Annotated in this window: 214 protein-coding genes, 6 tRNA genes, 1 other RNA gene and 1 riboswitch (1 of these 222 running past the window's edge); of the genes, 134 read left to right on the forward strand and 87 right to left on the reverse strand. The window is 66.6% G+C overall.

What is annotated here, in order from left to right:
• Positions 1–113 precede the first annotated feature (113 nt).
• Positions 114–383 carry a hypothetical protein gene (locus tag AC5P68_RS06870; RefSeq protein ID WP_005408911.1) on the forward strand — a complete coding sequence of 90 codons (270 nt, stop codon included), beginning with the start codon at positions 114–116 and terminating at the stop codon, positions 381–383.
• 259 nt (positions 384–642) lie between these two features.
• On the opposite strand, the gene AC5P68_RS06875 is transcribed toward AC5P68_RS06870, so the two are convergent.
• On the reverse strand, positions 643–1,719 hold the full coding sequence (locus AC5P68_RS06875; RefSeq protein ID WP_212560339.1) for an alpha/beta hydrolase family protein: 1,077 nt from the start codon (positions 1,717–1,719) through the stop codon (positions 643–645).
• 261 nt (positions 1,720–1,980) lie between these two features.
• Between AC5P68_RS06875 and AC5P68_RS06880 the strand changes: the two genes are divergently transcribed.
• Positions 1,981–2,499 (forward strand): P-loop nucleotide/nucleoside kinase family protein, encoded by a 519-nt coding sequence (locus AC5P68_RS06880; RefSeq protein ID WP_111108375.1) that lies wholly within the window; start codon positions 1,981–1,983, stop codon positions 2,497–2,499.
• A 10-nt stretch (positions 2,500–2,509) separates the two neighbouring features.
• Here the strand turns inward: AC5P68_RS06880 and AC5P68_RS06885 are convergent, their stop codons facing one another.
• A complete protein-coding gene (locus AC5P68_RS06885; protein WP_043034345.1) occupies positions 2,510–3,427 on the reverse strand; it encodes a LysR family transcriptional regulator in 918 nt (305 codons plus the stop codon).
• A 103-nt stretch (positions 3,428–3,530) separates the two neighbouring features.
• On the opposite strand from AC5P68_RS06885, the gene AC5P68_RS06890 reads away from it, so the two are divergent.
• Together AC5P68_RS06890 and AC5P68_RS06895 are read left to right on the forward strand one after the other, a co-directional pair.
• A complete protein-coding gene (locus AC5P68_RS06890) occupies positions 3,531–4,550 on the forward strand; it encodes an aldo/keto reductase (protein ID WP_414497678.1) in 1,020 nt (339 codons plus the stop codon).
• A 20-nt stretch (positions 4,551–4,570) separates the two neighbouring features.
• Positions 4,571–4,981: an SRPBCC family protein gene (locus AC5P68_RS06895; RefSeq protein ID WP_414497679.1), complete on the forward strand. Its 411-nt coding sequence runs from the start codon at positions 4,571–4,573 to the stop codon at positions 4,979–4,981.
• A 58-nt stretch (positions 4,982–5,039) separates the two neighbouring features.
• Here the strand turns inward: AC5P68_RS06895 and AC5P68_RS06900 are convergent, their stop codons facing one another.
• On the reverse strand, positions 5,040–5,534 hold the full coding sequence (locus AC5P68_RS06900) for a DUF6265 family protein (RefSeq protein ID WP_414497680.1): 495 nt from the start codon (positions 5,532–5,534) through the stop codon (positions 5,040–5,042).
• 134 nt (positions 5,535–5,668) lie between these two features.
• On the opposite strand from AC5P68_RS06900, the gene AC5P68_RS06905 reads away from it, so the two are divergent.
• The gene (locus tag AC5P68_RS06905; RefSeq protein WP_005408919.1) at positions 5,669–6,502 is read left to right on the forward strand and encodes an AraC family transcriptional regulator; all 834 of its coding nucleotides are present in this window, start codon (positions 5,669–5,671) and stop codon (positions 6,500–6,502) included.
• A 3-nt stretch (positions 6,503–6,505) separates the two neighbouring features.
• Here the strand turns inward: AC5P68_RS06905 and crcB are convergent, their stop codons facing one another.
• Both crcB and AC5P68_RS06915 read right to left on the reverse strand, forming a co-directional pair.
• Positions 6,506–6,898: a fluoride efflux transporter CrcB gene (crcB, locus tag AC5P68_RS06910; protein WP_005412844.1), complete on the reverse strand. Its 393-nt coding sequence runs from the start codon at positions 6,896–6,898 to the stop codon at positions 6,506–6,508.
• 82 nt (positions 6,899–6,980) lie between these two features.
• A riboswitch (Fluoride riboswitch) is annotated at positions 6,981–7,044 on the reverse strand.
• A gap of 22 nt (positions 7,045–7,066) precedes the next feature.
• Complete coding sequence (locus tag AC5P68_RS06915; protein ID WP_005408921.1) at positions 7,067–7,468, reverse strand: transcriptional regulator; 402 nt, start codon at positions 7,466–7,468, stop codon at positions 7,067–7,069.
• A 111-nt stretch (positions 7,469–7,579) separates the two neighbouring features.
• Between AC5P68_RS06915 and AC5P68_RS06920 the strand changes: the two genes are divergently transcribed.
• Together AC5P68_RS06920 and AC5P68_RS06925 are read left to right on the forward strand one after the other, a co-directional pair.
• Complete coding sequence (locus AC5P68_RS06920; protein ID WP_005408922.1) at positions 7,580–7,789, forward strand: helix-turn-helix domain-containing protein; 210 nt, start codon at positions 7,580–7,582, stop codon at positions 7,787–7,789.
• A 352-nt stretch (positions 7,790–8,141) separates the two neighbouring features.
• Positions 8,142–8,378, forward strand: coding sequence for a hypothetical protein (locus AC5P68_RS06925; protein ID WP_005408923.1), 237 nt, complete (start codon positions 8,142–8,144; stop codon positions 8,376–8,378).
• Position 8,379: 1 nt separating this feature from the next.
• On the opposite strand, the gene AC5P68_RS06930 is transcribed toward AC5P68_RS06925, so the two are convergent.
• Positions 8,380–9,423, reverse strand: a complete 1,044-nt coding sequence (locus AC5P68_RS06930) for a 4Fe-4S dicluster domain-containing protein (RefSeq protein WP_099527164.1) — start codon at positions 9,421–9,423, stop codon at positions 8,380–8,382.
• Positions 9,420–9,707, reverse strand: coding sequence for a hypothetical protein (locus AC5P68_RS06935; RefSeq protein ID WP_005408925.1), 288 nt, complete (start codon positions 9,705–9,707; stop codon positions 9,420–9,422). The genes AC5P68_RS06930 and AC5P68_RS06935 overlap by 4 nt, the downstream gene beginning before the upstream one ends.
• Positions 9,708–9,885: 178 nt before the next feature.
• Between AC5P68_RS06935 and AC5P68_RS06940 the strand changes: the two genes are divergently transcribed.
• Complete coding sequence (locus AC5P68_RS06940) at positions 9,886–10,323, forward strand: group III truncated hemoglobin (RefSeq protein ID WP_043034341.1); 438 nt, start codon at positions 9,886–9,888, stop codon at positions 10,321–10,323.
• A gap of 44 nt (positions 10,324–10,367) precedes the next feature.
• Positions 10,368–11,777, forward strand: coding sequence for an oxygen-independent coproporphyrinogen III oxidase (hemN, locus tag AC5P68_RS06945; protein WP_043034401.1), 1,410 nt, complete (start codon positions 10,368–10,370; stop codon positions 11,775–11,777).
• A gap of 23 nt (positions 11,778–11,800) precedes the next feature.
• Here the strand turns inward: hemN and AC5P68_RS06950 are convergent.
• Positions 11,801–11,887, reverse strand: a tRNA-Leu gene (locus tag AC5P68_RS06950).
• A gap of 128 nt (positions 11,888–12,015) precedes the next feature.
• On the opposite strand from AC5P68_RS06950, the gene AC5P68_RS06955 reads away from it, so the two are divergent.
• The 4 genes from AC5P68_RS06955 to AC5P68_RS06970 all read left to right on the forward strand — a co-directional run bounded on the left by AC5P68_RS06955 (position 12,016) and on the right by AC5P68_RS06970 (position 16,118).
• Positions 12,016–12,450: a BLUF domain-containing protein gene (locus AC5P68_RS06955; protein WP_005408981.1), complete on the forward strand. Its 435-nt coding sequence runs from the start codon at positions 12,016–12,018 to the stop codon at positions 12,448–12,450.
• A gap of 142 nt (positions 12,451–12,592) precedes the next feature.
• Positions 12,593–13,879 (forward strand): nucleotide sugar dehydrogenase, encoded by a 1,287-nt coding sequence (locus AC5P68_RS06960; RefSeq protein ID WP_005408982.1) that lies wholly within the window; start codon positions 12,593–12,595, stop codon positions 13,877–13,879.
• 55 nt (positions 13,880–13,934) lie between these two features.
• Entirely contained in the window at positions 13,935–15,557 is a 1,623-nt protein-coding gene (locus AC5P68_RS06965; protein ID WP_005408983.1) for an FMN-binding glutamate synthase family protein, read from the forward strand.
• Between the two features lie 99 nt (positions 15,558–15,656).
• Positions 15,657–16,118 (forward strand): GNAT family N-acetyltransferase, encoded by a 462-nt coding sequence (locus AC5P68_RS06970; RefSeq protein WP_024956617.1) that lies wholly within the window; start codon positions 15,657–15,659, stop codon positions 16,116–16,118.
• Positions 16,119–16,171: 53 nt separating this feature from the next.
• Here the strand turns inward: AC5P68_RS06970 and AC5P68_RS06975 are convergent, their stop codons facing one another.
• Both AC5P68_RS06975 and AC5P68_RS06980 read right to left on the reverse strand, forming a co-directional pair.
• Positions 16,172–17,419, reverse strand: a complete 1,248-nt coding sequence (locus AC5P68_RS06975) for a TIGR03862 family flavoprotein (RefSeq protein ID WP_111108377.1) — start codon at positions 17,417–17,419, stop codon at positions 16,172–16,174.
• On the reverse strand, positions 17,406–17,840 hold the full coding sequence (locus AC5P68_RS06980; protein WP_005408986.1) for an FKBP-type peptidyl-prolyl cis-trans isomerase: 435 nt from the start codon (positions 17,838–17,840) through the stop codon (positions 17,406–17,408). The genes AC5P68_RS06975 and AC5P68_RS06980 overlap by 14 nt, the downstream gene beginning before the upstream one ends.
• Before the next feature lie 70 nt (positions 17,841–17,910).
• Here AC5P68_RS06980 and AC5P68_RS06985 point away from each other — a divergent pair, with 70 nt between their 5' ends.
• From AC5P68_RS06985 to AC5P68_RS07000, 4 genes are all read left to right on the forward strand, one after another.
• Positions 17,911–18,276 (forward strand): DUF6164 family protein, encoded by a 366-nt coding sequence (locus AC5P68_RS06985; protein WP_005412913.1) that lies wholly within the window; start codon positions 17,911–17,913, stop codon positions 18,274–18,276.
• 295 nt (positions 18,277–18,571) lie between these two features.
• Positions 18,572–19,339 (forward strand): sulfurtransferase, encoded by a 768-nt coding sequence (locus AC5P68_RS06990; protein WP_033834118.1) that lies wholly within the window; start codon positions 18,572–18,574, stop codon positions 19,337–19,339.
• 223 nt (positions 19,340–19,562) lie between these two features.
• Entirely contained in the window at positions 19,563–20,558 is a 996-nt protein-coding gene (locus AC5P68_RS06995) for an LLM class flavin-dependent oxidoreductase (protein ID WP_414497731.1), read from the forward strand.
• A gap of 68 nt (positions 20,559–20,626) precedes the next feature.
• Positions 20,627–21,124 carry a pyridoxamine 5'-phosphate oxidase family protein gene (locus AC5P68_RS07000; RefSeq protein WP_033834120.1) on the forward strand — a complete coding sequence of 166 codons (498 nt, stop codon included), beginning with the start codon at positions 20,627–20,629 and terminating at the stop codon, positions 21,122–21,124.
• 92 nt (positions 21,125–21,216) lie between these two features.
• Here the strand turns inward: AC5P68_RS07000 and AC5P68_RS07005 are convergent, their stop codons facing one another.
• Together AC5P68_RS07005 and AC5P68_RS07010 are read right to left on the reverse strand one after the other, a co-directional pair.
• A complete protein-coding gene (locus tag AC5P68_RS07005; RefSeq protein ID WP_414497732.1) occupies positions 21,217–21,876 on the reverse strand; it encodes an exopolysaccharide biosynthesis protein in 660 nt (219 codons plus the stop codon).
• Complete coding sequence (locus tag AC5P68_RS07010) at positions 21,860–23,164, reverse strand: hemolysin family protein (RefSeq protein ID WP_033834122.1); 1,305 nt, start codon at positions 23,162–23,164, stop codon at positions 21,860–21,862. Before AC5P68_RS07010 ends, AC5P68_RS07005 begins: the two co-directional genes overlap by 17 nt.
• 292 nt (positions 23,165–23,456) lie before the next feature.
• Between AC5P68_RS07010 and AC5P68_RS07015 the strand changes: the two genes are divergently transcribed.
• Together AC5P68_RS07015 and AC5P68_RS07020 are read left to right on the forward strand one after the other, a co-directional pair.
• A complete protein-coding gene (locus AC5P68_RS07015; protein ID WP_004152833.1) occupies positions 23,457–24,083 on the forward strand; it encodes a DUF47 domain-containing protein in 627 nt (208 codons plus the stop codon).
• A gap of 13 nt (positions 24,084–24,096) precedes the next feature.
• Positions 24,097–25,218, forward strand: a complete 1,122-nt coding sequence (locus AC5P68_RS07020; RefSeq protein ID WP_005408993.1) for an inorganic phosphate transporter — start codon at positions 24,097–24,099, stop codon at positions 25,216–25,218.
• A gap of 371 nt (positions 25,219–25,589) precedes the next feature.
• On the opposite strand, the gene AC5P68_RS07025 is transcribed toward AC5P68_RS07020, so the two are convergent.
• From AC5P68_RS07025 to parE, 3 genes are all read right to left on the reverse strand, one after another.
• Positions 25,590–27,086 (reverse strand): S10 family peptidase, encoded by a 1,497-nt coding sequence (locus tag AC5P68_RS07025; protein ID WP_414497733.1) that lies wholly within the window; start codon positions 27,084–27,086, stop codon positions 25,590–25,592.
• Between the two features lie 110 nt (positions 27,087–27,196).
• The gene (locus AC5P68_RS07030; protein WP_033834182.1) at positions 27,197–27,775 is read right to left on the reverse strand and encodes a GNAT family N-acetyltransferase; all 579 of its coding nucleotides are present in this window, start codon (positions 27,773–27,775) and stop codon (positions 27,197–27,199) included.
• 166 nt (positions 27,776–27,941) lie between these two features.
• Positions 27,942–29,831, reverse strand: a complete 1,890-nt coding sequence (parE, locus tag AC5P68_RS07035; protein WP_005408996.1) for a DNA topoisomerase IV subunit B — start codon at positions 29,829–29,831, stop codon at positions 27,942–27,944.
• 172 nt (positions 29,832–30,003) lie between these two features.
• Between parE and AC5P68_RS07040 the strand changes: the two genes are divergently transcribed.
• From AC5P68_RS07040 to truD, 10 genes are all read left to right on the forward strand, one after another.
• Entirely contained in the window at positions 30,004–30,237 is a 234-nt protein-coding gene (locus AC5P68_RS07040) for a hypothetical protein (RefSeq protein ID WP_005408997.1), read from the forward strand.
• Positions 30,238–30,637: 400 nt separating this feature from the next.
• On the forward strand, positions 30,638–32,302 hold the full coding sequence (gene pyrG / locus AC5P68_RS07045) for a CTP synthase (protein WP_495222506.1): 1,665 nt from the start codon (positions 30,638–30,640) through the stop codon (positions 32,300–32,302).
• 89 nt (positions 32,303–32,391) lie between these two features.
• On the forward strand, positions 32,392–33,222 hold the full coding sequence (gene kdsA / locus AC5P68_RS07050) for a 3-deoxy-8-phosphooctulonate synthase (RefSeq protein ID WP_049404300.1): 831 nt from the start codon (positions 32,392–32,394) through the stop codon (positions 33,220–33,222).
• The gene (locus AC5P68_RS07055) at positions 33,219–33,566 is read left to right on the forward strand and encodes a hypothetical protein (RefSeq protein WP_033834125.1); all 348 of its coding nucleotides are present in this window, start codon (positions 33,219–33,221) and stop codon (positions 33,564–33,566) included. Before kdsA ends, AC5P68_RS07055 begins: the two co-directional genes overlap by 4 nt.
• Positions 33,566–33,895 (forward strand): hypothetical protein, encoded by a 330-nt coding sequence (locus AC5P68_RS07060; RefSeq protein WP_049404302.1) that lies wholly within the window; start codon positions 33,566–33,568, stop codon positions 33,893–33,895. The genes AC5P68_RS07055 and AC5P68_RS07060 overlap by 1 nt, the downstream gene beginning before the upstream one ends.
• Before the next feature lie 96 nt (positions 33,896–33,991).
• Positions 33,992–35,284, forward strand: coding sequence for a phosphopyruvate hydratase (gene eno, locus AC5P68_RS07065; protein WP_049430304.1), 1,293 nt, complete (start codon positions 33,992–33,994; stop codon positions 35,282–35,284).
• Positions 35,285–35,288: 4 nt separating this feature from the next.
• A complete protein-coding gene (gene ftsB, locus AC5P68_RS07070; protein WP_005412924.1) occupies positions 35,289–35,642 on the forward strand; it encodes a cell division protein FtsB in 354 nt (117 codons plus the stop codon).
• Positions 35,639–36,337 (forward strand): 2-C-methyl-D-erythritol 4-phosphate cytidylyltransferase, encoded by a 699-nt coding sequence (ispD, locus tag AC5P68_RS07075; RefSeq protein ID WP_005409004.1) that lies wholly within the window; start codon positions 35,639–35,641, stop codon positions 36,335–36,337. The genes ftsB and ispD overlap by 4 nt, the downstream gene beginning before the upstream one ends.
• A 34-nt stretch (positions 36,338–36,371) precedes the next feature.
• Positions 36,372–36,869 carry a 2-C-methyl-D-erythritol 2,4-cyclodiphosphate synthase gene (ispF, locus tag AC5P68_RS07080; RefSeq protein ID WP_024956349.1) on the forward strand — a complete coding sequence of 166 codons (498 nt, stop codon included), beginning with the start codon at positions 36,372–36,374 and terminating at the stop codon, positions 36,867–36,869.
• Complete coding sequence (gene truD / locus AC5P68_RS07085) at positions 36,866–37,897, forward strand: tRNA pseudouridine(13) synthase TruD (RefSeq protein WP_184013800.1); 1,032 nt, start codon at positions 36,866–36,868, stop codon at positions 37,895–37,897. The genes ispF and truD overlap by 4 nt, the downstream gene beginning before the upstream one ends.
• 123 nt (positions 37,898–38,020) lie before the next feature.
• Here the strand turns inward: truD and AC5P68_RS07090 are convergent, their stop codons facing one another.
• A complete protein-coding gene (locus AC5P68_RS07090; protein WP_005409007.1) occupies positions 38,021–38,560 on the reverse strand; it encodes a Smr/MutS family protein in 540 nt (179 codons plus the stop codon).
• 209 nt (positions 38,561–38,769) lie between these two features.
• Here AC5P68_RS07090 and surE point away from each other — a divergent pair, with 209 nt between their 5' ends.
• The 5 genes from surE (at position 38,770) to AC5P68_RS07115 (ending at position 42,338) form a co-directional block, all read left to right on the forward strand.
• Positions 38,770–39,549: a 5'/3'-nucleotidase SurE gene (gene surE, locus AC5P68_RS07095; protein WP_005409008.1), complete on the forward strand. Its 780-nt coding sequence runs from the start codon at positions 38,770–38,772 to the stop codon at positions 39,547–39,549.
• Entirely contained in the window at positions 39,546–40,223 is a 678-nt protein-coding gene (locus tag AC5P68_RS07100) for a protein-L-isoaspartate(D-aspartate) O-methyltransferase (RefSeq protein ID WP_049404305.1), read from the forward strand. Before surE ends, AC5P68_RS07100 begins: the two co-directional genes overlap by 4 nt.
• A gap of 18 nt (positions 40,224–40,241) precedes the next feature.
• Positions 40,242–40,856, forward strand: a complete 615-nt coding sequence (locus tag AC5P68_RS07105) for a YqaA family protein (RefSeq protein ID WP_049404306.1) — start codon at positions 40,242–40,244, stop codon at positions 40,854–40,856.
• Positions 40,853–41,644, forward strand: coding sequence for a peptidoglycan DD-metalloendopeptidase family protein (locus AC5P68_RS07110; protein WP_005412928.1), 792 nt, complete (start codon positions 40,853–40,855; stop codon positions 41,642–41,644). Before AC5P68_RS07105 ends, AC5P68_RS07110 begins: the two co-directional genes overlap by 4 nt.
• A gap of 184 nt (positions 41,645–41,828) precedes the next feature.
• Positions 41,829–42,338, forward strand: a complete 510-nt coding sequence (locus AC5P68_RS07115) for a hypothetical protein (RefSeq protein WP_049404307.1) — start codon at positions 41,829–41,831, stop codon at positions 42,336–42,338.
• Between the two features lie 7 nt (positions 42,339–42,345).
• Here the strand turns inward: AC5P68_RS07115 and AC5P68_RS07120 are convergent, their stop codons facing one another.
• Together AC5P68_RS07120 and yhbY are read right to left on the reverse strand one after the other, a co-directional pair.
• Positions 42,346–42,720, reverse strand: coding sequence for an Mth938-like domain-containing protein (locus AC5P68_RS07120; RefSeq protein ID WP_049404309.1), 375 nt, complete (start codon positions 42,718–42,720; stop codon positions 42,346–42,348).
• Between the two features lie 13 nt (positions 42,721–42,733).
• Positions 42,734–43,039: a ribosome assembly RNA-binding protein YhbY gene (gene yhbY, locus AC5P68_RS07125; RefSeq protein WP_004152868.1), complete on the reverse strand. Its 306-nt coding sequence runs from the start codon at positions 43,037–43,039 to the stop codon at positions 42,734–42,736.
• A gap of 65 nt (positions 43,040–43,104) precedes the next feature.
• On the opposite strand from yhbY, the gene rlmE reads away from it, so the two are divergent.
• The 15 genes from rlmE (at position 43,105) to AC5P68_RS07200 (ending at position 58,438) form a co-directional block, all read left to right on the forward strand.
• Positions 43,105–43,737: a 23S rRNA (uridine(2552)-2'-O)-methyltransferase RlmE gene (rlmE, locus tag AC5P68_RS07130; RefSeq protein ID WP_005409014.1), complete on the forward strand. Its 633-nt coding sequence runs from the start codon at positions 43,105–43,107 to the stop codon at positions 43,735–43,737.
• Positions 43,738–43,806: 69 nt separating this feature from the next.
• Positions 43,807–45,741 carry an ATP-dependent zinc metalloprotease FtsH gene (gene ftsH / locus AC5P68_RS07135; RefSeq protein ID WP_005409015.1) on the forward strand — a complete coding sequence of 645 codons (1,935 nt, stop codon included), beginning with the start codon at positions 43,807–43,809 and terminating at the stop codon, positions 45,739–45,741.
• A 102-nt stretch (positions 45,742–45,843) separates the two neighbouring features.
• Entirely contained in the window at positions 45,844–46,029 is a 186-nt protein-coding gene (locus AC5P68_RS07140) for a hypothetical protein (protein WP_005416039.1), read from the forward strand.
• A 584-nt stretch (positions 46,030–46,613) separates the two neighbouring features.
• Entirely contained in the window at positions 46,614–47,510 is an 897-nt protein-coding gene (gene folP, locus AC5P68_RS07145; protein ID WP_049403889.1) for a dihydropteroate synthase, read from the forward strand.
• Positions 47,510–48,463, forward strand: a complete 954-nt coding sequence (gene miaA, locus AC5P68_RS07150; RefSeq protein ID WP_005412933.1) for a tRNA (adenosine(37)-N6)-dimethylallyltransferase MiaA — start codon at positions 47,510–47,512, stop codon at positions 48,461–48,463. Before folP ends, miaA begins: the two co-directional genes overlap by 1 nt.
• Positions 48,464–48,559: 96 nt before the next feature.
• The gene (hfq, locus tag AC5P68_RS07155) at positions 48,560–48,835 is read left to right on the forward strand and encodes an RNA chaperone Hfq (protein WP_004152891.1); all 276 of its coding nucleotides are present in this window, start codon (positions 48,560–48,562) and stop codon (positions 48,833–48,835) included.
• A gap of 14 nt (positions 48,836–48,849) precedes the next feature.
• Complete coding sequence (hflX, locus tag AC5P68_RS07160; RefSeq protein WP_033834134.1) at positions 48,850–50,160, forward strand: ribosome rescue GTPase HflX; 1,311 nt, start codon at positions 48,850–48,852, stop codon at positions 50,158–50,160.
• A 120-nt stretch (positions 50,161–50,280) separates the two neighbouring features.
• Positions 50,281–50,775, forward strand: a complete 495-nt coding sequence (locus AC5P68_RS07165; RefSeq protein ID WP_005409020.1) for a CinA family protein — start codon at positions 50,281–50,283, stop codon at positions 50,773–50,775.
• A gap of 34 nt (positions 50,776–50,809) precedes the next feature.
• Positions 50,810–52,492 (forward strand): 2-polyprenylphenol 6-hydroxylase, encoded by a 1,683-nt coding sequence (ubiB, locus tag AC5P68_RS07170; protein WP_033834183.1) that lies wholly within the window; start codon positions 50,810–50,812, stop codon positions 52,490–52,492.
• A gap of 186 nt (positions 52,493–52,678) precedes the next feature.
• Positions 52,679–53,314 (forward strand): transcriptional repressor LexA, encoded by a 636-nt coding sequence (gene lexA / locus AC5P68_RS07175; RefSeq protein ID WP_005412936.1) that lies wholly within the window; start codon positions 52,679–52,681, stop codon positions 53,312–53,314.
• 204 nt (positions 53,315–53,518) lie between these two features.
• Positions 53,519–54,556 (forward strand): recombinase RecA, encoded by a 1,038-nt coding sequence (recA, locus tag AC5P68_RS07180; protein WP_005412937.1) that lies wholly within the window; start codon positions 53,519–53,521, stop codon positions 54,554–54,556.
• Between the two features lie 110 nt (positions 54,557–54,666).
• Positions 54,667–55,158 (forward strand): recombination regulator RecX, encoded by a 492-nt coding sequence (gene recX, locus AC5P68_RS07185; RefSeq protein WP_005409024.1) that lies wholly within the window; start codon positions 54,667–54,669, stop codon positions 55,156–55,158.
• A gap of 109 nt (positions 55,159–55,267) precedes the next feature.
• Complete coding sequence (gene alaS / locus AC5P68_RS07190) at positions 55,268–57,916, forward strand: alanine--tRNA ligase (protein WP_033834136.1); 2,649 nt, start codon at positions 55,268–55,270, stop codon at positions 57,914–57,916.
• 147 nt (positions 57,917–58,063) lie between these two features.
• Entirely contained in the window at positions 58,064–58,267 is a 204-nt protein-coding gene (csrA, locus tag AC5P68_RS07195; RefSeq protein WP_004152909.1) for a carbon storage regulator CsrA, read from the forward strand.
• A 78-nt stretch (positions 58,268–58,345) separates the two neighbouring features.
• Positions 58,346–58,438: transfer RNA gene (locus AC5P68_RS07200), tRNA-Ser, on the forward strand.
• Positions 58,439–58,512: 74 nt separating this feature from the next.
• On the opposite strand, the gene AC5P68_RS07205 is transcribed toward AC5P68_RS07200, so the two are convergent.
• Together AC5P68_RS07205 and AC5P68_RS07210 are read right to left on the reverse strand one after the other, a co-directional pair.
• Positions 58,513–58,974 carry a DUF4189 domain-containing protein gene (locus AC5P68_RS07205; RefSeq protein WP_080356468.1) on the reverse strand — a complete coding sequence of 154 codons (462 nt, stop codon included), beginning with the start codon at positions 58,972–58,974 and terminating at the stop codon, positions 58,513–58,515.
• 121 nt (positions 58,975–59,095) lie between these two features.
• Positions 59,096–61,426, reverse strand: coding sequence for a TonB-dependent receptor domain-containing protein (locus tag AC5P68_RS07210; protein ID WP_288416166.1), 2,331 nt, complete (start codon positions 61,424–61,426; stop codon positions 59,096–59,098).
• A 225-nt stretch (positions 61,427–61,651) separates the two neighbouring features.
• Here AC5P68_RS07210 and AC5P68_RS07215 point away from each other — a divergent pair, with 225 nt between their 5' ends.
• Positions 61,652–62,134 (forward strand): hypothetical protein, encoded by a 483-nt coding sequence (locus AC5P68_RS07215; protein WP_033834139.1) that lies wholly within the window; start codon positions 61,652–61,654, stop codon positions 62,132–62,134.
• A gap of 58 nt (positions 62,135–62,192) precedes the next feature.
• On the opposite strand, the gene aceE is transcribed toward AC5P68_RS07215, so the two are convergent.
• A complete protein-coding gene (gene aceE, locus AC5P68_RS07220) occupies positions 62,193–64,865 on the reverse strand; it encodes a pyruvate dehydrogenase (acetyl-transferring), homodimeric type (RefSeq protein ID WP_049433272.1) in 2,673 nt (890 codons plus the stop codon).
• A gap of 245 nt (positions 64,866–65,110) precedes the next feature.
• A complete protein-coding gene (locus AC5P68_RS07225; RefSeq protein ID WP_033834141.1) occupies positions 65,111–65,509 on the reverse strand; it encodes a hypothetical protein in 399 nt (132 codons plus the stop codon).
• 38 nt (positions 65,510–65,547) lie between these two features.
• Between AC5P68_RS07225 and AC5P68_RS07230 the strand changes: the two genes are divergently transcribed.
• The 4 genes from AC5P68_RS07230 (at position 65,548) to AC5P68_RS07245 (ending at position 71,763) form a co-directional block, all read left to right on the forward strand.
• Complete coding sequence (locus tag AC5P68_RS07230; protein WP_231522140.1) at positions 65,548–66,063, forward strand: RNA polymerase sigma factor; 516 nt, start codon at positions 65,548–65,550, stop codon at positions 66,061–66,063.
• Positions 66,060–67,082 (forward strand): FecR family protein, encoded by a 1,023-nt coding sequence (locus tag AC5P68_RS07235; RefSeq protein ID WP_231522139.1) that lies wholly within the window; start codon positions 66,060–66,062, stop codon positions 67,080–67,082. Before AC5P68_RS07230 ends, AC5P68_RS07235 begins: the two co-directional genes overlap by 4 nt.
• Positions 67,083–67,223: 141 nt before the next feature.
• Positions 67,224–70,157, forward strand: a complete 2,934-nt coding sequence (locus AC5P68_RS07240) for a TonB-dependent receptor (protein ID WP_049433270.1) — start codon at positions 67,224–67,226, stop codon at positions 70,155–70,157.
• A gap of 10 nt (positions 70,158–70,167) precedes the next feature.
• Positions 70,168–71,763, forward strand: coding sequence for an alkaline phosphatase D family protein (locus AC5P68_RS07245; protein WP_231522138.1), 1,596 nt, complete (start codon positions 70,168–70,170; stop codon positions 71,761–71,763).
• A gap of 23 nt (positions 71,764–71,786) precedes the next feature.
• On the opposite strand, the gene AC5P68_RS07250 is transcribed toward AC5P68_RS07245, so the two are convergent.
• From AC5P68_RS07250 to AC5P68_RS07265, 4 genes are all read right to left on the reverse strand, one after another.
• Complete coding sequence (locus tag AC5P68_RS07250) at positions 71,787–73,895, reverse strand: phosphocholine-specific phospholipase C (protein WP_231522137.1); 2,109 nt, start codon at positions 73,893–73,895, stop codon at positions 71,787–71,789.
• A gap of 8 nt (positions 73,896–73,903) precedes the next feature.
• The gene (locus AC5P68_RS07255; RefSeq protein ID WP_231522136.1) at positions 73,904–76,282 is read right to left on the reverse strand and encodes a TonB-dependent receptor domain-containing protein; all 2,379 of its coding nucleotides are present in this window, start codon (positions 76,280–76,282) and stop codon (positions 73,904–73,906) included.
• A 120-nt stretch (positions 76,283–76,402) separates the two neighbouring features.
• Positions 76,403–77,329, reverse strand: coding sequence for a c-type cytochrome (locus tag AC5P68_RS07260; RefSeq protein WP_033834150.1), 927 nt, complete (start codon positions 77,327–77,329; stop codon positions 76,403–76,405).
• Positions 77,326–78,672: a c-type cytochrome gene (locus AC5P68_RS07265; protein ID WP_231522135.1), complete on the reverse strand. Its 1,347-nt coding sequence runs from the start codon at positions 78,670–78,672 to the stop codon at positions 77,326–77,328. Before AC5P68_RS07265 ends, AC5P68_RS07260 begins: the two co-directional genes overlap by 4 nt.
• Before the next feature lie 183 nt (positions 78,673–78,855).
• Between AC5P68_RS07265 and AC5P68_RS07270 the strand changes: the two genes are divergently transcribed.
• Complete coding sequence (locus tag AC5P68_RS07270; protein WP_005409039.1) at positions 78,856–79,974, forward strand: alpha/beta fold hydrolase; 1,119 nt, start codon at positions 78,856–78,858, stop codon at positions 79,972–79,974.
• Positions 79,975–80,056: 82 nt separating this feature from the next.
• On the opposite strand, the gene AC5P68_RS07275 is transcribed toward AC5P68_RS07270, so the two are convergent.
• Entirely contained in the window at positions 80,057–81,196 is a 1,140-nt protein-coding gene (locus AC5P68_RS07275; RefSeq protein ID WP_012479749.1) for an MFS transporter, read from the reverse strand.
• Between the two features lie 184 nt (positions 81,197–81,380).
• Here AC5P68_RS07275 and AC5P68_RS07280 point away from each other — a divergent pair, with 184 nt between their 5' ends.
• Together AC5P68_RS07280 and AC5P68_RS07285 are read left to right on the forward strand one after the other, a co-directional pair.
• On the forward strand, positions 81,381–82,076 hold the full coding sequence (locus tag AC5P68_RS07280; protein WP_024957582.1) for an alpha/beta hydrolase: 696 nt from the start codon (positions 81,381–81,383) through the stop codon (positions 82,074–82,076).
• Between the two features lie 131 nt (positions 82,077–82,207).
• A complete protein-coding gene (locus AC5P68_RS07285) occupies positions 82,208–84,412 on the forward strand; it encodes a TonB-dependent siderophore receptor (protein ID WP_231522134.1) in 2,205 nt (734 codons plus the stop codon).
• Between the two features lie 44 nt (positions 84,413–84,456).
• Here the strand turns inward: AC5P68_RS07285 and AC5P68_RS07290 are convergent, their stop codons facing one another.
• Complete coding sequence (locus tag AC5P68_RS07290; RefSeq protein WP_414498097.1) at positions 84,457–85,158, reverse strand: pirin family protein; 702 nt, start codon at positions 85,156–85,158, stop codon at positions 84,457–84,459.
• A 140-nt stretch (positions 85,159–85,298) separates the two neighbouring features.
• Between AC5P68_RS07290 and AC5P68_RS07295 the strand changes: the two genes are divergently transcribed.
• Complete coding sequence (locus tag AC5P68_RS07295; RefSeq protein ID WP_005409044.1) at positions 85,299–86,219, forward strand: LysR family transcriptional regulator; 921 nt, start codon at positions 85,299–85,301, stop codon at positions 86,217–86,219.
• 622 nt (positions 86,220–86,841) lie between these two features.
• Here the strand turns inward: AC5P68_RS07295 and AC5P68_RS07300 are convergent.
• The 10 genes from AC5P68_RS07300 to AC5P68_RS07345 all read right to left on the reverse strand — a co-directional run bounded on the left by AC5P68_RS07300 (position 86,842) and on the right by AC5P68_RS07345 (position 92,751).
• A tRNA-Arg gene (locus tag AC5P68_RS07300) sits at positions 86,842–86,918 on the reverse strand.
• 32 nt (positions 86,919–86,950) lie between these two features.
• A tRNA-Arg gene (locus tag AC5P68_RS07305) sits at positions 86,951–87,027 on the reverse strand.
• A gap of 58 nt (positions 87,028–87,085) precedes the next feature.
• A tRNA-Arg gene (locus AC5P68_RS07310) sits at positions 87,086–87,162 on the reverse strand.
• Positions 87,153–88,079, reverse strand: a complete 927-nt coding sequence (locus AC5P68_RS07315; RefSeq protein ID WP_049431220.1) for an alpha/beta hydrolase family protein — start codon at positions 88,077–88,079, stop codon at positions 87,153–87,155. The genes AC5P68_RS07310 and AC5P68_RS07315 overlap by 10 nt, the downstream gene beginning before the upstream one ends.
• Positions 88,076–88,885: a bifunctional hydroxymethylpyrimidine kinase/phosphomethylpyrimidine kinase gene (thiD, locus tag AC5P68_RS07320; RefSeq protein ID WP_005409046.1), complete on the reverse strand. Its 810-nt coding sequence runs from the start codon at positions 88,883–88,885 to the stop codon at positions 88,076–88,078. The genes AC5P68_RS07315 and thiD overlap by 4 nt, the downstream gene beginning before the upstream one ends.
• A gap of 64 nt (positions 88,886–88,949) precedes the next feature.
• Entirely contained in the window at positions 88,950–89,618 is a 669-nt protein-coding gene (locus AC5P68_RS07325) for a YoaK family protein (protein WP_010484284.1), read from the reverse strand.
• 12 nt (positions 89,619–89,630) lie between these two features.
• Complete coding sequence (locus tag AC5P68_RS07330) at positions 89,631–90,137, reverse strand: hypothetical protein (protein ID WP_005409048.1); 507 nt, start codon at positions 90,135–90,137, stop codon at positions 89,631–89,633.
• Complete coding sequence (locus AC5P68_RS07335) at positions 90,134–91,534, reverse strand: PhoH family protein (protein ID WP_005409049.1); 1,401 nt, start codon at positions 91,532–91,534, stop codon at positions 90,134–90,136. Before AC5P68_RS07335 ends, AC5P68_RS07330 begins: the two co-directional genes overlap by 4 nt.
• Before the next feature lie 84 nt (positions 91,535–91,618).
• A complete protein-coding gene (locus AC5P68_RS07340; protein ID WP_033833058.1) occupies positions 91,619–92,098 on the reverse strand; it encodes a peroxiredoxin in 480 nt (159 codons plus the stop codon).
• 92 nt (positions 92,099–92,190) lie between these two features.
• On the reverse strand, positions 92,191–92,751 hold the full coding sequence (locus tag AC5P68_RS07345) for a glycine cleavage system transcriptional repressor (protein WP_005409051.1): 561 nt from the start codon (positions 92,749–92,751) through the stop codon (positions 92,191–92,193).
• A gap of 164 nt (positions 92,752–92,915) precedes the next feature.
• Between AC5P68_RS07345 and dapA the strand changes: the two genes are divergently transcribed.
• Positions 92,916–93,809, forward strand: coding sequence for a 4-hydroxy-tetrahydrodipicolinate synthase (dapA, locus tag AC5P68_RS07350; protein WP_005409052.1), 894 nt, complete (start codon positions 92,916–92,918; stop codon positions 93,807–93,809).
• 32 nt (positions 93,810–93,841) lie between these two features.
• Complete coding sequence (locus AC5P68_RS07355) at positions 93,842–94,357, forward strand: hypothetical protein (protein WP_005409053.1); 516 nt, start codon at positions 93,842–93,844, stop codon at positions 94,355–94,357.
• A 207-nt stretch (positions 94,358–94,564) separates the two neighbouring features.
• Here the strand turns inward: AC5P68_RS07355 and fdxA are convergent, their stop codons facing one another.
• Positions 94,565–94,888 carry a ferredoxin FdxA gene (fdxA, locus tag AC5P68_RS07360; protein ID WP_005409054.1) on the reverse strand — a complete coding sequence of 108 codons (324 nt, stop codon included), beginning with the start codon at positions 94,886–94,888 and terminating at the stop codon, positions 94,565–94,567.
• 192 nt (positions 94,889–95,080) lie between these two features.
• On the opposite strand from fdxA, the gene AC5P68_RS07365 reads away from it, so the two are divergent.
• Positions 95,081–96,505: a sugar porter family MFS transporter gene (locus tag AC5P68_RS07365; protein WP_231522818.1), complete on the forward strand. Its 1,425-nt coding sequence runs from the start codon at positions 95,081–95,083 to the stop codon at positions 96,503–96,505.
• 594 nt (positions 96,506–97,099) lie between these two features.
• Here the strand turns inward: AC5P68_RS07365 and AC5P68_RS07370 are convergent.
• Positions 97,100–97,174 (reverse strand) — tRNA-Glu (locus tag AC5P68_RS07370).
• Between the two features lie 52 nt (positions 97,175–97,226).
• Between AC5P68_RS07370 and pcnB the strand changes: the two genes are divergently transcribed.
• From pcnB to pgi, 7 genes are all read left to right on the forward strand, one after another.
• Positions 97,227–98,606: a polynucleotide adenylyltransferase PcnB gene (pcnB, locus tag AC5P68_RS07375; RefSeq protein ID WP_032965757.1), complete on the forward strand. Its 1,380-nt coding sequence runs from the start codon at positions 97,227–97,229 to the stop codon at positions 98,604–98,606.
• A 3-nt stretch (positions 98,607–98,609) separates the two neighbouring features.
• On the forward strand, positions 98,610–99,095 hold the full coding sequence (folK, locus tag AC5P68_RS07380; RefSeq protein ID WP_012479761.1) for a 2-amino-4-hydroxy-6-hydroxymethyldihydropteridine diphosphokinase: 486 nt from the start codon (positions 98,610–98,612) through the stop codon (positions 99,093–99,095).
• 34 nt (positions 99,096–99,129) lie between these two features.
• Positions 99,130–99,945: a 3-methyl-2-oxobutanoate hydroxymethyltransferase gene (panB, locus tag AC5P68_RS07385; protein ID WP_005409058.1), complete on the forward strand. Its 816-nt coding sequence runs from the start codon at positions 99,130–99,132 to the stop codon at positions 99,943–99,945.
• Positions 99,942–100,781 (forward strand): pantoate--beta-alanine ligase, encoded by an 840-nt coding sequence (panC, locus tag AC5P68_RS07390; protein ID WP_231522817.1) that lies wholly within the window; start codon positions 99,942–99,944, stop codon positions 100,779–100,781. Before panB ends, panC begins: the two co-directional genes overlap by 4 nt.
• A gap of 67 nt (positions 100,782–100,848) precedes the next feature.
• Positions 100,849–101,346 (forward strand): hypothetical protein, encoded by a 498-nt coding sequence (locus tag AC5P68_RS07395; RefSeq protein WP_231522816.1) that lies wholly within the window; start codon positions 100,849–100,851, stop codon positions 101,344–101,346.
• Positions 101,347–101,433: 87 nt separating this feature from the next.
• Positions 101,434–101,814 (forward strand): aspartate 1-decarboxylase, encoded by a 381-nt coding sequence (gene panD / locus AC5P68_RS07400; protein ID WP_005409061.1) that lies wholly within the window; start codon positions 101,434–101,436, stop codon positions 101,812–101,814.
• The gene (gene pgi, locus AC5P68_RS07405) at positions 101,811–103,325 is read left to right on the forward strand and encodes a glucose-6-phosphate isomerase (protein WP_024958626.1); all 1,515 of its coding nucleotides are present in this window, start codon (positions 101,811–101,813) and stop codon (positions 103,323–103,325) included. The genes panD and pgi overlap by 4 nt, the downstream gene beginning before the upstream one ends.
• Before the next feature lie 101 nt (positions 103,326–103,426).
• On the opposite strand, the gene AC5P68_RS07410 is transcribed toward pgi, so the two are convergent.
• Both AC5P68_RS07410 and AC5P68_RS07415 read right to left on the reverse strand, forming a co-directional pair.
• Positions 103,427–103,990, reverse strand: a complete 564-nt coding sequence (locus AC5P68_RS07410) for a response regulator transcription factor (protein ID WP_005409063.1) — start codon at positions 103,988–103,990, stop codon at positions 103,427–103,429.
• Positions 103,987–105,213 carry an ATP-binding protein gene (locus tag AC5P68_RS07415; protein WP_005412965.1) on the reverse strand — a complete coding sequence of 409 codons (1,227 nt, stop codon included), beginning with the start codon at positions 105,211–105,213 and terminating at the stop codon, positions 103,987–103,989. Before AC5P68_RS07415 ends, AC5P68_RS07410 begins: the two co-directional genes overlap by 4 nt.
• A 114-nt stretch (positions 105,214–105,327) precedes the next feature.
• Here AC5P68_RS07415 and ispG point away from each other — a divergent pair, with 114 nt between their 5' ends.
• The 3 genes from ispG to AC5P68_RS07430 all read left to right on the forward strand — a co-directional run bounded on the left by ispG (position 105,328) and on the right by AC5P68_RS07430 (position 108,171).
• Positions 105,328–106,593, forward strand: coding sequence for a flavodoxin-dependent (E)-4-hydroxy-3-methylbut-2-enyl-diphosphate synthase (gene ispG, locus AC5P68_RS07420; protein ID WP_005409065.1), 1,266 nt, complete (start codon positions 105,328–105,330; stop codon positions 106,591–106,593).
• Positions 106,574–107,323 (forward strand): phosphatase PAP2 family protein, encoded by a 750-nt coding sequence (locus AC5P68_RS07425; protein ID WP_005409066.1) that lies wholly within the window; start codon positions 106,574–106,576, stop codon positions 107,321–107,323. Before ispG ends, AC5P68_RS07425 begins: the two co-directional genes overlap by 20 nt.
• A 200-nt stretch (positions 107,324–107,523) precedes the next feature.
• A complete protein-coding gene (locus AC5P68_RS07430; RefSeq protein WP_005409067.1) occupies positions 107,524–108,171 on the forward strand; it encodes a response regulator in 648 nt (215 codons plus the stop codon).
• A gap of 331 nt (positions 108,172–108,502) precedes the next feature.
• Here the strand turns inward: AC5P68_RS07430 and eda are convergent, their stop codons facing one another.
• From eda to zwf, 5 genes are all read right to left on the reverse strand, one after another.
• Positions 108,503–109,162: a bifunctional 4-hydroxy-2-oxoglutarate aldolase/2-dehydro-3-deoxy-phosphogluconate aldolase gene (gene eda, locus AC5P68_RS07435; protein WP_049447612.1), complete on the reverse strand. Its 660-nt coding sequence runs from the start codon at positions 109,160–109,162 to the stop codon at positions 108,503–108,505.
• A 206-nt stretch (positions 109,163–109,368) separates the two neighbouring features.
• Positions 109,369–111,285: a phosphogluconate dehydratase gene (gene edd / locus AC5P68_RS07440; protein WP_049402622.1), complete on the reverse strand. Its 1,917-nt coding sequence runs from the start codon at positions 111,283–111,285 to the stop codon at positions 109,369–109,371.
• A gap of 58 nt (positions 111,286–111,343) precedes the next feature.
• A complete protein-coding gene (pgl, locus tag AC5P68_RS07445; protein ID WP_005412970.1) occupies positions 111,344–112,066 on the reverse strand; it encodes a 6-phosphogluconolactonase in 723 nt (240 codons plus the stop codon).
• On the reverse strand, positions 112,063–113,070 hold the full coding sequence (gene glk, locus AC5P68_RS07450; RefSeq protein WP_005412971.1) for a glucokinase: 1,008 nt from the start codon (positions 113,068–113,070) through the stop codon (positions 112,063–112,065). The genes pgl and glk overlap by 4 nt, the downstream gene beginning before the upstream one ends.
• The gene (gene zwf, locus AC5P68_RS07455; protein ID WP_005409072.1) at positions 113,067–114,503 is read right to left on the reverse strand and encodes a glucose-6-phosphate dehydrogenase; all 1,437 of its coding nucleotides are present in this window, start codon (positions 114,501–114,503) and stop codon (positions 113,067–113,069) included. Before zwf ends, glk begins: the two co-directional genes overlap by 4 nt.
• A 352-nt stretch (positions 114,504–114,855) precedes the next feature.
• Here zwf and AC5P68_RS07460 point away from each other — a divergent pair, with 352 nt between their 5' ends.
• Complete coding sequence (locus AC5P68_RS07460) at positions 114,856–115,938, forward strand: ABC transporter ATP-binding protein (RefSeq protein ID WP_005409073.1); 1,083 nt, start codon at positions 114,856–114,858, stop codon at positions 115,936–115,938.
• 135 nt (positions 115,939–116,073) lie between these two features.
• Here the strand turns inward: AC5P68_RS07460 and ygfZ are convergent, their stop codons facing one another.
• Positions 116,074–116,949, reverse strand: a complete 876-nt coding sequence (ygfZ, locus tag AC5P68_RS07465; protein ID WP_414497871.1) for a CAF17-like 4Fe-4S cluster assembly/insertion protein YgfZ — start codon at positions 116,947–116,949, stop codon at positions 116,074–116,076.
• Positions 116,950–116,988: 39 nt separating this feature from the next.
• Between ygfZ and AC5P68_RS07470 the strand changes: the two genes are divergently transcribed.
• From AC5P68_RS07470 to AC5P68_RS07515, 10 genes are all read left to right on the forward strand, one after another.
• Positions 116,989–117,159 carry a DUF1674 domain-containing protein gene (locus tag AC5P68_RS07470; RefSeq protein WP_005409075.1) on the forward strand — a complete coding sequence of 57 codons (171 nt, stop codon included), beginning with the start codon at positions 116,989–116,991 and terminating at the stop codon, positions 117,157–117,159.
• Positions 117,160–117,215: 56 nt separating this feature from the next.
• The gene (gene sdhC, locus AC5P68_RS07475) at positions 117,216–117,608 is read left to right on the forward strand and encodes a succinate dehydrogenase, cytochrome b556 subunit (protein WP_005409076.1); all 393 of its coding nucleotides are present in this window, start codon (positions 117,216–117,218) and stop codon (positions 117,606–117,608) included.
• A complete protein-coding gene (gene sdhD / locus AC5P68_RS07480) occupies positions 117,605–117,991 on the forward strand; it encodes a succinate dehydrogenase, hydrophobic membrane anchor protein (protein ID WP_005409077.1) in 387 nt (128 codons plus the stop codon). Before sdhC ends, sdhD begins: the two co-directional genes overlap by 4 nt.
• A 31-nt stretch (positions 117,992–118,022) precedes the next feature.
• A complete protein-coding gene (sdhA, locus tag AC5P68_RS07485) occupies positions 118,023–119,813 on the forward strand; it encodes a succinate dehydrogenase flavoprotein subunit (protein WP_005409078.1) in 1,791 nt (596 codons plus the stop codon).
• Between the two features lie 66 nt (positions 119,814–119,879).
• Positions 119,880–120,665, forward strand: a complete 786-nt coding sequence (locus tag AC5P68_RS07490; RefSeq protein WP_005409079.1) for a succinate dehydrogenase iron-sulfur subunit — start codon at positions 119,880–119,882, stop codon at positions 120,663–120,665.
• A 98-nt stretch (positions 120,666–120,763) separates the two neighbouring features.
• Positions 120,764–121,012 carry an FAD assembly factor SdhE gene (locus AC5P68_RS07495; protein WP_005409080.1) on the forward strand — a complete coding sequence of 83 codons (249 nt, stop codon included), beginning with the start codon at positions 120,764–120,766 and terminating at the stop codon, positions 121,010–121,012.
• Positions 120,963–121,412 carry a hypothetical protein gene (locus tag AC5P68_RS07500; protein ID WP_033833073.1) on the forward strand — a complete coding sequence of 150 codons (450 nt, stop codon included), beginning with the start codon at positions 120,963–120,965 and terminating at the stop codon, positions 121,410–121,412. The genes AC5P68_RS07495 and AC5P68_RS07500 overlap by 50 nt, the downstream gene beginning before the upstream one ends.
• Before the next feature lie 23 nt (positions 121,413–121,435).
• Positions 121,436–122,677 (forward strand): lipoprotein-releasing ABC transporter permease subunit, encoded by a 1,242-nt coding sequence (locus AC5P68_RS07505; RefSeq protein ID WP_033833074.1) that lies wholly within the window; start codon positions 121,436–121,438, stop codon positions 122,675–122,677.
• Positions 122,670–123,383: a lipoprotein-releasing ABC transporter ATP-binding protein LolD gene (gene lolD, locus AC5P68_RS07510; RefSeq protein WP_005409083.1), complete on the forward strand. Its 714-nt coding sequence runs from the start codon at positions 122,670–122,672 to the stop codon at positions 123,381–123,383. The genes AC5P68_RS07505 and lolD overlap by 8 nt, the downstream gene beginning before the upstream one ends.
• 221 nt (positions 123,384–123,604) lie before the next feature.
• The gene (locus tag AC5P68_RS07515; RefSeq protein WP_033833075.1) at positions 123,605–124,054 is read left to right on the forward strand and encodes a DUF6491 family protein; all 450 of its coding nucleotides are present in this window, start codon (positions 123,605–123,607) and stop codon (positions 124,052–124,054) included.
• A gap of 74 nt (positions 124,055–124,128) precedes the next feature.
• Here the strand turns inward: AC5P68_RS07515 and AC5P68_RS07520 are convergent, their stop codons facing one another.
• The 3 genes from AC5P68_RS07520 to ftsY all read right to left on the reverse strand — a co-directional run bounded on the left by AC5P68_RS07520 (position 124,129) and on the right by ftsY (position 126,929).
• Positions 124,129–124,398, reverse strand: coding sequence for an oxidative damage protection protein (locus AC5P68_RS07520; RefSeq protein ID WP_005409085.1), 270 nt, complete (start codon positions 124,396–124,398; stop codon positions 124,129–124,131).
• 5 nt (positions 124,399–124,403) lie between these two features.
• Entirely contained in the window at positions 124,404–125,528 is a 1,125-nt protein-coding gene (mutY, locus tag AC5P68_RS07525) for an A/G-specific adenine glycosylase (protein ID WP_111151148.1), read from the reverse strand.
• Positions 125,529–125,612: 84 nt separating this feature from the next.
• Positions 125,613–126,929: a signal recognition particle-docking protein FtsY gene (gene ftsY / locus AC5P68_RS07530; protein WP_414497872.1), complete on the reverse strand. Its 1,317-nt coding sequence runs from the start codon at positions 126,927–126,929 to the stop codon at positions 125,613–125,615.
• Positions 126,930–127,058: 129 nt separating this feature from the next.
• Between ftsY and AC5P68_RS07535 the strand changes: the two genes are divergently transcribed.
• A complete protein-coding gene (locus tag AC5P68_RS07535; RefSeq protein WP_049452525.1) occupies positions 127,059–127,358 on the forward strand; it encodes a hypothetical protein in 300 nt (99 codons plus the stop codon).
• 196 nt (positions 127,359–127,554) lie between these two features.
• On the opposite strand, the gene htpG is transcribed toward AC5P68_RS07535, so the two are convergent.
• Positions 127,555–129,447, reverse strand: coding sequence for a molecular chaperone HtpG (htpG, locus tag AC5P68_RS07540; protein ID WP_049452524.1), 1,893 nt, complete (start codon positions 129,445–129,447; stop codon positions 127,555–127,557).
• 604 nt (positions 129,448–130,051) lie between these two features.
• Here htpG and rsmD point away from each other — a divergent pair.
• The 6 genes from rsmD (at position 130,052) to AC5P68_RS07570 (ending at position 134,867) form a co-directional block, all read left to right on the forward strand.
• Entirely contained in the window at positions 130,052–130,630 is a 579-nt protein-coding gene (gene rsmD / locus AC5P68_RS07545) for a 16S rRNA (guanine(966)-N(2))-methyltransferase RsmD (RefSeq protein ID WP_414497873.1), read from the forward strand.
• Between the two features lie 26 nt (positions 130,631–130,656).
• The gene (gene coaD, locus AC5P68_RS07550; protein WP_005409091.1) at positions 130,657–131,166 is read left to right on the forward strand and encodes a pantetheine-phosphate adenylyltransferase; all 510 of its coding nucleotides are present in this window, start codon (positions 130,657–130,659) and stop codon (positions 131,164–131,166) included.
• 60 nt (positions 131,167–131,226) lie between these two features.
• Positions 131,227–131,718 (forward strand): hypothetical protein, encoded by a 492-nt coding sequence (locus AC5P68_RS07555; protein ID WP_005409092.1) that lies wholly within the window; start codon positions 131,227–131,229, stop codon positions 131,716–131,718.
• A 132-nt stretch (positions 131,719–131,850) separates the two neighbouring features.
• Positions 131,851–132,132: a YfhL family 4Fe-4S dicluster ferredoxin gene (locus AC5P68_RS07560; protein ID WP_049404607.1), complete on the forward strand. Its 282-nt coding sequence runs from the start codon at positions 131,851–131,853 to the stop codon at positions 132,130–132,132.
• Positions 132,129–133,859, forward strand: coding sequence for a gamma-glutamyltransferase (ggt, locus tag AC5P68_RS07565; protein ID WP_049404606.1), 1,731 nt, complete (start codon positions 132,129–132,131; stop codon positions 133,857–133,859). The genes AC5P68_RS07560 and ggt overlap by 4 nt, the downstream gene beginning before the upstream one ends.
• A gap of 120 nt (positions 133,860–133,979) precedes the next feature.
• Positions 133,980–134,867 (forward strand): MBL fold metallo-hydrolase, encoded by an 888-nt coding sequence (locus tag AC5P68_RS07570; protein ID WP_005412984.1) that lies wholly within the window; start codon positions 133,980–133,982, stop codon positions 134,865–134,867.
• Between the two features lie 269 nt (positions 134,868–135,136).
• Here the strand turns inward: AC5P68_RS07570 and AC5P68_RS07575 are convergent, their stop codons facing one another.
• Positions 135,137–135,430 (reverse strand): PsiF family protein, encoded by a 294-nt coding sequence (locus AC5P68_RS07575; protein ID WP_033833083.1) that lies wholly within the window; start codon positions 135,428–135,430, stop codon positions 135,137–135,139.
• A gap of 60 nt (positions 135,431–135,490) precedes the next feature.
• Between AC5P68_RS07575 and AC5P68_RS07580 the strand changes: the two genes are divergently transcribed.
• Both AC5P68_RS07580 and AC5P68_RS07585 read left to right on the forward strand, forming a co-directional pair.
• A complete protein-coding gene (locus AC5P68_RS07580) occupies positions 135,491–135,916 on the forward strand; it encodes an ArsR/SmtB family transcription factor (RefSeq protein ID WP_288469483.1) in 426 nt (141 codons plus the stop codon).
• A complete protein-coding gene (locus tag AC5P68_RS07585) occupies positions 135,897–136,376 on the forward strand; it encodes an SRPBCC family protein (protein WP_024956419.1) in 480 nt (159 codons plus the stop codon). The genes AC5P68_RS07580 and AC5P68_RS07585 overlap by 20 nt, the downstream gene beginning before the upstream one ends.
• Before the next feature lie 63 nt (positions 136,377–136,439).
• On the opposite strand, the gene upp is transcribed toward AC5P68_RS07585, so the two are convergent.
• Positions 136,440–137,072 (reverse strand): uracil phosphoribosyltransferase, encoded by a 633-nt coding sequence (gene upp / locus AC5P68_RS07590; RefSeq protein WP_005409099.1) that lies wholly within the window; start codon positions 137,070–137,072, stop codon positions 136,440–136,442.
• A 216-nt stretch (positions 137,073–137,288) separates the two neighbouring features.
• Between upp and AC5P68_RS07595 the strand changes: the two genes are divergently transcribed.
• Genes AC5P68_RS07595 through AC5P68_RS07610 form a run of 4 tightly spaced genes read left to right on the forward strand, consistent with a single transcriptional unit; the run spans position 137,289 to position 142,918 of the window.
• Positions 137,289–139,823, forward strand: coding sequence for a TonB-dependent receptor (locus AC5P68_RS07595; RefSeq protein ID WP_414497881.1), 2,535 nt, complete (start codon positions 137,289–137,291; stop codon positions 139,821–139,823).
• The gene (locus AC5P68_RS07600; RefSeq protein ID WP_184014168.1) at positions 139,820–140,926 is read left to right on the forward strand and encodes a phytase; all 1,107 of its coding nucleotides are present in this window, start codon (positions 139,820–139,822) and stop codon (positions 140,924–140,926) included. Before AC5P68_RS07595 ends, AC5P68_RS07600 begins: the two co-directional genes overlap by 4 nt.
• 14 nt (positions 140,927–140,940) lie before the next feature.
• The gene (locus tag AC5P68_RS07605) at positions 140,941–142,290 is read left to right on the forward strand and encodes a purple acid phosphatase family protein (protein WP_221233471.1); all 1,350 of its coding nucleotides are present in this window, start codon (positions 140,941–140,943) and stop codon (positions 142,288–142,290) included.
• A gap of 13 nt (positions 142,291–142,303) precedes the next feature.
• A complete protein-coding gene (locus AC5P68_RS07610; RefSeq protein WP_049404594.1) occupies positions 142,304–142,918 on the forward strand; it encodes an inorganic diphosphatase in 615 nt (204 codons plus the stop codon).
• A 19-nt stretch (positions 142,919–142,937) separates the two neighbouring features.
• Here the strand turns inward: AC5P68_RS07610 and AC5P68_RS07615 are convergent, their stop codons facing one another.
• Positions 142,938–143,522, reverse strand: coding sequence for an SMI1/KNR4 family protein (locus tag AC5P68_RS07615; protein ID WP_049404593.1), 585 nt, complete (start codon positions 143,520–143,522; stop codon positions 142,938–142,940).
• A 109-nt stretch (positions 143,523–143,631) separates the two neighbouring features.
• On the opposite strand from AC5P68_RS07615, the gene AC5P68_RS07620 reads away from it, so the two are divergent.
• Both AC5P68_RS07620 and AC5P68_RS07625 read left to right on the forward strand, forming a co-directional pair.
• A complete protein-coding gene (locus AC5P68_RS07620) occupies positions 143,632–145,047 on the forward strand; it encodes a cryptochrome/photolyase family protein (RefSeq protein WP_049404591.1) in 1,416 nt (471 codons plus the stop codon).
• 139 nt (positions 145,048–145,186) lie between these two features.
• Positions 145,187–145,882, forward strand: a complete 696-nt coding sequence (locus AC5P68_RS07625) for a YiaD family glycine zipper/OmpA-like lipoprotein (RefSeq protein ID WP_005409106.1) — start codon at positions 145,187–145,189, stop codon at positions 145,880–145,882.
• 182 nt (positions 145,883–146,064) lie between these two features.
• Here AC5P68_RS07625 and AC5P68_RS07630 read toward each other — a convergent pair whose 3' ends face one another.
• Positions 146,065–147,096, reverse strand: coding sequence for a LysR family transcriptional regulator (locus AC5P68_RS07630; RefSeq protein ID WP_005409107.1), 1,032 nt, complete (start codon positions 147,094–147,096; stop codon positions 146,065–146,067).
• A 147-nt stretch (positions 147,097–147,243) separates the two neighbouring features.
• Here AC5P68_RS07630 and AC5P68_RS07635 point away from each other — a divergent pair, with 147 nt between their 5' ends.
• The 6 genes from AC5P68_RS07635 (at position 147,244) to AC5P68_RS07660 (ending at position 155,053) form a co-directional block, all read left to right on the forward strand.
• Complete coding sequence (locus AC5P68_RS07635; RefSeq protein ID WP_005409108.1) at positions 147,244–147,471, forward strand: hypothetical protein; 228 nt, start codon at positions 147,244–147,246, stop codon at positions 147,469–147,471.
• Entirely contained in the window at positions 147,468–148,238 is a 771-nt protein-coding gene (locus AC5P68_RS07640; protein ID WP_033833089.1) for an SDR family NAD(P)-dependent oxidoreductase, read from the forward strand. The genes AC5P68_RS07635 and AC5P68_RS07640 overlap by 4 nt, the downstream gene beginning before the upstream one ends.
• A gap of 91 nt (positions 148,239–148,329) precedes the next feature.
• Positions 148,330–149,553, forward strand: coding sequence for an efflux RND transporter periplasmic adaptor subunit (locus AC5P68_RS07645; protein WP_005409110.1), 1,224 nt, complete (start codon positions 148,330–148,332; stop codon positions 149,551–149,553).
• Between the two features lie 112 nt (positions 149,554–149,665).
• Positions 149,666–152,836 (forward strand): efflux RND transporter permease subunit, encoded by a 3,171-nt coding sequence (locus AC5P68_RS07650; RefSeq protein ID WP_005409111.1) that lies wholly within the window; start codon positions 149,666–149,668, stop codon positions 152,834–152,836.
• A gap of 64 nt (positions 152,837–152,900) precedes the next feature.
• Positions 152,901–153,638, forward strand: coding sequence for an SDR family oxidoreductase (locus AC5P68_RS07655; RefSeq protein ID WP_049404584.1), 738 nt, complete (start codon positions 152,901–152,903; stop codon positions 153,636–153,638).
• Entirely contained in the window at positions 153,632–155,053 is a 1,422-nt protein-coding gene (locus AC5P68_RS07660; protein ID WP_414497874.1) for an efflux transporter outer membrane subunit, read from the forward strand. Before AC5P68_RS07655 ends, AC5P68_RS07660 begins: the two co-directional genes overlap by 7 nt.
• Before the next feature lie 41 nt (positions 155,054–155,094).
• Here AC5P68_RS07660 and AC5P68_RS07665 read toward each other — a convergent pair whose 3' ends face one another.
• Complete coding sequence (locus AC5P68_RS07665; protein ID WP_033833094.1) at positions 155,095–155,472, reverse strand: VOC family protein; 378 nt, start codon at positions 155,470–155,472, stop codon at positions 155,095–155,097.
• A gap of 139 nt (positions 155,473–155,611) precedes the next feature.
• Between AC5P68_RS07665 and AC5P68_RS07670 the strand changes: the two genes are divergently transcribed.
• Complete coding sequence (locus AC5P68_RS07670; protein ID WP_033833095.1) at positions 155,612–155,875, forward strand: hypothetical protein; 264 nt, start codon at positions 155,612–155,614, stop codon at positions 155,873–155,875.
• Between the two features lie 50 nt (positions 155,876–155,925).
• On the opposite strand, the gene AC5P68_RS07675 is transcribed toward AC5P68_RS07670, so the two are convergent.
• The 7 genes from AC5P68_RS07675 to AC5P68_RS07705 form a co-directional block, all read right to left on the reverse strand.
• Positions 155,926–156,882 carry a toll/interleukin-1 receptor domain-containing protein gene (locus AC5P68_RS07675; RefSeq protein WP_414497875.1) on the reverse strand — a complete coding sequence of 319 codons (957 nt, stop codon included), beginning with the start codon at positions 156,880–156,882 and terminating at the stop codon, positions 155,926–155,928.
• Between the two features lie 35 nt (positions 156,883–156,917).
• A complete protein-coding gene (locus tag AC5P68_RS07680) occupies positions 156,918–157,769 on the reverse strand; it encodes an endonuclease/exonuclease/phosphatase family protein (RefSeq protein WP_495216636.1) in 852 nt (283 codons plus the stop codon).
• A gap of 138 nt (positions 157,770–157,907) precedes the next feature.
• Positions 157,908–158,135 carry a hypothetical protein gene (locus tag AC5P68_RS07685; protein ID WP_227200225.1) on the reverse strand — a complete coding sequence of 76 codons (228 nt, stop codon included), beginning with the start codon at positions 158,133–158,135 and terminating at the stop codon, positions 157,908–157,910.
• Between the two features lie 56 nt (positions 158,136–158,191).
• On the reverse strand, positions 158,192–158,428 hold the full coding sequence (locus tag AC5P68_RS07690) for a hypothetical protein (protein WP_033833098.1): 237 nt from the start codon (positions 158,426–158,428) through the stop codon (positions 158,192–158,194).
• 87 nt (positions 158,429–158,515) lie between these two features.
• Complete coding sequence (locus AC5P68_RS07695) at positions 158,516–159,220, reverse strand: PA1136 family autoinducer-binding transcriptional regulator (protein ID WP_033833099.1); 705 nt, start codon at positions 159,218–159,220, stop codon at positions 158,516–158,518.
• Positions 159,221–159,225: 5 nt separating this feature from the next.
• Positions 159,226–160,098, reverse strand: coding sequence for a glyoxalase III HchA (gene hchA, locus AC5P68_RS07700; protein WP_033833105.1), 873 nt, complete (start codon positions 160,096–160,098; stop codon positions 159,226–159,228).
• A gap of 84 nt (positions 160,099–160,182) precedes the next feature.
• The gene (locus tag AC5P68_RS07705; protein ID WP_049453722.1) at positions 160,183–162,204 is read right to left on the reverse strand and encodes an esterase/lipase family protein; all 2,022 of its coding nucleotides are present in this window, start codon (positions 162,202–162,204) and stop codon (positions 160,183–160,185) included.
• Positions 162,205–162,357: 153 nt separating this feature from the next.
• On the opposite strand from AC5P68_RS07705, the gene AC5P68_RS07710 reads away from it, so the two are divergent.
• Positions 162,358–162,819 carry a methyltransferase family protein gene (locus tag AC5P68_RS07710; protein WP_414497877.1) on the forward strand — a complete coding sequence of 154 codons (462 nt, stop codon included), beginning with the start codon at positions 162,358–162,360 and terminating at the stop codon, positions 162,817–162,819.
• Between the two features lie 13 nt (positions 162,820–162,832).
• Here AC5P68_RS07710 and AC5P68_RS07715 read toward each other — a convergent pair whose 3' ends face one another.
• From AC5P68_RS07715 to ssrA, 3 genes are all read right to left on the reverse strand, one after another.
• Complete coding sequence (locus tag AC5P68_RS07715) at positions 162,833–163,315, reverse strand: hypothetical protein (RefSeq protein ID WP_049404576.1); 483 nt, start codon at positions 163,313–163,315, stop codon at positions 162,833–162,835.
• An 81-nt stretch (positions 163,316–163,396) separates the two neighbouring features.
• A complete protein-coding gene (locus AC5P68_RS07720) occupies positions 163,397–164,887 on the reverse strand; it encodes a hypothetical protein (RefSeq protein ID WP_180855062.1) in 1,491 nt (496 codons plus the stop codon).
• A gap of 61 nt (positions 164,888–164,948) precedes the next feature.
• Positions 164,949–165,302, reverse strand: a transfer-messenger RNA (tmRNA) gene (gene ssrA / locus AC5P68_RS07725).
• A 219-nt stretch (positions 165,303–165,521) separates the two neighbouring features.
• Here ssrA and AC5P68_RS07730 point away from each other — a divergent pair.
• Positions 165,522–166,094, forward strand: a complete 573-nt coding sequence (locus tag AC5P68_RS07730; RefSeq protein WP_033834399.1) for a hypothetical protein — start codon at positions 165,522–165,524, stop codon at positions 166,092–166,094.
• Between the two features lie 125 nt (positions 166,095–166,219).
• On the opposite strand, the gene smpB is transcribed toward AC5P68_RS07730, so the two are convergent.
• Entirely contained in the window at positions 166,220–166,723 is a 504-nt protein-coding gene (smpB, locus tag AC5P68_RS07735) for an SsrA-binding protein SmpB (protein ID WP_005409231.1), read from the reverse strand.
• A gap of 57 nt (positions 166,724–166,780) precedes the next feature.
• Between smpB and AC5P68_RS07740 the strand changes: the two genes are divergently transcribed.
• On the forward strand, positions 166,781–167,206 hold the full coding sequence (locus AC5P68_RS07740; protein WP_005409232.1) for a type II toxin-antitoxin system RatA family toxin: 426 nt from the start codon (positions 166,781–166,783) through the stop codon (positions 167,204–167,206).
• Positions 167,207–167,209: 3 nt separating this feature from the next.
• Positions 167,210–167,467 carry an RnfH family protein gene (locus tag AC5P68_RS07745; RefSeq protein ID WP_005409233.1) on the forward strand — a complete coding sequence of 86 codons (258 nt, stop codon included), beginning with the start codon at positions 167,210–167,212 and terminating at the stop codon, positions 167,465–167,467.
• 34 nt (positions 167,468–167,501) lie between these two features.
• On the opposite strand, the gene AC5P68_RS07750 is transcribed toward AC5P68_RS07745, so the two are convergent.
• Positions 167,502–167,894, reverse strand: a complete 393-nt coding sequence (locus tag AC5P68_RS07750; protein ID WP_005409234.1) for an outer membrane protein assembly factor BamE — start codon at positions 167,892–167,894, stop codon at positions 167,502–167,504.
• Between the two features lie 103 nt (positions 167,895–167,997).
• On the opposite strand from AC5P68_RS07750, the gene fur reads away from it, so the two are divergent.
• A complete protein-coding gene (gene fur / locus AC5P68_RS07755) occupies positions 167,998–168,405 on the forward strand; it encodes a ferric iron uptake transcriptional regulator (RefSeq protein WP_005409235.1) in 408 nt (135 codons plus the stop codon).
• Between the two features lie 63 nt (positions 168,406–168,468).
• Here fur and AC5P68_RS07760 read toward each other — a convergent pair whose 3' ends face one another.
• Positions 168,469–169,785: an SGNH/GDSL hydrolase family protein gene (locus tag AC5P68_RS07760; RefSeq protein ID WP_049404575.1), complete on the reverse strand. Its 1,317-nt coding sequence runs from the start codon at positions 169,783–169,785 to the stop codon at positions 168,469–168,471.
• A gap of 97 nt (positions 169,786–169,882) precedes the next feature.
• On the opposite strand from AC5P68_RS07760, the gene AC5P68_RS07765 reads away from it, so the two are divergent.
• Complete coding sequence (locus AC5P68_RS07765; protein WP_033834401.1) at positions 169,883–170,800, forward strand: LysR family transcriptional regulator; 918 nt, start codon at positions 169,883–169,885, stop codon at positions 170,798–170,800.
• A gap of 110 nt (positions 170,801–170,910) precedes the next feature.
• Here the strand turns inward: AC5P68_RS07765 and recN are convergent, their stop codons facing one another.
• The gene (gene recN, locus AC5P68_RS07770; RefSeq protein WP_495216637.1) at positions 170,911–172,572 is read right to left on the reverse strand and encodes a DNA repair protein RecN; all 1,662 of its coding nucleotides are present in this window, start codon (positions 172,570–172,572) and stop codon (positions 170,911–170,913) included.
• 115 nt (positions 172,573–172,687) lie between these two features.
• Between recN and hrcA the strand changes: the two genes are divergently transcribed.
• The 4 genes from hrcA to dnaJ all read left to right on the forward strand — a co-directional run bounded on the left by hrcA (position 172,688) and on the right by dnaJ (position 177,715).
• The gene (gene hrcA / locus AC5P68_RS07775; protein WP_005409239.1) at positions 172,688–173,752 is read left to right on the forward strand and encodes a heat-inducible transcriptional repressor HrcA; all 1,065 of its coding nucleotides are present in this window, start codon (positions 172,688–172,690) and stop codon (positions 173,750–173,752) included.
• A 63-nt stretch (positions 173,753–173,815) separates the two neighbouring features.
• Positions 173,816–174,331, forward strand: coding sequence for a nucleotide exchange factor GrpE (gene grpE, locus AC5P68_RS07780; protein WP_005409240.1), 516 nt, complete (start codon positions 173,816–173,818; stop codon positions 174,329–174,331).
• Between the two features lie 182 nt (positions 174,332–174,513).
• Positions 174,514–176,436 carry a molecular chaperone DnaK gene (dnaK, locus tag AC5P68_RS07785; RefSeq protein ID WP_005409241.1) on the forward strand — a complete coding sequence of 641 codons (1,923 nt, stop codon included), beginning with the start codon at positions 174,514–174,516 and terminating at the stop codon, positions 176,434–176,436.
• A gap of 154 nt (positions 176,437–176,590) precedes the next feature.
• Positions 176,591–177,715, forward strand: coding sequence for a molecular chaperone DnaJ (dnaJ, locus tag AC5P68_RS07790; protein ID WP_005409242.1), 1,125 nt, complete (start codon positions 176,591–176,593; stop codon positions 177,713–177,715).
• Between the two features lie 60 nt (positions 177,716–177,775).
• Here dnaJ and AC5P68_RS07795 read toward each other — a convergent pair whose 3' ends face one another.
• On the reverse strand, positions 177,776–178,573 hold the full coding sequence (locus AC5P68_RS07795; protein ID WP_049453731.1) for an AraC family transcriptional regulator: 798 nt from the start codon (positions 178,571–178,573) through the stop codon (positions 177,776–177,778).
• A 72-nt stretch (positions 178,574–178,645) separates the two neighbouring features.
• Here AC5P68_RS07795 and AC5P68_RS07800 point away from each other — a divergent pair, with 72 nt between their 5' ends.
• The 3 genes from AC5P68_RS07800 (at position 178,646) to AC5P68_RS07810 (ending at position 182,462) form a co-directional block, all read left to right on the forward strand.
• Positions 178,646–179,845, forward strand: coding sequence for an MFS transporter (locus tag AC5P68_RS07800; RefSeq protein WP_111188707.1), 1,200 nt, complete (start codon positions 178,646–178,648; stop codon positions 179,843–179,845).
• 587 nt (positions 179,846–180,432) lie between these two features.
• Entirely contained in the window at positions 180,433–181,341 is a 909-nt protein-coding gene (pdxY, locus tag AC5P68_RS07805; RefSeq protein WP_495216638.1) for a pyridoxal kinase, read from the forward strand.
• Complete coding sequence (locus AC5P68_RS07810; RefSeq protein WP_495216639.1) at positions 181,338–182,462, forward strand: prephenate dehydrogenase; 1,125 nt, start codon at positions 181,338–181,340, stop codon at positions 182,460–182,462. The genes pdxY and AC5P68_RS07810 overlap by 4 nt, the downstream gene beginning before the upstream one ends.
• 230 nt (positions 182,463–182,692) lie before the next feature.
• Here the strand turns inward: AC5P68_RS07810 and AC5P68_RS07815 are convergent, their stop codons facing one another.
• The 5 genes from AC5P68_RS07815 to AC5P68_RS07835 all read right to left on the reverse strand — a co-directional run bounded on the left by AC5P68_RS07815 (position 182,693) and on the right by AC5P68_RS07835 (position 186,894).
• The gene (locus AC5P68_RS07815) at positions 182,693–182,887 is read right to left on the reverse strand and encodes a hypothetical protein (RefSeq protein ID WP_005409247.1); all 195 of its coding nucleotides are present in this window, start codon (positions 182,885–182,887) and stop codon (positions 182,693–182,695) included.
• A 70-nt stretch (positions 182,888–182,957) separates the two neighbouring features.
• Positions 182,958–184,730, reverse strand: coding sequence for an ABC transporter transmembrane domain-containing protein (locus AC5P68_RS07820; protein ID WP_033834408.1), 1,773 nt, complete (start codon positions 184,728–184,730; stop codon positions 182,958–182,960).
• A complete protein-coding gene (locus tag AC5P68_RS07825; RefSeq protein WP_005409249.1) occupies positions 184,723–185,319 on the reverse strand; it encodes an IMPACT family protein in 597 nt (198 codons plus the stop codon). The genes AC5P68_RS07820 and AC5P68_RS07825 overlap by 8 nt, the downstream gene beginning before the upstream one ends.
• A 40-nt stretch (positions 185,320–185,359) precedes the next feature.
• Positions 185,360–186,379 (reverse strand): hypothetical protein, encoded by a 1,020-nt coding sequence (locus AC5P68_RS07830; RefSeq protein WP_033834409.1) that lies wholly within the window; start codon positions 186,377–186,379, stop codon positions 185,360–185,362.
• A complete protein-coding gene (locus tag AC5P68_RS07835) occupies positions 186,376–186,894 on the reverse strand; it encodes an RNA polymerase sigma factor (protein ID WP_229295586.1) in 519 nt (172 codons plus the stop codon). Before AC5P68_RS07835 ends, AC5P68_RS07830 begins: the two co-directional genes overlap by 4 nt.
• Before the next feature lie 292 nt (positions 186,895–187,186).
• On the opposite strand from AC5P68_RS07835, the gene AC5P68_RS07840 reads away from it, so the two are divergent.
• The gene (locus tag AC5P68_RS07840) at positions 187,187–189,985 is read left to right on the forward strand and encodes a bifunctional diguanylate cyclase/phosphodiesterase (protein WP_495216692.1); all 2,799 of its coding nucleotides are present in this window, start codon (positions 187,187–187,189) and stop codon (positions 189,983–189,985) included.
• Positions 189,986–190,004: 19 nt separating this feature from the next.
• Here the strand turns inward: AC5P68_RS07840 and AC5P68_RS07845 are convergent, their stop codons facing one another.
• The gene (locus AC5P68_RS07845) at positions 190,005–190,598 is read right to left on the reverse strand and encodes an LOG family protein (RefSeq protein ID WP_033834411.1); all 594 of its coding nucleotides are present in this window, start codon (positions 190,596–190,598) and stop codon (positions 190,005–190,007) included.
• 183 nt (positions 190,599–190,781) lie between these two features.
• The gene (locus tag AC5P68_RS07850) at positions 190,782–192,278 is read right to left on the reverse strand and encodes an aminotransferase class III-fold pyridoxal phosphate-dependent enzyme (protein WP_005409254.1); all 1,497 of its coding nucleotides are present in this window, start codon (positions 192,276–192,278) and stop codon (positions 190,782–190,784) included.
• A 210-nt stretch (positions 192,279–192,488) separates the two neighbouring features.
• Here AC5P68_RS07850 and queA point away from each other — a divergent pair, with 210 nt between their 5' ends.
• The 7 genes from queA (at position 192,489) to fabV (ending at position 201,648) form a co-directional block, all read left to right on the forward strand.
• Complete coding sequence (gene queA / locus AC5P68_RS07855) at positions 192,489–193,556, forward strand: tRNA preQ1(34) S-adenosylmethionine ribosyltransferase-isomerase QueA (protein WP_012479927.1); 1,068 nt, start codon at positions 192,489–192,491, stop codon at positions 193,554–193,556.
• Positions 193,557–193,914: 358 nt separating this feature from the next.
• Complete coding sequence (locus tag AC5P68_RS07860; protein ID WP_111108636.1) at positions 193,915–195,012, forward strand: alpha/beta hydrolase; 1,098 nt, start codon at positions 193,915–193,917, stop codon at positions 195,010–195,012.
• Positions 195,013–195,092: 80 nt separating this feature from the next.
• Entirely contained in the window at positions 195,093–196,223 is a 1,131-nt protein-coding gene (tgt, locus tag AC5P68_RS07865) for a tRNA guanosine(34) transglycosylase Tgt (RefSeq protein ID WP_495216640.1), read from the forward strand.
• A gap of 133 nt (positions 196,224–196,356) precedes the next feature.
• Positions 196,357–196,701, forward strand: coding sequence for a preprotein translocase subunit YajC (gene yajC, locus AC5P68_RS07870; protein ID WP_005409257.1), 345 nt, complete (start codon positions 196,357–196,359; stop codon positions 196,699–196,701).
• Positions 196,702–196,762: 61 nt separating this feature from the next.
• Positions 196,763–198,619: a protein translocase subunit SecD gene (gene secD, locus AC5P68_RS07875; protein ID WP_005409258.1), complete on the forward strand. Its 1,857-nt coding sequence runs from the start codon at positions 196,763–196,765 to the stop codon at positions 198,617–198,619.
• A gap of 16 nt (positions 198,620–198,635) precedes the next feature.
• On the forward strand, positions 198,636–199,616 hold the full coding sequence (secF, locus tag AC5P68_RS07880) for a protein translocase subunit SecF (RefSeq protein WP_005409259.1): 981 nt from the start codon (positions 198,636–198,638) through the stop codon (positions 199,614–199,616).
• Between the two features lie 772 nt (positions 199,617–200,388).
• Positions 200,389–201,648: an enoyl-ACP reductase FabV gene (gene fabV / locus AC5P68_RS07885; protein WP_049402540.1), complete on the forward strand. Its 1,260-nt coding sequence runs from the start codon at positions 200,389–200,391 to the stop codon at positions 201,646–201,648.
• Between the two features lie 54 nt (positions 201,649–201,702).
• Here fabV and AC5P68_RS07890 read toward each other — a convergent pair whose 3' ends face one another.
• The 3 genes from AC5P68_RS07890 to AC5P68_RS07900 all read right to left on the reverse strand — a co-directional run bounded on the left by AC5P68_RS07890 (position 201,703) and on the right by AC5P68_RS07900 (position 205,593).
• A complete protein-coding gene (locus AC5P68_RS07890) occupies positions 201,703–203,772 on the reverse strand; it encodes an EAL domain-containing response regulator (RefSeq protein ID WP_005413024.1) in 2,070 nt (689 codons plus the stop codon).
• 91 nt (positions 203,773–203,863) lie between these two features.
• Positions 203,864–205,048 carry a BaiN/RdsA family NAD(P)/FAD-dependent oxidoreductase gene (locus tag AC5P68_RS07895; RefSeq protein WP_495216642.1) on the reverse strand — a complete coding sequence of 395 codons (1,185 nt, stop codon included), beginning with the start codon at positions 205,046–205,048 and terminating at the stop codon, positions 203,864–203,866.
• Positions 205,045–205,593 (reverse strand): YaeQ family protein, encoded by a 549-nt coding sequence (locus AC5P68_RS07900; RefSeq protein ID WP_005409263.1) that lies wholly within the window; start codon positions 205,591–205,593, stop codon positions 205,045–205,047. The genes AC5P68_RS07895 and AC5P68_RS07900 overlap by 4 nt, the downstream gene beginning before the upstream one ends.
• Positions 205,594–205,718: 125 nt before the next feature.
• Here AC5P68_RS07900 and AC5P68_RS07905 point away from each other — a divergent pair, with 125 nt between their 5' ends.
• Positions 205,719–206,597 (forward strand): pseudouridine synthase, encoded by an 879-nt coding sequence (locus tag AC5P68_RS07905; RefSeq protein WP_495216644.1) that lies wholly within the window; start codon positions 205,719–205,721, stop codon positions 206,595–206,597.
• Positions 206,598–206,603: 6 nt separating this feature from the next.
• On the opposite strand, the gene AC5P68_RS07910 is transcribed toward AC5P68_RS07905, so the two are convergent.
• Positions 206,604–207,092: a YaiI/YqxD family protein gene (locus AC5P68_RS07910; protein ID WP_495216645.1), complete on the reverse strand. Its 489-nt coding sequence runs from the start codon at positions 207,090–207,092 to the stop codon at positions 206,604–206,606.
• A 301-nt stretch (positions 207,093–207,393) separates the two neighbouring features.
• Between AC5P68_RS07910 and AC5P68_RS07915 the strand changes: the two genes are divergently transcribed.
• The 4 genes from AC5P68_RS07915 (at position 207,394) to AC5P68_RS07930 (ending at position 211,240) form a co-directional block, all read left to right on the forward strand.
• The gene (locus AC5P68_RS07915) at positions 207,394–207,603 is read left to right on the forward strand and encodes a cold-shock protein (RefSeq protein ID WP_004153307.1); all 210 of its coding nucleotides are present in this window, start codon (positions 207,394–207,396) and stop codon (positions 207,601–207,603) included.
• A gap of 183 nt (positions 207,604–207,786) precedes the next feature.
• The gene (locus AC5P68_RS07920) at positions 207,787–208,476 is read left to right on the forward strand and encodes a glutathione S-transferase family protein (protein ID WP_033834915.1); all 690 of its coding nucleotides are present in this window, start codon (positions 207,787–207,789) and stop codon (positions 208,474–208,476) included.
• Between the two features lie 32 nt (positions 208,477–208,508).
• Positions 208,509–210,074, forward strand: a complete 1,566-nt coding sequence (locus AC5P68_RS07925; RefSeq protein WP_495216646.1) for a protein adenylyltransferase SelO — start codon at positions 208,509–208,511, stop codon at positions 210,072–210,074.
• Positions 210,075–210,703: 629 nt separating this feature from the next.
• Positions 210,704–211,240 carry an adenine phosphoribosyltransferase gene (locus tag AC5P68_RS07930; protein ID WP_005413028.1) on the forward strand — a complete coding sequence of 179 codons (537 nt, stop codon included), beginning with the start codon at positions 210,704–210,706 and terminating at the stop codon, positions 211,238–211,240.
• 174 nt (positions 211,241–211,414) lie between these two features.
• Here AC5P68_RS07930 and dbpA read toward each other — a convergent pair whose 3' ends face one another.
• Together dbpA and AC5P68_RS07940 are read right to left on the reverse strand one after the other, a co-directional pair.
• The gene (gene dbpA / locus AC5P68_RS07935; RefSeq protein ID WP_049403944.1) at positions 211,415–212,791 is read right to left on the reverse strand and encodes an ATP-dependent RNA helicase DbpA; all 1,377 of its coding nucleotides are present in this window, start codon (positions 212,789–212,791) and stop codon (positions 211,415–211,417) included.
• 137 nt (positions 212,792–212,928) lie between these two features.
• Entirely contained in the window at positions 212,929–214,008 is a 1,080-nt protein-coding gene (locus AC5P68_RS07940) for a YeiH family protein (RefSeq protein WP_033834911.1), read from the reverse strand.
• A 102-nt stretch (positions 214,009–214,110) separates the two neighbouring features.
• Here AC5P68_RS07940 and AC5P68_RS07945 point away from each other — a divergent pair, with 102 nt between their 5' ends.
• On the forward strand, positions 214,111–214,986 hold the full coding sequence (locus tag AC5P68_RS07945; protein ID WP_033834910.1) for a LysR family transcriptional regulator: 876 nt from the start codon (positions 214,111–214,113) through the stop codon (positions 214,984–214,986).
• A gap of 278 nt (positions 214,987–215,264) precedes the next feature.
• A complete protein-coding gene (locus AC5P68_RS07950) occupies positions 215,265–217,148 on the forward strand; it encodes an ATP-binding cassette domain-containing protein (RefSeq protein ID WP_329772233.1) in 1,884 nt (627 codons plus the stop codon).
• A gap of 182 nt (positions 217,149–217,330) precedes the next feature.
• Here AC5P68_RS07950 and AC5P68_RS07955 read toward each other — a convergent pair whose 3' ends face one another.
• Both AC5P68_RS07955 and AC5P68_RS07960 read right to left on the reverse strand, forming a co-directional pair.
• Positions 217,331–217,792 carry a c-type cytochrome gene (locus tag AC5P68_RS07955; RefSeq protein ID WP_164227533.1) on the reverse strand — a complete coding sequence of 154 codons (462 nt, stop codon included), beginning with the start codon at positions 217,790–217,792 and terminating at the stop codon, positions 217,331–217,333.
• A gap of 9 nt (positions 217,793–217,801) precedes the next feature.
• On the reverse strand, positions 217,802–218,191 hold the full coding sequence (locus tag AC5P68_RS07960; RefSeq protein ID WP_005413034.1) for a c-type cytochrome: 390 nt from the start codon (positions 218,189–218,191) through the stop codon (positions 217,802–217,804).
• A 205-nt stretch (positions 218,192–218,396) separates the two neighbouring features.
• On the opposite strand from AC5P68_RS07960, the gene AC5P68_RS07965 reads away from it, so the two are divergent.
• Together AC5P68_RS07965 and AC5P68_RS07970 are read left to right on the forward strand one after the other, a co-directional pair.
• A complete protein-coding gene (locus tag AC5P68_RS07965) occupies positions 218,397–219,548 on the forward strand; it encodes an efflux RND transporter periplasmic adaptor subunit (protein ID WP_021204157.1) in 1,152 nt (383 codons plus the stop codon).
• Positions 219,545–222,164 carry the 5' portion of an efflux RND transporter permease subunit gene (locus AC5P68_RS07970; RefSeq protein ID WP_495216648.1) on the forward strand. It continues 902 nt past the right edge of the window, so the window shows 2,620 of its 3,522 coding nt (coding positions 1–2,620); it begins with the start codon at positions 219,545–219,547; its stop codon lies off the right edge, out of view. The genes AC5P68_RS07965 and AC5P68_RS07970 overlap by 4 nt, the downstream gene beginning before the upstream one ends.

A 222,164-nucleotide genomic window follows, 5' to 3' on the forward strand; every position in this document is an offset into this window, starting at 1 on the left:
AGTCTCAGCCACCCGCGACATGGCAAGGCGTTATGGTCGAGTTCCACGTCTCAGGGAGCTGCAATGGCGAGCAAGGACATCACGGGTCGCTTCGGGCACGGAGCGAATCGGAAATGAGCAAAATCATGGCAGATGTGCGTTGGCTGACCTTTCGGTTGAAGAACGGGCAATCCATCGGGCCGGAGCGGCTGAAGGACGGATGGGTGATAGCCTCGGAAACCGCCCGCTGCGAGGTCCGCCGCGAGCATATCGAGGGATCGGGCCTGGTGTACGCCCTGTATGCGCCGGCCAACCTGGCCTCACCGCGGCGCGCGGAAATGCGCATGCGCGAATTCCTGATGAGCTCGGGCTACACCTTCACGATGGGCACGCTGGGCGGCTGATCCCCGCCTGCTGCGGCTACGGGCGCACGGCCAAGACCTGGCCGAGCGCGCCGATCTGACCGCGCGCATCGAACGGCACTGTGCTGGTCGGCCGACACCGGGGTGGCCAAACGGCACCGACATGTCGAAGCCCAGCCACTCGCCTTCGGGCATGCCGAACAGGTGCGCGGTCGGATCGAGGGGAGGCGACACATGCTGCGCGGGTCCCTGCACCGTAAGCGTTGCCAGCCTGGCGGACACGTTTCGCTACGCGATGGACTCAGCGTTGCACTGTCTTCAAGGCATCGACAACCTGTGCTTCAGAGAAGCCACAATGTCCTTCGCCCACCGATGGCAGTACCCGTGGCGCTGGCCGCGCACCGGCGTGTGCGGCCAACTGCGGATACACCGTCTGCATGTGCGGCACGATGGTCGGGTCGTTGTGGTTGAACTGGATCACCAGCGGGCGCTGCAGTGCGCCGGTCAGCGCCAGCGTCGCGCGCACCCTGGCCTGCGCGGCAGGTACAGCATCGATGCGCCGCACCCCGGCGTTGAATGCGGCGTCATCGCCGAAGCCGCTGTAGACCGTGCCCCTGTTGCCGACCGGCATGCCACCGCTGCGTGTGGCCAGCTCGTGCAGGACCAGGGCGTGCAGGCTGATCGTGCCGGCCACTTCATCGGGGGAAACCTGCAGCCGCTGCGCCAGCAACGCGGCATGCGCCGGGTCGCGTTGCAGCGCGGTGGCGATGCCCTGGTAAAGCTCGCTCTGGGCCAGCATGGCTGCTTCGCGCGACGCCAACCCGGTGACCGGCAGCCCCTCAGCCTTGGGGAAGAAATAATCGAACGCGACCAGTGTGGTCAGCAGGTCGGCCGCGATCTGTTCGCCACTGAGATTGGCGCCGCACAGCGACACACCACCGGCATAGTGCTGCGGGAAACGCTCGAGGCTGCCAATGGTTACGGCACCACCCATCGAGAAGCCCAGCATCCAGGTGTGTCGCACGCGCTTGAGTTCACCCAGGGCATGCTGTCGCAGGTGTTCCATGTCGGTGATCGCCTCGGCCACCGCCCAGCCTTGGCTGGAATACGCGCTCTGCGCGACGGCGTAGCCCGCGCCCAGCAGTGCTGCGGTGCTGTCACCGGCGGCCATTGGCGTGGTGCGTGGCACGCCCACGGGCTCATAGCCATGGGCAAGCATCACCAGGTCGCCGTTCCAGTCTGCCGGTATATCCAGCCGCCAGGGGGCGCCCTGCAGCTCGCCGCTGAGCGTGCGTGGTGCCGTGGTTGGTGCTGCCAGCGATGCCGTCGAAGCATGCAGCAGGCCAAGGGCGAGGGCACATCGAAGCAAGGGGCGCATCGTGGTCATTCCATGCGGGAATGGCGCCGAGCATAGATGCCAGCGGAATGTTGCGCGCGCTGCACTGCCGCAGGGGATTGCGGGCCGTACAGGCGGCGCTCTACGCTGGTGGCATGGCTCCGCACGTCACCGCGTCGATTATCCGCATTCCCCAAGGGAAGGCGGGGTAGCGCGCGGTCGTCACGGCCCTGCAACCCGCCCGGGAAGGCGGATTGCATGCAGCGCTCTCCCGGGAACTGGAATCCACCGAGGAGATCGCAGATGCAACACCCTTCATCCGCCGATGGCGGCGCAACCCTGCACCTGCTGTGCGGCAAGATCGGCGCAGGAAAATCGACGTTGTCGCAACAGCTGGCGGCCAAGCCTCGCCACGTATTGATCAGCGAAGATGCCTGGTTGGCTACGCTGCACCCGGGCGAAATCCACTCCGTCGCCGATTATCTGCAGCGCGCAACCACGCTGCGCAGCGTGCTGACCGATCATCTGCGTGCGCTGCTGCAGGCCGGCGTCTCGGTGGTGCTCGATTTCCCCTTCAACACGCCCGCAACCCGCGGGTGGGCACGTGAGGTGTTCTCGCCAGTGGGCGCCGCGCATCAACTGCACTTCCTCGATATCGCCGACGAGGTCTGCAAGGCGCGGCTGCGTGCACGCAATGCATGTGGCGAGCATCCCTTCCAGGCCAGCGATGAGGAATTCGAGCAGATCACCCGCCACTTCGTTGCACCGGCCGCAGAAGAGGGTTTCATGGTGATGCGCTACACCGAGGCAGGCCCGGCATAGCGCGGTCGGCTCAGTCGCCGAATGCCGGCTTGCCTTCGGTGGCGGTGCGCACGAGCGTCCTGCGGAAGGTCTCGACCAGGGGGCGCAGGTTGATGCGGTGCCAGGCCGCCCACAGCGGTGTGCGGTAGCTGAACCACGGCAGCTCGCGCAGCACCACGCCGTCCGGCGCCTGGTGATCCAGGCTCTGCTGGACGGTGGCCAGGCCCAGGCCGGCGGCAACCAGGCCAAGCGCGGCCAGTGGCTCGGTCGCTTCCATGGCGATGGTTGGGGTGAACCCGGCTTTCGCACACGCGGCGATGAAGGTGTCGTGGCGCAGTGCGTTTTCCCTGTGCATCACGCCGATCCACTGCTGGCTGGCCAGATCCGCGGGCGTGATGAGTTCTGCGCTGGCCAGTGCGTGCGCTGCCGGCACGGCCAGCAGCATCGGGTCGTTCAGCACCTGCGTGGCCTCCAGGTCCGGATCGTCGAACGCCGGTGGTTCGCAGACCAGGGCGATGTCCAGGCTGCGTTGCCGCAGGCCTTCCAGCTGCACGTCCGACTGCTGGTTGTAGAGCGCGATATGCACCGCCGGGCGATCGCCGCGCAGTTCGCGCAGGGCGGTGGGCAATACGCCGGAGTGCATCGCGTACTCCAGATAGCCGATGCACAGGCCGCCTTCGTCGCCGCGGCCGAGCCGGCGCGCCAGCGATTCCAGCCGGTTGGCATGGGTCAGCAGGGCCCGCGCCTCGGCCAGGAAGGTACGGCCATCGGCGGTCAGCCGGATGCGCTGCTGCGAGCGTTCGAACAGCTGCAGTTCCAGCCGTTCCTCCAGCTGGGCGATCTGCCGGCTGAGCGGGGATTGGGAGATGTGAAGGCGCTCGGCAGCGCGGCCGACGTGTTCATCTTCGGCGACGGCCACGAAGTAGCGCAGTTGGCGGAGATCGAGCATAAGACCTTGCGGGACTCAAGATAATTAAATTATGTCTTGGACAGTCTTATCGGGCAAGCCTAGCCTGTGCCTCAACTTCAACAACCTCCCCAAGGGGGAACCCATGAGCATCAACACGCTGCTGGCTGGCAAGACCCTCGGCTTCGGTACCGCGCCGCTGGGCAACATGTTCCGTGACATCCCGGAAGCCGAGGCCCAGGCCACGGTGGACGCGGCCTGGGAACAGGGCACCCGCTACTTCGATACCGCCCCGTTCTATGGCGCAGGCCTGGCCGAGATCCGCCTTGGCGACGCGCTGGCCAAGCGCAACCGCGATGACTTCGTGTTCAGCACCAAGGTCGGCCGCCTGATCCTGGACGAAGTGGAAGACACCAGCGCCCGCGACCTTGGCGAGAAGGGCGGCCTGTTCGTCGCCGGCCGCCCCAACAAGCTGGTCAACGATTACTCGGCCGATGCCACCCTGCGTTCGATCGACGACAGCCTCAAGCGCCTGAAGACCGATCGCCTGGATATCGTCTGGGTGCACGACATCGCACAGGACTTCTACGGCGATGAGTGGCTGTCGTACTTCGAGACCGCACGCCGCGGCGCCTTCAAGGTGCTGACCCGCCTGCGCGAGGAGGGCGTGATCAAGGCCTGGGGCCTGGGCGTCAACCGTGTCGAGCCGATCGAGCTGACCCTGGACCTGGACGAAGCCCGTCCGGATGGCTTCCTGCTGGCAGGCCGCTACTCGCTGCTCGACCACGAGCGTGCGCTGCAGCGGGTGATGCCCAAGGCGGCCGAGCGCAACACCGGCGTCGTGGTCGGCGGTCCGTACAGCTCCGGCGTGCTGGCCGGTGGCAGCCACTTCGAGTACCAGAAGGCGTCGCCGGAGATCCTGGCCAAGGTCGAGCGCATCAAGGCCATCGCGGACGAGTACGGCATCAGCATCAAGGCGGCCGCGTTGCAGTTCTCGCTGGCCAACCCGGCAGTGGCTGCGGTGATCCCGGGCGCCAGCCGTCCCGAGCGCATCGCCGAAGACTACGCCGCACTGAAGGAAATCATCCCGGCCGGGTTCTGGCAGGCGCTGCGCGCCCAGGGCCTGGTCGCGGCCAACGCCCCGCTGCCGATCGACAACATCTGAGTCCCGAAGGAGACATTCCCATGGTAACTGCTTCTGTATCCATCACCGTGCCGACCCCGGCCGACCAGGTCTGGAACCTCATCGGCGGCTTCGATTCATTGCCCGACTGGTTTCCGTACATTCCCCAGAGCACGCTCAGTGAAGGCGGTCGCGTGCGCCATCTGGCCAATCCCGATGGCGATGCCATCGTCGAGCGCCTGGAAGCCTTCGACCAGGCCGATCGCAGCTACACCTACTCGATCCTGCAGGCCCCGTTCCCGATCAGCGGCTATCGATCCACCCTGCGTGTGGTCGAGCAGGGCGACGGTTCGCGGATCGACTGGTCCGGTGAGTTCACTCCGGTGGGCGTCAGCAACGAAGAAGCGTCCGCGCTGTTCGAGGGCATCTATCGCGATGGCCTGAAGGCCCTGGAAACCACGCTGGCCGGGTGAATGCCCGTGTGGCGTTGACCGCATGCAGGCGCCCCGGCCGGTCCGGGGCGTCTGCGTGTCAGGGTGCGGGCGTCGGTGCACCGCAGGCGACGCGATGCATGGGAAAGTCCATTGCCTGCTTCGGATTGTCCTGCGCGATCTCGATGCGCGCATGTGCGCGCTGGTCGTCGAGGCGCCGGTAGCGGATACGTTGTGGGAAGTCGTTGGCAGGATTCTCGAAGACCGCCTCGTTGGCATCGACCCGGGTGGCAACGAAGTCCGTGGCGTTCTGGCCAGAGGGCAGGGTAGTCAGCACCAGGCGCCCATCATCGTGCTGACGCAGTTGCATGAACTCAAAGCCGACGGTTCGCCCGTCACGCAGGCTGCGGCTGCTGCCGAACAGGGTGTTTCCAGCCAGGCTGGTCCATTGCTCGCCGGCACCGGGTGGCTGCCCATCAAGCTGCCAGCAACCGGCCAGCCAGGCCAGGTGTTCGATCTTCGAGGGTGAGGCGGATAGCGCGTGCGGGGTCGCGAGCAGCAGCGGCAACAGGGCCAGGGCGATGCGGAGTGACATCGGTGCCTCCATGCGCGGGAATGTGCGGCCTGTATAGCGCCCGCCAGATCACGCGGCCAGTGCCGTCCTTTCAAGTGCTGATTCCGATACGATCTGTCACATTGAGCTTATCTCGCTTGACCCGGAGTCCCGTCATGGTCGACCGTCTCGCCATTCTGCTTGAACGCTTCGCGGTCACTGCCTCGGTGTTCCATGCCGGTGCGCTGTGCGGCATCAACACGCTGGAGGGTGAGGATGAAGCCGGGCAGCTGCACCTGGTGCGACGTGGCCCGCTGCAGGTCAGTCATGCCCAGCAGACCGTACAGGTGGATGTGCCCAGCCTGCTGCTGTATCCGCGGCCGATGCCGCACCGCTTCAGTACCGACCCACAGCAGGGCGCCGACATGGCCTGCGCGAACCTGCATTTCGAAGGCGGCCGGCTCAATCCGATCAGCGCCGCGTTGCCGGATTTCATCTGCCTGCCGCTGGCTGGGCTGTATGGCGGCAACGCAGCGCTGGAGTTGCTGTTCGAAGAAGCGTTCGAGCAGCGTTGCGGGCGCGCGGCGATGGTCAACCGCCTGTTCGAGGTGGTGATGATCCAGGTGCTGCGCCAGCTGATGGAAGGTGGCGAAATGCGCGGCGGTCTGTTCGCTGGGCTTGGCCACCCGCGATTGCGGTTGGCGCTGGTGGCGATGCACGAAGCCCCGGCGCAGGGGTGGACGCTGGAAGATCTGGCCGAGGTGGCTGGCATGTCACGCAGCGTGTTCGCCGCCAGCTTCCGCGAGGCGATGGGGACCACCCCGGGCCAGTACCTGCAAGGCTGGCGGGTCGGGCTGGCACAGCAGGCGCTGCGCCAGGGCCGGCCGCTGAAGCGGATTGCCGACGAGGTGGGCTACGGCAGCGAGGCGGCACTCTCGCGCGCGTTCAAGGCGCACACGGGGCAGTCACCACGCGAATGGCGCGGACAGGCGCGTGCTGGCGCGGCCTGAGCCTCAGCCCAGCACCAGCCGGGCCAGCTTCATGCCACCGAACAGGCCGGCCAGGCCCAGCGCCACCGAGCCACCGGCATACAGCGCGGCCAGTCCGTGCTGCCCGCGCTGCAGCAGCAGGCCGATCTCCAGCGCATAGGTAGAGAACGTGGTGTAGCCGCCAAGGATGCCGGTGGCGAGCAACAGGCGAAGCTGCGGCGAGGCACCATTGCGCATCGCGAAGACCTCGACCACCACGCCCATCAGCAGGGCGCCGCTGATGTTGATCAGGAAGGTCGACCACGGCCAGGGGCTGCCGACGGCCACTCGGGCGCCGATCAGGTTGCAGGCGTGGCGCAGGCAGGCACCGATGCCGCCGCCGACGAAGACCAGGAAATAGTTGTTCAATGCTTGCATGGCGTGCCTCGAATGCGGGTTCGCAGGGTCAATGGCGAACGCCGAGGGCAGGCACGACCTGCCGTCGACGAACACCGGGTTCGTCCTGGCAGGAGCCATCAGCCTTCTCAGGCGGTTATCGGGGGAGCCCCATCCCCATCGCGGTCCATGCTACCAGCGGCGGTGCATTCACGTCATCGAGGTGGTCAGCACGCGGGCCACCTTGCTGCGGCTGAAGCCATCCATCAGCAGTTCGAACGCGAGCAGGTCCAGCGCCGCGTGGCGGCGGTGGTCGATCTCCAGGCCATTCTCGGCCACCAGGTGACTGACCAGCTCATAGGCGTCCTGCCAGACGTCAAGGTGGGCCTGACTGGGAATGTAGGCGTTACCCGGCTCCCCGACGCCGCGCCCGTTCACTCCATACAGCAGCTCGCGTGCGTCCAGCTTGGCCGCATCGGCGATGCGGAACAGCTGCTCGGCTTTCACATGGGACGCACTGACATGGTCGTTGAGCCAGTTGCTGATGGTTGCCGTGGTGGATTTGGCGGCGCGGGCCAGATCGGCCGGGCGGGGGTGCCCGGCTTTCTTCATGGCGGCGGCGAGTCGTTGGCCGAGAGTATTCATCTATGCAAGCCAGCTTAACGCGTGGAATGCGAAGAATCCTTGCCGCAAGAATAAGTCTGGTTAACAAAAGGGCAGACCATGACCGAATTCTGGAACAAGCGGCAGGTGCGCACGCGGCTGGGGTTCCAGACCGATGCGGAGCTGGCGCGCTTCTTCGGCATCAGCCGTTCCGCGGTATCGCAATGGCCGAAAGACTTCCCGATTCCCGCTCTGCGGCAGTACATCCTGCATCAGCGCTACCCGAACCTGTTCCCCGCAACGGGCGCCGCCGAAGTCGAATCCGCCTGAATTACGCCGCCTTTTGTCGCATTTAGCGTGCTAAGCGCATTCTGTTAAGTACACTTAGCAAAATAGGAAAAACTGATCGTTCTGGCAGTACCTATTGTCGAGGCCTACCAGCTGCCGGACAGGTGGCTGGGTCGCGTTGTCGGCTTCACCCCATCCGGGAGGGGCGGGGTCCCGTATGTGGTTTCGTGAACGATTAATAATTTCAATCGCGAAAGTCGCTGCATGTAATTGACCTGTCGTGAAATCTGTGACTAATTTGGATCAACCGGGCGTGAAGCCTGGGAGTCTTTCAGTAGCACGCAAGTGAGTCGGTAGACCGTCAACGATGCAGAACAAGTCCAACGGAGGTCGTATGGAATACGGCATGCATGGCTTGGCTGAACGGGTACGCCGCGAACTGGAAGCCAGCTATCACAAACACGGGTGCGGTCCGGCGTTCTGGGATACCTACCAGCAGGTGCTGGACCGGCTCGTCCCGCAGGGGACCGAGCGTACCGAGTTCACCAACGAAATGGCGCTGATCATCGAGCAGCTGGGCATTGTCCGACGCGCGCAGCTGGTACCACCGCACGCCGACGGGCCGCGTTGATTCAGAGCAGGCGCCAGGCGCCGCAGGCAAGCAGCGCAAGCAGCAAAGACAGCAGGGCCAGGGTCCGGGGTCGCCACCAGCGCTTCGGTTGTCCGGCCATCGCCTGCGGACTGCAGTAGCGCACCAGCCCCGGACCGAACCCGGCCCGGTGCTGTTGCCGTGCGCAGGCTTCCAGACAGGCGCCGCAGGCCAGGCAGTCGGCCTGCGGCCCCTGGCGGATGTCCAGCTGCATCGGGCAGGCGCTGATGCAGGCCGCGCAATCGGTGCAATCGCCAAGACGGTCGGCGCTGAAGGTCGGCATCGGTCCGGCCAGCAGCGGATGCGCGGCGCGGAACACGTAGTCCTGTGCAGTGGTCGGGTCGAGCAGGCCGCGGCCACGGCCCAGCACGCCGCCCAGGCCGGATGGGCGAGGCCCGCGTGGTTCGCCGCGGCGGGCGTCGTACAGCATGCGCGGCGTATGTGGATCGGTCAGCAGCGGCTGCATGCGTGCGAACGGGCACAGCGAACGGCAGACCTGCTCGCGCAGGAAGCCGGCGTTTGCCCAGGTGGCGGCGGCATAGAACAGCACCCAGAACGTTTCCCAGCCGCTCCAGCCGGCGCGCGGCGCTGCGATCACCAGCTCGGCGATCGGGCTGAACAGGCCCACGAAGGTGATGCCGGTCCACAGCGAGAGCAGCCCCCAGGCCAGCTGTGTGGCTGCGCGCGCAACGCGTGCCGGAAGCGTGCGGGCCATGCCGTCGGCGATCCAGTCGAAGGCACGGCGCCACAGTGTCTGCGGGCAGGCGTGGCCGCACCAGATGCGCCCGGTGAGGTGGGTGAGCAGTGCCAGCCCCACCGCGAGCACCGCCAGCAGGCCGACCAGCACCCCGACGTCTCCCGGCCACAGCGTCCAGCCGAACAGATCGAAGCGGCGGGCGTTGATGTCCAGCAGCAAGGCCTGGCGGCCATCCCAGCGCAGCCATGGCAATGCGTAGAACAGCACCAGCAAGGCGGCGCTGAGCGTGCCGCGCCAGTGCCGTGGTCTCGGTGTGCAGGTCGTACTCATCCCAGCGGCAACTCGTCGTCGTCGCCGCTGGGCATCGGTCGCTGCAGGTACCAGGTGATCGCGCTGGACAGCGCCGTCACCGTCCAGAACATGAAGAAGCCGGCCGTGTAGCCCATTTCACGGCTGATCTGCGTGCCCGGGAAACTGATGGCCTGCAACCGCAGCGGGTCGACGAAGGCGAAGAACACCACGCTGGCCAGGCCGGCAGCGATGAAGCTGGGCCAGAGGATCGCGCCCCATTGCTGGATCAACTGCTGGCGACGGTTGGGAGAGGGTCTGTTCATGCTGTCCCGGATCGAAAAGTGGGCGGCGCGTATACTCGCCTGGGTTGGCGCGGCATCCGCAGGGCATGCTTCCTGCAAGCGTGCCAGCCTAGGTGCAGCGGACTGCGCCGACATTGATCTGGATCAACGGTGGTGCCGGCCGGCTGCGGCACACTGCCGGCACGCTTTGGGTACCCCGATGAACGCAACGCCGCCTGTCCTTCCTGTCGCCTCGCCCGAGCTGTGCACCGAGCAGGAAGTGACCCGCCTGGTCCACGACTTCTACGCCCGCGTGCGCGGGGAGGAGCGATTGGGGCCGGTGTTCGAGGCCCACGTCCACGACTGGCCGGAGCATCTGGCCCAGCTGGTCGACTTCTGGTCGGCGATGCTGCGCGGCACCCGGCGCTTCAAGGGTTCGCCGATGTCCAAGCACATGGCCATCCAGCTGGACAAGGATCTGTTCGACCGCTGGCTGGTGCTGTTCCGGATCACCACCGCCGAATGCGACAACCCGCCGATGGAGGAGCTGGCCAACGACGTGGCTGCGCGCATCGGTGACACCTTCTGGAAGCGCTACCAGATGCTGCGATGGCCGCAGGTCGGCCTGCCGGTGCTGGCGATGCCCGCCAAGGATTGATCTGGGTCAAGGCGGCGCAGGCCGCCCGGCGCGATGCTGGCGCCATGGACACGTTCTCTCCCGCCGCTGGTGGCCTGGCCTGGACCTTCGACCCCGACCTTCTGCGCCGGCACGACCGGCCGGGCCCGCGCTACACCTCGTACCCGACCGCGCCGCATTTCCATGATGGGTTCGACGCGCCGGCGCTGCGCCAGGCGATCGCCGACAGCAACCAGCTGGCCCGCGCGCTGTCGCTGTACGTGCATGTGCCGTTCTGTTCCAGCCCGTGCTTCTACTGCGGCTGCAACCGGGTGATCACCCGCGATCGCGGCCGTGGCCACAGCTATGTGTCGCGCGTGCTGGCCGAGGCCGATCTGCTGGCACCACAGTTCGAGGACGGTCGCGAGGTCATCCAGCTGCATCTGGGCGGTGGTACGCCGAACTTCCTCGATGCCGAGGCGATGACCACACTGGTGGAAGGGTTGCGCAGGCGCTTCGATTTCAGCGATTCACCGCAGCGCGATTTCTCGATCGAACTCGATCCACGCTTCATCGACACCCGTGACGTCGCCATGCTGGCGCGCCTGGGCTTCAACCGGGCCAGCCTGGGCGTGCAGGATTTCGACCCGCAGGTGCAGGAATCGATCAACCGCATACAGGGCGTGCAGCAGACACTGGACATCCTGCGCGCCTGCCGCGACAGCGGCATGCGTTCGGTCAACGTCGACCTGATCTACGGCCTGCCCGGGCAGAGCCTGGAAGGATTCGGCCGCACCCTCGAACGGGTGCTGGCGCTGCGCCCGGACCGCCTGGCGGTGTATGGCTATGCGCACCTGCCGCATCTTTTCCGGGCGCAGAAGCAGATCGACGAAAGCCGGTTGCCGTCGCCGGAAGACAAGCTGGCGCTGCTGGGCCTGGCGGTGGAGAAGCTCTCTGCGGCTGGCTACCAGTACATCGGCATGGATCATTTCGCATTGCCGGAAGAGGATCTGTCACGCGCGCAGCGTGCTGGCCAGCTGCATCGCAACTTCATGGGTTACACCACCCACGCCGATACCGATCTGCTCGGCCTGGGCGTAAGTGCGATCAGCCATATCGGCGCCACCTACAGCCAGAATCCACGTGACCTGGCGTCCTGGGAGGACGCGGTGGACCAGGGGCAGTTGCCGGTCTGGCGCGGTGTCGCGCTGAGTGCCGACGACCAGCTGCGCGCGGAGCTGATCCAGCAGCTGATGTGCCAGGGCGAGGTGGATGGTGCGGTGCTGGGGCAGCGCCACGGCGTGGATTTCCAGCAGTACTTCGCCGAGGACCTGCGTTCGGTACAGCGGCTGCAGGAAGATGGCCTGGCCGAATACCGCGATGGCGTGGTGCGTGCGAGCGAACCCGGGCGACCGTTGCTGCGGTTGCTGGCAATGTGCTTCGACCCGTATCTGCGTGCCGCACATGAGCAGCCACGTTACTCGCGGGCGATCTGAAAGCGGGATGTGCTGCATGCGTGTGGTGCCCGGAGCCGGAATCGAACCGGCATGGGGTTGCCCCCGGCGGATTTTAAGTCCGATGCGTCTACCAGTTTCGCCATCCGGGCCTGCAGCGCGGCGCCGATTGTAGCCTACCCGTGTCGCTGCAGCCGGATTGCGCGTGAGCGACGTGCTTAACTGTTATCCCTGTTCATGTCATAGTCCCAGCCACCGTTCCCAGGGGGGGAGCCACCCGATGTCGCTGCACGCGATTGCCTATGCCAGTGAGGCCCGCGCCGATCTGCGGACAACCGATCTTGATCGCCTGCTGGCCGACGCCACGGCATTCAATCGTGTAGCCGGTGTCACCGGTGTCCTGATGTTCGACGGCAGCCGCTTCCTGCAGTATCTGGAAGGCCCCGAAGATGGCATCGATTCGGTGTTCCAGCGCATCTTCAATGCACGCAGCCACGCGCAGATGAGGCTGTTGTGCCGCGCGCCGGTGGTGCAGCGTGCGTTCCCGCGCTGGTCGATGGGGACGCGGCGGATCGATGCGGACCTGCTGACCCAGATCGTTGACGCGGCGTGGCCGGGTTTCCTGCTTGGCAGCGGTGGTTTCGAGCGCCTGCTGCAGGCCTGGACCGGTGCCGACGGCGAGCTGGAACCCGCCGCGGTCGCGCTGGGTTCCTGAGCCCGCCTTGGCGGCGGGGTACCGGGGCCGGTAGGCTGTAGCCTTTCTGGTGCGGGTTTTCCGGAGTGGTACAGCGAATGAGTGGGTTGGCCCAAGCCATGGCGGCACGCATCCGGTTTCGCCCGGTGCACGGGACATGCCGATGAGCGTGCCCGTTGCGGCGGCGGTGACGCCGCGTTTCGCCGTGATCGGCCTGGGTTACGTCGGCCTGCCATTGGCGGTGGCGTTTGGCCGGCACTGGCCGACACTGGGCTTTGACATCGATGCCGGCCGCATCGCAGAGCTGCGCGGTGGCCGCGATCACACGCTGGAGATGGAGGCCGACGAGCTGGCCGAAGCCACGCATCTGCAGTACGGCAGCGATCCTTCGCTGCTCGATGCCTGCAACGTCTATATCGTCACCGTGCCGACCCCGATCGATGCATACGAGCAGCCCGACCTGGAGCCCCTGCGTTCGGCGACACGGCTGATTGCCAGTCATCTTCGCGCCGGCGATCTGGTGATCTACGAGTCCACGGTGTACCCCGGCACCACCGAGGAAGTGTGCGTGCCGCTGCTGGAACAGGGTTCGGGCCTGGGCTTCAACGAAGACTTCTATTGCGGCTACAGCCCGGAGCGGGTCAGTCCCGGTGACCGCCAGCGGCGCCTGGCCGACATCCGCAAGATCACGTCTGGTTCGACCCCGGAAGTCGCTGCGGTGATTGATGGTCTCTACCAGCGCATCATCGATGCCGGTACGTTCCCGGCGCCGTCGATGCGCGTGGCCGAAGCAGCCAAGGTGGTCGAGAACATCCAGCGCGACGTCAACATCGCGCTGGTCAACGAGCTGGCGCTGATCTTCGACCGGCTCGGCATCGATACCCAGGACGTACTGGACGCCGCTGGCAGCAAGTGGAATTTCCTGCCGTTCCGACCAGGCCTGGTTGGCGGTCACTGCATCGGCGTCGATCCGTACTATCTGCTGCACAAGTCCGAAAGCGTGGGCTACCACCCGGACCTGATCCACACCGCGCGGCAGGTCAACAACCGCGTCGGCGAGCACGTGGCGGCGCGCGTGCTGGCGATGCTGGCCGAGCGTGGCCGTGCACCGGCGGAGGCACGCATCCTGGTGCTGGGCGTGACCTTCAAGGAGGATTGCCCGGACCTGCGCAACAGCCGCGCGCTGGAACTGGCCCAGCGCCTGCGCGATGCGGGGGCGCAGGTGGAGGTGAGCGACCCGTGGGTCGGCCCGGCGGCATTGACCGGCGAGGGCCTGGATTGGCTGGCCGAACCCGGGGCGGGGCGCTATGACGCGGTGGTACTGGCGGTGGCCCACGCCCGTTTCAAGGCAATGGATGAAGACGCAATCCGGGCGCTGCTGGCGCCAGGCGGCCTGGTCTACGACGTCAAATCGGCCTGGCCGCGTAACGTGGTTGACGATCGTTTGTAAGCCTTGGCAGCGAGCGGCGCGGTAGACTCGGGAACAGTTGCAACCGAGGAAAGCCATGCACCGGTACATCGTCTACCTGCTCGCCATCCTGATGTTCCCGATATGCCTGTGGCTGGCCACGATCTGGCCGGCCTGGTACTGGGGCGTCGGCCTGACTGCCGCGATGGTGGCATTGGGGACCTGGGACCTGCTGCAGAAGCGCAGCACGCTGCGCCGCAACTATCCGGTGATGGCGCACTTCCGCTACGGGCTGGAATCGATCGGCCCGGAGATCCGCCAGTACTTCGTGCAGAGTGACCTGGAGGACGTGCCGTTCTCGCGCCAGCAACGTGCACTGATCTACCAGCGCGCCAAGAACGAGATGGACACGGTACCGTTCGGCACCCTGCGCAGCACCTATGCGGTGGACTACGAATGGATCAACCATTCACTGGCGCCGACTGCCATCGCCAAGCATGACTTCCGCGTGCTGGTCGGTCCGAACTGTGCCAAGCCCTATTCGGCCAGCGTGTTCAACATCTCGGCGATGAGCTTCGGTTCACTGTCGGCCAATGCCATCCGCGCACTGAACGAAGGCGCACGGCGTGGTGGTTTCTACCACGACACCGGCGAAGGTTCGATCTCGCCCTATCACCGTGAGATGGGCGGCGATCTGGTCTGGGAAATCGGCTCGGGCTACTTCGGTTGCCGCGACGAGAAGGGTGGTTTCAGCGAGGAACGCTTCGTTGCCAATGCCACCCATGACCAGGTCAGGATGATCGAGATCAAGCTGTCGCAGGGTGCCAAGCCGGGTCATGGCGGCGTGCTGCCAGCGCCGAAGGTGACTGCCGAGATCTCGGTGACCCGTGGCGTGCCGATGGGCGTGGACTGCGTGTCGCCGTCGCGTCACTCGGCGTTCTCGACACCGGTCGAGCTGCTGCAGTTCGTCGCCCGCCTGCGCGAGCTGTCCGGTGGCAAGCCGGTCGGTTTCAAGCTGGCGATCGGCCACCCGTGGGAGTGGTTCGGCATTGCCAAGGCGATGCAGGAAACCGGGTTGCTGCCGGATTTCATCGTGGTGGACGGTGCCGAAGGGGGCACCGGCGCGGCGCCGGCCGAGTTCGTCGATCATGTCGGCGTGCCGATGCACGAAGCGCTGCTGCTGGTGCACAACACCCTGGTCGGCCTCGATCTGCGCGAGCGCATCCGCATCGGTGCAGCCGGCAAGATCACCAGTGCGTTCGACATCGCGCGCACCATCGCGCTGGGTGCCGACTGGTGCAATGCCGGCCGCGGCTTCATGTTCGCGCTGGGCTGCATCCAGTCGTTGAGCTGCCATACCGACAAGTGCCCCACCGGCATCGCGACCCAGGACCCGGCGCGCTGGAAGCATCTGGATGCACCGGACAAGGCCACCCGTGTGTACAGCTACCACGAGCACACGCTGCATGCCTTGAAGGAACTGCTGTGTGCCGCGGGCCTGAACGACCCGGCGGAACTGGGTCCGGAGCATATCCTGCGTCGGGTTTCGCCTGTTGAGATCCGTTCGCTGGCCTCGCTGTACCGCTACCTGGAACCGGGCGAGCTGCTGCACAAGGTGCCGGACCACGCCGTGTTCCATGCGTTCTGGGCCGATGCGCGCAGCGATTCCTTCCAGCCGCCGCCGAAGATCCAGGCGCTGCGGGCCAGCAAGTCGCGATAACGTGTTGCTGTAGAACCGAGCCCATGCTCGGCTGCTTCTCTCATCGCGATGTTGGAACGAAGAACCGTCGAGCATGGCTCGACGCTGCAAGGAGATGCCATGCGGTTCCGGATCGGCACCACGGATGACGTGGCCACGCTGTGGGCGTTGCGCACGCGTTGCGTGCGCGAGACCTGCAGCAGCCATTATCCGCCCGAAGTGATTGCGCCCTGGTCGGCCTCGCCGCCGCCGTCGCAGTACGCGCGGTTGCTGGGGCAGGGCGGCTGCGTGGTGGCCGAGGATGGGCAGGGCGGCCTTCTTGGCTTCGGTGTGTTCGATGCCGATGCCAATGAAGTCGACGCGTTGTTCGTTGATCCTGATCGTGGCGGCCAGGGAATCGGCCAGGCGCTGATGCAGCGCCTGCTGGCAATGGCCGATCGTGAGCGTGAGGTGGTGCTGTCGGCCTCGCTCAACGCGGTGCCGTTCTACCAACGGCAGGGATTCATCAGCGTGCGCGAAGAGGTCTATCCGCATCCCAGCGGCGTGGCGCTGGCTTCGGTGAGCATGCGCAGGCCATGGTGAGCGCCCGGGGACTGTAAGGCAGTCGAGGATGGCTCGACTCTACAATGCAGGCGTCACCGCCCGGCCAGCCACCTGATTACGCCCTCGGCGGCACGCAGGCCACTGGCGTAGCACGCGGTCAACAGGTAGCCACCTGTCGGCGCCTCCCAGTCCAGCATCTCGCCGGCGCAGAACACGCCGGGCACGGCCCGCAGCATCAGGCCATCATCCAGCGCATCCAGGCGCACGCCGCCGGCGGTGCTGATCACCTCGGCCATCGGCCGGGGACGCAGCAGGCGCAGCGGCAGGCGCTTGAGCGTAGCCGCCACGGCAGGCAGGTCGTTGCCGGCTTCCTTACCCAGAATCTCGAACACCAGTGCGGCCTTCACCGCATCAAGGCCCGCCTGGCGACGCAGGTGCTCGCCGAAGCTGCGGCCCTTGCGCGGGCGTGACAGATCGGCCAGCAGGCGCGCCTCGTCGCGGCCCGGCACCAGATCCAGCCACAGCATCGCGTGGCCATCGCGGTTGATGGTCTCGCGCAGGTCCGCCGCCAACGCATAGATCAGGCTGCCTTCGATGCCGTACTCGCTGGCCACGCATTCGCCCTGCAGCGACTGTGGCTGTCCGGCCAGGTCGATCCAGTGCGCGACCACCGGCTTCAGCGGTGCACCGGCATTGCGCTGGGCGAAGAACGGGGTCCAGTCCACGTCGAAGCCGCAGTTGGCTGACTGCAGTGGCGCGATGTCCACGCCACGGGCCTGCAGTGGTGCAACCCAGGCGCCGTCGCTGCCCAGCTGCGGCCAGCTGCCGCCGCCCATCGCCAACACGGTGGCATCGGCGTGGACATCGATCTCGCCGGCTTCGGTGGCGAAGCGCAGCGCGCCGTCGTTGCTCCAGCCGATCCAACGGTGGTTGGCATGCAGGCGCACGCCCTGTTCCTTCAGCCGGCGCACCCAGCCACGCAGCAGCGGCGCGGCCTTGCGGTCGACCGGGAACACGCGGCCGGAGCTGCCCACATAGGTCTCCACGCCAAAACCGCCGGCCCAGTCGCGCAATGCCTGCGCATCGAAGCCATCCAGCCAGCGGCCCACGGTCGTGGACTGCTCGCGGTAGCGGCTGTCGAACAGCGGACGCGGATCGGAATGGGTAAGGTTGAGCCCGCCCTTGCCGGCGATCAGGAACTTGCGGCCGGGCGAACCTTTGGCCTCGTACAGGTCCACCTCCAGACCGGCGGCGCGCAGGCGCTCGGCGGCGAACAGGCCGGCCGGGCCGCCGCCGATGACGGCGACCCGCGGAAGCGGTGCGGCATTACGGTTTGACATCGAGCAGCTCGACATCGAACACCAGCGACGAGCCGGCCGGAATCGGGCCAACCCGGCGGTCGCCGTAGCCGTAATCCGGCGGGATCATCAGGGTGCGCTTGCCGCCGACCTTCATGCCGGCCACGCCCTCATCCCAGCCGCGGATGACCTGGCCGGCGCCGAGTGCGAAGGTGAACGGTTCGCCGTGCTTGAAGGAGCTGTCGAAGGTCTTGCCGTGCTTGGTTTCGGTGCGGTTGTCGTAGATCCAGCCGGTGTAGTGCACGGTGACCTTGCTGCCGGCAACGGCTTCGGTGCCGGTGCCGGGCACGGTATCGATGCGCTCGAAGGTGGTCAGGGTGCCGCCGGGCGGTGGGCCGGACGGTTCGGTTGTGCAGCCAGCGGCGGCGAGGGACAGCAGCAGGGGAAGCAGCAGGCGGCGCATCGGGCGTCTCCGGAAGGGCGCAGGGCGAGGGCGGCAAGGGTAGCGCATCGGCGCCGGGTATCATGGGGGCATGGCAAAACTCCTGCTCAATCTGCGCAATGTCGGCGACGACGAATATGCCGATGTCTGCACGCTGCTCGACCAGCACGACATCGCCTGGTATCGCACCGAACCCAGCCCCTGGGGCATCTCCAATGGTGGCCTGTGGCTGCGCGAGGACGCTGATCATCCACGAGCGAAGGCGCTGATGGCGGAATACCAGGCCGAACGCGGGCCGCGCATCCGTGCCGAGCGTGAGCAGGCATTGCGTGATGGCACGGCGGAGACCTTCGGCAGCCTGTTCCGGCGGCGGCCGGTCTACGTGGTGCTGGTGCTGCTGGGGATGGCCGGTGCGGCGGCGCTGGTGCTGCTGCCGTTCGTGCTGTTGCGGGGGTAATGGGGCTTCTGGCCGGGTTGCACCCGGCACCCGCAGACGCAACGGCAACAGCAACGTCAAAAGCCGGGCTTCAGTGGGAGGGCGGGGCGGTGTGGACAGGCGGGGGACGGCAAAAGCTGCTCCTGCGTGCCTCGTAGAGCGCCATCCATGGCGCTCTGCGCCCCCGCCTGCCCACACCGCCCCACCCATGACAGATTCCGGTTGTTTGCCGGGCTTGGGGTCGGGTCCCTCTGCTGCGCAGAGGGCTCTGACCCCTGAATCTGCCCGGAGGGGCGGGAGGCGCTAAAATGCCAGGATGATCGCCAATACCGCTGCCTATCATTTCGCCGTCATCGACGCTCCCCAGGCCCTGTGCGACCAGTTGCTGGCGCGTGCCGAGGCGGCGCAGTTGCGGGGCACGATCCTGGTGGCGGGCGAGGGGCTGAACCTGTTCCTGGCGGGTGCGCCGGAGGCGGTCGAGGGTTTCTACGCGGCGCTGCGTTCTGACGCGCGGTTTGCCGATATGCGGGTCAAGACCAGCTTCAGTGAACATCAGCCGTTCGCGCGGCTGAAGGCCAAGGTGAAGGACGAGATCATCAGCTTCCGCCGTGACGACGGTCAGCCGCTGGACTATCCGCGCGCGCCGGCGGTCGATCCGGCCACGCTGCAGCGCTGGTTGCGGCAGGGGCATGACGACGCCGGCAAGCCGGTGGTGATGCTCGATACCCGCAACCTGCAGGAAGTGGAGTACGGCACCTTCAAGGATGCGCTGGTGCTGCCGATTCACAAGTTCACCGACCTGCCCGAGGCGCTGGCGCCGCACCGCGAGGCGCTGAAAGACAGCACCGTGGTCAGTTTCTGCACCGGCGGCATCCGCTGCGAGAAGGCGGCGCTGTGGATGGTCAACGACGGCATGGACAACGTGCTGCAGCTGGACGGTGGCATCCTCGGCTACTTCGAGGAGGTGGGCGGCGAAGGCTACGAAGGCCGCTGCTTCGTGTTCGATGAGCGCGTGGCGCTGGATGCCGAGCTGAAGCCGATGGTCGACCAGCCGCTGCCGGAGCCGCGCCCCAGCGCGTTCTGACGCTTCCGCGGTAGAGCCGGCCGCTGGCCGGCTGCGAAGCCATCTACCTGTATGCCGGCCAGCGGCCGGCACTACCAATCGCGCTTGGCGCGCATCAGGGCACCCCGGATCGGCCCGGTCAGCCCTGAACCCGCCACACGGGAATCAGCATCCCGCCACCGTCACTGGCCGCGGCGCCTGGCCGACCCCATGCATGGGGGATCCTGTGACGGAAAAACGCCTGATGATCCCGTTGTCGATCCTTGACCTGGCCCCGGTCTGCGAGGGCAGTGACACCACCGCCGCTTTCGCCAACATGCTGGAACTGGCCCAGCACGCCGATGCGCTGGGCTACCGCCGCTACTGGTTGGCCGAACACCACAACATGCCGGGCATCGCCAGTGCGGCCACCGCCGTGCTGATCGGCCACGTCGCCGGTGGCACAAAGCGCATCCGCGTCGGTGCCGGCGGCATCATGCTGCCCAACCATGCCCCGCTGCAGGTGGCCGAGCAGTTCGGCACGCTGGCTTCGCTGTATCCGGACCGCATCGACCTCGGCCTGGGCCGTGCACCCGGTACCGACCAGCCGACCGCGCGTGCGCTGCGCCGCTACTTCGACAGCGCCGACCAGTTCCCGCAGGACGTGCGCGAGCTGCTGCATTACTTCGAGCCGGTACAACCCGGGCAGGCGGTGCAGGCGGTTCCGGGTGGCGGCCTGCGGGTGCCGACCTGGATCCTCGGTTCGAGCCTGTTCGGTGCGCGCATGGCCGCCTCGATGGGCCTGCCGTATGCGTTCGCCTCGCACTTCGCACCCGACGCGATGGATGAAGCCGTTGCTGTGTACCGCCGCGAGTTCCGCCCCTCGGCCACGCTGAAGCAGCCGCACGCGATGCTGGCCCTGAACGTCGTTGCCAGCGACAGCGAAACCGAATCGCGGCGCCTGTTCACCAGCCAGCAGCAGAGTTTCGTGAACCTGCGTCGCGGCCGACCGGGCAAGATTCCGGCACCGATCGACGACATCGAGTCCTTCTGGGAGCCGCACGAAAAACTGGGCGTGGAGCGGGCGCTGGCCTGCACCGTGCTGGGCGATCCGCAGCAGGTGGCGGAGGGCATTGCCGCGTTCGTCGAACGGCACAAGCCCGACGAGCTGATGCTCACCGCCAACCTGTACGACCCCCGCGCGCGCCTGCGCTCGTTCGAACTCACCATGCAGGCCTGGCACGCCCGCCACGCGGGCTGAACAATTGCGTCACGGCCCATTGCGGCCGAACCGCGTCTGATGGGGGCTCATATCGAAGGAGCCCCCACATGGCCGACACCCGTGCCGAACACATCGCCCAGCTGGCCGAACTGATCAAGGACGTGGAGGTGGCGATGTTCACCACCACCGGCGTCGACGGCCGCCTCTACAGCCGGCCGTTGGCCACCCAGCAGGTCGCCTTCGACGGTGACCTGTGGTTCGTGATCACCGGCGACAGCCCCAAGGTGGCCGAGATCGCGCTCGACCCGCGGGTCAACGTGGCGTATGCCTCGCCCTCGAAGAACACCTATGTGTCGGTGGCGGGGCGGGCACGCGTGGTCGACGATCGCGCGAAGATCGAGGCGCTGTGGTCACCGGCGATGAAGCTGTTCTTCCCCGGTGGCAAGGATGACCCCAACCTTCGCCTGATCCATGTGCGCGCCGACAGTGCCGAGTACTGGGACGGTCCGGGCACGCTGCTGGGCAAGGCGTTGACCTTCGTGCTGTCGGCGGTGCAGGACGAACCGGCGGCGCTGGCCGACAACGGTTTCATTGATCTTCGGTGATGACCGACGTCCGGTATTGGTAGTGCCGGCCGCTGGCCGGCAAACCTGGAAACGTGGCAGCCGGCCAGCGGCCGGCTCTACCGGATTCCGGCTCAGAACCAGCGCTGGAACAGCTCCACCGTATAACCCACCAGCTGCCCCGAACTGAAACCGAAGAACGCGATCGCTGCCACGGCGGCGATCCAGTTGAACAGCATCAGGGCGCCATCGCGTTCCAGCAGCGCCAGCGAGAACAGCAGCAGCTGGAAGCCGAACAGGAAATTGGTGAAGGGAATAGGCAACGACAGCAGCAGGCCCAGCAACACCAGCAGCAGGCCACTGAAGGCGTGGGCAGGCAGCGGTGTCAGCAGTTGCGGCAGGCGGGGTTTCAGCATCTTGTCCAGGCGCCGCAGCGGTCGATCGATGCGGTCCAGGAAACGATGCATGGTGCCGCGCTTTGGCCCGCGGCGGGCGATGAAGCCGGGCAGCCAGGGCCGGCGCAGGCAGCACAGCATCTGCAGGCCGATCAGGACCACCAGTGGGCCGCTGACCGCGCCGCCCATGCCCGGGATCGGGATGAACGACGGCAGGATCGCCACGAACAGGAACACGCCGAACGCGCTCTGCTGCAGGTTGCCGAGGATCTGGCCCAGCGGCATGTGCTCGGCGGGATCGCCAGAGGCAAACATCTCCAGCAGGGTACGGATGCCCTCGTTGCGGTAGGTCGGGCGCTCGGCGCCCGGACCCTGGCCGGCCTCAGGCGGTGAGCTCATCGGCCTGCTCGTCGGACAACGTGCGCAGCAGCAGCTTGTCCACGCGCGCACCGTCGAGGTCGACCACTTCGAAGCGCCAGCCCGCCCAGTCGAAGTACTCGCCCGCGTGCGGAATGCGGCCGAAGTAATGGATGCACATGCCGGCCAGCGTGTAGTAGTCGCCGTCCTCGGCGTCGGGCAGGTCGTTGCTGCCGATCAGTTCGCGCACGTCTTCGATCGGCAGCGATCCGTCCACCAGCAGCGAGCCGTCTTCGCGGGTCACCACCAGCGCGTCCTCGTCGGCGTTCTCCACCGCCTGCAGGCGGCCAACCACTGCGCCCATCAGGTCGCTGATGGTCACCAGGCCCTGGATCTCGCCGTACTCGTCCACCACCAGTGCCATCGACTGCTGTTCCTCGCGGAAGATTTCCAGCAGCTTCATCGCGTGGGTCGATTCGGAGACGTACAGGGGTTCGCGCAGGGTCTGGAACAGCGCGTTGTCGCCGCGCGCCATGCGCGTGGCCAGCGATTTCAGTTCGAGCACGCCGACCACGTCCATGTCGTTGTCGCGGTACACCGGGTACCGGGAGAACTCGTGTTCGGCCATGATTTCCAGGTTGCGCTCCAGCCCGGCCTGGGTATCCAGCCACGCGATGCGGTTGCGTGGGGTCATCAGGCTGTCGGCGGTGCGGTCGCCCAGGCGCATGACGCGGTTCATCATGTCGCGCTCGTGGGTATCGATCACGCCGGCCTCGTGGCTTTCGGCGACCAGCATGCGGATCTCTTCTTCGGTCACCGAGGCGACTTCATCCTTGCCCAGGCCGAACAGGCGCAGCACCAGCTGGGTGGTCCTGGACAGCAGCCAGACGAAGGGCAGGGCGAGCTTGGCCAGCCAGCTCATCGGCATCGCGACCAGGCCGGCAATGGCCTCCGAACGGGTCAGCGCCAGGCGCTTGGGCACCAGTTCGCCGAAGATCAGCGTAATGAAGGTGATCAGACTGACCGCCAGCGCGGTACCGATGTTGCCGGCATAGGCGAAGCCCGGCATCAGGCCCTGGATCCAGCCGGCGAAGGCTTCGCCCAGCGCTTCACCGCCGAGGTAGCCGGTCAGCACGCCGATCACGGTGATGCCGATCTGCACGGTGGACAGGAAGCTCTCCGGCTTCTCGGACAGCTCCAGCGCCTTGGCCGCGCGCTTGGAGGTGGCGGCCATCTGCTTCAGGCGGCTCTTGCGCGAGGTCATGACCGACATCTCGGACATGGCGAAGAAGCCGTTCAGCAGAACAAGCGCGAAGACAATCAGGATCATTTCAAACACGGGCGTCGTCCCCGGTTGGTGGCAGGGAGGGCGGGTGCTTGCGATGGCGGCAGGCGCTCAGGAACGGGGTCCGGCGCGGCGCTGGGGGATAAGGGTCGTCGTCCATAGGATGCGCCCGAAGGCGCGCTGGCATCTTAGCAAAGGGGCATGGCAGGGTGGCAACCGCCTGTTCAGGTTCAGGGTTCCGAGCCCCGGAAAGGGGGCGGGGATACCCGTGATGGTCATCTAGCCGTCATAATTCCGTCTGGTGCCGTCCTTCCCGCGACGGCTGACAGGTTTCTCAATGTTCTCTCTGCAGACCATTTTCGGTTCCGGCAAACAGTTCTACACCCTGCTCGATGAGGCCGCCGTCGCGGCCTCCGACGCCGCCAAGGCGCTGCATTCCATGCTGCGCGAGGCCGACCGCCAGCCCGCGCTGGACGCCTTCAAGCTGGCCCGCCTGCGCGAGCGCGCGGCCTCCGACAAGATCAGCCAGGCGCTGGTGGACAGCTTCATGACCCCGATCGAGCGCGAAGACATCGAAGCGTTGGGCTCGGCCCTGTACAAGATCCCCAAGCAGATCGAGAAGTTCGCCGATCGCTATTCGCTGGCCACGACCCACCTGGAGCACATCGACTTCGCGCCGCGCGCGGCGATGCTGGAACAGGCCGCCGGCGTGGTGGTGGAGATGGTGGCCGACCTGCGCCACATGAACCTGGACCGGATGACCGCGCTGAACGAGAAGCTGCGCTCGCTGGAAAACGAGGCCGACCGCCTGATGCTCGAGCTGTACCGCGACATCTATTCCGGCCGCCTGGACAACCTGCAGATGTTCCTGCTGAAGGAATTCTTCGAGATCCTGGAAAAGGCCATCGACCGTTGCCGCGAGGCCGGCGTGGTGGCGTACCAGATCGTGTTGAAGAACAGCTGACGGACGCCGCCGCATGTTGACCCTTGTCCTGGTGGTGATCCTGGCCGCACTCGTCTTCGAGTTCATCAACGGCTTCCACGACACCGCCAATTCCATTGCCACCGTGGTCGCGACCAAGGTGCTCTCGCCTGGCTGGGCGGTGATGCTGGCCGCCTTCATGAATCTCATCGGTGCGCTGACCGGCACCGCGGTGGCGCTGACCATCGCTTCGGGCCTGCTCAACACCAACGTGGTCGAGGTCACCCCGCAGGTGATCCTGTGCGCGCTGCTGGGCGGCATCATCTGGAACCTGATCACCTGGTGGAAGGGCCTGCCGTCCTCGTCCTCGCATGCGCTGATCGGTGGCCTCTGCGGCGCCGGCCTGGCGGCCGCCCACAACAACTGGGACGCGCTGATCTGGTCCGAGCGCCTGGGCAGCTGGGCGCAGAACAAGGGCCTGCTGTGGAAGGTGTTCGTGCCGATGATCACCTCGCCGATCGCCGGCTTCCTGCTCGGCATCGTGGTGATGGTGCTGCTGTGGGGCCTGATTGCCGGCCTGGCCAGGATCGGTGGCGCCATCGGCCGCTTGGCCCGCCCGCGCATCGTCAACGCGTTCTTCGGCAAGGCGCAGATCGCCTCGGCGGCCTACATGGGCTTTGCCCACGGCCACAACGATGCGCAGAAGACCATGGGCATCATCGCCATGACACTGATCGGTGCAGAAGCCACCGGCGCACTGGATGACCTGCCGTCCTGGCTGGCCTTCATGCACCCGGATGCGCATGCCGGTGACGGCATCGCGATGTGGATCGTGCTGACCTGTGCGGTGGTGATGGCTGCCGGTACCGCCTCGGGTGGCTGGAAGATCATCAAGACCCTGGGCCACAAGATGGTCAAGCTGCACCCGATCCACGGCTTCGCCGCGGAGACCAGCTCGGCCACCATCCTGACCCTGGCCGCCCACTTCGGCATGCCGGTCTCGACCACGCACAGCATCTCCACCGCGATCATGGGCGTCGGCTTCGCCAAGAACCCGCGCTCGCTGAAGTTCGGCGTGATCGAACGCATCGTCTGGGCCTGGATCCTGACCATCCCGGCAGCCGGCGGCTGTGCGTACCTGATCCTGAAGCTGTTCGAGCTGTTCGGCTGGACCTGATCGCCACGCCAAAGTTGCAAACGAAAAAGCCCGCCGGTATCCGGCGGGCTTTTTCATGGGCAGAGAATTCTTCCGCACACATCGTGTCGACCAAGGTCGACACCTACCAGAGCAGAAACAGGGATCCGGTCCCGTGCCGACCAACGGTCGGCACCCACCAACAGCGCACGGAAACTGTCGAAGGCGGGGTGGGATGGGCAGGCGGGGGCGCAGAGCGCCATGGATGGCGCTCTACGAGGCACGCAGGAGCAGTTTTTGCCGTCCCCCGCCTGCCTATCCCACCCCGCCAACCCACGGAAACCCTGCTTTTGCCGTTGCAGTTGCCGTTGATCCGGCGGGTGCCGGGCCGCAGGCCCGGCCACCACCATCAATCAGTTGCGCTGGAACAGCGCCTTCACGTCATTCCGGAACGCCGCCTGGCTGTCCGCCCGGCTGTAGAACATGTGCCCGCCCGGATAGCTCCGCACCTGCACCCGGTCCGGGTTGCTGCCCATCGCCGGCATCTGGTCCACCGTCAGGATCGAGCCCATGAACGGGCACGACAGGTCGTTCCAGCCATGCGCGATCAGCACCTGCAGATGCGGATCGATCGCCACCGCCTGGCGCAGCTGGGTCACCGCACCCTGGCGCAGCTCGCCGTTGCGGTCCCACAACCGATTCACGTCGTAGTTCAGCGCCTGGTAGCGTGCATCCACCTTCCAGCCGACCACGCGCGTCACGAAGTCGACCATCGCCGTGGTGGTCGGCGCAATGATGCTGTCCAGCAGCGGATCATTGGCGCGCTGCTCCGGGTCATTCGGGAATGGATCGAACGCGGTCACATTGGAGTCGTAGCGGCTGCCCAGCGTGCCCTTGTCGCGGAACACTTCGCGCAGGTAGGCCTGGGTTTCCAGGCGGCCACCGGCACGGCGCACGAACTGCGGGTCAAGCCCGGTCAGCTCGGTCACCCGGCGCAGCATCGCCTCGGTCGCCTGCGGATCGCTGCGGCCCTTCATCAACGCGGTGGCGTAATCGCCACGGGTGTACTCCACCACCTCGCGCATTGCTGCGTCGGTGAGCCTGCCCTGGCGCTCCAGGTGCGCCGCGGCGATCGACGGCAGCGTCTGCATCCATGCCATCGGCGAGACGTCGGCGTTGTCTTCTAGCGTCGGGCTCAGGTACGGCGAGACCAGCACCAGGCCGTTCATCGCCACGCCCAGCCGGGTCTGCAGGAAATGGGTGATGCGCGGGCCGCGATAGCCGCCGTAGCTCTCGCCGGTCAGGTACTTGCGTGACGCCATGCGCTGGTTGCGCAGCAGCCAGTCGTAGATCGAGCGCGACAGGTACTCGATGTCGGCGCCGGGGTTGTACAGCTGCTTCTTCGCCTCGTCATCGCCGATGCGCGCGCGGCTGAAACCGGTGCCGACCGGGTCGATGAATACCAGGTCGGTGAAATCCAGCCAGGTGCCCGGGTTGTCATGCAGGGTGGCGGGCGCCGAGGCGCTGTCGCCTTCCGAACCGAAGGTGACCACCTTGGGCCCGATCGCGCCCATGTTGAGGTACACCGACGAGGCACCGGGCCCGCCATTGAGCGCGAACGTCACCGGCCGGTCCTTGCCCGGCATCGTGTACGCAGTGAACACCACATCGGCGATGACCTTGCCCTTCTCATCGCGCACCGGCAGGGTGCCGACGGTGGCGGTGTAGTCCAGGGTGCGGCCGGCCAGGCGCATGCTCTGGCGCGCCGACGCATCGGCAGGCAGCGCAGGCGCGTCGGTCCTGTCGTCTTTCGAATCGGGCTTGGTGTCAGCGGCGGGCGCGGCCAGCACGCTGGTGGGGGCGATGAGCAGGCCGACGCAGAGCGCGGCAGTGTGCAGCAGGGACTTCATGGCACCGGATCGGCAGCGGAAGGGGGTTCCGATGCTAGGCCGGTGGAGTGCCATGCCGTATGTGTCCAAAGGCATGGCCACGTTCTGCAGCGGCTTGCGGCCAGATTGGATCAAACGGGCAGGGCGGCTGCCGCTTCGTCGTTGGCCAGCAGGCCATAGACGGCCGAGTCCGAAAGCTCGCCCTGGATGCGCCAGCGCTGGCGCAGCACCCCCTCGCGGTGGAAGCCGAGGCGGTCAAGCACATGTGCCGAGGGTACGTTGCGTGGATCGATCTCGGCTTCGATGCGGTGCAGGTGCAGGGTGTGGAACAGATAGCCCAGCATCTGCTGCAGAGCCTCATGCATGTAGCCCTGGCCCTGGCGGTCGGGCGCCAGCAGATAGCCGATCTCGGCCCGCATGGCCGCACGATCAATGGCGAATGCGACGCAGACGCCCAGCAGTGGGCCGTTGGGTGATTCGCGCAGGGCCAGCTTCAACTGGGTGCCGATCGCGTGCGCGGCAAGGTCGTCGTCGATCTGTTCGCGGGCTTCGGCCGGTCGCGTCCAGGCCGGGTGGTTCCACCAGCGCATCACGTCCGGATTGGATTGCAGCGCGAACAGCGCGGGCGCGTCGTCACGGCGGATCGGGCTCAGCACCAACCGCGCGCTGTGCAGCGGCAGGGCGGGGAACAGCAACGAGTGGCTGGCCAATACGATGGTCCACAAGGGTGGACGCGCATTATGGCTCCGCCGGGTTTGCCGATGGCGGCGTAATGCCAAGGGCGCATGAGCCGGTAGTGCCGGCCGCTGGCCGGCACTACCGGGCAGCCGGGTCAGAGCCCTTTGCCAGGCAAAGGGATCCGACCCCGTGCCGGGATCAGACCTCCAGCGAGGCCAGATCGCCCTTGGACTCCAGCCAGCCCTTGCGGTCGGAGGCGCGCTTCTTGGCCAGCAGCATGTCCATCAGCGAGCTCGTCTGCTCGCGATCGTCCACGGTCAGCTGCACCAGGCGGCGCGTATCCGGGTGGATGGTCGATTCGCGCAGCTGCGGCGGATTCATCTCGCCCAGGCCCTTGAAGCGGGTGACGTTGATCGCGCCCTTGATCTTCTCGCGTTCGATCTTGTCCAGCATCGAGCGCTTTTCTTCCTCGTCCAGGGCGTAGAACACCTGCTTGCCCACGTCGATGCGGAACAGCGGCGGCATCGCCACGAACACGTGGCCGGCATCGACCAGCGCCGGGAAGTGCTTCAGGAACAGCGCGGTCAGCAGGGTTGCGATGTGCAGGCCGTCGGAGTCCGCATCGGCCAGGATGATGACCTTGCCGTAACGCAGGCCGCTGATGTCGTCCTTGCCGGGGTCGCAGCCGATGGCGATGGCCAGGTTGTGTACTTCCTCCGAGGCCAGCACGCTGTTGGACGAGACTTCCCAGGTGTTCAGGATCTTGCCGCGCAACGGCATGATGGCCTGGAAGTCCTTGTCGCGGGCCTGCTTGGCACTGCCCCCTGCCGAGTCGCCTTCCACCAGGAACAGCTCGGTACGCGACAGGTCCTGGCTGATGCAGTCGGCCAGCTTGCCGGGCAGGGCCGGGCCCTGGGTGACCTTCTTGCGGACGACCAGCTTCTCGGTCTTCAGGCGTGCGCTGGCGCGCTCGATGGCGATCTGCGCGATTTTCTCGCCCAGCTCGACGTTCTGGTTCAACAGCAGGCTGAAGGCATCGTGGGCGGCGCCTTCAACGAAGCCGGCGGCCTGGCGCGAGGACAGGCGTTCCTTGGTCTGGCCACTGAACTGCGGGTCGGTCATCTTCAGCGACAGCACGAACGACACGCGGTCCCACACGTCTTCCGGGGCCAGCTTGACGCCGCGCGGCAGCAGGTTGCGGAAGTCGCAGAACTCGCGCAGCGCCTCGGTCAGGCCGGTACGCAGGCCGTTGACGTGGGTGCCGTGCTGGGCGGTGGGAATCAGGTTGACGTAGCTTTCCTGCACCAGCTCGCCTTCCGGCAGCCAGGCCACGGCCCAGTCCACCACCTCGGTGTCCTTCTTCAGGTTGCCGACGAACAGGTCGGCCGGCAGCGATTCGCGTTCGCCCAGTTCCAGCTTCAGGTAATCGCGCAGGCCGTCTTCGTAGTACCAGGTGTCGACTTCACCGGTGGCCTCATCGGTCAGCTTGACCGTCAGGCCCGGGCACAGCACGGCCTTGGCGCGCAGCAGGTGCTTCAGCGCGCGCACCGCGAACTTGGGCGTGTCGAAGTATTTCGGGTCAGGCCAGAAGCGCACGCGGGTGCCGGTGTTCTTCTTGCCGACGCTGCCGACCACTTCCAGCGGCGTGGCGCGGTCGCCGTTGCGGAAGGTGATGCGGTGCTCGGCACCTTCGCGCTTGATGTGCACTTCCACCAGGGTCGACAGCGCATTGACCACGCTGACGCCGACGCCGTGCAGACCGCCAGAGAAGGTGTAGTTGTTGTTGCTGAACTTGCCGCCCGCATGCAGGCGGGTGAGGATCAGCTCGACACCCGGGATCTTCTCTTCCGGGTGGATGTCCACCGGCATGCCGCGGCCGTCATCGCTGACCTCCACGCTGCCGTCCTTGTACAGGGTGATCTCGATCGAGCGGGCGTGGCCGGCGAGGGCCTCGTCCACCGAGTTGTCGATCACTTCCTGCGCCAGGTGGTTCGGGCGCGCGGTGTCGGTATACATGCCGGGACGGCGCTTGACCGGGTCAAGGCCGGACAGGACTTCAATATCGGCGGCGTTATAGCGGGCGTTCATCTGTCTTCGAAAGCTTGGAGCGACGGGCAAGTGTGGGGTCTGGCACGGGATTTTGCACGCCTGCGGTTCAGTCTCGGCGACGCAGAGGGGGTAAAATGGCAGCCGCTGGAATCTGAATGCCGGCGACCCCCGTTGGGTCGAAACATCCAAGCCATACCGCGAGGAGGACCTCATGAAGAAGTTGCTGACCATTGCGATCCTGGCCGCTGCCGCCGTTGCAGTGCCGCTGGTGGTGGCGCAGAACGCCGGCCAGCCGGCCCCGCAGCAGGGTGGCCAGGCCGACAAGGCGCAGGCCGAAGCCGATGCCAAGGCCAAGCGCCGCGCCCAGGCCAATGCCGAAATGAAGGCGCAGGGCCAGCCGGCCCCGCAGCAGGAAGAGGAAGAAGAGGCGCGGAAGAAGAAGTAGTTCTTCCGCCCTCCGAAGCCCTTGCCGCAAGGGATTCGCCCCCCGACGCCCCGCCCAGCGGGGCGTTTCTTTTGGGCGATGGCCGCAACTGCCCCTTGGGTTGGCGGCCATCAATCTGTAAACTATGGCTTTCCGGGAGTAAGTGCGTGTCCACCCTTTGCGAATGGGCTGGCACGGCCATGCGTGGTCGCCAGCAATGCGGGTCGCAGGTGACGGTCGATTTGACCGGCACGGCCGCCCCGACCTCGCAGGGTGGTCCCCGTCCGGCGCCTGCCGCCGCACGGCCCAGCACCTCCCTCGCTGCCCCAGCGAACCGGAAAACCCCCTTCAAGCTCCATGCCCGCCCTCCGGGTGCGCGTGGTGCTGCCGTTTTCCATTTCCAGACAGGATGCTTGCAGCCATGACTCCCTTGATTTTCGTAACCGGCGGCGTGGTGTCCTCGCTCGGCAAAGGCATTGCCGCTGCGTCACTGGCCGCCATTCTCGAAGCCCGTGGCCTGAAGGTCACGATGATGAAGCTCGACCCGTACATCAACGTCGACCCGGGCACCATGAGCCCGTTCCAGCACGGTGAGGTCTACGTCACCGACGACGGCGCCGAGACCGACCTCGACCTGGGCCACTACGAGCGCTTCGTGCGCACCCGCCTGAGCCGCAAGAACTCGGTCACCACCGGCCGCATCTACGAGAACGTGATCCGCAAGGAGCGCCGTGGCGACTATCTGGGCGCGACCGTGCAGGTCATCCCGCACATCACCGACGAGATCCGCCGCTGCATCGATGAAGCCACCGAAGGTTACGACGTGGCGCTGGTCGAGATCGGCGGTACTGTCGGCGACATCGAGTCGCTGCCGTTCCTGGAAGCGATCCGCCAGGTGCGCACCGAGCGTGGCCCGGAGAAGGCGCTGTTCATGCACCTTACCCTGGTGCCGTACATCGGCGCCGCCGGCGAGCTGAAGACCAAGCCGACCCAGCATTCGGTGAAGGAGCTGCGCTCGATCGGCATCCAGCCGGACGTGCTGCTGTGCCGCTCCGAGCAGGCGGTGCCGGATTCGGAGCGCCGCAAGATCGCCCAGTTCACCAACGTCTCCGAGCGCGCGGTGATCAGCGTGCCGGACGTGGACGTGCTGTACCGCATTCCGTCGGGCCTGCACGCGCAGGGCCTGGACGAGATCGTGGTCAACCAGCTGAAGCTGGCCGACAAGGCCGGCCCGGTCGACCTGTCGATGTGGGAAGACGCGGTCGACGCGACCCTGCATCCGCTGGACGAAGTGACCATCGCCGTGGTTGGCAAGTACGTCGATCACCAGGATGCCTACAAGTCGGTCGGCGAAGCCCTCAAGCACGGTGGCCTGCGCCAGCGCACCAAGGTCAACCTGAAGTGGCTGGAAGCACAGGACCTGGAAGGCACCGACATGGCCGCACTGGCCGATGTCGACGGCATCCTGGTGCCGGGTGGTTTCGGTGACCGTGGTTTCGAAGGCAAGGTGCTGACCTCGAAGTTCGCCCGCGAGCAGCAGGTGCCGTACTTCGGCATCTGCTACGGCATGCAGGCGGTCGTGGTCGACTACGCGCGCAACGTGGTCGGCCTGGAAGGTGCCAACAGCACCGAGAACGACCGCCAGTCGCCGAACCCGGTGATCGGCCTGATCACCGAATGGCGCACCGCGACCGGTGACGTGGAAAAGCGCGACGACAAGAGCGACCTCGGCGGCACCATGCGCCTGGGCCTGCAGGAACAGCGCCTGAAGCCGGGCACGCTGGCCCGCGAGCTGTATGGCAAGGACGTCGTCGCCGAGCGTCACCGCCACCGTTACGAGTTCAACAACCGTTACCGCACCCAGCTGGAAGATGCCGGCCTGGTGATCGCCGGCAAGTCGATGGACGACACCCTGGTGGAAGTGGTCGAACTGCCGCGCGACGCGCACCCGTGGTTCCTGGCCTGCCAGGCGCACCCGGAATTCCTGTCCACGCCGCGTGACGGCCATCCGCTGTTCATCGGTTTCATCCGCGCCGCACGCGAGCGCAAGGCCGGCGGCAAGCTGCTTTCCGAAGCGCGCGCCTGACTTGTGAATGGGGGCTTCGGCCCCCATCCTGCATGCTTCAACCCCCAGCGCACCGGCCCGGCCGGTGCTGCGGACAACAAGGAAACGCCATGAAACTGTGTGGATTCGAGGTCGGGCTGGACCAGCCCCTGTTCCTGATCGCCGGCCCCTGCGTGATCGAGTCGATGCAGCTGCAGCTCGATACCGCCGGCAAGTTGAAGGAAGTCACCGACAGGCTCGGCGTCAACTTCATCTTCAAGTCCAGCTTCGACAAGGCCAACCGTACTTCGGGCACCGCGTTCCGTGGCCCGGGCATGGAAGAGGGCCTGAAGGTCCTGGCCGAGGTCAGGAAGCAGATCGGCGTGCCGGTGCTGACCGACGTCCACGAATACACCCCGATGGACGAAGTGGCCTCGGTGGTGGACGTGCTGCAGACCCCGGCGTTCCTGGTCCGCCAGACCGACTTCATCCGCAAGGTGTGCTCGGCCGGCAAGCCGGTCAACATCAAGAAGGGCCAGTTCCTGGCGCCGTGGGACATGAAGCCGGTCGTGGAGAAGGCCAAGGCCACCGGCAACGAGCAGATCATGGTCTGCGAACGTGGTGCCAGCTTCGGCTACAACAACCTGGTCAGCGACATGCGCTCGCTGGCGGTGATGCGCGACACCGGTTGCCCGGTGGTGTTCGACGCCACCCATTCGGTGCAGCTGCCGGGCGGGCAGGGCACCAGTTCCGGTGGCCAGCGTGAGCACGTGCCGGTACTGGCCCGTGCCGCCGTGGCGGTGGGCATCTCCGGCCTGTTCGCCGAGACCCATCCGGATCCGTCCAAGGCGCTGTCCGATGGCCCCAATGCGTGGCCGCTGGACCAGATGGAAGCATTGCTTGAGACCTTGATGGAACTCGATGCAGTGACCAAGAAGCACGGCTTCTCGCGCTTTGCGTGAGTCGTGACCCGTGGCTGGCGCTGGAAACCCAGCGCCGCCGCCGGCACTGGAAACAGTGGCCGTGGGGCCTGATCGCACTGGGCCTGGCCGTGCTGTTCACTGCGGGCATGTTCGGGCTGGTGCTGATCGGTGCCGCGTCCGTGCGGCCGCCGGGTGATGGCAGCAGCGCACTCGATCTGCGCGCGTACTTCATCGCGCTTATGGTGGCAGAGCTGCTCGGTGCAGTGGGATGCGTCGCTGCTGCTGTGCAGGCCTGGAGGCTGAATCGCGGCAAGGTGGCCGCCGGCCTGGCGATCATCCTGCTCTCTCTGTGGCTCGGCGCCCTGTTCTACGGAGTGCTTTGATGAATGCGACCACATCGGCGCGAGGCTGGCCCTGGGGCCTGATCGCCTTGGGGCTGTCCGTGTTGACCTGGATCGCCCTGGTGGTGGGCGTACTGGCCTTCACCGCCGGTTTCCGGCCGCCGGGGGACGGAAACAACGGCGTGCAGGCCACGCAGTGGTGGCTGCTGGGCGCATTGGTCACGATGGTGCTGTGCTTCCTGGGCAGTCCGGTGGCGATGGTGCTGGCCTGGCGACGGCGGCGTGGCCCCATCCTGGCGGCGATTGCCGGTGCATTGCTGGTGATGCTGGTGTCGATGGTCCTGATCGTGATCGGGTCCAGCTGGGGCTGAAGCCGCCCACGCCATTTGGCAAGTGGCGGGCAGCCGGGGATAATCACGCGGCATTCGTTTTGTCGCCCCCTCTCCAGACAGGTAACCGGTCCGACCATGAGCACGATCCGCAGCATCCACGCCCGTGAAATCCTCGACAGTCGTGGCAACCCCACGCTGGAAGCCGAAGTCATCCTGGAGGACGGTTCGTTCGGTCGTGCCGCGGTTCCCTCCGGCGCCTCGACCGGCACCAAGGAAGCGGTCGAGCTGCGTGACGGCGACAAGACCCGTTACCTGGGCAAGGGCGTGCGCAAGGCCGTCGACAACGTCAACACCACGATTGCCGCCGCGCTGAAGGGTTTTGAAGCCACCGACCAGGCCGGCCTCGACCGTCGCCTGATCGACCTCGACGGCACCGAGAACAAGGGCCGCCTGGGCGCCAACGCACTGTTGGGTGTTTCGATGGCCGCTGCGCACGCCGCCGCCGCATCGAACAAGCAGGCGCTGTGGCAGTACCTGGCCGCCAGGACCGGCGTGACCCCGTCGCTGCCGGTGCCGATGATGAACATCATCAACGGCGGCGCGCACGCCGACAACAACGTCGACTTCCAGGAATTCATGGTGCTGCCGGTCGGCTTCACCTCGTTCTCCGAAGCGCTGCGTGCCGGTACCGAAATCTTCCATTCGCTGAAGTCGGTGCTGAAGGGCCACGGCCTGAGCACGGCGGTCGGCGACGAAGGCGGCTTTGCTCCGGACTTCCGCAGCAACGTCGAAGCGCTGGACACCATCCTTGAAGCGATCGGCAAGGCCGGCTACACCGCCGGTGAAGACGTGCTGCTGGGCCTGGACGTGGCGTCCAGCGAATTCTTCGAGAACGGCAAGTACAACCTGGTGGGCGAGAACAAGCGCCTGACCTCCGAGCAGTTCGTCGACTTCCTCGCCGACTGGGCCGCGCAGTACCCGATCATCACGATCGAAGACGGCCTGGCCGAGAACGACTGGGCCGGCTGGAAGCTGCTGACCGACCGCATCGGCAAGAGGGTGCAGCTGGTCGGTGACGACCTGTTCGTGACCAACCCGAAGATCTTCCAGGAAGGCATCGACTCGGGCACCGCCAACGCGATCCTGATCAAGGTCAACCAGATCGGCACCCTGAGCGAAACCCTGGAAGCGATCGCCATGGCCGACCGCGCCGGTTATGCCGCTGTGGTCTCGCACCGTTCGGGCGAAACCGAAGACACCACCATCGCCGACATCGCAGTGGCTACCACCGCCACCCAGATCAAGACCGGTTCGCTGTGCCGCAGCGATCGCGTGGCCAAGTACAACCAGCTGCTGCGCATCGAGGAAGCCCTCGGCGCCGGCGCGCGTTACGCCGGTCGTGACGCGTTCGTTTCGCTGAAGCGCTGAGCCGATGCGCGACTGGCGCTGGATGCTGCTGGTGCTGGCCCTGCTCCTGGGCTGGCTGCAGTACCGCTTCTGGTTCGGTCCGGGCAATTCGGGCGAAGTGATGATGCTCGAAGCCCAGGTCGCCAACCAGGAGCGGGACAATGAGGGTCTGCAGCAGCGCAACGACGCGCTCGCTGCCGAAGTGAAGGACCTCAAGGAAGGCCAGTCCGCCATCGAGGAGCGCGCACGCAGCGAGCTGGGCATGATCAAGCCCGGCGAGAAGTTCTATCGTGTGGTCGAGGATGCGCCGGTCCATCCGGCGCAGCCTGCGGCAGGTGTCAGTGCGCAGGTTGGCGACCACCCGGCGGACGTGCCATGAGTGCGGCCATCTGGGTCGTGGTTCCGGCTGCGGGTCGTGGCACCCGCTTCGGCGCGCCGTTGCCCAAGCAATACCTGCAGGCAGGGGGACAGATCCTGCTTGCCCATACCCTGGACGCCCTGCTGGCGCACCCGGCCGTGGCCGGGGCGATGGTGGTGATCGGCCAGGACGACGCCGACTGGCCCGGCTGGAACGAGTGGGCGGGCAAGCCGGTGCTGACCTGCATCGGTGGCGCGACCCGTGCCGCTTCGGTGCTGGCTGGCCTGCAGGCGCTGCCGGAGACGGTGCGCGCTGATGAGTTCGTACTGGTCCACGATGCCGCGCGGCCGAACCTGTCGCCGGCCGATCTCGGCCGCCTGCTTGAAGTCGGTCGTACCGACCCGGTGGGGGCGATCCTGGCCGCACCGGTACGTGACACGCTCAAGCGTGCAGGCGACGACGGTGGCATCGATGGCACCGAGCCGCGTGAGCGCCTGTGGCGTGCACTGACCCCGCAGCTGTTCCGCCGCCACCAGCTCAGCCGCGCGCTGTCCGACGCCGCTGCCGCCGGTGTTGAAGTCACCGACGAGGCGATGGCCATGGAGCGCCAGGGCCAGCGCCCGCTGCTGGTGGAAGGCAGCGAGGACAACTTCAAGGTCACCACCCCGGCCGATCTGGACCGGTTCGAATTCGTACTTTCCCGCCGCGCCGGCTGACCGTCCGCGTGGTCCTGCTGCAAGGGTTGCATCCATGAGCACCGCACCGTTCCCGCCCGTCCGCATCGGCCAGGGCTACGACGTCCATGCCTTCGGCGAAGGCGATCACATCATGCTTGGCGGCGTGAACGTTCCACACAGCTGTGGCGTGCTTGCGCACAGCGATGGCGACGTGATCCTGCACGCCTTGTGCGATGCGATGCTCGGTGCGCTGGCGCTGGGCGACATCGGCCAGCATTTCCCACCCAGTGACAACCGCTGGAAGGGCGCCGACAGCAGCGACTTCGTGCGTCATTGCGACAGCCTGCTGCGCGAGCGCGGCTGGCGCGTCGGCAACACCGACATCACCGTGATCTGCGAGCGGCCGAAGGTTGGCCCGCATGCGCTGGCGATGCGTGAGCGCATCGGCGGCCTGCTGCAGTTGCCGCTGGATGCAGTCAGCGTCAAGGCCACCACCTCGGAAAAACTGGGCTTCACCGGCCGTGGTGAAGGCATTGCCGCACAGGCGGTCGTGTTGCTGGTGGCGGCATGATTCCGCTGCCGTTGGCATTTGGTGCGCCGTTGTTGACGGCGCGCATCCGCACTACGCCAGACGATTTCCAGGTTGACGAGCTGCCGGCCTTCGAGGCCACCGGCGAAGGCGAGCACCTGTTGCTGCACATCCGAAAGCGCGGTGCCAACACCGTGCATGTGGCCAAGGTGCTGGCCAAGTGGGCGGGCCTGCCGGAAATGGCGGTGAGTTACGCCGGCATGAAAGACCGCCACGCGGTCACCACCCAGCGTTTCAGCGTGCACCTGCCCAAGCGCATTGCGCCGGACCTGGCCGAGCTGGCCAGTGACGAGATCGAAGTGCTCGAAGCGACCTGGCATAACCGCAAGCTGCAGCGTGGCGCACTGGCCGGCAACCGCTTCAAGCTGGTCCTGCGCGAGGTGCAGGGCGATGCCGCAGCGATCAGCGAACGCCTGCAGCAGATTGCCGGGCGCGGCCTGCCGAACTGGTTTGGCGAGCAGCGCTTTGGCCGCGACGGCGGCAACGTGCCGGCGGCACTGGCGATGTTCGGTGGCCGCCGCATGCGCAAGGACCAGCGTTCACTGCTGCTGTCTGCCGCCCGATCGGCGCTGTTCAACCGCGTGCTGGCCGCGCGCGTGGAGCAGGGTAACTGGGATCAGCCACTGGACGGCGAGGTGTGGATGCTGGACGGCAGTCGCAGCGTGTTCGGCCCGGAGCCGTACACCGACGTGCTGGCCGAGCGCCTCGCGCGGTTCGACATCCATCCCAGCGCACCGCTGTGGGGTGAAGGCGAGCTGCGCAGCACCGAAGCGGCACGCGAGCTGGAGCTGGCCGCGCTCGACGACGAGGAATCGAAGGCACTGCGGGCCGGCCTGGAAGACGTGCGCCTGAAGCAGGAGCGCCGCGCGCTGCGCCTGCGCCCCGCGTTGTTGCAGCACCAGTGGCTTGGCGATGACGTGCTGGAGCTATCGTTCGCGCTGCCGCCGGGCTGCTACGCCACCGCCGTGCTGCACGAGCTCGGCCCGGTCGAAGACGCCTCGCAGGCCTGAGCAGGGCGCGCGGCAGAGTCGACTGTCAGTCGACTTGCGCGCGCAGCGCGGGGTATTCGCTTGCCGCTGGAAGAGCAGTCGACTGACAGTCGACTCTACCTGGACTCATGGCGTCCCCCTTTTTCAGCGCCGCGCCAGCAGCACCAGCACCGCGCCGGTGCCGCCTTGCCCGGTCGGCGCCGAATGGAATGCCAGTACGTCGTTGCGCAGCCGCAGCAGGCGGTCGACCAGGTTCTTCAGTACCGGCGCGCCGCCGTCGGACTGCAATCCCTTGCCGTGGATGATGCGCACGCAGCCATACTCGTGTGCATGCGCTTCCAGCAGGAACTGGCGCAGCAGCGTCTCGGCCTGCGCGGCGGTGGCGCCATGCAGGTCCAGTTCGTCCTGCACCGAATACTGGCCACGCTTGAGGCGCTGGAACAGGCGAGGTGGCAGGTTGTCGCGGCGATAGCTGGCCACGTCGCCGGCTTCCAGTGGCGTGCTGTCGCGCAGCAGCCGGGCGAACTCGCCGGCGGCTTCGGCCTCGTCACGTTCGGCCATGCGCGCGCGCGGCTTCGGCCGGGGCGCAGCCGGTGCCGGCTCGGCATCCTTGCGCAGCGGCGTCACTTCGCCGATGGCCGCGCGGAACAACGCGGCCGGATCTTCGTCTTCAGGGTGCGACATGCGCACAGGGTAAACCGCTGGCGCAGGTCTGCCTATGACGGTTCGATGTCGGCCGTGACCGCCGGCAGGGTAGGACCGGCGGCTCGCATGCGGCACAATAGACGATGCCCTTGCACGGTCGACGGCTTCCGCAGGGGAGTACGACGGTCCCGCCCACACTGCACGGTGATGGAATCGAATTCTTGGAAAATCAAGCGGTTAAATCGAAGATGCGAATCCTGGTCAGTAACGACGATGGCGTCGACGCCGCAGGCATCCGGATGCTTGCTTCGGTGCTGCGTGAGGCCGGTCACGAAGTCACGGTGGTCGCGCCCGACCGCGATCGCTCCGGCGCCAGCAATTCGCTGACCCTGGACCTGCCGATCCGCCTCAAGCGCATCGACCATTACACCGTCTCGGTGGCCGGTACCCCGACCGACTGCGTGCACCTGGCGCTGACCGGGCTGCTCGAGTTCGAACCCGACATTGTCGTGTCCGGCATCAACAACGCCGCCAACCTCGGCGATGACGTGATCTATTCCGGCACCGTCTCGGCGGCGATGGAAGGTCGCTTCCTCGGCCTGCCGGCGGTGGCGGTCTCGCTGGTCACCCGCAACCACGATCCGAAACACTTCGAGACCGCCGCGCGCGCTGCGGTGGAGATCGTCGCCCGGCTCAAGGCCGATCCGTTGCCGGCTGACACCATCCTCAACGTCAACGTGCCGGACCTGCCGTGGAACGAGGTCAAGGGCTTCGAGGTCACCCGCCTGGGCAACCGCCATCGTGCAGAAGGCTGCATCGCGCAGAAGGACCCGCGCGGCAACGAGGTGTACTGGATCGGCCCGGCCGGTCGTGAGCAGGACTCCGGCCCCGGCACCGATTTCCACGCGGTACGCACCGGCCACATCTCGATTACCCCGATCCAGGTCGACCTGACCCGCTACCAGGCACTGGAGAAAGTGGCCAGCTGGGTCGGCGGCCTCAGCGCCGCGCTGGACCAGCCGGCATGAGCCCACGCCTGCGCCTGCAACCGGAAGCCGTCGGCATCGGCATGACCTCGCAGCGTGTGCGCGACCGCCTGGTCGATCGCCTGCGCGAGGCTGGCATCGTCGACGAGTCGACCTTGAATGCGATCCGGGTAGTGCCGCGCCATCTGTTCATCGACGAAGCGCTGGCGTCACGCGCCTACGAAGACACCGCCCTGCCGATCGGCCACGGCCAGACCATCTCCCAGCCGTGGGTGGTGGCGCGCATGACCGAAGCCGTGCTGCAGGTCTCGCCAAAGAAAGTGCTGGAAGTCGGTACCGGCTCCGGCTACCAGGCCGCCGTGCTCGGCGCGCTTGGCCTGGAGATCTACACCGTCGAACGCATCGGCGACCTGCTGCGACAGGCGCGCAAGCGCTTCCGTGCGCTGGGCATGAACATCCGCACCAAGCATGATGATGGTCGCGCCGGCTGGGTCGAGCACGGCCCGTTCGATGCCATCGTCGTCACCGCCGCGGCGCCTGCACTGGTCGATGAACTGGTCGAGCAGCTGGCCGAGGGCGGCCGCCTGGTGGCGCCGGTCGGCGGGCCGGCTGGGCAGTCGCTGGTGCAGCTGGACCGCAGGGCTGACGGCAGCATCGAACAACGCGTGCTGGCGCCGGTCACCTTCGTGCCGCTGCTGTCCGGCATGCTCGACTAATCCACGGAGCAGGGTTGCATGAAGATTTTCGGGCCGCTGTACGAGCGGGCGATGAAGTGGGCGGCGCACGAACGCGCGCCGACCTACCTGACGGTGTTGAGCTTCTTCGAGGCGATCATCTTTCCGGTGATGCCGGAAGTGATGCTGGCGCCGATGTGCGTGGCCCAGCCGAAACGCGGCTGGTGGTTCGCCACCCTCAGCCTGGCCGGCTCGATGGTCGGCGCACTGCTTGGGTATGCACTGGGCCATTACGCCTTCGAGGCGATCAAGCCGCTGTTCGAAGCGCTGGGCATGCTGCCGGCAATCGAGCAGGGCATCACCACCGTGCAGGCGAAGATGGCCGAGTCGCCGTGGGCGGTGTTCACCTTCCTGGTGCTGGGCGGCTTCATGCCCATCCCGATGAAGGTCTTCACGTGGGCATCGGGTATCGTCGGCGTGCCGATGCCGCAGTACCTGTTGAGCATGCTGATCGGTCGCGGCAAGCGCGTGTTCGTGCTGGCTGCGGTCATCCGTATCGGTGGTGCGCGTGCTGAAGCGGCACTGCGTCGCTGGATTGAACCGCTGGGCTGGATCGCCACCGCGTTGGTGGTGGTGCTGATCGCCTGGCTTGTATGGAGGTCGAAGTTCGCATGAATCCTGATCGTCTGAGCAAGGGAGTGCGCATCGGCGCGCTGGCGTTGCTGGTTTCCACCCTGGCCGCCTGCGGCACCGCAACCGTGGTTCGTCCTGGTGGTGGCAGCACCGGCGGTGGTGTGACCACGCCGAAGACCTCGGTGCCCAAGCCCGGGCAGACTGTGGTGGTGCGCAAGGGCGATACCATCTATGCGCTGGCCCGCATCCATGACATCACCCCGGCCGACCTGATTGCCTGGAACAGTCTGGACAACCCCTCGACCATCCATCCGGGGCAGGTGATCCGACTGTATCCGGCCGGTGCCAGCGGCGGCCGCGCGCCGACCACGGTGGTCACCCCGCCGCGCTCGGGTGGCAGCAGCGGCGGCAGCACCACATCGGTCCCGGCCCCGGCGCCGGTGGGTCCGGTGAAGAGCAACATCGCCTGGCGCTGGCCGGCCGATGGCGCGATCGTCGGCCGCTACGTGGCCGGTGACGCGACCAAGCAGGGCGTGGACATCGCCGGTACCAGCGGCCAGCCGGTCAAGGCCACCGCCAACGGTGTGGTGGTGTACTCCGGCGCCGGCCTGGTCGGCTACGGCGAGCTGATCATCATCAAGCACAGCGACCAGTGGCTGTCGGCCTATGGCCACAACCGCAAGCGCCTGGTGAATGAAGGGCAGAGTGTGAAGGCCGGTGAGCAGATCGCCGAGATGGGCCGCACCGGTGCGAACCGCGACATGGTCCACTTCGAGATCCGTTACAACGGCAAGCCGGTGGATCCGCAGCAGTACCTGCCGGCACGCTGATCGTCGTTGGATCGGGGAGCGCCGGGCCACGCCCGGCGTTCCCGACCTGCAGCGCCGAGCCATGCTCGACTCGCTGTACGCTGGCCGCCGTGGGTGGCCATTTGCGACCATGAGAGGCGCATCTCAAGCTTCCCGGCGAGCCAGGGAAGCGGCATGCTTCAACGGCCCCCCAATCCGGTGCCGCATGTCTCGCCCAACAGCCCTTTTCGTGCTGCTCATCGTCGCGCCATTGGCGGCCGCCGCCAGCAGCGATCCACGTGACGTGGTCACCCGGCTCTACGACGCCATCCAGGCACCGACGTCGAACGAAACGACCGTTTCCCCACTGCTGGGTGAGGCCCTCCGCTCAGCCATCGCTGGGCAGCGTGCATATGAACAGGCCTGCACCGTACTGGCGGCGCCTGATGAAAAGCCGCACATGCTGGACCGGAGCCCGTATCTGCTGGCGCCGGATCGACCGGAAACGATATCCGTGGGAATGCCCGGATCGAGCGGTGACGCCACTTGGATCCATGTCGACATGGCCGTGGGCGACTACCGCTGGACCGACCGGGTCCTGCTGCAGCGGCAGGACCGGGACTGGAAGGTCATGGATATCCGCTGGGGGCAGGGCGGCAACCTGATTGGCCGGCTCAAGGCGTTCTCGGCATTCCGCTGCACACCTTCGGGCAGCTGGCCAGGAGCCACCCGGTGACTCGACCTCAGCCTTCCAGAATGAAGGCGGCGGCGACCTTGCGGCCTTCGCTGGCCAGGATGTTGAAGGTGCGCGCGGCGGCTGGATTGTTCATCACTTCCAGGCCGATGCCGCGTGACAGGCAGGCGGCCATCACCACCGCCGGCGGGAACACCTGACGGTCACCCGTGCCGAGCACGATCAGCGCCGGATTCAGCGCCAGGATCGGCTCCAGGTCAGCCACCTGCAGCGCAGTGGCGCTCACCACCGGCCATTGCGTGACCAGCTGGTCCGGGGTCAGGAAGAAACTGCTGCCCAGAGCCTGGTCATTCACCTTGGCCGAGCGGCCATCGGCGGCACGGAGGCTATAGGCGTAATCCGGCGGTTCGTGGTTCAGCTGCATGGCAGTAGGGCGATCAGCCGCGCGGCAGCACGATCTGGCGCTGTTCCTTGCTCGGGCGGTACAACACGGCGACGTGGCCGATGCGCTGCACCAGCGCGCTTTCGGTGGCTTCGACGATCTCGCCGATCATCACGTCACGGGCGTCGCGGTCTTCGGCAGCGACCTTCACCTTGACCAGCTCGTGGCGCTCCAGCACTTCGTTCAGCTCAGCGATGAAGGCCGGGGTCACACCCTTGCCGCCGGTCTGCAGCAGGGCCTTCAGGTCGTGGGCTTGGCCGCGCAGGAAACGGGTCTGGGAGGCGGTCAGGGCGATGGACATGCAGGAAAACACGGTTGAATGGGGCGATCAGGGTATCATGAGGACCCCATCAGCCCCTATTTTCAATGGCTACCCGCAGCAAAAGCAGCCAGCGCTGGCTCAAGGAACACTTCTCCGACCCCTTCGTGAAGAAGGCCCAGGCCGAAGGCATGCGCTCGCGCGCCGCCTACAAGCTCGAAGAGCTGCTGGAACGTGACCGGTTGCTGAAGCCGCACATGGTGGTGGTCGACCTCGGTGCCGCCCCGGGCGGCTGGTCTCAGCAGGTGCGGAGACAGATCGGCGACACCGGTCGCGTGCTGGCGCTGGACATCCTGGACATGCCGCCGCTGGCCGGCGTGGAGTTCCTTCATGGTGACTTCAGGGAAGAAGCCGTTCTATCGCAGTTTGAAGCCATGCTCGGGGATCAGCCGGTAGACCTTGTGCTGTCGGACATGGCCCCCAATAAGAGTGGTGTAGGCGCGGTCGACCAGCCGCGGATGATGCACCTGGCGGAGCTGGCCCTGGATTTTGCCGACAACCACCTGAAGACCGGTGGGGCGTTCCTGATCAAGCTGTTCCAGGGTGAAGGCTTTGACGACTACGTGCGCGACATGCGTCGCCGGTACGACAAGGTCTCCATCCGCAAGCCGGAAGCTTCGCGCAAGCGCTCTCCCGAGGTGTATGCCTTGGGTCAGGGAAAACGCGCCCACATGAAGTAAGCTCGCAACGTACGCAAGTTCGACCCCAACGCAACGCCAGCACTGAGAGGAACACCGGAGCCAATGAGGATGAACGACTTGACCAAGAACCTCCTGCTATGGGTGGTCGTCGCCGTCGTGCTGATGGTGGTCTTCCAGAGCTTCTCGCCGAAGTCCTCCGGGGCCGGCGCGCAGGGCGCGTCTTACTCGCAGTTCCTGGACCAGGTGGACAGCGGCAACGTGCAGAAGGTCGCCTTTGGCGGCGACATGCGCGGCGGTACCAGCCAGCTGACCTACACCACCCGCGGTGGGCAGTCGTCCACCATCACCGCGCCGTTCGATCGTGACCTGATCAACGTGCTGCGTACCAAGAACGTGGAGATCGTGCAGGAGGAGCCGTCCAGCGGCATTTCCCTCGGCGCGATCCTGATGAATTTCCTTCCGGTCATCCTGATCATCGGCTTCTGGTTGTTCATCATGCGCCAGATGCAGGGCGGTGGCGGCGGTGCCAAGGGCGCGATGTCCTTCGGCAAGTCGCGCGCCAAGCTGCAGGGCGAAGACCAGATCAAGGTCACCTTCGCCGACGTCGCCGGCTGTGACGAGGCCAAGGAAGAAGTGGGCGAACTGGTCGACTTCCTGCGCGACCCGTCCAAGTTCACCAAGCTGGGTGGCAAGATTCCGCGCGGCGTGCTGATGGTGGGCCCGCCGGGTACCGGCAAGACGCTGCTGGCCAAGGCCATCGCCGGCGAAGCCAAGGTGCCGTTCTTCTCGATCTCCGGTTCGGACTTCGTGGAAATGTTCGTCGGCGTCGGCGCCAGCCGCGTGCGTGACATGTTCGAGCAGGCCAAGAAGCACGCGCCGTGCATCATCTTCATCGACGAAATCGACGCCGTCGGCCGCCACCGTGGCGCCGGCCTGGGCGGCGGTCACGACGAGCGCGAGCAGACCCTGAACCAGCTGCTGGTCGAGATGGACGGTTTTGAAGGCGGCGAAGGCGTGATCGTGATCGCTGCGACCAACCGTCCGGACGTGCTGGACCCGGCGCTGCTGCGCCCGGGCCGTTTCGACCGCCAGGTCGTGGTCGGCCTGCCGGACGTGAAGGGCCGCGAGCACATCCTCAAGGTCCACATGCGCAAGCTGCCGCTGGCTGACGACGTCGAGCCGATGGTGATCGCGCGTGGTACCCCGGGCTTCTCCGGTGCGGACCTGGCCAACCTCTGCAACGAGGCGGCCCTGTTTGCCGCGCGTGGCAACGAGAAGGAAGTCCGCATGGACCACTTCGACCGTGCCCGCGACAAGATCCTGATGGGTGCCGAGCGCCGCTCGATGGCCATGAGCGAGGACGAGAAGACCCTGACCGCGTACCACGAGGCCGGCCACGCCATCGTCGGCCGCCTGGTGCCCGAGCACGACCCGGTCTACAAGGTGACCATCATTCCGCGCGGCCGTGCGCTGGGTGTGACCATGTACCTGCCGGAAGGCGACAAGTACTCGATGAACCGCGTGGCGATCCAGTCGCAGCTGTGCTCGCTGTACGGCGGCCGCGTCGCTGAAGAACTGATCTTCGGCGAGGATAAGGTCACCACCGGCGCCTCCAACGACATCGAGCGTGCCACAAAGATGGCCCGCAACATGGTCACCAAGTGGGGCCTGTCCGAGCAGCTCGGCCCGATCGCCTATGGCGAAGAGGACGACGAGGTGTTCCTGGGCCGTTCGGTCACCCAGCACAAGAGCGTGTCCAACGACACGGCGCGCCGGATCGACGAGGAAGTGCGCAACATCCTCGATAAGGCCTACGCCCGCACGACCCAGCTGCTGACCGAGAACATCGACAAGCTGCACGCGATGTCGCAGCTGCTGCTGCAGTACGAGACCATCGACGCGCCGCAGATCGACGCGATCATGGAAGGCCGCGATCCGCCGCCGCCGGCGGGCTGGAGCAAGTCGAACAAGGATGGCGGCAACGACAAGGGCGGCGACGCCCGTCCGCTGCCGCCGATCGCAGGCCCGGCCGAATCGCACTGACGGCCCGCTGCAGGTGACACCAGACGAGGCCGGGGCAACCCGGCTTCGTCGTTTCCGGGCCACTGGCCCATCCCGAAGAACCGATCTGACGCTGGAGCCCGCATGTCCGCCCCGAAGCCCGAACCGATTTCCCACACCGCCGAGATGGTGATCGCCACCGTGGTCGGCGTCGGTGTGGGCTTGGGGGCCGACAACCTGCTGCTGGGCTGCGTGGTGGGTATCGCCGTTGGCATCGTGCTGAGCATCGCCAGGACCCTGTACGTGGACCGCAAGCGCCGCCGCCGTTGAGGGGGTGTCGGCAGGGCTGCGCCCTGCACCCGCGGTAGTGCCGGCCGCTGGCCGACAACCTCAACAGCAACAGCAACAGCGGGCTTTCCGTAGGATGGCGGGGCGGTGTCGGAGGGCGGGGACGCTGCAAGTACGTCCCTGTAAGCTTGGCAGCCGCATCCATGCGGCTGACACCCCGCACTCCGACACCGCCCCACCTCTGACAGATTCCTGCTGCTGTTGGTAGGTGTCGACCTTGGTCGACACGTAGATCCACGCCATGCGTGGATGAATCTCCATCGAACTCGAGTATCTCGAGAATTGAACGAAGAGCATCCACGCATGGCGTGGATCTACCGGTCCCCATCCAACCGTCACCGGGAATCTGTCGGAGGTGGGGCGGTGTGGGGCTGCAGGACCGTTGGCGCCATGGATGGCGCCATCGAGCCCCCAAGGACGGGTTTACGGCGTGTCCTGCAGCCGCACACCGTCCCGCCAGACCATCAGCAATCCAGAGCCGCATTAGCTTTGGCCGTTGCCTCTGCGGGTGCAGGGCGCCGCCCTGCCGAACTAAACTACCCGCCGTTGTCCCTGCAGGATTGCCCATGTTCGATACCTCGCCCCAGCTCGATTGCGCCGGCCGCATCCTGCGCCTCGATCGTGCCCAGGTCATGGGCATCGTCAACGTCACCCCGGACTCGTTCTCCGATGGCGGCGCGCACGACACCACCGAGGCTGCGGTCGGCCATGGCCTGAAGCTGGTCGAGGAGGGCGCGGACCTGCTGGACATCGGCGGCGAATCGACCCGGCCGGGCGCTGCGCCGGTATCGGTGGAGGAGGAACTGCGCCGGGTGATTCCGGTGATCGAGCAGCTGGCCGCGCGCACCCGGGTGCCGATCAGCATCGACACCTTCAAGCCGGAAGTGATGCGCGCGGCGGTGGCGGCTGGCGCCGGCATGATCAATGACATCTACGGCCTGCGTCAGGAAGGGGCGCTGGACGCCGCCGCTGCAACCGGCGTGCCGGTGGTGCTGATGCACATGCAGGGCGAGCCAGGCCACATGCAGGCCGATCCACATTACGACGACGTGGTCGCCGAGGTGCACGGCTTCCTGGTCCAGCGCCTGTTCGCTGCCGAGATGGCGGGCATTGCGAAGAAGAACCTGCTGATCGATCTCGGTTTCGGTTTCGGCAAAACCACTGCCCACAACATGACCCTGCTGGCACGCTCCGAGCGGTTCCTGGAGCTGGGCCTGCCGATGCTGGCTGGCCTGTCGCGCAAGCGCAGCCTGGGCGAACTGACCGGTCGCGACACGCCGTCCGAGCGCGTGGCCGCCTCGGTGGCCGCGCACCTGATCGCGGTGCAGCGCGGCGCACGCATCGTGCGCGTGCATGACGTGGCCGCCACCATCGATGCGCTGAAGATCTGGCAGGCAGTCGAGGCCGTGCCAACGCCGCGCGCCGACGCCACGCCGACGATCCGCTGGCCGGACGAAGACTGATGGGCATCGACCGGCGGCCACTGGCGATCGCCGTGATGGGGCCGACCGCCAGTGGCAAGACCGCCACCGCGATCGCCCTGGCGAAGCAGCTGGATGGCGAGATCGTCAGCGTCGATTCGGCGCTGGTCTACCGGCATCTGGATATCGGCTCGGCCAAGCCGGATGCGGCCGAGCGGGCGCAGGCGCCGCACCATCTGCTGGACCTGCGCGATCCGTGGCAGACCTATTCGGCGGCCGAGTTCGCCGCCGATGCCGGCCGCGTCGTTGCCGACATCGTGGCACGCGGCAAAACGCCGATCCTGGCAGGTGGCACGGGGCTGTACTTCCGGGCCCTGCTGCAGGGCCTGTCGCCGATGCCGGAGGCCGACCCGGTGATGCGCGAAGCACTCAGCACCGAGGCGGCCGAGCGGGGCTGGGCGGCACTGCACGCAGAACTGGCCATGGTCGATCCAGCCGCAGCCGCACGTATCCATGCCACCGACCCGCAACGCATCCAGCGGGCGTTGGAGGTCTATCGCCTCACCGGCACGCCGATCAGTGAATGGCAGCGCCGGCCGGGCGTCGCGCCATTGCCGGTGCGCACCCTCAAGCTGATCCTCGCCCCGCGTGACCGCGCGGTACTGCACCAGCGCATCGAGGCGCGCTTCGACGCCATGCTGGCGCAGGGCTTCCTGGACGAGGTGCGGGCACTGCGTGCAATGCCGGAAATGGCCGCCGTGACGGCGCCGCTGGACCTGCCGGCGGTGCGCGCGGTTGGCTATCGCCAGGCCTGGGAATACCTGGACGGGGAGGGTGATGCCGCCCGTTTCCGTGACAAGGCGATCTTCGCCACCCGGCAGCTGGCCAAGCGCCAGCTGACCTGGCTGCGCGGCGAGCTTGATGCGCGCTGGTTCGACCCCCATGTCGATGGGGAGCGCCTGGCCGGCGCGGTGTCGACCTTCGTCGCACGCTGAACCCCCGCCAGCCGTGTAACATCATCGGTCGGCGGGCGGCTCGGGGGCCGTGGCAACCGTCGGCAACCCAATAAGAACAATAATCAGGAGTGTGCAATGTCCAAGGGGCAATCGCTGCAGGATCCTTTCTTGAACGCACTGCGGCGCGAACGCGTGCCGGTTTCGGTGTACCTGGTGAACGGCATCAAGCTGCAGGGCACGATCGAGTCGTTCGACCAGTTCGTGGTCCTGCTGCGCAACACGGTCAGTCAGATGGTCTACAAGCACGCCATTTCCACGGTCGTTCCGGCACGCAACGTGAAGGTTGGCCCGGGCGGTGGTTACGTGCAGTCGGGTGAAGGTGGTCAGGCAGGTGATGAAGCAGACGAGTAAGACCGGAGCGGTGAATGTTTGACCGCTCGAAAAAGGGTGAACACGCCCTGTTGATCCAGCCCCATTTCGGCAAGCTGGAAGACGATGTGCTGGAAGAATTCGGTGATCTGGCCCGCTCGGCTGGGGCCAGCATCGCCGCGACGATCACTGCGCGCCTGGACCGACCGAATCCGTCGACCCTGATCGGCAGCGGCAAGCTGGACGAGATCAAGGCTGCGGCAGATGCCAGCGGTGCCGACCTGATCCTGGTCAACCATGCGTTGAGCCCGGGCCAGGAACGCAACCTGGAACGTTTCCTCGAGCGCCGGGTGATCGACCGTACCGGCCTGATCCTGGACATCTTCGCCCAGCGTGCGCACAGCCACGAAGGCAAGCTGCAGGTCGAACTGGCGCAGCTGCGTCACCTGGCCACGCGGCTGGTGCGAGGCTGGACCCATCTGGAGCGCCAGCGCGGCGGTTCGATCGGCCTGCGCGGCCCGGGTGAAACCCAGCTGGAAACCGACCGCCGCCTGCTGCAGAAGCGCGTGGAGCAGCTGCAGAAACGCCTGGAAAAGGTCGAAGTGCAGCGCACCCAGATGCGCCGTGCGCGTGTGCGCAGCGAGCTGCCGCGCGTGGCCCTGGTGGGCTACACCAACGCCGGCAAGTCGACCCTGTTCAACGCCATGACCGGCGCCGAGGCCTATGCCGCCGACCAGCTGTTTGCAACGCTGGATCCGACCGTGCGCCGCATTGCGGTTCCGGGTGGCAACGTGGTCCTGGCCGACACCGTCGGCTTCGTCCGCGACCTGCCACATGACCTGGTTGCGGCGTTCCGCTCGACCCTGTCCGAGGCGCGCGAGGCGGATTTCCTGCTGCACGTGGTCGACGCTGCCGATCCGCACCGCGAGGAGCGCATCGCACAGGTCGACGAGGTACTGACCGCGGTCGGTGCCGGTGACCTGCCGCAGCTGCTGGTGTTCAACAAGATCGACCGCATCGATGGTGCCGACGTCCGCCACGATGGCCAGGACGGTATCCCGGATGAGTCGCGTCGCGAGCGGGTGTGGATCTCCGCGCGTGACGGGCAGGGCCTGGAGCTGTTGCAGGCGGTACTGGGCAAGCGCCTGGGCCTGCAGCATGTCACCGGCGAACTGCGCCTGCCGCCGGATGCCGGCCGCCTGCGCGCGCGCCTGCACCAGCTGGAAGTGATCCGCAGAGAGCAGGCCGATGAAGACGGCTGGCTGCTGCAGGTCGACCTGCCGATCGCCGAAGCCGAAAAGCTGGCTGCCAGTGCCGACGGCGCGCCGATCCGGGCGCTGCTGCCGGAGAAGCTGCCGGAGTGGTGAGGTAGCGGCCAATCCCCGGTAGTGCCGGCCGCTGGCCGGCAACCACCGTGCTGGAGGGGCGCGACATCCGCCTGTCATCTGCGGTACAACGTGCAGGTTCTTCACCCCACCGTCATGCCGATGTCCATCCCCACCGACGCCGACCTCAACGCCCAGTCCGCCGCGCTCGGGCAGCGCCTGCAGCAGGCTTCGCTGCAGCTGGTGACCGCTGAAAGCTGCAGTGGCGGCTGGATCGCCAAGTGCATGACCGATATCGCCGGTTCCTCGGCGTTCTTCGACTGTGGCATGGTGGTCTACAGCTACGAGGCCAAGCAGCGCCTGCTGGGTGTGCGCGCGCAGACCCTGGAGCAGTTCGGTGCGGTCAGCCGCGAAACCGTGCTGGAGATGGTGTCCGGCGCACTGGTCAATTCCGGTGCCGGCATCGCCGTGGCGGTGACCGGCATCGCGGGTCCTGGCGGTGGCAGCCCGGACAAGCCGGTCGGCAGTGTCTGGATCGGCTGGAAACGCCGGGGCGGCTATGCCCGCGCCGAGCTGTTCCAGTTCGATGGCGACCGCGAAGCCATCCGCCGGCAAACCGTGGCGGCGGCATTGCGCGGTATCGACGCCCAGCTGTGACATGCTGCTCCGGTAATCGTCCGGAGCACGCATGATGTGGGAAACGCTGGGCACGGTCCGTGACCTGGGCCGACTGCAGGAAATTGCCGTCGTCCTGATCCGCTATGGCTTCGGCGACGTGGTGCGGCGCATCGGCCTGGCCAGCACATTGGAGCGGGCAGGGCGCCTTCTGCACTGGAACGAGGAGCGGCAGGAACTGCTGCGGATGACCGCACCGGTGCGCGTGCGCAGCGCGATGCAGGATCTCGGTCCCACTTTCGTCAAGCTCGGGCAGGTGCTGGCGACGCGCGTTGACCTGCTGCCGCCGGAATGGATCGCTGAGCTGTCCGAACTGCAGAACGCGGTACCTGCGCTGCCGTACGCGGACATCCGTGAGCAGCTCGAGGCCGACCTTGGCGCACCGCCTGCAGAGGTGTTCGCGTTCCTCGATGAAACCCCGATGGCTGCCGCCTCGCTGGCGCAGGCCCATCGCGCACGCCTGCATGATGGTCGCGAGGTGGTGCTGAAGGTGCGGCGCCCCGGCATCCGCGATGTGGTCGAGGCCGACCTGCGTCTGCTGGCCCGCCTGGCCGAGATCGTTGAAGCGCGACTGCCGGACCTGCGTCGTTACCGCCCGGCCGAAGTCGTGCAGCAGTTCACCGTGTCGCTGCGCCGCGAGCTGGATTTCGCTGCCGAATGCCGCAATGCCGAGCGCATCGCGCGCAACTTCAGCGGCCGTGACGACATACTGATTCCGCAGGTGCACTGGCAGTGGACCTGCGAGAGCCTGAACGTGCAGGACTTCGTCGACGGCATTCCTGGCCGAGACCTGGCCGGCGTCGATGCGGCGGGCTTGGACCGGCGCGAGCTGGCACGGCGTGGCGCCGGCATTGTGCTGAAAATGGTGCTGGAGGACGGCAGCTTCCACGCCGATCCGCACCCGGGCAACATCATCTATCTACGTGATGGCCGCATCGGCGTGATTGATTTCGGCATGGTCGGCGCCTTGTCGGAAGTCCGGCGTTTCCAGGTGGCGCAGCTGCTGCACGGGCTGGTCGAGCAGGATCCGCAGGGCGTGGCCGACGTGCTGCTGGACTGGGCCGGCGGTGTTGAGGTGGACGAGAACCGGCTGCAGCACGACATCAGCCAGTTCGTAGATCAATACCGTGGCGTGCCGCTGAAGGACCTGCGCATCGGCCTGATGCTGGGCGACATCACCCAGCTGCTGCGCAGCTACAGCCTGACCCTGCCGGCTGACCTGGCGCTGATGATCAAGGCGTTCCTGACCCTGGAGGGCATGGGCCGGCAGCTGGACCCGGATTTCGACATGGCCAGTGCCGCGCGCCCGTTCCTGGAGCGGGTGGTGCTGCAGCGCTACGCGCCCAAGGCGCTGCTCAAGCGCGGCCGCCGCAGCCTGCTGGGCCTGGTCGACTTCGCCGGTGAGCTTCCCCGCGACCTGCGCAAGCTGGTGCAGGCGGCGCGCCGGGGACGCCTGCAGTTGAAGGTGGAAACCACGGCGCTGCAAGGCTTTGGCGAACAGGTGAACCGCGCAGCGAACCGGTTGGTGATGGGCATCGTCACTGCTGCGCTGATCATCGGTTCCTCGATCGTGATGCACAGCGTCGGCGGCGTCTCCAGCCGCTGGCTGCTGGCGCTGGGCGTCTGCGGCTTCATCGGCGCCGGCTTCTGCGGCGTGTGGATCCTGTTCTCGATATGGAGAAGCGGTAAACACACCTGAGTGTGTTTACCGCGGAATCGCGCAACGATTCCTGTAGAGCCGACCGCTGGTCGGCTGCTTTCGCCCTTGCATTCGCCTTTGCCGCCCGGCCATTCGCCCGACTGCCGAGTATGGCTCGCACTACAGATGTTGCCGTGTCGCCCCCGGCACTTGCAGTCCCGGATATTAGTAGTAATACTACTAACCATGGACCTGACCGACACCCAGCAGGCGATCCTGCAGTTGATCGCCGAGCGTATCGAGAGCGAAGGCGCGCCGCCCTCGCAGACTGAAATCGCACGTGCGTTCGGCTTCAAGGGCGTGCGCGCGGCCCAGTACCACCTGGAAGCCCTGGAGCAGGCCGGTGCGATCCGTCGCATCCCTGGTCAGGCCCGCGGCATCCGCCTGGTACAGGCACCGCCGGTCGAGAAGCTGGCCGAGCCGGGCCTGCCCGACAGTGTGCTGCGCCTGCCGGTGCTGGGCCGGGTTGCGGCCGGCCTCCCGATCGGCGCCGACATCGGCTCGGACGATTTCGTGGTGCTGGACCGGGTGTTCTTCTCGCCAGCGCCGGACTACCTGCTGAAGGTGCAGGGCGATTCGATGATCGACGAGGGCATCTTCGACGGTGACCTGATCGGCGTGCATCGCACCCGCGACGCCCATTCCGGGCAGATCGTGGTGGCCCGCATCGATGACGAGATCACGGTCAAGCTGCTGAAGATCGCCAAGGATCGCATCCGCCTGCTGCCGCGCAATCCCGATTACAAGCCGATCGAGGTACTGCCGGATCAGGACTTCGCGATCGAGGGCCTCTATTGCGGCCTGCTGCGGCCCAACCGTTGACCCGTTCCATAGCGCATTACCCCGCGGTCTTTTGTGGCGATTCTCTGGTTCCACTGAGGTTGGTACGGATGTCCGATAATTCTTTTCAGAGCGCCGGGCAGAATCTCAGCCTGTGCGATACGTCCGACTTAAAGTGAACCCATGGCAAAGAAGACCCCCAAAGACAGCACCTCCAACGACACGACCTCTGCAAGGACCAATCCGATGGACGAGAACAAGAAGCGCGCCCTCGCTGCAGCTCTGGGCCAGATCGAAAAGCAGTTCGGCAAGGGCTCGGTGATGCGCATGGGCGACCGCGTGGTCGAACCCGTCGAAGCCATCCCGACCGGTTCGCTGATGCTCGACATCGCGCTGGGCATTGGTGGTCTGCCGAAGGGCCGTGTCGTTGAGATCTACGGGCCGGAATCCTCGGGCAAGACCACCTTGACCCTGCAGGCCATCGCCGAATGCCAGAAGATGGGCGGTACCGCGGCCTTCATCGACGCCGAGCACGCGCTGGACCCGATCTACGCCGCCAAACTGGGCGTGAACGTGGACGACCTGCTGCTGTCGCAGCCGGACACCGGTGAGCAGGCGCTGGAAATCGCCGACATGCTGGTCCGTTCGGGTTCGGTCGACATTCTGGTGATCGACTCGGTTGCCGCGCTGACCCCGAAGGCCGAAATCGAAGGCGAGATGGGCGACCAGCTGCCTGGCCTGCAGGCCCGCCTGATGAGCCAGGCGCTGCGCAAGCTGACCGGCAACATCAAGCGCTCCAACACCCTGGTGATCTTCATCAACCAGCTGCGCATGAAGATCGGCGTGATGATGCCGGGCCAGAGCCCGGAAACCACCACGGGCGGCAACGCGCTGAAGTTCTACGCCTCGGTCCGCCTGGACATCCGCCGTATCGGCGCGATCAAGAAGGGTGACGAGATCATCGGTAACCAGACCAAGATCAAGGTCGTCAAGAACAAGCTGGCACCTCCGTTCAAGCAGGTCATCACCGAGATCCTGTATGGCGAAGGCATCAGCCGTGAAGGCGAGCTGATCGACATGGGTGTGGATGCCAAGCTGGTCGAGAAGGCTGGCGCCTGGTACAGCTACGGTGAAGAACGCATTGGCCAGGGCAAGGACAACGCCCGCGGCTACCTGCGCGACAACCCGACTGTCGCCGCCAAGCTCGAGGCCGAGCTGCGCGAGAAATTCCAGCCGGCCGAAGCGGCCCGCGAGGAAGGCGACGACGAAGGCGAAGACGAATAAGGCTTGCTGTGGGGCAGGGTGGCGCCGTCAGTGACGTCGCCCTGTCCCGCAGGTTCGAATCGCCCAGGGATGGGCTGGGCGCCACGGATGGCGCCACCCTTGGAGTACCCATGTCCGACGCCGAAGACATTCCGACCGGCCGCAAGCGCCGGCCGCGTGAGCAGACCCCCGTGCAACGGGCACTGGGCCTGCTGGTCCGCCGCGAGCACTCGCGCAAGGAACTCACCCGCAAGCTGACCGCCCGTGGCATCGAAGACGAAGCCGCGCAGGCCGCTGTCGCCAAGTTGACCGAGGCCGGCTGGCAGGACGACACCCGTTTTGCCGAGAACCTGGTGAGGATGCGCGCCAACACCGGTTATGGGCCGATCCATGTCCGCGCCGAGCTGGGGACCCACGGCCTGGACAGTGCCGCGATTGCCGCAGCGATGGACAGCTACGAAGGCGACTGGCAGGAAAACGCCCGTGATCTGGTCCGCCGGCGCTTTGGCGAGGCCGGTCCGCAGGACCTGACACAGCGGCGCAAGGCTGCCGATCTGCTGGCCCGACGGGGCTTCGACGGCGACAGCATCCGCCGCGCGACCCGCTACGACCCGGATGACTGAGACTGGCGGCGCCGGGCCTGATACCCTTTAGGTTTTCGGCGGTCCCTCGCGAACCTGGCCAACGCGGCCGGTGGTCCGGGTCCGCCGGCCCGCAGACTGCCAGCCCCCAATGAACGCATCCGCCAAATTCACGACTTCCCAGATCCGCAGCGACTTCCTTGAATTCTTCAAGGGCAAAGGCCACACCATCGTGCCGTCGGCGCCGCTGGTGCCGGGCAATGATCCGACCCTGCTGTTCACCAACTCCGGCATGGTGCAGTTCAAGGACGTGTTCCTTGGCGCGGAAAAGCGCAGCTACGTGCGCGCGGCCGACGTCCAGCGCTGCCTGCGCGCGGGCGGCAAGCACAACGACCTCGACCAGGTCGGCTACACCGCGCGCCACCACACTTTCTTCGAAATGCTGGGCAACTGGTCGTTCGGCGACTACTTCAAGAAGGACGCGATCGCCTGGGCCTGGGAACTGCTGACCCAGGTCTGGAAGCTGCCGGCCGAACGCCTGCTGGTCACCGTCTACCAGACCGATGACGAAGCCTACGCGCTGTGGCGCGACATGGTCGGCGTGCCGGAAGAGCGCATCGTGCGCATCGGCGACAACAAGGGCGCACCGTTCGCTTCGGACAACTTCTGGCAGATGGCCGACACCGGCCCGTGCGGCCCGTGCACCGAAATCTTCTACGACCACGGTGACCATATCGCCGGTGGCCCCCCGGGTTCCCCGGATGAAGACGGCGACCGCTTCATCGAAATCTGGAACCTGGTGTTCATGCAGTTCGACCGCCAGCCCGACGGCACCCTGGTGCCACTGCCGGCGCCGTGCGTGGATACCGGCATGGGCCTGGAGCGCCTGGCGGCGATCCTACAGCACGTGCACACCAACTATGAGATCGACCTGTTCCAGGCCCTGATCCGCAAGGCCTCCGAGCTGACCGGCACCGCCGACCTGGAAAACAAGTCGCTGCGCGTGATCGCCGACCACATCCGTGCCTGTTCGTTCCTGATCGTCGATGGCGTGCTGCCGTCCAACGAAGGCCGCGGTTACGTGCTGCGCCGTATCATCCGCCGCGCACTGCGCCACGGCTGGATGCTGGGCGTGCGCCAGCCGTTCTTCAGCAAGCTGGTGCCGACCCTGGTCGAGCAGATGGGCGAAGCCTATCCGGAACTGCCGGCTGCGGTGGACACCGTCACCCGTGCGCTGCAGGCCGAAGAAGAGCGTTTCGCCGAAACCCTCGACGCCGGCATGAAGATCTTCGAGGACGTCGCGGGGAAGGCCAGCAATGGCGTGATCCCGGGCGTTGACGCCTTCCGCCTGTACGACACCTATGGTTTCCCGCTCGACCTGACCCAGGACATCGCCCGCGAGCGCGACCTGACCGTCGACATTGCCGGCTTCGATGCCGCGATGGAGCAGCAGCGCGAGACCGCGCGCGCGGCCGGCAAGTTCGGTGGTGGCGTGACCCTGCCCGCCGAGCTGGTGGCGACCCTGAGCCCGACCCTGTTCCTGGGCTACGACCGCCTGCAGGCTGACGGCCTGACCGTGCTGGCCCTGCTCAAGGACGGCCGTCCGGTGCAGTCGGCCGATGCCGGTGACGCAGTCATCGTCATCACCAACCAGACCCCGTTCTACGCCGAGTCCGGCGGCCAGGTCGGTGACACCGGCGTACTGACCGGCAACGGCGTGCGCCTGGCGGTGGACGACACCCAGAAGTTCGCCGGCCAGTTCCATGGCCATGTCGGCACCCTGTCCGAAGGCGGCCTGAAGGTCGGCGACGTGCTCTCCGGCCAGGTCGATGGCGAGCGCCGTGGCGCCACCATCCTCAACCACTCGGCCACCCACCTGCTGCACGCCGCCCTGCGCGAAGTGCTGGGCACCCACGTGCAGCAGAAGGGCTCGCTGGTCGCTCCGGACCGCCTGCGTTTCGACTTCTCGCACTTCCAGCCGATCAGCGCGGAAGAGCTTGCCGTGATCGAGCGCAAGGTCAACCAGCAGGTGCGCGCCAACAACGCCGCTGAAGTACACAACATGGGCATGCAGGAAGCGCTGGACTTCGGCGCGATGGCCCTGTTCGGCGAGAAGTACGGCGAGCACGTGCGCGTGTTGAAGATGGGTGACTACTCCACCGAGCTGTGCGGTGGTACCCACGTCAACCGTACCGGCGACATCGGCCTGTTCAAGATCACCTCCGAGGGCGGCGTCTCCGCGGGCGTGCGCCGCATCGAGGCTGTTACCGGCCAGGGTGCGCTGGATTACGTGGACGCCGAAGAGGCCCGCCTGGCCGAGGCCGCTGAACTGCTCGGTGGCAGCGCTGCCGACGTGGTCGAGAAGATCCGTGCCCTCGGTCAGCGCCAGAAGCAGCTGGAGCGCGAACTGGAGGCCGTGAAGGCCAAGGTCGCCGCCGGTGCCACGGCCGATCTGTCCGGCCAGGCCGTCGAGGTTGCTGGCGTGAAGGTACTGGCTGCCCGCCTGGAGGGCTTCGACGCCAAGGCCCTGCGTGACGCCATGGACCGCCTCAAGCAGCAGCTGGGCGACGCGGTGATCGTGCTGGCCGGCGCCCAGGACGGCAAGGCCGCCCTGGTCGCGGGTGTGAACGGCAGTGCAATGGGCAAGGTCAAGGCCGGGGAACTGTTGTCCCATATCGCCAGTCAGATCGGGGGCAAGGGCGGCGGACGCCCGGACCTCGCCCAGGGTGGTGGCGAGGACGGGCCCGCCCTTGCCACTGCGCTGGCTGCAGTCGTCGAATGGGTCAGCCCCCGCCTGTGATGAACCTGGCCGTCCCCCTCCTTGTAGGAGCGGGACGGCTGACGGTACCATTGCGAATCTTTTCCCTTTGTCGTGGTAGCGCTTCTTGACGGAGCGTCAAGCCGGTGGGGGATACCCTTCCACACGGTTCCATGGAGACTTACAAAAATGTTGATCCTGACTCGCCGCGTCGGCGAAACCCTGATGATCGGAGACTCGGTGAGCGTCACCGTGCTTGGCGTCAAGGGTAACCAGGTGCGTATCGGCATCACCGCGCCGAAGGACGTTGCTGTGCATCGCGAAGAGATCTATCAGCGCATCCAGCGCGGTGACGAAGCCGGTGGCACCGGTAGCGAAAATTCTGCCGAATAACGCTTTACCTTCGCACTCGATTAACGTTATGATTCACGCCCCGCTGAGGTGCAACGCACCAGACGCGGAGAAAACCCCGGAGTGATGCCCGAGTGGCCGAAGGGGCTCCCCTGCTAAGGGAGTATAGGGTCAAAAGCTCTATCGAGGGTTCGAATCCCTCTCACTCCGCCAGATACAAAGAAGCGCCTGCAGATCCTCGATCTGCAGGCGTTTTTCTTTATCCGACACTCGCAGCGTGGAGCTGACTATCCTGGCAGATCGGTGCGGGAGGCAGGCGTTGGCATGGGCGTGGGTGTCATCGCTGGTGCCGCAGCGGGTGTACGCGGCAGCTGTGGCGGTTCAATGTGGCGAGGTGGAATTTCCCGCCACAGCAACGCAAGCGTGCAGTCGTTGGCACGTTCCCTGCACATTCTTTCGGCCTTCCGCTGCGCGGCGTCCGCGGTCTTCTCACCCAGTGCAAAGCCCAACGCGATCGTGCCGGTAGCTATGGCCGAATAGCCTTCGCTGGTGGTGCTGGCGGACTGACCGCAATTGCGCGATCGCGCTGCGCAGTAGTGCAGCGACTGCTGCATCGCAGTGGTGAGGGAAGACTGGTTCATCGAATAGCCGTAGCGGCCATCCTTGTCGTAGGTGATCGCAGACGCAGCACTTGCGGCTGATGAAACGGACAACAACAGCGCCAGTGAAACCGCATGCTTCCAGTTCATCACGCTCTCCTCTTTTGCCGATGGTGAATCAACCGGCGCGTGTGGCGCAACCACGCAGGGGGGGCGGGGCAGAACGCCTGCAGGCCATTTGCCCGCAGGCGCGTACCGATGCGTTCGATCCTCAGAGCTTCACCGTCACGCCCACCTGGAAACCGCGCCCGGGCAGCGGCGCGATGTACTTCAGCGGCGAGTTGTGCGGCCGTGCTTCTTGATTGAGCAGGTTGCTGCCGTTGACGAACACCTCCATGCCGGCGATGTAGCTGTTGCGTACCGGCAGCTCACGGCTGACCTGCAGGTCGACCAGGTTGAATGCATCCAGCGGCACTTCCTCGCTCACGTTGCGGCCGAGGTACTTCTGCGTGTCGTAGTAGGTGCTGGACAGCCGCGCCTTCCAGCCCTCGCGCTGCCACTGCAGGGTGGCGCCGTAGCGGTTGGTCGGCATGTTCGGCAGGTACTCGCCGTCATTGTGGGCACGCAGCGAATCGGGGCGGTCGGCCTTGTTCTTCACCAGGTCGGCGAAGGCGGACACGTTCAACGTGCCGTAGCGGCCCAGGTCCAATGCCTGCGAGGCATCGATCTCGAAGCCCTTCACCGTGGTGTCGGTCTGCTTCCAGTACTTCAGCGGCAGGCGGTTGGCGGTCTGCATGCCCGAGTAACCCAGGTACAGGTAGTTCTCGTACTTCATCCGGTACGCGGTGGCCAACAGTTCGAAACCACCGAGGTGGAACAGGCCGGTCAGTTCCAGGTTCTTCGCGCGTTCCGGCTCGAGGTTCTGGTTGCCTTCTTCCTGGGTCATCACCGAATAGTGAGCATTGCTCGCGTACAACTCGTTGATCTCAGGTGCGCGCTGCGAGGACGAGTAGCGCACCTTGGCGGCGAACAACGGACCGAGCTCGACATACGATCCCAGGCTGTAGCTGTTGAGCCGGTAGTCGCGGTCCTGCAGTTTCGCGTTGGCGGCATTGCGCGCGGTCTTGAAGCGGCTTGGTTGCAGGTCATGGTCAACCCGCTCGTGGCGCACGCCAGCGTCGAAACTGGCCCAGCCGAAGTCCAGCGTCTCCTTCAGGAACACCGCGTTGCTGCGGGTGTCGACGTCAGGCAGGTAGCGCAGCGAGCCACTGCCGGTGACATCACGCGACTGGTGGCTGAAACCCAGCATGCCGCTGAGCGGACCGACGCGCTGATGGCTGAGCAGCAGCTCGGCCTGGGTGCTCTCGAAATCGTAGTCGTTGGCGCGGGTGGCACCCAGCCGCTCGCCCGAGGTGTTGTCCAGCTTGGAAACGCGCAGTTCGGCGCGCTCGAACCACGGCAGCGGATCGCGCAGCAGGGCTTCCAGTGCATAGCGTTCCTGCTTGATCACCACCCCCACCGGCAGCCCGTTGGCATAGTTGGAACCGAACGACAGGTTCTGCATCGAGAACCCCGGCACGCCGTACTCGCTGTCCTTGGCATCGATGCTGATACCCACGTAACCACGGTCGAAGAACAGGGTCGACCCGAGCGCCACCTGCGAATTTCTCGCGTAGCTGTTGCCCAACCGGTGATGGTAATCGGGCGTCACGTCGTTGTTGATCTGCTTCTGCACGTACGAAGGCGTGCCGGGTACGTAGGCCGGGTTGACCGGATTGATGTAGGTGCGGCGCTGCCAAACCGAAGTCGGGTTGTTGGTGTAGAACGAGAAATCACCGTCGGCCCAGTCCGGGTTCTCGGTCATGAACTGGTCGATGTAAGGCTGCGAGGCCTTGTTGTAGATCTGCTGCACGCGCGCTTCCTTCTGGCAGCTGTCGGCGAGGGCCGAGTTGACACCACCGGAGGCCGGGAACAGGTGGGTGTTGCAGACGGCGGCCTTGCTGTTGCCGGGGATGTCGAAGTGCGAGATGCGCTGGCGCGAGACCTGCAGGTTGGTTGAGATGTTGCGCTGGTTGTTGAAGTTCATGCGGAAGCCCTGCGCGTCGGCTGCATTGAAGCCCTTGCGCAGGACCAGCTCCATCGACTGGTCCTTGTCTTCCATGCGGCGCGAGATCAGGCCCGAATCGATCTCCACGCTGCCACCGATCGCATTGCCGCCGTAGCGCACGGTGTCGGAAGACTTGTTGACGGTGACACTGCGTACGAACAGCGGATCGAACGGGATGTTGATGTCGCCGCTGATCGCGTTCATCCCGAGGATGGACTGGCCGTCCTGCAGGATCTGCACGCGGTTGCCACTGAGGCTGCGGATGACCGGGGCACCCGCGTTCGGCCCGAAAGCACTGTTCTGCACGCCGGAGACGTGTTCGAGCAGGCCGCCCAGGGTGCGGTTCTGCGCCTGTGGGTTGTCGACGGTGACCCGGCTGTCGATACGGGAGGGCTGGCTGGCCTGGACCTGGAGGGTGGGGAGGGTGGGTTCGTCCGCGGCCTGGGCGCTGTGGACGGCGAACAGAAGGGCGGTAGCAAGGAGATGGCGACGCATGGCACGGTCCGTGAAATTGACGTGAAATGTTATAACGTAACTATTCGGGTCAACAAGAGCGGAAACCGCCTCGATTCAATGGGGAGGGTGCTTTGGCCTCTCGGAATGGGACGGAGTCTCCCTCGTTCAGCGCACCGCCTTGCGCGTGCTGCTGGCGACCGGCACGATCTGGGCACTGCCCCGCAACGCCCCACGCAGAGCTTCCTCATTCAAACGGAGCCCCGTATGAAGCTGTTGTCCGCTGTGTTGTTGTCTGCGCTTTCGCTCTCCGCCGTTCCGGCGCTGGCGGTGGAAGCTTCGCCCTCACCGCTGCTGGGGCGCTGGTCGCTGGATATCGCCACGTCTGCGTTACCCGAAGCACAGCGCCCGAAGCAGGTGGTGCTGGAGTTCAAGGACGCCGGTGCGGGTCGGTGGAGTTCACACGTTGACATCGTCCTGCACGACGGCAAGACCATGAAATCCGACGGCACGTTGGCGCTCGACGGTACGCCGGGGCCCTTGTCCGGCACCTACGGCGCGGACAAAGCCAACCTGAAACTGCCGGCGCCGAATACCCTGGTGATGCAGCTGGTGGACCATGGTACGCCGGCCTCCACCCGCATCTATACCGTGGCGGCCGACCGTACGACGATGACCGAGACCAAGGCGTTCTACGGCCACGACGGCACGCCGATCCTGCAGACCAACCTGTTCAAGCGGATACCGTAGCGGCGCCGCCTGCGCCATGCCCACGGGGAGGGAATCCGCGGGCATGGCACCGGCAGCCTCACAACGCGGCCGGGTCGCGCTTGGCGGTGTCGATGCCGTACTTGTCGATGGCCTCCTGCATCCGCGAGCGCTCGATGCGGCCTTCGTCGGCCAGCGACTTCAGGGCGGCCAGCACGATGAAGTGGCGATCCACTTCGAAGAACGTGCGCAGCGACTCACGCGTGTCGGAACGGCCGAAGCCATCGGTACCGAGTGCGATGAAGCGGCGGTCGTTGATGAAGGGACGGATCTGGTCGCCGACGATCTTCATGTAGTCGGTGGCCACCACCACCGGGCCGTCATGGCCCTGCAGGCACTCCTGCACGTAGGGTACGCGCGGTTCCTCAGCCGGGTGCAGCAGGTTCCAGCGTTCGGCGGCCAGGCCATCGCGGCGCAGTTCGGTCAGGCTGGTCGCGCTCCACACATCGCTGGCGATGCCGAAGTCCTGCTGCAGCAGTTCTGCCGCAGCTTCCACCTCGCGCAGGATCGAGCCTGCGCCCATCAGCTGCACGCGTGGCTGCGAGGCGGCATCGGCGGCTGCCGGACGCAGCAGGTAGAGGCCCTTCAGGATGCCGGCCTCGGCGCCTTCGGGCAGTGCCGGCTGCGGGTAGTTCTCGTTGAGTACGGTGATGTAGTAGTAGATGTCTTCCTGGTCGACATACATGCGGCGCAGGCCGTCATGGATGATCACCGCCAGCTCGTAGTTGTAGGTCGGGTCGTAGGACACGCAGCTGGGAATCACCGACGACAGCACGTGGCTGTGGCCGTCATCGTGCTGCAGGCCTTCGCCCATCAGCGTGGTGCGGCCCGACGTGGCACCGAGCAGGAAGCCGCGGGTACGCGCATCGGCAGCGGCCCAGGCCAGGTCACCGACGCGCTGCAGGCCGAACATCGAATAGAAGATGTAGAAGGGGATCGTGGCCAGGCCGTGGTTGCTGTAGGCGGTACCGGCGGCGATCCACGAACAGATCGCACCGGATTCATTGATGCCTTCCTGCAGGATCTGGCCGTCCTTGGCTTCCTTGTAATAGCTCAGCTGGCCGGCGTCCTGCGGGGTGTACAGCTGGCCCAGGTAGGAGTGGATGCCGATCTGGCGGAACAGGCCTTCCATGCCGAAGGTGCGCGATTCATCGGGCACGATCGGAATCACCAGCTTGCCAAGCTCCGGGTCCTTCAGCAGGCTGGTGAGGATGCGCACGAAGCCCATGGTGGTGGATTGGCCGCGATCGCCGCTGCCCTGCAGCTGGGTGTTGAAGATCGACAGCGGCGGCAGCGGTAGCGGATCGACCTTGGCCAGGCGCGCCGGCAGCTGCCCACCCTGGATGCGGCGGCGCTCGGCGAAGTAGGCCGCTTCGGCGCTGCCCGGTTCCGGGCGCAGATAGGGCATCTCCTCCAGCTGGTCGTCGCTGACCGGCAGGTTGAAGCGGTCGCGGAAAGCGCGCACCGCGTCGGCGCTCATCTTCTTCAGCTGGTGGTTGATGTTCTGGCCTTCGCCGGCTTCGCCCATGCCGAAACCCTTGACCGTCTTGGCCAGGATCACCGTCGGCCGGCCGCTGGTGTTCACCGCCTGCTGGTAGGCGGCGTACACCTTCTGCGGATCGTGGCCACCACGTGCCAGCGCCCAGATGTCGTCGTCGCTCATGTGCGCGACCAGCTCCAGCAGCTCCGGGTAGCGGCCGAAGAAATGCTCGCGCACGTAGGCGCCGCTCTGCGACTTGAAGGTCTGGTAGTCGCCGTCCACGCATTCCATCATGCGCTGGCGCAGCAGGCCGCTGTGGTCGCGGGCCAGCAGGTCGTCCCAGCCACTGCCCCAGATCAGCTTGATCACGTTCCATCCGGCCGCGCGGAAGGTGCCTTCCAGTTCCTGGATGACCTTGGCGTTGCCGCGTACCGGACCGTCCAGGCGCTGCAGGTTGCAGTTGACCACGAACACGATGTTGTCCAGCCGCTCGCGGCCGGCCAGGGAAATTGCCGCCAGCGATTCGGGCTGGTCCATCTCGCCGTCGCCGAGGAAGGCCCAGACCTTGCGGCCCTGGTGTTCTTTCAGGCCGCGGTATTCCAGGTAGCGCATGTAGCGCGCCTGGTAGGCGGCGGTCAGCGGGCCCAGTCCCATCGACACGGTGGGGAACTGCCAGAACTCCGGCATCAGGCGCGGGTGCGGATACGAGGACAGGCCTTCGCGGCCGGCTTCGCGGCGGAAGTTGTCCATCCGTGCCGGATCGATGCGGCCTTCCACGTACGCGCGGCCGTAGATCCCCGGCGCGGAGTGGCCCTGGATGTAGATCATGTCGCCGTCGAATGTGTCGGTACGGCCACGGAAGAAATGATCGAAGCCCACGTCGTACAGCACTGCCGCTGACTGGTAGGTGGCGATGTGGCCGCCGACGTTGGAGTGCTTGCCGGCACGCAGCACCATCACCATCGCGTTCCAGCGGATCATCGCGTTCAGGCGGCGCTCGATGGCCAGGTCACCCGGGTAGGCCGGCTGGCGCTCGGGTGGGATGGTGTTGACGTAGGCGGTCCAGGCACGGGTATGCAGGTCGCCGTGCTGCCGGGCGTCCAGATCGCTCAGCTGGTCGATCAGGTAGTGCGCGCGCGGCCGGCCGCCGGCCTGCATCACCGCCTCCAGCGATTCACGCCACTCCTGGGTTTCCAGTGGATCGGTATCGAAGGGAATGAGGGCTTGGTTCATGGCTGTCTCCAGAGGGCGCCGGTCGGACGTCTGCCTGGGCGACAACACCGGCAGGGCGCACAGCACTGGAGCGGGGTCGCAACGGCGGGCGCCGTGACGCGAAGGGCGACCGTGGCGGCCACCGAGAAGACAAGCGTAGGCCTGCCCCCCACGCTTCGGTAGGCGGGCGGGGCTTGGGTCTCTGGCAAGCAAGGGTTGGTGCCGCGCGCCGTATCATGGGCCGATGCGCTGGGCGCGGCCGCTGATCAGGCCGGGGACAGCCCCGGCAGGAACACCGGGATGATCGCCACGCCGACGCCCAGCAGGCACCAGGCGACGATGGGCAACCAGCGCGCCAGGCGTTGGGCGGGTTCCGGTGCACGACGACCGCCGATCCACAACAGCAGCGTGAGCACAGCCAGCGCATAGGCGAGGACGACGATCACCGGATGCACATGGATGACCCGGCTGGGCGGCCACATCTGCTGCTGGTAGGCGGTGGTGTGGGCGACCAGCAGCAGGAACAGCAGGCTGCTGAGGGTGTTGATGGCGGTGCGTGCGTTGATGGGAGCACTCCTTGTGCGGGCTGCCGGGACATTGCAGGGGCCGCATTCTAGCGGCTGCCTGCCGGTCGTTGAAACGCCACTGTCATCGATGGCGGTCACCCTGCGGGGCTTTCCAGCCTCGGGGTGGTTGGCCGGCCGTGAACAGCGTGAGGATCTGGGAGAAGAGCTACGCGCTGCGGCGCCGGCTGCTGCGTGGCTTCTTCCTGCGTCGCGGTTCGGCCAGCGAGGATGCCGAAGACCTGGCGCAGGAGGTCTACCTGCGCCTGCTGCGCAGCACCGGCGAGGATGCCGATGCGGTCGAGAACCCGGAAGCCTACCTGTTCACCGTGGCGGCCAACCTGGCGCGCGAGCATGTGCGCGCGCGGTCGTCGCTGCCGCCGCTGGAAGACGTCGACCTGCTGGCCGAAGTGCTGAAAAGCGAAGAAGACATCGAAGGTGAATTCGAGCGCGCGCAGCGCTGGAACGATATCCGCAGCACCATCGCACGACTGCCGGCGACCACGCGGCGGGTGATGGAGCTGCACTACCGCGACGGGCTGGACTGCCCGGCAATCAGCCAGCAGCTGCAGGTGTCGGTGCACATGGTGCGCAAGCACATCGGCAAGGGGCTGGAGGCCTGCAGGAAGGCGCTGGGCGCCAGGGAGCTCACATGAACCGGACCTCATCGCCCGTGGCCGACGACACGATCGCCTGCGAGGCCATGGACTGGTTCCTGCGCAATCGCGAGGGGCCGCTGGATGAGGCCGGGCGCCTCGCGTTCCTGGACTGGATGAAGCGCTCGCCGGATCACGTGCGCGCCTACATGCACGCCCTTGCGTTGCACCGGCAGGTGGGCGAGGCGCTGCAATCGCCGTTGCCAGACGACGCGGCGGTTCCACCGCCGCAGGTCGCCGCCAAGGTGGTGCCGCTGTTCGGTAGCGTGCACGCGCCGCCGCGCGCTGTGCCGCGTCGCGGTCGTGCGCGCTGGGGGGTGGCGGCTGCCGCAGCCTGTATCACCCTGCTCGGCGTGGGCCTGGTTCCGCAGGTGATGCCCACCGAGCAGCTTTACAGTGCCGGACAGGGTGAACTTCGCGACCTGGTGCTGCCTGACCAGACCCAGGTGCGGCTCAACGCGGACAGCCGCCTGCGGGTACGCATGGGCTGGTTCAGCCGCAAGGTGGAGCTGCTGCAGGGTGAGGCCACATTCGACATCGCCCGCGACCGCCGTCCGTTCGAGGTGGCGGTGAACGGCCTGGAGATCCGCGACATCGGCACGGTGTTCGATGTATCGCGACGGCTGCAGAGCACGCGCATCGGCGTGGTCTCCGGCGAGGTGGAGGTATGGAGCCGGGGTGCGGACGCCCGGCGTCTTGCGCAACTGGGCGAAGGCCGGGTGGTGCAGGTCGACGCGCGCAGCCATGTGGTCGAGTCATTGGACCTGCCATTGTCGATGCTGCTGGATTGGCAGCAGCGCAAGGTGTCCTTCCTGGATGAGCGGCTGGACGAGGTGGCCGCTGCCTTCAACCGGCACAACCAGGTGCAGGTGCGCGTGCTGGACGAAGGCGCGGCATCGGCACGGTTGTCGGGCAGTCTCGATGCGCATCGCATCGGTGCGCTGCAGGCCTTCCTCGAACGCGACCCGCGTTTCGTGGTGAGGCGCGAAGGCGACACCGTGCGGGTTGGCAGTCGCTGAGGCCGACGTGGTCGTGGACTGTCAGAAAAAATTCATCGAATCCGCGTTCTCCACTTCGGCGGATGCGGGCTCTTACTTGGGAGAAGCCGCTGCCGAGCCACGCAGCGGCGCCTGCTGCCTTCTCTCTTCCAAGGACCCGTGATGCGCAACACGCTCTACCTGTCGATCATCCTCGCCCTGTCTCCCTGCAGCGTGCCGCTGGCCTTCGCCGCCGGTGCCGATGGCCTGGAGGCGCGTGTATCCACGCCGATCGCGGCGCAGCCGTTGGCGCGTGCGCTGGAGCAGCTGTCGCGCGGTTCCGGGGTGCAGTTCCTGTACTCGGCCGGCGGTGATGCCCGCATGGCCGGTGCGGTGCCGCGCGGTGCCACCGTCAGGCAGGCGCTGGAGGCGCTGCTGGCCGGTACCGGCCTGGGGTACACCGTGGTGGATGGCAATGTCATCGCCATCGATCCGGCGCCAGCTCGCAACCAACCGAAGCCGGCCGCGCCGAAGCCGCGCGAGGCCGAGGCAATGGTGGCGCCGACCCTGGACACGGTGAAGGTGATTGCCGCACATGAGGTCATCGACCAGAAGAAGTCGTCGCCGGTGATCAAGGATTCGGTGGTGTATGACGAGATGGACAGCTACGGCGACGAGACCCTGGCCGAGAGCCTGATGGCCGCTCCAGGGCTGAGTGCGGTGGAGGATGCCGGCGAGCCACGTTACGTGACCGTGCGCGGCGTACAGGCCAACCTCAACTACACCACCATCGATGGCATTGCGATTGCCAGCGTGGGGAGCAGTGGCTCCGGCGAGCGCATGAACAACCTGCAGCTGATTCCCAGTGACATCGGCACCCGTACCGACATCTACAAGAGCTTCAGTGCCGAGCAGGCACCGGATGCGATCGGCGGCGTGATCGACATCATCAGCCGCAGTGCCTTCGACCGGTCAGGCAAGTACGTGTTTGCCGATGTGGCAGGCATCTATTCCACCGCCGAGACCAACGTCGAGCGCAGCGCTGGCGGCAACCACGAGACCCTGGGCCACTTCGGCAAGAGCGCCAAGATGGTGTTCTCCAACCAGTTTGGTGTCGACCAGCAGTTCGGCATCGTTGCGGTGGCACGCTACGAGCAGCGTTCGCGCAACAGCGTCAAGCGCTGGGTGGAGTCGAACTACTACTACAACGACGCTGGCAAATACCTCACCGACGGTACCACGGGCCCGGACCAGGCCAAGGGCTGGAACGGGCTGCGTGCGCCTGGCAACTTCAGCACTGGCACCTATACCAACTTCATCACCAACTTCGGTGGCTCCGCCAAGCTTGAGTGGAAGCCCTCGGATGATCCGTTCTACGCATCGTTGCTGCTGTATTCGTACCGGTTCTACGAGAACTCGACGATGAACAAGACGGATCTGTACGGCAACGCTAAGTTTCCGGTCCGCAACCAGACCGAAGACAGCGGCACCACCCAGATCAACAGCATCTACATCAAGAACCGCCACGACCGCTGGGACCGCAGCAACCGTGGCGCCATCGCCAGCTTCAACTGGGACATGGGGGACCGTTCGCGGCTGACCCTGCGCAGTGGCCATACCGAAGAGACCTTCCACAACAGCCAGGTCTACTGGGGCGTGCGCGCCTACCCGAGCAACCTGTTCGTCGACTACGAAAACGACAGCCACGGTTTCCCCAACGCGGTGGCCGTTTCCGATTCCAGCCTGCTGACCAGTTCCGCATTCAAGCTCAATCCGGCGCAGGCCTACGTCTCCCCGCGCGATGCCAAGGAGAGCATCGACAACCTGCGCGCCGACTTCAGCTACAACATCGACGCCGATGCGAGAGGTTTCGGACTGGCCGCCGGCGCCGAGTACCGCCACTTGAAGATCTGGCAGGACATCGACTTCGACTATTTCAAGAGCAGTGCCACGCTCAACGACTACCTGTATCCGGGTTCGACGCTGCTGGGCAGCGTGCCGGGCTTCCCGCTGATCGACAACCGCAAGTGGAACGAGCAACTGCTGCCGAAACTGGGCAACAACAATGCGGCGTATCCGAATGCCAACTTCACCAGTGACTACAAGTACGTGGAGGACATCACCAATGCCTATGTGTCCGCGCACTACGCCTGGGACCGGCTGCTGCTGATCGGCGGCCTGCGCTACGACCACACCCGCTTCGATGCCTATAGTCCGTTCAGCGATGATGGCGGCACTACCTATACCTCTGCGTTCCGCAACACGAGCGGTGGCTACAACAATCTGCTGCCCTCGTTGAACGCAACCTTCAAGCTCACCGAGGACCAGCGCCTGCGCTTCTCCGCCAGCCGCACGCTGGGCCGGCCGACGCCGAGCAACATCGCCCAGGCCACCAGCACCAGCTGTGGCGATGACGAGGAGGGCAGGGGCTTCTGCAGCATCAAGCAGGGCAATGCCGATCTGCAGCCGCGACGTTCCACCAACATCGACCTGGCGTGGGACCTGTACTTCAACGGAAACAACGGCCTGGTCTCGGTGGCGCTGTTCGACAAGGTGATCAAGGACGACATCTACACCCTGACCACCTTCGAGAACGTGGGTGATGCCCGCTACCGGGTCACCCAGCCGATGAACACCGATGAGTCCACGCTGCGCGGTGTCGAGTTCGCGGTGGCCAACCGCAACCTGCAGTGGGGACGCCAGCGCTTCGACATGTACTTCAACGCTACACGGCTGGAAGGCCAGACCAACTACCGCATCAGCGATGGCACCGAGCGCCGCCTGGATCGCCTGCTGTACCAGCCGGACTGGTCGCTCAACGGTTCGGTGATCTGGCGCATGCCCTGGAAAAGCGCGCAGCTGCGCCTGTCCGGCACCTACCGCAGCCAGATGCTGGTCGACTTCGGTGACACCGAATGGCTGGATTCGTACTACGACCCGTACATGACCTTCAACATGGCCTTCAGCCACAAGGTCAGCAGGCACGTGACGCTGAAGTACGAAGCCAAGAACCTGTTCAACACCCAGCCGACCTACAGCACCGGCCCGAACGGGCGCTTCCGTACCGAGATCGACGACTACGGCCGCTTCTTCTACTTCCACATCATCTACAACTGAGGGCACAGCCGTGGAGACGATCAATCGCAGGCGATTCCTGGCCCTGGCCGGCCTGTCCGCTGCCGGTGCCTGGATGGGCACGGCACACGCGCTGGCCGCGCAGGCCGACGCCACCGCGCTGAACCCGCGCAACCTGCTGGCCAAGCCGCGCTTTGCCAGCACACCCTTCACCCTGGGCGTGGCCTCGGGTGATCCCTCGGCCGATGGCGTGGTGCTGTGGACGCGCCTGGCGACCGAACCGCTGGTGTTCGGCGGTGGCATGCCGATCCGGCCGATGGCGGTCGAATGGCAACTGGCAGCAGACGATGGCATGCGCAGGGTGGTGCGCCAGGGTTCGGCAATGGCGCATCCCGAACTCGGCCACGCCGTGCACGTGGAGCTGGACGGGTTGGCGCCCGGACGGCCCTACTGGTACCGCTTCACCGTAGGCGGCCACGCCAGTGCGGTCGGTTGTACCCGCACGCTGCCCGCAGCCACGGCCGCAGTGGATCGTGTGCGCTTTGCGGTGGCCGGTTGCCAGCACTACGAAGAAGGCCACTACACCGCGTGGCGGCGCATCGCCGAGGAACCGCTGGATTTCGTCTTCCACTACGGTGACTACATCTACGAAGGCGAAAGCCAGCCGGGCCTGCGGAAGATGAACGGCCAGCCGTTCACCAACCTGCGCAACCACGTCGGCCCGCAGATCTACACACTGGATGATTACCGCCGCCGCTACGCCCAGTACAAGAGCGATCCCGACCTGCAGGCCGCGCATGCGGCGGCACCGTGGTTCGTCACTTTTGACGACCATGAAGTGGACAACAACTGGGCCGGTGCCGAGGACCAGGATGACACGCCCAGCGAAGTGTTCCTGCTGCGTCGCGCACAGGCGTTCCAGGCCTACTACGAGAACATGCCACTGCGCCGCTCTGCATTCCCGCGCGATGGCCACATGCAGATGTACCGGCGCGCACGCTACGGCACGCTGATGGACCTGCACCTGCTCGATACCCGCCAGTACCGCAGCAAGCAGGTGAACATGGCGTTGCGTGAGGAGGTGGAATCGCCGGAGCGCAGCATTGTGGGGGCGAAGCAGGAGCGCTGGCTGTTCGACGGCCTGGCCGATGCCGCACCGCGGTGGCACACCATCGCCCACCAGGTGGCGCTGGGCAACTACATGCGCGAGAAGGATGGGGTGGTGCAGTCGTCCGACGACCAGTGGTCGGGCTATCTGGACAGCCGCCGGCGCCTGCTCGACCACATCCAGAAGGTGGGCTTCGGCAACGTGGTGACCGCCTGCGGCGACGCGCATCGCCACTATGCCAGCGATCTGGTGCAGGACCACCGTGACTCGGGCGTGGTCTCCAGCGAGTTCCTCGCCACGTCGATCACCTCCGGCGCCGATGGCCAGGGTGTGGACGCGTATGCCAGCAACCAGCTTGCGCACAGCCCCTATCTGAAGGCGACCACCGACAAGCGTGGCTACGTGCTGTGCGATGTCACCCGCGATGCGTGGATCGGCGACATGAAGACCCTGGATACCGTGATGCAGCCGAATGGCGCGGTGCAGAGCTGGAAGCGCTATGCGGTGGAGCACGGCCGGCCGGGGCTGCAGGAGGCCTGAATCTACCGCTCTACAGAGATCCTTCAATCCTGCTCGAACCGCAATGGCTCGCTGCCCATCGCCGGGTCACTGGTGCCGGGGCGCCCATCCTCGGCACGACCGGCCAGGCGCAGCATGCTCTCGCCCGCGCCGATCTGCAGGTCATACCAGCCCGCCGTGGGCGTTGCGTCCCACGCCAACGCGGTTTCTGCGTGTGCGGGTAGTACCAGCGCCTGATCGGGCATGTGCCCGGCATAGGCACCAGGCTGCACACGCACCTGCTGCGCGCCGTCACCCAGATTGCGCAGCCGCAGCCGCAGTTGGCCATCCGTGCGATCAATTGAAGCCTGCAGCGCAGGATCCTTGGCCGCCCCCTGGAAGTGGCGGTGGAAGCCGTTCGGGCCCAGCAGCCACAGGTCATAGCGGCCCTGGGCATCAAGCGGCCAGCGCTCGCGCAGCGGCATGCGCGGGAGCAGCGTGTAGCGGCGCGGCACCGCATCCAGCCGCAGCCGGTCGTAGACATGCAGCACTGCCGCCGCGCCTTCGCAGGATAGCGCCAGATCCACGCCCGAGGCGTCCACCGCAGCCATCGATGCCTGCGGCCGATAGGGCAGGGCGCGCGCCGGGCGTATGCCGACTTCCTGCTTCGCTGGTTTCAGCCCCTCCGGCAGCGCCGGCACGGTTCGCCTTGGCAACGCAGCGGCGCGTGCGGCCACCGCGCTCACGTCGGGCAGGCCGCGTACGAACGGGCGGGTATCGCGCTGGGCGAAGTCGAAGGCGTTGCTGAGGTCGCCGCAGACCGCGCGGCGCCACGGCGAGATGTCCGGTGCCGCCACACCGAAGCGGCGTTCGATCAGTCGAATGACCGAGGTGTGGTCGTAGACCTGCGAGTCGACCCAGCCACCCCGACTCCACGGCGAGATCACATACAGCGGCACGCGCGGGCCCAGTCCATACGGGCGGCCGCGCAGTTCGGCGGCATCGTACTTCTCGTCGCCCGGTGCCGGATGGCGGTGGTATTCGCCCTCGGTATTGACCGAGGACGCACCCGCCCAGCCGCCATCCACCGGCGAAGGCGGTGCCGGTGGCGGCATGTGGTCGAAGAAGCCGTCGTTCTCATCGAACATCAGCAGCAGGGCGGTGCGGCTCCAGACTTCCGGATCGGCAGTCAGCGCATCCAGCAAGCGCGCGGTATAGGCCGCGCCCTGCGCCGGACTGGAGGGTCCGGGGTGCTCGCTGCCGGCCGCGTCGGCGATGATGAAGCTGACCTGCGGCAGGCGCCCGTCGAGTACGTCCTGGCGCAGCTGTGACAGGCCACGGGTGCTGACCCCGCGTGCGCGCAACTGCGGGTCATGCCCGGGTGCAGCACTGTACGCCCGACGGAACGCCTCGAAGCCGGCCAGCGGGTTGTCGGTGAAGTTGTCCGCCATGTCCTGGTAGATCTGCCAGGACACGCCGGCCTTCTGCAGGCGTTCGACATAGCTGGTCCAGCGGTAGGACGCCGGATGCCCGCCGTGTTCGGGGAAGTTGTCATGCGAGTTGGCGATCACCGGGCCGCCGGCGCGGGCCTGTGCATCGTTGTGGCCGGTCCACAGGAATACCCGGTTCGGATTGGTGCCGGCCTGCATCGCGCAGTGGTAGGCGTCGCAGATCGTGAACGCATCGGCCAGCGCGAACTGGAACGGCATGTCGCTGCGCTGGAAGTAGCCCATGGAGTGGTTCTGCTTGGCCTTCGGCCAGTGCCCCATGCGCCCGTGGTCCCAGGCACGCTGTGCGTCCGGCCAGGTGTGCGGTGTGCCTTCCACCCGCATGTAGCCGAAGTGCGCGGCGGTATCCAGCGGGAACGGCGCGATCGCGCGCGCGCCGCTCGCGTCGGGCTGCAGCCACAGGCTGCGGGTGCGGCCACCGGCCTGCAGGGCCGCGGCAGGGGCCACGAAGCGATCACCGAAACCACGTACCCCAGGCAGCGTGCCGAAGTAGTGGTCGAACGAACGGTTCTCCTGCATGAACACCACGATGTGCTGCAGGTCTTCGAGGCTGCGCGTCTGCGCCGCAGGCGCGATCGCTGCGGCCCGGGCGATGCTGGGCAGCAGCGGGGAAAGGCCGGCGGCAACGCCGGCCTGCAACAACCGGCGTCGGCCGATATCGGTCACGGGCTCACTCACAGGTCCACACGGAAGGAGATGCCGACGGTGCGCGGGGCGCCGATGAAGGCGTTGTCGCGGCCGTCCACCCCCGCAAGATACCGCTTATCGGTGAGGTTGCTCACCACCAGGTTGGCACCCATGCCCTTCAGGCGCGGCGACAGCCCCTGCAGGTCGAAGCCGATGTTGGCGTTGAACACGGTGGCCGAGGGCAGCTTGTTGACGTTGGCGGCATCAAGGTAGCGCGTGCCCAGGTACCGTCCGGAGAGGCCGAAGTTCCAGTTGGCGCCCTGCCAGTCGGCCGACAGCACCAGGGTGTTCTCCGGCTGGCCGATCACCTTGGCACCGTCGACGATGCCGAGCTGCGTATCGCGTGCGGCATTGCCACTGCCCAGGTATTTGGAGCGGTTGTAGGTGTAGGCCGCGTTGATCCGCCAGCCATTGTCCCAACCATAGCCGAACGCCGCTTCCAGGCCGTTGCTTTCCACGCCACCGAAGTTCTCGTAGACGCCGTCGGTCTCGCCCAGGTAGTCGATGCCGCTGACGAAGCCCGCCGGCAGGTAGACGATGCGGTTGTCGAACTTGATGTTGTAAAGCGTGACCGAGGCGGTCAGCGGCCAGCGGCTGATGCGCATGCCCACTTCGATGTTGTCGGCGGTCTCCGGTTCGACGTTGCGGAAGCGCTGCGGGTCGGTCTCGCCGAGCACGCCGGAGGGAATGGCGGCGAAGTTCTGCGAGAAGCCGGCGAACAGCTCCATGCCTTCCACGCCCGGTGCCCAGGTGAAGCCGGTCGACAGCAGCGGATCGGACCTGGAATCGGATTTCACCTGCTCGCTGGCACCGATCACGCGGCGGCGCGACTGGTCGACGAAGAACTGCTTCACGCCCAGGCGGGCACTGAACGGGCCGAAGCGGGCCACGTCCTCGACGTAGTACATCTGCTCGTCAACCTTGTACTTGTCCTCGAACTGCACCCAGTACGGCTGATGGTCGAAGGCGATGTCCTGGCCGACGTTGAGCAGGCGGTGCCAGTCACGGCGTGCCGAACGGTCCAGCTTCTCCACCCACAGGCCGCCACGGATCGTGTTGTCGATCGCACCGAAGGTCTGCCGCCATTCGACGTCGGCGGTCACGCCCATGCGGTCGTTGTCGTAGTGGGTGTGGCGGTAGGACTGCGCGCCCAGCACGTTGCCCGCGTAGCAGTTCGGATCGTACTCGGCGGTGAAGCCCAGGCGCGGGGTGCAGCTGGCCAGGCGCTGCGCGGCGCTGCCATCGGGATTGACGAAGAAGATCTGGCCGCGGTTGCTGCCGCCGTACACGGTTTTGCCACCGAGATATTCCGATTCGGGGCGGCCCGCACCCTCATCGCTGACCTGCGCCAGGTAGGGTGGCAGCCAGTCGCCCCGACCTTGCATGCGGTGCCCGTAGGCGGCCACCGAGGCCTTGAACCCGTTGCCGCCGTCGAAGGCCGCACGCAGGTAACCAAAGGTGTTCTCGCGCAGCGCACGCGAGCCGGAACGGTAGTTCTGGTCCAGATACGGAATGCCGGTGAGGGTGCCGACCAGGTTGTCGCGATCCGGATTGGTGGCAAAGCCCTTCGGTGAGACGCTGGTGTATTCCGGCTCGTCGGCATCGTTGTAGGACAGGTAGCCGGTCAGGGTCCAACGGTCCAGTTCGGTGATGAACTTGCCGGCGATGTGGTCGTTGCTGGCGTGGCCGGTGCCGTCGATCCAGTCGTGCACCTTCGACGAGGAGGCGCTGATCCACGCGCGGGTGTGGCCGCCGAGCAGGCCGGTGTCGTAGCGCACGTAGTACTTGCGCGCCTCGTTGTCACCGGCACCGACCACGAAGCGCAGGCGGCTGTCCTGCATCGGGTCGCTGGTGAGGAAGTTGAGCGTGCCGCCGAGGGCTTCGTTCGAGCGCGAGGAGATGTCAGCGGTGCCCTGGCTGACTTCCACCGTTTCCAGGTCCAGGGTGTCGATGTAGCGGTTGGCCAGCGAGCCGCCGCCGTAGCCGGAGCCGCCGTTGGGCAGACCGTCGATGGTGGTGCCGATCTGCTGGGTATCACGATTGGTGACGAACCCGCGCATGCTGATCTGCGTGCCCCACACCGACGAGCCGGTGGCGTCGGCCTCGCTGACCACCACGCCGGGTACTTCGTTCAGCGCGTCGTTGACGCTGCTCATCACCGTCTGCCGGTTCAGTGTTTCTGCGCGCACCGACGTCTTGGCGTAGCTGGTGGCCTGGCCGATCACCTGCACCTGGTCGAGGGTGCGGGCATCGCTGCTGCGCGCTTCGCCCGTATCGCCCTGCGGTGCTTCTGCGAGGGCGTCCAGCGCGGGGGCGATCAGCAGGGCAAGCAGCGAAACACGGGGAAAGCGCGCAATCGTTCGCATCGATACCGGACCTTGGGGGGAGAGAAGCCCCCGAGTGTCGACAGCACCAATGACATCGACATGACGTAGAGATGCAGGAACCGTGTTGTGTGACGGCCGACGCCCCCGGCCGCCTGCCTGTCAGTACCGCGCGTCCTTGGGTTTCGGGTCGCGCGGCCAGTCCTTGGCCTTGTTGGCGAAGTCCGGCCGGGGCTGGTTGATGAAGTAGCTGGCGATGTCCACCGCATCCTGGTCGGGCATCGCCTGCTGGCCCAGTGGCGGCTCGCGGGTCACCGCCGGTGGCATGTTGTGCTTGACGAAGCCGGCGGCCTTGTACAGGCGCGCCATGCCGGCGCCGATGTTGAAGCTGTGGTCGCCCCATAGCGGCGGGAAGGCGATGTCACCGCCGGCGTCGCGCCGTCCTTCGCCGTTGTCGCCATGGCAGGCGGCGCACTGCACGGCGTACAGCGCCTGGCCGCGGACCGGGTCCGGGGTCAGCGTGCTGTCGATCGGCCCCTCACTGGGGGCGGCCACCTTTGCACCCTCTGGCACCGGACTGCTCAGCCACGCCATGTAATCGAGCATCGCGCGCATCTGCGGCGAGTCCTCCGGCAGCGGCTTGCCGTTCATCGAACGCTGCAGGCAGCCGTTGATGCGCTCGGTCAGCCCGATCACCTTGCCCGGACGCGGCATGTAGCGCGGATAGGCGCCGCCGCCGGTATTGAAGTAGTGATTGCCGAAAGGCCGCTTGCCCTCGGCCATGTGGCACGAGTTGCAGTTCAGGTCGTTGCCGACATTGTCCGGCAGCAGCCGTGCGGTCTCGTTGAGGATACGGCGGCCGAGCATCACCGATTCGGCATTGCCGAGCCCGGCGATTTCTTCGGCGCTGGGCGCATGGTAGTGCCCGACCACCTTGCCCTGCGCATCGAGGATATCGATCGTGCTGGCCACGGCGGCATCCAGGTCCGGATACAGATGACGGTAAGCGAGGGTACCGGCCCCGGCGAGCATCACGAGGGTGATCGCACTGCCGATCAGCAGGCGGGAGCGTTTGCGCGAACGTTTCATCGTGCGGCCTCCTGCGGAACGTAGTGCACCGGCTTGTCGCGCACCACCCGGCGCATGCGCGCCACGTCGACCTCGCTCACGGCACTGGCCTGGTTGCCCCAGCTGCTGCGGATGAAGGTCAGGATCTGTGCCAGCTGCGCGTTCGGCAGCTGCTCGAAGCCGGGCATGGTGAAGGCCATGCGGTCATGCGGGGTATGCGGCGTGCGGCCGCCGATCAGGGTCACCTGCACCAGCGAGCTGGGGTCATCGGCGAACACGATCGAGTTGCCGGCCAGGGCTGGATAGACGCGCGGCATGCCGCGCCCGTCGGCGCGGTGGCAGGCCTGGCAGTGCTCGGCATAGGCCAGCGAACCTGCCACGCGGTAGTCGCCGCTGCGCAGTGCGGCGGTGGTGGTGTCGGTACCGGGCGACCACTGTGCGCTGCGTCCTTCGCGGGCGGGCAGCTGCTTCAGGTAGCGGGCCATCGCCAGCAGGTCGGTGTCGGACAGGTACTGCGTGCTGTGCTCGACCACGTCGGCCATGCCGCCGAAGGCCGCCGATCGATCGGTGCGGCCGGTACGCAGGAAATCGACGATCTCGCCCTCGCTCCAGCTGGCCAGGCCGGTCGATTCATTGCGCAGGTTCTTCGCGTACCAGCCTTCCAGCACCGAGCCGGACAGGAACTGGCGGCTGCCATCATCGGCCATCGCCTTTTCCTGGAACGCCAGGCCACGTGGTGTGTGGCAGGCGCCGCAGTGGGCCAGGCCTTCCACCAGTTCGGCGCCGCGCTGCTGGCTGGCATCCAGCGACGGATCCGGGTTGAACGTGCGCGGGCGTGCGAACAGCAGCTGCCACCAGGCCAGTGGCCAGCGCATGTTGGCCGGCCACGGGATCGTGCTGTCGGCGTTGTTCTGCTTCACCGGTTGCACCGAGCCCATGAAGTAGGCGTACAGCGCCTTGATCTCGGCGTCGCTGGCGATCACGTACGAGGCGTACGGCATGGCCGGATACAACGGCTGCCCATCATGGCGGATGCCGCGACGCACCGCGCGCTCGAAGTCGGCGTAGTCGTAGGCGCCAATGCCGGTGTCCGGATCGGGCGTGATGTTGGTCGAGTAGATCGTGCCCATCGGCGTCTGCATGCCGAGGCCACCGGCGAACGGCTTGCCGCCGGGCGCGGTGTGGCAGGCCGCGCAGTCGGCCGCGCGCGACAGGTATTGTCCCTGCGCGATCAATGCCGGATCGTGGATGTCGACCTGCGCGGCCTGTCGCGGTGCGAACCAGTAGGGCGTGGTGCGGGCGACGCCGTAGGCGGCGGCCAGCGTGGCGGCCAGGGCAATGGCGAGCTTGAACGAGGTGCGCATGGCGGCACTGTGGGCAATCCCGCGCGCGCGTTCATTGATCCGGATCAATGACTGAACAGATACAGCTTTTACACCAAGCTGAATCGTTCCTGCGTTGTCATCAAGCCGTCATCCATGCGCGATAGATGGCCCACGCGCGCGTCGCTAACCTGCCACGCTGTCGCACCTTTTCCCCGATTGCCCATGAAGCGCCTGCTGCTGTTGTTGCTGGCGTGCGCCGGCCTGTGGCTGGCTGCATGCTCGTCCTCGATCAATGCCTCGTCCACCTCGCTCGCCGATCGGCTGATCGCGCCGGGTGGCGTATCGACCCTGCTCGATCGTCCGCGCATTGCTGCGGCCATCGCCGAACTGCCCAATCGCCACGGCTTCGCGCCGGGCCGCGATGGCGTGCCGATCTTCTGGCGTGTGTTCGATCCTGGCGATTACGGCGCGCGTTACCACTACCTGCCGCAGCGCCACGAGAACGGCCTGCCGCTGGATACCGGCCTGAGCCTGGCAGTACCGCAGCCGTTCCGCGCGCAGGCACCGCGCGGTACCGTGGTGCTGCTGCACGGCTGGATGATGAACGGTGATTCGATGCTGCCGTGGTCGTTGCAGTTGGCCGAATCCGGCTACCGCGTGGTCACGCTCGACCTGCGTAATCATGGACAGTCCGGTACCGGGCCGTCGGGTTATGGCACCTATGAATCCGACGATGTGGTGGATGTGATCGGCGAGCTGCGCGCCCGTGGTGAAGTAACCGGCCCGCTGTACCTGTTCGGCGTGTCCTATGGCGCCGCCACAGCGGTATTCACCGCCGACAAACTCGGCGACCAGGTGGAAGGGGTGGTGGCGATGGAATCGTTCGCCAATGCCGGTGTGGCGATCCGCACGATGATTCCGCACCTGATGGGACTGCAGCCGGAAGGCCTGAAGGCGCAGGCGATGGCGTCGTACGCGCGCTGGCGCTACGGCGGCCAGGACATCAACCAGGTGATCGCCGCCGCCAGCCGCCGTATCGACGTCGATCTGGACCGCGTGGATGTAGCGCGCGCGCTGGCCGATACCCGCGCCTGCGTGCTGCTGCTGCACGGCCAGGGCGACCAGCACATTCCGGTCAGCCAGGGCCGCGAACTGGCCCAGGCCAACCCGCGCGCGCATTACATCGAGATGCGCGGCGAGGACCACATTACACTGCCGCTGCGGCTGGACCTGCTGGCCGGAGTGGTCGATGACTGGATGGCGCGCGATGAGCACCACCCGAAGAGCGCCTGTCCGGCCCCACAGCTGCCGGCCCAGGCCGAGTGGCTGGCCCACCGCTGAAAAAAAGGGGACGGAGGGGATTAAGTCGTTTCCCGCACAGCTGGGCCATAAACGACTTAATCCCCTCCGTCCCCTTTTTCTGTCAGGCCACCCGTCGTGCCAGCGAGCGGGCAGACGCCGCGACGCCCAGCAGCAGCGCGGCCACGCACAGGAAGGCGAAGCCGAGGCTGGTGCCGTGTGCCAGTGCACCGATCGCTGCCGGGCCGGCGAGGATGCCGGCGTAACCCAGCGTGGTGACTGCGGTGATGGCGATGCTCTCCGGCATCACCCGCTGCTGGCCGGCCATCGAGAACAGTGCCGGCACGATGTTGGCGCAGCCCAGCCCGACCAGTACATACCCCGCCAGCGCCACCGGGAACGAGGGCACCAGCGTGGCCAGGGTGAAGCCTGCTGCGGCGGTGATGCCGCCGAAGACCAGGGTGCGGGTGCGGCCGAGGCGCTCGACGATGCCGTCGCCGAACAGGCGCATCGCGGTCATCGCCAGGGTGAACAGCGCGAAGCCGGCGCCGGCCTGGTCACGCGGCACCTGCCGCACTTCGGCCAGGAACACCGCGCTCCAGTCCAGCATCGAGCCCTCGGCGAGGAACACCACGAAGGCCAGCACGCCGATGAACAGCACCACGCCGTGCGGCAGCGCCAGCAGTGGGCCGTCGTGCAGGATCCGTTGCGGGCGCCAGTGCGGCGCCGACAGCACCGCGACCAGCAGCAGTGCCGCCACCGAAACCAGCGCGGCCAGCCACAGCGGTGTACCCAGGATCAGCAGGCCGGTCATGCAGCCGGCGCCGACGAAGCCACCGATGCTGTAGAAGGCGTGGAAGCCGGACATCATCGCGCGCCCGGCGTCGCGCTCGACCGCGACCGCCTGCATGTTCATCGCACAATCCAGCGCACCGACGCCGGCGCCGAACACGAACAGCGCCGCACCCAGCGCCACCGGCGAGGGCGCCAGCACCAGCAAGGGCAGGGCGCACAGCATCATCGCGCAGGTGATCACCATCACCCGGCGGCAGCCCAGCCGCCCGGTCAGCGCGCCCGCCAACGGCATCGCCAGCAGCGAGCCGAGCCCAAGGCACAGCAGCACGGCGCCGAGGCTGGCGTCGGACAGCCCGGCCTTGGCCTTGGCGTAGGGCACCATCGGCGCCCATGCGGCGGTGGCGAATCCGGGAATGAAGAAGGCGGCGCGGGTGGCGTGCTGCTGGGCACGGGGGGATGAAGGCGTCATGCGCGATGCGAAGCTCCAGGGAACAGTCATGAAAACGATTTCAGACTGACTCGGCAAGTGCCATGCGTGACATCGGGCGACGCATACGATTGCAGTGACCCGATTGCGTCACCAGCGATTAACGCCACGCACGGACAGTGGCTGCACGGTCTGCATTCCGCCGGCCGCTGCCGGAGACCTCTACATGAGCACGACACCGACCATCCTCCTCGTCCATGGCTTCTGGGGCGGGGCCGCACACTGGGCCAAGGTGATCCTGGAACTGCATCGCAACGGCCACGACCGTGTGCAGGCGGTGGAACTGCCGCTGACCTCGCTGGCCGACGACGCAGGGCGCACCCGGAAAATGATCCGGCAGATCGACGGGCCGGTGCTGCTGGTCGGCCACTCCTATGGCGGCGCGGTGATCAGCCAGGCCGGTAACGAGCCCAACGTGAAGGGCCTGGTCTACATCGCCGCCTTCGCGCCTGATGCCGGCGAGAGTCCCGGTGGGATCACCCAGCAGCACCTGCCGGAGGCGGCGCCGAACCTGGCACCTGACAGTGATGGCTACCTGTGGCTGCGTGCGGACAAGTTCCATGAGAGCTTCTGCCAGGATCTGAGCGAGGACGAAGGCCGGGTGATGGCCGTTACCCAGAAGGCACCGCTGGCCAGCACCTTCGGTGATGCGGTCAGCGACCCGGCGTGGAAGCACATGCCGAGCTGGTACCAGCTGTCCCGCCACGACCACATGATCGCGCCGGAAAACCAGAAGGCCATGGCCGCAAGGATGCAGCCCAGGCGCCTGCTGGAGCTGGATGCCAGCCATGCCTCGCTGGCTTCGCAGCCGAAGGAAGTGACCGCGCTGATCCTGGAGGCCTGCGCCGCCATCGGCGGCTGATCCCGCGCCAGCACTCCGCACGACAGCCGCGGCGCAGGGGAGTACACTCCTGCGCCGCGGCTGTCCGGCCGCGTCCCTCTCTTCCCTCCAGCCGCCGCCAGAGGATCCCACCCTATCGTGGAGGTCCCGTCGTGCTGCCTGTGCCTGTTGTCCATACGCCGTCCCCCTTGCCGCGTCGCCGCGCGTTGCCGCAGGCGCTGGCCCGGGGGGGGCTGATCGCTGCTCTGGGCAGCAGCGGTATTGCTGTTGCGCAGTCCAGTACGGATCCAGCCAAGGATTCGCAGGCGCCTGCATCACAGACCCTGCAGACCGTACAGGTCACCGCCAACCTGCTCGGTACCATCACCGAGGGCAGCGACGCCTATACGCCCGGCACCATTGCCACCGCGACCCGCCTGGTGCTGACGCCACGGCAGACCCCGCAGACCATCAGCGTGATCACCCGCGCACAGATGGATGACTTCGGCCTGCACGGCATCGACGACGTGATGCGGGTGACCCCCGGCATCAGCATCGTCACCTACGACAGCGAACGCACCGAGTACTACGCGCGCGGTTTCGCGATCCAGAACTTCCAGTACGACGGCATTCCGATGTCGCGCAACTCGGCGTACTCCGCCGGCAACACGCTCAGCGATACCGCCATCTACGACCGCATCGAGGTGCTCAAGGGCGCGACCGGCCTGCTGACCGGCATGGGCGATCCGGGTGCGACCATCAACCTGGTGCGCAAGAAGCCGGGCAAGGACTTCGCCGGCAGTGCCTCGCTGGGTGTCGGCCGCTGGGACGACTACCGCGCCGAGCTCGATGTGGGTGGCCCGCTGACTGCCGATGGCCGCGTGCGTGGCCGTGCCGTGGGTGCCTGGGAAGACAAGCGCTCCAACCTGGACAACTACCAGCGCACTAGCAAGGTCGGCTATGCCGTGCTGGAAGCCGATCTGGGCGAACGCACGCTGTTGTCGATCGGTGGCGACGTGATGGACAGCGACCCGAAAGGCTCCACGTGGGGCGGCATTCCGCTGCTGGACAGCGCCGGCAACTTCAACCGCATGCCGCGCTCGTTCAACAATGGTGCGCAATGGGCCGGCTGGCGCCAGTACGTGCGTACCGGTTTCGCCACGTTGGAGCACACGTTCGCCAACGATTGGATTGCCAAGCTGCAGCTCAATCATCAGGTCAACGGCTATGACGCCGCACTGGCCGGTGCCGCCGCCGGCAATCCCGATCCGTTGACCGGCGAGGGCGTCAGCCTGTGGCTCGGCAAGTACGTCGGCAAGACCGTCAGCAATGCCGCCGACTTCTATGTGAGTGGGCATTTCGGCCTGTTCGGCCGCGAGCATGAGCTGGTGGTTGGTGGCAGTGCCTCGCGCAAGCGCTGGACCAATACCGGCTACGGCCCTCAGGCGGGTTTCCCGGATACCGTGCCGGACTACCGCAGCTGGAATGGCGACATTGCCGAACCGCAGTGGCAGCGCACCTATGACAACAATGAAATGACCCGTGAGAACGGGCTGTACGTGGTTGGCCGCTTCGACGTGGCCGATCCGTTGAAGCTGATCGTCGGCAGCCGCCTGGCCAGCTACCGCTCGCCGGACACGCGCGAGACCGGCGTCCATGTGCCCTATGCCGGCGTGGTCTACGACCTCGGCGAGCATTACTCGGTGTATGCCAGCTACAGCACCATCTTCAAGCCGCAGGGCGAGCGTGACGAGCAGGGCAAGGCGCTGGATCCGCTCGAAGGCCGCAGCTACGAGATGGGGCTGAAGGCCGAGTTCTTCGATGGACGCCTCAATGCCAGTGCGGCGCTGTTCCAGCTTGATCAGGACAACTTCGCTCAGCCCACCGGCGGCAAGACACCGGATGGCCAGGATGCCTACCGCACCTTGATGGGCGTGCGCACCAAGGGTTTCGAGCTTGAAATGTCGGGTCAGCTGGCCGAGGGCTGGCAGGTGCAGGGTGGGTTCTCCCACAAGATCGCCCGCCAGGCGGGCACCAAGGTGACCACGCTGGAACCGGAGAACCAGTTCAGCCTGCACACCCGCTACCGCCTGCGTGGCGCCTGGCAGGGGCTGACGCTGGGTGGTGGCGCACGCTGGCAGGATTCGACTTTCGGCGAGATTACCAACCCGGCCACGCGGGCCAAGGTGGTGCATCGCACGCAGCCGTACTGGTTGCTCGATGCGATGGCGCGCTACCAGTTCAACGATCGCCTGTCGGCCACGGTCAACGTCAACAACCTGCTCGACAAGCGTTGCTACACGATCTTCAATTGGTACAGCACCTACGCCTGGGGCGAGCCGCGCAACGTGCGGTTGAGCTTGAATTACAGGTTCTGACGCAGATGCGCCCGCGATGCTCTGCAGCATCGCGGGCGATGTGGTTACAGCGGCAGGTCGAACACCAGCACTTCGGCATCGTTGCCGTTTTCCAGCGTCAGCTGGGCTTCGTCGCTGACCTGCAGCGCATCACCGGCTTCCAGGGTGATGCCGTTGACCTGCAGCTGCCCACGGGCCACCTGCACATAGGCGCCACGACCGTTGCCAAGGGCATGGTGCAGCTTCTGGCCGCCGTCGAGGATGGTGGCGAAGATGCTGGCATCCTGGTGGATGCGCAGCGAACCGTCGGCGCCGTCCGGCGAAGCGATCAGGCGCAGCTGGCCGCGCTTGGTCTCCGGTGCGAAGTGGGTCTCCTCGTAGGACGGCGTGATGTTCTCGGTGTCCGGGAAGATCCAGATCTGCAGGAAGTGCACGGTCTCGTCGGCCGAGTGGTTGAACTCGCTGTGGGTGACGCCGCTGCCGGCGCTCATGCGCTGCACGTCGCCGTAGCGCAGCACTGAGCCGGTGCCCATCGAGTCCTTGTGTTCCAGCGCACCGCCCAGCACGTAGGAGATGATTTCCATGTTGCTGTGGCCGTGGGTGCCGAAGCCCTGGCCGCCGATCACCTTGTCTTCGTTGATCACCCGCAGCGGGCCGAAGCTGACGTAGCGCGGGTCGTAGTAGTTGGCGAAGGAGAAGGTATGGCGCGAGGACAGCCAGCCATGCTCGGCCAGGCCACGGGTAGCGCTCTTGCGGATCTGCAGCATGATGGAATCTCCTTGTTCGATGGTTTCGATGGGGCGGGGTGGGCTGGCAGCCGCTTTGTTTCCCCGTTGGAGAGAAGTATCCGCTTGCGCCTTGGGTTTGAAAAACGGATAGTTTTGACAGCCATCATCGAAAAATTCGAATGCTCAAGCTCAGCCTCGATGCCCTGCAGATCCTGGATGCCATCGACCGCCGCGGCTCCTTTGCCGGCGCCGGCAAAGCCCTGCACAAGGTGCCCTCGACCATCTCCTACACCGTGGCCAAGCTGGAGGAGGACCTGGGCGTTCAGCTGTTCGACCGGGTCGGTCCGCGCGCCGAGCCGACCGAGGCTGGCCGCGCGCTGCTGGACGAAGGCCGGCACCTGCTGCGCGCCGCCCGCGAGCTGGAACTGCGGGTGCGCCGGGTGGCGTCGGGCTGGGAGACCGAACTGACGCTGGCGGTGGATTCGGTGTTCCCGACCTGGCTGCTCGGGCCGGACATCGCCGCGTTTCGCGAGGCCGAGGCACCGACCCGGCTGCGATTGATCGGCGAGGCCCTGTCCGGCACTTGGGAGGCCCTGCTGGACCGCCGTGCCGACCTGCTGGTCGGCGCGCCGGGCGAGGGCCCCAGTGGCGGTGGTTACGTGGTCGAGCCGCTGGGCACGGTGGAGTTCGTGTTCGCGGTCGCGCCCGGTCATCCGTTGGCCGCAGTGCCGGGTGTGCTGGGTCGCGAGCAGCTGGTCGAGCACTGCGCGATCGCGGTCTCTGATTCCGCGCGCAGGCTGCTGCCGCGCACGGTCGGCTTGTTGATGGGGCAGGAGATGCTGACGGTGCCGGACATGGCCAGCAAATTGAAGTTGCAGTGCGAAGGCGTGGGATTCGGCTTCCTGCCCGAGCCGTGCGCACGCGCTGCGGTGGCGCGCGGCCAGCTGGTGATCCGCGAGGTGGAGGAACACAAGCCGGAAGAGACCTTCTGGCTGGCCTGGCGCACCGGAGAGGATGGCGCCGCACTGCGCTGGTGGCGCGAGCGCCTGCGCAGGCCGGAGCTGCTGTCGCAGTGGTGGCAGGCAATGGCCAGGGGGTAGGTGTACGGCAGGGCTGCGCCCTGCACCCGCTACGATCCAGAGCAACAGCAACAGCAACAGCAACAGCAACTGCAACAGCAGAAGCTGGTTTCCTGAGGGATGGCGGGGTGGGTCCGGTTGCGGGAGACGCCGTAAACCGGTCCTTGGGGGCTTGGCCGCGGCATCCATGCCGCGGACACTCCCGCAACCGGACCCACCCCGCCTTCGACAGTTTTCCGCGATCTGTCGGAACGGCGTACTGCTCTGGTAGGTGTCGATCTTGGTCGACACGGTAGATCCACGCCATGCGTGGATGCTCTTCGATCAATTGTCGAAATGTTCGAACTCGATGGAGATTCATCCACGCATGGCGTGAATCCATCAGATCGCGGAAATCTGTCAGAGGCGGGGCGGTGTCGGAGTGCGGGGTGTCAGCCGCATGGATGCGGCTGCCAAGCCTACATGGACGTACTTGCGGCGTCCCCGCACTCCGACACCGCCCCGCCATCCCACGGAATGCCAGCTTTTGCCGTGGCCGTTGAGGTTGCCCGCCAGCGGCCGGCACTACCAGGGGGCAGGGCGCAGCCCTGCCGAAAAACACACATAAAAAAACAGCAGGCCGAGGCCTGCTGTTTCGGTGTAATGGTGCGCCCGGAGAGATTCGAACTCCCGACCGCCTGGTTCGTAGCCAGGTACTCTATCCAACTGAGCTACGGGCGCCAATTACATGAACTTGTTGTGCTGACTGTGTATGGTGCGCCCGGAGAGATTCGAACTCCCGACCGCCTGGTTCGTAGCCAGGTACTCTATCCAACTGAGCTACGGGCGCGCGGTACACAATCAAATTTTACTGCATTTCCAGCGGCGGATGCTGGAAACCTGTCGAGTGGTGCGCCCGGAGAGATTCGAACTCCCGACCGCCTGGTTCGTAGCCAGGTACTCTATCCAACTGAGCTACGGGCGCCCTGCGACAGGAGCGGAATTATGCGGATGTCGGCGCGTACCGTCAACAGTTTTGTGAAAATTTTCATCCAACTGAATGAAAAAGCTGTCAGCCACGGCATCAGGGGCCTTCAGCCACGCGAAATGATCGGCGCGCGTGCCCAGTTCCTGCGCGGACAGCACGCGCAGCTGCGCGTCCACATTCGGCAGCTTCGCCAGCAGCGTCTGCATCGATCCGGTGGGGGCCAACCAGTCGTGCTCCATCAGCACCGCCTGTGCGCTGCCATGCACACGCGCCATCTGCGCATCGAGGTCTTCGTCCATGCCGACGGCGGCGTAATGGTTGTTCAGGCCGACGCGCGCCCAGTCGGCGATCAGCCCGCGCGCTTCGGTGCCACCGAAGCCGAGGCGACGGCCATGCAGCACGCCCTGGCGCTGTGCGATCCACGGCAGGAAGCGGTAGACCAGCGGCAGCAGCCAGCCACGCGGTGGTGGGAATCCGCGCCAGAACGGTGAGCCGCTGGCGGCCAGCCACAGCCGGTTGAAGTGCTGCGGGTTGCGGCCGGCATGCACGCAGGCCAGCTGCCCGCCCAGGCTATGGCCGCCGATGATCCAGGGCAGGGCGTCGCCGTCGTCATCTGCTGCGGCCAGGACGGTCTGGCTGGTCGGCAGATCCTGTTCGAGTACCTCGCGATAGCCCCAGTCCTGCGTGCGTGACGGGCGCAGCGAACTGCTGCCATTGCCTCGCCACTCATGCAGGTAGACCGCCACGCCCTTCGCCGCCAGCGCCAAAGCCAGTGGCAGGTAGTGGCGCGCCGCCACGCCCAGTGCCGGCAGCCACAGCAGGCGTGCGATGGGCTGTGCGGGCACGCAGGCGATCACCTCGTAGCGATGGCCGTCGTCGCACTGCACGGCAAGGACGCTCGGCGTCAGGCTCATGCGTGGGGTGCCGCGCCGAAGTGATCCAGCACCAGCACCTCGCTGCGGCCGGGGGCATAGCCCTGCTGCAGGCCGCGTGCAACGTAGTCGATACCGGCTTCGCAGGCATTGGCCAGGCTCAGGCCATTGCACAGCTGCGCGGCGATGGCCGAGGCCAGCGTGCAGCCGGTGCCATGTGCGTCCAGTGGCAGGCGCGCGTGGATGAATTCTTCGCTGCTGACGCCGTCGAAGTAGCGATCGATCACGCGATTGCCCTCATGCAGGTGGCCACCCTTGAGCAGCACTGCGCCGGCACCGAGGTCGAGCAGGGCCGAGGCGGCCTGTTCTGCGTCTTCGCCGTTGCTGATCTTCCGGCCGACCAGCAGTTCTGCTTCCGGCGTATTGGGGGTGATCAGCGTGGCCAGCGGGATCAGGCGCTCACGCATGGCCTGCAATGCGCTGTCTTCCAGCAGGCGTGCCCCACTGGTGGCGACCATCACCGGGTCCAGTACCACGTGTGGCGGGCGATGCTTTTCGAGTGCATCAGCGACGGCATGGATCACTTCGGCGTTGGCCAGCATCCCCAGCTTCACCGCATGGATGTCGAAGTCGTCGAAGCAGGCATCCAGCTGCGCGCGGAGGAACTCGATGGGGGGCACGTGCACGGCGATGACGCCACGGGTGTTCTGCGCGGTCAGTGCAGCGATCGCCGAGAGGCCATGCACGCGGTGCGCGGCGAAGGCCTTCAGGTCGGCCTGGATGCCGGCGCCACCGCCGGAGTCGGAGCCGGCGATGGTGAGGGCGGAAACGGGGGTGGTCGGGCTCATCAGTTGATTGTGCCGTGGTCCCGGAGGGGAAGGTAGATCCACGCCATGCGTGGATGTCCTTGATTCAATGCCGCCAACGCGCCCACTGCTGGTACAGCACATAACCCAGCCCGGTCAGGCCGGTCAGCAGGGCCGGGGCGAGCAGGGCGTCGTACTGCCAGCGCATGAACAGCCAGGCGCCGATGATGCCGCCGGCGAGGAAGCCGCTGATGATCAGGCCGCTGAGGGTCAGCCGTCGTACCTGCAGCGGCAACCCGCGCAGCAGGTGGCCCAGGCCGATGCCGAGGTCGGTGAACATGCCGCTGAGGTGGGTGGTGCGCACCACCGCGCCACTGAAGGTGGTGGCCATCGCGTTCTGCAGGCCGCAGGCCATGGCGGCGGCCAGCGCGCCCCAGATCTGGTGTTGTTCGAACAGTGGAATGGCGACCAGCAGCAGCGCCGATTCCAGTGCCAGCGCCACGCCGTAGCGTCGGCCCAGCTGCAGGGTGCTGTCCTGGATCAGCAGGCCGCTGAGCATCGCGCCCAGCGAGAACGCGATCAGCAGTCCCCACAAGTGGCCGACCGCGCGCCAGTCACCCTGGGCCAGTGCCATGCCGAGCTGGCTGGTGCTGCCGGTCATGTGGCTGACCGCCTGGTGCTCGAAACCAAGGAAACCAACCACGTTGACCATGCCGGCCACGCACGAGAGCGCGACCGCGCCGATCCAGACCCAGGTGGGCAGGCGTATTCCCATCGGCGGGGCCCCTCAGGGCCCGCCGAAGCCGCCGTTGAACTGCAGCTCGCTGAAGGTGTTGCTGGCCGGGTCGAACACCGCGCCCCAGAACTGCGTGCCGCCGTCACAGACGCGGATCGCTTCGCGTGCCGGATTGATGCCGCTGTCGTCGGGCAGGTGGAAGGCGTTGACGTAGATCAGCCGCTTGCCGGCGCTTTCGATGCCGACGTACTGGCGGTCGAAGTCCAGCACTTTTGGTACCTGTGCCTCCAGCGACGACAGCTGTGCTTCCAGCTGATCGATCTGCTGCCGGCTGGGAGCCCAGTAGCCGCTGACCCGCCCGGCCTCGCGGCCGGGACTGGCGCGCGAGCAGGTGTCGAGCACCTGCGCGGCGATGATCGGGCGGGTGACCACCCAGGACTGCCCGGTGCGCTCGGCGGTCGGCACACTGGCCGGGCCGCGCGTGGTGGTGCAGGCACCGAGCACGGCTGCGAGGGTGATCGCAGCCGTGGGCAGCAGCAGGCGGGTGCAGCGGTTCACAACACCTCCGAAGCGTAATCGGCCAGGCGCGAGCGTTCGCCTCGGCGCAGGGTGATGTGCGCACTATGCGGCCAGTTCTTGAAACGATCCACCGCGTAGGTCAGGCCCGAGGTGGTCTCGGTCAGGTACGGGGTGTCGATCTGCTCGACGTTGCCCAGGCAGACGATCTTGGTGCCGGGGCCGGCACGAGTGATCAGCGTCTTCATCTGCTTCGGGGTGAGGTTCTGCGCCTCGTCCAGGATCAGGTAGCGCGACAGGAAGGTACGGCCGCGCATGAAGTTCATCGAGCGGATCTTGATGCGGCTGGCCAGCAGGTCGTTGGTGGCCTGGCGGCCCCAGGTGCCGCCTTCCTGGTTGTGCGTGAGCACTTCCAGGTTGTCGGTCAGCGCGCCCATCCACGGCGTCATCTTCTCCTCCTCGGTGCCCGGCAGGAAACCGATGTCCTCGCCGACGCTGACCGTGGCGCGGGTCATGATGATCTCGCGGTAGCGCTGCTGGTCCATCGTCTGCGCCAGGCCGGCGGCCAGTGCCAGCAGGGTCTTGCCGGTACCGGCGGTACCCAGCAGGGTGACGAAGTCGATCTCCGGATCCATCAGTGCGTTGAGCGCGAAGTTCTGCTCGCGGTTGCGCGCGCTGATACCCCACACGGCGTGGCTGCCGTGGCGGAAATCATCGACCAGCGACAGCACTACCTTGCCGTCGCCGACCACGCGGCTGACGCGCAGTTCGACTTCGTCTTCGCCGGGCAGGTAGACGTACTGGTTCGGGTACCACTCCTCGCCGTCCTGCGCCTGGATTTCGTAATGGCTGCGGCCCTTGTCGCTCCAGCTGCGCAGGTCGTCACCGTGGCGCTTCCAGAAGTCTTCCGGCAGCTCGGTGGCGCCGGTGTAGAGCAGGCTGAAATCGTCCAGCGCGCGGTCGTTTTCGTAGTCCTCGGACACGATGCCGGCGATGGCGGCCTTGATCCGCAGGTTGATGTCCTTGGAAACGAACACCACCGGCAGGTCCGGCGTTTCTTCCTTCAGCGCCAGGATCGCGCCAAGGATGGCATTGTCGGGAATGACCTTTCCAAAGCTCTTGCCCGCGTCGAAGTGGCTGGTCTGGAAGCGCAGCTTGCCGGCGCTCTGCTTGCCGCGCAGCTGCAGGCCGTTGGGGCGCTGCAGCGGAATGCCGTCGGCCAGGTTGTCCAGGCCGGATTCCTGCACCAGCTCGTTGAGGAAGCGGCTCACCTGGCGGGCGTTGCGGCTCGCTTCGGAGGTGCCCTTCTTGCCGTTGTCCAGCTCCTCGATCACCTGCATGGGCAGGTAGATGTCGTGCTCCTCGAATTTGAACAGCGCGGTCGGATCGTGCATCAGCACGTTGGTATCCAGCACGTAGATGCGCTTGCCTCGGGTCATCGTCGATTCCTGGTTACGGACAGGGGAAAACCACCACGGCCTGCTGCGGGGCAGGGTGATGGCAGACACAGTAGGCAGTGGGACTCACTTGGACTGGGAGGCCTTCAGTTCGGCGAGAACGGCATCGGCATGGCCGGCAACCTTGACCTTGCGCCAGGACTGCACGATGCGGCTGTCGGGGGAAATCAGGAAGGTGCTGCGTTCGATGCCACGTACCTGCTTGCCGTACATGTTCTTCATCCTGATCACGTCGAAGGCGCTGCACAGCGCTTCGTCGCCATCGCTGACCAGCGGGAAGTTGAAGCCCTGCCTGGCACAGAAGTTGTCGTGCGACTTCACCGAGTCGCGAGAGACGCCGAGCACGACCGCGCCGGCCTTCTTGAACTTCGGCAGCAGGGCGTTGAAGTCGATGCCTTCGGTGGTGCAGCCGGGAGTGCTGTCCTTGGGGTAGAAGTACAGCACCAGCCACTGGCCGGCATAGTCGCCGAGAGTGGCCTGGTCGCCACCGGACAGCGCCAGCGGCAGGGAGAGGGTGGTGCTGTCCAGGGTATCGCCGTTGTTCATGAGGTCCTTCTGTCGAGCCTGGGTTGTTTCTACGACAATTGCATGAAACGCCACGCGCCCGTGAGAGGCGCGCGAAAAATCCGCACTCCCAATCAGAATTTCATCGGGTCCATGATCGCGTCCAGGTTCAGGTGGTCGCAGAACTCAAGGAAATCGTCGCGCAGCGCGGCGATGTGCATGTTGGCCGGCACGCCGATGGTGACCTGTGCACTGAACATTTCCGCACCGGTCTGCATGGCGCGGTAGCGCGTGCTCTGCAGGTTCTCGATGGTGATGCCCTGGCGGTCGAAGAAATCGGCCAGCTGGAACAGGATGCCCGGCTTGTCGGCGGCGATCACTTCGACAATGTACGGCAGCAGGTTGGACTGCGCCTGCTTGGCGGCGGTGCGGTACCAGACCAGCTTCAGGCCTTCCTCGCGCTCCAGCCGGGTCAGCATCGCCTCGAGCTTGGCCACCGAGTCCCAGGAGCCGGTGGCCAGGGCGGTGACCGAGACATCGCGGCCGACCGTGGCCAGGCGTGCGTCCACCAGATTGCAGCCGCTGTCGGCGATGCGGCGGGTGACGGACAGCAGGGGGGACTCCGGATGCGTCGTATAGGCGTTGATCAGGAGGTGGTTTTCGCTCGGCGCGGGGCGCGGGGTGGTGTCGGTCAAGGCGATTCCGGGTAATGCATGCGTTAGTCTGAATGCCCGCCAGAGGCGGGGATCCACCGGTGTCCAGCATACTTGCCCGTGCTTTCGCGCCGCAAGTAACATTCAGGTCGCCCCCGGCCTTTCGTGGCGGGCGTTTTCCCTTTCCAGCCAAGAGCAGCACGTCCTTGTCCCTTTCCGGCCTCATCACCGCGCTGGCGACCCCGTTCCGGGCCGACGGCGCTCTCGATCCCGACGGTTGGCAGCGCCTGCTGCACCTGCAACTGGAAGGTGGCGTCCATGGCGTTGTCGTTGCCGGCTCGACCGGCGAAGCGGCAACCCTCACCGATGCCGAGTACGACCTGCTGCTGGCCAGCGCGGTCGAACGCATTGGCGGCCGCATCCCGGTCATGGCCGGCACCGGCCTGTCCGGTACCGCCAAAACCATCGAACAGACCCGTCGTGCGGCCGCGCTTGGCGCCAGCCATGCACTGGTGGTCACCCCGCCTTACGTGAGGCCGACCCAGGCCGGCCTGATTGCCCATTATCGTGCGGTCGCCGACCAGGGCGGGTTGCCGGTCGTGCTGTACAACGTGCCCGGCCGTACCGGTTGCGACATGCAGCCGGAGACCGTGGCCGAACTGGCCAGCCACCCCAACATCGTCGGCATCAAGGAGGCGGTGGGCGACACCGGCCGGGTGCAGGCGCTGCTCGCACTGCGCAGCCCGCAGTTCGCCGTGCTCAGCGGCGACGACGGTACGGCTGCGCGTTCGATCCGAGCCGGTATCGACGGCCTGATCTCGGTCGGCTCCAACGTGCTGCCCGGCGCCTACCGCCGCATGTGCGAGCTGGCCGCCGCCCATGACCACGAAGCCACCGAGTCCTGGGATGCGCGCCTGCAGCCGTTCCATGATTTCTGCGGTGTTGAACCGAACCCGATTCCGGTCAAGGCGCTGCTGCGCCGTATCGGCATCGGCCATGACCTGCGCCTGCCGCTGCTGCCGCTGTCGGCGCCGCACCACGCGGCCGCCGACCATCTTGCCGGCGACATCGCCGCCCTTGAAGCCCTTTCCAGCCACTGACCTTTCGTCTTGGTCTGACCCAGGAGATTCACATGCGTCAATCCGTTTCCACTGTCCGCGTGCTGTCCTACGCCCTGCTTGCGGTGGCCGTTGCCGCCGGCACCACCGGCTGCTTCAAGCGTGGCGTCAAGGGCGACTATGCCCTGGCCCCGGAAATGCGTCCGCTGGAAGTGCCGCCGGACCTCAACCTGCCGGCCACCACCGGTGACAACAAGGTGCCGGCGCTGGTGTCGGCCACCAAGCCGGCAGCGCCGGCGGCTGCGGCTCCGGCCGTTGGCAATACCGGTTTCACCATCGCTGGTGGCAAGGATGAAGCCTTCGCAAAGGTCGGTACCGCGCTGGAAGGCGTGGAGGGCGTGACCATCGCCAGCCGCGCCCAGCTGCTCGGCTCGTATGACGTGGCCTACGAAGGCAGCAACTTCCTGGTCCGCGTGGTCGCCGTCGATGCCGGCGCCTACATCTCCGCGGTCGACCCGCGTGGCCTGCCGGCCACCGCCGAAGCGCCGGTGAAGCTGATCGCTGCGCTGAAGGCGAAGCTGGCCCAGTAAGGGCTGCCTCTGGTAGAGGCTGACCTTGGTCGGCGCTTCTGTGCCAACCAAGGTTGGCACCTACCGGATCGCAAGGTTGGCATGCCGTATCGCGAGGTTGGCATACCGGATCGCAAGGCTGGCATGCCGGATCTTGCGGTTGGCGTTCACCGGAAAACAGAAAAGGGCGCCCGTGGGCGCCCTTTTCGTTGCCGCCGTGGGCGCTTCTCAGCGCTCCAGCAGCTTCAGCTTGTCCGGCTTGCCATCCCATTCGCCGGCGTCGGCGGGCGGGTCCTTGCGCACGGTCAGCACCGGCCACTCCTTCGCCAGCTCGGCGTTGAGGGCGACGAAGCCTTCCTGGCCGGCGGGGACATCGTCCTCCGGGAAGATCGCGTTGACCGGGCACTCCGGCTCGCAGAGGGTGCAGTCGATGCACTCATCCGGGTCGATCACCAGGAAGTTCGGGCCTTCGTGGAAGCAATCCACGGGGCACACTTCCACGCAATCGGTGTGTTTGCACTTGATGCAGTTTTCGGTGACGACAAAGGGCATGGGCTGGGGGTGGATCGATTCCTGAACCCGCCAATTCTAGAACAGGTTGGCCCCCGCTGTCGGCGCGGGGCGGAAATCGGGCGTCTGGCAGGCGCGGCCGTGGCAGTCATTGGCGGCAGGGCGGGGCCTGTGCGACGCTGCGGGTCAGCCGGCTGCGTCGGGTGGCCGGGCCCCTTCCCAGCAGGATCGTCAATGTCACCAGCCCAGCCCAGCATCGCACTCCATGGCGGTGAGAACACTGCATTCATCGTCTTGATCAGCTGCGTGGCCACACTCGGTGGATTCCTGTTCGGCTTCGACAGTGGTGTCATCAATGGCACGGTCGATGGCCTGCGCCAGGCCTTCAACTCCAGCGAGGCGGCGCTCGGTTTCGAAGTCGCCTCGATGCTGCTGGGCTGTGCGATCGGTGCGTTCCTGGCCGGTTGGCTGGGCGACCGCCTGGGACGCCGCGGCGTGCTGATCGCCTCGGCGCTGATGTTCCTGGTCTCGGCGCTGGGTGCCGGTGCAGCCCACGCCTCCTGGCTGTTCATCGCGGCCCGCGTGCTGGGCGGCTTTGCAGTAGGGGCGGCCAGCGTGATGTCGCCGGCCTACATCGCCGAGGTGGCCTCGGCGCGCTATCGCGGGCGCCTGGCCACAGTGCAGCAGATGGCGATCATCTGCGGCCTGTTCGCGGCGTTCCTCAGCAACTACCTGCTGGCCCGCGCCGCCGGGGCGTCGACCGAGCCGTTGTGGCTGGGTCATGAGGCCTGGCGCTGGATGTTCTGGATGCAGGCGCTGCCGTCGGGGCTGTTCCTGCTGTTGTTGCTGGTGATTCCGGAAAGCCCGCGCTTCCTGGTCCTGAAGGGGCGCCAGCAGCAGGCGAGGGCGGTGCTCTCGCGGCTGTACGGCGATACCGTGGCGGCGGCCAAGCAGGCCGAGATCGAAACCAGCCTGGCCCAGGACCAGCACAAGCCGCGCTTCAGCGACCTGCGCGACACGGTCAGCGGCAAGCTGCGGCCGATCCTGTGGGTGGGTATTGGCCTGGCCATGTTCCAGCAGCTGGTCGGCATCAACGTGGTGTTCTACTACGGCGCAGTGCTGTGGCAGGCGGTCGGCTTTTCGGAAAGCGACGCGCTGTTGATCAACGTGCTGTCCGGTGGGCTGAGCATCGGTGCCTGCCTGCTGACGGTGCTGTTGATCGACCGCATCGGTCGCAAGCCGTTGCTGTGGATCGGCTCGGTCGGCATGTCGGTGGCGCTGGTGCTGATGGTGGTCGCGTTCGCCAGTGGAAGCCTGGCCGACGGTCGCCTGCAGCTGTCCGACGGCATGGGCCGGCTGGCGCTGGTCGCGGCCAATGTCTACGTGGTGTTCTTCAACATGTCCTGGGGCCCGGTGATGTGGGTGATGCTGGGCGAGATGTTCCCCAACCAGATCCGCGGCCCGGCGTTGGCTGTTGCCGGTGCGGCGCAGTGGACGTCGAATTTCGCGATCACCGTGACCTTCCCGATGCTGCTGGCCGGCATCGGCCTGGCCGGCGCCTATGGCATCTACACGGTGGCGGCCATCCTCTCGATCTTCTTCGTGGTCCGCTACGTGCGCGAGACCAAGGGCAAGGAGCTGGAGCAGATGGAAGGCTGACGGCTGGCCTGTGTTTCAGCGCCTCCCTGTTCTGCGGGGAGGCGGCAGGTCCGCCGATCCAGGACACGCCGTAAACCCGCTCCGCGGTCCGGCCCAGCCGCTGGCGGCTGTGCGTTCGGGCCCTTGCGAAGCAGTGCTTCGCAAACGAAGCGCCCTCACCCATGGGGGCTCGATGGCGCCTTGCTCACGTGCGCTGTCCTGCGCACACGGCAAGACCGGGGTTGGGCTCCCGCCCAACCCGTCGGGCGCATGCGCCCAACCCATGGCGCCAACGGTCCTGGAGAGGGCGGCCTGCCCCCTCCTGACAGTTTCATGGTGCGTGCGGATGCGGCGAAGCGCTGGTCGGTTGTTGCCGCAGCTGGCGGGAAACTTCCAGAGCCGGTGGGGTCACCCAGGGCAGGAACGTTCGCGCCATGGATGGCGCCATCGAGCCCCCATGGATGGGTTTACGGCGTGTCCTGCCCTGGGTGACCCCACCGGCTCAAGCCGATTGCAGGGAGGCGCCAAAGCGACCAACCCGACCGCAACCACTGCAATCCCGGAAAACAGAAAAGCCCGCACAAGGCGGGCTTTTTCGGTTCCTGCTGCGGCGACTGGCGCTCCCTAGGGGACTCGAACCCCTGTTTTAGCCTTGAGAGGGCCACGTCCTAACCACTAGACGAAGGGAGCGTAACTGTGTCGCTGCCGAGGCAGGAGCGCTAGTATATGCACCTCGATGCCATTGGGCAATCCCGAAACTTCAACCGGAAGCGCCAACATCATTTCCTCTGCTACATCACCGTTCAGCCTGCGCGTCATCCCGCGCGACCAGCACACGATCTCCCGCAAGGACATCAGCCCGAACGCCCTGCGCGTGCTTTATCGCCTGCGCGATGCCGGCTTCGGCGCCTACCTTGTCGGCGGCGCGGTGCGCGACCTGCTGGTCAATGGCCAACCCAAGGATTTCGACGTGGCCACCGACGCCACGCCCGAACAGGTCAAGCAGCTGTTCCGCAACTGCCGCCTGATCGGCCGCCGTTTCCGCCTCGCCCACGTTGTGTTCGGCCGCGAGATCATCGAAGTCGCCACCTTCCGCGCCAACAGCGATGACGGCAGTGGCGACCGCGAGATGGAAAACGGCATGCTTGTACGCGACAACGTGTACGGCACCATCGAAGACGACGCCGTCCGCCGCGACTTCACCTGCAACGCCCTGTACTACGCCATCGAGGACTTCTCGGTGCGTGACTACACCGGTGGCTTCGAAGACGTGCAGGCGCGCCTGATGAAGCTCATCGGCGACCCGGTACAGCGCTACCAGGAAGACCCGGTGCGCATGCTGCGCGCCGTGCGCCTGGCGGCCAAGCTCGGCTTCCAGATCGAAGAGGGCACCGCCGCGCCGATCCCGCAGCTGGCTGGCCTGCTCAACGAAGCCGCGCCGGCACGCCTGTTCGAGGAAGTGCTGAAGCTGTTCCTGTCCGGGCACGGCGTGGCCAGCTTCGAAGGCCTGGAGCGCTACGGTCTGCTCGACGTGCTGTTCCCGGAAAGCGCCAGGGCGTTGAAATCCAACCGCACCGGCGCGCTGCGCCGCATGCTGGTCGAGGGCCTGGCCAATACCGATGCCCGCGTGGCCAACGACGAGCCGGTCTCGCCGGCGTTCCTGTTCGCGCTGCTGCTGTGGCCGGCGTTCTGCCGCGCCCAGGCGACCCTGCTCAAGCAGGGCGTGGCGCCGGAAGAAGCGCAGCGTCGTGCGGCCGACCGTGTCACCGTGCAGCAGCTGAGCACCATCGCGCTGCCGCGCCGCTTCTCGCTGCCGATGCAGGAAATCTGGCTGCTGCAGTCGCGTTTCAGCTCGCGCCAGCGCAAGCGCGTGTTCCGCACGCTCACCCATCCGCGCTTCCGCGCCGCGTTCGACTTCCTCAGCCTGCGCCAGGTGGCCTCGGCCGAGCACGCTGCCGATGTTGAATTCTGGCGCGAGGCACAGGCCCAGTCCGGCCGCGAGCTGGAATCGTCGCTGGACGCGATGCACAGCGAAGAGGGCGATGACGAGAACGGAGCACCGCGCAAGCGTCGCCGTCGTCGTCGCCGCCCGGGTGCCTCGGCCGGTGCAGCTGGCGAATAAGCAATGACGCCAGCGTGGATCGGCCTCGGCGCCAACCTCGGCGATGCGGCCACGACTGTCGGCGCGGCGATCACTGCGCTGGACGGCCTGCCCGGGACCCGCGTGCTGCAGGCCTCGCGCCTGTACGCAACGCCGGCCTGGGGCAATGAAGACCAGCCACCGTTCGTCAACGCGGTGGCCGCAGTCGAAACGTCACTGGCAGCCGATGAACTGCTGCAGGCGATGCTGGCGCTGGAGCAGGGCTTTGGCCGCGTGCGTGATGCGGCGGTGCACTGGGGGCCGCGCGCGCTGGACCTGGACCTGCTGCTGTATGGCGCACAGGTGCTCGACCAGCCCGGCCTGCAGGTGCCACACCCCTACATGCACGAGCGTGCCTTCGTGCTGGTGCCGCTGGCCGAAATCGCGCCGGATCTGGCCATCCCCGGCCATGGCCGCGTGCGGGATGCAGTGATGCGGGTGGATGCCTGCGGGATCGCGCCGATAGGGTGATAATGCCTGGGTTATCTCCCCCGGTTATCAGCACATGAGCACCCACGCAGACAGCAAGCCCTGGACCGTTCCCGCCCTGGCCGAGGCCAAGCGCAATGGCCAGAAGCTGGTCATGTTGACCGCCTACGACGCTGGCTTTGCCCGCACCTTCGATGCCAATGGCGTCGACCTGATCCTGATCGGCGATTCGCTGGGCATGGTCGTGCAGGGCCATGATTCGACCCTGCCGGTGACCGTGGCCGACATGGTCTACCACACCCGCGCCGTGGCCCGTGTGCTGCAGCGCGCGCTGCTGGTGGCCGACCTGCCGTTCGGTGCCGATGCCACTCCGGAGCGCGCGCTGGATGCTTCGCTGCAGCTGCTGCAGGCCGGTGCCGAGATGGTCAAGATCGAAGGTGCCGGCTTCAAGGTCGACATCATCCGCTACCTGGTTGAGCGTGAGATTCCGGTCTGTGCGCATCTGGGCCTGACCCCGCAGTCGGTGCTGCGCCTGGGCGGCTTCAAGATCCAGGGCCGCGGCGATGCCGCGCGCCAGCTGGTGGAAGATGCCAGGGCCGTGGCCGCTGCCGGCGCCAGCATCATGGTGCTTGAGTGCGTGCCGACCCCGGTTGCCGCCGAGGTGACCGCTGCGGTGGAGGTGCCGACCATCGGCATCGGTGCCGGCCCGCAGTGCGACGGCCAGGTGCTGGTGCTGCACGATTTCCTCGGCCTGGACAGTGGCCATCGCCGCCCCAAGTTCGTCAAGGATTTCCTTGCCGAAGGCGGTTCGGTGGCCGGTGCCACCCGCGCCTACGCCGACGCCGTGCGCGACGGCAGCTTCCCCGACGAACAGCACGCTTACGCCTCATGATCCAGACCTTCAACGAGCTCGGCGCATTGCGCGAGCAGATCGCCCACTGGAAGCGCGAGGGCCTGCGCGTGGCGCTGGTGCCCACCATGGGCAACCTTCACGGTGGCCATCATTCGCTGGTGACCCTGGCCCGCCAGTACGCCGACAGGGTGGTGGCAAGCATCTTCGTCAACCCGACCCAGTTCGGGCCGAACGAGGATTTCAGTCGCTATCCGCGTACGCCCGAGGCCGACGTGGCCGGGCTTGAGCAGGTCGGCTGCGATGCGGTGTGGCTGCCCAGCGTCGAGGCCATGTACCCGCTGGGCGTGGACAAGACCACGCAGATGCACGCGCCCGGCGTGAGCGAGGTGCTGGAAGGTGCCAGCCGCCCGGGCCACTTCGATGGCGTCTGCACGGTGGTGGCGCGCCTGTTCCTGCAGGTGCAGCCGGACGTGGCCGTGTTCGGCCGCAAGGACTACCAGCAGCTGGCGGTGATCCGGCAGATGGTGGCTGAGCTGTCGTTCCCGATCCAGATCGTCGGTGCTGACATCGTGCGCGACGAGGATGGCCTGGCCAAGAGTTCGCGCAACCAGTACCTGAGCGCCGAACAGCGCCCGGTCGCGACCACCATCCACCGCACTCTGCTGGGCATGCGCGAAGGCTACGTGGCCGGGCAGGCGCGTGATCGCATCGAGGCCGACGCCACGGCGGCATTGCAGGCGGCCGGTTTCCAGGTCGACTATGCGGTGCTGCGCACCCCGGAGCTGGCCGAGCCGACGTTCGATGGCGGTGGCCGCGTAGCGCTGATCGCCGCGCGCCTGGGCTCCACCCGCCTGATCGACAACCTGGAGTTCTGAGCCGCATGCGGCCCCGGGGGCGCCCACAATGGGCGCCTCGCACCTCCCCATGGACGGGAGAACGGCAATGAAGACACCCTCCACTGACGCTGGTCGGCTTGCGCAGGCGTTGATCCTGGCCGTGCTGGCTGCCGGCATGCTGCCGGCGCAGCTGTTTGGCGGCCTGTTGTTCGCGCTCGAATTCAGGCGCACGCCGATGCCCGCGCTCACCGGCGGTGGACTGATGTTCGGGCTGGGCGTCTGCAGCGCCATCGCGGTGTTCCTGCCGATGGCGCTGCTCCCGCGATCTCGGCGGCTCCTGCGCCGGACCCGCTTCGTGCTTGCAGGGGCTGCTCTGGGCGCGCTGGCCATGGCCATCCATGACTGGCCGGGCGCGATCCATGGGCCGCTGCTGCAGCGCCTGCGCTATGTGGATACATTCGATGTGATCAGCTATGGGCTGACGGTGTTGGCTGCAGGGGGCCTGGGCCTGGCCTCCGGGCTGGCCTTCCATACGGTGTTCAGGCTGTCACTGCAGGGCGGTGCCGTCCATGCCACGGTGCCGCCGCCGGGCGAGGGCGCCTGAACGGCCTTCAGCGTCCTGCCGCAGGCCCCTGACGACGGCCAAGCGGGTGCTAGAATCCGCTCTTTCCTTTGCCGTTGCAGCGCCCCCATGCACCTGTCCCTGCTCAAGACCAAGATCCACCGCGCCACCGTCACCCATTCCGAGCTGAACTACGAAGGCTCGATCGCCATCGATGACAACCTGCTGGCTGCCACCGGCATCCGCGAGTTCGAGCAGGTGCACATCTGGGACGTGACCAACGGTGCGCGCTTCTCGACCTATGCCATCCGCGCCGAAGCCGGCAGCGGCGTTGTCTCGCTCAACGGTGGCGCCGCGCGCCACGTGCAGGTCGGTGACATCATCATCATTGCCGCGTTCGCCAGCATGACCGAGCAGGAAGCCGACAGCTTCAAGCCGAAGCTGGTGTACGTTGATGGCAAGAACCAGATCACCCACACCAACGACACGATCCCGACCCAGGCCGCATGACAACGAACAACGGATTCGACTCGCTGCATTCCCACGCCCAGCGCCTGAAGGGCGCAAGCATCCCCGGCCTGCTCGCCGCCGAACCCGGCCGCGTGCAGGACCTGGCGCTGCGGGTCGGTCCGTTGTACGTCAACTTCGCCCGGCAGAAATACGATGCCGCGGCGTTGCAGGCATTGCTGGCGCTGGCTGCCGACCGTGATGTCGGTGGTGCCATCACCCGCCTGTTCCGTGGCGAGCAGGTCAATCTGACCGAAGGTCGCGCCGCGCTGCACACCGCACTGCGCGGCGACGTGGTCGATGCGCCGGTGGCGGCCGAGGCCTATGCCACCGCGCGCGAGATCCGCCAGCGCATGGGCGTGCTGGTGCGCGCGCTGGAAGACAGTGGCGTGACCGATGTAGTCAGTGTCGGCATCGGTGGTTCCGACCTTGGCCCGCGCCTGGTCGCCGACGCACTGCGTCCGGTCAGCGGTGCGCGCCTGCGCGTGCATTTCGTCTCGAACGTGGACGGCGCGGCCATGCAGCGTACGCTGGCCACACTGGATCCTGCCAAGACCGCCGGCATCCTGATCTCCAAGACCTTCGGCACCCAGGAAACCCTGCTCAACGGCCAGATCCTGCACGACTGGCTGGGGGGCAGCGACCGCCTGTACGCGGTCAGTGCCAATCCGGAACGTGCCGCCAAGGCCTTTGCCATCGCCGCCGATCGTGTGCTGCCGATGTGGGATTGGGTCGGCGGCCGCTATTCGCTGTGGTCTGCGGTCGGTTTCCCGATCGCGCTGGCGATCGGCTTCGAGCGCTTTGAACAGCTGCTGGAAGGTGCTGCGCAGATGGATGCGCATGCGCTGGATGCACCGCTGGAGCGCAACCTGCCGGTGCTGCACGGCCTGACCGACATCTGGAACCGCAACCTGCTGGGCCATGCCACGCATGCGGTGATGACCTACGACCAGCGCCTGGCGCTGTTGCCGGCCTACCTGCAGCAGCTGGTGATGGAAAGCCTGGGCAAGCGTGTGCAGCGTGACGGCCAGCCGGTCACCACCGATACCGTGCCGGTGTGGTGGGGAGGCGCGGGCACCGATGTGCAGCACAGCTTCTTCCAGGCACTGCATCAGGGCACCAGCATCGTTCCGGCAGATTTCATCGGCTGCGTGCACAACGACGATCCCTACACGATCAATCATCAGGCCCTGCTGGCCAACCTGCTGGCGCAGACCGAAGCACTGGCCAATGGCCAGGGCAGCGACGACCCGCACCGTGATTACCCGGGCGGCCGCCCGAGCACGCTGATCCTGCTCGACGCGCTGACCCCGCAGGCGCTGGGTGCGCTGATCGCCATGTACGAACACGCCGTGTACGTGCAGTCGGTGATCTGGAACATCAACGCCTTCGACCAGTTCGGTGTCGAACTGGGCAAGCAGCTGGCCAGTGGCCTGCTGCCGGCGCTGCAGGGCGAGGATGTGGCCGTTGCCGACCCGATGACCCGAGAGATCCTTGCGCAGCTGAAGCGCTGAGGCTCTGGTAGTGCCGGCCGCTGGCCGGCGACCTCATGAACGATTGAAGCATCACCTGGTTGCCGGCCAGCGGCCGGCACTACCATGAAGGGCGTGGTGCCTCAGCGGCTCGGGTCGCGTTCCGGGCTGGGCCGCTTGGCCAGCTTGCGCTGCAGCGAGCGCCGGTGCATGCCGAGCAGGCGCGCGGCTGCCGACACATTGCCGCCGGTCTCGTGCATCGCCTGCTGGATGTGTTCCCACTGCAGGCGGCTGATCGGTGTCATCGCGTCGGGCACTTCCATTTCGCCATCGTCGGCCGGGCCGTCATCCTCCTCGCCCAAAGCGCGAAGGATCATCGGTACCGTGGCTGGCTTGGGCAGGTAATCGTCCGCACCGAGCTTGATCGCTTCCACCGCAGTGGCGATGCTGGCGTAGCCGGTCACCAGCAGGATGCGCATGTCCGCGCGCAGCGCACGCAGCGGCTGGATCAGCGCCAGGCCGGAATCGCTGCCCAGCTTCAGGTCGATCAGGGCGAACGCGGGTGGGTGCTGGCGCGCCAGTGCCAGCGCGCTGGCGGCATCCTGCGCGGTCTGCGTTTCAAGCCCCTTGCGGGCCAGGCTGCGCTGCAGGGTGCGCAGGTACAGTTCGTCGTCGTCGACCAGCAGGCCGAGGGTTGAGGCGCTCATGGGGTTTCCTCGCGTGGGGCCAGCGGCAGGCGGAAGCCGACGCGGCTGCCGGCCCCTTGGGCCGGGCGCATCCACATCTCGCCGTCGAGGCGTTCGATCGTGGCATGGGACAGGGCCAGGCCGACCCCCATGCCTTCACTCTTGCTGCTGCCGAACAGCTTGCCCGGCAGCACCGCGGCGCGCGCGTTGAAGCCGTGGCCGTAGTCGCGTACTTCGCCGATCAGATCGTCGCCTTCGATGCGCAGGTCCAGGTCCACGCGCGGCCGGCCGGCCTGTTCGCCGGCATCGGCGGCATTGTTGAGCAGGACCATCAGCAGGTGGCCCACGCCCGGGTCGAGCGGCAGCCGCAGCGGCGCATCATCGTTGCGGTGCAGGTCGATGGTCGGTCGCACCAGGCGCCATTGCTCCAGCACCTGCTGCGCGCTGGAATGGCTGCGTCCGGGCGCATCGGCCGAGGCCGGTGCGGCCAGCGCCAGCACGCGCTCACGGCACTGCACCAGCAGCTCGCGCAGGGTTTCCATGTCCTCGCGCACTTCCGGCTCTTCACTGCGTTCGGCCACGTCGTCGGCGAGCAGAGTCATGGTTGCCAGCGGCGTGTTCAGTTCATGCGCCACCGAGGCGGCATGGGTGGCCAGGGCGACGATGCCCTCGTTGCGGGCGAAGCGTTCGCGCAGGGCCGAGAGTTCCAGTTCGCGCTGGCGCAGCGCCAGCGCCAGGCGGGTGGAGAAGGCCAGTACGACCGCCGCGGAAATCAGGAAATTGGCGACCACGCCCCAGCGGTTGAGGTCCTGCGCGCGGAAATAGCCGTCCGGCAGGGGCTGGCCGAAGATGCCGCTGGCGGCGTAGCCGAGCAGGCAGGCCAGCGCGACCGCCAGCGCCCAGCGCAGGGGCAGGGCGAACGCGGCCAGTGCGATCAGGATCAGGAACAGCGAGCTGAACGGATTGGCCATGCCACCGCTCCAGCCGACCATCCAGGTCAGGATGATCACGTCTACCAGGATGTGGCCGAATGCAGTCAGCGGTGCGGTGTCGGCCGCTTCCGGGCGCAGCTGGGTGTAGATGTTGAACAGGGCCAGCACCGCCACGCCGGCCCACAGTGGCAGCTGCGGCAACGGCAGCCCCAGCACCCAGGTGGCGACCAGGATGGTGGCGGCCTGGCCGCCTACTGCAAGCCAGCGCAGGCTGCACAGGGTTCGGAGAAACGGGGCGTCGGGACCGGTCATTCACGCTCATCGTATGCGTTCGCGCGTGACCGTGCCTGCGACAATCGGCCGCAGCCGTGCCGCCGGCTGAATGCGAGTCACCCCGAATGCAGGGCCGGGCGGTAGAATGCGCCCATGCACGACGCCGTCACCCGCCCGACTCCGCCCTCCGATGCCACTGCCTGGCCGCGCCGCCAGACCCATGCCGTCCAGATCGGCGGGGTCACCGTGGGCGGAGGCAAGCCGGTGGTGGTGCAGTCGATGACCAACACCGACACCTCCGACGTCGCCTCCAGCGTGAAGCAGGTGGCCGAGTTGTGGCGTGCCGGTTCGGAGATGGTGCGGTTGACCGTCAATACCGTGGAAGCCGCTGCGGCGATCCCGCGCATTGTCGACAAGCTGGCGATGATGGGCATCGACGTGCCGCTGATCGGCGATTTCCACTACAACGGCCACCAGCTGCTGACCGCCGAACCGGCATGTGCCGAAGCACTGGCCAAGTACCGCATCAACCCGGGCAACGTCGGCTTCGGCAAGAAGAAGGATCTGCAGTTCGCCCAGCTGATCGAATTCGCCATCCGTTACAACAAGCCGGTGCGCATCGGCGCCAACTGGGGCTCGCTGGACCAGGCCCTGGCGGCGAAGCTGATGGACGAGAACAACCTGCGCGAACAGCCCTGGGACGCCGGCCGCGTGCTGCGCGAGGCGCTGATCCGCTCGGCGCTGGATTCGGCCGAGCAGGCGGTGGAGCTGGGCCTGCCGCGCGATCGCATCGTGCTGTCGGCCAAGGTCAGTGGCGTGCAGGAGCTGATCGCGGTGTACCGCGACCTGGCGCAGCGCTCCGACTTCGCCCTGCACCTGGGCCTGACCGAGGCCGGTATCGGCAGCAAGGGCATCGTGGCATCGTCCGCGGCGCTGGGCGTGCTGCTGCAGGAAGGCATCGGTGACACCATCCGCATCTCGCTGACCCCGGAGCCGGGCCAGTCGCGCACGCAGGAAGTGATCGTCGCCCAGGAACTGCTGCAGACCACCGGCCAGCGTGCCTTCACGCCACTGGTCACGGCCTGCCCGGGCTGCGGCCGTACCACCTCCGAGTTCTTCCAGGAGCTGGCCAAGGTGGTGCAGAACCACGTGCGCGAGAAGATGCCGCTGTGGAAGATCCACCACCCGGGGGCGGAGAACATGACCCTGGCGGTGATGGGCTGCATCGTCAACGGGCCGGGCGAATCGCGTCACGCCAACATCGGCATCTCGCTGCCGGGCACGGGTGAGACGCCTGCGGCGCCGGTGTTCGTCGATGGTGAGAAGAAGGTGACCCTGCGTGGCGACAACATCGCCCAGGAGTTCGTCGCCCTGATCGACGATTACGTCGAACACACGTATGTCCGAAGCGCCGGATAAGCCTGCGATCCTCGCCGCACCGGAGTCCGCCTCCGGCTTCCGCCACTGGATGGCGCGCAACGCCTGGCGCCTGGTCCTGTTGTTCGGTGGCGTGCTGCTGCCGTTGGCAGGCTTTGTTGCCCTGGCGGATGAAGTGCACGAGTTTGAATCGTTCCATTTCGACGCGCCCCTGCTGTGGCAGATGCATGGCCTGCATTCGCCGTGGCTGGACCGCTTCTTCGTGCTCATCTCGAAACTGGGCTACGAGTGGTTCCTGATCCCGGCCGACGTGCTGATCATCGGCGTGCTGCTGGGCTACCGGCGCTGGCGCGAGGCGACCTTCGTCGCGGTCAGCTTCGTAGGGTCGGCGCTGCTGAACATGGGCAGCAAGCAATTCTTCCAGCGGCAGCGCCCCAGCCTGTGGGAATCGATCGCGCCGGAATCGACGTTCAGCTTCCCCAGCGGGCATGCGATGGGTTCGATGACCCTTGCCGTGACCTTGGTACTGCTCGCCTGGAACACCCGTTGGCGCTGGCCGGTACTGATGCTGGCACCCGCGTTCAGCCTGCTGGTAAGCGTGTCGCGGGTCTATCTGGGGGTGCATTACCCCTCCGACATCCTGGCCGGATGGTGTGCCGCGCTGGTTTGGGTGGTAGGGTGCTATCTGGTCATGTTCAGTCGCCGGCACCCTTGGCGACGTCACGGCCCGCCGCCAGCGAAGGCCAGCGAAGCACCAACACAGGGGGTTTGACGTGGATGGCCCTTGAGGGACGTCTACGTGATAGATCAGTTGTTTCGTTGCAGCAGGTTCTGCAAGACAGGGGGCAAGCACAACGCGCGGTACTGTGATGCGCAAGGCAGATCGCCGATGCCGCATTCCGGACGCGCTTGCAGGGTATCGGCACCCTGCCTAGCTTGACCTGCAATGGCCGCATTCGAAGAGGTACATGAATGACGATTCGAGTCTACCTGGTGGATGACCACGCGCTGGTCCGCACCGGTATGAAGATGATTCTGTCGGGGGAAACCGACATCGAGGTGGTGGGCGAAGCCGAGACCGGCGAAGACGCGCTGCGTGAAGTCCGCCAGCTGCTGCCGGATGTGGTGCTGTGCGACCTGCACCTGCCGGGCGTGAGCGGCATGGAAGTGACCGAGCGCATCGTCCGCAGCCACCGCAATACCCGCGTGGTGATCGTGTCGGTACTGGAAGACGGCCCGCTGCCCAAGCGCCTGCTCGAAGCCGGTGCGGCCGGTTACATCGGCAAGGGCTGCGATGCGCAGGAACTGCTGCGTGCGGTGCGTGATGTGGCGGCCGGTCGTCGTTACCTGGGCACCAGCATCGCGCAGAATCTGGCGCTGTCGACAGTGGAAGGCAATGGTTCGCCGTTCGACAACCTGTCGCCGCGCGAGCTTGAGGTGGCGCTGTTGCTGACCCAGGGCCTGCGCCAGGAAGACATCGCGCGCCGCCTGAGCCTGAGTGCGAAGACGGTGAACACGCACAAGGCGCGGTTGTTCGAGAAGATGGGGATCCACGACAACATCGCGCTGGCGCGGATGGCCAGCCAGTACGGGCTGGTGGATCCGGCACGGCCGCTGTAAGGGGTTCGGCCAACGGCTGAGCCCCTCGCAGTGTGCGGCAGGATTCGTGGGGTTGGCCCTGCGGAGGGATTGCGCAGGGGACGCCGTGAATCCATCCCTGGAGGCTCGGGCGCGCCATCCATGGCGCTTACGCCCCTGCGCAATCCCCCCGCAGGGCCACGGACAGGTTCCGTGCGCGTCCACCGCGGAATTGAAGAAGGAAGAGCAGGAGCGGGTCGCGTGCTTTGCGCACTCGTCGCCCGGGTCCGGATCCCTTTCCCGGTGGGAAAGGGCTCTGACCCCTGATGATGCCGGAGCCGAGCGTGGGCTCGGCTCTGCACCTTTGTCGGGCTCAGTGGCCGCGTACGCGCTGAATGATCTTGGCGGCGTCTGCGGCGCTGGCGCGCACCTTGTCCCATTCGCCGTTGGCGATCCAGTTGCCCGGCACCATCCACGAACCACCGATGCAGACCACGTTCTTCTGCTCGAGGTATTCGGCGGCGGTGTTCTCGGTGATGCCGCCGGTCGGGCACAGCTTCAGGTCCGCCACCGGGCCGGCCAGTCCCTTGATCATTGCCAGGCCACCCACAGCCGTGGCCGGGAACAGCTTGCACACGCGGAAGCCGCGGGCGTAGAGCGACAGCAGCTCGGTCGGGGTGGCCGCACCCGGCACCACCGGCAGCGGTGCGGCGGCCAGTGCATCAGCCAGTGCCGGCGGCGTACCCGGGGTCACCAGGAAGTCCGCACCCGCATCGATCGACTGCTGCATCTGCTCCACGGTCAGCACCGTACCGGCACCCACCACCACGTCCGGCAGCTCGCGCTTGAGCATCGCCAATGCTTCCATCGCCACTGGCGTACGCAGCGTCAGCTCGATCGCCGGCAAGCCACCTTCCAGCAGCGCCGCACTGACCGCCCGCGCCTGGTCCAGCGTATGAATCGTCACCACCGGCAGGATGCCCGCCGCATGCAACAGCTCCGCCGCCTTCACCTGATGTTGTTCGATACCCATGCTTTTGCCCTTGCCTTTTGCTCTTCTTGATTCAGTGGCCGCAGCGCAAATGACGCGCCGGGAATTGTCCAAGGGCAGTAGAGCGCCCTGGCCGGGACCGTGAGCGGCATGGATGCCGCGACCGAGCCCCCATGGATGGGTTTATGGCATGTCCCGGCCAGGGCGCTCTACTGCCCAGGCCGGGAAGCCTGCCGCGGCTTTTCGCTTCAGGCGTCTTTTGCCTCATGCGGCGCCGCCGCCGCCGCGGCATCGTGCCCCAGCTCATATTCCGCGTCGTACTCCCACGGCCCACCATCAGCCGCCGCCGGCCCACACGAAATCGAAATCGCGCCCTGATCAGCCGGACCCACCACGCGACGGTTGATCGCGAACAGGTTGCGGCCCAGGTCATGCGCAGCCGGTGCTGTGTTCGGCGCCAGCGGACGTGCCGCCCATTCGGCCGCGTCCACCAGCACTTCCAGCGTGCCAGCCTCGCCATCAAGGCGGATCATGTCGCCCTCGCGGACCTTGGCCAGCGGACCGCCGCGTGCCGCTTCCGGCGTCACGTGGATCGCCGCCGGAATCTTGCCCGAGGCGCCGGACAGGCGACCGTCGGTGACCAGCGCCACGCGCCGGCCCTGGTTCTGCAGCAGGCCCAGCAGCGGCGCCAGCGAATGCAGTTCGGGCATGCCGTTGGCACGCGGGCCCTGGTAACGCACCACCGCCACGAAGTCCTGCGGCAGCAGGCCACCGGCGTGCAGCTTGTTCAGCACCTGCGGTGCATCGACCACCACGGCCGGCGCTTCGATCGTACGGTACTGCGGCTTCACCGCCGACAGCTTGATCAGCGACTTGCCGAGGTTGCCGCGCAGCAGGCGCAGGCCGCCCTGGTGCTCGAACGGATTGTCGACGCCACGCACCACCTCGTCATCGGCGCTGCGTTCCAGGCCCGGCAGATAGACCAGCTGGCCATCGCGCAGCTGCGGTTCGCGTGCGTAGTCGGCCATGCCGCCGCGCGCCACGCTGACCAGATCGCCATGCATCAGGCCCGCCTTGATCAGCTCGCCGAACACGAACGCCGGGCCGCCAGCGGCCGCGAAGCGGTTCACGTCGGCCTCGCCGTTCGGATAGACGCGGGCCAGCAGCGGAATCAGCTGCGACAGTTCGTCGAAATCGTCCCAGGTCAGCACGATACCGGCGGCACGCGCCACTGCGATCCAGTGGATGGTGTGGTTGGTCGAACCGCCGGTGGCCATCAGCGCGATGACCGCGTTGATGATCGCGCGCTCGTCGATGATCCGGCCCAGCGGACGGAAGTCGTCGCCCAGTGCGGTGATGTCCAGTGCACGTTCGGTCGCCTCGCGGGTCAGCGCGTCGCGCAGCGGCGTGCCCGGATTGACGAACGACGCGCCCGGCAACTGCACGCCCATCGCTTCCAGCAGCACCTGGTTGGAATTGGCGGTGCCGTAGAAGGTGCAGGTGCCGGCGCCGTGGTACGAGGCGGACTCGGCTTCCAGCAGCTCTTCGCGGGTGGCTTCGCCGGCGGCATAGCGCTCGCGCACTTCCGCCTTCTGCTTGTTGGGGATGCCCGGGGTCATCGGGCCGGCCGGCACGAACACCGCCGGCAGGTGGCCGAAGGCCAGCGCACCGATCAGCAGGCCGGGCACGATCTTGTCGCACACGCCGAGGTAGACGGTGGTATCGAACATGTCATGGCTGAGGCCGATCGCCGTGGCCTGGGCGATGACATCGCGCGAGAACAGCGACAGTTCCATGCCACCACGGCCCTGGGTGACGCCGTCGCACATCGCCGGCACGCCGCCGGCCACCTGTGCCGTAGCACCGAGCTCGCGGGCGATCTCGCGGATCTGCTCCGGATAGGTCTCGAACGGCTGGTGCGCCGAGAGCATGTCGTTGTAGGCGGTGATGATGCCCAGGTTCGGCGTCACGCCGCCGCGCAGGCGGCTCTTGTCGGTGCCGCCACAGGCGGCGAATCCGTGGGCGAGGTTGCCGCAGCTCAGGCGGCTGCGGAACGGGCCTTCGCGCAGGGAGGCGTCGATCGCGGCCAGGTAGGCGGCACGCGAGGCGGCGCTGCGGCGGATGACACGCTCAGTGATGGCTTGCAGTTGCGGATGGAGGCTCATTGGCTACCGGCGTTCAAGGTGGCGAGAGGCAAGCGGCGGCAGGGCGCCGCCGCCGACATCAATCAGCCCAGTGGACGCGCAGCCGCGCGCCTTCCAGGTTGATCGCGTTGAGGATCGGGTACTGCTGGGCGTCGTTGCTGTCCAACGCCTGGCGCAGCACCTGCAGCTTCTGCTTGCCGCGCAGCAGCAGCAGGCGCTGGCGGCATTGGCGCAGCCCATGCGGGGTCAGCGTGATGCGCAGCGGCCACTGGTTCGCGCCCGGGCAGCCGGTGGCATCCAGCGCGGCGTAGGGCAGGGTGCTTTCCAGTGCGCGGGCCAGGTCCTTCGAGCCGGGGAACAGCGAGGCGGTGTGGCCGTCGTTGCCCATGCCCAGTGCCACCAGGCTCGGCGGCTGGCTGTGCTGGGCCTGCAGGTTGGCGGTGTACACGCATTCGGGCAGGGGTTTGCCAATGCGCACCAGCGGATCGAAATGCGCACCCTCGGCGCGCTTGAGCAGGTGCTCGCGCACCAGCCATGCGTTGCTGTCGCGATCCTGCGGCGACAGCCAGCGCTCGTCGGCCAGGCTCACTTCAACCCGGTCCCAGTGCACGTCCAGTTCGGCCAGCGCCTGGTAGACCGGTGCTGGCGTGGTGCCGCCGGACAACAGGATGCGGGCGCGGCCCACTTCATTGATGTCGTGGTTGAGGGTCTGCGCCATCTCGGCGGCTACCGCTTCGATCCAGCCGTCGGCATCGCCGTGGTGGATGAACTCGACGCGGTCGTCGTGGAAGGTGGGGCTCATGCGGCAACTCCAGGTGCGTCACGTTCGGCATCGGCGGCATAGGCGGCGGCGCCCAGCAGTCCGGCATGGGGATGCATCACGGCCAGCGACGGCACCCGCGCCATGATCGAAGAGAACCGCCCCTTGTGTTCGAAGCGCTGGCGGAACCCGGAGTGCTGCAGCGAATCGAGCATCTTCGGGGTCAGTCCACCGGTGAGGAACACGCCGTCCCAGGCGCCCTGGGTCAGTACCAGGTCGCCGGCAATGGCGCCGAACACGGCGCAGAACACATCGACGGTGCGCATTGCCTGCGGATCGCCATGCAGGGCGCGGGCGGTCACGTCCACCGGCTGCAGCTGGCCCGGGTCGATACCGGCCATCTCGCACACCGCGCGATGGATGTTGACCAGGCCGGGGCCACAGATCAGGCGCTCATTGGAGACGCGGCCGAACTGCTCGGACAGGATCTCCAGAATGCGGATCTCCTCCGGCGTTCCCGGCGGGAAGCTGACATGGCCGCCTTCGGTTTCCAGCGGGTAGCAGCGGCCGTGGCGCAGGATCAGGCCACCGACGCCGAGCCCGGTACCGGGCCCGATCACCGCATAGTTGCGTGGCTGCCCCGGCTTGCCCGGCACCCAGGCGGCGCCACCGACCTGGACCACGTCCTCGGGCTGCAGCAGCGAGATCGCCATTGCCTGTGCGGCGAAGTCGTTGATCAGGTGCAGCTCGTCGAAACCGAGCATCGCCGCGGTGCGGCTGCGCGAGATCACCCACGGATGATTGGTGATGCGTGCCTCGTCACCGTCTACGCGACCGGCCACCGCGAACACGCCGCGGCTGGCGGCAGCGCCGATCTGCTCAAGGTGATGGCGGGCGGCATCGCCAAGCGACGGGAACTCCGCCACTGCGTACTCGCGGATGCTCTCCTTCAGCAATGGCGCGTCCAGCGAGGTGTCGGCCAGGGCGAAGCGGGCGTTGGTGCCACCGATGTCGGCGACCAGCACCGGCTGCGAGTTGGCACTCATGCCGACGCCTCGCTGTCCGGTGCGTCCACGCCCTGCGGCAGGAACTCCGTTGCGTTGCTCGGGCCCCATTGGCCGGCGGGATAGGGTTCCAGCGGCAGCTTGGCTTCCTTCCAGGCGTCGGCCACGCTGTCGATCCACGCCCAGGCGGCGCGCACTTCGTCGTCACGCACGAACAAGGTGTGGTTGCCGTTGAACGCATCCAGGAACAGGCGTTCGTACGCGATGCGGCGATGCAGGCCGGTCGGCACCGACAGTTCCAGTTCCAGCGGATGCAGTTCCAGCGCGCCCCATTCCGGGCCGGCCAGACTGCTCATCAGGCCCAGTTCGATGTTCTCCTGCGGCTGCAGCTGGAACACCAGGCGGTTCGGTGCGGCCTGCGCGCGCTGCGGGCGCTCGAACAGCCAGTGGGTGACCGGCTTCAGCGTGACCACCACGCGGGTGGTGCGCTCGGGCAGGCGCTTGCCGGTGACCAGGTGGAACGGCACGCCGCTCCAGCGCCAGTTGTCGATGTGCGCGGTGACGCCGGCGAAGGTTTCCACGTCGCTGCCTTCCGGCGGCTGGTAGGCCTGCGCCGGCTGGCCGTTGATGGTGCCGGCGGTATAGCGGCCGCGGATGCTGTCACGCGCGGCGTGCCTGGCATCGAGCGGACGCAGCGCGCGCAGCACCTTGACCTTCTCGTCGCGGATGCGATCGGCTTCCAGCGAGGCCGGTGGCTCCATCGCCACCATGCACAGCAGCTGCAGGATGTGGCTCTGCACCATGTCGCGCAGCGCGCCGGAGCGGGCGTAGTAGGCGTCGCGGCCATCCACGCCTTCGCTCTCGGCCACCAGGATGTGCACCGATTCGATGTAGTTGCGGTTCCATACCGCTTCCAGCAGCGTGTTACCGAAGCGCAGCGCGATCAGGTTCTGCACCGCCGCCTTGCCCAGGTAGTGGTCGAGACGGAACACACGGTCCTCGTCGATCCACTGGCCGATGGTGCTGATGATTTCCTCGGCGCTCTCGCTGTCGCTGCCGATCGGCTTCTCCAGCATCAAGCGTGCCGGCGCGGCGAGGGCGCCACCCTTGGCCAGGCCTTCGCAGGTGGAGATGTACAGGCCCGGCGGAATGGCCAGGTAGCTGACGCACTTGCGATGCACCAGATCGGAGACGGCGGCGGCGACCGAGTCGACGTCGCGCAGGTCGACCGAACGGTAGTCGATGCGGCGCAGCAGGCCGTTGATGTCGTCCTGCGAGGCCATCGGCATGGCCTGCTGCAGGCGCGGGCGCAGGATGTCATGGAAGGCTTCGGTGTCATGCCCGGACAACGCCAGTGCGCGGATGCGGAAGTCCTCCGGCAGCAGGCCGTCGCCAAGCAGGCGAAGCAGCGAAGGGAACAGGTAGCGCTGGGCCAGATCACCTGTGGCACCGAACAGGAAGAGGGTGTCGTGCATCGCTCGAGTTTCAGATCCGGGTGACATCGTTGTCAATCGCTTCATGGCTGGGTTCGGGGGACATCCGCGCAACTGCCTGTCCGAGGTTCGTTGGGGGCGTTCTCCGGGGCACCGGAAGACCGTTCCATTCGAAACCACTACCCCGGCGGAACCTTCGTTCAACCGCCGACGCAGATCGGTGCGCACCGATCATCGGATAGTGCCACGTGAAAACGTTTACATGGCAGAATGGGCAACTGTATTCGATTGCAGTGCTCGCCGTCATGCGGCAAGCGCGCAATCATCACTGCCATCGGGAGGGCCGAGGCAGTCCCAAAAGACAGCCCGGCTTCGGGCGGACCGGATAGGTGATATGGCAAAAGTGCAGTTGCAGGGTGTGCGCAAGGTCTATGACAACGGCCAGGTCGCGGTGAAGGACGCCACCTTCGAGGTCGCCGATGGCGAGCTGATGGTGCTGGTCGGTCCCTCCGGCTGTGGCAAGTCGACCCTGCTGCGGATGGTGGCTGGCCTGGAAGAGATCAGCGGCGGCACGCTGACCATCGGTGATCGCGTGGTCAACGATGTGGCGCCGAAGGATCGCGACATCGCGATGGTGTTCCAGAGCTACGCGCTGTACCCGCACATGACCGTGGCCGAGAACCTGGCCTTCGGCCTGAAGCTGCGTGGCCATGACAAGGCCACCATCGACAAGCGCATCGCCGAGGCGGCGCAGACGCTGGGCCTGACCGAGATGATGGACAAGCTGCCCAAGGCGATGTCCGGCGGCCAGCGCCAGCGTGTTGCGCTGGGCCGGGCGCTGGTGCGCGAGCCGGCGGTGTTCCTGCTTGACGAGCCGCTGTCCAATCTGGATGCCAAGCTGCGCCACAGCGTGCGTACCGAAATCGCGCAGCTGCACCGCAAGCTGGGCACGACCATGATCTACGTAACGCACGATCAGGTCGAGGCGATGACCCTGGGCCAGCGCATCGTGGTGCTGAAGGACGGCATCATCCAGCAGATCGATACGCCGATGGCGCTGTACGACCGTCCGGCCAATCTGTTCGTGGCCGGCTTCCTCGGCAGCCCGGCGATGAACGTTCTGCGCGGCACGCTGCAGGGCGATGCCGGCGGCGTGACCGTGGTCGACGGCGACTGGCGTGCACCGCTGGGCCAGGCCACGATCGATCCGGCGTGGCTGCAGAAGCCGATCGCGGTGGGCGTGCGTCCGGAGCACCTGCAGCCGGCCAGCGCCGATGATGCGCATGCGTTCACCGCGCGCATCGAAGGCATCGAGCCGGTCGGCAACGAGATCTTCGTGAACCTGAGCAGTGGCCAGCACGCGCTGACCATGCGCGTGGCGCCGCAGGCGCTGCCGGCGGTGGGCGAGCAGATCCGCGTGGCGATCCACCCGCAGGGCCTGCATTTCTTCAGCGCGGAAACCGGCGAGCGCCTGTAAGGGGTAGGGCCGGCCGCTGGTCGGCTATCTCAATCATGCGTGGTTGCCGGCCAGCGGCCGGCACTGCCATTCCTCCGCCGAAGGCGTGCGGACCAACGGTCCGCACCCACCAGTGCAGATCCCCACCAACCTGCTTCAGCGCGCCAACCCATCCAGCAACGGCACGCGCTGCGCGATGGCATCACCCACCTGCAGGTCAGCATCACCGGCCTCCAGTGGCAGCACCGCCAGTGCCAGGTCGCCGGCCACGCAGGCGATCGTGCCCAGCGCCGCGCCGTCCTGCTGCACGCCATCGCCGGCCTGCGCCGGTGCCGCGGTATACAGCAGCTGCACCGCGCGCTTGGCCTTGCCGAGGAAGTGGGTGCGGGCGACGATTTCCTGGCCGGGATAGCAGCCCTTCTTCACGCTGTAGCCGTTCAGACGGTCCAGGCCCAGCTGCTGCGGGGTCCACACCTCGCGCTGGCCTTCTTCCAGCCGCGGCAGCCCGTAGCGCAGGTCGGCCTGGCGCCAGGCCAGGGCGAAAGCGGCCTCATCGGTTTCGCTGCCGGCCGCAAAGGCAGCGGCGGCGCCGATGCGCAGGGTGCGCGGCAGGGCATCGCTGCCCAGGTCCAGTTCCCAGCCATCACCTGCGGCCTGCGCAATTGCGGCGCCGCTGGCGGCCTCCGGCGCAGTGAACGCCCCGGCCGCCGCCAGATCATCGCGCACCAGCACCTTCACCTTGCGGCGGAACACGAAGCGCTGCAGTTGCGACGCAATCGCATCGGCATCGCCATCCGCCAGCACCAGCATCAGGTGGTCGTCGGCCAACCGCAGCAGCTGGAACACCGCCAGGGTGCGGCCCTTGGCGCTCAACCAGGCACTCCACTGCCAGTGCAGCAGGGGCAGGGCGGTGACATCGCTGCTGAACTGGGCGTGGGCAAAGACAGCCGCATCCGGGCCCTGCAGGCTCAGCAGCTGGTGGCCGGGCAGGCGCGGATATCCGACGAAAGCAGGGGGCAGGTTGTCAGGCACGTGAACGAGGTCTAAAATTTGTGCGTTGCGAGACCGAACATGATAGGCCAAACAACCCCCACTCCCGACGACGAATCTGAAGCCCCGCTGGTCCCCGCGGCACCCGTGCCCGTGGAACAGGAAAAAGCAGAAGAATTCGGCGGCCGCGGCGGACTTGATCCGGTGCGGTATGGCGATTGGGAGAAAAACGGACGCTGCATCGATTTCTGATCAGCATTGAGCCAACGCGGCCGCGTGCCGCCCAGCCGAGACAACGAGCCCAGCGAATGGCGACCAGACAACGCCCACTTTCCCCGCACCTTCAGGTGTATCGCTGGCAGATTCAGATGGCCACCTCGATCCTGCATCGAGCCACTGGCGTCTTTCTGTCTGTTGGTGCCCTCATCATCGCTGCCGGCCTGCTGGCCCTGATGATGGGGCCCGAGTCCTGGAACTGCTTCACCGGCCATGCCGGGGCCTGGTATGGCCGCGTGTTCCTGTTCGCGTGGACATGGTCGTTCGCCTATCACCTGTGCAATGGCATCCGCCATGTGGTGCAGGACTTCGCCATCGGCTTCAGCATCCCCGCCTTCATCCGCAGCAGCTGGCTGTCGGTCACCGGCAGCCTGGTGATCACCCTGCTGGTGTGGGCCTATGTGATGTTCGGAGGTGCCGCGTGAGCAAGTTCCGTACCCCGTTGAAGAACGTGCGTGGCCTTGGCTCGGCCAAGACCGGCACCGAGCACTTCGTGCATCAGCGCCTGACCGCCGCCGCGCTGGTGGTGCTGGGTATCTGGTTCCTGGTCTTCGTGCTGGGCCTGCTGGGCTCGGACTACGCGACCGCCGCCGCCGCCGTGGCCAAGCCGTGGAACGCAGTGCCGCTGATCGGCCTGCTGATCGCCATGTTCTGGCACGCGCAGCTCGGCATGCAGGTCGTGCTGGAAGACTACATCCACGAATCGCTGCTGGCCCTGGTGCTGCAGACCGCGGTGAAGTTCGTCGCCGTGCTCGGCATGATCGTCAGTGTGTTTGCGGTGGGCCGCATCGCCCTCGGCGTTGCCTGAGCCCAGGCACCAACACAGGAATCCAGATTAGATGTCCGCTTACAAGATCACCGAACACAAGTACGACATGGTCGTGGTCGGCGCCGGCGGCGCCGGCCTGCGCGCCACGTTCGGCCTGGCCGCCAAGGGCCTGCAGACCGTGTGCCTGACCAAGGTCTTCCCGACCCGTTCGCACACCGTTGCCGCCCAGGGCGGTATCTCGGCCGCACTCGCCAACATGGGCGAAGACGATTGGCGCTACCACTTCTTCGACACCATCAAGGGGTCGGACTGGCTGGGCGACCAGGACGCCATCGAATACATGTGCCGTGAGGCCATCCCGGCCATCATCGAGCTCGAACACTACGGTGTGCCGTTCTCGCGCACCGCCGAAGGCAAGATCTACCAGCGTCCGTTCGGTGGCATGACCACCAAGTACGGCGAAGGCCCGGCGGCGCAGCGTACCTGCGCGGCGGCCGACCGTACCGGCCACGCGATGCTGCACACCCTGTACCAGCAGTCGCTGAAGCACGATGCGCGCTTCATGATCGAGTACTTCGCGCTCGACCTGATCTTCGACGACGAAGGCGCCTGCCGCGGCGTGCTGGCCCTGGACATGTCCGACGGCACCCTGCACCTGTTCCGCGCCCAGGGCGTGGTACTGGCCACCGGCGGCTACGGCCGTGCCTACTTCAGCGCCACCTCGGCGCACACCTGCACCGGCGACGGTGGCGGCCTGGCCATGCGTGCCGGCATCGCCATGCAGGACATGGAGTTCGTGCAGTTCCACCCGACCGGCATCTACGGCGCCGGCTGCCTGATCACCGAGGGTGTCCGCGGTGAAGGTGGCATCCTGCGCAACAGCAGCGGCGAGCGCTTCATGGAGCGCTACGCGCCGCACTACAAGGACCTGGCCTCGCGCGACGTGGTCAGCCGTTCGATGACCATCGAGATCCGCGAAGGCCGCGGCGTCGGCGAGCACAAGGACCACATCCTGCTCGACCTGACCCACCTCGGCCCGGGCGTGATCGACGACAAGCTGCCGGGCATCGCTGAAAGCGCCCGCATCTTTGCCGGCGTCGACGTGCACAAGCAGCCGATCCCGGTCATCCCGACCGTGCACTACAACATGGGCGGCATCCCGACCAACTACCACGGCGAAGTGGTGCAGAAGGTCGGCGACAACGACAATGCCGTGGTGCCGGGCCTGTACGCCATCGGTGAAGCGGCCTGCGTGTCCGTGCACGGCGCCAACCGACTGGGCTCGAACTCGCTGCTGGATCTGGTGGTGTTCGGTCGTGCGGTGGCCAACCGCTGCGCCGAGACCATCAAGCCGGGCGCATCGCACAAGCCGCTGCCGGCCGATGCCTGCGACAAGGCGCTGGGCCTGCTGGACAAGCTGCGCCACGCCAACGGCGATACACCGACCTCGGTCATCCGCGATCGCATGCAGCGCACCATGCAGGCCGACGCGGCCGTCTTCCGCACCAGCCAGACGCTGAAGGAAGGCTGCGAGAAGATGGACAAGATCTTCGACTCGTTCCAGGACGTGAAGGTCTCCGACCGTTCGCTGGTGTGGAACTCGGACCTGATCGAGACCTACGAGCTGAACAACCTGCTGCTCAACGCGGTGGCGACGATCAACTCGGCCGAACAGCGCAAGGAAAGCCGTGGTGCGCATGCGCACGAGGACTATCCGGACCGCGACGACGTCAACTGGCAGAAGCACACCCTGGTCAGCGTCGACGAGAAGGGCAAGTGCAGCTTCGACTACCGTCCGGTGCACATGTACACGTTGACCGACGACGTGTCCGTGGTGCCGCCGAAGCCGCGCGTGTACTGATCCGACCCCGCCTACCATGCAATCCGCGCCCAAGGGCGCGGGCCGCCTGAGCCAACGAGAGCAGCCATGGCCGAGTTTTCACTCCCCAAGAATTCCAAGATCACGAAGGGCAAGCACTTCCCCGTCAAGAACGGCGGCAAGAACGTGCGCACCTTCAAGATCTACCGCTGGAGTCCGGACGACGACAGCAACCCGCGCACCGATACCTATGAAGTCGATCTGGACGCCTGTGGCCCGATGGTCCTGGACGCCCTGATCAAGATCAAGAACGAGATCGACCCGACCCTGACCTTCCGCCGCTCGTGCCGCGAAGGCATCTGTGGTTCGTGCGCGATGAACATCGACGGCACCAACACCCTGGCCTGTACCCGAGCCATCTCGGACTGCGGCAAGAAGGAAGTGCCGATCTACCCGCTGCCGCACATGAACGTGGTGAAGGATCTGGTTCCGGACCTGACCCACTTCTACGCGCAGTACGCCTCGATCAAGCCGTGGATCCGCACCCAGACCCCGGCACCGCCGGACCGTGAGCGCCTGCAGTCGCCGGAAGACCGCAAGAAGCTGGACGGCCTGTACGAGTGCATCCTGTGCGCCTGCTGCTCGACCAGCTGCCCGAGCTACTGGTGGAACGGCGAGCGTTACCTGGGCCCGGCGATCCTGCTGCAGGCCTACCGCTGGATCATCGACTCGCGCGATGAGGACACCGGTGCGCGCCTGGACGATCTGGAAGATCCGTTCAAGCTGTACCGCTGCCACACCATCATGAACTGCGCCCGGACCTGCCCGAAGGGCCTGAACCCGGCGCTGGCGATCGCCGAGATCAAGAAACTGATGATGGAACGCCGCGCCTGATCGGCTCTGGCCGTACCCGGTAGAGCCACGCCGTGCGTGGCTGTGCCACCCCAGTAGAGCCACGCCATGCGTGGCTTTGCTGTATCTGGAGAAACACGATGGAAGAAGACGTTCTGCTGAAGAAGCTGCGCTGGCGCTGCCGCCGCGGCATGCGTGAGCTGGACCAGCTGTTCGGCCGTTATCTCGACCACGAATGGAGCACTGCGCCGACCGAGGAGCGCGAGGTTTTCCTGTTCCTGCTCGACTGCGAGGACGATAAGTTGTGGCGCTGGTTCATGGGCTATGAGGCCTGCCCGCATGCGCACGCGATCCCCCTCATGCAGAAGATCCTCGCCCTCAAGCCTTGAGTGGCGCCCCTCGCGGCTGCAGGCCGCCGCCCAGCTGGCGGTGCTGCTGGCCGCACCCTGGCTGCTGCGCGCATCGGATCTGCCGCCCCGGCTGCTGACGCCGGCGGTGTTGCTGGCCTGGGGCATCGGGTTGGCCGAACTGGCCTGGCGCCAGCGCAGGCCATGCGTGCAGGTGCTTCTGCCGGTACCGCCCGAGCTGCTGCAGGTGGCCGGGCAGGACGTCGATGCACCACAACTGGTCGTGCGTGGGCCATGGCTGTTGTTGCTCTGGCGTGAGGATCGGCGCCGCCGGCGCCTGCTGTTCTGGCCCGATGTGCTCGATTCCAGGCAGCGACGTGAACTGCGACTGGCCGTGGCCGCACGCGGCGTTTCCCGTAGGCCCCGGTCGATGGCACCATAAGCTGAATTGACCGGCGTGCCTGCATGTTCAAACCCATTCCCGTGGCCATTGGCCTGCGCTACCTGCGCGCCAAGCGCCGCAACGGCTTCATCTCCTTCATCTCGATGGCATCGATCCTGGGCATCGCGCTCGGCGTTACGGTGCTGATCACCACCCTGGCGGTGATGAGCGGTTTCCAGAAGGAAATCCGCAGCCGCCTGCTGCAGATGACCGCGCACACCACCATCAGCCGCGACGGCGAGCCGATGCCGGACTGGATGCGCGTGGTGGACGTCGCCCGCAAGGACCCGCGCGTGGCCGGTGCCGCGCCGTACATCGAGATCCAGTCGATGATCAGCGGCCCGCGCGTGCAGGGCGCAATCATCCAGGGCATCGATCCGGCGCTGGAGCCGAAGGTGTCGGTGATCGACAAGAAGGTCACCAAGGGCAGCTATGACAGCCTCAAGCCGGGCAGCTTCAACGTGCTGCTGGGCAAAGAGCTGGCGGTCTGGCTGGGCGTGGACGTTGGCGACCAGGTGCTGGTGACCTTTGCAGAAGTGCAGGGCACGCCTGCTGGCGCAGTGCCGCGGATGAAACGCTTCACCGTCAGCGGCATCTTCGAGGCCGGCTACAACGAGGTCGACCGCGGCGTCGGCTTCGCCAACATGCAGGACCTGGAGCGCGTGCTGCGTTCCGATGGCGCTACCGGCGTGCGGCTGAAACTGTACGACATGGACCGCTCGCTGGAAGTGGGCGTGGACCTGGCGCAGAGCCTCGGCGGCGCGTACCGGGTAAGTGACTGGACCCAGCAGAACGCCAACCTCTACCACTCGCTGCGCATGGAGAAGGTAGTGATGGGCATCCTGCTGTCGCTGATCATCGCCATGGGCGCTTTCAACCTGGTGTCGTCGCAGGTGATGCTGGTCACCGACAAGCAGGCCGACATCGCCATCCTGCGCACCCTTGGCCTGACTCCGGGCGGGGTGATGCAGGTGTTCATGGTGCAGGGTTCGCTGATCGGCATCTTCGGCACGCTGGCCGGCCTGATCGGCGGCATCACCCTGACCCTCAACCTGGAACGCATCCTCGGCGCCATCGAGAGCGTGTTCAACGTCAAGCTGCTGCCGGAGGATGTGTACTACATCACCGGCCTGCCGACCGACATGCAGACCGGCGACGTGGTGGCGATCACCGTGGTCGCGCTGCTGATGAGCTTCCTGGCCACCCTGTATCCCGCCTGGCGGGCAGCGCGCACCCAGCCGGCGGAGGCCCTGCGTTATGAATAAGGTCTTCAACCGCGGCGACGAAGTGATCCGCGCCGAAGCACTGGGCAAGACCTACGCCGAAGGGCGCATGCAGACCCCGGTGTTCGATGGCCTGGACCTGACCGTGACCGCCGGCGAGACGGTGGCGATCATCGGTGCCTCCGGCGCCGGCAAGAGCACGCTGCTGCATCTGCTGGGCGGCCTGGACATTCCAACCGCCGGCGAGGTCTACGTGACCGGGCAGCGCATGTCGGCGCTGTCGGATACCGCGCGCGGTCTGCTGCGCAACCAGGCGCTGGGCTTCGTCTACCAGTTCCATCACCTGCTGCCGGAGTTCACCGCGCTGGAAAACGTGATGATGCCGGTACTGCTGGCTGGCACTGCGGTAGCAGAAGCGAGCAGCCGGGCCACCACGCTGCTGGAAGCGGTCGGCCTCGGCCACCGCCTGGATCACAAGCCGGGCGAGCTGTCTGGTGGTGAGCGGCAGCGTGCTGCGGTGGCGCGGGCACTGGTCAATCACCCAGCCTGCGTGCTGGGTGACGAGCCGACCGGCAACCTGGATGACCGCACGGCCGCCACGGTGTTCGAGCTGATGCTGGAACTGAATCGTGCGCGCCACACCAGCCTGGTGCTGGTCACCCACGACCGCAGCCTGGCGCGCCGCCTCGACCGGGTGCTGGAGCTGCGCGAAGGGCGCTTGCACGCACTGGCCCACGCGGACGTCTGAGGCGCCGGGGCCGCTTTGGTGGAAGCCGACCCTGGTCGGCTGCTCCTGCGGGGCAGGCGCCAACCAAGGTTGGTGACTTCCGGAATCCGGGGCCTTGGGTCTGCTTTGGTAGAGGTCGGCCTTGGTCGACCGCCGACCAGCGCCTGAATGGGGCTGTCGGTCGTCGCGCCGCCGTTGCCGGCCCGGGCGCATGATGGCGACAGTTCCCCGAGGAGATCGCCATGAAGACCCCGTTCCTGGTGGCCGGACTCTGCCTGGCGCTGGCCGCGTGTGCGACCACTGGCCGGCTCAGCAGCGCCGATAAGCTTGACCTGTACCGTGCCCATGCCGGTGCGCCGCAGAACGACATGCAGTTCTTCGGCACCCTCAATGGCTGGACCGAGCTGGGTGACAGCGCGCTTGCGGTATGGACGCGTCCCAGCGAGGCCTACCTGCTGGAGCTGAGGGGGCCCTGCCAGGACCTGCCATATGCCACCGCCATCGGCCTGACCAGCCAGATGAATCGTGTTTCGGCGCGTTTCGACAAGGTGCTGGTGCGCGACCCTACCGGCGGCCCGCGCCTGCCGTGCTTCATCGACAGCATCCGCAAGCTCGATGTGAAGGCACTACGCGCATCCGAGCAGGAGCTGCGCCAGGCGCAGGTGCAGGAGCGCGAGGAAAACAGGAAATAGCGCGGTCGTGCCCGCCGCTGGCCGGCATCGCGCAGATGCCAGGTTGCCGGCCAGCGCCCGGCACTACCTGTGCGTCAGGCTTCCGGAGTGAAGCCGGCCGGCTTTTGCGCGTCCTTCTCGAACAGGAACTTGACCAGTTCGCCTTCAAGGAACGCGCGATGTTCCGGCGTACGCGGCGACAGGCGGTTCTCGTTGATCAGCATGGTCTGGTGCGCCAGCCACGCAGCCCAGGCCTGCTTGCCGATGTTGTTGAAGATGCGCTGGCCCAGCTCGCCGGGGTAGGGCACGAAGTCCAGGCCCTCGGCATCGCGTTGTTCGTACTGGCAGAAGACGGTTCGGGGCATGGCACTCACTCGTGGTTGCGGGGTTTCTTGGAAGTTCGTTTTGGCGTCTTGATGGTCGCGCCGTCGAGCAGTTTGCGGATCGGCGCGGGCAGGCCCAGCGCGCGAAGTTCATCGTAGGCGACCCAGCGCAACGTGGGTTCTTCCACGCGCAGGCCGTTCACCTGGCGCGACAGTACCTGCAGGTGCAGCCTGTAGTGACTGAAGGTGTGCTGCAGCACTGGCAGCTCCTCGGCGTCTTCCAGCGAACCTTCAACATGCGCATCGAACCAGTCCTGCAGGTCGCTGCCGGCCTCGGCCTGCGGCAGCGTCCACAGCTGCGCCCAGATGCCGGTGTCCGGCCGCTTCTGCAGCAGCACGCGCTGCTGGGGGTCGCGCAGCAGCAGGGCCACTGCTTCGCGCTCGGGCAGGGTCTTGCTGGGCTTGGGCGTGGGTAGTTCAGCGGTGCGGCCTTCGCGGCGCGCCACGCACGCGTCCTGCAGCGGGCAGATCACGCAGGCGGGTCTGGCGCGGCTGCACACGGTCGCGCCCAGGTCCATCTGCGCCTGGGTGTAATCGGCCATGCGTCCGGCCGGCACCTGCGCCACGTGCGCCTCGGCGATCGCCCACAACTGCTTCTCGATGGCCGGAAGGCCCGGGAAGCCGTCGATGCCGTGGTAGCGGCTGAGCACCCGCTTGACGTTGCCATCGAGGATCGCGAACGGGTCGTTCCAGGCCTGGCTGAGGATCGCACCGGCGGTGCTGCGGCCGATGCCGGGCAGGGCATGCAGTGCATCGAAGTCACGTGGCAGGTCGCCGTCGTGCAGTTCCACGCAGCGCTTGGCTGCCGCGTGCAGGTTGCGTGCGCGGGCGTAGTAGCCGAGCCCGGCCCACTGCGCCATCACCGCGTCATTGCTGGCGGCGGCGAGGTCGGGCAGGGTCGGGAAGTGCTGCAGGAACCGCTGGAAGTACGGGATGACCGTACTCACCTGGGTCTGCTGCAGCATGATTTCCGACAACCAGACCCGATAGGGGCTGCGCGGATGCTGCCAGGGCAGGTCGTGGCGGCCGTGGTCGTCGAACCAATGCAGCAGGTGGGTGACGAAGTCGTCGGTCTGCGTGGTTCCGGCGCTGGCGTGCGGCTGGCGGGGCATCGGTATTCCGGAGGTGGGCAGCCACCGATGGGGTGGCTCTACCGGGCTGCAGTAGAGCCACGCCAAGCGTGGCTGCACGGTCTATCAGGCACCCAGCGCTTCGGGCAGCAGGGCGTCAACGAAGGCTTCCGGATCGAATACGCGCAGGTCTTCCGGGCGCTCGCCGATGCCGGCGAAACGGATCGGAATGCCGAACTCGCGGGCCAGCGCGAACACCACGCCGCCCTTGGCAGTGCCGTCCAGCTTGGTCACCACCAGGCCGGTCACGTTCACCGCAGCGTTGAACTGGCGCAGCTGCGACAGCGCATTCTGGCCGGTGGTGCCGTCGATCACCATCAGTACTTCGTGCGGTGCAGTGGCGTCGATCTTGCCGAGCACGCGGCGGATCTTGCCCAGCTCGTTCATCAGGCCGGACTGGGTGTGCAGGCGGCCGGCGGTATCGGCGATCAGCACCGAGGTGCCGCGGGCCTTGCCGGCCTGCAGCGCATCGAATGCCACCGAAGCGGCATCGGCGTTCTGCCCTTGGGCGACTACGGCCACGCCGTTGCGTTCGCCCCAGGCCTGCAGCTGTGCGACGGCGGCGGCGCGGAAGGTGTCGCCGGCGGCCAGCATCAGGCTGTGGCCTTCATCCTTGAAACGCTTGGCCAGCTTGCCGATGGTGGTGGTCTTGCCAACGCCGTTGACGCCGACGGTCAGCACCACGAAGGGCTTGGCGTTGCGGTCGATCACCAGCGGCTTGGCCACCGGCTGCAGGATCGCGATCAGCTCGGCACGCAGCGCGGCCAGCAGCGCATTTGCATCTGCGAACTCGCGCGACTTCATGCGCTTGCGCAGCCCCTCGACCAGGTCGGTGGTGGCACCCACGCCGACGTCGGCGGTGATCAGGGCGGTTTCCAGCTCGTCCAGCAGGTCGTCGTCGAGTTTTGGGTTGCGCGAGAACAGGCCACCGAAGCTGCGCGCGATGACGCTGTTGCGCAGGCGTTCGCGCCAGCCGGGCTTGCCGGCAGGAGCCGGAGCAGCGTCGACCGAGGCGGCAGCAGGCAGGTCGTCGGTGACCGGTGCCGGGGTGGGCTCGGGCAGCGGTGCGGGTGCCGGTTCGATGGCCGGGGTCGCGATGGGGGCGACGTCGATCTGCGCCGTCGGCGCAGGAGCTGCCGGAACCGCTGCGGCTGGGGCCGGAATCACCGGGGTGGGCTCGACAGCGACGGGAACGGCGGTTGCCGGGGGCGGCTCGACCGGTGCAGGCTCGGCCGGTACGGCTACCGGTGCCGGCTCCTTGTCCTCGACCGGCGAGGCCGACGGAAACGCCGCCGCCAGCTCTTCAGCCGAGTAGTGCTGGGTCTTGGGTGCCTCCGTTGCAGGGGCATCCTGGGGCTTCTTGCGGCGGAAAAAACTGAGCATTGGCAAAAGGCGCTGAAATCAGAGGGATATGCTACCACTCGGGCCTGTCGGGCCGATGTGGACTCAAGGTCGCGGCCGGCCGGCCGTTAACCGGTTCGGAGGGCTGCGCAGGGCGGTCCGGAGACCGCCATGAACAACGTGATGGGAATCGCCCTTGGCGGGATGCGTGCGGCCCAGCAGGGCGTGCAGGTGGCCGCGCACAACGTGGCCAACCTGGCGACTCCTGATGCCCAACGCCTGCAGCTGCAACGCAGTACGGTGGAGCAGGGCGGGGTGCAGGCCGCGGTGACCCCTACCGGCACCGATGTCAGCGCACCACTGGGTGATCTGCTGGCAGCGAAAGCCGAGGTGGTGGCTTTCGCTTCCAACACCGCGGTGATCCGACGCCAGGACCAGATGCTGGGCTCGCTGCTGGATCGCGAGGCCTGAGCCTCCCGGCCTTGATGGTGTCAACCTTGGTTGACACGCTCGACTCGCCTGGTAGATGTCAATCCTGGTTGGCACTCACCACCCGCCCCGGTAGGTGCCAACCTTGGTTGGCACGCTTTTTGGGCGCCAACCAAGGTTGGCTTCTACCAGAGCATCGCCGGGTAAGCCGGGCCATGCCCGGCGACCACCTTGTCGATCAGGCCGACAGCTCCAGCAGCAGCTTGTTCAGGCGCGCCACATAGGCGCCCGGATCCTTCAGGCTGTCGCCGGCGGCCAATGCAGCCTGGTCGAACAGCACCCGGCCCAGATCGTCGAAACGCGCGCCATCGGCTTCAGCATCCAGCTTGGCGATCAGCGGATGGCCCGGGTTGATCTCCAGCACCGGCTTGCTGTCCGGCACCTTCTGCCCGCTGGCTTCCAGGATCTGGCGCATCTGCAGGCCCAGGTCCTGTTCGCCGATGGCCAGCACCGCCGGTGAATCGGTCAGGCGGTGCGAGACGCGCACGTCGGCCACGTCATCGCCCAGCACCGTCTTCAGTCGCTCGACCAGGCCCTGCTTGTCCTTGGCCGCTGCTTCCTGTTCCTGCTTGTCCGCTTCGGTTTCCAGCGCGCCCAGGTCGAGGTCGCCGCGGGCGATGTCGACGAAGCCCTTGCCGTCGAAATCGGTCAGGTAGCCCATCAGCCACTCGTCGATGCGGTCGGTCAGCAGCAGCACTTCCACGCCCTTCTTGCGGAACACTTCCAGGTGCGGGCTGTTGCGCACCTGGCTGTAGCTCTCGCCGGTCAGGTAGTAGATCTTGTCCTGGCCTTCGGCCATGCGGCCGAGGTAGTCAGCCAGCGACACGCTCTGCGCATCGCCGTCGCCACGGGTAGAGGCGAAGCGCAGCAGGCCGGCCACCTTCTCGCGGTTGTTGTAGTCCTCGGCCGGGCCTTCCTTCAGCACCTGGCCGAATTCCTTCCAGAACGTGGCGTACTGCTCCGGCTTGTCTGTGGCCAGCTTTTCCAGCATGTCCAGCGAGCGCTTGGTCAGCGCGGCCTTCATCGAATCGATGACCGGGCCGGACTGCAGGATCTCGCGCGAGACGTTCAGCGACAGGTCGTTGGAATCGACCACGCCCTTGATGAAGCGCAGGTACAGCGGCAGGAACTGCTCGGCCTGGTCCATCACGAACACGCGCTGCACGTACAGCTTCAGGCCCTTGGGGGCATCGCGGTGATACAGGTCGAACGGCGCGCGGCCGGGCACGTACAGCAGCGAGGTGTATTCCAGCTTGCCTTCGACCTTGTTGTGGCTCCATGCCAGCGGATCGCTGTGGTCGTGTGCCACGTGCTTGTAGAACTCGGTGTACTCGGCGTCGCTGATCTCGGTGCGCGGGCGGGTCCACAGCGCGCTGGCGCGATTGACGGTTTCCCATTCGACCGCGGCGCCTTCTTCGCCACCTTCCTTCGGCATCTGGATCGGCAGGCCGATATGGTCCGAATACTTCTTGAGGATGCCGCGCAGGCGCCAGCCATCGGCGAAATCGTGCTCGCCGTCCTTCACGTGCAGCACGATGCGGGTGCCGCGCTCGGCCTTGTCGATGGTGGCCACTTCGAAATCGCCTTCGCCGCGCGAGGTCCAGCGCACGCCTTCGCCTGCAGCCAGGCCGGCGCGGCGCGAGGTCACTTCCACTTGGTCTGCAACGATGAAGGCACTGTAGAAGCCGACGCCGAACTGGCCGATCAGCTGCGAATCCTTTTTCTGGTCGCCGGACAGCTGGCGGAGGAAATCGCCGGTGCCGGACTTGGCGATCGTGCCGAGATGGGCAATGGCTTCGGCGCGGCTCATGCCGATGCCGTTGTCTTCGATGGTGATGGTGTGGGCGGCGGGGTCGAAGCTGACGCGCACGCGCAGCTCGCTGTCACCTTCAAGCAGGGCCGGCTGGGTCAGGGCCTCGAAGCGCAGCTTGTCGGCAGCGTCAGCGGCGTTGGAGACCAGCTCGCGCAGGAAGATCTCCTTGTTGGAGTACAGCGAGTGGATCATCAGCTGCAGCAGCTGCTTGACTTCGGTCTGGAAGCCAAGGGTTTCGGTCTGGGTGGTCTCGGTCATCGATAGGGCTCCATGTGCAATGCCGCGCCAGCGCGTGCGGCCTCGCCAAGGGGTATGGCTGATTGTCCCGAAATCAAGGGGTTGGTCGGCCGGGCTGCGCCCGGCACCCGCCCAGTGCAACTGCAACTGCCAAAGCCAGAGCCAGAGCGGCATTCCGTGGGATGGCGGGGCACTGTGGGTTCGCGGGGACGGCGCAAGTACGTCCATGTAGCCTTGGTCGCCGCATCCATGCGGCTCACACCCCGCGAACCCGCAGTGCCCCGCCTCTGACAGGTTCACGCGGCTGTTGGTAGGTGTCGACCTTGGTCGACACATCTGTCAGATATCGATACATCCAATGGGGTCAGATCCGTTTTCCTGCGGAAAACGGATCTGACCCCGCCTGTATGTCGAGCATCGGATCGCGTCTGGGGTAGAGCCCCCTGAGTCAGGGGGCGGCCGCGAAGCGGCGGGGATATGGAAGCTGGTAAGTGGGGCCCGCGTTTCGCGCAGCGAAGCGTGGGAGCGACAGCGCGCATGCGTTGGCGCGTCCCCGGGCAAAGCCCGGCCGAACTACAATCCCGCTCATGCTGAAATTCTCGAATGAACCCCGCCGGGGGCGCCTGTGAGCGGCCGTGGGGGCAATGAAGGCCAGGTCCGCATCATCGGCGGGCGCTGGCGCAATACCCGCCTGCCGGTGCCGACCCTGCCGGGCCTGCGGCCCAGCAGTGACCGCGTGCGCGAGACCCTTTTCAACTGGTTGATGCCCAGACTGGGCGGCGCGCGGGTGCTGGACCTGTTCGCCGGCAGTGGCGCGCTGGGCCTGGAGGCGGTATCGCGCGGTGCCGCCCACGCCACCCTGGTCGAGCGCGACGCGCAGCTGGGACGCAACCTGACCGCGGCCGTGGCCAAGCTGCAGGCCGCCGATCAGATCACCGTGGTGCAGGCCGATGCCCTGCGCTGGCTGCAGGGCGCGCCCGCGCAGCAGGCCGATCTGGTCTTCATCGACCCGCCGTTCGCCGATGGCCTGTGGCAGGACGTGCTGGCGCAGCTGCCGCGGCACCTGGCCGCCGATGCCTGGCTGTACCTGGAATCCCCGGCCAGCCACGTGCCGGTGCTGCCGCCGGAGTGGCTGCTGCACCGCGAGGGCGGTACCCGCGAGGTGCGCTTTGCCCTGTACCGCCGCGCCGCTGCTACACTTTGACTTCATCTGAACATCTGCATCCGCCCATGACCGTGGCCAACCGCCGCATTGCCGTCTATCCCGGCACGTTCGACCCGATCACCAACGGTCATATCGACCTGGTCAGCCGGGCCGCGCCGCTGTTTGAAAAGGTCGTGGTGGGCGTGGCGCAGAGCCCGTCCAAGGGCCCGGCGTTACCGCTGGAGCAGCGCGTGCAGCTGGCGCGTGGCGCACTGGGCCACCATGGCAACGTCGAGGTCATCGGCTTCGACACCCTGCTGGCCCATTTCGTCCGTTCGGTCCAGGGCGGGGTGCTGCTGCGCGGCCTGCGCGCGGTGTCCGACTTCGAGTACGAGTTCCAGATGGCCAGCATGAACCGCCACCTGATCCCCGAGGTCGAGACCCTGTTCCTGACCCCGGCCGAGCAGCACAGCTTCATTTCGTCCTCGCTGGTCCGCGAGATCGCGCGCCTGGGCGGCGACGTGTCCGGTTTCGTGCCGGCCGCGGTGCTCGAAGCCCTGCGCAAGGTCCGCGAAGCGAAGGCGGCACAGTCGTAAGCCCCGCTGTACCCGCACCCCATTACGTACACCACCACGCACCATTCCGGGAGGAAACCCATGAACACCACCATGCGCGCGATGCTGATCGCTTCGTTGGCCCTGGCCTTCACCGCCTGCAAGAAGGAAGAGGCCGCTCCGGTCGACGAGGCCAAGCAGGCCCTGGTCGCCCCGGCCAAGGACGACGATGCAGGCTGGAAGAAGTACCTGCAGGAAGTGGCGATCCAGAACATGGGCAACATCACCAACAGCCCGTTCCTGTACTACCTCTCCCCGGAATCGGACCCGGACTTCCAGGCCAAGTACGAGCGCCAGACCGAGAGCGCGACCCAGGCCGTGGCCCGTGGCGTGCAGCCGGGCAACATGCTGGCCTTCGGTTCGTCGGCCTCGGGCAAGATGGCTGACATGATCCAGGCCGTGTTCAAGGACGTGTCGCCGGATTCGATGAAGGGCGTGCGCGTCGTCTTCATCGGCCAGTCGGCCGACAACGCCCGCGTTCAGGCTGCGATCCAGCCGACCGGTGCCGAGTACATTTTCGTCGAAGCCAAGTAAGACCGAGCCATGGCGGCCATGCTCCGGCATGGCCCGGGCGGCGTCCTGCGAGGGCGCCGCTGATGACCTGACCGGCCCGCGCGCCCGCGCTGGCCGGTCCTTTGTCCCAGGGCGCGGGCGAGGAGTATCGCCGTGTCGCTGAAAATCAACGAGCTCTGCGTCAACTGCGACGTATGCGAGCCGGCCTGCCCGAACCAGGCCATTGCGATGGGTGAAACCATCTACGTGATCGACCCTGCGCGCTGCACCGAATGCGTGGGTCATTTCGACGAGCCACAGTGCGTGGTCGTCTGCCCGGTCGAGTGCATCGATCCGGACCCGGAGATCGTGGAAACGGAAGACCAGCTGCTGGCCAAGCTGCGCCAGCTGCAGCACGATCACCCCGAACTCTACGCGGAGTCCCCATCCGAATGAAGACGCTGATCGTCCGCCCTCTATTGCTGCTCGGCCTGCTGCTGAGCCCGATTGCCTGGGCCGACAGCCCGGCCCGTGCCGAGCGCCCCGACGGCGCGGCCATTGCCAGCGGCCACGCGCTGGCCACCCAGGCCGGCATCGACATCCTGGCGCAGGGCGGCAACGCCTTCGACGCCGCGGTGGCGGTATCGTCCACGCTGGCGGTGGTCGAGCCGATCAGTTCCGGGCTGGGCGGCGGTGGCTTCTTCCTGCTGCACGACGCGGCCACCGGCAAGGACGTGATGCTGGACGCGCGCGAGACCGCGCCGGCCGCGGCAACGCCGCAGGCCTTCCTCGACAAGCAGGGCAACCTCGACCGTGACCGCTCGGTCAACGGTGCGTGGTCGGCCGGTATTCCGGGCCTGCCTGCGGCGCTGGTCGAGCTGTCGGCCAGGCACGGCAAGCTGCCGCTGTCTGCATCGCTGCAGCCGGCGATCCGCATCGCGCGCGAAGGCTTCCCGGTCTACGACCGCATGGCCAAGGGCTATGCCTCGCGCCGCGAAGTGATGGAGCGCTATCCCGGCACCCGTGAGGTCTACCTGCGCAACGGCAAGCCGATCGCCAGCGGTGACCTGTTCAAGCAGCCGGAGCTGGCACAGACGCTGGAGCGCTTGGCCGCAGGTGGCTTCGATGGCTTCTACAAGGGCCAGACCGGAAAGCTGTTGCTGGCCGGCGTGAAGCAGGCGGGCGGCCAGTGGACCGCTGAAGAGCTGGCCGGCTATCGCGTGAAGCAGCGCGAACCGATCGTGTTCAACTACAACGGCTGGAAGATCACCACCGCGCCGCCGCCGTCGTCCGGTGGCATCGCGCTGGCCAGCATGCTGCAGATCCTGGAAGGCTGGGACATCAACAAGATGGACCCGGCGCACCGCACCCACCTGGTGGTGGAGTCGATGCGCCGTGCCTACCGCGACCGCACCTTCTTCCTCGGCGATCCGGACTTCGTGCAGATCCCGCAGAAGGTGCTGACCAGCAAGGACTACGCACAGGGCCTGCGGGCGACCATCCATCCGGAAAAGGCCACGCCCAGCGACCTGCTGTCGGGCAACCCGACGCCGCTGGAAGATGACGAGACCACGCACTTCTCGATCATCGACCGTGACGGCAACCGGGTCGGCGCGACCCAGACCGTCAACCTGCTGTACGGCTCGGGGCTGATTCCGAAGGGCACCGGCGTGCTGCTGAACAACGAGATGGACGACTTCGCGCTGAAGCCGGGCACGCCCAACGCGTTCGGCGTGATGGGCTACGAGGCCAATGCGCCGAAGGCGGGCAAGCGCATGCTCAGCTCGATGACCCCGACCTTCATGGAGAACGCCGACAAGGTGGTGGTGCTGGGCACCCCGGGTGGCAGCCGCATCATCACCATGGTGCTGCTGGGCATCCTCGGCTACGACGCCGGCCTGGACGCGCAGCAGGTTGCCGCGCTGCCGCGCTACCACCACCAGTGGCTGCCGGACCTGATCGAAGCCGAGGACGATGCATTCGACGCGGCCACGGTGAAGCAGCTGCAGGCGATGGGTCACAAGATCGACCTGCCGGGCAATGTGGCCGCCGGGGGCCGCGGGTCCAGCCACGTGTGGGGCAACCTGCAGACCGTGGAATGGGACCGGAAGGCCAACAAGCTGTTTGGCGGCAGCGACCCGCGCAACCCGGTGGGCAGCGCCCTGGTCGTGCCGGCACGCTGATCCGGTCGTGCCGGCCGCTGGCCGCCAATCTGGATGTTTACCGAAACCCCGCCCTTGACGGCGGGGTTTTCTGTTTCCTTTCTAGCGATTATTTAACGAGCCGGCGCCGATAATCGACACATGAAACTCTGGTCTATTCGTGGAAACTCGCAGCGCCTCGACGGCGGCGCGATGTTCGGCAACGCGCCGCGCGCGTTGTGGGAAAAATGGGCGGCACCGGACGAGCTCAATCGCATCGAGCTGGCCTGCCGTGCGCTGCTTGCCAGCCCGCTGGAAGGCAAGACAGTGCTGTTTGAAACCGGTATCGGGGCATTTTTCGATCCGCGCATGCGCGAGCGTTACGGTGTGCAGGAAAGCCAGCACGTGCTGATCGATTCGCTGCGCGAGGCCGGTTTCGAGCACGAGGATATCGACGTGGTGGTGCTCAGCCACCTGCACTTTGATCACGCCGGTGGCCTGCTGGCGGCGTGGAGCGAAGGGCGTGAGCCGGAACTGCTGTTTCCCAATGCGACCTATGTGGTCGGTGCGCAGCATTGGCAGCGCGCCATGCAGCCGCATCCGCGCGACCGCGCCAGCTTCATTCCGGAGCTGCCTGGCCTGCTGCAGGCCAGCGGCCGCCTGGAAGTGGTGGACGGCGAGTATTCGAAGGTACTGGGTCGCAGCGTCCGCTTCAGCTACAGCGATGGTCACACGCCGGGGTTGATGCTGGCCGAGATCGTCGGCCATGCGCACGCCGGCGAGGATGCGCACGGCGGGGTGGTGTTCTGTGCCGACCTGATTCCCGGCCGCTCATGGGTGCATGTACCGATCACCATGGGCTACGACCGCAACGCCGAACTGCTGATCGACGAGAAGCGGCAGTTCCTTGAGGACAAGCTGGCGCGCAACGTGCATCTGTTTTTCACCCACGATCCGCAGGTGGCACTGGCGCAGCTGGGGCGCGATGACAAGGGGCGTTTCGTGACCCTGCACGAGCAGGGCGAACTGAAGGCGCGCGCGCTGGGGTGAGGGGTGTTGTCGGCAGGGCTTGCAGCCCTGCACCTGCACGACGGCAGCGTCAACGTCAAAAGCGGGCTATCCGTGGGGTGGCGGGGCGGTGTCGGATTGCGGGGACGCCGCAAGTACGTCCCTGTAGGCTTGGCCGCCGCATCCATGCGGCGGACACCCCGCAATCCGACACCGCCCCGCCTCTGACAGATGGCTGCGATCTGTCGGGGTCGGATCCCGTTGCTGCGCAACGGGCTCTGCCCCCATTCGATTGAACTGGACGAGCGATGCTACGAGGCCTTCAGGCAGCTGCTCATGAAGGTCTTGCGCGCGTCACCGGCCAGCTTCCTGGCACCCGCGTCAGCATTGCACTTGCGCATGCGTTCCTGTTGCGCGTTGGCCGGCTTGGCTTCGGCAGCGTGGCCACTGAGGCAGGAACTCTGCGCGGTCTTGTAGGCGTCACCCTTCAAGCCCTTGTTCTTGGCCGAGCAGTCGGCCATGCGCTGCTGCTGCGGCGTGGTGGCATTGGCAGCCAGGGGCAGGCCGACCAGCAGGACAGCGGCCAGCAGGAAAGAAGCTTTCATCGAGAGCACTCCAAGCGGTGGCGGGTGCGCGGAGCATTGGCCTGCGGGCAGCAAGGCCACGTGAAGAATCGTGCCCCGGCAGCGATCGCTTGCAGCGGCATTCAGATGGGCGTATTACTTAGCCATATGGGTAAGTATGATCCCTCCGTTCAAGACGTGTTCCAGGCTCTGGCCGACCCCACCCGATGCGCGATCGTGGCGGCGCTGGGGCAGGGGCCGCGCACGGTGTCGACCTTGGCCGAGCCTTTTGAGATGGCCTTGCCCTCGCTGATGAAGCATCTGGCCGTGCTGGAGCGCAGTGGCGTGGTGCGCAGTCGCAAGCAGGGGCGTGTACGCACCTGCGAACTGGTGCCGGAACGGTTGGGCCAGGCCGAGCAATGGCTGGCCGCGCAGCGCGTAGTGTGGGCAGCGCGCGCCGACCGCATGGTCGAGTTTGTCGAAACCCTTCACCGACAGGAGCAGGCCCATGGCCGTAGACGCAGGTAACAACCCCGAGACCGATCTGGTCATCAGTCGCGTACTGAACGCACCGCGCGCCGCCCTGTGGCGGGCGTGGACCGACCCGGAGCTGCTGCGCCAGTGGTGGTGCCCGAAGCCGTGGTCCACCGAAGTGCGTGCCTTCGACCTGCGCCCGGGCGGCGCCTTCCACACCTTCATGCAGGGCCCCGACGGCGGCAGCAGTGACAACCCGGGCAGCTTTCTGGAGATCGTGCCGCAGCAGCGTCTGGTGTTCACCTCGATGCTGGGCCCGGGCTGGCGGCCGCAGTCACCGTGGCTGGGCTTCACCGCCATCATCTCGATGGAGGATGAGGGCCAGGGCTGTCGTTACACCGCGCAGGTGATGCACCCGGACAAGGCCCTGCGCGACCAGCATGAGCAGATGGGCTTCTTCGACGGCTGGAACACCGTCATCGGCCAGCTGGAAGCGTTCGCGGCCGGCCTGTAGGCCGGCATCCGGGGTGGGGTCAGAGCCCTTTCTGCGAAAGGGATCTGACCCCGGTTCACCGGATCAACCGACGCGGGTACCGAAGATGCGGTCACCGGCATCGCCCAGGCCGGGCAGGATGTAGCCCTTGTCGTTGAGCTGGGCATCGATGGCCGCGGTGTAGATTTCCACGTCCGGATGCACGGCCTTGACTGCTTCGATGCCTTCCGGCGCGGCCACCAGGAAGATGCCCTTGATGCGGCGGGCGCCGGCACGCTTGAGCATGTCGATGGTGGCGATCAGGGTGCCGCCGGTGGCCAGCATCGGGTCCAGGATCAGCGCGTCGCGCTCTTCCAGGCGGCCGGTCAGGCGCTCGAAGTAGGGCACCGGCTGCAGGGTTTCCTCATCGCGCTGCAGGCCGACCACGCTGACGCGTGCCGCCGGGATCAGCGACAGCACGCCGCTGAGCATGCCCAGGCCGGCGCGCAGGATCGGCACCACGGTGATCTTGGCACCGGCGATGCGCTGCACGGTGACCGGGCCGGCCCAGCCGGGCAGAGTGTGCGGCTCGGTATCCAGGTCGGCGGTGGCCTCGTAGGCCAGCAGCGTGCCGAGCTCGTTGGCCAGTTCTCGGAAATCCTTGGTGCTGAGCGCAGCGTTGCGCATCAGGCCGATCTTGTGCTGCACCAGCGGGTGGCGCACTTCGACGATCTTCATGGTCGGGAAGGGGGATAAGGAGAGAGGACGCCATTTTGCCGGATTGGGCGCCCAACCCCAAACCGGGGCCGGAGACGGCCTGCATGAAATGTGCAGATGCATGTCATTGCCATGCAACCTTGCGGACATACCGTGCAGACCCATTCTTAACAGGAATGGGGATTCCCAGTGCATATCAAGACTCCGTTGGCCGTTGCCATCACCCTGACCCTGGCGATGGGGGCTGCTGCACCACTGCAGGCCGCCGGGCAGCAGGCGGTCGCCGCCACCGGTGCAGTGGCCGCCGATGCGGTCGACCTGGACCGCATTGAAGTGCGCGCCCAGCTTGAATCGCAGATCCGCGCGGTGGACCTCAAGCGCAGCAGCAACGCCATCGAGGATGCGGTGTCGTCCGACGCGCTGGGCCAGTACCCGGACAAGAACGTGGCCGAGTCGCTGCAACGCCTGCCGGGCATCAGCGTGACGCGCGACCAGGGCGAGGGCCGCTACGTGGTCGTGCGCGGACTGGATGCCAACCTCAACAGCGTCAGCGTCGACGGCATCGCCATCGGCACACCGGACAACTCCAGCCGCGCCGCACCGATGGACGTGATCCCGTCCGATTCGACCGAGCGCCTGCGCGTGGTCAAATCGCCGACCCCGGACATGCCGGGCGACGCCATTGGCGGCGCGATCCTGGTCGAGACCGCCTCGGCGTTCGACCGCGAGGGCCGCAGCCTGCGTGGCAAGATCGAAGGCAGCCACCAGCAGCTTTCGGGCGAGACCAGCCCGAAGGCCGCCTTCAACTACAGTGAAGTGTTCAACGACACCTTCGGCATCGCCGCCGGCGTGAACTACCAGAAGCGGACGTTCGAATCGGACAACAGCGAAGTGGAGTACGGTGATGTCAGCGGGAACAAGGATCCGACCACCACCCGCCCGGGCGAAATCACCGCGCTGAACCTGCAGAACCGCAAGTACGAGATCGAGCGCAAGCGCATCGGCGCCAACCTCAATTTCGACTGGCGCCCGAACGAGGACAGCCGTTACTACCTGCGCACGCTGTACAGCCAGTTCGACGATGCCGAAACCCGCCAGCGCGTGATCTTCAACTTCAACAGCGCCGACATGATCGCCACCGGCACCGACCAGTATCGACTTGCCGGCATGCCGAAGGATTCGATCGACAAGCGCATGCGCTACCGGACCAAGGAAGAGAACACCTTCGCCGCCAGCTTGGGTGGCGAGAACAAGCTGACCGACGCGCTACTGGACTACAAGATCGGCTATACCCGTACCGAAGAACGCGTGGACGACGAGATCGAGTCGCGCTTCAAGCTCAACGGCAAGGCCTTCAATGGCACGTTGGACCAGCGCAGCCGCCTGCCCACCTACACCTTCGACAACGACCAGTGGCTGGACAACGCCAACTACAAGTTCGACCGTGTGGTGGCCAAGCCGAAGAAGGTGGACGACGAGGAGCGCAGCGCGCAGGTCAATATCCGCTTCGACGGCGACAACAGCAGCTACAAGTTCGGCCTGCTCGGGCGCTGGCGCGACCGTGACGTGAATGTCGATGAGGCGTCGCTGCGCGTGGGTCCGGCGATCAAGCTCAGTGACTGGACGACCGGCTCGCCGGAACATCGCCACGGCCCGATGGGGCAGGGCATGGACTCGTCGGCGATGCGCAGCTACTGGTCGCAGCGCGGTGGCGAATACAGCGCGCGTCCGCAGGATGTCGGTGGCAACGCCGCGACGTCTCTGGAAGGCGACTACACTGCGCGCGAAGACGTGTTCGCCAGCTATGCGATGGGCACCTGGGACATCGGTGCGCTGCGCGTGATCGGCGGCGTGCGTGTGGAGAACACCCGCTTCAGCGCCACCGGCAATCGCGTGGACGTGGCCAAGGACGGGCGCTCCTACACCGCGACCCGTGTTACCGCCAGCAAGAGCTACAACAACGTACTGCCGGGCCTGCACCTGCGTTACGACGCCAGCGACGACTGGGTGTTCCGCTTCGCTGCCAACAAGACGGTGGCGCGCCCGGGCTTCGGCGATGCCTCGCCGCGCATCGGCCTGGCTCGCAACGACAATGAAGTGCGCCTGGGCAACCCGGAGCTGGATCCGTACGAGTCGACCAACATCGACCTGTCGGTGGAGAAGTACATCGGCGACAGCGGCATCCTCTCGCTGGGCGTGTTCCACAAGTCGATCGACGGCTACATCGTGCAGGTCCGCCAGGCCGGCGCCGACGGCATCTACGACGGCCTGCCGGTGGTGACCTCGGTCAATGGCGACAAGGCCAAGGTGCGTGGCGCCGAGTTCAACTGGCAGCAGCAGCTGTCGTTCCTCCCGGCTGGCTGGGATGGCCTGCTGGTGGGTGCCAGCGGCACCTGGCTGGACACTGATTTCGACCCGGGTCTGGCCAAGCGCGCCGGTGAGGACTTCACCCTGCCGCGCGCCTCGAAGAACGTGTACAGCGCGCACGTCGGTTACGAGAAGTACGGCCTGAGCACCCGCGTGGCAGCCGTACACCGCAGCGAGTACCTGGATACCCTTGGTGCCGGCCGTGCCTTCGACATCTACGTAGCGCCGAACACCCAGCTCGACTTCTCGCTTGACTACAGGTTCACTCCGCGCGTGAGCATGTATTTCGAAGCACAGAACCTGCTGGACAAGCCGCTGGAACTGTACCAGGGCACGCGCTCGCGCACCCTGCAGATGGAAGAATATGGCCGCACCTACGCCCTCGGCCTGAAGGTGGCACTGTGAGCGGGCCTCGCATCACCCTGCTGGCCGTGACGCTGGTGGCCGGCTGCACGCCGGCCAACGGCAATGATCCGGCCGTGGCCAAGCCCGGAGCGAAGGCCACGAACGAGCGTGCGGTGACCACCATCGCCGAGGCATTCCTATCACCGATGACGCCGGCTGACAACATCGATTCGCCTGCCGCCTGGCGTGCACCTGACGGAAAGCTGTGGCTGATCGCCACTGCCAAGGCCACCGACAAGCTGGTGGTCTACGACGGCAGCAGCGGCCAGCACCTGCGCGACGTAGGCAGCAGCGGCACCGCGCCAGGGCAGTTCGATCGCCCAAACGGCATCGCGGTGACCGACGATCTGCTGTGGATCGTGGAGCGCGACAATCACCGCGTGCAGGTACTGAGCCTGCCGGACTTCACTCCACTGGCGACCTTCGCTGCGGACGACCTGCGCAAGCCGTACGGGCTGTGGGTCGACCGCCGTGCCGATGGCTACAGCGTCTACGTGACCGACTCCTGGGACAACGGCGAGGATGCACAGGGCCGTGACATCCTGCCGCCGCTGACCGAGCTGGACAAGCGCGTGCGCCAGTACCAGGTGACCCGCGATGGCGCGAAGGTCGAAGCGAAGCTTGTGGCCAGCATCGGTGATACCACTGAGGCGGGTGCCCTGCGCGTGGTCGAGTCGATCTGGGGCGACCCCGAGAACGATTGCCTGCTGATCGCCGAAGAGGACGAGGGCTACGCCAGCGAGTTCAAGGTCTACACGCTGGCCGGACGCTTCACCGGCACCACCTTCGGCCGCGATGTGTTCAAGGCGCAGGCCGAAGGCGTAACCCTGCGCACCTGCGGCAAGGATGGTTGGTGGATCACCACCGAACAGGGCAAGCAGCGCAGCGTGTTCCACCTGTTCGACCGCCACACCCTGAAGCCGGTCGGCGCGTTCCAGGGCAATACCGTGGCCAACACCGATGGCATCTGGATGATGCAGCAGCCCAGCGCGCGCTTCCCGCACGGCGCGTTGTATGCGGTGCATGACGACCAGGGCGTGGTGGCGTTCGACTGGGAGAGCATCGCCAAGCAGTTGGCATTGCCGCTGGAGTGTGGTTCGTGAGCGGTCGTTGCCTGATGCGTACGTTGGCGCTGGGCCTGCTGCTGGCGGTGCCGTCGTTGTGCTTCGCGGCGGCCGAAGCGAACACCCAGGTGCCGGCGGGCAGCCGCCACTACGCAGCGACGACGGTCCCGGACCGCATTGTCGCTTCGCCGGCAGTCGATCCCGGCCATGGGTTCGCCGTGGCCTGGCGCACCGACGGCAGCGTGCAGGCGCCGCTGCTGGAGATTGCCCTTGCCGGTGATTCACCGGCCATCGAGGGCATCCGCCAGGTGCGCGCCACGACCCGCGCGCTGCAGACCGAGAACGGGCTGTCGCACCACCACCGCGCTGATGTCAGCGGCCTTCGGCCCGATACCCTGTACGTCTACCGCGTGCAGGGCAACGGCAGCTGGAGCGCCTGGAACCAGCTGCGCACGCTGGCTGCGCCCGACCAGCCGCTGACCCTGCTGTACTTTGGAGATACCCAGAACAAGAACGTGAGCCATGTCAGCCGCGTGGTGCGCGCCGCGCAGAAGGCCGCACCCGAGGCGCGCCTGAGCCTGTTCGCTGGCGATCTGGTCAGTGGGGGCGATGGTGCCGATGACAGCGAGTGGGGCGAATGGTTTGCCGCCGCCGGTTGGCTGGCGCAGGAAACCCTGGTCGCGCCGGCGATCGGCAACCACGAGTATGTCGAGGAGTTCGAGGACACTCCGCAGGAACGCCGCGTGCTGGGCAGGCACTGGCCGGTGACGTTCGCGCTGCCGGGCAATGGGGCATCCGCCGCACAGCAGACCAGCTACTGGTTCGATGCGCAGGGCGTGCGCGTCGCCGTGGTCGATGGCACGTCGGCACTCGACCTTGGCACGGCCAAGGCGCAGGCGCAGTGGCTGGACAAGGTACTGACCGGCAATCCGCAGCCGTGGACGCTCGTGCTGCTGCACCAGCCGTTCTATTCGCCGCGCGAAGGGCGCGAGAACGCCGCATTGCGTGACGTGCTGCTGCCGGTGGTACGTCGCCACAACGTCGATCTGGTGCTGCAGGGCCACGATCACACCTATGGCCGCCGTGGTGAAGGACAGGCCGCGACGCCGCAGTATGTGGTGACCGTGGCGGGGCCGAAGCAGTACCGTCTCTCCGACGAGGCACGTAGGACGATGGATCCGGTGGCCGAGGACACCCAGCTGTTCCAGGTGTTGCACATCGATCCGCAGCACCTGCGCTATGAAGCCCGCACGGTGACCGGGCGACTCTACGATGCCTTCGAGCTGCGTCGCGACGCCAAGGGCGGCAAGCAGCGCACGGAGCTGACCGAAGGCCGCATCACGCCGCGTGACTGCCCGCGCGCGCAGACTGCCAAGGGCCGCGCCGATCGCTGCTGGGAATGAGGAGGAGATCCAGATGAAAACCGTACATCGTCTTGTCCCCATGGCTGCCATCGGCGGGGCCCTGCTCCTGCTCGCGACCGCGGTGGCCGCCGCCGATGGCGTGCTGCACCCGTTCCTGGTGGCGCAGCCGAAGCAGGCGCCGCAGGAAGTGAACCTGGCGGTGGAGATTCCGGCCGGCAGCTTCACCAAGTACGAGATCAAGGAGGACGGCCTGGTGCACGTGGATCGCTTCCAGTCGATGCCGGTCGCCTATCCGGCCAACTACGGTTCGATGCCGCGCACGTTGGCTGGCGACAACGATCCGCTGGACGCGCTGGTGCTGACCCGTGAACCCCTGCATCCGGGCGTGATCGTGCGCTTCCGGCCGATCGGCTACCTGAAGATGGTCGACGGCGGCGAGCACGACGAGAAGATCATCGGCGTGCCGACCGACAAGGTTGACCCGACCTACGCCAACATCCGCGACCTGGCCGATCTGCCGGAGATCGAACGACAGCGCATCGAAGCGTTCTTCCGGGTCTACAAGGACCTGCCGGCCGGGCGCAACCCGGTGCAGCTCAACGGTTGGGGCAACGCTGCCGAGGCGCGGACGCTGATCAGCGAAGCGATAAAGCGCTTCGAAAAATAGATCCACGCCATGGCTGGATTCAGTCCAGCAACGTCCCGATGAACGACTCGGCCTGCAGGCGGTCGCCCAGTACCCGGGCCACCGCCTGTACGGCTGCCTCCTGGTGTTCAGGACGGATGCCGCCATCGTCATCGTCGTTGTAGAGGTCATCGCCGGCATCGAGGTACACCGTGCCTGCAGCAGCCAGAGCCGCCATCAAGGTCGGCACATCGGCAGTGATCTCGCCGGCATCCAGCAGGCCGGCGCCGTGGTGGCTGAACAGCACACGGCCGTCGTCCAGGTCGAGGATGAACGGATCAGCGCCGCGATCGGCAATCACCAGCCAGTTCGATGGCCAGTCGTTGATCCGTTCGCCGCTGACGCCATGCCATCGATAGCCGGCCTGCTGGCTCCACAGGCGCTGCAGTGGCGGTATCCAGACATCAAGGCCGGGAACGGTGATGCCGGCGCGGCCAACCCTGGCATTGATCTCTTCGCCCAGCGGCCCGACCTGCGCGTAGAACGACGCCAGTGCCGTGGGCAGCGGGAACGGGCCCTGCCAGTCACGCTCGTGCTGCGCATGCAGCAGCCCGAAGCGGGCGAATGAGGCGTGCAGATCATCCATGTCAGAGTCCAACGGGTAGCGGCCGTGCAGCCTAGCAGATGGCGTCTGCGCGCATCCCCTTCACCACCGCTGGCTATCATGTGCGCCTTCCACAACGAAGGCAGTACCTGTGTCGGTAGCGTTGGTATGGTTCCGCCGTGATCTGCGGCTGCAGGACAATCCGGGCCTGCAGGCCGCGCTGGATGCCGGTCACGACGTGGTGCCGGTCTACATCCATGCGCCGCACGAAGAAGGTGAGTGGGCGCCGGGTGCCGCCTCCGATGCGTGGCGCCACCGTTCACTGGCCGCGCTGGATGCGGACCTGCGCACGCGCGGTTCCTCGCTGGTGCTGCGCAGTGGTGACAGCCTGCCGGCCCTGCAGTTGCTGATCGCGCAGACCGGCGCCGAGGCGGTGTACTGGAACCGCAAGTACGAACCGGCCACCCAGCCACGCGACGCCACCATCAAGCGCATGCTGCGCGAGCAGGGCATCGACGCGCAGAGCTGCAATGGCAGCCTGTTGTTCGAACCTTGGGACATCGCCACCCAGCAGGGCCAGCCGTACAAGGTATTTACGCCGTACTGGCGCAATGTACTCAGTCATTGGCGCCTGCCGGCACTGCAGGCCGCACCGGAAGCACTGGCGCCGCACGCGGTCGACAGCCTGGCATTGGATGATCTCCAGCTGGCGCCGACGCTGGACTGGGATACCGGCTTCTGGGAGCACTGGCAGCCGGGTGAAGCCGGTGCGCTGGAAGCACTGTCCGTCTTTGAAGACGGTGCCCTGCGCGGGTATCGCGAGCAGCGTGACCTGCCGGACCGTGTCGGGACCTCGCGGCTGTCGCCGCACCTGCATTTCGGCGAAATCGCACCCTGGCGGATTGCCCATGCGCTGGAAGGGCTGCGTAGCGCCGGCACCGACGCCGACATCGACGGCTACCTGCGCCAGCTGGGCTGGCGTGACTTCGCCTACCACCTGCTGCATCACTTCCCGAAGACGCCCACCGACAACCTCAACCCGCGTTTCGATCGCTTCCCATGGGCAACGCCCAGTGAGGCGCAGCTGTACGACTGGCAGCGCGGCAACACCGGCGTGCCGATCGTCGATGCCGGCCTTCGCGAGCTGTGGCACACCGGCTACATGCACAACCGGGTGCGGATGATCGTGGCCAGTTACCTGTGCAAGCACCTGCGCGCGCACTGGCTGCATGGCGCACGCTGGTTCTGGGACACTCTGGTCGATGCCGACCTGGCCAACAACACCATGGGCTGGCAGTGGGTGGCCGGGACCGGTGCCGACGCGGCACCGTACTTCCGTGTGTTCAACCCCGTGACCCAGGCCGAGAAGTTCGATCCGCAGGCACGGTACATCAGCCGCTGGGTGCCCGAACTGGCCGCGCTGCCGGTGAAGGCCCGGTTTGCGCCCTGGCAGCATCCGCTGCTGCTGGCGGCACATGCCCCGGGCTATCCGCGTACGCCGCTGGTGGACCTGGCCGCGGGCCGCGACGCCGCATTGGCGGCTTACCGCCAGTCGGGGGCGGGGTAAAGGGCGACCTGAGCGATCTGGTCAGTTAGCTGAACGCGGCCCTGTCGATGTGCCCGATCATCATTCCGGCATCGCATCGGGCTGTTTATTCTCTTTGCGCCCGCAGGCCGCTGGCCGACCGGAAACCAAGGAGAACCTCATGATCCGCAACACCACCCGCAACGTCGCACTGGCCCTGATGAGCGCGGCCGTCCTGTCGGCCTGCGCCACCGGCGGCTCGTACGTACAGAGTGACCAGTACGGCAACCCCACCGAGCAGCAGAACCGTACTGGCCGTAACGCCCTGATCGGTACCGCCATCGGCGTGGCAGCCGGCCTGCTGACCGGCGACAGCGCCACCGAGCGCCGCCAGCATGCCCTGATCGGCGCCGGTATCGGTGCGCTCAGCGGCGCCGCCGTCGGCCAGTACCAGGATCGCCAGGAACGCGCACTGCGCGAGCGCACTGCCAACACCGGCATCGATGTGCAGCGCCAGGGCGACAACATCATGCTGAACCTGCCGGACGGCATCACTTTCGACTTCGGCAAGTCGACCCTGAAGCCGCAGTTCTACGGCGCGCTCAATGGCGTGGCAGGCACCCTGCGTGACTACAACCAGACCATGATCGAAGTGGTCGGCCACACCGACAGCATCGGCAGCGATGCGGTCAACAACCGCCTGTCGAAGGAACGTGCCGACTCGGTCGCGCAGTACCTGATCGGCCAGGGCGTGCAGAGCGTGCGCATCGAAACGCTGGGCGCCGGCAAGTCGTACCCGATTGCCGACAACAGCACCGACGCCGGCCGCGCCAAGAACCGCCGCGTCGAGATTCGGGTGATTCCGCTCAAGCAATAACGCGTAGCGTTACTGCTTGAGCCGGCGGTCCGGCCATCGGCCGGAACGAAAATGCCGCCCTTGCAGGCGGCATTTTTGTGGGTGCCGAGCGTTGCTCGGCACGCCGATAGCGCATCCCTCTGTAAGCCATGCCGACCAAGGTCGGCAACTACCAGGAGATGGGTAGGCGCTCTTGTTGCAGGCTACGCCGCAGAAGCGGCCACCTTCTCCAGGATCCGCTTGCCGCTGCTTTCCAGAGCGGCGTCTTCCTTTTCCTTCTGCTGCTGCGCCAGCTTCGCACCCGGGCACTGCGCCAGCATGTAATTGGCGTCGAAGTTGAGCTTTTCGACCAGGAAGTCGACGAACGCACGCACCTTTGGCGAGACCAGGCGGCCGCCGGCGAACACGGCGTTGAAGTCCACTTCCGGGCCGGTCCAGCCGGCCAGCACGCGGCGCACCATGCCCGATTCAACGAACGGCTTGGCCATCACGTCACCGGTCAGCAGCAGGCCTTCGCCACAGACCAATGCACCATTCAACGCAGACATGTCGTTGGCGGTCATCAGCGGGGTGACCGGGAAGTCACGCAGTTCGCCGCCGTTCTCGCCCAGCTGCCAGGTGAAGCGCGGTGAATTGCCGGTGTGATACGGCTTGCGCATCGCCAGGATGCGATGGAACTGCAGCTCCTCCGGATGCAGCGGCTCGCCATAGCGCTCGATGTAGGCCGGGCTGGCGAACACCTGCGTGCGCAGGCTGCCGAGCTTGCGTGCGACCAGATTGGAATCGGGCAGGGCCCCCACGCGCAGCGCAAGGTCCGCTTCACCTGCAATCAGGTCCAGCTTCTCGTTGCCCATGTGCATGTCCAGGCGGATTTCCGGGTACTGCGCATGGAACTGGCCCAGCAGCGGGGCGATCCAGGTGATGCCGATCGAATAGGGCACGGTGAAGCGCAGCCAGCCGCGCGGGCCGGACTGCAGCTGGCTCACCGCGCTCTCGGCCTCTTCCAGTTCGCGCGCGATGCGCTGGCAATGTTCGTGGTAGATCGAACCGGCTTCGGTCAGGCCGAGGCGGCGCGTGGTCCGGTGCAGCAGGCGCGCGCCCAGGCGCGTTTCCAGCTCCTGCACTTTGCGGCTGACCGTGGTCTTGGGCAGGCCGAGCGATTTGGCAGCGGCAATGAAGCTGCCTTGCTCGACCACTTTGACGAAGATCAGCGTCTCGTTGAGATCGTGGGACATGGTCGGGGATCCTGGACGTCGGGGATGGGACAATCGTGACAGAACGATTGGACCGGGAGCGGGATGATTATTCCCCTTAATCAGGACTAATCAAGTAAAGGTTTGAGGTCTATCGTGGCGCCATTCGTCAATTGGAGCCCGTCCGCCATGAGCCTGCGCAACATTCTTGCCCGACTCCGGAACGCCGGCCAGAACACCCTGGACCTGGCGATGACCGTCGAAGCCCGTCCGAGTTCCTTGGTACACAAGGACTTTCGTGAGTTTACCGCGCCCATGCGTCAGCAGCGTGGCGGTGCCATCCGCCTGGCCCCTCACAAGGGTGACCGCCTGCGCCGAATCGGGACTATCCCGGATTTGGGAGGAAATGTCCCGTGAATGGGATGCTGACGCCTGAAGTCCTGGTCCTGGGCGGCACCGGTGCCGTCGGCCAGGGTGTGGTTGGCGCGCTGCTGGAGGCCGGCAGCCCGGTACTGGTTGTCGGCCGCGATCCGGGCCGGCTGGCGGCGCTGCGCGAGCAGTTCGCTGACGAGCCGGGCCTGGAGACGCTGCTGGGGTCGCTCAGCGACGACGGGTCGGCGCGCGCGCTGGCCGAACGCATCGCGCAGCGCCCGCGCCGGTTGGCGGCGGTGATCGCCGCAATGGGTGGACCGTACCGCCGCGGTCGCGTGGTCGACCGCAACGGTGACGAACTGATGGGCGCGATGCAGGCCGATCTGATGCCGCACGTGCACGCGGTGCGTCACCTGCTGCCGCTGCTGCAGGACAACGTGCATGCGCGCCGCTACGTGATGATCGGCAGCCCGGCCAACGCCAAGCCGTGGGCGGGCTACGGTGAGACCTCGATCACCACCGCCGCGCTGCGCATGTACGCGCAGGTCGTACACCAGGAAGCGCAGGCGCTGGGCGTGCGCGCGCAGATGCTGGAAGTCTGCAGCCCCGTCTGTACCCCGGCCAATGCGGCCAATGCCTGCATCGAGTGGCCCAGCTCGCTGCTGGTGGGTCGTCGCGTTGTGTCGCTGCTGGATGGTTGCCGCGACAACCGTGCCATCGTCCGCTGTGACAGCAGCGATGCCGAACTGCCGCGCGGCCTGCTGCACCTGGAAGTTCCCCCTTTGTGGCGCGATACCGCAGGCGTCGCTTGACCTCGACCATGGTTGAGGTCGCAGGATACGCCGCCGATTTTTGCAACACGTTCTCATATAGCTGTACCACCCCTCCGTACGGATGCATGCCATGACTTCCCCCAATACCACCCCACATCGTTTCGGCCATCGCATTGCGATGGTCGGCGTGTCGATCCTCGCCGCAGCCGTGCTTGCGGCCTGCAGCGGCGGCCACGCCGAAGAAGCCGGTGCACCGCCGCCGCCGCAGGTCAGCGCCGCGCCGGTACTGGTCAAGCAGGTCAGCCAGTGGGACGAGTTCAGCGGCCGCGTCGAAGCGGTGCAGAGCGTTGAACTGCGCCCGCGCGTGTCCGGCTACATCGACAAGGTCAACTACGTCGAAGGCCAGGAAGTGAAGAAGGGCGAAGTGCTCTTCACCATCGACGCGCGCAGCTACCAGGCCGAGTACGATCGAGCGGCTGCCGAGCTGGCCCGCGCCCGCACCCAGGCCACGCTGGCCCGCAGCGAGTCCGAGCGCGCCAAGCGACTGTCCGAGCAGCAGGCGATCTCCACCGAGACCGCCGAACAGCGTCGCGCGGCCGCCGACCAGTCCGGTGCCGCCGTGCAGGCCGCGCAGGCTGCGCTGGACGCGGCCCGGCTCAACCTGGAGTTCACCAAGGTGCGTGCACCGATCGACGGCCGTGCCGGCCGCGCGATGGTCACCGCCGGCAACCTGGTCACCGCCGGCGACAGTGCCAGCGTGCTGACCACGCTGGTCTCGCTGGATACCGTCTTTGTCTACTTCGATGCCGACGAAAGCACCTTCCTGCGCTACGCCCAGATGGCACGCAAGGGCGAGCGCCCGAGCGAGCGTGACAGCGAACTGCCGGTGAAGGTTGGCCTGTCCGGCGAAGAGGGCTACCCGCACTCGGGCAAGGTCGACTTCCTCGACAACCAGGTCGCCCGCAGCACCGGCACCATCCGCGTCCGCGCACTGCTGGACAACGCCGACCGCCAGTTCACGCCGGGCCTGTTCGCCCGCGTGCAGCTGCTCGGCAGCGGCCAGTTCCAGGCGCTGCTGATCGATGACAAGGCCGTGCTGACCGACCAGGACCGCAAGTATGTCTACGTGGTCGACAAGGATGGCAAGGCCCAGCGCCGCGACATCCAGCTCGGTCGCACCGCTGATGGCCTGCGCATTGTCGAACACGGCCTGGCCGCGGGCGACAAGGTGATCATCGACGGCGTGCAGAAGGTCTTCATGCCGGGCATGCCGGTGCAGGCCAAGGCGGTGGCGATGCAGCCACAGCCGGCGCCGGCACCGGGCCGCGATGCCACCGCCGCCCTGAAGCACTGATCCGCGTCCCCGCTTAGCTGCCGGCGCCAGCGGCAGCCTTCCCTGCCTTCGTCATTTCGGCGAGGGGCAGGGCGGGTGTTGCCCGCCGAATGCCTTTCCCAGGAATTCCTCCATGGACTTTTCCCGTTTCTTCATCGACAGGCCGATCTTCGCGGCGGTGCTGTCGATCGTGATCTTCGCCGCAGGCCTGATCACGATTCCAATCCTGCCGATCAGCGAGTACCCGGAAGTGGTGCCGCCGTCGGTGGTCGTGCGCACGGTCTATCCGGGCGCCAACCCCAAGGTCATCGCCGAGACCGTCGCCACGCCGCTTGAAGAAGCCATCAACGGCGTCGAAGGCATGATGTACCTGAAGTCGGTCGCCGGTTCCGACGGCGTGCTGCAGATGACCGTCACCTTCCGCCCGGGCACCGACCCGGACGCAGCGGCGGTGAAGGTGCAGAACCGCGTGGCGCAGGCGCAGGCGCGCCTGCCCGAGGACGTGCGCCGGCAGGGCGTGACCACGCAGAAGCAGTCGCCGACCTTCCTGATGGTGGTGCACCTGACCTCCCCGCAAGGCAAGTACGACACCCTGTACCTGCGCAACTACGCCCGCCTGCACGTCAAGGATGCACTGGCGCGCATTCCGGGCGTCGGTGATGCGCAGATCTTCGGTGGTGGCGACTACGCCATGCGCGCCTGGCTGGATCCGGACAAGGTGGCTTCGCGCGGCCTGACCGCCAGCGACGTGGTGCGCGCCATGCGCGAGCAGAACGTGCAGGTGTCAGCCGGCCAGCTCGGCGCCGAACCGCTGCCGGACAGCAAGTTCCTGACCCTGATCAATGCCCAGGGCCGGCTGAAGACCGAAAAGGAATTTGGCGACATCGTGCTCAAGAGCGGCACCGATGGCGAGATCGTGCGCCTGTCCGACGTGGCCCGCCTGGAGCTGGGTGCGGGCGACTACACCCTGCGCTCGCAGCTGGACGGCAAGAACGCGGTCGGTATCGGCATCTTCCAGTCGCCAGGTGCGAACGCGCTGGAAATCCGTGACCAGGTCATCTCGACGATGGACGAGATGCAGAAGACCATGCCGGCCGACGTGAAGTACGAAGCCGTGTATGACACCACCATCTTCGTGCGTGACTCGATCAAGGCCGTGGTCTCCACGCTGCTGGAAGCGATCGCGCTGGTGGTGCTGGTGGTGATCCTGTTCCTGCAGACCTGGCGTGCCTCGATCATCCCGTTGATCGCGGTGCCGGTGTCGGTGGTGGGTACCTTCGCCGCGCTGTACCTGCTGGGCTTCTCGATCAATACGCTGAGCCTGTTCGGCCTGGTGCTGGCGATCGGCATCGTGGTCGACGACGCGATCGTGGTGGTGGAGAACGTCGAGCGCAACATCGAGGAAGGCCTGTCGCCCACCGCCGCGGCCCACCAGGCCATGCGCGAAGTGTCCGGCCCGATCGTGGCGATCGCGCTGGTGCTGTGTGCCGTGTTCGTGCCGATGGCGTTCCTGTCCGGTGTCACCGGCCAGTTCTACAAGCAGTTCGCGGTCACCATCGCCATCTCCACGGTGATCTCGGCGATCAACTCACTGACCCTGTCGCCGGCCCTGGCCGCGCGCCTGCTGAAGGCCCACGGCGCACCGAAGGATGGCCCGAGCCGCCTGATCGACCGCCTGTTCGGCTGGGTATTCCGCCCGTTCAACCGCTTCTTCAAGTCCAGCTCGGAGAAGTACGAGCGTGGCGTGGCCCGCATCCTCGGCCGACGTGGCGCGGTGTTCGTGGTCTACGCGATCCTGCTGGTCGGTACCGGCGTGATCTTCAAGCTGGTGCCGCCGGGCTTCATCCCGACCCAGGACAAGCTGTACCTGATCGCCGGCGTGAAGCTGCCGGAAGGTTCGTCGATCGCGCGTACCGATGAAATGCTGCGCAAGGTGGCCAAGATCGCCCAGGAAACCGATGGCGTGGCCCACACCATCTCGTTCCCGGGCCTGAACGCGCTGCAGTTCACCAATACGCCCAATACCGGTGTGGCGTTCATTCCGCTCAAGCCCTTCGCCGAGCGTCATGGCCGTACCGCTGCGCAGATCAATGCCGAGATCAACCAGAAGATCGCCGGCCTGCAGGAAGGCTTCGCCTTCGCGATGATGCCGCCGCCGATCCTCGGCCTGGGCAACGGCAACGGCTACCAGATGTTCATCGAGGACCGCGGCAACCTGGGCTACGGCGCGCTGCAGAATGCGGTGCAGGCGATGCAGGGCACCGTGGCGCAGACGCCGGGCATGGCCTTCCCGATTTCCAGCTACCAGGCCAACGTGCCGCAGCTGGATGCCGAGGTCGACCGCGTCAAGGCCAAGGCACAGGGCGTGCAGCTCACCGAACTGTTCGACACCCTGCAGACCTACCTGGGTTCGGCCTACGTCAACGACTTCAACCAGTTCGGCCGTACCTGGCAGGTGATCGCCCAGGCAGACGGTCCGTTCCGCGAGACGGTCGAGGACATCGGCAAGCTGCGTACCCGCAACGACCGCGGCGAGATGGTGCCGATCGGTTCGATGGTCACCATCAAGCAGACCTTCGGCCCGGACCCGGTGCTGCGCTTCAATGGCTACCCGGCAGCGGACCTGGCCGGTGAAGCCGACCCGCGCCTGCTGTCCTCGGCCGAGGCGATGACCAAGCTGACCGAGATCGCCGGCAAGGTGCTGCCGGTGGGCATGACCACCGAATGGACCGACCTGAGCTACCAGCAGGCGACCCAGGGCAAAGCCGCCTTCATCGTGTTCCCGGTGGCGATCATGCTGGCCTTCCTGGTGCTGGCCGCGCTGTACGAGAGCTGGTCGCTGCCGCTGGCGGTGATCCTGATCGTGCCGATGACCCTGCTGTCCGCGCTGTTCGGCGTCTGGCTGACCGGCGGTGACAACAACGTGTTCGTGCAGGTCGGCCTGGTGGTGCTGATGGGCCTGGCGTGCAAGAACGCGATCCTGATCGTCGAGTTCGCCAGAGAACTGGAGATGGGCGGCAAGGGAATCGTTGAAGCGGCGCTGGAAGCCTGCCGCCTGCGCCTGCGCCCGATCGTGATGACCTCCATCGCGTTCATCGCCGGCACCGTGCCGCTTGTGCTGTCGCACGGTGCAGGTGCCGAGGTGCGCTCGGTGACCGGTATCACCGTGTTCGCCGGCATGCTGGGCGTGACCCTGTTCGGCCTGTTCCTCACCCCGGTGTTCTACGTGGCCCTGCGCAAGTTCGTCACCCGCAACGGTGGTGGCCAGCTGGTGCAGCACGGCGAGCCGACCATCCACCACTGACATGGAACCCCGTCGCCGCCGGTCAATGGCCGGCGGCGGCTTTCCCCTCACAAGGCATGCATCCATGATTACCCATCAGAACAAGATCGCGCTGGTCACCGGCGCCACCCGTGGCATCGGCCTGGAAACCGTGCGCCAGCTGGCCCAGGCGGGCGTGCACACGCTGCTGGCCGGTCGCAAGCGTGAGACCGCCGTTGAGCTGGCGCTGAAGCTGCAGGCTGAAGGCCTGCCGGTCGAAGCCCTGCAACTGGACGTGACCGACGCGGCCAGCATCGCCGAAGCGGTCGAGCAGGTACGCCAGCGCCATGGCCGCCTCGACATCCTGGTCAACAACGCCGGCATCATGATCGAGAACCCGGCGCAGGCGCCGTCGGAACAGTCACTCGATACCTGGAAGCGCACTTTCGACACCAACGTCTATGCGCTGGTGGCGGTAACCCAGGCCTTCCTGCCGCTGGTCAAGCAGGCCAAGTCTGGCCGCATCGTCAATGTGTCCAGCATGCTCGGCTCGCAGACCCTGCACGCAGATCCCTCCTCGGGCATCTACGACTTCAAGATTCCGGCCTACAACGCCTCCAAGGCGGCGGTGAACAGCTGGACCCTGAGCCTGGCCTACGAACTGCGCAACACGCCGATCAAGGTCAATACCGTGCATCCGGGCTACGTGAAGACCGACATGAACGGCGGCAACGGCGAGATCGAAATCAGCGAAGGTGCACGCTCCAGCGTGGAAATGGCACTCATCGGTGAATCCGGTGCCAGCGGCAGCTTCACCTACCTGGGCGAGGTGCTGCCATGGTGATCCGCACGTTGGCGATGGCCGTCTCCAGCCTGGTGCTGGCGGGCTGTGTCAGCGTCGGCCCGAACTACAAGGCGCCGGTGCAGGAACCGGTGGTGCTGCAGGGGGCGCAGCAGCCTGTGTTCAGCACTATCTCGCCGGTGGCCAGCTGGTGGGCGCAGTTCGATGATCCGGTGCTGGAAGAACTGGTGCACGGTGCACTGTCGGATAACCTGGACCTGCGCGTGGCCGTGGCCCGCGTCAGCCAGGCCCGTGCGGTGTTCGTCGAAAGCCGCTTCGACCAGGCCCCGCACATCACCGCGGGCGGCAGCTACGACCGCCGCAAGCAACCCGATCCGCAGCTGGGTGGGCAGCGGGTGTTCAGTGAAAGCTACCAGCTCGGCTTCGATGCCGGCTGGGAGCTGGATCTGTTCGGCCGCAAGCGCCGTGCGGCAGAAGCCGCGCGCGCCGACCTGGACGCCGAGCAGGCCAACCTGGCCGATGCGCAGGTACTGGTCGCCGCCGAAGTGGCACGCAACTACTTCGAGCTGCGCGGTACGCAGAAGCGCATCGCGGTGGCCCAGCACACCCTGGTCAACCTGCGCGATACGCAGAAGCTGACCGAGGCGCGCTGGGAGCTGGGCGCCGGCAGCGAGCTGGACGTGCAGAGCAGTCGCGCCCGGCTGAAGGCGATCGAGGCCGATATCCCGCTGCTGGAAGTGGCCGAAACGCAGTCGCGCAATCGCCTGGCGGTTCTGCTGGGCCAGCGTCCGGAAACGCTGACTGCCATGCTTGCGCCGCACGACGTGCCGGCATTTGCCAAGGCGCTGCCGCTGGGCGATACCCGCGAGCTGCTGCGCCAACGCGCCGACGTGCGCGTTGCCGAGCGTCGCCTGGCCGCTGCCACCGCGCGGGTGGGCGTGGCCACTGCGGACCTGTTCCCGCGGCTGTCACTGTCCGGTTTCGTCGGCTTCCTTGGCGGCGACGCCAGTGGCCTGGTCAATGGCAACAACAAGGCCTGGTCGCTGACGCCGTCGCTGAGCTGGGCCGCGTTCGACTTCGGCACCGTGCGTGCACGCCTGCGTGCCAGCAAGGCTGAAGCCGAGGGTGTGGCTGCGCAGTATGAGCAGGCCGTGCTGCTGGCGCTGGAAGACACCGAGAACGCGCTGACCCGCTATTCCAAGCAGCAGGCGCGGCTGGCGATCGTGGTCGAGCAGGCGCAGGCGGCACGCCGGGCTGAGTCGCTGGCGCAGATCCGCTACCGCGAGGGCTCGGAAGACTTCCTGACCCTGCTGGATGCGCAGCGCACGCAGCTGGCGGCCGACGATGCGTTGGCGGCGGCTGAGTCCGAGGTCAATGTCAGCGTGGTGGGCGTGTACAAGGCGCTGGGTGGCTGGGGGCAATCGCCGCAGCAACCCAGCGTGGCGCAGGTGCAGTAACCGCAAGGGACGGAAGCAGTGGCTTCCGTCCCTTTCTTCTGTCAGGGCCAATGATTGGCCGGTGTGTCGCGCTCGCGCATGGGCACGATGCAGAAGCGATGGCCGGTGGGTGCTTCCATCACCCACCAGCGTTTGACGAAGCCGATCCGGCGCGCGCCGAGTTTTTCCAGTCGATCTGCCTCGGCATCGATGTCGTCGCTCTCGATGTCCAGGTGCACCCGTGAGGGGTGAGCGACACGTTGCACTTCCACGTTCAGACCCGCGGGTGCGCCCTGCAGGTCGGCGTACTCGGCGCCATCTTCGCCATACGATGGCTGCGCCTGCAGGCCGAGGGCGGTCGCCCAGAAGCGTGCGCCTTCGTCAGCGGGCGTGTCTTCGCAGTCGATGATGAATCCGGCCAGACGGCTCTGGTGCGCCATGACGTCCTCCGCAGATCGGGAATGGAGGGAGGGTAGCGCGTCGCTTGCTGTGGACGTTGTCACAGTCGTGACGTTTCTGACTCTGCCAGAACCGGGGCCTGCGGTGTAACTAGTGGGGCAGATTCCAGGAGGGAAGGCGATGAGCGACGACAAACGTGATACCCAGCGCATGCTGTTTGGTGATCCGGGACCGCCTGGCGCAGGGCTGTCGGTAGCGGTCGTAGTGCTGATGGTGTGGGCTACCATGGCGGCTGCGATCGGCTTCATGCGCCTGCCGGACCAGATGCTGGGGCTGGGCCTGATCGGCATCTCCGTGTTTCTGGCGGTCGGTGCCCGCATCTGCCAGGCACGCAACCAGCATCAGGCGCTGTACCGGCTGATGTCGCGACAGCCGCGGCATTGAGATTGCACCGCATTGAGATCCTGAACGAAGCAATGGCCACACTTCCAGAATTACACTTGGCCTGCAGGTGGGAATAGACGCGACATCACGCGGTAGCCATCGGAACTATTCAGTAACGTTCTAATGATCTCTTCTCCATCAACATGAAATGATTCATGGGACTTGATGTAGCAGAAAAATTTTTCAGCAAGAACGGAGCCGGCTGAATTGAATGCTCCATGCAGCTCCGGCCTTGAACGGTCAAGGAACAGCACCGAAGCAACAGCAGTTCCCAGGGCCCGCATCGCGAGAGAAGGACCGCTATGGTCCCAGAGCCAGCGACCCTTTGCCGGACAGAAGTCCTCGTTGTCATCGTGAATCATGTAGTTCCAGTCGGGGCTCTCGTACATCCAGTCTGGTGGCGTAAGGAGCCTGCCGTTGTAGAGAACTTCATGGGTTCTCGCTGAGCCGGTAAATCTCACTCCGTGGTGCTGAAGCCAGCAAAGTGCACGTTTGCTCAGTGCGTGATACTCGAGACGCTGCTGTACCCCCTGTGTAATCTGGGCTTGCGTGGATCCATCGGTTGCCGCGAGCAGAAATTCACCCAATGGAATGCTTTCCGAATGCAGTTCGGTGAGATCCAGGTATGCTCGTCCTTGTAGAACAGGAGGGAGTGCTGTGCGGGCTTCAGCATCGAGGATGACTGGGACGATTCGCACGTCGGACTGATCCACGTGCTTCTCCAGCATAGCCAGTTCGCGATTCAATCCTGAGCCGGGTCTCGACATGGCCGAGAGAAAGTCGCTGTCACAAAGGCAGAAAACGATCAGTGGGCGTTCCGCAAACGCGCGTTCAATCAGCTTGTCGATGTTTTGACCAAAACCGACGCTGTCCCTGTCCCAAAAGACTCGATACTTCCAATCCAAGTTGCGGACAATGTCGCTACGGATCCATTCCTTTGCATGAAATTGCCCGCCCCAAGCGTAAGAAATGAAGACAGATACATCTTCGCGCCAAGGTGTGTCCATTCAGTCAGTATGATTGTTTTGGATTCGACCGGATTCTACTCAGGCCAGTCCAGCTCGACCACCAGCGGGAAATGATCCGACGGCAGCACGCCGTCGATGCGACGGTCATCGGTCAGGAAGCTGCGTGCATGGAAGCCACGCACCAGCACCAAGTCCAGCTGCACGGTGGCCTTGCCGGTGAAATCGTGGAAGGTCAGGCGTGGCCCCTGCGGAACCTTCACCTGGTTACGGGTGTCCTGCAGCAGGCGGGTGAATGCCTTGTAGGTGTCACCACCGGGCTCGCTGTTGAAGTCACCCGTCAGGACCACCGGCAGATCGGCCGGCAGGGCTTCCACGCGCTTGCCGATCAGCTCGGCACCCTTCACCCGGCGCGGTTCATCCTCGTCGCGGTAGGGCAGGTGGGTATTCATGAAATAGAAACGACGGCCATCGTCCAGGCGGCGGAACAGGGCCCAGGTGACCATGCGCGGGTACAGGTTGCCCCAGGTGATGCTGCCGGGTACGTCGGGCGTATCGGACAACCAGAAGTTGCCGGACTCCTCGATGGCCAGCACCTTGCTGTCGTAGAACACGCCCATGTGTTCGTCACCGCTGCCACCGCGGCGGCCTTCGCCGAACCAGTGGTAGCCGGGCAGGTGTTCGGACAGGTAGTCGGCCTGCTCCTTCACCAGTTCCTGGGTGCCGATCACAGCCGGGCGCGCATCGAGGATGACCTTGACCATGGCATCGCGGCGGTCGGGCCAGCGCTTGCCCGGTTCGGTATCGACCGGGGTGCGGACATTGAACGACATCACTTTGAGTGGCGCCGGTGCAGCAGCCCAGGCGACGGCAGGCAGCGCAAGCGCCAACAGCGCACACAGCGCGGGGCGACGGAAACGCGACAACATCGTGGAATCCCTCCATTCCATGAAAACGGTTTCATGAAGCATGCCATGGAAGGCGAGGGCAGCGGTATGCCGGGATGGGCGACTGGGAGATGCCGGACGGGCGCTGGACGCTCCGCCCGGCAGATGCCCCTTGCCCGATCAGGGGTCGTAGATCATCCCGTTCTCGTCGCGGTTGTAGTGGTCGCTGGCCACGCGGGTGCCGTCGTCATGGACCACGTACAGCGTGCAACGCTGGTGGAACACGTTGCCGCTGATGCGGAAGGGCACGCACTCCTCCTGCAGGCCGACCTCTTCGGCTGCATTCGCTGGCGGCGAGGGCACCAGGGCAGCAAGTGCAACTACTGCAGCGAAAGAAAAAGCGGTCATTCGATTGTGCAGCGTCATTGATCACACTCCTTGTCGTAGTTGGTGTCCGATGCAGATCAGTCTGCCGGGAGGTACCACTGACCGTTCTCGTCTATCCAGTACACCGACGTGAAAACGGTGCCGTCTGCCAGAGTGCGGGTGACGGTGCAGCGCTGATGCACGAGGTTGGGCCCCAGTCTTACGGGCACGCAATCGGTCGTCGATCCGGGGGACCCGGCCGCGTGGCCGGTTGCCGGTACCACACTACCCAATGCCAACATCAATGCGGCCATCGCGGCCAGTTGCAGTTTCATAAGCATCATCCTTGCTTTCTGCAATCGCGCACATGCGCATGGCGTGTGTAACACGCAAACCAGGCCGCCGGAAGTGTCTCGCCGTGATCAGTCTTCGATCTCGCCGCGACGGCTGGCAGCACGCACTGCCTGCGCGGTGGTCGCCACACCCAGCCGTTGCCGCGCGTGGCGCAGGTGGTTCTCCACGGTGCGCGTGGAAAGCCCAAGCGTGGCCGCGATCTCAGCTTGGCGACGGCCAGCGGCGACCCAGCGCAGCACTTCGCGCTCGCGGTTGCTCAGTGCGCTTCCTGAAAGCTCGGCAGGCGATTCGGCCAGATGGCGCGCGGCCCGGAATGCTGCAGCTGCAGCAGCTTCCAGCTGCAGGCGCGCGCTGGCCGATGCATCGATCGCTGTCCCGGCAAAACTGATCGCGCCTTCCAGACCGGTGGTGCCGAACACCGGCACCTGCAGACCGTGCAGGCCTTCACCACGTGGCTGCTTCACCACCTGATAGCGTTCGCCGCGAACACCCTGGCGCTTGCTCCAGAAGAACGGCGCATCGCTGTCCAGCACGTGGCGATTGACGGGGCAGGTGTGGAGGTAGCGCGCAAGGTCGGTATCGCTGCCATCGCCGAACCAGTCGCCCTCGATCCAGTACACACGCTGTGTACCGCGCTCCAACCCCGTGCCGGTGGCGAACACCAGCACGCGGTCGTAGCCGAGTGGTGCAGAAATGCTGCGTAGTACGGCGCCCACCGCACTCAGTGAGCGGGCGCGTTCCAGTTCCAGCAACGCCTGCACCAGTTCGCTCATCCGGGTCAGCGCCCGGCCAGGGCGTCGAGCAGCGTGCGCGCGGCCAGCTTGCCCAGCGCATTACCGGCCAGCGGGCTGTCGCCGGTCAGCAGCAGGCGATCCTGCAGCACGCTGCCGTCGATGCCATCGTTGACGATCTGCACGCCCTGCTGCGCCAGGCGCTCACCGAAGAACCACGGCAGCTGCCCGGGCATGTAGCCGATCTCTGGCGTCTGCCGGTCCATCGCATCGGGGAAGGCGCAGATGCGGTAGCCGCGGAACAGCGAACCACCATCGGCCTCGTCCACACCTGCAGCGAGCAGTGCGGCCGGACCGTGGCACAGGGTGATGATGTAGCGTTTCTGGGCCATCGCCCAGTGCAGGACGGCCTTCACCGCGCGGCTCTGCGGCAGTCCGATCAGGGCGCCATGGCCGCCGGGGATGAACACCGCAGCATAGTCCGAATCCGCATCAAGGCCGGCGACCACCTCGTCCAGCGGCAGCGGCTGGCGGAAGCGCGACTCGTAACGTTCGTACAGTCCGCCGATCTCCGTGTCCTCGCGCGGGAACGCCCACCACTCGAATTTGGCGGCGTTGCCGGACAGCGTGGCCACATCGATGTCGAAGCCGGCCTTGTCCAGGTGGTACATCGGCAGCAGGGTTTCCACCGGATGGTTGCCGGTGGAGAACAGGTGGCCGTTGGCAGTGGGTAGATAGCGTTCGTCCGCAGCGATCATCAGCACCTTCCAGCGGCCATCGCGGCGTGCGTCGGGATAGTCGGCACCGGACAGGTTGCTCTTGGGCGATGTGAACTGCGACAGCGAGTAGGGCGACGGAAAGAAGGCATCGCGCTCGGCCGGGTCGGGGCTGGGCTGGCGGCTGGGCTCTTGCGTGTTCATGCGGACCTCCAGTGGGGTGGTGGGATCCAGCATAGAAGGGCTGATGCGTACGTGCGATGAGGGTTTTCCCTCAGCCGCGCGCAGCTACTTCACCGTGGCCGAATGCTGCTGCATGTCTTCATGCAGGATCCGCCGCAGTTCGACGATGGCCGGCGTGGCTTCCTGCACGCTGTGCCCGGATACGATCACCTTCTCCGAATCCGCGTGCGGCAGGTGCGAGCTCCAGTAGGGCACCAGCCCGTCGTCGGTCTTTTCCAGCGGCCCATCGGCCTTGGCGCGCGCGATGATCGAGTGGTAGTGCACCTCCGGCGACATCGGCAGGTCGGCCACCGCGCGGACGAAGGGATCATCCTTGTCCAGGTTCTGGATGCTGTTCATCTGGTAGCCGTGCTTGCCGTCATTGCGGTCGATCTGACCATCGTTGGCAATGGTGGCCACGTCTTCCAGCACGGTCAGCGGCAATCGCACCAGGCGACCGATCCAGCGGCCCAGGCGGGTGCCCGCCACGTCGGTGCCGCGGTGTGGCGTGGCGATGAATACCACGCGCGACACTTCCGGTTCCGGCAGGAAAGTCAGCACCGGTGCGCCCTTGGTACGCAGCAGTTCACGCTGTGCCGGCGTCATCTGCGCAGTCTCCAGCAGGGTGTCGACCAGATGATCGCCGGAAGAAGAGATCATCAGCCGCGCGATCATGCCACCCATGCTGTGCCCGACCAGCACCATGTCATGCGAAGCCTGCGCCTTGCCGCTGGGGTCGAAATGCTTGAGCACTTCGGACAGTGTATGACGCATCGCATCGTGGCTCATCGCGATGGGCATGTTGGTCGGGTAGTAGAACTGCCAGACCTGGAAGTCCTGGCGGATCTCGTCGTCGCGCATCAGTTCGTTGGCGACGTTCACCCAGGCTTCCGGGCTGCTGGCCAGGCCATGGATCATCAGCAGCACGCGACGGTTCGGATCGTAGGGCTGCATCATGTACAGGTGCGGCGTGTCGATGCCGCCCTTGCCACCGAACAGCGAGCGCAGCGACTGGTGGCTGAAGTTGGAACGAGCCAGCCACAACGCATAGCCGGCGGTGAAGTTCGCGGCCAGCGGAACCTGTTGGCCATGCAGGGTGACTTCCGTGACCTGGTAGGGATCGTGGATCTCCAGCTCCGGCTCGTCGTCGTGCAGCACTTCCCACAGGTTCTTTCCCGAGAAGCGCAGCAGCACCGTCATTGAAGGGGAGGGCATCTCGCTCCAGCTCTGCGCGGCCGAGGTGCTTGCCTGCGCGGCGGGCGTCGCTGCCGAAGGCGGGGTGGCCGTGCTGCCAGCCGGATCGTTCATTACCGCCACCAGCTCGGCACCGAAGCCATCGCGGCGATGCACGCTGCGCAGCGTGCCAGTGAACGACAGCGAGGCCGCCGGTACCAGTTCGGTAGGGGTACGCGTATCCAGCGGTGATGCTTCGCCTGAAGGGGCCAGCACGAAGGTCCAGCGGCCCAGCTGGAAGTGGCTGGCCTGGCCGTGCACGCGGCCCGTGGCATAGGCGTCGTACAGCTGTACCGAGGCTTCCTGCACGGCCAGGTTGTAGTAGTCGCGCACCTGGGTCTGGCGATCTTCGAAGCCGCGCTGGTTGGCGGTGCGCTCAGTGAAGAAAAGATAGGCATAGGCCTGGCGCGCGACCTGCATCCACGCATCCAGGCGCGGTTGGAAATCGGCATCCAGCTCGGTGATCGCGCTCTTGGCGCGGCCGGATGCCGAGTACTCACGCTTCGGCGCCGGCAGGGTCATCGCATACTGCAGCCACAACTCGGCCAGGCTGGAGCGTTTGTCCTCCTCGCGCACCACGATGCTGCTTTCCATCGCCTCGATGCAGGGCAGGCCCGGTTTGGCGCATACGCCTTCATCGAGGCCGGCCACCCGCAAGGTCTCCGTGGTCGCCGCGCTGAGCTTGCCGGAAGTGAGGATGTCACCGCGCTTGAGCGCGATGTACTGGCCGGGCGTGACCGAGGCCACCTGCACCGACGGCCCGAACTGGCGCAACGTGGCGCAGCCGCCCAGGGTGAGCAGCACAGTGATGATGAGGGTCGTGCGGCCGATGAAGCCCAAGCCCGTGGTTGCCATACGATCCTCCTGCGCGGTGGCGCCACTCTAGCGGTCGGCATGTCAAAGCGGAAGATACCGGGCGGTCGGTTTGCGGGGCTCAGGCGCTGCCATCCAAGCGATTCAGCCGGTTCCGTGTGACACTGGGGTGAATGCAGCGATGCAGGGACTGCGATGAGGTGGCTTGAGACCCGGATCCCGCCGCCGCTGGTGATGCTGCTGTGCGCGGGGATCGGCTGGCTTGGGAGCCGACTGTGGCCGGAGGCGGTGTTGCCACTGCCGATGCGGGCGCTGATGTCAGGCGGGGTGATGGGGATCGGTGTGGCGCTGAACCTGCTGCCGAAGCTTGCGTTCCAGCGGGCGCGCACCATGGTCAATCCGCTGCGCCCTTCGGCATCAAGCGCGCTGGTCACGCGCGGCATGTACCGTTACACGCGCAATCCGATGTGTCTGGGCCAGGCAACGATCCTCACTGGCGCAATGTGGTACCTGCAGAACACGATCGCGTTGCTGGCTGTGCCGTTGTTCGTGCTCTACATCACCTGGTTGCAGATCATGCCGGAAGAGCGGGCGTTGCTGGCCCGCTTCCCCGACGTGTATCCGATGTTCCGCCAACGTGTGCGGCGTTGGCTGTAGCGGGCATCACCCGTTATCGAGAGATCTGGCACTTGACGGCAGCGGAATAGCCTTCGTAGTCGTCGCCTGCGATCACGTGCAGGGTGTGGCGCTTGTCGATGGCCTTCACGTATGAAGGCTCTTCCGTGTTGGCGTGCTCGTTGACCGTGGTTACTGACCATGCCTTGGCCAGACGCTTGGAATCAACGCCGTTCAAGTAGACGAAGAGGCTCTTCTCGCCCTCGGCCACGTTCACATCGGCACTGGTGACGGTACCGCCGAACAGGGCGACCGGCTTGTCCTCCGGCTCGAAGGTGCCACCCGGTTTCCTGGCCAGGCCAGCGGCCTGCAGTGCATCGATGGCGTCGGCTTCGCTGAAGTCCGAGCCGGCCTTGCAGGCCAGCAGGACTTCCAGCGTGGCGGTGCCTGGGGGCGCGATGGCCGGTGCCGCGGCGTGCGTGGCTGGGGTTGCGGCGAGGGTGACGAGGAACAGGGTGAGAGCGACGGGAGCTTTCATGGCAGATCCTTTAATGTGTCGCGGGATAGCCGGTGGCGGGGCGAACAGATCCCGGCCACCGGCCACATTCGGCGTGATGGGTCAGTCGAACCAGACCAGCGGCATGTCGGCATTGAGCGACATGTGGCGGAAATCTCCTAGCACCTGGGCCACGGCCTGCACGGTGTGGCAGCCCGTTCCCAGCGCGGACGATCCCGCGCTCAGGTAGCTGGCGGAGATGGTACGGGTGCTGACCGAGTCCGGTCTGGAGCCCAACTGCTGGGTGCCGAGGCTGCCCACCTGCTGGCCATCGATCTTCAGGAACAGGAACACGCTTCCGCCACCGTCGTTCGGGTCACCCTGCACGCGGGACTTTGTCGAGAAAAGCACCACGCCGTTGTGCCCCTGCGGAATGCAGACCTGGCCCTCGCCAATGACCACCTGCGAGCCCGCTGACGGACAGCCCGGCGCGAAGCCATTGGTCCCGACGCAGACGTAGGCGAAGCGGCGGTAGGGGCCTGCGGCGGCGTAGTTGAATCCAGGATTCAACCCCTTTCCGACCACGCCAAAGCCGTTGGACAGCGTCACCAGTCGGGAGTTGGCGCCGAACTTGTACTTTACGTTGTTGGTGTTGGCGTCCTGCGGCTGGTAGTACGGCGATTCGGACGCGACGAAGCTGACAGTGCTGTAAGCCGGCGGATTGACGAACAGGCCTTGCGAATAGAAGGGAGCCTGCGTTTCTGCGCCACTGAAGATGTCATTGATCGACCAGGTCATCGATTCGATGCCGGGCTCCTGCTCGTTCAGGAAAATTCCCATCATGCCATCGCCGTAGTTGCCCCATGCGAACGCGCGGCCGGAAGCCATGGCCACGATGGGGCCACCGGGATTGCCGGCCTGGGCAGTCATCAGCAGCTTGCGGTCCTTGGCCTGCAACGCCATTCCTTCAGGGCTGCCGACGGTATTGAAGTCCAGCTGCGCGGTGTCACTCGGAAGGCTGCTGTTGGTTACCGAGCCTGCAGATGTGATGAGCACGGAAAGGTTGCTGGCGGAGCCGAAATTGACGGCCGAACCGATGGCCTGTCCGGCCAGGCTGACCGTATGGTGTCCGGCGGGCAGGTACTTGGCACCGATGACATTGAAGGAGTGCTGTTGGGCCGATGTCGACTGCCGCCAGTCGATGTAGCTGTCGTTGGAGACCACCTCACCGTTGATGGTGATGTAGGCGTTGGCGGCAGAGCGGCCGCCAGGGAAGTACCGTCCATCCGACTGCACGTATACCCATCCAGGGGCGTTCAGATCGATGGTGCTCGAAAGCAGGGTTGCCGTGCCGGGTTGTACGCGCTGGTCAGCGGCCAGCTGCAGATAGCGGGAGCCTGGCGTGGCAGCGGAAGCCTGCCCCAGTGCCAACGCCACGGCCAAGCCCACAAACAGTGTGATGCGCTTCATCTGATGTCCTTTCAGGTTTCGGGTCACGTCGTGTGACGCAGGGACTCTACTGGATCCGGATCTCAGCTTCTGTGACTGGCTCCCGATGCGGGTGGCATCGGGGAATGTCGGGACAGCAGAGGAAGCGCCATCCTCGGAAAACAAAAAAGCCGGAACTCCATTGACGGGAGATCCGGCTTCTTGCGGCCTCGACAGGCCATACAGATGGTGGAGGTGGGCGGAATTGAACCGCCGTCCGAAGGCACTCCATCCCCAGCACTACATGCTTAGCTCACCGTTGGATCTCGTCCCCGAACAGCACGGCGTGCAAAGCGCATCCGGGAACCAGCCTGTTGTGTTCTAGTGCCGGACTGACAGGCAGCCACCCAGCGCGATTCCATGATAGTGACTCTACACCGCGAGCATGGACACAAGCGGTTTCGAGGCTTAGGCCTTAAGCGGCCAGAGCGTAGTTGTCGTCGTTGGCAACTAGAGTTTTGCAGCTGGATTTACGAGGAAAGCTACCCCCTCGGCATGCGCCAGGCGACTTCACAACCCCCGTCGAAACCAATGCACCCCCGGTTTCTACAGTGCTGCAAGGTACAGGGCCGATCCCGCGTTGCCACGGTCAGGGCCTGCCCAACGGTTGCAATGCTACGGCAAAGCAGCTGAACAGTCACCTTTGCAATCCACAACACGTTGTAGAGCCGCCGTCATAGCGGATTGGTAACGTCATGGGCACGAATTTGCGACACACTGGCCATCACGATCCAGGCCAAGACAGACACGGAGACTGTGGGTGACCGAGGCAAGCCAACAACGCAGCCTGCGACAGCTGATCGGGCCGGTCGGTGCCGACTATCGGCGGCGCGCGTTGCCGCCCGGCTGGGTCTGGGCCGTGCTGGCGGTGCTGCTGGCGGCCACCTGGGTGACGGAGTTGCCGGCCACGGCCGCAGCGGCACTGGTCGCCAGCGCGGTGGTGGTGCACTGGTCGCAGCGCGGGCGCATCCATTGGCTCGGCTGGCGCCTACCGGGCCTGGCCGTACTGGCGGCCCTGCTGTGGGGCCCGGAAGTGCTGTCGCAGTGGTTCGAGCACGGGCTGGCCGTGGTCCTGATGTCGCTGGCCAGTCTCAGTATTGGCGTGCACGTGTGGCAGTCGCGGCAGTTGGCGCGCCAGCTGCAGGGCGCCGCCGATGCGCTGGATGATGCCCAGTTGCTGTCGTTGCTGCCCGATGATGCCGCGCAGCTAGCCCAGCAGTGGCGGGAGGGCGATGACCGCTACGCGCCGGAACTGGCGGTGGTGATGCACCTGGCGGTGATGCACGCGGCACTGGCGCCGCGCATGCGCGGGCAGGGCATGCTGGCAGGGTGACCCGCCTTTTGTAGCGTCGAGCCATGCTCGACTGCTTTTCTTACCGGAGCCGAGCATGGCTCGGCTCTACAGAAGACCAAGGCAGCCGAGCATGGCTCGGCTTTACAGGGTGATGCGCAGCGGCGTTACGCGTCGCGGTTGCCGCGACGCATCACGCGCTGCTTCTCGATCGCCCAGTCGCGGTCCTTGGCGGCATCGCGCTTGTCGTGGGTCTGCTTGCCCTTGGCCAGCGCGACTTCGAGCTTGATCTTGTTCTTGCTCCAGTACATCGCGGTGGGCACGATCGTGTAGCCATCGCGCTCGACCTTGCCGACCAGCTTGTCGATCTCGCTCCGGTGCAGCAGCAGCTTGCGCTCGCGGCGGTCGTTGGCCACCACGTGGGTGGAGGCCTGGATCAACGGGGTGATCTGGGCGCCGATCAGGAAGATCTCGCCGTGCTTCACGTAGGCGTAGGCATCGATGATGTTGCCGCGGCCAGCGCGGATCGACTTCACCTCCCAGCCCTGCAGTGCCAGGCCGGCCTCGAAGCGTTCTTCGATGTGGTACTCGTGGCGGGCACGCTTGTTCAACGCGATGGTCTTGTTGGCCGTCGCGCTCTTTGCTTTATCCTTGCCGCTGTTCTTGCTCATTTCCGTATTGTCTCCGATTCGGGCCCGCCCGGTCGATTGCCGAAACGTCCTGTATTCATGCCTACTATCCGCCGCAGCGCCCTGGTCGAACATTCGTCCGCGCGCATGTTCGACCTGGTCAACGATGTCCAGGCCTATCCGCGCCGCTTCCGCTGGTGCTCGGCTGCCCAGATCCTGGAGCAGGGCGAGGACCGGCTGGTGGCGCGCCTGGACCTGGGCCTGGGTTCGTTCAGCACCTGGTTCCAGACCGAAAACACCCTGCAGCGCCCGCACAGCATCGACATGCAGCTGCGCGATGGCCCGTTCAAGCAGTTGCACGGCCGCTGGGAATTCCATGCGCTGGCCGAGGACGCCTGCAAGGTCACCCTGACCCTGGAATTCGAGCCCAGCTCGCGCCTGCTGGGGCCGGCCCTGGCGATCGGCTTCCAGGGTCTGGCCGATCGGATGGTCAATGATTTCGTCCGCGTCGCCGACGAGGCCTGAGCGATGATCGAGGTCGAGGTGGTGCTGGCCTGGCCGCAGCAGGTGCTGTCGCGCCGGCTGCAGCTGGACGAGGGCGCGACCGTGGCCGATGCCATTGCCGCCGCCGCGCTGGAAGGCAGTGACCGATGCCCGGCCGTGGCCGTGCATGGCGTACTGGCGCGCCCGCAGCAGGTGTTGCTGGAGGGTGACCGCATTGAGCTGCTACGCCCGTTGCTGGCCGACCCCAAGGACAACCGCCGGCGACGCGCGCTCGGCGGTTGATGCCCGCAACCCGTCCGTGGGGACGGGCAGGGCCTCAGCGGCCCTTCTTCTTCTTGTCCTTCGGCAGGTTGCGGCCGAACTGGCGCACGGTCTGCTGGGCCAGGGCCTTGTCGTTGCCCGGGAAGTAATCGCCTTCCCAACGGGTCACGGTGTCATTCTCGAAGAACACCACGAAGTTCTTCACTTCAGTACGTCCCAGGCGGTTCACCCGCTGGCTGGAGGTGTAGTCCCAGCGCTGGGCGTGGAACGGATCGGGAATGGACGGGGTGCCCAGCAGCGCGGTGACCTGCTGCTTGCTCTGCCCGACCTGCAGCTTGGCCACGGCATCTTCCCGGATCAGGTTGCCCTGATAGATGGGTTGCTTGTAGATGATGCCGCACCCGGTGGTGGACAGGGCGACGGCGGCGACCAACAGGAGATTGCGCATCGGGACTGGCGGTTGGGGAAATCAAACCGATGATACACTCCCGGCGTGCCACCGCGACCCAATCCGAGGCAGCTGGCGCTAAATCGCCAATGAACGGAGACCTATGGAAACCCACGACCTGCGTAAAGTCGGCCTGAAGGTGACCCATCCGCGGATGCGGATCCTGGCGCTGCTCGAGCAGCGCAATGCCCAGCACCACATGACCGCCGAAGACATCTACCGCCAGCTGCTGGAGCATGGCGACGAGATCGGCCTGGCGACGGTGTACAGGGTGCTGACCCAGTTCGAGGCCGCCGGCCTCGTGCTCAAGCACAATTTCGAGGGCGGCCAGGCGGTCTACGAGCTTGACCGTGGCGGCCACCACGACCACATGGTCGACGTGGACAGCGGCAAGATCATCGAGTTCGAGAGCCATGAGATCGAGGAGCTGCAGCGCAAGATCGCAGCCGACCACGGCTACGAACTGGAAGAGCACTCGCTGGTGCTGTACGTGCGCAAGAAGCGCAAGTAAGCCGATCCGGCCAGCCAGATGCGACGAAACCCCGGGCCTGCCCGGGGTTTTTCGTTGCTGGGGTCAGGGCCTGTTCCCTTCAGGAAAGGGCTCTGAGCCCGGGCGCCCCGCGGAGTCGGATCCCTTTGCACGAGCAAAGGGCTCTGACCCCTTGCGACCCAGCAGGATCTTCAGATCCACCGCCTCGGCCATCGCCCGGTTCCCCGCATCACCCGGATGCAGGTGGTCGCCGGAGTCGTAGGCAGCGGCCATCCGTGATGGATCGGCCGGATCGCGCAGGGCCGCGTCCAGGTCGATCACCGCGTCGAACGGCCCGTCGGTGCGCAGCCAGGCATTGAGCTGGCGGCGCAGGGCGTCCTTGTCCGGGTGGTAGTAGTCGTCCAGCGGCGTGCCGGGCAGGGCGCCGGCGAACGGCATCAGGGTGGCGCCGAGGATGCGTAGACCCCGCCGATGGGCCTGTTCGGCCAGGGCGCGGTAGCCTGCCTGCAGCTCGGCAAGCGTGGGCCGCGCCTGCTTGCGGGCGAAGGCGGTGCCGGGCCAGCTGATGTCGTTGATGCCGATCAGCACGATCACGCTGGACACGCCAGGCTGATCCAGTGCATCGCGTTGGAAGCGGGCGAGCGCGGATTCCCCCATGCCGTCGCGCAAGAGGCGGCCACCGGAGATGCCGGCATTGACCACGGCGATGCCCCGCGGTGCCAAACGCGCGGCCAGATGGTCGGTCCAGCGCTGGTCCTGGTCGAGGCTGGCGGTGGCGCCGTCGGTGATCGAATCGCCGATCACCACCACGCTGCGTGCGCTGGTCGGCGCCTCGACCTCGATGCCGGCCAGGAACAGGCGGGCCGTGGTGCTGCTGGCCCCGCTCAGTGCCTGGGCCTGGCTCTGGTCGCCAGGCGCAATCCAACTGGTCTGCCTGCTCTCCCAATGGAACGTCTGTACCGGCATCGGCCCCGGCACGAAGACGCTGACCTGCAGCGCCTGCCGGTCAGCCGTGGCCAGTGGCAGCGGATCGCTCAGCCGTTCCTGCCCGGGGCCGATCAGTACCCCGGGCTGGCCTTCGAAACTGAGCGGCTGCGGGGTGTCCCCCGCCCGGGCGGCCACGCTCGCCGCCCCGATCCGCAGTGGTTGAGTGCCGTAGGCATTGCTCAGCCGCACTCGCAGCCGGGGCCCGCCCAGGCTGATACGTGCCGTCTGGCGGAAGGTCTGGTCCTGCAGAGCGGCTGGGACCAGGGTCGGAAACAGGAATTCCGCGCCCCAGACCGGTTGCGGGCTGGCCTGCCAGCTGGCGACCCAGTGTGGCGCAGGGGCGTCGCTGGCGGCGCTGGCGGCACTGGACAGGCCGATCAATGCGGTTGTGACGAACTGGCTGAAACGATTCATCGGGCAATCCCGGGTGGAGGGAAGGCCATGGTGATTCCGTGCTCATCTGTGAACTAGACTGCGCATGGACAATCATCTGTGAACTGGATTCATTGCCATGGCGCGCTCCGACATCAACCGATCCGGCGAACTGGAAGTGTTCGTGCGGGTGATCGAGACCGGGGGCTTTTCCGCAGCCGCCCGAACGTTGGAGATGACCCCGTCGGCGGTCAGCAAGCTGGTGGCGAGGCTGGAACAACGGCTGGGGACGCGCCTGCTGCAGCGTTCCACCCGCCAGCTGCAGCTGACTCCCGAGGGCTGCGCGTTCTACGAGCGCGGCCTGCGCGTGCTGGCCGACCTGGACGAGGCCGAGCGCTGCGCCAGTGCTCACGCCGAGCCGCGTGGACGCCTGCGGGTCAATTCCAACGTGCCGTTCGGCCAGCATTTCCTGTTGCCGTTGCTGCCGGCGTTCCTGCAGCGCAATCCGCAGGTAGGCGTGGACCTGACCCTCAACGACGAGGTGATCGACCTGCTGGAGCAGCGCACCGACGTGGCGGTGCGGGCCGGTCCGCTGAAGAGCTCGAGCCTGGTGGCGCGGCGGCTGGGCGCGACGCGGATGATGATCGTGGCTGCGCCCGCCTACGCGCAGCGGCATGGACTGCCGCGCAACGCCGAGGAGATGCAGTCGCACAACCGGCTGGATATCGGCCATGCGCGCGCGATGCAGGGCTGGCCGTTGCTGCAGGACGGGCGCGAACGCATGCTGCTGCCCAGTGGCAACGCGCGCGCCAGCAACGGCGATGCGCTGCGCCAGCTGGTGTTGGGTGGGTTGGGCATGGCGCGGCTGGCAGCATTCCAGGTGCAGCAGGATATTGCCGCCGGGCGCCTGCTGCCGGTGCTGGAAGAGGCCAACCCCGGTGACCTGGAAGAGGTGCACGCGGTGTTCCTGGGGCAGGGCGGCTACCTGCCGCTGCGGGTGCGCGCGTTTCTTGATTTCCTGGTGGAGAACGTCGACCTGACGCAGCCACGGGGGTAGTGCCGGCCGCTGGCCGGCAACCTCACGATCTTCGCCCACCCGTGTTGGGTTGCTGGCCAGCGGCCGGCACTACCGCGCGGAAGCCGGGCCTATGCCCGGCTCGGGCGGCGTTACACCTGCAGCAGCTTGCGCGCGGCGGCGCGCGCTTCCTTGCTCACTTCCACGCCGCCGAGCATGCGCGCCAGCTCTTCCTCGCGCGCCTTGCTGTCCAGCTTTTCCACGGCGCTCTGGGTCATGCCTTCCACCGGGGCCTTGCTGACCCGGTAATGGGCATGGCCCTTGGAGGCAACCTGCGGCAGGTGGGTCACGCACAGCACCTGGCGCTTCTCGCCGAGCGCGCGCAGCTTCTGGCCGACGATGTCGGCTACCGCGCCGCCGATGCCGGAGTCGACTTCGTCGAACACCATGGTCGGTACTGCATCCAGGTCCAGCGCGGCCACTTCGATGGCCAGCGAGATGCGTGACAGTTCGCCGCCGGAGGCCACCTTGCGCAGGGCGCGCGGCGGCTGGCCGGCATTGGCTGCGACCAGGAATTCCACGCGCTCGGCACCCTGCGGGTCGGGCTTGCCGGCGTCCTGCGGTTCCAGCTCGATCAGGAACTGGCCGCCGCCCATGCCCAGCTCGGCGATGATGCCAGTGGTGGTGGCCGACAGCTCGGCAGCAGCGCTGCGACGGCTGGCGGTCAGCACTTCGGCCTGTGCGCGCCAGGCGGCGGCGGCCTTGTCGATCTCGCCGGCCAGGCGCTGCAGGCGTTCGTCGGCGCCGCGCAGCTGTTCCACTTCGGCGTGCATGCGCTCGCGCTGCGCACCCAGCTCGTCCATCGGCACGCGGTGCTTGCGGGCCAGGTCGTGCAGACGGCCGAGGCGGCGCTCGTTCTCCTCGAACTGTTCGGGGTCGGCGTCGAGGTCGTCATGCACCCGATCCAGCAGCGACAGGGCTTCGTGCAGCTGGATCGAACCGTTCTCGATCAGGCCATCCACCTCGCCCAGGCGCGGGTCGTGCTCGATCAGGCGCGACAGCTCGTGGCGCACCTGCTGCAGCAGGTCCAGCGCGGAGCTGCCGTCGTCGCCGTTGAGCTGGTTGCTGGCGGCCTGGCAGGCGCTCAGCAGGGCGCTGGCATGGGCCTGGCGGCGGTGGCTGGCGCCGAGTGCGGCAATCGACTCCGGCTCCAGGTCTTCACGGTCCAGCTCGCGCAGCTGGTGCTCCAGGAAGCCGATCCGGTCACTGACGTCGCCCTGTTGCGACAGCGCCAGCGATTCATCGACCAATGCCTGCCAGGCCGCGGCGGCGCGTCGCACCTGGCGGCGTTCGTTCTCGTTGCGCGCATAGGCGTCGAGCAGGGCCAGCTGCGACGGGCGCGTCAGCAGGGCCTGCTGTTCGTGCTGTCCGTGGATCTCCACCAGCAGCGAGGCCAGGTCGCCCAGCTGCGCCAGGGTCACCGGGCGGCCGTTGATCCAGGCCCGCGAACCGCCATCGGCGCGGATGACCCGGCGCAGCTGGCACTGCTCCTCGTCGTCCAGCTCGTTGTCGGCCAGCCACTGGCGTGCAGCCTGCAGCTGCTCCAGGGCAAACTCGGCCGAAAGCTCGGCGCGCGCGGCGCCGTGGCGGACCACGCCGCTGTCGGCGCGCAGGCCGGACAGGAAGCCCAGCGCGTCGACCATCAGCGACTTGCCGGCGCCGGTCTCGCCTGAAACCACGGTCATGCCTGGCCCGAACTCCAGTTCGGTGGCGCGGACGACGGCGAAATCCTTGATCGAAAGATGTCTGAGCATGGGTAAGGGGGTATCAGCAGCCGCGCAACGCTAGCACGCGGGCGAGGGAGGTCCAATGACTTGCCAAGGTGATGCGCCGCCATTATCTAGTGTCCGTGTCTCACAGGTTGATTCCATGCACGGTTCTCCCGACCAGCTTGCCCCGCGTGCGCGCCATCTGCTGCGCACGCTGATCGCGCGTTACATCCAGGACGGCGAGCCGGTCGGGTCGCAGACACTGGCGCGCGTGGCCGGGCTGGAGGTCAGTCCGGCCACCATCCGCAACATCCTGGGCGACCTGGAAGACCTGGGGCTGCTGGCCTCGCCGCACACCTCCGCCGGGCGCGTTCCGACCGCGCATGGCTACCGGGTCTTCGTCGACAGCCTGCTGCAGATGCAGCCGCCGGGCGAGGGCGAACTGGCCCGGCTGCGCCAGGAACTGGCTGGCGGCGGCAGCACCCAGGCCCTGCTCGGCAGTGCCTCGGAGCTGTTGTCGGCGATGAGCCACTTCGTCGGCGTGGTCAGCGCGCCGCGACGCGAGCAGTTCGCCTTCCGCCAGATCGACTTCGTGGCGCTGGACGGGCGCCGGGTGCTGGCGATCCTGGTGTTTGCCGACAACGAGGTGCAGAACCGCGTCATCGAGACCCGCCAGGAGTTCGCGCCGGGCCAGCTGGAGCAGGTCGCGAACTACCTCAATGCCCATTTCGCCGGCCTGCCGATGGCCGAGATCCGCACCCGCCTGCTGCTGGAACTGCGCGATGCCCGTTCCGAGCTGGAACAGCTGCTGGCGCACAGCATCGAGCTGGCCGAGCAGGCCCTGCAGCCGGCGGCCGACGACATGCTGGTGGCCGGCCAGACCCGCTTGATGGGGGTGCAGGACCTGTCCGACCTGGAGCGCCTGCGCGAGCTGTTCGAGCTGTTCTCCAGCAAGCGCGAGATCCTGCAGCTGCTGGAGCGGACCATCCAGGCGCCCGGCGTGCGCATCTTCATCGGCGAGGAGACCGGGATGATGCCGCTGCAGGGCGTCTCGCTGGTCACCGCCCCTTACACGGCCAATGGCCAGGTGCTGGGCGTGCTGGGGGTGATCGGCCCCAAGCGGATGGCGTACGACCGCGTGATCCCGCTGGTCCAGGCTACCGCCGATGTACTGGGCGCGGCGTTTTCGCCAGCCGGCCGCCCGCCGGGAACATCCGACGCTTGAAACGCAGCATCCCGCCCACACTAGGGTGGGTGGAGGCGGAGATTGACCGCCAGGGACCCAGACATGAACCACGAACAGCCAGATATCGAATCCCAGCAGAGTGCCGCCGATGCGGCCGCCACCGCCGGCGTCAACGACGAAGTCGAGCGCCTGCGCGCCGAAATCGAACAGGTCAAGGCCGATGCCCTGCGTGAGCGCGCCGACCTGGAGAACCAGCGCAAGCGCGTTGCCCGTGACATCGAACAGGCCCGCAAGTTCGCCAACGAGAAGCTGCTGGGCGATCTGCTCCCCGTGTTCGACAGCCTGGATGCCGGCCTGAAGGCCGCCGGCGACGACCCGCACCCGCTGCGCGAAGGCCTGGAGCTGACCTACAAGCAGCTGCTGAAGGTGGCCGCCGACAACGGACTGGTCCTGCTGGACCCGATCGGCCAGCCGTTCAACCCGGAACACCACCAGGCCATCAGCCAGGTGCCGACGCCGGGCGCCGCCCCGGGCAGCGTGGTGACCGTGTTCCAGAAGGGCTACCTGCTCAACGAGCGCCTGCTGCGGCCGGCGCTGGTGGTGGTGGCCGCCGATTGATGGACCAGGCCGGGCTTTGCCCGGTCCCGGTTGTGCAAGGCCATGCCTGGCAAGGTTTTCCAGGCGCTGAACACAGCGTTCGGGAGACGGCTTGAATGTTCCACGAGCCTCCCCCACATCGTATTCATCCACCGGCCGAACGGCCGGACTGACACCAACAAGCATCCTCAGGAGTCTCCCCCATGGGCAAGATCATTGGTATCGACCTCGGCACCACCAACTCGTGCGTGGCGATCATGGACGGCGGCAAGGCCCGCGTCATCGAGAATTCGGAAGGCGATCGCACCACCCCGTCGATCGTCGCCTACACCAAGGACGGCGAAGTCCTGGTCGGTGCCTCGGCCAAGCGCCAGGCCGTGACCAACCCGAAGAACACCTTCTACGCGGTGAAGCGCCTGATCGGCCGCAAGTTCACCGACGCCGAAGTGCAGAAGGACATCGCGCACGTCCCGTACAGCATCCTGGCCCATGACAATGGCGACGCCTGGGTGGCCACCAGCGACGGCAAGAAGATGGCCCCGCAGGAAATCTCGGCCAAGGTGCTGGAAAAGATGAAGAAGACCGCCGAGGACTTCCTCGGTGAGAAGGTCACCGAAGCGGTCATCACCGTGCCGGCCTACTTCAACGACAGCCAGCGCCAGGCAACCAAGGACGCCGGCCGCATCGCCGGCCTGGACGTCAAGCGCATCATCAACGAGCCGACCGCGGCCGCGCTGGCCTATGGCCTGGACAAGGGCGACAACAAGGATCGCAAGATCGTGGTGTACGACCTGGGCGGCGGCACCTTCGACGTCTCGGTGATCGAGATCGCCAACGTCGACGGTGAAAAGCAGTTCGAAGTGCTGGCCACCAACGGCGACACCTTCCTGGGTGGCGAAGACTTCGACAACCGCGTCATCGAGTACCTGGTTGAAGAGTTCAACAAGGACCAGGGCATCGACCTGCGCAAGGATCCGCTGGCCCTGCAGCGCCTGAAGGATGCTGCCGAGCGCGCCAAGATCGAGCTGTCCAGCGCCCAGCAGACCGAAGTGAACCTGCCGTACGTCACCGCTGACGCGTCGGGTCCGAAGCACCTGAACATCAAGCTGACCCGCGCCAAGCTGGAAGCCCTGGTGGACGACCTGATCAAGAAGTCGATCGAGCCGTGCCGCGTCGCCCTGAACGATGCCGGCCTGCGTTCGAGCGACATCAGCGAAGTGATCCTGGTCGGCGGCCAGACCCGCATGCCGAAGGTGCAGCAGGCGGTGACCGAGTTCTTCGGCAAGGAACCGCGCAAGGACGTCAACCCGGACGAAGCCGTGGCACTGGGTGCGGCGATCCAGGGCGGCGTGCTGGGCGGCGACGTCAAGGACGTGCTGCTGCTGGACGTGACCCCGCTGTCGCTGGGCATCGAGACCATGGGCGGCGTGTTCACCAAGATCATCGAGAAGAACACCACCATCCCGACCAAGGCCTCGCAGGTGTTCTCCACCGCCGAGGACAACCAGTCGGCCGTGACCGTGCACGTGCTGCAGGGTGAGCGCGAACAGGCCCGCTTCAACAAGTCGCTGGCCAAGTTCGACCTGTCCGGCATCGAGCCGGCCCCGCGTGGCCTGCCGCAGGTGGAAGTGTCCTTCGACATCGACGCCAACGGCATCCTGCACGTGTCGGCCAAGGACAAGAAGACCAACAAGGAACAGAAGGTCGAGATCAAGGCCGGTTCGGGCCTGTCCGAGGAAGAGATCGCGCGCATGGTCGCCGACGCGGAAGCCAACCGCGAAGAAGACAAGAAGTTCCAGGAACTGGTGCAGGCCCGCAACCAGGCCGACGCCCTGATCCACGGTACCCGCAGCGCCATCACCGAGCACGGCAGCAAGGTCGGCGGCGATGTCATCGGCAAGGTCGAGGCGGCCCTGGCCGACCTGGAAACCGCGATGAAGGGTGACGACAAGGCACAGATCGAAGCCAAGTCGAAGGCACTGGAAGAAGCTGGCCAGTCGCTGTTCGCCGCTGCTTCGGCCGACCAGGGCGGTGCCCCGGGTGCCGACGCCGGCAATGCCGGCAAGGCGCAGGACGACGTGGTCGACGCCGAGTTCACCGAAGTCAAGGACGACAAGAAGTCCTGATCCGGACCGACACGGGACGCTGGCCACCAGCGTCCCGTTGTCGCATCAGGGTCCTGACCGCCCACCGGCGTGTCGGGGCGCCCGACGCAAGAGCGGACCTGGTTCCGCTCTTCCGCTTTGACGAATCCCGACTTTCCGGAACCAGATCCACGATATGAGCAAGCGCGATTATTACGAAGTGCTGGGCGTTGCCCGCACCGCCACCGACGACGAGCTGAAGAAGGCGTACCGTCGCTGCGCGATGAAGTTCCACCCGGACCGCAACCCGGGTGATGCGGCGGCCGAAGCCTCCTTCAAGGAGTGCAAGGAAGCCTACGAAGTGCTGTCCGACGGCAACAAGCGCCGCATGTACGACAGCCATGGCCACGCGGCGTTCGAGCACGGCATGGGCGGCGGCGGGCCGGGCGGCCCGGACATGAACGATATCTTCGGCGATATCTTCGGCAACATCTTTGGCGGCGGTGGCGGTGGTCCGCGCCAGGCGCGTCGCGGCGCCGATATCGGCTACGTGATGGAGCTGGACCTGGAAGAAGCCGTGCGCGGCGTCGAGCGCCGCATCGAGATTCCGACCCTGGCCGAGTGCGGCGACTGCGATGGCAGTGGCTCGGAAGACGGCAAGGTCGAAACCTGCAATGTGTGCCATGGCCGCGGCCAGGTGCGCATCCAGCGCGGCATCTTCGCCATGCAGCAGGCCTGCCACAACTGCGGCGGCCGTGGCCAGATCATCGCCAAGCCCTGCAAGACCTGCCACGGCAACGGCCGTGTCGAGGAAGACAAGGTGCTGTCGGTGAAGGTGCCGGCCGGCGTCGATACCGGCGACCGCATCCGCCTGCAGGGCGAGGGCGAAGCCGGTCCGGCCGGTACGCCACCGGGCGACCTGTACGTGGAAGTGCGCGTGCGCGAGCATGCGATCTTCCAGCGCGATGGCGACGACCTGCACTGCGAAGTGCCGATCCGCATCTCGCAGGCGGCACTGGGTGACACCGTGCGCGTGGCCACCCTCGGCGGCGAAGCGGAGATCCGCATTCCGGCCGAGACCCAGACCGGCAAGCTGTTCCGCCTGCGCGGCAAGGGCGTGCGTTCGGTGCGCAGCCGCAGCGAGGGCGACCTGTACTGCCGCGTGGTGGTGGAGACTCCGGTCAACCTCACCCCTGAGCAGCGCAAGCTGCTGGAACAGTTCGAAGCCACCTTCGTCGGCGAGGAGGCGCGCAAGCATTCGCCGAAGTCGGCCACCTTCATGGATGGCGTGAAGGGCTTCTGGGACCGGATGACGTCCTGAGTTTTTCAACCGAAGCGTTGAGCGGTAGCGCCGGGCCATGCCCGGCGTTTTCGTTTGCGATCAGCGGAAAAACGCCGCCGGCGTCTGCCCCAGCTGGCGCTTGAACATGCTGGTGAACGCGCTGGGGCTGTCGTAGCCCATCGCCAGCGCGACATCGATGACCTTGTCGCCGACCGCCAGCCGCTCCAATGCGGCCAGCAGTCGCGCCTGCTGTCGCCACTGGCCGAAGGTCATGCCCAGTTCGCTGGCGAAATGACGCTGGATGGTTTTCACGTCCACTTCCAGCGCCTGTGCCCAGTCCTGCAGCGTCGCGTCATCGCCGGGGTGCTTCTGGATGTGCTGGCAGATCCGCTGCAGGCGCGGGTCGGTTGGTGAGGGCAGGTGCAGCGGCAGCGCGTCCATGCGGTGCAGCTCGTCCAGCAGGAGGCGGACCACGCGGCCGTCGCGGCTGTCGTCCACATGCGCGGTCTCGATCAGGCTGGCGGCCAGCAGCAGCTCGCGCAGCAGCGGCGCCACCTGTACCGCGAACGCCTCGTCCGGCAGCTGCGGCGCGAAGTCCGGCTCCACGTACAGGCTGCGCATGTGTACTTCGGCGATGCAGTCCACCGCATGGGCCATGCCGGCCGGGACCCAGATCGCGCGGGTTGAAGGCACTACCCAGCGGCCGCCGTCTGCACGCACCACCATCAGTCCGGACATGGCGAACACCAGCTGGTGACGGCGGTGCCGGTGGGGCGCGATGTGGGTCCCGGGCTTGTAATGGCGGGCGCGGCAGGTCACTGGGCGGTGCACCGGAACCTCGTTCCACGGCGCACTCTCGCGGACCTGGCAGGGGATGTCCTTTTTGCGATAGGCCATGACCCGAACGCGGCAGAAGGGAGGGGAGGGCAACCGTAGCATGCGTGGCTCGCCCCCAACCTGACTGCGTCCATGTCCGCCTTGGCTTCTCCCGCAACGACCTCACGTCCGGTGGCTCCCGGTGTGCTGGCAGCTATTTCCACCTCGCATGTCGTCAACGACATGATGCAGTCGCTGATCCTGGCCATCTATCCAGTGATCAAGGGCGGCTTCAACCTGAGCTTCACCCAGATCGGCCTGATCACGCTGACCTACCAGCTGACCGCTTCGATCTTCCAGCCACTGATTGGCGCCGCCACCGACCGTCGCCCGGCGCCGTACTCGCTGCCGATCGGCATGGCCTCGACCCTGTGCGGCATGCTGCTGCTCGGCTTCGCGCCGAACTATGCGGTGGTGCTGATGGCTGCGGCGATGGTCGGCATTGGTTCGGCCATTTTCCATCCGGAAGCATCGCGCATTGCGCGGCTGGCCTCGGGTGGCCGCCATGGCTTCGCGCAGTCGGTGTTCCAGGTGGGCGGCAATTTCGGTACCGCGCTCGGTCCACTGATTGCTGCAGCCGTGATCGTGCCGCATGGCCAGCATGCCGCGTCGTGGTTTGCCGGCGCCGCGCTGATCGGCATTGCACTGCTGACCTATGTCGGCCGCTGGTACGCGCTGCACCTGGGCACCCCGCGCCCGGCCAGCACCGCCTCGATGGCGCCGCGCCATCCCCCGCGCACCGTGGCCAAGGTGCTGGCGATCCTGCTGGTGCTGATCTTCAGCAAATACTTCTACATGGCCAGCATCGGCAGCTACTTCACCTTCTACCTGATCCACCATTTCGGCATTCCGGTGGCACAGGCGCAGCTGCATCTGTTCGCATTCCTGGTGGCGTCCGCCGCCGGCGGCTTCCTCGGTGGCCCGCTGGGCGATCGCATCGGCCGCAAGCCGATCATCTGGACCTCGATCCTGGGCGTTGCACCGTTCGCACTGATGCTGCCGCATGCCGATCTGTTCTGGACCACGGTGCTGGCGGTGCTGATCGGTTTCGTGTTGTCGTCGGCGTTCTCGGCCATCGTGGTCTATGCCCAGGAGATGATGCCGCACCGCATCGGCATGGTGTCCGGCCTGTTCTTCGGCTTTGCGTTCGGCATGGGTGGACTGGGTGCTGCCGTGCTCGGCCTGCTGGCGGACAAGACCAGCATCGAGTACGTCTACCAGTTGACTGCGTTCCTGCCGCTGCTCGGCATCGTGGCGGCGTGGCTGCCGCCGTCGCGCCCTGCTGTTCACTGAGGGGTTTTTGGTTTGCAGGGCTTGCAGCCCTGCACCCGCAGAGGCAACGTCAACAGCAGAAGCGGGCTATCCGTGGGGTGGCGGGGTGGGTCCGGTTGCAGGGGACGCCGTAAACCCATCCCTGGGGGCTTGGCCGCGGCATCCATGCCGCGGACACCCCTGCAACCGGACCCACCCCGCCTTCGACAGTTTTCCGTGATCTGCCGGAACGGCGTACTGCTCTGGTAGGTGTCGACCTTGGTCGACACGGTAGATCCACGCCATGCGTGGATGACTCATTCGATATCTGACAGATGTGTCGACCAAGGTCGACACCTACCAACAGCGCGGAACAACAGCCGCAGTTACCAACAGCCGCGTGAACCTGTCGAAGGCGGGGCGGTGTCGGAGTGCGGGGTGTCAGCGGCATGGATGCCGCTGCCAAGCCTACAAGGACGTACTTGCGGCGTCCCCGCACTCCGACACCGCCCCGCCACCCCACGAAATGCCGCTTTGGCTTCGGCTTCGGCCGTTGCAGTTGCCGTTGCATTGAGCAGGTGCAGGGCTGCAAGCCCTGCCGAAAACCCCCTTGGGCGTAGAATGCGGCCATGAGCGAATCCCTTGATAACCACCTGGTCCACGGCCGCCGCCAGCGGCCGGATGGCCCCTCGCCGATCGATGTCATCTCGGTCCAGTCGCAACTTGTCTACGGCCACGCCGGCAACAGCGCCGCCGTACCGCCGATGCGCGCGCTGGGCGTGCGCGTAGCGGAAATCCCGACCGTGCTGCTGAGCAATGCGCCTTTCTACGACACCACGCGCGGTCGCGTGCTGCCCGCTGACTGGTTCGCCGACCTGCTGCTGGGCAGCCACGAGCGTGGCCTGCCACAACGGGCGAAGATGCTGGTCTCCGGCTACTTCGGCAGCACCGCCAACGGCGCCGCCTTCGCCGACTGGCTGGACGGGATCCTGCCGGCCTGCCCGCAGCTGCGCTATTGCCTGGACCCGGTGATTGGCGATACGCACACCGGCCCCTACGTGGAACCCGGGCTGGAAGCGATCTTCGCCGAGCGCCTGTTGCCGCATGCCTGGCTGGTGACGCCGAACGCTTTCGAACTGAATCGCCTGACCGGCATGCCGGCGTTGGCCGAGGCCGATGCCATCGCCGCCGCGCGCACGCTGCTGGATCGCGGCCCGCATTGGGTGATCGCGCACAGCGTGGGCGGCACCCCGGGTGAACTGGTGACCCTGGCCGTCGGCCGCGAGGAAACCTGGCGCTGGACCTCGCCGCTGCTGCCGGTGGACGTGGCGGGTACCGGCGATGTGCTGATGTCGCTGGTGGTGTCGTTCCTGCTGCGCGGCGAATCGATGCAGCAGGCGATCTCGCGTGCGATTGCCGGCACCCACGCGGCCCTGGAGGCGACCCTGGACAACGGCTTCGAAGAATTCGACGTGATCGCTGCAGCGCCTGCCGCGCTGGCCGAGGGGACGCGCTTCCGCGCCGAACGCGTGGCATGAGCGGCCTGCTCGAACGCACGCCGCGCACGGTCGGCATCGTCGGCAGTGCCGGCGCCTACGGGCGCTGGCTGACCCGCTTCTTCCAGCAGCACATGCAGCTGCGGGTAATCGGCCATGATCCGGCTGATCCGGGCTCGCATACGCCGGAACAGCTGCTCGCGCAGGCCGATGTGCTGGTGTTCTCGGCACCGATCCGGCATACGCCGGCGTTGATCGCCGAGTACGTGCGGCAGTCGGCCGGCCGCGAGCAGGACCGGCTGTGGCTGGACGTGACCTCGGTGAAGGAGGCGCCGGTGCAGGCGATGCTGGCCTCGCAGGCCGAGGTGGTCGGGCTGCACCCGATGACCGCGCCACCGAAAGCGCCGACCCTGAAGGGTCGGGTGATGGTGGTCTGCGAAGCGCGGCTGCGGCACTGGCAGCCATGGGTCGATTCGCTGTGCACGGCGCTGCAGGCTGAGTGCGTGCGGGCCACGCCACAGCATCACGACCAGATGATGGCGCTGGTACAGGCGATGGTGCATGCCACCCACCTGGCCCAGGCCGGCGTGCTGCGCCAGTACCAGCCGCAGCTGGGCGACCTGGCCGCGATGATGCCGTACCGGTCGGCATCGTTCGAACTGGATACGGCGATCATCTCGCGCATCCTGTCGCTGAACCCCGCGATCTACGAGGACATCCAGTTCGGCAACCCGTACGTGGCGTCGATGCTGGAGCGCTTGGTCGGCCAGCTGCAGGCCCTGCAGGCCCAGGTCGGACAGGGCGACGACACTGCACGCAGTGCATTCCGTGAGCAGCTGCTGTCGTCCAACCGCAGTGCCTTCGGCGAGCAGGCACTGGCCGCGGGCAACTACACCTTCGAACGCGTGGGCTATCTGCTGGCTGACCTGACCGAGCGCAATGCGTTGTCGGTGCACCTGCCGGAAGACCGGCCGGGCTCACTGCGTGAGCTGCTGAACGTGTTCGAGCAGCACCGCATCAGCCTGGCCTCGATCCATTCCTCGCGCACGCCTGGCGGCGAAGTGCATTTCCGGATCGGGTTCGTGGCCGGCAGCGATCCGGGGGCGATCAGTCGCGCGGCCGCCGAAGTGGACGCCAGCGGCATCGGGCGGGTGCTGGGCTGAGCACATTCATCCACAGGCGGTGTGGATGGTTTCTGAGCAAAGGTGTGGATAACCTCGCTCAGCCCTTGGTAGTAAAGGCTGTCAAGATGGTTGGTCAAAAATTGATCACGCTTTTTGTAGGGTCGAGCCATGCTCGACCGCCTTTGGCAAAAGGCGTGTCGACAAAGGTCCACACCCACCAGAGCGGAGCGGTACGAAATCCGGTGGCGCCGGGCCGTGCCCGGCGAACCTCAGATCGTCAGCCTCAGCTCACCGCCACTGGTGGTGAACTCGCGGCCGTCGCGTACCAGCGGCCGTCCATCATCCAGTTCGTAGCGTGGCGTGGCTTCGGAATGGTGCCCGCTGCCATTCGCCTCGGGCTTGAACTCGATGATGATGTGGCTTTCGCCGTTGCTGTCGACGGCGGGGAACTGACGGAACGACATCGTGCACCTCCTTCAGCGGATGCTGCTGTTGCGCGGCCAGCTTGGCCGCGCCGATGTTAGGCGGACGTCATCAATCGATGAACTGCAGGCGTGCAAGTTCAGCGTACAGTCCGCCTTCGGCCAGCAGTTGCGCGTGCGTGCCCTCGGCGACGATGCGGCCCTGGTCCATCACCACGATGCGGTCGGCCTTGAGCACGGTGGCCAGACGGTGGGCAATGACCAGCGTGGTGCGGCCCGCCATCAGGCGTTCCAGCGCTTGCTGCACGCCGTGCTCGCTCTGCGCGTCCAACGCGCTGGTGGCTTCGTCCAGCAGCAGGATCGGCGCATCCTTCAGCAGTGCGCGGGCAATCGCCACACGCTGCTGCTGGCCACCGGACAGGCGGGCGCCGCGCTCGCCCAGCTCACTGTCATAGCCCTGCGGCAACGCGCGCAGGAATCCGTCCGCCTCGGCGGCGCGTGCGGCATCTTCCACCTCGCTGTCGCTGGCCTGCAGGCGGCCATAGCGGATGTTGTCGCGCGCGCTGGCGGCAAACAGCGTCGGCTGCTGCGGAACCAGCGCCAGCTGTCCGCGCAGCTCGGCCGGGTCGACCTGGCGCACGTCGATGCCATCCACGCAGATGCGGCCACTGGCCGGATCGTGGAAGCGCAGCAGCATCGACAGCACCGTGCTCTTGCCTGCGCCGGACGGGCCAACCAGGGCCACGGTCTCGCCCGGGCGCACGTGCAGGTTGAAATGGTCCAGCGCCGCCTGGTCTGGCCGCTGCGGGTAATGGAACACCACGTCGTCGAACCGGATCTCGCCACGCAGCGGCTGCGGAAGCACGTGCGGCTGCGCCGGCGCGCGGATCTCGATGTCTTCCTGGAGCAGTTCGCCGATGCGGCCCATGCCGCCGGCCGCGCGCTGCAGTTCGTTCCAGACTTCGGCCAGGGCACCGACCGAACCACCACCGATCAGCGCGTACAGCACGAACTGGCCAAGGGTGCCTGCGCTGAGGCGGCCATCGATGACATCGTGCGCGCCCAGCCACAGCACGCCGACGATGGCGCCGAACACCAGCAGGATGGCGCTGGCGGTGACCAGCGACTGCGCACCGATGCGGCGGCGGGCGGCCTTGATGGCATCGCCCAGTGCATGGTCGAAGCGGCCGCGCTCGTAGGGTTCGCGTGCATGCGCCTGCACCGTCCTTACGGCGCCCAGGGTCTCGCTGGCCAGGCTGTTCGCATCGGCGATGCGGTCCTGGCTGCTGCGCGCGACGGTGCGCAGCTTGCGCGCACCGATGATGATCGGCAGTACCGCAAGCGGAATGCCCAGCAGCGACCACGCCGCCAGCCGCGGGCTGGTGACGAACAGCATCGCCAGGCTGCCGACCACCGTGACGCTGCTACGCAATGCCACCGACATGGTCGAGCCGACCACGCTGCGCAGCAGCTCACTGTCGGCGGTCAGGCGCGAGACCAGCTCACCGCTGCGGCTGCGGTCATGGAAGCCGGCACCGAGCTGGATGAGGTGTGCGTAGAGGCGGCTGCGCAGGTCAGCCACGACCTTTTCGCCCAGCAGCGACACGAAGTAGAAGCGCGCGGCGGTGGCCAGGGCCAGCACCACGGCCACCAGCATCAGCAGGGCGAAGGCACGGTTGATCTGGCCGCCGCTGCTGAAGCCGTGGTCGATCATCTGCTTGACCGCCGGCGGCAGGCTCAGCGTGGCCGCCGAAGACACCGCGAGGGCCATCAGCCAGGCGGTGAACAGGCCACTGTGGCGGCGCACGAACGGCCATAGCGTGCGCAGGCTGCCAAGGCGGCGCAGCGGCGGGGGCGAGGCGGGGGCGCCGTCCTTGTCAGTCATCCTGGTGGTCGTCTTCTATGCGGATACGGTCACGAGTGGCGTCGCGCAGGCGGATTTTCAATGCGTCGACCTGATCGGCCGGCAATTCGACCCGCAGGCACACCCCGTTCGCGTCGAACTGTTCATCGCGCTTTTCCGCGCCGAACCCCGGAAGGGCCGCATGCAGGGTGCCCAGGTCTTCGAAGCCGGCCTGCAGCTGCAGCCGTGCCATGGCGACCAGCGCCAGCCGCGGCGCGGTGCGCAGGCATTCTGCGGCGGCGCCACCGTACGCCCGGACCAGGCCGCCGGCGCCGAGCTTGATGCCACCGAACCAGCGCGTCACCACCACCATCACCCGGTCGAAGCCCTGCCCGTCGATCGCGGCCAGGATCGGCCGCCCGGCGGTGCCTGCCGGCTCGCCATCATCGCTGGAGCGGTAGTCCTGGCCATGCCGGTAGGCCCAGCAGTTGTGTGTGGCGTCGGCCACGGCAACCTGTTGCAGGAACGCCAGCGCTGCGGGGGCGCCGTCGATCGGCGCGGCATGGGCGATGAAGCGGCTGTGTTTGACTTCCAGCGTGTGGCTGACGGGCTGGGCGAGGGTATCGAGCATTCCCGCCATTCTACGGTGTTGCCGGGTACCCCCGCCCGTTTCAGTCGTCCAGCAGCGGGCGCAGGTCACGCGGCAGGCGCGCTTCCGGATATTGCTGGATGTAGCGCTCCAGGCTGGCGCGGGCGAGGTCGCGCTGGTCCTGGTCACGGCGCTCGCGGATTTTCTGCAGCCACTGCCGGCGTGGCAGGCGCGCGTCGGCGTCCACCTCGGCCTGCACGGTATCCGCGCTCAGGCCCGCATCGCTGCCGCGGCGCATGATGCCCGGAGCCGAACGGCTGGGAGCCTCACGCTTCATCGAGGTGATCTCCACCCGATCCAGCGCCTCCGCCCGCTCGACCTCGGCGGCATTGGCTGCTGGTGCCGGTGCAGGTGCCGCGGCCGTGCGTGCTTTCAGTGCCCCGGACGCTGCCGGCGCGAATGCCGGTGCAGGTGCCGGTGCCGAGTAGGCGGCGGGTGCCGGTGGCGCAGGCGGCGCTGCTGCCGGTGCTGCCGTCGGCGCTGGCGGGAGGGCCGCAAAGGCGGTATCGGCGGCCGCATCCGCAGCCATCGATCGTGCAGCCTGGGCCGGCGCTTCAGCGGTTTCGGCCGGCGCCGGCTCGGGCGCGCGTGCGATGGACGGTGCCGGGGCAGCGGCAACAGGGGCGGCCTCGGGTGCTGCGGGCGCAGCGCTTGGTTGGGCGCCCGCCACAGCGCTGTCGGCTGCACTGTGGTCAGCGGCCTGATCGGCAGCCGCAACGTCTTCTGCCGCTGCCGGTGCCGCAGCAACAGCGGCCTCACCGGCCGGAACCGGCGGCGGTTCCGGACGCAGCTGCCAGGCGATGCCGATGGCAAACACCATCGAGGCGGCGATGCCGAACACCGCCGGCCAACGCGGGCGTGTGCGCTGCGTGCGCGGCGCCTCGGGAGAGGCGACCGCATCGGCGGCCGGCGCGTCCACGGCAGCGCGTGCCGCGGCCAGGATGGCGGCGTCCAGTGCGGCGGGCGGAGCCTGCTCGGCGCGACGGCCGAGCAGCCGGGCCAGCTCGCGTTCTTCCGGCGTCAGCGGTTCGTCTCGGTTCATGCGTTCAATCCCGCACGCAGCTTGTCCATCGCATAGCGCAGCCGCGATTTCACGGTTTCCCGGCCTACGCCGGTGATCTGGCCGATCTCCTCCAGGCTCAGTTCCTGATCCAGCCGCAGTTGCAGCACTTCGCGCTGCTCAGGCGGCAGTTGTTCCATCGCCAGCTGGATGCGGCGACGTTGTTCGAATTCGGAAAGCTCGCCTTCCGGGGTCTGCCCATCCTCGATCGCGGCCAGGCGCAGATCGGCATCGGCCGGGGCAGCCGGGCGGTGGCGGGCGGCGCGCCAATGGTCGTTCAGGCGGTTGTGGGCAATGCGGAACAGCCAGGTGCTGAAGGCCGCGTCCGGTTGCCACCCGGCACGGGCGCTGATCACCCGCTGCCAGACGTCCTGGAAGATCTCCTCGGCCAGCGCGGTGTCGCGCAGTTGCCGCAGCAGGAAGCCGAACAGGCGCTTGCGGTGGCGCCCATACAGGCTTTCGAACGCGCGCAGGTCGCCACCGGCCCAGGCCAGCATCAAGGCTTCATCGGTTGGCAGTGCGCTGGCTTCCACGGCGTACAGGGTAAGGCCTGCAGGCGGTGGCGCATAGCCGGTGGCAGGGGCGGGCAGGGCGAGGTTCATGGCATGGAAGCAGCTACGGACAGCACGAAAAACGTACGGGCGCACGATTCGGGGTTTACGGGCTTCCATTGCCCCCCGGGTGGCGCGCTATGCTCGGCGGCTCAGGGGAGGCGACGCACAGACGGCGCCAAGAGATTGTCATTTGTCCACGCATGCTGAATCGGCGGAAGAGCCACTACACGAGGCCGTGTTGAGCACGGCGCTGGTGCGCGCGTTGCATGCGCTTTTGCCGGAAACGGCCGTGGTCCGCGTTGGCTGGGACGACCCGCAGCTGGGGAATGGCCGAGGGGGCTGGCCCTTGCTTGCGATTGACAGCGCTGCGTCCGTGGAGCCCGCCACCGGCGATGGCCAGCACGGCTGGGAGTATGACGGTGCGCGGCTGCTGCTGTCGGTTGCGGGCGCGGTGCCTTCACCCGCGTGGTGGGGGCTGGCCCGGCAGGCAATGGAACTGGCGCTGCAGCGCGGCCGCCAAGCCGGCCAGATCAAGGCACTGGAAGAGGCCGAGCGGCTGCAGCAGGCCCTGTTCCAGATTGCCGATCTGGCCGGTGCCGATCTGGAAATGCCCGAGATGCTGCGCCACGTGCATGGCGTGCTCGGCACGCTGATGTATGCCGAGAACTGCTACATCGTGGAATACGACGATGTGCGCGACCAGATCCGGTTCCTGTACTTTGCCGATCAGGTCGATGACTTCGTCGCCGATCCCACGCAGAGCCATGACGCCAGCGAGATGCCGCGCAGCCTGACCGTGGCGCTGCTGCGCCATGGCAAGCCGCTCAGTGGCCCTTCGCGCAAACTGCTGGCGCAGGTGATGGAACAGGAGCATGACCCGCAGCGCGGTCCCGAAAGCCTGGACTGGCTGGGCGTGCCGATGCTGCGCGACGGCCGCGTCTGCGGGGCCATCGTGGTTCAGAGCTATGAACAGGCCGCCCGCTACGGCGAGGCCGAGCGCGCACTGCTGGGCTTCGTCGCCCAGCACGTGCAGACCGCGATGGATCGGCGCCAGGCGCAGGTCCGGTTGGAACAGCAGGTGGCGCGGCGCACCCAGGAACTGCAGCGGGCCAACCACAGCCTGCAGGACGAGGTAGCCGAGCGTCGTCGTGCCGAACAGCTGCAGACCGCCCTGTACAACATCGCCGAAATGGCGATGTCGGCCGACAGCCTGGCTCAGTTCTACGGGCAGGTGCACGGCGTGGTCGGGCGCCTGCTCGACGCGCGCAATTTCTACATCGCCCTGGTCAACCCGGCCGGCAACGGCCTGGATTTCGTGTATTCGGTGGACGAGCACAATGCCAGCCGCGCGCCACGGCCCTTCAGCCGGGGCCTGACCGAATACGTGGTGCGCAACCGGCGCCCGCTGCTGGCCTCGCGCGCGCAGATCGATGCGCTGCTGGCCAGTGGCGAGGTGCGTGAATCCGGTGCACGTTCGCACTGCTGGCTGGGCGTGCCGCTGCTGCGCGACGACGAAGTGGTCGGCGCGATCGTGGTGCAGAGCTACAGCGAAAACAGCACGTTCAGCGTTCACGACCAGCGCCTGCTGACCTTCGTCGCGCAGAACATCGGTACCGGCCTGGCCCGTCAACGCGACCAGCAGCGGCTGCGTTCGGCGCATGCCGAGCTGGAAAAGCGCGTTGAGGAACGCACCCGCGAACTGGCCGAGGTCAACGAAAAGCTGCTTGGGCAGATCGGTGAGCGCCTGCGTGCCGAGCAGCGCCTGACCCACCAGGCCATGCACGATGCGCTGACCGGCCTGCCCAACCGCCTGCACCTGCTGGATCGCCTGCAGGATTCACTGGCGCTGGCCAAGCGTGAGGGCGGACCGGTGTTCGCCGTGCTGTTCCTCGATCTGGACCGCTTCAAGCTGGTCAACGACAGCATCGGCCATGCCGCCGGCGACCGCATGCTGGTGGAAGTGGCCAAGCGCATCGTGTCGATGGCGGGTAACGAAGATGTGGTGGCCCGGCTCGGCGGTGATGAGTTTGCTGTTCTGCTGCAGTGCCCGCAGGGCCTGGCGCAGGCACTGGATTTCGGCCAGCGGCTGCTGCTGGCGTTGCAGGAATCGATGTGGATCGCCGGGCGCGAACTGTTTCCGTCCGGCAGCCTGGGCATTGCCTTGTGGAATCCGCGCTACCGCACCGGAGAAGAGCTGCTGCGCGATGCGGATGCGGCCATGTACCGGGCCAAGGCGCAGGGCCATGACCGCTGTGCGATTTTCGACGAGGACATGCGCGAAGAAGCCATGCGCAGCCTGGACCTGGAAGCCGACCTGCGCCGTGCGATCAACAACCGCGATTTCGTACCGTTCTACCAGCCGATCGTGCGCTTGTCCGACGGTGAAGTGGTCGGCCACGAGGCGCTGCTGCGCTGGCAGCATGAGCGCCGTGGCCTGCTGCTGCCCGGCGCGTTCCTGGAGCTGGGTGAAGAGAGCGGCCTGATCGAACAGGTGGACTGGCTGATCTACGAGCAGGTCATCGCGGGGCTGGCACGGGGAGGCGAAGGCTACGTCTCGGTGAACGTATCGCCCCGGCATTTCCGCTCGGCAGAGTTCAGTGATCGCCTGTTCGGCCTGCTCGACAGCTGTGGTGCCGATCCGCGCCGGCTGCGCCTGGAAATCACCGAGGTGGCGTTGCTGGACGACGGCCCGCACACGCTGCGTATCCTGCAGGGCCTGCGCGAGCGCGGCATCCAGGTGCAGCTGGACGATTTCGGTACCGGGTTCTCCGCGCTGTCCTACCTCCACCGTTTCCCGATCAGCACGCTGAAGATCGACCAGAGCTTCATCGCCGGCCTGCACGGTCCGGAAGTGCAGAGTACGCGGGCGCTGGTGGAAGGCGTGCTGTCGCTGGCGCGCACGCTGGGCATTGAGACCATCGGCGAAGGCATCGAGACCGACGCGCAGCGGCAGACCCTGCGTGAACTGGGCTGCGACTACGGCCAGGGCTACCTGCTGGGGCGGCCCGCGCCCTGGGCGCACGCGGCGGCCTGAGCCACCGCGTGCAGCTGGATCATCGCAGGGCGGCGCGGCGCTTCTCGTCGATCCACTTCGAGGCCTGGGCCGGCTGGTAGTTCTTCATCCACTGCAGCATCTCTTCGATGTCCGAGCCGTACCACAGGTCCTGGCGCTGGTCCGGATGCAGGAAGCGTTCTTCCACCATGCGATCGATCATGCCGATCAGCGGGGCGTAGAAGCCGTCCACATCGAGGAAAGCGCATGGCTTGTTGCCGATGCCCAGCTGGCGCCAGGTCAGCATCTCGAAGATCTCTTCCATGGTGCCGAAGCCGCCGGGCAGGGCGACGAAACCGTCGGCAAGATCGAACATGCGCGACTTGCGCTCATGCATCGAACCGACGATCTCCAGTTCGGTCAGGCCACGGTGGGCCACTTCCCAGTCGGCCAGCTGGCGCGGGATCACGCCGGTCACCTCGCCGCCAGCGGCGAGCACGGCATTGGCCACGGTTCCCATCAGGCCGACGTTGCCGCCGCCATACACCAGGCGCAGGCCGTCGCGGGCGATGCGGTCACCCAGGGCAATGGCGCGCTCGGTGTAGGCCGGTTTGCTGCCAGCGTTGGAACCACAGTACACACAGATCGATTTCATGGATCTTCCTGTCTCTTGGCCGGAAACGAAAACGCCCCGTCGCCAACCGCAGGGCGGTCGGGGACGGGGTGTCCTTGGATTATGAGCCCTTCTGTAGAGCCGAGCCATGCTCGGCTGCTCTTCGTTCAGATCGCGGCAAAGGCCGAGTCGAGCACGGCTCGACTCTACAAACGCCAAGCAGGCCTACGCGGCAGCGGCCTGCTCGCGGCGCGGGCCTTCACGCAGGGCGCGGCCGACCATGCCCACCAGCAGGTCCAGCTCCTCGCTGTCCATGCCGAAGTGCGGGGTGAAGCGCAGCGAGTTCTCGCCGCCGTGGATCACGTTGATGCCGTGCTGGCGCAGCCATTCCTCGGTCGAGTTGGCGCCGTAGCACTTGAACTGCGGGGCCAGCTCGCAGGAGAACAGCAGACCGGTGCCCTGCACCTTGGTGATCAGCCCGCCCAGCTCGTTCTTCAGCTGTTCCAGCTTGCGCACGGCCTCGGCACCGCGTTCGGCGATGTTGGCGCGCACCTGCGGGGTCAGCTGGGCCAGGGTGGCGCAGGCCACGTCCAGCGCACGCGGGTTGCTGGTCATGGTATTGCCATAGATGCCCTTGCGGTACAGCTGCGCGGCATGCTCGGTCACCGCCAGCACCGACAGCGGGTACTGCGCGGCGTTGAGGGCCTTGGAATAGGTCTCCATGTCCGGCGGGTCGAGGCCTTCGAAGCCCGGGTAATCGACCACCGACAGCACGCCATGCGCGCGCAGGCCGGCCTGGATCGAGTCGAGCAGCAGCAGGCTGCCGTGGGCACGGGTCAGTTCGCGGGCAACGGCATAGAACGACGGCGGCACCGAACGCCCCGGGTCGCCTTCGCCCATCACCGGTTCCAGGAACACCGCCTCGATGAACCACTGGTTGCGTGCGGCGTCCTCGAACACCTTGCGCAGGCCGGCTTCGTCGTACGGCGCCACGGTGATCACCGAGTCCTCACCGCGGTAGCTGGCCAGGTGCTGCATGTAGCTCTTGCGGCTGGAATCGGAATACAGGGCAGGGCGGTCGGTACGGCCATGGAAGCTGCCCTTGACCACCACGCGCTTGATCGCAGCGCCAGCGTGGCGCGCACCCGGGTCGGTCTGCAGCTTGGCGTTGACATCGGCGATGCGGGCGGCCAGGCCGACCGCTTCGGAACCGGAATTCAGGCACATGAAACGGGCGAACGGGCAGCCGCCACGGCGGTGGCCGATCTCGGCGCGCAGGGCGGTGATGAAGCGCTGCTGCGACAGGCTGGGGGTCATGATGTTGGCCATCACCTGCGGGCGGGCCATCGCCTCCAGCACGGCGTCCGGGGTGTGCCCGAAGCCGAGCATGCCGTAGCCGCCGGCGTCGTACAGCACGGCGCCCTTCAGGGTGACCACCCATGGGCCGCGCGCAGCCAGTGCCACGTACGGGGTCACCGCGTCATCGGCATAGAAATTGACGAAACCGTCCTGCATCGCGTCGATCTGCGCCTGTTCGTCCTGCGCCAGCAGCGGCCCCAGGTCGGCCTGCACGCGCGCGAATTCCTCGGCAGCGGCGTCCACCGCGGCGATCAGCTGCGGGTGGTTGGCGGACAGGGCGGTCAGGGTGGCATCGTCCAGCCCGGTGGTGAGACGGGTGCCGGGCTGGCTGCGCAGGGGGGCGAGGCGTTCGATGAAGCTCATTGCAGATCTCCTGAAACAATGGGTCGCACGGGTCTTCAAAAGCAAAACGCGCGTCATCACGCGCGCTTGGGGCAGGCTCGTGCAGCGGACTTCCGACTCGATGCTAGCACTTGTTTTTTTGCGCGATAACCCCGCAGAAACCTGCTGCATAGCAGCATTTTCCGCGACGTTCGTCGCGGAGCACGCCGGCTCGCAGACGCTGGACGTACAATGCGCGCCATTGTCGACCTGTTGCCGCCCACCGCCTTGAAGAAGTCCGATTTCCATTACGACCTGCCGGCTGAACTGATCGCGCAGGCCCCGCTGGCCGAACGTTCCGCAAGCCGCCTGCTGCTGGTACCGCCGGCGCCCGATGCCTTCACCGACCTGCAGGTGCGCGACCTGCCGTCGCTGCTGCAGCCGGGCGACCTGCTGGTGTTCAACGACACCCGGGTGATCCCGGCGCGCCTGTTCGGGCAGAAGGCCAGCGGTGGCCGCGTGGAGATACTGATCGAGCGCCTGCTCGGTGGCCAGCAGGCCCGTGCCCAGGTGGGCGCCAGCAAGTCACCGAAGGCCGGCAGCCGCATCGCGCTGGATGCCGGCGGTGAAGCAGAAGTGCTGGGCCGCGATGGCGAGTTCTACGTACTGCAGTTCCATGTGCCGGAATCGCTGGAACAGTGGCTGCTGCACGCCGGCCGCCTGCCGCTGCCGCCGTATATCCAGCGCGAGCCGGGCGTGGACGACCGCGAGCGCTATCAGACTGTGTTCGCGCGCGAAGTGGGGGCGGTGGCGGCGCCGACCGCCGGCCTGCATTTCGACGAACCGCTGCTGGCCGCACTGAAGGACAAGGGCGTGGAGTTCGGGCACGTCACCCTGCACGTGGGTGCAGGCACCTTCCAGCCGGTGCGTGCCGATGACCTGAAGGACCACGTGATGCACCGCGAGTGGCTGAACGTGGGTGCCGAGCTGGTGCAGCAGGTGCGGCGCACGCGTGCCGCCGGCGGCCGCGTGATCGGCGTCGGCACCACCGTGGTGCGCGCGCTGGAAAGTGCGATGCGCGATGGCGAGCTGCTGCCGTTCGCTGGTGAGACGCAGATCTTCATCACCCCCGGCTACCGCATCCGCAGCGTCGACGCGATGGTGACCAACTTCCACCTGCCGGAAAGCACGCTGCTGATGATGATCTCCGCGTTCGCCGGCAAGGAGCGCGTGTTCGAGGCCTACCGGCACGCGATCGAGCAGCGCTACCGCTTCTTCAGCTACGGCGACGCGATGCTGCTGTTCCCGCAGGCGGGGTAGGGCCACAGCCTCTGCTTGTGGTGGGTGCGCACCGTTGGTGCGCACTTGCAGGTGCCTGGAGCCCCGGAAAGCCACGCTTGGCGTGGCTCTACTGCCGCTGGAATCAGTAGATCCACGCCATGCGTGGATGGCATCCCAACGTTCTTCCCGGCATAAGGTGCACTGCGAGTGATGTGGTGACCACCCGCCAAGGCCAGTGGCGACGAAGGTGAAACCGCGCCCCGCGAGGTTTGTCGCTTTTTTCAGGATTAAGCGGGCAGCCCGCCGACAGGCGGTCGTCCAAGGCCTGCGACAGCGGGCTAGGATCGCATCGCGCAGACCCCGGGGAGGGGCCGGTGCCCCACCAAGGAGAACGTTCATGCGCCGGATTGCCGGGTTGTGCCTGATCGTGTGTGGCCTTTCGTCCTGTTCCAGCGTGCCCGATGTCGCCTACTGGCCCGAGCATGAAGCCCGTCCCCTCGCATTGCCTGCGCGCAGCGAGCGAATGGTGATCGAGATCAATGATGCCGGGGGCTTCCATTGGCCGGGCCAGTTCAACCGCCTGCAACGCTGGCTGGCGGCGGAACCTGTCGATCTCCCGGTGGTGGTCTTCATCAACGGCTGGCACCACAACGCATCGCCCAATGACAGCAACTTCACTGATTTTGAAGAATTCCTTGGCAAGGTCGAGGCCAAGGCGGGAACCCCGGTGAGGGGGCTCTATGTGGGGTGGCGTGGTGACTCCTACGATACCCCGCTGGCCTGGGAGCCGAGCGACTTTCTGACGGTTTGGGATCGAAAGAACGCCTCGGTGACAGTAGGGGAGAACGGGCTGGCGCAGGTGGTGGCCCTGTTGCGCGAGCAGCATCCGGAGAGGGCGGTCTACATGATCGGCCACAGTTTCGGCGGCTCAGCCCTGTTCCATGCCATCAAGGATGGCCTGGTGCAGGAGCAGTTGGATGGCTTCGAGTACTTCATGCTCAACCCGGCAGTGGCCGAGCGTGAGTTCGACGAGGTCGAGCAGGCGCTGGTATCCGCGTGGGCAGCGTCACCGGCATTTGCCGGAACAGTATCGATCACGGCTGCTGACGCTTTGCGCCAGCATCGAAAGGTGACGGTGCTGCAGGCGCAGGGCGACAAGGCCGTCGGTATGGGCTACCGGATTGCGTTCAGGGGCACGCCCATTGGATTTGACCGTCAGCGCCAGACCCATCGAGCCTGGGTCTGCGCCACGGCCGATGCCTGTCCGCCACCGCCGCTGGACGCCTGTACCGCAACGCTTGCCGATGGCCGTTTCGTTCTGCGCGCCCGGACCATACCGGGCCAGGGCTGTGCGCCAATGCAGCAACGTCCGGTCTGGGTGATCGCAGGCGCAGACAGTGTCTCGGCCGACCACAACGACATCCTGAACTCGATCCAGGCGGACGCCCTGGCCGACCTGGTGGCGCAGCGCTGGCGGCTGCGGGCAGGGCGCTGAACGGCGTAGACAGGTCGTGGGGTTCGTCGGCGCCGGGTTTTGGGGGACAATAGGCAACTATTTGCCCGAATGACCGCTCCATGTCCCGACTGCAGTTCCAGCTCCAGACCCGCGACGGCCGTGCCCGCCGTGGCCGCCTGACCTTCCCGCGTGGCACGGTGGAAACGCCGGCCTTCATGCCGGTGGGGACCTATGGCTCGGTCAAGGGCATCCTGCCGGACCAGGTGCGTGCGCTGGGCGCCGAGATCATCCTCGGCAATACCTTCCACCTGTACCTGCGCCCGGGCCTGGACATCATTGCCGACCACGGCGGCCTGCACGGCTTCTGCCGCTGGGATGGCCCGATCCTGACCGACTCCGGTGGCTTCCAGGTGTTCTCGCTGGCCCACCGCCGCAAGATCACCGAGCAGGGCGTGACCTTTGCCTCGCCCACCGACGGCGCCCGTGTGTTCCTGGGCCCGGAAGAGAGCATGAAGATCCAGAAGGTGCTCGATTCGGACGTGGTGATGATCTTCGACGAGTGCACCCCGTACCCGGCCACCGAGGATGTGGCGCACCGGTCGATGGAGCTGAGCCTGCGCTGGGCCCAGCGCAGCCGCAACGCGCATGACGAGCTGGGCAATGACGCGGCCCTGTTCGGCATCGTCCAGGGCGGCGTGCACACCGACCTGCGCAGCCGCTCGGCCGAGGCCCTGCAGGCGATCGGCTTCGACGGCTATGCCATCGGCGGCCTGGCCGTGGGCGAGCCGGAGCAGGAGCGCAACGCCATGCTCGACCACCTGGACCCGGAGCTGCCAAGCGACCGTCCGCGCTACCTGATGGGTGTGGGCCGGCCGGAGGACCTGGTCGAGGGTGTCGCACGTGGCGTGGACATGTTCGACTGCGTGATGCCGACGCGCAACGCCCGCAACGGCCACTATTTCACCTCGTTCGGCACCGTTCGCATCCGAAATTCCCAGTACGCGCGGGACATGGACCCGATCGAGCCGGGCTGCGGCTGCGTGGCCTGCACCGGCGGTTACACGCGTTCCTACCTGCGCCACCTGGACCGCTGCAACGAGATGCTGGCGCCGATGCTCGGTACCCTGCACAACCTGTTCTATTACGAAAAGCTGATGGCCGACATCCGCGCGGCCATCGAGGCGGGAACCTTCCTGGCCTTCCGCGAGTCCTTCTACGCGGCACGCGGGGCGGTGGCCCCGCCCCTGTAACCCGAATGCCCCTGCCAAACGGCCCAAGGACGAACGCTCGGGGCCGTGGCATACTTCAAGGCTGACCCAGATCCGCGGTCGACACCTCGTGCCCGTGAAAGGGCCGAAGCGCCGCCCAACCAAAGGACCAACGATGAACCTGCTTGCTTTCCTGATTCCCGCCGCCCACGCCCAGGCCGCCGGCGGCCAACCGCAGGGCATGGGCCTGACCACGCTGCTGTTCCCGGTCATCCTGATCGCCATCATGTACTTCCTGATGATCCGCCCGCAGATGAAGCGGCAGAAGGAGCACAAGGCCATGCTGGAGAAGATCAAGCGTGGCGATGAAGTGCTGACCAACGGCGGCATCGCCGGCATCGTCACCGACATCGGCGACAACTTCATCACCATTGAAGTGGCTGACAACGTGCGCATCCGCGTGCAGAAGGGCGCTGTCGGCAACGTGCTGCCGGCCGGTACCCTGAAGTCGGCCCAGTAAGCCACTCCCTTTCCGATGCACAACCGCGGCGCCGGGGATGGCGCCGCGCGGGACCCAAGCAATGCTCGAATTTCCACGCTGGAAGTACGTCGTCATCCTGATCGTACTGGCGCTCAGCGCGCTGTACGCGCTGCCCAACATCTACCAGAAGGACCCGGCCCTCCAGATCACCGCCAACCGTGGCGGGCAGATCGACGATGCGCTGCGCGACCGTGTGCTGGCCGACCTGAAGACGGCCGGAGTCACCCCCGTCGGTGTCGAGAAGGAAGGGGAAAGCCTGATTGTCCGCCTGCCGGACCTGAAGGCGCAGTCCGCTGCCAGCGACGCCCTGCGCGACACCGTCGGCGAAAAGTACACCGTGGCCCTGAACCTGGCCTCGACCGTGCCGGACTGGCTGGCCAACCTCGGCGGTCGCCCGATGGTGCTGGGCCTGGACCTGCAGGGTGGTGTGCACTTCGTGCTGCAGGTCGACCAGAAGGCCGCCCTCGACAAGCGCCTGGACGCCTACACCGAAGACGTGCGCAGCACCCTGCGTGACGCGCGCATCGCGTACCAGTCGGTTGAGCGTCGCGCGGACAACAGCATCGTGGCCAACCTGAGCCCGTCCGCCGGTGATGACGCCGCACAGCGTGCCCGTGCGGCACTGGTGAAGGCGCAGCCGACGCTCGGCTACGACGTCAGCGGCAACCGAATCACGGTGACCGTGCCGGAGACCGAGATCGCGCAGATCGCCAATGGCGCCATCGAGCAGAACATCAACACCCTGCGCAACCGCGTGAACCAGCTCGGCGTCGCCGAGCCGATCATCCAGCGCCAGGGTGCCGACCGCGTGGTCGTGCAGCTGCCCGGCGTGCAGGACACTGCCGAAGCCAAGCGCATGATCGGCGCCACCGCCACCCTGGAATACCGCGCGGTGGTCGAGGGCAATGCCCAGGACGCCATCGACTCCGGCCGCATCCCGCCGGAAGCGAAGGTCTATCAGCGCCGTGACGGCGGCGGTCCGATCCTGCTGAACAAGCGCGTGATCGTCACCGGCGACCAGATGGTCGGCGCGCAGGCGGTGACCGACTCCACCAGTGGTGCCCCGGCGGTCAGCGTGACGCTGAACAACGTCGGCGGCCAGCGCATGTTCGACTTCACCAGCGCCAACGTGAACAAGCCGATGGCGGTGGTGTATACCGAACGCGTGCCGACCGTGACCCTGGTTGACGGCCAGGAAGTGCGTGGCTTCAAGGTCAATGAGGAAGTGATCTCGGTGGCCAACATCAACGGCGTGTTCGGCAAGAACTTCCAGACCACCGGCCTGCAGAAGAAGGAAGCCGACGACCTGGCCAAGCTGCTGAAGTCCGGCTCGCTGGCCGCGCCGATGGACTTCGTCGAAGAGCGTGTGGTCGGCCCGAGCCTCGGCGCCGAGAACGTCAAGAACGGCATGCGCGCAGTGGTGTTCGCGTTCCTGTTCACCCTGGTGTTCTTCAGCGTGTACTACCGCATGTTCGGCGTGATCACCTCGGCAGCGATGCTGTTCAACCTGCTGATCGTGGTGGCGGTGATGTCGCTGTTTGGCGCGACCATGACCCTGCCGGGCTTCGCCGGCCTGGCGTTGTCGGTGGGCCTGTCGGTGGACGCCAACGTGCTGATCAACGAGCGTATCCGTGAAGAGCTGCGTGCCGGTGTGCCGGGCAAGACCGCGATCGTGACCGGTTACGAGCGTGCCTCGGGCACCATCCTCGACGCCAACCTGACCGGCCTGATCGTCGGTGTGGCGCTGTTCGCATTCGGTACCGGTCCGCTGAAGGGCTTCGCACTGACCATGATCATCGGTATTTTCGCCTCCATGTTCACCGCGATCACCGTGTCGCGTGCGCTGGCGACGCTGATCTACGGCCGTCGCAAGAAGCTCCAGAACGTGGCCATCTGACGGGACGACACGCACAATGAAACTGTTTCCGCTGCACATCCTCCCGAACGACACCAAGATCGACTTCATGCGCTGGCGCCATGTCGCCATGGCAGTCACCATCGTGGTGTTCCTGGCCTCGGTCGCCATCATCGGCATCAAGGGCTTCAACTACGCGCTGGACTTCACCGGCGGCACCCTGATCGAAGCCCGCTTCGACAAGCCGGTGGACGTCGAGCAGGTCCGCAACAAGCTCGAGCAGAGTGGCTTCGAAGGCGCCCAGGTCCAGAGCGTCGGTGGCAACACCGACCTGCTGATCCGCCTGGCCCCGCACGGTGAGCATGCGCCGGGTACCGGTGACGCCGCCGCCGAGGACAAGGCCACCGCTGCCGCCGTGGTGAAGGCGCTGTCTTCTGCCGACAACCAGGCCACCGTGCTGCGCAACGAGTTCGTCGGCCCGCAGATCGGCAAGGACCTGGCGATGAATGGCCTGTACGCGACCATCTTCATGCTGGCCGGCTTCCTGATCTACATCGCGGTGCGCTTCGAGTGGAAGTTCGCGGTCACCGCCAGCATCGTGGCGATGTTCGACCTGATCGTGACGGTCGCTTACGTGTCCCTGCTGGGTCGTGAGTTCGACCTGACCGTGCTGGCCGGCCTGCTGTCGGTGATGGGCTTTGCGATCAACGACATCATCGTGGTCTTCGACCGCGTCCGCGAGAACTTCCGCAGCCTGCGCGTGGATTCGATGGAAGTGCTGAACCGTTCGATCAACCAGACGCTGTCGCGTACGGTGATCACCGCGGTCATGTTCTTCCTGTCGGCGCTGGCCCTGTACATGTACGGCGGCAGCTCGATGGAAGGCCTGGCCGAGACGCACATGATCGGTGCGGTGATCGTGGTGCTGTCCTCGATCCTGGTGGCGGTGCCGATGCTGACGATCGGTTTCCTGCGTGTCAGCAAGCAGGACCTGCTGCCGAAGGCGAAGGACGTCGAAGCCCTGGCCCGTCGCCCGTAATTGCCTGCTGCCCGCAGCACACAGAGAACCCCGCGCAAGCGGGGTTTTTTGTGTGCAGGGCTTGCAGCCCTGCACCCGCGGTAGTGCCGGCCGCTGGCCGGCAACAGCAACAGCAACAGCAACAGCAACAGCGTGCATTCCGTGGGTGGGGCGGTGTCGGAGTGCGGGGACGCCGCAAGTACGTCCGTGTAGGCTTGGCAGCCGCTTGCTCGTGTGCGCTTTCCTGCGCACACGGCGAGACCGGGGTTGGGCGTCCTGCCCAACCCGCCCGAGGCATGCCTCGAGCCCATGCGGCTGACACCCCGCACTCCGACACCGCCCCACCTCTGACAGATTCCGGCGGCTGTTGGTAGGTGTCGACCTTGGTCGACACATCTGTCAGATATCGAATGAATTCATCCGTGTCGACCAAGGTCGACACCTACCAGAGGTGGACACCGTTCCGACAGATCGCGGAAATCTGTCGAAGGCGGGGTGGGGCCGGTTGCGGGGGTGTCCGCGGCATGGATGCCGCGGCCAAGCCCCCAAGGATGGGTTAACGGCGTCCCCCGCAACCGGGCCCACCCCGCCAACCCACAGGAACCCAGCTTCTGCCGTTGACGTTGCCTCTGCGGGTGCAGGGTGCAACCCTGCAAAACAAACACCACCCTACGCCAGCGTCGGTTGTGCATTCGGCCCCCGCGCACTACGATCCTGCGGTTCGCGCGCGCAGGCGCGCACCCGTATTCCTGCTGAGCGCCCCGTGCGCCGCATCTGCCAACCCGAGGTATCCATGGTCATCAAACCGCGCGTCCGCGGCTTCATCTGCGTCACCACCCACCCGACCGGCTGCGAGGCCGCGGTCAGGCAGCAGATCGACTACATCCGCGCGCGTCCGCCGATCCAGAACGGCCCCAAGCGCGTGCTGGTGATCGGCGCCTCCACCGGCTACGGCCTGGCTGCGCGCATCACCGCTGCCTTCGGCAGCGGCGCCGCGACCCTGGGCATCTTCTTCGAGCGCCCGGGTACCGAATCCAAGCCGGGCACCGCGGGCTGGTACAACTCGGCCGCGTTCCACAAGTACGCCGACGAAGCCGGCCTGTACGCCAAGAGCATCAACGGCGATGCCTTCTCCGATGAAGTGAAGGCGAAGACCATCGAAATGATCAAGGCCGATCTCGGCCAGGTCGACCAGGTCGTCTACAGCCTGGCGGCGCCGCGTCGCAAGCACCCCAAGACCGGTGAAGTCATCAGCTCCACGCTGAAGCCGATCGGCGAGCCGATCACCCTGCGCGGCCTGGATACCGACAAGGAAGTAATCACGGAAACCACCCTGCAGCCGGCTACCCCGGAAGAGATCGCTGGCACCGTCGCGGTGATGGGTGGCGAAGACTGGCAGATGTGGATCGACGCGCTGGCCGACGCCGGCGTGCTGGCCAACGGCTGCACCACCACGGCCTTCACCTACGTGGGCGAAGAGATCACCCAGGCGATTTACTGGAACGGCTCGATCGGCGCCGCCAAGAAGGACCTGGACACCAAGGTGCTGGGCCTGCGTGAGAAGCTGGCGAAAATCGGCGGCGACGCGCGCGTGTCGGTGCTGAAGGCCGTGGTCACCCAGGCCAGCTCGGCCATTCCGACCATGCCGCTCTACCTGTCGCTCCTGTTCAAGGTGATGAAGGAAAAGGGCACCCACGAAGGCTGCATCGAGCAGCTGGACGTGCTGTACGACATCCTCTACGGCGGCAAGGCCGACGGCGTGGCGATCGATCGCCTGCGCCACGATCTGGTCGATGGCGATGGCCATACCGTCGCGCTGGTCGACGAGGAAGGCCGCCTGCGTGCCGACTACAAGGAAATGGCGGCAGACGTGCAGGGCAAGGTGGTCGCGCTGTGGCCGCAGGTCACCAATGAGAACCTGTACGAGATCAGCGACCTGGCCGGCTACAAGGCCGACTTCCTGCGCCTGTTCGGTTTTGGCGTGGAGGGTGTCGACTACGAGGCCGACGTCAATCCGGACGTGAAGATCGATAATCTGGTCGACATGACCTGATCAATGAAAAGGCCGGCGAAAGCCGGCCTTCTCTTTTGGTGGGGCCGGCCGCGGTCACCCGAACTCGAACCCCATCTCCGGCAGCGCCGGGCCGACGAAGTCGCCCTGCACGTAGTCCACGCCGGCACTGAACAGCAGGGTCATCGAATTGGCGTCGCTGACGAACTCGGCGATGGTGCGGATGCCGGCCTCCTGCGCGCGTGCGGTGATCTGGCTGATGCGGTCGATGTTCTCGCGGGTGGCCGCCAGATCGCTGGTGAAACCGCGGTCCAGCTTGAGGAACTGCGGCTGGAAGTGGGCGAGCAGCTGGAACGAGTCCAATCCCGAACCGAACTGCTCCAGGCCGATGCGGCAGCCCAGTGGCGCCACTTCGGCAAGGAACTGTTGCGCACTGCGCAGGTGGGTGAACACCTTCGCTTCCGGCGCATGCAGCCACAGCCGTTCGCCGGGCACGCCCTGCGCCTGCAGCTCGCGCCGCAGGGTGGCGATCATCTCGGGGTCGTCGAACGATTCCGGCGTCACCTTCACCAGTACCTGGGTGGCGTGGCCCTGGCGTGCGCGCTGACCCAGTACGGCGATGGCCTGCGAAACCACCCAGCGGTTGATCTCCGCCAGCAGGCCGTACTCCTCGGCGATGCCCAGGAAGGCGGTCGGGCTCAGCAGTTCGCCGTTGTGCTCCAGGCGCAGGTAGGCCTCGTACAGCTCCAGCGGCTCGCCCTGCAGGTTCAGCACCGGTTGGTAGTGCAGCTGGAAGCCGTCGCCGGCCAGTGCTTCACGGATACGGGTGACCCAGCGCAGCACGCGTTCTTCCTCGACGCGGTCGGCCGCAGCCGGGTCGAAGATGCGGCAGGTATTGCCCAGTTCGGCGGCGGCATGCGTGCACTCGCTGGCGCGTGCGAGCACCTGGCCGATGCTGGCGATCTTCTCGCCCACCTGTACGCCACCGATGCTGACCGTCACCGTGGCCGAGCGCGCGCCGATGCTGAACACATGCGCTGCATACGCTTCGCGGATGCGCTCGGCCAGTGCCACGGTCTGCGCGTAGGGCCCGGCCTGCAGCACTGCGAAATTGTGTTCGCCGAAGCGGGCCAGCTGCGCGTCCTCGCCAACGACCTCGGCCAGCAGGCCGGCAAGGGCGCCGATCAGCGCGTCGGCCGAGGCCAGGCCGATGTCCGGCAGCAGGCGCGCGTAGTGGTCCGGCTCGATCAGCAGCAGGCCGAACTGGCCTTCGCTGCGGCCGGCCTGTGCCACCGCGCTTTCCAGCTGCAGCATGAAGGTCGGGCGGTTGAGCAGGCCCGTGACCTGATCGCGCTGGCGCAGGTCCTCGACCTCGCGGGCCAGCTCCGGATCGAACTCCATGCGGCGGCGAAGCACCACCTGCAGGCAGGATTCGCCTTCGTAGGTGGCGGCGGTGAATTCCATGGTTGCCGCGAACGTACTGCCATCCTCGTGGCGGGCATCGAGCTGGTACTGCGGCGGCGGCGCCTCGCCACGGCTCAGGCCCTTCAGCAGCTGCTTGAAGCCTTCCACATGCTGCGCGGCGACCATGTCCAGCAGCGAGATGCCTTCGATGTCGTCGAACTGCTCGTAGCCGAACATTTCCAGGTAGGCATCGTTGGCGCGGATGTGCATGCCTTCGTGCACGTAGGCGATGGGATCGCGCGAAGAGGCGATCAGCGCATCGCAGCGGCGCTCGGTCTCGCGCATCTGCGCTTCGATGCGGCGCAGGCCGCGACGGGCCTGCAGGTCCACCCACTGGTCGCGGACCACGGCCAACAGATGCTCGGAGCGCTGGCGCAGGGCGAGGGCACGGATGCCGTGGCTGCTGGCCTGCACCAGCTCGTCCTCGTCGATGCGATCGGCCAGCAGCACCAGCGGAATGTCCTTGCCGCTGGCGGCGATGTGCTGGGCCACCAGCGGCAGCGGGATGCCCTGCGAGGGGGACGCCAGCACCAGGTCGATGGCCTGGCTGGACAGCACCTGGGACAGCTCGGCCGCATCCTGCGGACGCCAAGGGCGCACCGCGATGCCGCTGTTGCGCAGCGTACTGACGATGGCTTCGGCATTCTCGCCGCTGTCATCGACGATCAGCAGGCGGATGGTGATGTCGTTCGCGTTCTGCATGCACTGCTCCCCAATCTGCGAATCTAGATACACGATGCGCGCCGAACCGTCCATGCGCGCGCCCCCTGCACGCATCGAACGGCGATCTGGTTCACACCACGCCACCGGCCGCGTGGCCGCTGGCCCAGGCCCACTGGAAGTTGTAGCCGCCCAGCCAGCCGGTCACATCCAGCACCTCGCCGACGAAATGCAGGCCGGGCACGCGCTTGGATTCCATTGTCGAGGACGACACGTCGGCGGTATCCACGCCGCCCAGGGTGACTTCGGCGGTGCGATAGCCCTCGGTGCCGCTGGCCACCAGCGGGAACGCGCCCAGCAGCTGCGCGGCCTGGCGCAGCACCGGCTCGTCCAGCTGGCGCACGGGCCGGTCAGGCAGCCAGTGCTCGCACAGGCGCTGCGCCAGCCGCTTCGGCAGTACCTCGGCCAGCACCGTGCGCAGCTCGGCGGCCGGGCGCTCGCGCTTCATCTGGCGCAGCCACTCGCCGGCATCCTGGGCGGGCAGCAGGTCCAGCTCCAGCGCATCGCCGGGTTGCCAGAACGAGGAGATCTGCAGGATCGCCGGGCCGCTCACGCCGCGATGGGTCAGCAGCATGAAGTTCTGGAAGCTCTTGCCGTTGCAGCGCGCCTCGATCGGCAGGGCGACACCACTCAGATCAGCCAGCCGTTCCTGGTGCTTGCCGCTGAGTGTCAGCGGCACCAGCCCGGCGCGGGTCGGCAGCACCTGATGGCCGAACTGGCGGGCAATCTCGTAGCCAAAGCCGGTGGCGCCCATGCTCGGAATCGACAGGCCGCCGGTGGCAACCACCAGCGAGGCGCAGTGGAACAGGCCCTGCGTGGTGTGCACGCGGAACCCGTCGCTGCCGTGCTCGATGCGCTGCACGCTGCATTCGGTGCGGATCTGGGCACCGGCCGCCTGGCATTCGTCCACCAGCATCTTCACGATCTGCTTGGACGAGATGTCGCAGAACAGCTGGCCCAGCTCCTTTTCGTGATAGGCGATGCCGTGCTTGCTGACCAGCTCGATGAAGTGCCAGGGCGTGTAGCGCGCCAGCGCCGATTTGCAGAAGTGCGGGTTGGCCGACAGGAAGTTGGCCGGGGTGGTGCCGGTGTTGGTGAAGTTGCAGCGGCCACCGCCGGACATCAGGATCTTCTTGCCGACCTTGTTGGCATGGTCGATCACCTGCACCTGGCGGCCGCGCTGGCCAGCCGTGATCGCGGTCATCAGCCCGGCCGCGCCAGCGCCGATGACCACCACGTCGCAACGGATCGTGCTCATGCCTTGGCGCGCTTGCGCCAGTTCGGGACCACGTCGAGTTGCATCTGATCGTTGAGCAGCTGCACTTCACCGTCCTGGATCAGCACGCTCCAGCGCATCGCGCGCTGGATCTGCTGGCCCCACAGTTCGACGAAGGCACCATCGAGATCAACCACCGACAGGTTGTCGAAGCGCGCCAGGCCCTTGCCCTGCTTGCCCCACCAGATCTCCGAGGCGTTGCCGCCGTAATTGACCACCTGCACCTGCCGGCTGCGGTTGCTGGCCTTGCGGATGCGGGATTCGTCGGGATGGCCCAGGTCGATCCATTGCAGGATGTCGCCGGTGTAGTCGTGTTCCCACAGGTCCGGCTCATCGTCGGTACTCAGGCCGCGGCCGAATTCCAGGCGGTCGCCGGCGTTCAGCGCGAAGGCGAGCAGGCGCACCATCAATCGTTCGTCGGTCTCGGACGGGTGCTGGGCCAGGGTCAGGTTGTGGGTCGCGTAGTAGCCGCGATCCATGTCGCTGATCTGCAGTTCGGCCTTGCGGATGGTGGCGGTAAGAGCCATGGGGGATCCGTGGACTAAAGACGTCAATGATAGAGGTTTGCTGCAAGGGTGTCCGTTGCCGGGCTGTCTGCGCAGCGTCAACGGTGGCACTCTTGGCGCTCTTTCCCGTGGCCGGAATGGACGCCATGACCGTGCCCAGCCACCTGCAGCTGCCACCCGGCCACTGGCCCAGCCTGCTCGATGGCCTGTGCGCGCGTTTCCCGCGCATCGGTCGCGCGCAATGGCAGGACCGCTTCGCCCGAGGCCGTGTGCAGGATGCGCAGGGCAGGGCACTGGCGCCGGACATGCCGTGGCAGGTGGGGCTTGAGATCCAGTACTTCCGCGAGGTTGCCGACGAGCCGGTGATTCCCTTCGCCGAGACCATCCTGCATCTGGATGCGCACCTGCTGGTGGCCGACAAGCCGCACTTCCTGCCGGTAACGCCGGCCGGTGGGTATGTGCGCGAAACCCTGCTGTCGCGCCTGGTCGCACGCACCGGCAACACCGAACTGGCGCCGTTGCACCGCCTGGACCGGCTGACCGCCGGCCTGGTGCTGTTCTCGACCCAGGCAGCCACGCGTGATGCCTATCAGCGGCTGTTCCGCGAGCGGCGCATCGAGAAGACCTATGAGGCGCTGGCACCGGCGCTGCCCGGGCTGGCGTTTCCGTTGCAGCGGGACAGCCGTCTGGTGCCGGGGGAGCCGTTCTTCCGCATGGCCGAAGTGCCGGGCGAGCCCAATGCGCGCAGCCTGATCGAGCCGATCGAGGCCGAGGGGCCGATCTGGCGCTACCGGCTGAAGCCGGAAACCGGTCGCAAGCACCAGCTGCGCGTGCACATGGCGATGTTGGGCGCACCCATCGAGGGCGATGACCTGTATCCGCAGCTGGGGCCGCGCCGGGGTGACACGTTCGAGTCGCCCCTGCAGCTGCTGGCGCAGGGGCTGGCCTTCGATGACCCATTGAGCGGGGAGCCACGGCGGTTCAGCAGCCAGCGCCGCCTGTGCCTGCCCGGCCAGAGCGGGTAGGGCCGTTCAGCGAACCGGGCGTCGGGCCAGCCAGCGGTCCAGCTCGGCGGCGAACAGCTGCCGGTCGCGCTGGCCCAGCGGCGGCGGGCCGCCGGTCTGGACCCCGGCGCCGCGCAGTTCTTCCATGAAATTGCGCATCGACAGCCGCTCGGCGATGTTGTTCGGCGTGTACAGCTGGCCGCGCGGATTCAGCGCCACGGCCTTCTTCTCCAGCACCAGCGCGGCCAGCGGGATGTCCTGGGTGACGACCAGGTCTCCGGCAGCGACCCGTTCGACGATGGCGCTGTCGGCCACGTCCAGGCCCTGGGGCACCTGGATCGAACGCAGCCAACGCGACGGCGGGGTCCGGATCCACTGGTTGGCGACCAGGGTCAGCTCGATGCCAATGCGTTCAGCGGCCCGGAACAGGATGTCGCGGATGACAGTGGGGCAGGCGTCCGCGTCCACCCAGATGCGGGGGAGGGCGGGTTCAGCTTGGGTTTCAGCTTCAGTCATTTACCCAGTGTAGGGTAGGAAAATCCTGAATGGGGACTCGGGGTTAGCCTCGATCGGCTGCGAGCCCTTGTCACGTCTAGCGGGCGGGGCCAGCCGATGAACGTCCGGGCTATCGCTTTTTGCAGAAAACACGCGTATCGTTCGTCCCACTGTGTTTGCTAGGGTCACCGTGAATCGTGGCCTGGTGCAGTTGATCTCACGATCCGCTCATCGATCCGCTTTACCAACGCCTGCAACTCAGTCTCGGCCCCGATACCCGGTGGCTGCGATTTTTTCAACATGTGTTTCAGGAGTTAGTCAAATGTCTGATCGTCAGACCGGCACCGTCAAGTGGTTCAACGACGCCAAGGGCTTCGGCTTCATTACCCCGGAAAGCGGCCCGGACCTGTTTGTGCACTTCCGTGCCATCCAGGGCACCGGCTTCAAGACCCTGCAGGAAGGCCAGAAGGTTACCTTCATCGCCGTCCAGGGCCAGAAGGGTATGCAGGCTGACCAGGTGCAGGCGGTCTAATCCGTCTGCTACCGTTTGGTAGCCAGAACGCCGGAAGCGAAAGCTTCCGGCGTTTTTTATTGCCTGCTGCTTTGTAGAGTCGAGCGTGCTCGACTGTCTCTGGAAAGCAGTCGAGCACGCTCGACTCTACAAGGGGCATGCAGCTGGCGCGATACGATGCAGGCCTCCCCAAGGATCATCCCCATGCGCATCGTCCACCACCTGGAAAACTCCCGTTCCCTGCGTGTGCTGTGGATGCTGGAGGAGCTGGGGCTGGACTACGAACTGCGCCGTTATCCCCGCGATCCGAAGACGCTGCTGGCACCGCCCGAACTGCGCAACGTGCATCCGCTGGGCAAGTCGCCGGTGCTGCAGGATGGCGAGCTGGTACTGGCCGAGTCCGGCGCGATCCTCGACTACCTCGCAGACCGCTACGACACCCAACGCCAGCTGTCGCCGTCACCGATGCCGGCCGATGGCGCCGAGCGCATCGCCTACCGCTACTGGCTGCACTACGCCGAAGGCTCGGCGATGCCGCCGCTGCTGCTGACCCTGGTGATGGGCCGCATCCGCAACGCGCCGATGCCGTTCTTCGCCCGCCCGATCGCGCGCAGCATCGCCGACAAGGCCGAGCGTGGCTTCATCGGCCCGCAGCGACGACTGCACCTGGACTGGATGGAGCGCCGCCTGTCTGAAAGCCCATGGTTCGCCGGCGAACGCTTCAGTGCGGCCGACATCCAGATGAGCTTCCCGATCCAGGCTGCGGCCGCACGGGGTGGTGGCCTCGACGACAAGCCGGCGCTGCGTGGCTTTCTCAAGCGCATCAGCGAGCGGCCGGCCTATCAGCGCGCCGAAGCCCACGGCGGGCATCTGCAGGCGCTCAGCGGCAATTGAGGCGGGCGGCGGTCGCCCCCATCTCCAATCCCATGGATACCGACAGCCCCCGTTTCGACAACCGACTGCTGCATGCCCTGCCGGGCGACCCCGAATCCGGCCCGCGCCGCCGCGAAGTGCTGGGCGCGGCCTGGTCGCCGGTGATGCCGACTCCAGTGGCGGCGCCCACGCTGCTGGCCTGGGCGCCGGACGTCGCCGCGATGCTTGGCTTCGATACCGCTGAAGTCGAAAGCGAAGGCTTCGCGCAGGTGTTCGGCGGCAATGCGCTGTACGCCGGCATGCAGCCGTGGGCGGCCAATTACGGTGGCCATCAGTTCGGCCACTGGGCGGGCCAGCTCGGCGACGGCCGCGCGATCTCGCTGGGCGAACTGGTCGCACCGGATGGCCGTCATTGGGAACTGCAGCTGAAGGGTGCCGGTCCCACGCCGTATTCGCGGGGTGCTGATGGCCGCGCAGTGCTGCGCTCATCCATCCGTGAATTCCTGTGCAGCGAAGCGATGCATCACCTGGGCGTACCGACCACGCGCGCGCTGTCGCTGGTCGGCACCGGCGAAGACGTGGTACGCGACATGTTCTACGACGGCCACCCGCGTGCCGAGCCCGGCGCCATCGTGTGCCGGGTATCGCCCTCGTTCCTGCGCTTTGGTTCATTCGAACTGCCAGCGTCACGCGGCGAAACTGCCTTGTTGCGGCAGCTGGTCGACGCGTGCATCGCCCGCGACTTTCCGGAGCTTGAAGGGCAGGGTGAGGCGCTGTACGGCGACTGGTTCGCGCAGATCGCGGTGCGCACTGCCGAGATGATCGCGCACTGGATGCGCGTCGGTTTCGTGCATGGCGTGATGAACACCGACAACCTGTCCGTGCTCGGCCTCACGCTCGATTACGGTCCTTACGGCTGGGTCGAGGACTTCGACCCGGACTGGACGCCGAACACCACCGACGCGCAGGGCCGCCGTTATCGTTTCGGTACCCAGCCGCAGGTGGCGTACTGGAACCTGAGCCGGTTGGCGCAAGCGCTGTCGCCGTTGTTTGCCGATGTGGCGCCGCTGCAGGCCGGTCTGGCGGCTTACCAGTCCACCTTCGTGGCCTGCACCCGACGCGATGCAGCAGCCAAGCTGGGCCTGGCCGCCGCCGACGATGACGACCTGGGGCTCTACCAGCGCTGGCAGCAGCTGATGCAGGACGGCGGCATGGATATGACCCTGGCCTGGCGTGCACTGATGCGGGTTGATCCAGCGGCGCCAGACGTGGGCGTGCTGGATGCGGTGTACTACGACGAGTCGCGCCAGCAGGCGGTGCAGGCGCCGTTGCAGCAGTGGCTGCAGGACTACGCGGCGCGGTTGCAGGCCGATCCACTTTCGGCCAGTGAGCGCGCGGCGAAGATGGTCGCGGCCAATCCGCTGTACGTGCTGCGCAACTGGCTGGCGCAGGAGGCCATCGATCGCGCCGAACAGGGCGACCTCGGCGGTGTTCATGCGCTACAGGATGTGCTGCGCGATCCGTATACCGAGCGCGCCGGCCTGGAGCACTATGCCGGCAAGCGGCCGGCGTGGGCCGACAACCGCGCCGGCTGCTCGATGCTGTCCTGCAGTTCCTGAGGGTGGGCGGCAGGGCTGCGCCCTGCACCTGCAGAGGCCACCGCGCAAGCAACGGCCAAAGCCAAAGCGGCTCTGGATTGCTGATGGTCTGGCGGGGCGGTGTGGGGCTGCAGGACACGCCGTAAACCCGTCCATGGGGGCTCGATGGCGCCATCCATGGCGCCAACGGTCCTGCAGCCCCACACCGCCCCACCTCCGGCAGATTCCCGCTGCTGTGGGTAGGTGTCGACCTTGGTCGACACGGTAGATCCACGCCATGCGTGGATGCTCTTCGTTCAATTCTCGAAATGTTCGATTTCGATAGAGATTCATCCACGCATGGCGTGGATCTACGACAGATCGCAGGAAACTGTCGAAGGCGGGGTGGGTCCGGTTGCGGGAGTGTCCGCGGCATGGATGCCGCGGCCAAGCCCCCACGGACGGGTTTACGGCGTCTCCCGCAACCGGACTCACCCCGTCATCCCACAGCAAACCCGCTGTTGCGCTTGCTGTTGCCGTTGCTGTTGCCGTTGCCGTTGTTTTGGCCTGAAGCCTCTGCAGGTGCCGGGCGCAGCCCGGCCGAACACCCTCAACAGGCAGGGGGCGCCCGGAACAGGTACCCTATGCCGCCATCAGATAGCCAATGTGACATGACCGACGCCCTCGTCGCTCCGCAGTGGGCCTCCCGCCTGCGCGACATCGCCGACTTCCCCAAGCCCGGCATCCTCTTCAAGGACATCATGCCGCTGCTCGCCCATGGCGAGGACTTCCGCGGTGCCATCACCGCGATGGCCGACCGTTGGCGCGACCAGAAGCTGGACGCGGTGATCGGTATCGAATCGCGTGGCTTCATCCTCGGTGCCGCGATGGCGCTGGAGCTGGGCGTGGGCTTCGTGCCGGTGCGCAAGCCGGGCAAGCTGCCGGGCCAGGTGCTGCGCGAGGAATACACGCTGGAATACCGCAGTGACTGCATCGAAGTGCACGCCGACGCGCTGCCGGCCGGGGCCCGCGTGGCGATCATCGACGACGTGCTGGCCACTGGCGGCACGCTGGTCGCTGCGCTGTCGCTGGTGCGCCGCCTGGGCGTTGACGTGGTCGGTGCCGGCGTACTGGTCGAACTGGACGGCCTGGGTGGTCGCGCCCGCTGGGAATCGGATCTGCCGCTGCACACCGAACTGGTGTTCTGATCGAAGGGCAGGTGCCAACCAAGGTTGGCATCTACCAGAGCGAATGGCCGGGAACCGGTAGTTGCCAACCTTGGTTGGCAGCGCTTTTCGCGATTGACGCCACGGATGGGCCAACCAAGGTTGGCCACTACCAGGTCAGATCATTGCCAACCGTGGTTGGCAACGCTGCTTCAATCACATCATCCGCACGCGGAAACGACGGCCCTTGATCTTGCCGGCTTCCAGCTTGGCCACGGCCTTGTTGGCCTGCTCACGGGCGATCGCCACGTAGGAGCGGGTCGGGAAGATCGCGATCTTGCCGATGAACTTGCTCGACAGGCCGGCATCACCGGTCAGCGCACCGAGGATGTCGCCCGGGCGCAGCTTGTCGGTCTTGCCACCGTCGATCCGCAGCGTGCGCATCGCGGCCTGCGGCAGTTCGGCCGGGCGCGAGGTTGCCAGCGGCGTCTTCTGCCAGTCCAGCGGCTGCCCCATCTGCGCTTCGATGGCTTCGGCGCGGGTCTTCTCGCGGCCGGCCACCAGGCTGATCGCCAGGCCACTGGCACCGGCACGGCCGGTACGGCCCACGCGGTGCTGGTAGCTTTCCACGTCGGTCGGCAGCTCGTAGTTGATCACTGCCGCCAGCTCTTCCACGTCCAGGCCACGTGCGGCCACGTCGCTGGCCACCAGTACGTTGCAGCTGCGGTTGGCCAGCCGCAACAGCACTTCCTCGCGGTCGCGCTGTTCCATGTCGCCGTGCAAGGCCAGTGCCGAGAAGCCGAACTGCTGTAGCGAGTTGGCCACTTCGTCCACGTCCTTGCGGGTGTTGCAGAACACCACCGCCGATTCCGGCGTGTACTTCAGCAGCAGGCCGGCCAGCGCCTTCTGCCGGTGTGCCGGTTCCACTTCGCAGAACAGGTGGCGGATGGCCGGTGCCTGGTCGGCGCCTTCCACGGTCACTTCCACCGCATCGCGCAGCAGGTCACGCGCCATGGCGCGGATGCTGTCGGGGAAGGTGGCCGAGAACAGCAGGCTCTGGCGGTCCTTGTGGGTGCGGCCGGCGATCTCGCGGATCGGCTCCTCGAAGCCCATGTCGAGCATGCGGTCGGCCTCGTCCAGCACCAGCGTGCGCACCGCGCCAAGATTCAGCGCGCGCTTGCGTGCCAGCTCCTGCACGCGGCCGGGCGTGCCGACCACCACGTGCGGGTCATGGCCTTCCAGCGAGGCCAGCTGCGGGCCCAGCGGCACGCCGCCGACCAGCAGCAACAGCTTCAGGTTGGGGATGCCGGTGGCCAGCTTGCGGATCTGCTTGCCGACCTGGTCGGCCAGTTCGCGGGTCGGGCACAGCACCAGCGCCTGCACGCGGATCAGGCTGGGGTCGATGGACTGCAGCAGGCCCAGGCCGAAGGCGGCGGTCTTGCCGCTGCCGGTGGGTGCCTGTGCGATTACATCGCGGCCATCCAGGATGGCCGGCAGGCTCTGCGCCTGCACGGGGGTGAGGGTGGTATAGCCGAGGGCATCCAGGCCGGGCTGCAGGGCCGGGCTCAGCGGCAGGGTCGAGAAGTCAGTCATGGCGCATTGTACCCGTCCGCGCGGCAGGTCCCGTCTAATGGGGCGGGGTGTCGGATCCCTTTCCGCAGGAAAGGGCTCTGACCCCCAAATGGAGCCGCCATCCACTGGTGGGTGCCGACCGTTGGTCGGCACTGCCCTCAGCCCAGCACCGCCAGCACGCCCTGATGAATCGCCAGGCCACCGAACAACAGCCAGGCAAACAGGATCGACGCCAGCAGCAGCGGCTTCAGGCCGGCCTGGCGCAGCGCCGAGACGTGGGTGGTCAGGCCCAGCGCGGCCATCGCCATCGCCAGCAGCACCGTGTCCAGCTGCACCAGCCGGGCCTGCAGGCCAGCCGGCAGCAGATGCAGCGAGTTGAAGCCGGCCACCGCCACGAAACCGAACGCGAACCACGGCACCACGATGCGTGCCTTGCCGCCGTCGGCGCTGGGCTTGCCGCCCCGCGCCAGCCACAGCGACAGCGCGACCAGGAACGGTGCCAGCAGCATCACCCGCACCATCTTGGTGATCACTGCGGTATCAGCCGCCGCTTCGTTGACCGCACGGCCGGCCGCCACCACCTGCGCCACTTCATGCACCGTCGCACCGGTGAACAGGCCGTACTGCCGTGCGTCCATCGCCAGCCAGCCGTGCGATTGCACCAGCGCATACAGCGCCGGGTACAGGAACATCGCCAGCGTGCCGAACACCACCACCGTCGACACGGCCACCGTGACCTGTGCCGCGCGGCCGCGCACCACTGGTTCAGCGGCCATCACCGCCGCCGCGCCGCAGATCGCGCTGCCGGCACCGATCAGCATCGCGGCCTCGCGTTCCATCCGGAACACGCGTACGCCCAGCCAGCAGGCCAGGCCGAAGGTGCTGGCGACCACCAGCACGTCCATCAGCACACCGGCCACGCCGACATGGCCGATGTCCTGGAAGGTCAGGCGCAGGCCGTACAGCACGATGCCGGCGCGCAGCAGCCAATGCTTGGAGAACCCGACGCCGGCCGCACTGCTTGGCGCCAACCGCGGGTAGACGGTGTTGCCAACCACGATGCCGGCCACGATGGCCACGGTCAGCGCGCTCAGGCCGTGGGCCTGCAGCCAGGGCAGCTCGGCCAGGTACAGCGACGCCGCCGCCACCAGGCCGACCAGCAGCAGGCCGGGCAGGCGCGGCTGCCAGCGTTGGCGCAGGGCGGGCAGGGACCAGGGTGACAGGGCAGGGGCGTTCATGGCGAAGGCAGGGTTGAAGTGACGGTGCAAGCGTGCGCCCGCACCGTTGACCTGTAAAACGAATAATATGGGTGAAACCTACCTATCAAGCGGGTAATTCCCATGCGCCTGACCTTGCGCCAGCTGCAGGTGTTCGTCGCCATCGCTGACCACGGCAGCACCACCGCTGCGGGCCAGGCCATCGCGCTCTCCCAGTCGGCCAGCAGCGCTGCCCTGCAGGAACTGGAGGCACACTTCGGCACGCCGCTGTTCGACCGCATCGGCCGTCGCCTGGCCCTGAACGGGCACGGCCGCGCGCTGCTGGAGCCGGCGCGTACGCTGCTGGTCAACGCTGCCGACCTCGAACGGCAGCTGGCTGCGGGCGGCGACCCGGCCCAGGGCGCCCCCCTGCGGCTGGTACTGGCCGCCAGTACCACCATCGGCAACTACCTGTTGCCGCCGCGCATCGCCGAGCTGCTGCGCCAGGCACCGCAGGCCGAGGTCGATCTGCGCATCGACAACAGCGCCGGCGTGGTCGCCGCCGTGCAGCGCCTGGATGTGGACGCCGGGCTGATCGAAGGCCCCTGCCACGAGCGCGGCCTGCAGGTGACCGCCTGGCAGCAGGACCCGCTGGTGATCGTGGCTGCCGCCGATGCCCCGGCGCGCTGGTCGCTGGAGCAGCTGCGCGGCGCACGTTGGCTGCTGCGTGAGCCCGGCTCGGGCACCCGCGAGGCGGTGGAGCAGGCGTTGCTGCCGCATCTGCGTGGCTTCGCCCAGACGCTGCAGCTGGGCAATACCGAAGCGATCAAGCAGGCCGCCATCGCCGGCCTCGGCCTGGCCTGTCTTTCGCGTCACGCGCTGGAAGAGCCATTGGCCCTAGGCCGCCTGCGCGTGCTCGAAACCCCGCTGCCGGCCCTGCAGCGCACCCTGTGGCTGGTACGTCACCCGGGCAAGCAATGGCTGCCGGGGTTGCAGGCGTTGCTGGGGGACGTGGGGTAATTCATCAGATTCCCATGTGTCGACCAAGGTCGACACCCACCAGAGCAGAATGCCGTTCCGACAGATCGCGGGAAACTGTCAGGGGCGGGGCGGTGTGGGTCTGCAGGACCGTTGGCGCCATGGATGGGTTTACGGCGTGTCCTGCAGACCCACACCGCTCCGCCATCCCACAGGAAACCAGCTTTTGACGTTGCCGTTGAAGTTGCCGGCCAGCGGCCGGCACTACCGCGGGTGCCGGGTGCAACCCGGCCGACGCCCCCAACCCGTACAATATCCGGATGCCTCTGATTACTCTGCAGAACGTCGACTTCAGCGTCGGCGGCCCGTTGTTGCTGGAAAAGGCCGAACTGTCGATCGAGCCGGGCGAACGCATCGCCCTGATCGGCCGCAACGGCGCCGGCAAATCCACCCTGCTCAAGCTGCTGTCCGGCGACCACAAGCCCGATGACGGCGAAGTCCGCGTGCAGCAGGGCGTGCGCGTCACCCGCCTGGAGCAGGAAGTGCCGCACGGCGCGGCCGGCTCGGTGTTCGACGTCGTCGCCGACGGCCTTGGCGAGCTGGGCCAGTGGCTGGCCGAATTCCACCACCTCAGCCATGCCGAAGTCTTCGATGGCGAAGCCCTCGGCAACGTGCAGGCCAAGATCGATGCCGCCAACGGCTGGGGCCTGGACCAGCGCGTCAGCGAAACCCTGACCAAGCTCGACCTGGATGGCGAGGCCGAGTTCGGCCGCCTGTCCGGCGGCATGAAGCGCCGCGTGCTGCTCGCCCGCGCGCTGGTGTCCAGCCCCGATGTGCTGCTGCTGGACGAACCGACCAACCACCTGGACATCGAAGCCATCGACTGGCTCGAAGCGTTCCTGAAGGGTTGGAGCGGCAGCGTGGTGTTCGTCACCCATGACCGTCGCTTCCTGCGTGCCCTGGCCACCCGCATCGTCGAGATCGACCGCGGCCAGGTCACCAGCTGGCCAGGCGACTGGGCCAACTACGAGCGCCGCCGCGAGGAACGCCTCAATGCGCAGGCGCAGGAAAACGCCCGCTTCGACAAGCTGCTGGCGCAGGAAGAAGTCTGGATCCGGCAGGGCATCAAGGCCCGTCGCACCCGCGACGAAGGCCGCGTGCGCCGCCTGAAGGCGATGCGCGTGGAGCGTTCGCAGCGTCGCGACCTCAGCGGCAACGTCAAGATGGAGGCCGCGCAGGGCGTCAGCTCCGGCAAGAAGGTCATCGACGTCAAGGACATTTCGTTCGCCTTCGGCGAGCGCACCATGGTCCGCGATTTCACCACCACCATCATGCGCGGCGACCGCATCGGCCTGATCGGTCCCAACGGCAGCGGCAAGACCACGCTGCTCAAGCTGCTGCTGGGCGAACTGCAGCCGGCCAAGGGCGAAGTCAACGCCGGCACCAACCTGCAGATCGCGTATTTCGACCAGTACCGCGCTGTGCTGCGCGAAGACTGGAGCGCGATCGAGAACGTCGCCGAAGGCCGCGATTTCCTCGAGTTCAACGGCAAGCGCAAGCATGTGCATGCCTACCTGCAGGACTTCATGTTCACCCCGGAGCGCGCGCGTGCGCCGATTACCCGCCTGTCCGGTGGCGAGCGCAACCGCCTGCTGCTGGCCAAGCTGTTCGCGCAGCCGTCCAACCTGCTGGTGATGGACGAACCGACCAACGACCTGGACGTGGAAACCCTGGAGCTGCTGGAAGAGCTGCTGGGCGAGTACACCGGTACGCTGCTGCTGGTCAGCCATGACCGTGACTTCATCGACAACGTGGTCACCTCCACGCTGGTGATGGAAGGCGATGGCGTGATCGGCGAGTACGTGGGCGGTTACAGCGACTGGCAGCGTTATGCGGCCAGCATCGCAGCGCCTGCCGCGGCCCCTGCGGCCAAGCCGGCGGCCGCTGCGCCGGCCACCCCGGTTACCGCAGCTCCGGCCGCACCCAAGCGCAAGCTGGCCTACAAGGAAGCGCGCGAACTGGAGCAGCTGCCGAAGACCATCGAGAAGCTGGAAGGCGATGTCGAAGGCCTGACCTCGGCGATGAACGACCCGTCGTTCTACACCCGCAGCAGCGCCGAAGTGACCGCGCACACCCAGCAGCTGGCCAAGGTGCAGGCCGAGCTGGATGCCGCTTACGCGCGCTGGGAAGAGTTGGAAGGCTGAGTATCGGTCGGCGCCAGCAGTGCGCCGATTGATCGAGTCGAGAATCAGTAGATCCACGCGATGCGTGGATGGTGGCATCAGTGCGGACCAAGGTCCGCACCCACCGAAGCCGGTTACACCTCCGTACGGACCAACGGTCCGCACCCACCAATCAACGATCCGCACCCACCGGGGGCCTGCGGTCATTTGACCCCGTGCAGATCCCGCAGTTGGCTCGGCCGGCTGCCGAAATACGCCGCCAGATCGGCGATGTCCTGATCGCTCAGGTCCTTCGCCTGCGGCGTCATCAGCATGTGCTGGCGGTCACCGGCGCGGTAGGCCTGCAGCGCATGCGCCAGGTAGTCACCGTACTGCCCACCCAGCTTCGGATAGGTCGGATCGATCGGCGCATTGCCATCGGCCCCGTGGCAGTCGATGCAGCTCTGGTTGGTGGCCTTGCCCTTCACCTTGGCGCGGGCTTCACCGGCGGCCTCGCGACCTGCAGGCAGGCCAGCCGAAGAAGAAGAGCCGTGTTCGCCACTGGCATGGCCCGGATCGGCGGCGGATTTCTCGCTGTTTTCCACCTGCGACTGTGAACAGGCCGCCAGCAGCAGGGCAGCGGACAGGGCGATGGCGTGACGCAGCGGATGCGCGGCTTTCGACATGGGCGGGCCTTACTTGACGGTGGACAGGTAAACAGAGAGATCGGCGATCTCCTGTTCGCTGAAACTCATCGACTGCGCCTGCATCGTCGGATGCCGGCGCTTGCCCTGGCGGTACTCGGTCAGGGCCTGGGCCAGGTACTGCTGGGTCTGGCCGCCGATCTTCGGCACCCGGTAGCTGGGGTAGGCGTTCTTGTAGCCGGTGATGCCGTGGCACCCCTGGCAGGTGTAGGCCAGCACGCGGCCATTGTCGAAGTTGCCGGTGGGCGCGGCAGGCGCCGGCGCGGCGGCAGGAGCCGGGGCCGGAGCGGGTGTGGCAGGAGCAGGAGCGGGCTGTGCGGCGGCCCCAAGGGGCAGGAGGACGGCCAGAGCGAGACAAGCGGCGAGCGGCTGCGGGCGCATGGTGTCGTTTCCGGGGATTCGGGTCTGGTCGTTCCGGCGTGGGGTACGGAACGCCCCGAGTATAGCCTCAGGTTTCATCTAGCTGAAATGGGGTCGGGCCGACCAGCGGCGTGAAGACACCATGACCTTTGGGATATGGTGTTGCCGTGAAGTGGTGCATTACTTTGCTACCACACCTGTCCACGCATCCTCCAGGGACCTGACGATGTCGCACCCAACCTTCCTGTCCGGCCGTCGCAGCGGAATCTGCGCTGCCGCACTGCTGATCTCCACCTCCCTGCTGCTGGGCGGTTGCGCCGCAGGGCCCAATTCCGAAGCCAAGGCCGCCGAGACCAAGGAGGAGAAGAAGGTCGATGCGGTCCCGGTCGAAGTGGCCGTGGCCAGCCATCGCGCGGTCGCGGCCAGTTACACAGGCACCGCCGCGCTGGAACCACGCGCCGAGTCGCAGGTGGTGGCCAAGACCTCCGGTGTGGCGCTGGCGGTGCTGGTCGAGGAAGGCCAGCGGGTCACCGCCGGCCAGCCGCTGGTGCGCCTGGACCCGGACCGCGCACGCCTGGCCGTAGCGCAGAGCGAAGCGCAGATGCGCAAGCTGGAAAACAACTACCAGCGTGCACAGAAACTGGTTGGCCAGCAGATGGTCAGTGCTGCCGATGTCGACCAGCTGCGCTTTGATCTGGAAAACGTCCGTGCGCAGTACCGTCTGGCGACGCTGGAGCTGTCCTACACCACCGTCGTGGCGCCGATTTCCGGTGTGATCGCATCGCGCTCGATCAAGACCGGCAACTTCGTGCAGATCAACACGCCGATCTTCCGCATCGTCGACAACTCGCGCCTGGAAGCCACCCTCAACGTGCCCGAACGCGAGCTGGCCACGCTGCGTGCCGGCCAGCCGGTGACGTTGGCCGCCGATGCGCTGCCGGGCCAGAGCTTCACCGGCACCGTCGATCGCATCGCGCCGGTGGTGGATTCGGGCAGCGGCACGTTTCGCGTGGTCAGCGCCTTCGATGGCGCCGCGCACGCGCTGCAGCCCGGCATGTTCGGGCGCATCCGCATCGATTACGACCAGCGTGCCGATGCGCTCGTGGTGCCGCGCCTGGCGCTGCTCGACGACGGTGAGCCGGCGGTGTTCCGGGTGCGCGAAGGCAAGGTCGCACGCGTTCCGGTCAAGCTGGGTTACGCCGAGGGCCCGTGGGTGGAGATCCGTGATGGCCTGGCGGCCGGTGATCAGGTGGTCACCGCCGGCAAGGTCGCGCTGCGCGACGGTACCGCGGTGCAGGTGATCGCCGATCCGAAGGCAAAGGCGAAGACGGTCGCAGCGGCCGCCAAGCCGGCAGACAAGGCCGGGAGCAAGCAATGACCGCCCCGGGCCACGACCACGGTGCCTCGCCGGCGAGCGATGGCGCCGCCGCCGGCATGCGCGGCGGCCTGGTGGAATTCGCCACCCGCCGCCGCGTGACCATCGCCATGTGCACGGTCACCCTGCTGCTGTTCGGCCTGATCGCGCTGGGCAACCTCAAGGTCAACCTGCTGCCCGACCTGAGCTACCCGACGCTGACCGTGCGCACCGAGTACACCGGTTCGGCGCCGACCGAAATCGAAACCCTGATCACCCAGCCGGTCGAAGAGGCCGTCGGCGTGGTCAAGAACCTGCGCAAGCTGAAGTCGGTCTCGCGCACCGGCCAGAGCGACGTGGTGCTGGAGTTCGCCTGGGGCACCAACATGGACCAGGCCAGCCTGGAGGTGCGTGACAAGATGGAAGCGCTGAACCTGCCACTGGAGGCCAAGGCCCCGGTGCTGCTGCGCTTCAATCCGTCCACCGAGCCGATCATGCGCCTGGTGCTGTCGAACAAGGTGGCGCCGGCCAGCGATGCCGATGCGGTCCGCGAGCTGACCGGCCTGCGCCGCTATGCCGATGAAGACCTGAAGAAGAAGCTGGAGCCGGTTGCCGGCGTGGCAGCGGTCAAGGTCGGTGGCGGTCTGGAAGATGAGATCCAGGTCGACATCGACCAGCAGAAGCTGGCACAGCTGAACCTGCCGATCGACACCGTCATCAAGCGCCTGAAGGACGAGAACATCAACATCTCCGGCGGTCGTCTGGAGGAGGGGTCGCAGCGCTTCTTGGTGCGCACCGTCAACCAGTTCGCCGACCTGGAGGAGATCCGCAACCTGCTGGTCACCACCCAGGGTTCGAACGGAAGTGCAGCCGACTCGGCATTGCAGCAGATGTTCAACATCGCCGCGTCGACCGGTTCGGCCGCGGCCATCGCAGCGGCCTCGGCGGCGCAGAGCGCATCGTCCGGTGCTGGCTCCAGCGTGGTCGCCAATGGCGTGCCGGTACGCCTGAAGGACGTGGCCACCGTTCGCCAGGGTTACAAGGAACGCGAAGCGGTGATCCGCCTGGGCGGCAAGGAATCGGTTGAACTGGCCATCTACAAGGAAGGCGACGCCAACACCGTGTCCACCGCCGAAGCGCTGCGCAAGCGCCTGGAGCAGATCAAGGGCACGTTCCCGTCCGACGTCGAGATGACCACCATCGAGGACCAGTCGCGCTTCATCGAGCACGCCATCGCCGACGTCAAGAAGGATGCGGTGATCGGTGGCCTGCTGGCGATCCTGATCATCTTCCTGTTCCTGCGTGATGGCTGGAGCACGTTCGTGATCAGCCTGTCCTTGCCGGTCTCGATCATCGCCACGTTCTTCTTCATGGGCCAGCTCGGCCTCAGCTTGAACGTGATGTCGCTGGGCGGCCTGGCATTGGCCACCGGCCTGGTGGTGGACGACTCGATCGTGGTGCTGGAGAGCATTGCCAAGGCCCGCGAGCGTGGCCTGGGCATCCTGCAGGCAGCGATCGTCGGTACCCGCGAAGTGAGCATGGCGGTGGTCGCCTCGACCCTGACCACCATCGCGGTGTTCCTGCCGCTGGTGTTCGTCGATGGCATCGCCGGCCAGCTGTTCCGCGACCAGGCATTGACCGTGGCGATCGCCATCGCGATCTCGCTGCTGGTATCGATGACGCTGATTCCGATGCTGAGCTCGCTGAAGGGCCGGCCGCCGCTGGCATTCCCGGAAGAGGCGCCGAACGAACCGTGGCAGCCGCAGAACCGCTGGCAGAAGCCGGTGGCACTGGGCCGTCGTGGTGCCGTCGCAACCGCGCGCTGGAGCTTCTATGCGCTGGCCTGGCTGGTCGTACGTGCGTGGCGGGGCGTCGTGGCAGTGGTCGGCCCGGTGATGCGCAAGGCCAGCGACCTGGCAATGAAGCCCTACGCCGGTGCCGAGCGCGGCTATCTGCGCCTGTTGCCGAGCGCGCTGGCCCATCCGGGCAAGGTGCTCGGCGTGGCCACGATCATCTTCGTGGCGACCATGGCGCTGGTGCCGATGCTCGGTGCCGACCTGATCCCGCAGCTGGCGCAGGACCGTTTCGAGATGACGGTGAAGCTGCCGGCCGGCACACCGCTCAAGCAGACCGATGTGCTGGTGCGTGAGCTGCAGCTGGCCCACGGCAACGGCGAGGGCGTGGCCTCGCTGTACGGTGTCAGTGGCAGCGGCACCCGCCTGGATGCCAGCCCGACCGAGAGCGGCGAGAACATCGGCAAGCTGACCGTGGTGATGGAAGGCGGTGGCAATGCACGCACCGAAGCCGAGATCACCGAGCGCCTGCGCGACAGCATGGGCCAGCATCCGGGGGCACAGGTCGACTTCGCGCGGCCGGCGTTGTTCAGCTTCTCCACGCCGCTGGAAATCGAGCTGCGCGGGCAGGACATGGCGACGTTGGAAGTGGCTGGCCAGCGCCTGGCGGCGATGCTGCGTGGCAATGCGCACTACGCCGACGTGAAGTCCACGGTGGAAGAGGGCTTCCCGGAAATCCAGATCCGCTTCGACCAGGAACGTGCCGGTGCGCTGGGCCTGACCACCCGCCAGATCGCCGACGTGGTGGTGAAGAAGGTGCGCGGCGACGTGGCTACCCGCTACAGCT

It is taken from the genome of Stenotrophomonas sp. YJH_SMC_58, from assembly GCF_059369635.1.

Coding starts and splice junctions, on each gene's coding strand:
- dnaJ (WP_005409242.1), top strand. CDS start 176,591: ATGAGCAAGCGCGATTATTACGAAGTGCTGGGCGTTGCCCGCACCGCC.
- smpB (WP_005409231.1), bottom strand. CDS start 166,723: ATGAGCAAGAACAGCGGCAAGGATAAAGCAAAGAGCGCGACGGCCAAC.
- AC5P68_RS07460 (WP_005409073.1), top strand. CDS start 114,856: ATGGCAAAAGTGCAGTTGCAGGGTGTGCGCAAGGTCTATGACAACGGC.
- AC5P68_RS06900 (WP_414497680.1), bottom strand. CDS start 5,534: ATGTCACTCCGCATCGCCCTGGCCCTGTTGCCGCTGCTGCTCGCGACC.
- AC5P68_RS07335 (WP_005409049.1), bottom strand. CDS start 91,534: ATGACCCGAGGCAAGCGCATCTACGTGCTGGATACCAACGTGCTGATG.
- AC5P68_RS07280 (WP_024957582.1), top strand. CDS start 81,381: ATGAGCACGACACCGACCATCCTCCTCGTCCATGGCTTCTGGGGCGGG.
- AC5P68_RS06940 (WP_043034341.1), top strand. CDS start 9,886: ATGAACGCAACGCCGCCTGTCCTTCCTGTCGCCTCGCCCGAGCTGTGC.
- AC5P68_RS07395 (WP_231522816.1), top strand. CDS start 100,849: ATGAAGACACCCTCCACTGACGCTGGTCGGCTTGCGCAGGCGTTGATC.
- AC5P68_RS07120 (WP_049404309.1), bottom strand. CDS start 42,720: ATGCAGCTGAACCACGAACCGCCGGATTACGCCTATAGCCTCCGTGCC.
- htpG (WP_049452524.1), bottom strand. CDS start 129,447: ATGACCGAGACCACCCAGACCGAAACCCTTGGCTTCCAGACCGAAGTC.
- AC5P68_RS07705 (WP_049453722.1), bottom strand. CDS start 162,204: ATGGCAACCACGGGCTTGGGCTTCATCGGCCGCACGACCCTCATCATC.
- AC5P68_RS06880 (WP_111108375.1), top strand. CDS start 1,981: ATGCAACACCCTTCATCCGCCGATGGCGGCGCAACCCTGCACCTGCTG.
- thiD (WP_005409046.1), bottom strand. CDS start 88,885: ATGAGCCCGACCACCCCCGTTTCCGCCCTCACCATCGCCGGCTCCGAC.
- AC5P68_RS07165 (WP_005409020.1), top strand. CDS start 50,281: ATGTCCATCCCCACCGACGCCGACCTCAACGCCCAGTCCGCCGCGCTC.
- AC5P68_RS07685 (WP_227200225.1), bottom strand. CDS start 158,135: ATGACCGCTTTTTCTTTCGCTGCAGTAGTTGCACTTGCTGCCCTGGTG.
- AC5P68_RS07860 (WP_111108636.1), top strand. CDS start 193,915: ATGCGCCGGATTGCCGGGTTGTGCCTGATCGTGTGTGGCCTTTCGTCC.
- AC5P68_RS07100 (WP_049404305.1), top strand. CDS start 39,546: ATGAGCCCACGCCTGCGCCTGCAACCGGAAGCCGTCGGCATCGGCATG.
- AC5P68_RS06870 (WP_005408911.1), top strand. CDS start 114: ATGAGCAAAATCATGGCAGATGTGCGTTGGCTGACCTTTCGGTTGAAG.
- AC5P68_RS07570 (WP_005412984.1), top strand. CDS start 133,980: ATGAAACTCTGGTCTATTCGTGGAAACTCGCAGCGCCTCGACGGCGGC.
- AC5P68_RS07760 (WP_049404575.1), bottom strand. CDS start 169,785: ATGAATCGTTTCAGCCAGTTCGTCACAACCGCATTGATCGGCCTGTCC.
- AC5P68_RS06975 (WP_111108377.1), bottom strand. CDS start 17,419: ATGTCAAACCGTAATGCCGCACCGCTTCCGCGGGTCGCCGTCATCGGC.
- AC5P68_RS06930 (WP_099527164.1), bottom strand. CDS start 9,423: ATGAGTACGACCTGCACACCGAGACCACGGCACTGGCGCGGCACGCTC.
- ftsH (WP_005409015.1), top strand. CDS start 43,807: ATGAACGACTTGACCAAGAACCTCCTGCTATGGGTGGTCGTCGCCGTC.
- AC5P68_RS07490 (WP_005409079.1), top strand. CDS start 119,880: ATGGCCGAGTTTTCACTCCCCAAGAATTCCAAGATCACGAAGGGCAAG.
- AC5P68_RS07715 (WP_049404576.1), bottom strand. CDS start 163,315: ATGAAAGCTCCCGTCGCTCTCACCCTGTTCCTCGTCACCCTCGCCGCA.
- AC5P68_RS06890 (WP_414497678.1), top strand. CDS start 3,531: ATGAGCATCAACACGCTGCTGGCTGGCAAGACCCTCGGCTTCGGTACC.
- AC5P68_RS07060 (WP_049404302.1), top strand. CDS start 33,566: ATGAATGCGACCACATCGGCGCGAGGCTGGCCCTGGGGCCTGATCGCC.
- alaS (WP_033834136.1), top strand. CDS start 55,268: ATGAACGCATCCGCCAAATTCACGACTTCCCAGATCCGCAGCGACTTC.
- AC5P68_RS07535 (WP_049452525.1), top strand. CDS start 127,059: ATGAACAACGTGATGGGAATCGCCCTTGGCGGGATGCGTGCGGCCCAG.
- AC5P68_RS07740 (WP_005409232.1), top strand. CDS start 166,781: ATGCCTACTATCCGCCGCAGCGCCCTGGTCGAACATTCGTCCGCGCGC.
- AC5P68_RS06955 (WP_005408981.1), top strand. CDS start 12,016: ATGTCGCTGCACGCGATTGCCTATGCCAGTGAGGCCCGCGCCGATCTG.
- AC5P68_RS06925 (WP_005408923.1), top strand. CDS start 8,142: ATGGAATACGGCATGCATGGCTTGGCTGAACGGGTACGCCGCGAACTG.
- AC5P68_RS07945 (WP_033834910.1), top strand. CDS start 214,111: ATGCGCCTGACCTTGCGCCAGCTGCAGGTGTTCGTCGCCATCGCTGAC.
- AC5P68_RS07270 (WP_005409039.1), top strand. CDS start 78,856: ATGAAGCGCCTGCTGCTGTTGTTGCTGGCGTGCGCCGGCCTGTGGCTG.
- AC5P68_RS07830 (WP_033834409.1), bottom strand. CDS start 186,379: ATGAACCGAGACGAACCGCTGACGCCGGAAGAACGCGAGCTGGCCCGG.
- AC5P68_RS07820 (WP_033834408.1), bottom strand. CDS start 184,730: ATGACTGACAAGGACGGCGCCCCCGCCTCGCCCCCGCCGCTGCGCCGC.
- lexA (WP_005412936.1), top strand. CDS start 52,679: ATGGACCTGACCGACACCCAGCAGGCGATCCTGCAGTTGATCGCCGAG.
- folK (WP_012479761.1), top strand. CDS start 98,610: ATGACGCCAGCGTGGATCGGCCTCGGCGCCAACCTCGGCGATGCGGCC.
- AC5P68_RS07930 (WP_005413028.1), top strand. CDS start 210,704: ATGACCGACGCCCTCGTCGCTCCGCAGTGGGCCTCCCGCCTGCGCGAC.
- lolD (WP_005409083.1), top strand. CDS start 122,670: ATGAATAAGGTCTTCAACCGCGGCGACGAAGTGATCCGCGCCGAAGCA.
- kdsA (WP_049404300.1), top strand. CDS start 32,392: ATGAAACTGTGTGGATTCGAGGTCGGGCTGGACCAGCCCCTGTTCCTG.
- AC5P68_RS07215 (WP_033834139.1), top strand. CDS start 61,652: ATGAAGCTGTTGTCCGCTGTGTTGTTGTCTGCGCTTTCGCTCTCCGCC.
- pdxY (WP_495216638.1), top strand. CDS start 180,433: ATGAGCGAATCCCTTGATAACCACCTGGTCCACGGCCGCCGCCAGCGG.
- AC5P68_RS06995 (WP_414497731.1), top strand. CDS start 19,563: ATGATCCCGTTGTCGATCCTTGACCTGGCCCCGGTCTGCGAGGGCAGT.
- ftsY (WP_414497872.1), bottom strand. CDS start 126,929: ATGCTCAGTTTTTTCCGCCGCAAGAAGCCCCAGGATGCCCCTGCAACG.
- AC5P68_RS07610 (WP_049404594.1), top strand. CDS start 142,304: ATGAAAACCGTACATCGTCTTGTCCCCATGGCTGCCATCGGCGGGGCC.
- AC5P68_RS07925 (WP_495216646.1), top strand. CDS start 208,509: ATGGATACCGACAGCCCCCGTTTCGACAACCGACTGCTGCATGCCCTG.
- AC5P68_RS07680 (WP_495216636.1), bottom strand. CDS start 157,769: ATGTTGTCGCGTTTCCGTCGCCCCGCGCTGTGTGCGCTGTTGGCGCTT.
- AC5P68_RS07210 (WP_288416166.1), bottom strand. CDS start 61,426: ATGCGTCGCCATCTCCTTGCTACCGCCCTTCTGTTCGCCGTCCACAGC.
- AC5P68_RS07105 (WP_049404306.1), top strand. CDS start 40,242: ATGAAGATTTTCGGGCCGCTGTACGAGCGGGCGATGAAGTGGGCGGCG.
- AC5P68_RS07575 (WP_033833083.1), bottom strand. CDS start 135,430: ATGAAAGCTTCTTTCCTGCTGGCCGCTGTCCTGCTGGTCGGCCTGCCC.
- AC5P68_RS07900 (WP_005409263.1), bottom strand. CDS start 205,593: ATGGCTCTTACCGCCACCATCCGCAAGGCCGAACTGCAGATCAGCGAC.
- AC5P68_RS06905 (WP_005408919.1), top strand. CDS start 5,669: ATGGTCGACCGTCTCGCCATTCTGCTTGAACGCTTCGCGGTCACTGCC.
- AC5P68_RS07020 (WP_005408993.1), top strand. CDS start 24,097: ATGTTGACCCTTGTCCTGGTGGTGATCCTGGCCGCACTCGTCTTCGAG.
- AC5P68_RS07675 (WP_414497875.1), bottom strand. CDS start 156,882: ATGGACACACCTTGGCGCGAAGATGTATCTGTCTTCATTTCTTACGCT.
- AC5P68_RS07425 (WP_005409066.1), top strand. CDS start 106,574: ATGTCCGAAGCGCCGGATAAGCCTGCGATCCTCGCCGCACCGGAGTCC.
- pgi (WP_024958626.1), top strand. CDS start 101,811: ATGACAACGAACAACGGATTCGACTCGCTGCATTCCCACGCCCAGCGC.
- panC (WP_231522817.1), top strand. CDS start 99,942: ATGATCCAGACCTTCAACGAGCTCGGCGCATTGCGCGAGCAGATCGCC.
- miaA (WP_005412933.1), top strand. CDS start 47,510: ATGGGCATCGACCGGCGGCCACTGGCGATCGCCGTGATGGGGCCGACC.
- AC5P68_RS07110 (WP_005412928.1), top strand. CDS start 40,853: ATGAATCCTGATCGTCTGAGCAAGGGAGTGCGCATCGGCGCGCTGGCG.
- AC5P68_RS07655 (WP_049404584.1), top strand. CDS start 152,901: ATGATTACCCATCAGAACAAGATCGCGCTGGTCACCGGCGCCACCCGT.
- AC5P68_RS07240 (WP_049433270.1), top strand. CDS start 67,224: ATGCGCAACACGCTCTACCTGTCGATCATCCTCGCCCTGTCTCCCTGC.
- AC5P68_RS07365 (WP_231522818.1), top strand. CDS start 95,081: ATGTCACCAGCCCAGCCCAGCATCGCACTCCATGGCGGTGAGAACACT.
- AC5P68_RS07415 (WP_005412965.1), bottom strand. CDS start 105,213: ATGACCGGTCCCGACGCCCCGTTTCTCCGAACCCTGTGCAGCCTGCGC.
- hemN (WP_043034401.1), top strand. CDS start 10,368: ATGGACACGTTCTCTCCCGCCGCTGGTGGCCTGGCCTGGACCTTCGAC.
- rlmE (WP_005409014.1), top strand. CDS start 43,105: ATGGCTACCCGCAGCAAAAGCAGCCAGCGCTGGCTCAAGGAACACTTC.
- ispG (WP_005409065.1), top strand. CDS start 105,328: ATGCACGACGCCGTCACCCGCCCGACTCCGCCCTCCGATGCCACTGCC.
- AC5P68_RS07660 (WP_414497874.1), top strand. CDS start 153,632: ATGGTGATCCGCACGTTGGCGATGGCCGTCTCCAGCCTGGTGCTGGCG.
- AC5P68_RS07690 (WP_033833098.1), bottom strand. CDS start 158,428: ATGAAACTGCAACTGGCCGCGATGGCCGCATTGATGTTGGCATTGGGT.
- AC5P68_RS07025 (WP_414497733.1), bottom strand. CDS start 27,086: ATGAAGTCCCTGCTGCACACTGCCGCGCTCTGCGTCGGCCTGCTCATC.
- hchA (WP_033833105.1), bottom strand. CDS start 160,098: ATGAACACGCAAGAGCCCAGCCGCCAGCCCAGCCCCGACCCGGCCGAG.
- AC5P68_RS07635 (WP_005409108.1), top strand. CDS start 147,244: ATGAGCCTGCGCAACATTCTTGCCCGACTCCGGAACGCCGGCCAGAAC.
- zwf (WP_005409072.1), bottom strand. CDS start 114,503: ATGCACGACACCCTCTTCCTGTTCGGTGCCACAGGTGATCTGGCCCAG.
- AC5P68_RS06935 (WP_005408925.1), bottom strand. CDS start 9,707: ATGAACAGACCCTCTCCCAACCGTCGCCAGCAGTTGATCCAGCAATGG.
- AC5P68_RS07825 (WP_005409249.1), bottom strand. CDS start 185,319: ATGCTCGATACCCTCGCCCAGCCCGTCAGCCACACGCTGGAAGTCAAA.
- panB (WP_005409058.1), top strand. CDS start 99,130: ATGAGCACCCACGCAGACAGCAAGCCCTGGACCGTTCCCGCCCTGGCC.
- AC5P68_RS06980 (WP_005408986.1), bottom strand. CDS start 17,840: ATGCGCCGCCTGCTGCTTCCCCTGCTGCTGTCCCTCGCCGCCGCTGGC.
- hflX (WP_033834134.1), top strand. CDS start 48,850: ATGTTTGACCGCTCGAAAAAGGGTGAACACGCCCTGTTGATCCAGCCC.
- queA (WP_012479927.1), top strand. CDS start 192,489: ATGCGCGCCATTGTCGACCTGTTGCCGCCCACCGCCTTGAAGAAGTCC.
- dnaK (WP_005409241.1), top strand. CDS start 174,514: ATGGGCAAGATCATTGGTATCGACCTCGGCACCACCAACTCGTGCGTG.
- fabV (WP_049402540.1), top strand. CDS start 200,389: ATGGTCATCAAACCGCGCGTCCGCGGCTTCATCTGCGTCACCACCCAC.
- AC5P68_RS07835 (WP_229295586.1), bottom strand. CDS start 186,894: ATGCTGGCCTGGGCCGGTGGCGACCTGCGCGCGTTCGAAAGCCTGTAT.
- AC5P68_RS07905 (WP_495216644.1), top strand. CDS start 205,719: ATGACCGTGCCCAGCCACCTGCAGCTGCCACCCGGCCACTGGCCCAGC.
- AC5P68_RS07630 (WP_005409107.1), bottom strand. CDS start 147,096: ATGTCCCACGATCTCAACGAGACGCTGATCTTCGTCAAAGTGGTCGAG.
- truD (WP_184013800.1), top strand. CDS start 36,866: ATGATTCCGCTGCCGTTGGCATTTGGTGCGCCGTTGTTGACGGCGCGC.
- edd (WP_049402622.1), bottom strand. CDS start 111,285: ATGAGCCTCCATCCGCAACTGCAAGCCATCACTGAGCGTGTCATCCGC.
- AC5P68_RS07810 (WP_495216639.1), top strand. CDS start 181,338: ATGAGCGGCCTGCTCGAACGCACGCCGCGCACGGTCGGCATCGTCGGC.
- AC5P68_RS07325 (WP_010484284.1), bottom strand. CDS start 89,618: ATGGGAATACGCCTGCCCACCTGGGTCTGGATCGGCGCGGTCGCGCTC.
- AC5P68_RS07090 (WP_005409007.1), bottom strand. CDS start 38,560: ATGTCGCACCCTGAAGACGAAGATCCGGCCGCGTTGTTCCGCGCGGCC.
- AC5P68_RS07275 (WP_012479749.1), bottom strand. CDS start 81,196: ATGACGCCTTCATCCCCCCGTGCCCAGCAGCACGCCACCCGCGCCGCC.
- AC5P68_RS06875 (WP_212560339.1), bottom strand. CDS start 1,719: ATGCGCCCCTTGCTTCGATGTGCCCTCGCCCTTGGCCTGCTGCATGCT.
- ftsB (WP_005412924.1), top strand. CDS start 35,289: ATGCGCGACTGGCGCTGGATGCTGCTGGTGCTGGCCCTGCTCCTGGGC.
- AC5P68_RS07015 (WP_004152833.1), top strand. CDS start 23,457: ATGTTCTCTCTGCAGACCATTTTCGGTTCCGGCAAACAGTTCTACACC.
- AC5P68_RS07260 (WP_033834150.1), bottom strand. CDS start 77,329: ATGAAACGTTCGCGCAAACGCTCCCGCCTGCTGATCGGCAGTGCGATC.
- AC5P68_RS06895 (WP_414497679.1), top strand. CDS start 4,571: ATGGTAACTGCTTCTGTATCCATCACCGTGCCGACCCCGGCCGACCAG.
- AC5P68_RS07910 (WP_495216645.1), bottom strand. CDS start 207,092: ATGACTGAAGCTGAAACCCAAGCTGAACCCGCCCTCCCCCGCATCTGG.
- hrcA (WP_005409239.1), top strand. CDS start 172,688: ATGCACGGTTCTCCCGACCAGCTTGCCCCGCGTGCGCGCCATCTGCTG.
- dbpA (WP_049403944.1), bottom strand. CDS start 212,791: ATGACTGACTTCTCGACCCTGCCGCTGAGCCCGGCCCTGCAGCCCGGC.
- ubiB (WP_033834183.1), top strand. CDS start 50,810: ATGTGGGAAACGCTGGGCACGGTCCGTGACCTGGGCCGACTGCAGGAA.
- AC5P68_RS07800 (WP_111188707.1), top strand. CDS start 178,646: ATGTCCGCCTTGGCTTCTCCCGCAACGACCTCACGTCCGGTGGCTCCC.
- recN (WP_495216637.1), bottom strand. CDS start 172,572: ATGCTCAGACATCTTTCGATCAAGGATTTCGCCGTCGTCCGCGCCACC.
- AC5P68_RS07520 (WP_005409085.1), bottom strand. CDS start 124,398: ATGCCCCGAACCGTCTTCTGCCAGTACGAACAACGCGATGCCGAGGGC.
- AC5P68_RS07265 (WP_231522135.1), bottom strand. CDS start 78,672: ATGCGCACCTCGTTCAAGCTCGCCATTGCCCTGGCCGCCACGCTGGCC.
- AC5P68_RS07750 (WP_005409234.1), bottom strand. CDS start 167,894: ATGCGCAATCTCCTGTTGGTCGCCGCCGTCGCCCTGTCCACCACCGGG.
- AC5P68_RS07430 (WP_005409067.1), top strand. CDS start 107,524: ATGACGATTCGAGTCTACCTGGTGGATGACCACGCGCTGGTCCGCACC.
- AC5P68_RS07915 (WP_004153307.1), top strand. CDS start 207,394: ATGTCTGATCGTCAGACCGGCACCGTCAAGTGGTTCAACGACGCCAAG.
- AC5P68_RS07950 (WP_329772233.1), top strand. CDS start 215,265: ATGCCTCTGATTACTCTGCAGAACGTCGACTTCAGCGTCGGCGGCCCG.
- AC5P68_RS07920 (WP_033834915.1), top strand. CDS start 207,787: ATGCGCATCGTCCACCACCTGGAAAACTCCCGTTCCCTGCGTGTGCTG.
- ispF (WP_024956349.1), top strand. CDS start 36,372: ATGAGCACCGCACCGTTCCCGCCCGTCCGCATCGGCCAGGGCTACGAC.
- AC5P68_RS07500 (WP_033833073.1), top strand. CDS start 120,963: ATGCGCACGCGATCCCCCTCATGCAGAAGATCCTCGCCCTCAAGCCTT.
- aceE (WP_049433272.1), bottom strand. CDS start 64,865: ATGAACCAAGCCCTCATTCCCTTCGATACCGATCCACTGGAAACCCAG.
- eda (WP_049447612.1), bottom strand. CDS start 109,162: ATGGGTATCGAACAACATCAGGTGAAGGCGGCGGAGCTGTTGCATGCG.
- fur (WP_005409235.1), top strand. CDS start 167,998: ATGGAAACCCACGACCTGCGTAAAGTCGGCCTGAAGGTGACCCATCCG.
- AC5P68_RS07845 (WP_033834411.1), bottom strand. CDS start 190,598: ATGAAATCGATCTGTGTGTACTGTGGTTCCAACGCTGGCAGCAAACCG.
- AC5P68_RS06920 (WP_005408922.1), top strand. CDS start 7,580: ATGACCGAATTCTGGAACAAGCGGCAGGTGCGCACGCGGCTGGGGTTC.
- AC5P68_RS07295 (WP_005409044.1), top strand. CDS start 85,299: ATGCTCAAGCTCAGCCTCGATGCCCTGCAGATCCTGGATGCCATCGAC.
- AC5P68_RS07205 (WP_080356468.1), bottom strand. CDS start 58,974: ATGAACTGGAAGCATGCGGTTTCACTGGCGCTGTTGTTGTCCGTTTCA.
- csrA (WP_004152909.1), top strand. CDS start 58,064: ATGTTGATCCTGACTCGCCGCGTCGGCGAAACCCTGATGATCGGAGAC.
- AC5P68_RS07595 (WP_414497881.1), top strand. CDS start 137,289: ATGGGGGCTGCTGCACCACTGCAGGCCGCCGGGCAGCAGGCGGTCGCC.
- AC5P68_RS07005 (WP_414497732.1), bottom strand. CDS start 21,876: ATGAGCTCACCGCCTGAGGCCGGCCAGGGTCCGGGCGCCGAGCGCCCG.
- AC5P68_RS07495 (WP_005409080.1), top strand. CDS start 120,764: ATGGAAGAAGACGTTCTGCTGAAGAAGCTGCGCTGGCGCTGCCGCCGC.
- AC5P68_RS07745 (WP_005409233.1), top strand. CDS start 167,210: ATGATCGAGGTCGAGGTGGTGCTGGCCTGGCCGCAGCAGGTGCTGTCG.
- AC5P68_RS07625 (WP_005409106.1), top strand. CDS start 145,187: ATGATCCGCAACACCACCCGCAACGTCGCACTGGCCCTGATGAGCGCG.
- AC5P68_RS07960 (WP_005413034.1), bottom strand. CDS start 218,191: ATGCGCCCGCAGCCGCTCGCCGCTTGTCTCGCTCTGGCCGTCCTCCTG.
- AC5P68_RS07670 (WP_033833095.1), top strand. CDS start 155,612: ATGAGCGACGACAAACGTGATACCCAGCGCATGCTGTTTGGTGATCCG.
- AC5P68_RS06915 (WP_005408921.1), bottom strand. CDS start 7,468: ATGAAGAAAGCCGGGCACCCCCGCCCGGCCGATCTGGCCCGCGCCGCC.
- AC5P68_RS07355 (WP_005409053.1), top strand. CDS start 93,842: ATGCGTCAATCCGTTTCCACTGTCCGCGTGCTGTCCTACGCCCTGCTT.
- AC5P68_RS06965 (WP_005408983.1), top strand. CDS start 13,935: ATGCACCGGTACATCGTCTACCTGCTCGCCATCCTGATGTTCCCGATA.
- AC5P68_RS07040 (WP_005408997.1), top strand. CDS start 30,004: ATGAAGAAGTTGCTGACCATTGCGATCCTGGCCGCTGCCGCCGTTGCA.
- sdhC (WP_005409076.1), top strand. CDS start 117,216: ATGGCGACCAGACAACGCCCACTTTCCCCGCACCTTCAGGTGTATCGC.
- crcB (WP_005412844.1), bottom strand. CDS start 6,898: ATGCAAGCATTGAACAACTATTTCCTGGTCTTCGTCGGCGGCGGCATC.
- AC5P68_RS07695 (WP_033833099.1), bottom strand. CDS start 159,220: ATGAGCGAACTGGTGCAGGCGTTGCTGGAACTGGAACGCGCCCGCTCA.
- panD (WP_005409061.1), top strand. CDS start 101,434: ATGCACCTGTCCCTGCTCAAGACCAAGATCCACCGCGCCACCGTCACC.
- AC5P68_RS07515 (WP_033833075.1), top strand. CDS start 123,605: ATGAAGACCCCGTTCCTGGTGGCCGGACTCTGCCTGGCGCTGGCCGCG.
- tgt (WP_495216640.1), top strand. CDS start 195,093: ATGTCCCGACTGCAGTTCCAGCTCCAGACCCGCGACGGCCGTGCCCGC.
- AC5P68_RS06885 (WP_043034345.1), bottom strand. CDS start 3,427: ATGCTCGATCTCCGCCAACTGCGCTACTTCGTGGCCGTCGCCGAAGAT.
- upp (WP_005409099.1), bottom strand. CDS start 137,072: ATGAAGATCGTCGAAGTGCGCCACCCGCTGGTGCAGCACAAGATCGGC.
- parE (WP_005408996.1), bottom strand. CDS start 29,831: ATGAACGCCCGCTATAACGCCGCCGATATTGAAGTCCTGTCCGGCCTT.
- ispD (WP_005409004.1), top strand. CDS start 35,639: ATGAGTGCGGCCATCTGGGTCGTGGTTCCGGCTGCGGGTCGTGGCACC.
- AC5P68_RS06960 (WP_005408982.1), top strand. CDS start 12,593: ATGAGCGTGCCCGTTGCGGCGGCGGTGACGCCGCGTTTCGCCGTGATC.
- AC5P68_RS07115 (WP_049404307.1), top strand. CDS start 41,829: ATGTCTCGCCCAACAGCCCTTTTCGTGCTGCTCATCGTCGCGCCATTG.
- AC5P68_RS07645 (WP_005409110.1), top strand. CDS start 148,330: ATGACTTCCCCCAATACCACCCCACATCGTTTCGGCCATCGCATTGCG.
- coaD (WP_005409091.1), top strand. CDS start 130,657: ATGACCGTGGCCAACCGCCGCATTGCCGTCTATCCCGGCACGTTCGAC.
- AC5P68_RS07235 (WP_231522139.1), top strand. CDS start 66,060: ATGAACCGGACCTCATCGCCCGTGGCCGACGACACGATCGCCTGCGAG.
- AC5P68_RS06970 (WP_024956617.1), top strand. CDS start 15,657: ATGCGGTTCCGGATCGGCACCACGGATGACGTGGCCACGCTGTGGGCG.
- AC5P68_RS07555 (WP_005409092.1), top strand. CDS start 131,227: ATGAACACCACCATGCGCGCGATGCTGATCGCTTCGTTGGCCCTGGCC.
- yajC (WP_005409257.1), top strand. CDS start 196,357: ATGAACCTGCTTGCTTTCCTGATTCCCGCCGCCCACGCCCAGGCCGCC.
- secD (WP_005409258.1), top strand. CDS start 196,763: ATGCTCGAATTTCCACGCTGGAAGTACGTCGTCATCCTGATCGTACTG.
- AC5P68_RS07340 (WP_033833058.1), bottom strand. CDS start 92,098: ATGAACAACGGCGATACCCTGGACAGCACCACCCTCTCCCTGCCGCTG.
- glk (WP_005412971.1), bottom strand. CDS start 113,070: ATGAGTGCCAACTCGCAGCCGGTGCTGGTCGCCGACATCGGTGGCACC.
- recX (WP_005409024.1), top strand. CDS start 54,667: ATGTCCGACGCCGAAGACATTCCGACCGGCCGCAAGCGCCGGCCGCGT.
- AC5P68_RS07410 (WP_005409063.1), bottom strand. CDS start 103,990: ATGAGCGCCTCAACCCTCGGCCTGCTGGTCGACGACGACGAACTGTAC.
- AC5P68_RS07585 (WP_024956419.1), top strand. CDS start 135,897: ATGGCCGTAGACGCAGGTAACAACCCCGAGACCGATCTGGTCATCAGT.
- secF (WP_005409259.1), top strand. CDS start 198,636: ATGAAACTGTTTCCGCTGCACATCCTCCCGAACGACACCAAGATCGAC.
- AC5P68_RS07795 (WP_049453731.1), bottom strand. CDS start 178,573: ATGGCCTATCGCAAAAAGGACATCCCCTGCCAGGTCCGCGAGAGTGCG.
- AC5P68_RS07765 (WP_033834401.1), top strand. CDS start 169,883: ATGGCGCGCTCCGACATCAACCGATCCGGCGAACTGGAAGTGTTCGTG.
- eno (WP_049430304.1), top strand. CDS start 33,992: ATGAGCACGATCCGCAGCATCCACGCCCGTGAAATCCTCGACAGTCGT.
- AC5P68_RS07895 (WP_495216642.1), bottom strand. CDS start 205,048: ATGAGCACGATCCGTTGCGACGTGGTGGTCATCGGCGCTGGCGCGGCC.
- AC5P68_RS07650 (WP_005409111.1), top strand. CDS start 149,666: ATGGACTTTTCCCGTTTCTTCATCGACAGGCCGATCTTCGCGGCGGTG.
- recA (WP_005412937.1), top strand. CDS start 53,519: ATGGACGAGAACAAGAAGCGCGCCCTCGCTGCAGCTCTGGGCCAGATC.
- yhbY (WP_004152868.1), bottom strand. CDS start 43,039: ATGTCCATCGCCCTGACCGCCTCCCAGACCCGTTTCCTGCGCGGCCAA.
- mutY (WP_111151148.1), bottom strand. CDS start 125,528: ATGCCCCGCCAGCCGCACGCCAGCGCCGGAACCACGCAGACCGACGAC.
- AC5P68_RS07010 (WP_033834122.1), bottom strand. CDS start 23,164: ATGATCCTGATTGTCTTCGCGCTTGTTCTGCTGAACGGCTTCTTCGCC.
- AC5P68_RS07255 (WP_231522136.1), bottom strand. CDS start 76,282: ATGCGAACGATTGCGCGCTTTCCCCGTGTTTCGCTGCTTGCCCTGCTG.
- sdhA (WP_005409078.1), top strand. CDS start 118,023: ATGTCCGCTTACAAGATCACCGAACACAAGTACGACATGGTCGTGGTC.
- AC5P68_RS07890 (WP_005413024.1), bottom strand. CDS start 203,772: ATGCAGAACGCGAACGACATCACCATCCGCCTGCTGATCGTCGATGAC.
- AC5P68_RS07470 (WP_005409075.1), top strand. CDS start 116,989: ATGATAGGCCAAACAACCCCCACTCCCGACGACGAATCTGAAGCCCCG.
- pyrG (WP_495222506.1), top strand. CDS start 30,638: ATGACTCCCTTGATTTTCGTAACCGGCGGCGTGGTGTCCTCGCTCGGC.
- fdxA (WP_005409054.1), bottom strand. CDS start 94,888: ATGCCCTTTGTCGTCACCGAAAACTGCATCAAGTGCAAACACACCGAT.
- AC5P68_RS07710 (WP_414497877.1), top strand. CDS start 162,358: ATGAGGTGGCTTGAGACCCGGATCCCGCCGCCGCTGGTGATGCTGCTG.
- ggt (WP_049404606.1), top strand. CDS start 132,129: ATGAAGACGCTGATCGTCCGCCCTCTATTGCTGCTCGGCCTGCTGCTG.
- AC5P68_RS07665 (WP_033833094.1), bottom strand. CDS start 155,472: ATGGCGCACCAGAGCCGTCTGGCCGGATTCATCATCGACTGCGAAGAC.
- AC5P68_RS07000 (WP_033834120.1), top strand. CDS start 20,627: ATGGCCGACACCCGTGCCGAACACATCGCCCAGCTGGCCGAACTGATC.
- AC5P68_RS07965 (WP_021204157.1), top strand. CDS start 218,397: ATGTCGCACCCAACCTTCCTGTCCGGCCGTCGCAGCGGAATCTGCGCT.
- AC5P68_RS07850 (WP_005409254.1), bottom strand. CDS start 192,278: ATGAGCTTCATCGAACGCCTCGCCCCCCTGCGCAGCCAGCCCGGCACC.
- AC5P68_RS07615 (WP_049404593.1), bottom strand. CDS start 143,522: ATGGATGATCTGCACGCCTCATTCGCCCGCTTCGGGCTGCTGCATGCG.
- surE (WP_005409008.1), top strand. CDS start 38,770: ATGCGAATCCTGGTCAGTAACGACGATGGCGTCGACGCCGCAGGCATC.
- AC5P68_RS07315 (WP_049431220.1), bottom strand. CDS start 88,079: ATGAGCCTGACGCCGAGCGTCCTTGCCGTGCAGTGCGACGACGGCCAT.
- AC5P68_RS07290 (WP_414498097.1), bottom strand. CDS start 85,158: ATGCTGCAGATCCGCAAGAGCGCTACCCGTGGCCTGGCCGAGCATGGC.
- grpE (WP_005409240.1), top strand. CDS start 173,816: ATGAACCACGAACAGCCAGATATCGAATCCCAGCAGAGTGCCGCCGAT.
- AC5P68_RS07605 (WP_221233471.1), top strand. CDS start 140,941: ATGCGTACGTTGGCGCTGGGCCTGCTGCTGGCGGTGCCGTCGTTGTGC.
- AC5P68_RS07140 (WP_005416039.1), top strand. CDS start 45,844: ATGTCCGCCCCGAAGCCCGAACCGATTTCCCACACCGCCGAGATGGTG.
- folP (WP_049403889.1), top strand. CDS start 46,614: ATGTTCGATACCTCGCCCCAGCTCGATTGCGCCGGCCGCATCCTGCGC.
- pgl (WP_005412970.1), bottom strand. CDS start 112,066: ATGAGCCCCACCTTCCACGACGACCGCGTCGAGTTCATCCACCACGGC.
- AC5P68_RS07940 (WP_033834911.1), bottom strand. CDS start 214,008: ATGAACGCCCCTGCCCTGTCACCCTGGTCCCTGCCCGCCCTGCGCCAA.
- AC5P68_RS06990 (WP_033834118.1), top strand. CDS start 18,572: ATGATCGCCAATACCGCTGCCTATCATTTCGCCGTCATCGACGCTCCC.
- AC5P68_RS07505 (WP_033833074.1), top strand. CDS start 121,436: ATGTTCAAACCCATTCCCGTGGCCATTGGCCTGCGCTACCTGCGCGCC.
- hfq (WP_004152891.1), top strand. CDS start 48,560: ATGTCCAAGGGGCAATCGCTGCAGGATCCTTTCTTGAACGCACTGCGG.
- AC5P68_RS07815 (WP_005409247.1), bottom strand. CDS start 182,887: ATGTCGTTCCGTCAGTTCCCCGCCGTCGACAGCAACGGCGAAAGCCAC.
- AC5P68_RS06985 (WP_005412913.1), top strand. CDS start 17,911: ATGGCAAAACTCCTGCTCAATCTGCGCAATGTCGGCGACGACGAATAT.
- AC5P68_RS07955 (WP_164227533.1), bottom strand. CDS start 217,792: ATGTCGAAAGCCGCGCATCCGCTGCGTCACGCCATCGCCCTGTCCGCT.